At 44.9% G+C, this 207,846-nt stretch carries 175 protein-coding genes, 5 tRNA genes and 1 pseudogene; 92 read left to right on the top strand and 89 right to left on the bottom strand.

What is annotated here, in order from left to right; translation table 11 throughout:
* Positions 1-175: 175 nt before the first annotated feature.
* The 7 genes from ruvX (at position 176) to rplT (ending at position 6,838) form a co-directional block, all read left to right on the top strand.
* Positions 176-601 carry a Holliday junction resolvase RuvX gene (gene ruvX / locus DWY55_RS04555; RefSeq protein WP_005827870.1) on the top strand — a complete coding sequence of 142 codons (426 nt, stop codon included), beginning with the start codon at positions 176-178 and terminating at the stop codon, positions 599-601.
* Between the two features lie 43 nt (positions 602-644).
* Positions 645-1,202, top strand: a complete 558-nt coding sequence (gene def, locus DWY55_RS04550) for a peptide deformylase (RefSeq protein ID WP_022402114.1) — start codon at positions 645-647, stop codon at positions 1,200-1,202.
* 116 nt (positions 1,203-1,318) lie between these two features.
* Positions 1,319-3,379: a tetratricopeptide repeat protein gene (locus tag DWY55_RS04545; RefSeq protein ID WP_117681624.1), complete on the top strand. Its 2,061-nt coding sequence runs from the start codon at positions 1,319-1,321 to the stop codon at positions 3,377-3,379.
* 79 nt (positions 3,380-3,458) lie between these two features.
* Positions 3,459-5,399: a threonine--tRNA ligase gene (gene thrS, locus DWY55_RS04540; protein ID WP_005836068.1), complete on the top strand. Its 1,941-nt coding sequence runs from the start codon at positions 3,459-3,461 to the stop codon at positions 5,397-5,399.
* A 120-nt stretch (positions 5,400-5,519) separates the two neighbouring features.
* On the top strand, positions 5,520-6,122 hold the full coding sequence (gene infC / locus DWY55_RS04535) for a translation initiation factor IF-3 (protein ID WP_005827878.1): 603 nt from the start codon (positions 5,520-5,522) through the stop codon (positions 6,120-6,122).
* A 67-nt stretch (positions 6,123-6,189) separates the two neighbouring features.
* Positions 6,190-6,387: a 50S ribosomal protein L35 gene (gene rpmI / locus DWY55_RS04530; protein ID WP_005827880.1), complete on the top strand. Its 198-nt coding sequence runs from the start codon at positions 6,190-6,192 to the stop codon at positions 6,385-6,387.
* A gap of 100 nt (positions 6,388-6,487) precedes the next feature.
* Positions 6,488-6,838: a 50S ribosomal protein L20 gene (rplT, locus tag DWY55_RS04525; protein WP_004289896.1), complete on the top strand. Its 351-nt coding sequence runs from the start codon at positions 6,488-6,490 to the stop codon at positions 6,836-6,838.
* A gap of 538 nt (positions 6,839-7,376) precedes the next feature.
* On the opposite strand, the gene DWY55_RS04520 is transcribed toward rplT, so the two are convergent.
* From DWY55_RS04520 to DWY55_RS04490, 8 genes are all read right to left on the bottom strand, one after another.
* A complete protein-coding gene (locus DWY55_RS04520; protein ID WP_005827882.1) occupies positions 7,377-8,684 on the bottom strand; it encodes a phenylacetate--CoA ligase in 1,308 nt (435 codons plus the stop codon).
* 30 nt (positions 8,685-8,714) lie between these two features.
* A complete protein-coding gene (locus DWY55_RS04515; protein WP_009036846.1) occupies positions 8,715-9,296 on the bottom strand; it encodes an indolepyruvate oxidoreductase subunit beta in 582 nt (193 codons plus the stop codon).
* Between the two features lie 4 nt (positions 9,297-9,300).
* Entirely contained in the window at positions 9,301-10,893 is a 1,593-nt protein-coding gene (locus DWY55_RS04510; RefSeq protein WP_005827886.1) for a thiamine pyrophosphate-dependent enzyme, read from the bottom strand.
* A 76-nt stretch (positions 10,894-10,969) separates the two neighbouring features.
* Entirely contained in the window at positions 10,970-12,007 is a 1,038-nt protein-coding gene (mltG, locus tag DWY55_RS04505) for an endolytic transglycosylase MltG (protein WP_117681625.1), read from the bottom strand.
* Between the two features lie 65 nt (positions 12,008-12,072).
* Entirely contained in the window at positions 12,073-12,984 is a 912-nt protein-coding gene (locus tag DWY55_RS04500; protein WP_117681632.1) for a TolB family protein, read from the bottom strand.
* A 194-nt stretch (positions 12,985-13,178) separates the two neighbouring features.
* The gene (locus DWY55_RS21955) at positions 13,179-13,337 is read right to left on the bottom strand and encodes a hypothetical protein (protein WP_165859505.1); all 159 of its coding nucleotides are present in this window, start codon (positions 13,335-13,337) and stop codon (positions 13,179-13,181) included.
* A complete protein-coding gene (locus DWY55_RS22295; protein ID WP_229103257.1) occupies positions 13,334-13,825 on the bottom strand; it encodes a hypothetical protein in 492 nt (163 codons plus the stop codon). Before DWY55_RS22295 ends, DWY55_RS21955 begins: the two co-directional genes overlap by 4 nt.
* A gap of 380 nt (positions 13,826-14,205) precedes the next feature.
* A tRNA-Thr gene (locus DWY55_RS04490) sits at positions 14,206-14,278 on the bottom strand.
* Between the two features lie 199 nt (positions 14,279-14,477).
* On the opposite strand from DWY55_RS04490, the gene DWY55_RS04485 reads away from it, so the two are divergent.
* From DWY55_RS04485 to DWY55_RS04465, 5 genes are all read left to right on the top strand, one after another.
* Positions 14,478-16,151 (top strand): SDR family NAD(P)-dependent oxidoreductase, encoded by a 1,674-nt coding sequence (locus DWY55_RS04485; protein WP_117681626.1) that lies wholly within the window; start codon positions 14,478-14,480, stop codon positions 16,149-16,151.
* Between the two features lie 140 nt (positions 16,152-16,291).
* Entirely contained in the window at positions 16,292-18,760 is a 2,469-nt protein-coding gene (locus DWY55_RS04480; RefSeq protein WP_005827906.1) for an SLBB domain-containing protein, read from the top strand.
* A gap of 8 nt (positions 18,761-18,768) precedes the next feature.
* On the top strand, positions 18,769-19,875 hold the full coding sequence (locus DWY55_RS04475) for a Wzz/FepE/Etk N-terminal domain-containing protein (RefSeq protein ID WP_005827908.1): 1,107 nt from the start codon (positions 18,769-18,771) through the stop codon (positions 19,873-19,875).
* Positions 19,854-20,201, top strand: coding sequence for a UpxY family transcription antiterminator (locus DWY55_RS04470; protein WP_087332657.1), 348 nt, complete (start codon positions 19,854-19,856; stop codon positions 20,199-20,201). Before DWY55_RS04475 ends, DWY55_RS04470 begins: the two co-directional genes overlap by 22 nt.
* On the top strand, positions 20,201-20,659 hold the full coding sequence (locus DWY55_RS04465; protein ID WP_232059017.1) for a WbuC family cupin fold metalloprotein: 459 nt from the start codon (positions 20,201-20,203) through the stop codon (positions 20,657-20,659). The genes DWY55_RS04470 and DWY55_RS04465 overlap by 1 nt, the downstream gene beginning before the upstream one ends.
* Here the strand turns inward: DWY55_RS04465 and DWY55_RS04460 are convergent.
* Positions 20,656-21,864, bottom strand: coding sequence for an ROK family transcriptional regulator (locus tag DWY55_RS04460; protein ID WP_087332655.1), 1,209 nt, complete (start codon positions 21,862-21,864; stop codon positions 20,656-20,658). The two genes, DWY55_RS04465 and DWY55_RS04460, sit on opposite strands and share 4 nt — an antisense overlap.
* 238 nt (positions 21,865-22,102) lie before the next feature.
* Between DWY55_RS04460 and DWY55_RS04455 the strand changes: the two genes are divergently transcribed.
* From DWY55_RS04455 to DWY55_RS22570, 9 genes are all read left to right on the top strand, one after another.
* On the top strand, positions 22,103-23,203 hold the full coding sequence (locus tag DWY55_RS04455; RefSeq protein ID WP_087332654.1) for a DUF4434 domain-containing protein: 1,101 nt from the start codon (positions 22,103-22,105) through the stop codon (positions 23,201-23,203).
* Positions 23,204-23,215: 12 nt separating this feature from the next.
* Positions 23,216-24,616, top strand: a complete 1,401-nt coding sequence (locus DWY55_RS04450; RefSeq protein WP_005827917.1) for a sugar porter family MFS transporter — start codon at positions 23,216-23,218, stop codon at positions 24,614-24,616.
* 23 nt (positions 24,617-24,639) lie between these two features.
* On the top strand, positions 24,640-25,815 hold the full coding sequence (locus DWY55_RS04445) for an AGE family epimerase/isomerase (RefSeq protein WP_005827920.1): 1,176 nt from the start codon (positions 24,640-24,642) through the stop codon (positions 25,813-25,815).
* Positions 25,816-25,842: 27 nt separating this feature from the next.
* A complete protein-coding gene (locus DWY55_RS04440; protein ID WP_005827922.1) occupies positions 25,843-28,950 on the top strand; it encodes a SusC/RagA family TonB-linked outer membrane protein in 3,108 nt (1,035 codons plus the stop codon).
* A gap of 34 nt (positions 28,951-28,984) precedes the next feature.
* A complete protein-coding gene (locus DWY55_RS04435) occupies positions 28,985-30,676 on the top strand; it encodes a RagB/SusD family nutrient uptake outer membrane protein (protein WP_005827924.1) in 1,692 nt (563 codons plus the stop codon).
* A gap of 57 nt (positions 30,677-30,733) precedes the next feature.
* A complete protein-coding gene (locus tag DWY55_RS04430) occupies positions 30,734-31,834 on the top strand; it encodes a DUF4838 domain-containing protein (protein WP_005827926.1) in 1,101 nt (366 codons plus the stop codon).
* A gap of 76 nt (positions 31,835-31,910) precedes the next feature.
* The gene (locus tag DWY55_RS04425) at positions 31,911-32,588 is read left to right on the top strand and encodes a hypothetical protein (protein ID WP_005827928.1); all 678 of its coding nucleotides are present in this window, start codon (positions 31,911-31,913) and stop codon (positions 32,586-32,588) included.
* 23 nt (positions 32,589-32,611) lie between these two features.
* Positions 32,612-35,782 (top strand): DUF5107 domain-containing protein, encoded by a 3,171-nt coding sequence (locus tag DWY55_RS04420; protein WP_080545837.1) that lies wholly within the window; start codon positions 32,612-32,614, stop codon positions 35,780-35,782.
* Between the two features lie 35 nt (positions 35,783-35,817).
* Entirely contained in the window at positions 35,818-38,643 is a 2,826-nt protein-coding gene (locus tag DWY55_RS22570; protein ID WP_005827931.1) for a DUF4434 domain-containing protein, read from the top strand.
* Between the two features lie 64 nt (positions 38,644-38,707).
* On the opposite strand, the gene dnaJ is transcribed toward DWY55_RS22570, so the two are convergent.
* Both dnaJ and DWY55_RS04405 read right to left on the bottom strand, forming a co-directional pair.
* Positions 38,708-39,883, bottom strand: a complete 1,176-nt coding sequence (dnaJ, locus tag DWY55_RS04410) for a molecular chaperone DnaJ (RefSeq protein ID WP_005827932.1) — start codon at positions 39,881-39,883, stop codon at positions 38,708-38,710.
* Between the two features lie 11 nt (positions 39,884-39,894).
* Entirely contained in the window at positions 39,895-40,527 is a 633-nt protein-coding gene (locus DWY55_RS04405; protein ID WP_005827933.1) for a nucleotide exchange factor GrpE, read from the bottom strand.
* A 221-nt stretch (positions 40,528-40,748) separates the two neighbouring features.
* Between DWY55_RS04405 and DWY55_RS04400 the strand changes: the two genes are divergently transcribed.
* Positions 40,749-42,368: an ABC-F family ATP-binding cassette domain-containing protein gene (locus DWY55_RS04400; protein ID WP_005827934.1), complete on the top strand. Its 1,620-nt coding sequence runs from the start codon at positions 40,749-40,751 to the stop codon at positions 42,366-42,368.
* 280 nt (positions 42,369-42,648) lie between these two features.
* Here the strand turns inward: DWY55_RS04400 and DWY55_RS04395 are convergent, their stop codons facing one another.
* Positions 42,649-43,701 carry a leucine-rich repeat domain-containing protein gene (locus DWY55_RS04395; protein ID WP_005827936.1) on the bottom strand — a complete coding sequence of 351 codons (1,053 nt, stop codon included), beginning with the start codon at positions 43,699-43,701 and terminating at the stop codon, positions 42,649-42,651.
* A gap of 112 nt (positions 43,702-43,813) precedes the next feature.
* Here DWY55_RS04395 and DWY55_RS04390 point away from each other — a divergent pair, with 112 nt between their 5' ends.
* A complete protein-coding gene (locus DWY55_RS04390; protein ID WP_005827938.1) occupies positions 43,814-44,710 on the top strand; it encodes a CPBP family intramembrane glutamic endopeptidase in 897 nt (298 codons plus the stop codon).
* 67 nt (positions 44,711-44,777) lie between these two features.
* On the opposite strand, the gene DWY55_RS04385 is transcribed toward DWY55_RS04390, so the two are convergent.
* Positions 44,778-46,913, bottom strand: a complete 2,136-nt coding sequence (locus tag DWY55_RS04385; RefSeq protein ID WP_009036856.1) for a Tex family protein — start codon at positions 46,911-46,913, stop codon at positions 44,778-44,780.
* A 133-nt stretch (positions 46,914-47,046) separates the two neighbouring features.
* Between DWY55_RS04385 and DWY55_RS04380 the strand changes: the two genes are divergently transcribed.
* The 7 genes from DWY55_RS04380 to DWY55_RS04350 all read left to right on the top strand — a co-directional run bounded on the left by DWY55_RS04380 (position 47,047) and on the right by DWY55_RS04350 (position 55,922).
* A complete protein-coding gene (locus tag DWY55_RS04380; protein WP_008663017.1) occupies positions 47,047-47,610 on the top strand; it encodes a hypothetical protein in 564 nt (187 codons plus the stop codon).
* Positions 47,603-49,513 (top strand): sensor histidine kinase, encoded by a 1,911-nt coding sequence (locus DWY55_RS04375; protein ID WP_117879112.1) that lies wholly within the window; start codon positions 47,603-47,605, stop codon positions 49,511-49,513. The genes DWY55_RS04380 and DWY55_RS04375 overlap by 8 nt, the downstream gene beginning before the upstream one ends.
* A 26-nt stretch (positions 49,514-49,539) precedes the next feature.
* Positions 49,540-51,285: a bifunctional metallophosphatase/5'-nucleotidase gene (locus tag DWY55_RS04370; RefSeq protein ID WP_117879111.1), complete on the top strand. Its 1,746-nt coding sequence runs from the start codon at positions 49,540-49,542 to the stop codon at positions 51,283-51,285.
* Positions 51,286-51,330: 45 nt separating this feature from the next.
* Entirely contained in the window at positions 51,331-51,669 is a 339-nt protein-coding gene (locus tag DWY55_RS04365) for a hypothetical protein (RefSeq protein ID WP_005836100.1), read from the top strand.
* Positions 51,670-51,820: 151 nt separating this feature from the next.
* Positions 51,821-54,145, top strand: coding sequence for a TonB-dependent receptor (locus DWY55_RS04360; RefSeq protein ID WP_035448079.1), 2,325 nt, complete (start codon positions 51,821-51,823; stop codon positions 54,143-54,145).
* 74 nt (positions 54,146-54,219) lie between these two features.
* The gene (locus DWY55_RS04355) at positions 54,220-55,098 is read left to right on the top strand and encodes a helix-turn-helix domain-containing protein (protein WP_009036861.1); all 879 of its coding nucleotides are present in this window, start codon (positions 54,220-54,222) and stop codon (positions 55,096-55,098) included.
* Between the two features lie 62 nt (positions 55,099-55,160).
* Positions 55,161-55,922, top strand: a complete 762-nt coding sequence (locus DWY55_RS04350; protein ID WP_117589195.1) for a creatininase family protein — start codon at positions 55,161-55,163, stop codon at positions 55,920-55,922.
* Between the two features lie 187 nt (positions 55,923-56,109).
* Here DWY55_RS04350 and DWY55_RS04345 read toward each other — a convergent pair whose 3' ends face one another.
* From DWY55_RS04345 to DWY55_RS21950, 26 genes are all read right to left on the bottom strand, one after another.
* Entirely contained in the window at positions 56,110-56,532 is a 423-nt protein-coding gene (locus tag DWY55_RS04345; RefSeq protein ID WP_035448084.1) for a BT0820 family HAD-type phosphatase, read from the bottom strand.
* A 39-nt stretch (positions 56,533-56,571) separates the two neighbouring features.
* Positions 56,572-57,876 carry a carboxypeptidase-like regulatory domain-containing protein gene (locus DWY55_RS04340; protein WP_181986326.1) on the bottom strand — a complete coding sequence of 435 codons (1,305 nt, stop codon included), beginning with the start codon at positions 57,874-57,876 and terminating at the stop codon, positions 56,572-56,574.
* 41 nt (positions 57,877-57,917) lie between these two features.
* Positions 57,918-59,165 carry a YjbH domain-containing protein gene (locus tag DWY55_RS04335; protein WP_117589196.1) on the bottom strand — a complete coding sequence of 416 codons (1,248 nt, stop codon included), beginning with the start codon at positions 59,163-59,165 and terminating at the stop codon, positions 57,918-57,920.
* A 41-nt stretch (positions 59,166-59,206) separates the two neighbouring features.
* Positions 59,207-59,917 carry a YjbH domain-containing protein gene (locus DWY55_RS04330; RefSeq protein WP_057088217.1) on the bottom strand — a complete coding sequence of 237 codons (711 nt, stop codon included), beginning with the start codon at positions 59,915-59,917 and terminating at the stop codon, positions 59,207-59,209.
* Entirely contained in the window at positions 59,911-61,017 is a 1,107-nt protein-coding gene (gene gmd, locus DWY55_RS04325; protein WP_057088219.1) for a GDP-mannose 4,6-dehydratase, read from the bottom strand. The genes DWY55_RS04330 and gmd (DWY55_RS04325) overlap by 7 nt, the downstream gene beginning before the upstream one ends.
* A gap of 32 nt (positions 61,018-61,049) precedes the next feature.
* Entirely contained in the window at positions 61,050-61,769 is a 720-nt protein-coding gene (locus DWY55_RS04320) for a WecB/TagA/CpsF family glycosyltransferase (RefSeq protein WP_117589197.1), read from the bottom strand.
* A gap of 154 nt (positions 61,770-61,923) precedes the next feature.
* Entirely contained in the window at positions 61,924-63,024 is a 1,101-nt protein-coding gene (locus DWY55_RS04315; protein WP_117879109.1) for a GDP-L-fucose synthase family protein, read from the bottom strand.
* A gap of 36 nt (positions 63,025-63,060) precedes the next feature.
* Positions 63,061-64,179, bottom strand: coding sequence for a glycosyltransferase family 4 protein (locus DWY55_RS04310; RefSeq protein ID WP_005827975.1), 1,119 nt, complete (start codon positions 64,177-64,179; stop codon positions 63,061-63,063).
* Positions 64,157-65,227, bottom strand: a complete 1,071-nt coding sequence (locus DWY55_RS04305) for a glycosyltransferase family 4 protein (protein ID WP_117879108.1) — start codon at positions 65,225-65,227, stop codon at positions 64,157-64,159. The genes DWY55_RS04310 and DWY55_RS04305 overlap by 23 nt, the downstream gene beginning before the upstream one ends.
* A gap of 12 nt (positions 65,228-65,239) precedes the next feature.
* Positions 65,240-66,349, bottom strand: a complete 1,110-nt coding sequence (locus DWY55_RS04300; protein ID WP_229116666.1) for a glycosyltransferase family 4 protein — start codon at positions 66,347-66,349, stop codon at positions 65,240-65,242.
* Positions 66,350-67,444, bottom strand: coding sequence for a glycosyltransferase family 4 protein (locus DWY55_RS04295; RefSeq protein WP_008663045.1), 1,095 nt, complete (start codon positions 67,442-67,444; stop codon positions 66,350-66,352). It lies immediately after the preceding gene.
* A 10-nt stretch (positions 67,445-67,454) separates the two neighbouring features.
* Positions 67,455-67,886, bottom strand: coding sequence for an acyltransferase (locus DWY55_RS04290; RefSeq protein WP_229116665.1), 432 nt, complete (start codon positions 67,884-67,886; stop codon positions 67,455-67,457).
* A gap of 98 nt (positions 67,887-67,984) precedes the next feature.
* Positions 67,985-68,716: a glycosyltransferase family 32 protein gene (locus DWY55_RS04285; protein WP_008663047.1), complete on the bottom strand. Its 732-nt coding sequence runs from the start codon at positions 68,714-68,716 to the stop codon at positions 67,985-67,987.
* Positions 68,713-69,558, bottom strand: a complete 846-nt coding sequence (locus DWY55_RS04280) for a glycosyltransferase family 8 protein (RefSeq protein ID WP_008663049.1) — start codon at positions 69,556-69,558, stop codon at positions 68,713-68,715. The genes DWY55_RS04285 and DWY55_RS04280 overlap by 4 nt, the downstream gene beginning before the upstream one ends.
* A gap of 17 nt (positions 69,559-69,575) precedes the next feature.
* A complete protein-coding gene (locus DWY55_RS04275) occupies positions 69,576-70,553 on the bottom strand; it encodes a DUF6625 family protein (protein WP_008663050.1) in 978 nt (325 codons plus the stop codon).
* Positions 70,554-70,825: 272 nt separating this feature from the next.
* Positions 70,826-71,704, bottom strand: a complete 879-nt coding sequence (locus DWY55_RS04270; protein WP_008663051.1) for a glycosyltransferase family 2 protein — start codon at positions 71,702-71,704, stop codon at positions 70,826-70,828.
* A 25-nt stretch (positions 71,705-71,729) separates the two neighbouring features.
* Positions 71,730-72,539, bottom strand: coding sequence for a hypothetical protein (locus tag DWY55_RS04265; protein WP_120178026.1), 810 nt, complete (start codon positions 72,537-72,539; stop codon positions 71,730-71,732).
* On the bottom strand, positions 72,536-73,684 hold the full coding sequence (locus DWY55_RS04260) for an NAD-dependent epimerase/dehydratase family protein (protein ID WP_008663056.1): 1,149 nt from the start codon (positions 73,682-73,684) through the stop codon (positions 72,536-72,538). The genes DWY55_RS04265 and DWY55_RS04260 overlap by 4 nt, the downstream gene beginning before the upstream one ends.
* A gap of 12 nt (positions 73,685-73,696) precedes the next feature.
* Positions 73,697-74,623, bottom strand: coding sequence for an acyltransferase family protein (locus DWY55_RS04255; protein ID WP_232282149.1), 927 nt, complete (start codon positions 74,621-74,623; stop codon positions 73,697-73,699).
* Positions 74,624-74,664: 41 nt separating this feature from the next.
* On the bottom strand, positions 74,665-75,258 hold the full coding sequence (locus DWY55_RS04250) for a serine acetyltransferase (RefSeq protein WP_005827996.1): 594 nt from the start codon (positions 75,256-75,258) through the stop codon (positions 74,665-74,667).
* Positions 75,259-75,265: 7 nt separating this feature from the next.
* The gene (locus tag DWY55_RS04245; RefSeq protein WP_005827999.1) at positions 75,266-76,318 is read right to left on the bottom strand and encodes a hypothetical protein; all 1,053 of its coding nucleotides are present in this window, start codon (positions 76,316-76,318) and stop codon (positions 75,266-75,268) included.
* A 30-nt stretch (positions 76,319-76,348) separates the two neighbouring features.
* Entirely contained in the window at positions 76,349-77,332 is a 984-nt protein-coding gene (locus DWY55_RS04240) for a hypothetical protein (RefSeq protein WP_005828001.1), read from the bottom strand.
* Positions 77,333-77,556: 224 nt separating this feature from the next.
* Positions 77,557-79,107, bottom strand: coding sequence for a hypothetical protein (locus tag DWY55_RS04235; protein WP_008663062.1), 1,551 nt, complete (start codon positions 79,105-79,107; stop codon positions 77,557-77,559).
* Positions 79,091-80,206 carry an O-antigen ligase family protein gene (locus DWY55_RS04230; protein WP_243633636.1) on the bottom strand — a complete coding sequence of 372 codons (1,116 nt, stop codon included), beginning with the start codon at positions 80,204-80,206 and terminating at the stop codon, positions 79,091-79,093. The genes DWY55_RS04235 and DWY55_RS04230 overlap by 17 nt, the downstream gene beginning before the upstream one ends.
* 174 nt (positions 80,207-80,380) lie before the next feature.
* Positions 80,381-81,718, bottom strand: a complete 1,338-nt coding sequence (locus DWY55_RS04225) for a nucleotide sugar dehydrogenase (RefSeq protein WP_008663067.1) — start codon at positions 81,716-81,718, stop codon at positions 80,381-80,383.
* Between the two features lie 435 nt (positions 81,719-82,153).
* Positions 82,154-82,309, bottom strand: coding sequence for a hypothetical protein (locus DWY55_RS21950; RefSeq protein WP_005828011.1), 156 nt, complete (start codon positions 82,307-82,309; stop codon positions 82,154-82,156).
* 140 nt (positions 82,310-82,449) lie between these two features.
* Here DWY55_RS21950 and DWY55_RS04220 point away from each other — a divergent pair, with 140 nt between their 5' ends.
* Positions 82,450-84,546: a BT4734/BF3469 family protein gene (locus DWY55_RS04220; protein WP_120178025.1), complete on the top strand. Its 2,097-nt coding sequence runs from the start codon at positions 82,450-82,452 to the stop codon at positions 84,544-84,546.
* Positions 84,547-84,551: 5 nt separating this feature from the next.
* Here DWY55_RS04220 and DWY55_RS04215 read toward each other — a convergent pair whose 3' ends face one another.
* Positions 84,552-84,803: a DUF4248 domain-containing protein gene (locus DWY55_RS04215; RefSeq protein ID WP_117879223.1), complete on the bottom strand. Its 252-nt coding sequence runs from the start codon at positions 84,801-84,803 to the stop codon at positions 84,552-84,554.
* Between the two features lie 284 nt (positions 84,804-85,087).
* On the opposite strand from DWY55_RS04215, the gene DWY55_RS04210 reads away from it, so the two are divergent.
* The 3 genes from DWY55_RS04210 (at position 85,088) to DWY55_RS04205 (ending at position 86,297) form a co-directional block, all read left to right on the top strand.
* The gene (locus tag DWY55_RS04210) at positions 85,088-85,627 is read left to right on the top strand and encodes a hypothetical protein (protein WP_005828019.1); all 540 of its coding nucleotides are present in this window, start codon (positions 85,088-85,090) and stop codon (positions 85,625-85,627) included.
* 84 nt (positions 85,628-85,711) lie between these two features.
* Positions 85,712-85,825 carry a smalltalk protein gene (locus DWY55_RS21945; RefSeq protein WP_005828021.1) on the top strand — a complete coding sequence of 38 codons (114 nt, stop codon included), beginning with the start codon at positions 85,712-85,714 and terminating at the stop codon, positions 85,823-85,825.
* Between the two features lie 4 nt (positions 85,826-85,829).
* Positions 85,830-86,297: an N-acetylmuramoyl-L-alanine amidase gene (locus DWY55_RS04205; RefSeq protein ID WP_057281280.1), complete on the top strand. Its 468-nt coding sequence runs from the start codon at positions 85,830-85,832 to the stop codon at positions 86,295-86,297.
* On the opposite strand, the gene DWY55_RS04200 is transcribed toward DWY55_RS04205, so the two are convergent.
* The 9 genes from DWY55_RS04200 to DWY55_RS04160 all read right to left on the bottom strand — a co-directional run bounded on the left by DWY55_RS04200 (position 86,275) and on the right by DWY55_RS04160 (position 97,103).
* Complete coding sequence (locus DWY55_RS04200; RefSeq protein WP_165859507.1) at positions 86,275-87,102, bottom strand: DUF4435 domain-containing protein; 828 nt, start codon at positions 87,100-87,102, stop codon at positions 86,275-86,277. The genes DWY55_RS04205 and DWY55_RS04200 overlap by 23 nt on opposite strands.
* 30 nt (positions 87,103-87,132) lie before the next feature.
* Positions 87,133-87,918, bottom strand: coding sequence for an AAA family ATPase (locus DWY55_RS04195; protein WP_064774928.1), 786 nt, complete (start codon positions 87,916-87,918; stop codon positions 87,133-87,135).
* Positions 87,919-87,982: 64 nt separating this feature from the next.
* Positions 87,983-88,528, bottom strand: coding sequence for a UpxY family transcription antiterminator (locus DWY55_RS04190; protein WP_057281277.1), 546 nt, complete (start codon positions 88,526-88,528; stop codon positions 87,983-87,985).
* Positions 88,529-88,827: 299 nt separating this feature from the next.
* Positions 88,828-91,221, bottom strand: coding sequence for a GumC family protein (locus DWY55_RS04185; protein WP_008663076.1), 2,394 nt, complete (start codon positions 91,219-91,221; stop codon positions 88,828-88,830).
* A 16-nt stretch (positions 91,222-91,237) separates the two neighbouring features.
* Complete coding sequence (locus tag DWY55_RS04180; RefSeq protein WP_016273479.1) at positions 91,238-92,065, bottom strand: polysaccharide biosynthesis/export family protein; 828 nt, start codon at positions 92,063-92,065, stop codon at positions 91,238-91,240.
* 38 nt (positions 92,066-92,103) lie between these two features.
* Complete coding sequence (locus DWY55_RS04175; protein WP_057253254.1) at positions 92,104-93,507, bottom strand: undecaprenyl-phosphate glucose phosphotransferase; 1,404 nt, start codon at positions 93,505-93,507, stop codon at positions 92,104-92,106.
* A 503-nt stretch (positions 93,508-94,010) separates the two neighbouring features.
* Entirely contained in the window at positions 94,011-94,937 is a 927-nt protein-coding gene (locus tag DWY55_RS04170) for a tyrosine-type recombinase/integrase (protein ID WP_008663082.1), read from the bottom strand.
* Positions 94,938-95,081: 144 nt separating this feature from the next.
* Positions 95,082-95,666: a Crp/Fnr family transcriptional regulator gene (locus tag DWY55_RS04165; RefSeq protein ID WP_005828036.1), complete on the bottom strand. Its 585-nt coding sequence runs from the start codon at positions 95,664-95,666 to the stop codon at positions 95,082-95,084.
* Between the two features lie 87 nt (positions 95,667-95,753).
* Positions 95,754-97,103: an MATE family efflux transporter gene (locus DWY55_RS04160; protein WP_005828037.1), complete on the bottom strand. Its 1,350-nt coding sequence runs from the start codon at positions 97,101-97,103 to the stop codon at positions 95,754-95,756.
* 228 nt (positions 97,104-97,331) lie between these two features.
* Between DWY55_RS04160 and DWY55_RS04155 the strand changes: the two genes are divergently transcribed.
* The 9 genes from DWY55_RS04155 (at position 97,332) to DWY55_RS04115 (ending at position 104,349) form a co-directional block, all read left to right on the top strand.
* Positions 97,332-97,421 (top strand) — tRNA-Ser (locus DWY55_RS04155).
* A 3-nt stretch (positions 97,422-97,424) separates the two neighbouring features.
* Positions 97,425-97,497 (top strand) — tRNA-Lys (locus tag DWY55_RS04150).
* A 15-nt stretch (positions 97,498-97,512) separates the two neighbouring features.
* A tRNA-Glu gene (locus DWY55_RS04145) sits at positions 97,513-97,584 on the top strand.
* Positions 97,585-97,683: 99 nt separating this feature from the next.
* A complete protein-coding gene (locus tag DWY55_RS04140; protein WP_117879113.1) occupies positions 97,684-98,097 on the top strand; it encodes a hypothetical protein in 414 nt (137 codons plus the stop codon).
* A gap of 95 nt (positions 98,098-98,192) precedes the next feature.
* On the top strand, positions 98,193-98,840 hold the full coding sequence (locus tag DWY55_RS04135; RefSeq protein ID WP_005828039.1) for a DedA family protein: 648 nt from the start codon (positions 98,193-98,195) through the stop codon (positions 98,838-98,840).
* Between the two features lie 28 nt (positions 98,841-98,868).
* The gene (locus DWY55_RS04130) at positions 98,869-99,516 is read left to right on the top strand and encodes a DUF47 domain-containing protein (RefSeq protein ID WP_005828040.1); all 648 of its coding nucleotides are present in this window, start codon (positions 98,869-98,871) and stop codon (positions 99,514-99,516) included.
* A 12-nt stretch (positions 99,517-99,528) separates the two neighbouring features.
* A complete protein-coding gene (locus DWY55_RS04125; RefSeq protein ID WP_005828041.1) occupies positions 99,529-100,542 on the top strand; it encodes an inorganic phosphate transporter in 1,014 nt (337 codons plus the stop codon).
* Between the two features lie 93 nt (positions 100,543-100,635).
* Positions 100,636-102,306 carry a putative transporter gene (locus tag DWY55_RS04120; RefSeq protein WP_005828042.1) on the top strand — a complete coding sequence of 557 codons (1,671 nt, stop codon included), beginning with the start codon at positions 100,636-100,638 and terminating at the stop codon, positions 102,304-102,306.
* A gap of 54 nt (positions 102,307-102,360) precedes the next feature.
* The gene (locus DWY55_RS04115; RefSeq protein ID WP_005828043.1) at positions 102,361-104,349 is read left to right on the top strand and encodes a fructose-1,6-bisphosphatase; all 1,989 of its coding nucleotides are present in this window, start codon (positions 102,361-102,363) and stop codon (positions 104,347-104,349) included.
* 1 nt (position 104,350) lies between these two features.
* Here DWY55_RS04115 and DWY55_RS04110 read toward each other — a convergent pair whose 3' ends face one another.
* From DWY55_RS04110 to DWY55_RS04080, 7 genes are all read right to left on the bottom strand, one after another.
* The gene (locus tag DWY55_RS04110; RefSeq protein ID WP_009036867.1) at positions 104,351-105,637 is read right to left on the bottom strand and encodes an LA_2272 family surface repeat-containing protein; all 1,287 of its coding nucleotides are present in this window, start codon (positions 105,635-105,637) and stop codon (positions 104,351-104,353) included.
* A 9-nt stretch (positions 105,638-105,646) separates the two neighbouring features.
* Positions 105,647-107,194: a sulfatase gene (locus DWY55_RS04105; protein WP_005828045.1), complete on the bottom strand. Its 1,548-nt coding sequence runs from the start codon at positions 107,192-107,194 to the stop codon at positions 105,647-105,649.
* Between the two features lie 55 nt (positions 107,195-107,249).
* Complete coding sequence (locus DWY55_RS04100; protein WP_005828046.1) at positions 107,250-108,908, bottom strand: long-chain fatty acid--CoA ligase; 1,659 nt, start codon at positions 108,906-108,908, stop codon at positions 107,250-107,252.
* Between the two features lie 100 nt (positions 108,909-109,008).
* A complete protein-coding gene (locus DWY55_RS04095; protein ID WP_120046660.1) occupies positions 109,009-111,423 on the bottom strand; it encodes a TonB-dependent receptor in 2,415 nt (804 codons plus the stop codon).
* A gap of 20 nt (positions 111,424-111,443) precedes the next feature.
* Positions 111,444-112,520, bottom strand: coding sequence for a GDP-L-fucose synthase family protein (locus DWY55_RS04090; protein ID WP_087332586.1), 1,077 nt, complete (start codon positions 112,518-112,520; stop codon positions 111,444-111,446).
* Between the two features lie 26 nt (positions 112,521-112,546).
* Positions 112,547-113,623: a GDP-mannose 4,6-dehydratase gene (gene gmd, locus DWY55_RS04085; RefSeq protein WP_005828049.1), complete on the bottom strand. Its 1,077-nt coding sequence runs from the start codon at positions 113,621-113,623 to the stop codon at positions 112,547-112,549.
* Positions 113,624-113,697: 74 nt separating this feature from the next.
* A complete protein-coding gene (locus tag DWY55_RS04080) occupies positions 113,698-114,858 on the bottom strand; it encodes a dicarboxylate/amino acid:cation symporter (protein WP_057281311.1) in 1,161 nt (386 codons plus the stop codon).
* A 128-nt stretch (positions 114,859-114,986) separates the two neighbouring features.
* Here DWY55_RS04080 and gnd point away from each other — a divergent pair, with 128 nt between their 5' ends.
* Genes gnd through pgl form a run of 3 tightly spaced genes read left to right on the top strand, consistent with a single transcriptional unit; the run spans position 114,987 to position 118,690 of the window.
* Complete coding sequence (gene gnd / locus DWY55_RS04075) at positions 114,987-116,462, top strand: decarboxylating NADP(+)-dependent phosphogluconate dehydrogenase (protein WP_034523384.1); 1,476 nt, start codon at positions 114,987-114,989, stop codon at positions 116,460-116,462.
* 18 nt (positions 116,463-116,480) lie between these two features.
* Positions 116,481-117,977: a glucose-6-phosphate dehydrogenase gene (zwf, locus tag DWY55_RS04070; RefSeq protein ID WP_057088332.1), complete on the top strand. Its 1,497-nt coding sequence runs from the start codon at positions 116,481-116,483 to the stop codon at positions 117,975-117,977.
* Entirely contained in the window at positions 117,974-118,690 is a 717-nt protein-coding gene (gene pgl / locus DWY55_RS04065) for a 6-phosphogluconolactonase (RefSeq protein WP_005828055.1), read from the top strand. The genes zwf and pgl overlap by 4 nt, the downstream gene beginning before the upstream one ends.
* Here pgl and DWY55_RS04060 read toward each other — a convergent pair.
* The 9 genes from DWY55_RS04060 to DWY55_RS04020 form a co-directional block, all read right to left on the bottom strand.
* Positions 118,683-119,726, bottom strand: coding sequence for a DUF2776 family protein (locus tag DWY55_RS04060; RefSeq protein WP_117879115.1), 1,044 nt, complete (start codon positions 119,724-119,726; stop codon positions 118,683-118,685). The two genes, pgl and DWY55_RS04060, sit on opposite strands and share 8 nt — an antisense overlap.
* A 99-nt stretch (positions 119,727-119,825) precedes the next feature.
* Entirely contained in the window at positions 119,826-120,470 is a 645-nt protein-coding gene (gene pdxH, locus DWY55_RS04055; RefSeq protein ID WP_117879116.1) for a pyridoxamine 5'-phosphate oxidase, read from the bottom strand.
* Positions 120,471-120,786: 316 nt separating this feature from the next.
* Complete coding sequence (locus DWY55_RS04050; protein WP_005828058.1) at positions 120,787-121,473, bottom strand: energy transducer TonB; 687 nt, start codon at positions 121,471-121,473, stop codon at positions 120,787-120,789.
* A gap of 412 nt (positions 121,474-121,885) precedes the next feature.
* The gene (locus DWY55_RS04045; RefSeq protein WP_022401519.1) at positions 121,886-122,587 is read right to left on the bottom strand and encodes a LytR/AlgR family response regulator transcription factor; all 702 of its coding nucleotides are present in this window, start codon (positions 122,585-122,587) and stop codon (positions 121,886-121,888) included.
* The gene (locus DWY55_RS04040) at positions 122,584-123,651 is read right to left on the bottom strand and encodes a sensor histidine kinase (RefSeq protein ID WP_005836278.1); all 1,068 of its coding nucleotides are present in this window, start codon (positions 123,649-123,651) and stop codon (positions 122,584-122,586) included. Before DWY55_RS04040 ends, DWY55_RS04045 begins: the two co-directional genes overlap by 4 nt.
* Positions 123,652-123,919: 268 nt before the next feature.
* On the bottom strand, positions 123,920-125,140 hold the full coding sequence (locus DWY55_RS04035) for an ABC transporter permease (protein WP_008663115.1): 1,221 nt from the start codon (positions 125,138-125,140) through the stop codon (positions 123,920-123,922).
* A gap of 53 nt (positions 125,141-125,193) precedes the next feature.
* Positions 125,194-125,940, bottom strand: coding sequence for an ABC transporter ATP-binding protein (locus DWY55_RS04030; RefSeq protein ID WP_005828066.1), 747 nt, complete (start codon positions 125,938-125,940; stop codon positions 125,194-125,196).
* A 15-nt stretch (positions 125,941-125,955) separates the two neighbouring features.
* A complete protein-coding gene (locus tag DWY55_RS04025; RefSeq protein ID WP_005828067.1) occupies positions 125,956-127,185 on the bottom strand; it encodes an efflux RND transporter periplasmic adaptor subunit in 1,230 nt (409 codons plus the stop codon).
* A 12-nt stretch (positions 127,186-127,197) separates the two neighbouring features.
* Positions 127,198-128,598, bottom strand: a complete 1,401-nt coding sequence (locus DWY55_RS04020; protein ID WP_005836286.1) for a TolC family protein — start codon at positions 128,596-128,598, stop codon at positions 127,198-127,200.
* Between the two features lie 210 nt (positions 128,599-128,808).
* On the opposite strand from DWY55_RS04020, the gene DWY55_RS04015 reads away from it, so the two are divergent.
* The 3 genes from DWY55_RS04015 (at position 128,809) to DWY55_RS04005 (ending at position 131,890) form a co-directional block, all read left to right on the top strand.
* A complete protein-coding gene (locus DWY55_RS04015; RefSeq protein ID WP_005836288.1) occupies positions 128,809-129,030 on the top strand; it encodes a DUF4492 domain-containing protein in 222 nt (73 codons plus the stop codon).
* Between the two features lie 116 nt (positions 129,031-129,146).
* A complete protein-coding gene (locus DWY55_RS04010; protein WP_005828071.1) occupies positions 129,147-130,721 on the top strand; it encodes a cytochrome ubiquinol oxidase subunit I in 1,575 nt (524 codons plus the stop codon).
* A 20-nt stretch (positions 130,722-130,741) separates the two neighbouring features.
* Positions 130,742-131,890, top strand: a complete 1,149-nt coding sequence (locus tag DWY55_RS04005; RefSeq protein WP_005828073.1) for a cytochrome d ubiquinol oxidase subunit II — start codon at positions 130,742-130,744, stop codon at positions 131,888-131,890.
* Positions 131,891-131,965: 75 nt separating this feature from the next.
* Here the strand turns inward: DWY55_RS04005 and mtgA are convergent, their stop codons facing one another.
* The 7 genes from mtgA to potA all read right to left on the bottom strand — a co-directional run bounded on the left by mtgA (position 131,966) and on the right by potA (position 139,253).
* The gene (gene mtgA / locus DWY55_RS04000; RefSeq protein ID WP_005828075.1) at positions 131,966-132,670 is read right to left on the bottom strand and encodes a monofunctional biosynthetic peptidoglycan transglycosylase; all 705 of its coding nucleotides are present in this window, start codon (positions 132,668-132,670) and stop codon (positions 131,966-131,968) included.
* Positions 132,671-132,750: 80 nt separating this feature from the next.
* Positions 132,751-133,425: an OmpA family protein gene (locus DWY55_RS03995; protein WP_005828077.1), complete on the bottom strand. Its 675-nt coding sequence runs from the start codon at positions 133,423-133,425 to the stop codon at positions 132,751-132,753.
* Between the two features lie 100 nt (positions 133,426-133,525).
* The gene (locus DWY55_RS03990) at positions 133,526-134,854 is read right to left on the bottom strand and encodes an MATE family efflux transporter (RefSeq protein WP_005828079.1); all 1,329 of its coding nucleotides are present in this window, start codon (positions 134,852-134,854) and stop codon (positions 133,526-133,528) included.
* A gap of 32 nt (positions 134,855-134,886) precedes the next feature.
* Positions 134,887-136,224 (bottom strand): ABC transporter substrate-binding protein, encoded by a 1,338-nt coding sequence (locus DWY55_RS03985; protein WP_171028991.1) that lies wholly within the window; start codon positions 136,222-136,224, stop codon positions 134,887-134,889.
* Between the two features lie 44 nt (positions 136,225-136,268).
* Positions 136,269-137,060, bottom strand: coding sequence for an ABC transporter permease (locus DWY55_RS03980; RefSeq protein ID WP_120178024.1), 792 nt, complete (start codon positions 137,058-137,060; stop codon positions 136,269-136,271).
* A complete protein-coding gene (locus tag DWY55_RS03975) occupies positions 137,057-137,830 on the bottom strand; it encodes an ABC transporter permease (RefSeq protein ID WP_005828083.1) in 774 nt (257 codons plus the stop codon). Before DWY55_RS03975 ends, DWY55_RS03980 begins: the two co-directional genes overlap by 4 nt.
* A 16-nt stretch (positions 137,831-137,846) precedes the next feature.
* Positions 137,847-139,253: a polyamine ABC transporter ATP-binding protein gene (gene potA, locus DWY55_RS03970; RefSeq protein ID WP_005828085.1), complete on the bottom strand. Its 1,407-nt coding sequence runs from the start codon at positions 139,251-139,253 to the stop codon at positions 137,847-137,849.
* A gap of 213 nt (positions 139,254-139,466) precedes the next feature.
* On the opposite strand from potA, the gene DWY55_RS03965 reads away from it, so the two are divergent.
* Both DWY55_RS03965 and DWY55_RS03960 read left to right on the top strand, forming a co-directional pair.
* Entirely contained in the window at positions 139,467-140,228 is a 762-nt protein-coding gene (locus DWY55_RS03965; RefSeq protein ID WP_034525612.1) for an SDR family oxidoreductase, read from the top strand.
* A 100-nt stretch (positions 140,229-140,328) separates the two neighbouring features.
* Positions 140,329-142,533, top strand: a complete 2,205-nt coding sequence (locus DWY55_RS03960; protein WP_117652481.1) for an alpha-galactosidase — start codon at positions 140,329-140,331, stop codon at positions 142,531-142,533.
* A gap of 343 nt (positions 142,534-142,876) precedes the next feature.
* Here DWY55_RS03960 and DWY55_RS03955 read toward each other — a convergent pair.
* Positions 142,877-142,949 (bottom strand) — tRNA-Lys (locus tag DWY55_RS03955).
* Positions 142,950-143,087: 138 nt separating this feature from the next.
* On the opposite strand from DWY55_RS03955, the gene ettA reads away from it, so the two are divergent.
* From ettA to DWY55_RS03895, 12 genes are all read left to right on the top strand, one after another.
* Positions 143,088-144,785 carry an energy-dependent translational throttle protein EttA gene (gene ettA / locus DWY55_RS03950; protein WP_005828098.1) on the top strand — a complete coding sequence of 566 codons (1,698 nt, stop codon included), beginning with the start codon at positions 143,088-143,090 and terminating at the stop codon, positions 144,783-144,785.
* A gap of 224 nt (positions 144,786-145,009) precedes the next feature.
* Positions 145,010-147,757: a TonB-dependent receptor gene (locus DWY55_RS03945; RefSeq protein WP_005828100.1), complete on the top strand. Its 2,748-nt coding sequence runs from the start codon at positions 145,010-145,012 to the stop codon at positions 147,755-147,757.
* A 12-nt stretch (positions 147,758-147,769) separates the two neighbouring features.
* On the top strand, positions 147,770-150,262 hold the full coding sequence (locus DWY55_RS03940) for a choice-of-anchor J domain-containing protein (RefSeq protein ID WP_070101216.1): 2,493 nt from the start codon (positions 147,770-147,772) through the stop codon (positions 150,260-150,262).
* A gap of 97 nt (positions 150,263-150,359) precedes the next feature.
* Positions 150,360-151,649: a DNA/RNA non-specific endonuclease gene (locus tag DWY55_RS03935; protein WP_005828102.1), complete on the top strand. Its 1,290-nt coding sequence runs from the start codon at positions 150,360-150,362 to the stop codon at positions 151,647-151,649.
* Positions 151,650-151,796: 147 nt separating this feature from the next.
* Positions 151,797-153,134 carry a DEAD/DEAH box helicase gene (locus DWY55_RS03930; protein WP_057256072.1) on the top strand — a complete coding sequence of 446 codons (1,338 nt, stop codon included), beginning with the start codon at positions 151,797-151,799 and terminating at the stop codon, positions 153,132-153,134.
* Positions 153,135-153,408: 274 nt separating this feature from the next.
* The gene (serC, locus tag DWY55_RS03925) at positions 153,409-154,476 is read left to right on the top strand and encodes a 3-phosphoserine/phosphohydroxythreonine transaminase (RefSeq protein ID WP_005828105.1); all 1,068 of its coding nucleotides are present in this window, start codon (positions 153,409-153,411) and stop codon (positions 154,474-154,476) included.
* 110 nt (positions 154,477-154,586) lie between these two features.
* A complete protein-coding gene (locus tag DWY55_RS03920; protein ID WP_005828107.1) occupies positions 154,587-155,507 on the top strand; it encodes an NAD(P)-dependent oxidoreductase in 921 nt (306 codons plus the stop codon).
* 103 nt (positions 155,508-155,610) lie between these two features.
* The gene (locus tag DWY55_RS03915; RefSeq protein ID WP_117879011.1) at positions 155,611-156,858 is read left to right on the top strand and encodes a DUF1015 domain-containing protein; all 1,248 of its coding nucleotides are present in this window, start codon (positions 155,611-155,613) and stop codon (positions 156,856-156,858) included.
* Positions 156,859-156,988: 130 nt separating this feature from the next.
* Positions 156,989-157,564: a flavodoxin family protein gene (locus tag DWY55_RS03910; RefSeq protein WP_005828115.1), complete on the top strand. Its 576-nt coding sequence runs from the start codon at positions 156,989-156,991 to the stop codon at positions 157,562-157,564.
* 18 nt (positions 157,565-157,582) lie between these two features.
* Positions 157,583-157,984 carry an FKBP-type peptidyl-prolyl cis-trans isomerase gene (locus DWY55_RS03905; RefSeq protein WP_008663162.1) on the top strand — a complete coding sequence of 134 codons (402 nt, stop codon included), beginning with the start codon at positions 157,583-157,585 and terminating at the stop codon, positions 157,982-157,984.
* 64 nt (positions 157,985-158,048) lie between these two features.
* Positions 158,049-158,231 (top strand): hypothetical protein, encoded by a 183-nt coding sequence (locus DWY55_RS03900; protein ID WP_005828120.1) that lies wholly within the window; start codon positions 158,049-158,051, stop codon positions 158,229-158,231.
* 109 nt (positions 158,232-158,340) lie between these two features.
* Entirely contained in the window at positions 158,341-159,681 is a 1,341-nt protein-coding gene (locus tag DWY55_RS03895; RefSeq protein ID WP_035448203.1) for an MATE family efflux transporter, read from the top strand.
* Here the strand turns inward: DWY55_RS03895 and DWY55_RS03890 are convergent.
* The 3 genes from DWY55_RS03890 to DWY55_RS03880 all read right to left on the bottom strand — a co-directional run bounded on the left by DWY55_RS03890 (position 159,678) and on the right by DWY55_RS03880 (position 162,395).
* Complete coding sequence (locus DWY55_RS03890) at positions 159,678-160,829, bottom strand: glycerate kinase (protein ID WP_035448204.1); 1,152 nt, start codon at positions 160,827-160,829, stop codon at positions 159,678-159,680. The genes DWY55_RS03895 and DWY55_RS03890 overlap by 4 nt on opposite strands.
* 9 nt (positions 160,830-160,838) lie before the next feature.
* Positions 160,839-161,417, bottom strand: a complete 579-nt coding sequence (locus DWY55_RS03885; RefSeq protein ID WP_035448206.1) for a sugar O-acetyltransferase — start codon at positions 161,415-161,417, stop codon at positions 160,839-160,841.
* A 135-nt stretch (positions 161,418-161,552) separates the two neighbouring features.
* Positions 161,553-162,395 carry a helix-turn-helix domain-containing protein gene (locus DWY55_RS03880; protein WP_035449226.1) on the bottom strand — a complete coding sequence of 281 codons (843 nt, stop codon included), beginning with the start codon at positions 162,393-162,395 and terminating at the stop codon, positions 161,553-161,555.
* Between the two features lie 184 nt (positions 162,396-162,579).
* Here DWY55_RS03880 and DWY55_RS03875 point away from each other — a divergent pair, with 184 nt between their 5' ends.
* From DWY55_RS03875 to DWY55_RS03865, 3 genes are all read left to right on the top strand, one after another.
* On the top strand, positions 162,580-163,176 hold the full coding sequence (locus DWY55_RS03875; protein ID WP_005837654.1) for an IMPACT family protein: 597 nt from the start codon (positions 162,580-162,582) through the stop codon (positions 163,174-163,176).
* Between the two features lie 157 nt (positions 163,177-163,333).
* Entirely contained in the window at positions 163,334-164,458 is a 1,125-nt protein-coding gene (locus DWY55_RS03870) for an HpaII family restriction endonuclease (RefSeq protein ID WP_005836324.1), read from the top strand.
* A gap of 64 nt (positions 164,459-164,522) precedes the next feature.
* Positions 164,523-165,086: a nitroreductase family protein gene (locus DWY55_RS03865; protein ID WP_005828141.1), complete on the top strand. Its 564-nt coding sequence runs from the start codon at positions 164,523-164,525 to the stop codon at positions 165,084-165,086.
* Positions 165,087-165,197: 111 nt separating this feature from the next.
* Here the strand turns inward: DWY55_RS03865 and DWY55_RS03860 are convergent, their stop codons facing one another.
* The 9 genes from DWY55_RS03860 to DWY55_RS03820 all read right to left on the bottom strand — a co-directional run bounded on the left by DWY55_RS03860 (position 165,198) and on the right by DWY55_RS03820 (position 175,585).
* Entirely contained in the window at positions 165,198-167,528 is a 2,331-nt protein-coding gene (locus DWY55_RS03860) for a TonB-dependent receptor (RefSeq protein WP_117879012.1), read from the bottom strand.
* 230 nt (positions 167,529-167,758) lie between these two features.
* On the bottom strand, positions 167,759-168,127 hold the full coding sequence (locus DWY55_RS03855) for a GntR family transcriptional regulator (protein WP_005836330.1): 369 nt from the start codon (positions 168,125-168,127) through the stop codon (positions 167,759-167,761).
* Positions 168,128-168,130: 3 nt separating this feature from the next.
* Positions 168,131-168,925, bottom strand: a complete 795-nt coding sequence (locus DWY55_RS03850) for a hypothetical protein (RefSeq protein WP_005836332.1) — start codon at positions 168,923-168,925, stop codon at positions 168,131-168,133.
* A complete protein-coding gene (locus tag DWY55_RS03845) occupies positions 168,922-169,746 on the bottom strand; it encodes an ABC transporter ATP-binding protein (RefSeq protein ID WP_117879013.1) in 825 nt (274 codons plus the stop codon). Before DWY55_RS03845 ends, DWY55_RS03850 begins: the two co-directional genes overlap by 4 nt.
* Positions 169,747-169,863: 117 nt before the next feature.
* Positions 169,864-170,547 carry a PAQR family membrane homeostasis protein TrhA gene (gene trhA, locus DWY55_RS03840; RefSeq protein WP_016273522.1) on the bottom strand — a complete coding sequence of 228 codons (684 nt, stop codon included), beginning with the start codon at positions 170,545-170,547 and terminating at the stop codon, positions 169,864-169,866.
* On the bottom strand, positions 170,526-173,375 hold the full coding sequence (gene gcvP / locus DWY55_RS03835) for an aminomethyl-transferring glycine dehydrogenase (RefSeq protein WP_117879014.1): 2,850 nt from the start codon (positions 173,373-173,375) through the stop codon (positions 170,526-170,528). Before gcvP ends, trhA begins: the two co-directional genes overlap by 22 nt.
* A 31-nt stretch (positions 173,376-173,406) precedes the next feature.
* On the bottom strand, positions 173,407-174,045 hold the full coding sequence (locus DWY55_RS03830) for an MBL fold metallo-hydrolase (protein ID WP_117879015.1): 639 nt from the start codon (positions 174,043-174,045) through the stop codon (positions 173,407-173,409).
* Between the two features lie 15 nt (positions 174,046-174,060).
* A complete protein-coding gene (rsmG, locus tag DWY55_RS03825; protein WP_009036902.1) occupies positions 174,061-174,681 on the bottom strand; it encodes a 16S rRNA (guanine(527)-N(7))-methyltransferase RsmG in 621 nt (206 codons plus the stop codon).
* A 37-nt stretch (positions 174,682-174,718) separates the two neighbouring features.
* Entirely contained in the window at positions 174,719-175,585 is an 867-nt protein-coding gene (locus DWY55_RS03820; protein ID WP_035448218.1) for a DUF3298 and DUF4163 domain-containing protein, read from the bottom strand.
* Between the two features lie 138 nt (positions 175,586-175,723).
* On the opposite strand from DWY55_RS03820, the gene DWY55_RS03815 reads away from it, so the two are divergent.
* From DWY55_RS03815 to DWY55_RS03800, 4 genes are all read left to right on the top strand, one after another.
* Positions 175,724-176,122 carry a hypothetical protein gene (locus tag DWY55_RS03815; RefSeq protein WP_034532772.1) on the top strand — a complete coding sequence of 133 codons (399 nt, stop codon included), beginning with the start codon at positions 175,724-175,726 and terminating at the stop codon, positions 176,120-176,122.
* Between the two features lie 83 nt (positions 176,123-176,205).
* A complete protein-coding gene (locus DWY55_RS03810; protein WP_035448220.1) occupies positions 176,206-178,422 on the top strand; it encodes a TonB-dependent receptor in 2,217 nt (738 codons plus the stop codon).
* 28 nt (positions 178,423-178,450) lie between these two features.
* Positions 178,451-178,762 carry a heavy-metal-associated domain-containing protein gene (locus DWY55_RS03805; RefSeq protein ID WP_008663186.1) on the top strand — a complete coding sequence of 104 codons (312 nt, stop codon included), beginning with the start codon at positions 178,451-178,453 and terminating at the stop codon, positions 178,760-178,762.
* Positions 178,763-178,832: 70 nt separating this feature from the next.
* The gene (locus DWY55_RS03800; protein ID WP_117879016.1) at positions 178,833-180,527 is read left to right on the top strand and encodes a heavy metal translocating P-type ATPase; all 1,695 of its coding nucleotides are present in this window, start codon (positions 178,833-178,835) and stop codon (positions 180,525-180,527) included.
* 11 nt (positions 180,528-180,538) lie between these two features.
* On the opposite strand, the gene DWY55_RS03795 is transcribed toward DWY55_RS03800, so the two are convergent.
* Together DWY55_RS03795 and DWY55_RS03790 are read right to left on the bottom strand one after the other, a co-directional pair.
* Entirely contained in the window at positions 180,539-181,372 is an 834-nt protein-coding gene (locus tag DWY55_RS03795; RefSeq protein ID WP_005828170.1) for an AraC family transcriptional regulator, read from the bottom strand.
* A gap of 92 nt (positions 181,373-181,464) precedes the next feature.
* Positions 181,465-184,311 carry a TonB-dependent receptor gene (locus DWY55_RS03790; RefSeq protein ID WP_117879017.1) on the bottom strand — a complete coding sequence of 949 codons (2,847 nt, stop codon included), beginning with the start codon at positions 184,309-184,311 and terminating at the stop codon, positions 181,465-181,467.
* 137 nt (positions 184,312-184,448) lie between these two features.
* Between DWY55_RS03790 and lipB the strand changes: the two genes are divergently transcribed.
* Complete coding sequence (gene lipB, locus DWY55_RS03785) at positions 184,449-185,120, top strand: lipoyl(octanoyl) transferase LipB (protein ID WP_255419753.1); 672 nt, start codon at positions 184,449-184,451, stop codon at positions 185,118-185,120.
* Positions 185,117-185,713 (top strand): ACP phosphodiesterase, encoded by a 597-nt coding sequence (locus tag DWY55_RS03780; protein ID WP_117879018.1) that lies wholly within the window; start codon positions 185,117-185,119, stop codon positions 185,711-185,713. The genes lipB and DWY55_RS03780 overlap by 4 nt, the downstream gene beginning before the upstream one ends.
* 127 nt (positions 185,714-185,840) lie before the next feature.
* Here the strand turns inward: DWY55_RS03780 and DWY55_RS03775 are convergent, their stop codons facing one another.
* Together DWY55_RS03775 and DWY55_RS03770 are read right to left on the bottom strand one after the other, a co-directional pair.
* Positions 185,841-186,695 (bottom strand): DUF4373 domain-containing protein, encoded by an 855-nt coding sequence (locus tag DWY55_RS03775; protein ID WP_117879019.1) that lies wholly within the window; start codon positions 186,693-186,695, stop codon positions 185,841-185,843.
* Positions 186,696-186,735: 40 nt separating this feature from the next.
* The gene (locus DWY55_RS03770; RefSeq protein ID WP_016273534.1) at positions 186,736-187,083 is read right to left on the bottom strand and encodes an SH3 beta-barrel fold-containing protein; all 348 of its coding nucleotides are present in this window, start codon (positions 187,081-187,083) and stop codon (positions 186,736-186,738) included.
* A 1,162-nt stretch (positions 187,084-188,245) separates the two neighbouring features.
* On the opposite strand from DWY55_RS03770, the gene DWY55_RS03765 reads away from it, so the two are divergent.
* From DWY55_RS03765 to DWY55_RS22280, 20 genes and pseudogenes are all read left to right on the top strand, one after another.
* A complete protein-coding gene (locus DWY55_RS03765) occupies positions 188,246-188,782 on the top strand; it encodes a UpxY family transcription antiterminator (protein ID WP_117879020.1) in 537 nt (178 codons plus the stop codon).
* 70 nt (positions 188,783-188,852) lie between these two features.
* A complete protein-coding gene (locus DWY55_RS03760) occupies positions 188,853-189,341 on the top strand; it encodes a UpxZ family transcription anti-terminator antagonist (protein ID WP_101545432.1) in 489 nt (162 codons plus the stop codon).
* 51 nt (positions 189,342-189,392) lie between these two features.
* Positions 189,393-189,524 (top strand): hypothetical protein, encoded by a 132-nt coding sequence (locus DWY55_RS22500; RefSeq protein ID WP_259321653.1) that lies wholly within the window; start codon positions 189,393-189,395, stop codon positions 189,522-189,524.
* Between the two features lie 427 nt (positions 189,525-189,951).
* Complete coding sequence (locus tag DWY55_RS03755) at positions 189,952-191,046, top strand: polysaccharide biosynthesis protein (RefSeq protein ID WP_117879021.1); 1,095 nt, start codon at positions 189,952-189,954, stop codon at positions 191,044-191,046.
* A gap of 15 nt (positions 191,047-191,061) precedes the next feature.
* Positions 191,062-192,192, top strand: a complete 1,131-nt coding sequence (locus DWY55_RS03750) for an NAD-dependent epimerase/dehydratase family protein (RefSeq protein ID WP_117879022.1) — start codon at positions 191,062-191,064, stop codon at positions 192,190-192,192.
* A 4-nt stretch (positions 192,193-192,196) separates the two neighbouring features.
* Complete coding sequence (gene pseB / locus DWY55_RS03745) at positions 192,197-193,222, top strand: UDP-N-acetylglucosamine 4,6-dehydratase (inverting) (protein WP_117879023.1); 1,026 nt, start codon at positions 192,197-192,199, stop codon at positions 193,220-193,222.
* A gap of 6 nt (positions 193,223-193,228) precedes the next feature.
* Entirely contained in the window at positions 193,229-194,392 is a 1,164-nt protein-coding gene (gene pseC, locus DWY55_RS03740) for a UDP-4-amino-4,6-dideoxy-N-acetyl-beta-L-altrosamine transaminase (RefSeq protein WP_117879024.1), read from the top strand.
* Complete coding sequence (locus tag DWY55_RS03735; RefSeq protein ID WP_117879025.1) at positions 194,393-195,229, top strand: aldo/keto reductase; 837 nt, start codon at positions 194,393-194,395, stop codon at positions 195,227-195,229.
* 1 nt (position 195,230) lies between these two features.
* On the top strand, positions 195,231-196,010 hold the full coding sequence (locus DWY55_RS22175; RefSeq protein WP_207806421.1) for a cytidylyltransferase domain-containing protein: 780 nt from the start codon (positions 195,231-195,233) through the stop codon (positions 196,008-196,010).
* 99 nt (positions 196,011-196,109) lie between these two features.
* Positions 196,110-197,330 carry an aminotransferase class III-fold pyridoxal phosphate-dependent enzyme gene (locus DWY55_RS22170; RefSeq protein ID WP_243633635.1) on the top strand — a complete coding sequence of 407 codons (1,221 nt, stop codon included), beginning with the start codon at positions 196,110-196,112 and terminating at the stop codon, positions 197,328-197,330.
* Positions 197,331-197,336: 6 nt separating this feature from the next.
* Entirely contained in the window at positions 197,337-198,290 is a 954-nt protein-coding gene (pseG, locus tag DWY55_RS03725) for a UDP-2,4-diacetamido-2,4,6-trideoxy-beta-L-altropyranose hydrolase (protein ID WP_117879028.1), read from the top strand.
* A 1-nt stretch (position 198,291) separates the two neighbouring features.
* A complete protein-coding gene (locus DWY55_RS03720) occupies positions 198,292-198,807 on the top strand; it encodes a GNAT family N-acetyltransferase (protein ID WP_165859506.1) in 516 nt (171 codons plus the stop codon).
* A gap of 215 nt (positions 198,808-199,022) precedes the next feature.
* Complete coding sequence (locus DWY55_RS03715) at positions 199,023-199,730, top strand: methionyl-tRNA formyltransferase (RefSeq protein WP_133303480.1); 708 nt, start codon at positions 199,023-199,025, stop codon at positions 199,728-199,730.
* Between the two features lies 1 nt (position 199,731).
* Complete coding sequence (gene pseI / locus DWY55_RS03710) at positions 199,732-200,760, top strand: pseudaminic acid synthase (protein WP_117879031.1); 1,029 nt, start codon at positions 199,732-199,734, stop codon at positions 200,758-200,760.
* A gap of 1 nt (position 200,761) precedes the next feature.
* Positions 200,762-201,745, top strand: a complete 984-nt coding sequence (locus DWY55_RS03705; protein ID WP_117879032.1) for a glycosyltransferase family 2 protein — start codon at positions 200,762-200,764, stop codon at positions 201,743-201,745.
* Between the two features lies 1 nt (position 201,746).
* Positions 201,747-203,018 carry a protoporphyrinogen/coproporphyrinogen oxidase gene (locus tag DWY55_RS03700; RefSeq protein WP_117879033.1) on the top strand — a complete coding sequence of 424 codons (1,272 nt, stop codon included), beginning with the start codon at positions 201,747-201,749 and terminating at the stop codon, positions 203,016-203,018.
* A gap of 3 nt (positions 203,019-203,021) precedes the next feature.
* Complete coding sequence (locus DWY55_RS03695) at positions 203,022-204,110, top strand: polysialyltransferase family glycosyltransferase (RefSeq protein ID WP_117879034.1); 1,089 nt, start codon at positions 203,022-203,024, stop codon at positions 204,108-204,110.
* A gap of 2 nt (positions 204,111-204,112) precedes the next feature.
* Positions 204,113-205,957, top strand: a complete 1,845-nt coding sequence (locus DWY55_RS03690) for a hypothetical protein (RefSeq protein WP_117879035.1) — start codon at positions 204,113-204,115, stop codon at positions 205,955-205,957.
* A gap of 4 nt (positions 205,958-205,961) precedes the next feature.
* A complete protein-coding gene (locus tag DWY55_RS03685; protein ID WP_117879036.1) occupies positions 205,962-207,245 on the top strand; it encodes an oligosaccharide flippase family protein in 1,284 nt (427 codons plus the stop codon).
* Positions 207,232-207,846, top strand: a pseudogene (locus DWY55_RS22280) (LPS biosynthesis protein); the annotation flags it as partial. The gene DWY55_RS03685 and the pseudogene DWY55_RS22280, both read left to right, overlap by 14 nt.

Here is a 207,846-nt window from a genome sequence, read left to right as displayed (position 1 = left end):
AAATGCAGAGGATGAAATATTTCACGGGAGGGCTGACATACAAAATTCATTTGAAATAATTAATGAAAAAATCAGCGGAGGGATGTTTGATACTATCAGACATCCCTTTTTTCTGTATTATATATGTAAGATTAACGGCGGAATTCAAATTTTAATCGTAATTTTGTAGCCCATTATGAGTAGAATAATAGCCATAGACTACGGTCGGAAACGTACGGGAATAGCCGTGAGTGATACATTGCAGATGATTGCGAATGGACTGACAACTGTGCCTACACACCAATTGTTGCAGTTTCTTCTTGATTATGTGGCTAAGGAGCCGGTAGAGCGTATCTTGGTAGGCCTTCCTAAGCAGATGAATAATGAGGCTTCGGAAAACATGAAGAATATCGAACCTTTTGTCCGTTCGCTGAAGAAGAAACTGCCTGACATGCCGGTTGAATATGTAGACGAGCGTTTTACTTCTGTTCTGGCTCATCGGACGATGCTTGAGGCTGGATTGAAAAAGAAAGACCGCCAAAATAAAGCACTGGTGGATGAAATCAGTGCAACTATTATTCTGCAAACTTATTTGGAGAACAAACGTTTCTCCTTTTTATAATGTATAGAAAATAATTTGTAATTAGTAATTTGTAGTAAAGGAAATGATTTTACCCATTTATGTGTACGGTCAGCCCGTATTGAGAAAGGTAGCAGAGGATATTGCCCCGGACTATCCGAATTTGAAAGAGCTTATTGAGAATATGTTTGAAACGATGGACCATGCCGAAGGCGTAGGACTTGCAGCACCGCAGATTGGGCTTCCCATCCGCGTGGTGGTAATCGATTTGGATGTACTTTCCGAAGATATGCCAGAATATAAAGATTTCCGCAAGGCGTATATCAATGCCCATATTTTGGAGGTGTCCGGTGAGGAGGTTTCTATGGACGAGGGGTGCTTGAGCCTTCCCGGTATTCATGAGTCGGTGAAGCGTGGCAACAAAATACGTGTGCAGTACCTGGACGAGAATCTGGAACCGCACGATGAGATTATCGAAGGCTACCTGGCACGCGTGATGCAGCACGAGTTCGACCATCTGGAAGGAAAGATGTTCATCGACCATTTGTCTCCGTTGCGCAAGCAGATGATTAAAGGAAAACTGAATGCCATGTTGAAGGGCAAGGCACACTGCACTTATAAGGTGAAAACCGTAAAGAAATAAGTCAACCATATAATATGGTATAAAAGGCTCAAAAAATATAAAAAGTGTTCCGCTAATCCTGACAAGTAAACGAAAAACGTTACTTTTGTTTCGTTTACAAGCATTTATAAAACAAGATGATAAGAAAAATACTGACAGCTATTTTGCTGTTACCCACATTGTTGTATGCGCAAATCAATACGGAACGGGTGATGACCATTGCTCGGAATGCATTGTATTTTGAGGATTACGTGCTTTCTATCCAATATTTTAATCAGGTAATCAACGCGAAACCTTATTTATATGAGCCTTATTTCTTCCGTGGACTGGCAAAAATCAATTTGGATGACTATCAGGGAGCGGAGAGTGATTGTGATGCTGCGATTCAAAGAAATCCTTTTGTGGTAGGTGCTTACCAGATCAGAGGATTGGCACGTATCCGTCAGAACAAGTTTGACGAGGCGATTGAAGATTATAAAACCGCTATCAAATACGATCCGGAGAATGTGGTGCTTTGGCATAATCTTTCCCTTTGCCATATTCAGAAAGAAGATTATGAGGCGGCTAAGGAAGATTTGGGTACGCTTCTGACAATTGCCCCCAAATATACGCGTGCCTATCTGATGCGCGGGGAAGTCTCCCTGAAACAGAACGATACGATACAAGCTTTGCGTGATTTTGACAAAGCTATTGATATGGACCGTTATGACCCGGACGGATGGGGGGCAAGAGCCATTGTACGTCTCCAGCAGGGAAAGTATAAAGAGGCTGAAGCTGATTTGGACCAGTCTATCCATCTGAGTGCAAAGAATGCCGGTAACTATATCAACCGTGCCTTGGCGCGTTTCCATCAGAATAATTTGAGAGGCGCCATGAGTGACTATGATTTGGCTTTGGATATTGATCCGAATAATTTTCTCGGGCACTACAACCGCGGTCTGCTGCGTGCCCAGGTAGGCGATGACAACCGGGCGATAGAGGATTTTGATTTTGTGTTGAAGATGGAACCGGATAATATGATGGCCATTTTCAATCGTGGTTTGTTACGTGCGCAGACGGGGGATTACCGGGGAGCTATCAGTGACTATTCCAAAGTGATTGCAGAATATCCTAACTTTATGGCCGGCTATTATCAGCGTGCCGAAGCCCGTAAAAAGATTGGCGACTGTAAAGGAGCCGAGCAGGATGAGTTCAAAATCATGAAGATGCAGATAGACAAGCGTAACGGTGTTTCTTCCGGTGACAAAAAGGAAGGTGGCGACAGTAAGGATGTTGCGGATAATTCTTCGGGGAACTCCAATGGAGATGGCGGGAAGACCCGTAAGAAATCCGACAAGAATATGGAAAATTATCGGAAAATTGTAATAGCGGACGATTCGGAAGTTGACCAGCGTTATAAGAGCGATTATCGCGGACGTGTACAAGACCGGAATGTGACCATCAAGCTCGAGCCGATGTATGCTTTGACTTATTATGAGAAACTGAGCGATGTGAAGCGTATCGTACATTATCATAAGTATATTGAGGAACTGAACCATTCGAAACTGTTCCCGAAGCCACTGCGCATCACCAATATGGAAGCTCCGCTGACGGAGGAACAAGTACGCTTCCACTTTGCTTTGATAGACGCTCATACGTCTGATGTGGTGGCTGACGAGAAGAACGCCAAGAAACGTTTCATGAGAGGTCTGGACTTCTATCTGGTTCAGGATTTTGCCAGTTCCATAGATGACTTTACAAAGAGTATCTTGTTGGACGACACTTTCTTTCCGGCATACTTTATGCGTGCTTTGGTGCGTTATAAGCAACTGGAATATAAAAAGGCCGAAGCCACAATGAGTGAAGGTGCCACTTCGGGTACAACGGAAATGAAGAAGCCTGAAGTGACAGCCATCGATTATGAAGTTGTGAAGAATGACCTGGATCACGTTATTCTATTGGCTCCTGATTTTGTCTATGGCTATTATAACCGTGGCAATGTGTCTTCGTTACTGAAGGATTACCGTGCCGCCTTGGCGGATTATGACAAGGCGATTGAGCTGAGTCCCGATTTTGCCGAAGCATACTTTAACCGTGGGTTGACGCACATCTTCCTGGGGAATAACAAACAAGGTATTGCCGATTTGAGTAAAGCCGGAGAGTTGGGCATTGTCTCGGCCTATAATATCATAAAGAGGTTTACAGATACACGGGAATAACATTTTTTTGCTAAAAAATAGAATATCAAAAAGAATTAGCTATTTTTGCGTTCTGAAAAATGAAATATACATATAAACTATGATAAAGATAACATTTCCAGACGGCTCTGTTCGTGAATATAACGAAGGAGTAACGGGACTGCAGATTGCAGAAAGCATCAGTTCGCGATTGGCACAAGACGTGCTGGCTTGTGGCGTGAACGGAGAAATTTATGATTTGGGGCGTCCTATCATGCAAGACGCTGAAGTGGTTCTTTATAAATGGGAGGATGAGCAGGGTAAGCATGCCTTTTGGCATACCAGTGCCCACTTGCTGGCCGAAGCTTTGCAGGAACTCTATCCGGGCATCCAGTTCGGTATAGGTCCTGCTATCGAAAACGGTTTCTACTATGATGTGGACCCAGGTGAAACGACTATCAAGGAAGCTGACCTGCCAGCCATTGAGAAAAAGATGGCTGAACTGGTGGCTAAGAAAGAAGCGGTTGTCAGACAAGACATTGCCAAGGCGGATGCTTTGAAAATGTTCGGTGACCGTGGAGAAACTTATAAATGCGAGCTGATTTCCGAATTGGAAGATGGCCACATCACAACTTATACGCAGGGTGCATTTACCGACTTGTGCCGTGGCCCTCACTTGATGACCACAGCTCCTATCAAGGCTATTAAGCTGACTTCCGTTGCCGGTGCTTATTGGCGTGGACAAGAAGACCGTAAGATGATGACCCGTATCTATGGTATCACCTTTCCGAAGAAGAAGATGCTGGATGAGTATCTTGTTCTGCTGGAAGAAGCCAAGAAGCGCGACCACCGTAAAATCGGTAAGGAGATGGACTTGTTCATGTTCTCTGACACCGTAGGTAAGGGATTGCCGATGTGGCTTCCCAAAGGTACTGCACTGCGTATCCGCTTGCAGGATTTCTTGCGCCGCATCCAGGCCCGTTACGATTATCAGGAAGTAATGTGTCCACCCATCGGCAACAAATTGCTTTACATCACTTCCGGACACTATGCAAAATATGGTAAGGACTCCTTCCAGCCCATACATACGCCGGAAGAAGGGGAAGAGTACTTCTTGAAACCGATGAACTGCCCTCACCACTGTATGATTTACAAGAACTCACCCCGTTCTTACAAAGACCTGCCTTTGCGTTTGGCAGAGTTCGGTACGGTTTGCCGTTACGAGCAGAGTGGCGAGTTGCACGGTCTGACACGTGTACGTAGCTTTACGCAGGATGATGCGCATATCTTCTGCCGTCCGGACCAGGTGAAGGATGAGTTCCTCCGTGTCATGGACATTATCTCCATCGTGTTCGAATCTATGGACTTCGAGAACTTCGAGGCACAGATTTCCTTGCGTGACAAGGTGAACCGCGAAAAATACATCGGTAGCGACGAGAACTGGGAAAAAGCAGAACGAGCCATCATCGAAGCTTGTGAAGAAAAGGGGCTGAAGGCAAAAATAGAATATGGAGAAGCCGCTTTCTATGGTCCTAAACTGGACTTCATGGTGAAGGATGCCATCGGTCGCCGTTGGCAGCTGGGTACCATCCAGGTGGACTACAACCTGCCGGAACGTTTCCAGCTGGAATATACCGGTGCTGACAATCAGAAGCACCGTCCCGTAATGGTTCACCGTGCTCCGTTCGGCTCCATGGAACGCTTCGTGGCTGTGCTTATTGAGCATACGGCCGGTAAGTTCCCGTTGTGGCTGACTCCTGACCAGGTTGCCATCCTGCCTATCAGCGAGAAGTTCAACGACTATGCGCATGAAGTGAAACAATACTTGAAGCGATATGACATCCGTGCCATTGTGGATGAGCGCAATGAAAAGATTGGTCGTAAGATTCGTGACAATGAGATGAAGCGTATTCCGTACATGCTGGTTGTAGGTGAAAAGGAGGCTGAAAACAAGGAAGTTGCTGTCCGCAAGCAGGGAGAAGGTGATAAAGGAACCATGAAATTTGAAGAATTTGCCAAAAAAATGAACGAAGAAGTTCAGAATATGATAAATAAATGGTAACTTTGCGCCCAATTGTAGAAGCATAGCATATATTAGATGTTCTAAAGTTCGCTTTTACTTAACAAAAACATTAATTTGGGAATAGTAAATAAGAAACAAACTGGAAGTAAACGTTATTTAATGAAGAATGACAGCTTAAAAGGGCAACATCGGATTAACGAACAAATCCGGGCCAAAGAAGTCCGCATAGTGGGCGATGAAGTAGAACCAAAAGTGTATCCGATAGCGCAGGCTTTAAGACTTGCTGAAGAACATGAAGCGGATCTCGTGGAGATTTCTCCAAATGCACAACCCCCTGTTTGTCGTATTATTGATTATTCTAAATTTCTTTATCAGTTAAAGAAGCGTCAGAAAGAGCAAAAGGCAAAGCAGGTAAAAGTGAACGTGAAGGAAATACGTTTTGGACCTCAGACAGATGATCATGACTATAACTTCAAGTTGAAGCATGCTAAAGGCTTTTTGGAAGATGGTGACAAGGTGAAGGCCTACGTATTCTTTAAAGGACGTTCCATCTTGTTCAAAGAGCAAGGTGAAGTGTTGCTGCTCCGTTTTGCCAATGATTTGGAAGACTATGCGAAGGTAGACCAAATGCCGGTTTTGGAAGGAAAGAGAATGACAATCCAGCTCTCTCCGAAGAAAGTGGCGGCACCTAAGAAGAGCGCGGCTCCCAAGCCTGCAGAAGATGCGCCAAAGGCTGCGTCGGCTGAAACCGAAGAAGAATAAAGAAGTGAGTAACGCCATAGGTATAGTGCGTTGCCATATAATTTAATAATTAAAAAGTTTAAAAAAGATGCCAAAGATGAAGACTAACTCCGGTTCTAAAAAGAGATTTACTCTTACCGGAACAGGTAAAATCAAAAGAAAGCACGCTTTTCATAGTCACATCCTGACTAAGAAAACTAAGAAGCAGAAAAGAAACTTGTGCTACTCTACACTTGTTAGTACAACAGATGTAAGCCAGGTGAAAGAGCTCTTAGCAATGAAGTAATTGAAAAGCGTACAAAAGTATTAAAGTTATTAACCGAATGCATTAGCTTTAAGTCCGCTGCGTGAAGTAACGGCGCTAACATTCAAAAACAAGTAAAACTATGCCAAGATCAGTAAATCATGTTGCTTCTAAAGCAAGAAGAAAGAAAATTTTGAAATTGACCAGAGGTTACTTTGGTGCAAGAAAGAACGTTTGGACCGTTGCCAAGAATACTTGGGAAAAAGGTTTGACCTATGCGTTCCGTGACCGTAAGAACAAGAAGAGAAACTTCCGTGCTTTGTGGATTCAGCGTATCAACGCTGCCGCTCGTCTGGAAGGTATGTCTTACTCTAAGCTGATGGGCGCTTTGCACAAAGCTGGTATCGAAATCAACCGCAAAGTGTTGGCTGATTTAGCGATGAACCATCCGGAAGCTTTCAAGGCTATCGTTGCTAAAGCAAAGGCTGCATAAAAACAGTTAGCAGATAAATTACGAGGTGCTGATTACTCTTTTGGTAGTCAGCACTTTTTGTTTTCTGATACTCCGGGGAGGGGTTAAAACTTGAAAAGGACTTGAAACAATTTACTGCTTTTACTTGTTTCTTTCATAGAAACTCATTACCTTTGTTATAGAAAAAATAGCCGCATTGATTGGATCGGGAAACTCATCAATTTTTATGAAATACCGAGACAAGCTTCGCTTCTCAATGGCGGGCCACGCCCTTCGGGGTAACTCTTGAGTCGGTGGATTACAAAGAGGAGGAGCACTCAAATCATGTCATACGGAGTTTCATCACATCATCGGTGCGGCTTTCTATAAAAGAGGAACGGTAATCTGTTTGGATAACCGTTCCTCTTTCGTTTTATGCGGATGTGGGTGATTGTGAAACGATGATACGTGATGCTGAAACAGATGATGTGTCAAGGGAAGATAGATGATGTGTTTATACAAGACAGACCATCTGTATCGGGTGAACAGATGGTCTGTTTTGAAAAGAGTTTTTTTAAGTTTATTTGTTGTCCCGTAAGTCTTTTACCCTGACGGCTTTTCCTTCGCTCTGCGGCAAGGAACCTTTCTTTACCAACCGTAACTTCGGAGTTACCAGAATCTCGTCTTTCAGCTGGCGGGTAATGGCTTTGCTAATCTTTTGTAGCTCGATGTAATTGTCAGTAGAGAGGTCGCTAAGTTCAACTTCCACAATCATCTCATCCTGGTTATTGACCGTTTCGAGCGTGATGAGGTAATTGCTGCCCAATTCGGGGAATTGTACCAGCACCTTTTCCACCTGCATGGGGAAGATATTGACTCCCTTGATGATGAACATATCGTCGCTACGGCCTTTGATGCGGTCTATACGGATGTGGGTACGTCCGCAAGGGCACTTGCCGGGCAGGATGCGGGTAAGGTCGCGTGTACGGTAGCGGATGAGGGGCATCATCTCTCTGTCCAGCGTTGTCAGTACCAGTTCGCCGATTTCACCTTCCGGTACGGGTTCGCCGGTTTCCGGGTTAATGATTTCGACCAGGTAGCAATCTTCCCAGAAGTGCATGCCGTCTTGTTCGGTGCACTCGAAGGCTACGCCGGGACCGTTCATTTCAGTCATACCAAAGCTGTTATAGGCTTTGACGCCAAGCATGCGTTCAATCTTTCTGCGTTGCTCGTCTGTGTGGGGTTCGGCACCGATAACAAGCGTTTTCAGACTTGTGCCGGCGGGGTCCATCCCTTCTTCCTGGAATACCTCTGCCAAGCGGATGGCATAGCTGGGAATGGCATGCAGAGCAGTGGTCTTGAAGTCGGTGATGAACTTTATCTGACGCTTGCTGTTTCCGGCAGCGGCAGGAACAGTCAGCGCACCCAGACGTTCGGCTCCATACTGAAAGCCCAGTCCTCCGGTGAACATGCCGTAACCGGAGCTATTTTGGAAAACATCCGTCTTACGGATACCTACCATATAGAGGCAGCGTGCCACTAAGTTAGCCCAAGAGTCCAAATCGTGTTGGGAGTGTACGATGACCGTCGGCGTGCCCGTAGTGCCACTGGAAGAATGGATACGTACTCCGTCCTCACGCATATCGCCTGCTACTAATCCAAAAGGATAATTGGCGCGCATATCGGCCTTGGTAGTAAACGGTATCTTACGTATGTCTTCTATAGACCGGATGCTGTCGGCAGTGATGCCATGCTCTTGGAATACCTTTTTATAATAAGGAGAGTTGGCGGCAATGCTGACAGTCTTTTTTAACCGTTGCAGTTGCAGTTCGCGCAACTGCTCACGGGGCATCGTTTCAATCTCTTCTTCCCAGTATTTGTTATTCATGGTATGTTGAAATTTAGAGTCAATTATAGTTTACATCAGTTTTTCAGCAATCTCTTTGCCGGCAGCCAACGCTTTGAGGTTCAGCTCTACAATGGCGTCGCCCTTGCGTTGGAAGATTTCGCGGATGCTGTCTTGCACCTTTGCGTAGTCGATGCCGAGGAAGGGGATGGTGGCGCCCAGCAGTACGATGTTCGCTACGCGGGGAGAGCCGACTTCTTTTGCCACTTCGTTTACGTTCAGCATGATTTTATGCGGCAGCTTGTTGATTTCGGCCTTGATGTCTTCTTCTGCCGGATAGTTGGGAATGTTGATGAAGGGGGCTTCATTGGTCACCAGCCAACCTTCGGGGCTGAGGTAGGGGAGGTAGCGCAGTGCTTCCATCGGTTCCAGGGAGATGATGAGGTCGCATTTTCCTGTGGGAATGAGGTCCGAAGCGATGGGTTGGTCGCTGATGCGCAGGTTGGACTGCACGTCGCCGCCTCGCTGGCTCATGCCGTGTACTTCTGCCTGCTTCATGTAGAGTCCGTCCTTGAGGGCTGCTTTGCCGATTACGGTGGCGATGGAGAGGATACCTTGTCCTCCTACGCCGGAAAGTATGATGTCTTTTTTCATGGCTTTACTTGTTTCTTTTTTTGCGTGCTAATGTTTGGATGCATTCTCTGCGGGGGATGATGACGGATACGCCGTGGTGCTCGATTTCTTCCCGGATGATTTGCTTCATCTCTTCGTAGTTCTTCTTCAAGGGCACTACGACGCGGATGTGTTCGGGAGCTACACCGATGCCGGCGCAGATGGCTTCCAGACGTCCGGTGCCGGCAGAGTCTTGTCCTCCGGTCATGGCGGTGGTTTCGTTGTCGGAGATGACGATGGTGACGTCGGCGTTTTCGTTGACGCAATCCAGCAGTCCCGTCATGCCCGAGTGGGTGAAGGTGGAGTCGCCGATGACGGCTACGGCAGGATGCAGGCCGGCATCCGAAGCACCCTTCGCCATGGTGATGGAGGCGCCCATATCCACGCAAGAGTTAATGGCGTTGAATGGGGCATTGGCTCCCAGCGTGTAGCAACCAATGTCGCTGAACACCTTATAAGTGGGATATTCTTCTTTCAATACTTGGGTCAGCACCGTGTACATGTCGCGATGGCCGCAACCCTCGCACAAAGCGGGCGGGCGCATCTCTACCAAAGAAGGAACGCTGAATTCAGCCTTGTTCTCCTTGCCTACGGCACGTGCCACGCTGTCCGGGTTCAGCTCTCCGTCTTGTGAAAGAGTGCCGTCCAAACGGCCTTTTACTTTGATGCCGATGCCCAGATAGCCTTTTAGCTGTTTTTCTACGAACGGTTGTCCGTCTTCCAGTACCAGAATCTCGTCACATGCTTCTACCAGCTGCATCAGCTGTTTCTTGGGCAACGGGTATTGTCCGATTTTCAGTACCGGATATTCGCAACCTTCGGGATAGTTCTCCATCAGGTAGTTGTAGCCGATGCCGCATGCCACGATACCCAGCTTTTTGTTGGGGCCGTCGGTATATTTGTTGTAAGCGGAGTTTTCAGAAGCTTTGATAAATTCGTCCTGGCGTTGCAGCAATGCTTTGTAACGTTTGCGTGCATTACCCGGCAGGAGGATGAACTGACGCGGGTCTTCGCTGAAGGAAATCTCATTCTGCGGTTGTTGCTCCTTGCGCTCTACGCCGGAACGGGAGTGTGCCAGGCGCGTAACCATGCGCATCAGGATGGGTTCGCCGGTCTGTTCGGAGAAGTTGAATCCGTTGTACACCATGTCGTATGCTTCCTGCTGGTTGCTTGGTTCGTACATCGGGATGAGGGAGAAGTCGCCATAGAAGCGGCTGTCTTGCTCGTTTTGTGAGGAGTGCATGCTGGGGTCGTCGGCAGCAATGACTATCAGACCACCTTTTATGCCGGTAATGGCAGAGTTGATGAAACAGTCGGCAGCTACGTTCATACCCACGTGCTTCATGCACACCAATGAACGCTTACCTGCAAAGGACATGCCCAGGGCAGCTTCCATCGCAGTTTTCTCGTTAGAGCACCAGCGGTTATGGATATTCTTTTCGGCAGTAATCGGTGCCATCTGAATATATTCGGTGATTTCCGTAGAAGGAGTGCCGGGATAGGCATATACACCCGAAAGTCCGGCATCTAATGCAGCTTGTGCAATGGCTTCATCGCCAAGTAAGAGTTGCTTGCTCATATCTGAATATTTAAGTGTTAGTCATGGATTAATATTTGACGCAAATATAGGATTTTGCTTTTATTTTATCAGCAGATTACTTGAAAATCTTTCTTTCGTTTAATGCATTCCAATATTTTCTTGCATTTTTCATGTGCTCGGCATAATTGGATGCAAAGTTATGGGTGCCCGAGAAGTCCTCTTTGGCACACATGTAGAGGTAGTTGTGTTTCGTATGGTTCAGCACAGCATCCAGCCCGATGGGTGAGGGGATGCGTATGGGGCCGGGAGGTAGTCCGGTGTTGAGATAGGTATTGTAGGGGGATTCTACTGCCAGATGGGCATTCGTAATTCTCCGCAAGCCGAAGTCCTGCAAGGCAAATTTGATGGTAGGGTCGGCTTGCAGGGGCATGCCGGTGTGCAGGCGGTTGATGTAGAGCCCTGCCACCATTGGTTTTTCGGGATTGTTGTTTGTCTCTTCCTCAACGATGGAGGCGAGGGTGCAGACTTCCGTCAGGGTCATTCCGATGGCGGTGGCTTTGTCTAAGCGTTCCTGGTTCCAGAACTTCTGGTGCTCTTTTTGCATTCTTTCGAAGAACTCTTCTGCACTCATGTCCCAATAGACTTGGTAGGTTTCGGGGATGAAGAGGCAGGGCAGGGTCTCTTTGTTGTATCCCAGTTTTTGTTGGAATGCGGAGTCGTTCATCAATCCGGCTATTTCGGCGGAGTCTATCATGAGCTGTTTACCTACGCTGCGTGCCAGCCGGTCCAGTGTGCGTACGCTGCCGACGGTAAGGTTCATAGGTTCTTGATATCCGCGGTACAGACGGCTGAATACGTGATATACATTTTCCTCCGGCCGGATGGCGTAGCGTCCGGTGTGTATGTTTTCGGAATATTTCTTGTATTGGGCCATCCAGCGGAAGCCGGTGAAGCTTCGGGGATGGCCTTGTTGTTTCACCTTATTATATATGGAGTCGGCGGTGTCGTCGCGGTCTATATAGATATAGACTGTCCTTTGCGGATGGAATTGCGGGGCAAACAGATAGTAGTATACCGTTCCTGCACAAGCTGCTCCAATAAGAATCAGTGCGACGAATGTTCCGATAATAATTCTCTTCTTTTTCTTTTCCATTTTGTTTTACTGCATCTTTAGTCGGGCAAAGTTAGTAAAAATGGAGTGAAAATCCTCAAGTCATATCAGTTAATTCGATAGCTGACAAAGGCTATGCGTTTGCTGTCCGGTGCCCATGAGTTGACATTGATGGTGCCTTGTCCACCGAAAAGCTTTAACAATGTCTTGGGTTCTCCACCGTTTGCGGGCATTAGGCGCAGCTCTACGTTCTTGTTTGCCAGGTGCTCTCCCGGTTCCAGGTCACCTTTGTAGTAGGTGATGAATACAACGGATTTTCCGTCAGGGGAGATGTGGGGGAACCAGGAGTTACGGGTTTCGTCAAAGGTCATCTGGGTCTGTTCGGAGCCGTCTGCCTTCATGTGCCAGACTTGCATGAGTCCGGTGCGTACGGAATTGAACCAGATGTATTGTCCGCAGGGGGAATATTCCGGTCCGTCATCCAGACCTTCGGCAGTGGTCAGGCGGGTTTCTTCACCTCCTTCCGCCGGGATGGTATAGACGTCATAGTTGCCGTTTCGTTCGGCGCAATAGGCAAGCTCTTTGCCGTCGGGGCTCCAGCCGTGGAGGTAGCTGGGAGCCATAGGTGTTATTAAACGGGGAGTGCCGCCCGTGATGGGAAGTGTATAAATGCGCGATTTATAGTCTTCTTTTGTCCCGTGGCTGATGGCTATCTGCTGTCCGTCGGCCGAGAGGACGTGGTCGTTGTTGCAGTTTTGGGCAAATCCGGTGTTTATCAGTTCCGGTTCGGCAGGCGAGGTGGGGGAAAGGCGGTAAAGCTTTCCGTCGTTGTTGTATAGCAGCCATTGCCCGTCGGGCGTCCAATTGGGAGCTTCAATCCGGTAGGGAAATTCTTTTACGACGGTCCGGTTACCGTTAGTTACATCCAGTATTTCGAGGACGCTGGTAATCTCGTTTTTTTGTTGAGCGGTTGCGGTCAGTGCAACAGTTGCAAAGAAGGGGATTAGATAGGGTTTCATGTTCATATCGTATTTAATAAATCTCCGCAAGATACATTTTTTATTGGAAACTACATAGTCGGAGCATGCTTTTTTCAGAGAGAATCTGTAGTGATGGTCGAATGCGTAGTGCTTATCATATGAATAGTCTCCGGGATTCTTGAAATAGTTGTCCACATACTGCCAGTTGTCGGTGTCGAGCGGCGTGTGCGAAGTCATGTACGATAGGGAGCTTTTATCTCTACTATCTCGCTGTCCAGACTAATCAGGTCTTTGCCCAAGCGGACAATGCGGGCATCTTCGGGCATGTAGTCGGTGCCGACTTCCCCCTTTCCGCCTCCGCCGAATGACAACCCATCCTGTACCTTCGTCATCTATCACGGCACCCGGGTCGAAAGGAGCCCTGCAGTGGCCTAATCCTTGGGTGAACTGGTTCACCAGCATACGTCTTACCGTCCGATTCCACTCGCGATACGATGGATGGTGCCCATGAGGCTATACCCCATGGCGAAAGGACCTTTACCTCAATCAGTCCGTGATAAGTCCAGTTTACCATGTCATCGGTGGACAGCATGACCAGTGAATGGATGTATTGGTATGTGTTTTTGCCGTCTTTTCCCACACTGTCCAGTTGCTGGGTGTCATTGGTTCCATACACATAGAGCCTTCCGTTGTATTCCACCGATGTCGGGTCGGCCACAAAAATGAAATCCAACAGCGGGTTGGCGTTTCCACTGAAGAATTGGGGTGATTTTACCGGACGCGTGTCTTTCTTTCTTGAATCGGAAAGCGCCCACACATCGTTTCCTGCGGATATAGCCGCCAGCAGCAAAGCCGCTGTAAATAACTTGATTCTTTTCATTTTTTTATAGTATGTTATAGGAATCTATGGTAGCCTTTTGATTTTGGCTTGTGTTCTTCAATCACCTCAATCCTTTATTTAAGATTGAAAAATCGGGTTATTGAAAAGTTGCCGCAAATATTGGGAATTACTATGTATAATATAAGGTGTATTATGTTTTTAATAATGTGCCTATATGTTTCAAGTTATCATTGTAATCAGATGGTGCTGTTTTAAACTTGCTTTACTTGCTTTGGGATAATTATGCGGCTATGGATTAAATTGTTTGGAAGGGCATTGTGTTTTATGCAAATATATTGGTAGAAGAGCGTTTTTTTATTCTAACGATTCTTGAAAAGAAAAAGCACTGATTATTCCAGATAATCAGTGCTTGAATATCGAGCCGCTAGCCAGACTTGAACTGGCGACCTACGCGTTACGAATGCGTTGCTCTACCAACTGAGCTATAGCGGCAATAAGCTTTTGTTTACGGGGTGCAAAGGTACATCTTTATTTGAAAAGGCAAAAAGAATCTCTGTTTTTTTTAGAAATATTTTAGTGGGATAATTTTCTATTTGAATGTCCTGAACTTTATTGCCATAAAAATTGGATAATAAAACGAAAAGAAGCATCTTTGTCGTAGGTCCTATAGCAAATAAGTCTGATACTGATTATGAATTTAAGAATCTATTATAAATATCTTTCTTCACGCATAGCGTCCAAATGGACGGTGTTGTTGGTAGATGTAATTATCGTTGTGATTTCCATGCTTTCTGCATGTTTTTTGCAATATAGGCTTTCGTCCGTATCTTATGAAATTTCTTTGTATGTATGGCTGACCATTTTGGCTGTCTTGTGTAATGTCTGTTTCTTTCATATTCTCCGTACTTATGTGGGTGTTATCCGTTTTTCCTCTTTTGTGGATATTTATCGTGTGTTTTGGAGTCTTACGATAAGCTATGCTGTACTGTTTTTAGGGAATTACTGTTGGTCTGTTTCGGGGCTTGGAGAAACTTTGCCGAACAGCATTCTGTTTATGGCATATATGTTCACCTTCTCTCTGATGGCTTGTATGCGCATTGCTGTGAAGATGCTTTATGAAGCTATTGCTTTTGATGCACGTCATTGCGTGAATGTTTTTATTTATGGATTCCATGGGACTGGAGTCAATGTTGCAAAATCCTTGAGAGTTAGTCGTAATAATCATTATCGCCTGCGTGGCTTTATTTCGGACGAACCTGATATGATAGGTAAACATACGATGGGATGCAGGGTATATCCCAATGATGAGCAGCTGTTTGACCGTCTAAAGAAAAAGAAAGTGGATACAATCATTATCTCTCCAAGCAAGGTGTCGGATTTGGAAAATTCCGGAATGCTGGATAAACTGTTCTCTCATGATATTCATGTAATGACCGTTCCTCCCTTAAGCGATTGTATGGACGATGGACTGATAAAGGACATTCAAATAGAAGATTGGCTCCGTAGAGAACCGGTGCAAGTTGACATGCGTAAAATTACGGCCCATATCGAGGGGCGTAGAGTAATGGTTACGGGAGCGGCGGGAGCTGTAGGAAGGGAAATCGTTCGCCAGTTGGCTACACTGAATCCTTATCAGTTGATTCTGGTAGATCAGGCAGAATCCCCATTGTATGATGTACAGTTGGAATTGTCTGATCATTGGAAGAATCTGGAGGTCCGTGTATTGGTTGCAGATGTTGCTAACCGTACGCGTATGGAGGCTATATTTGAAGAAACACGTCCTCAACTTGTTTTTCATTCTGCTGCGTATAAGCATGTACAACTGATGGATGATTTTGTATCGGAGGCAATTCAAACGAATATATCGGGGACAGTGAATATTGCGGACCTGGCGGCAAAGTATAGAGTGTCCCGTATGGTTATGATATCTGCTGCTAATGCACGTCATCCGGAGAATGCTATGGAATATAGTAAGCGTGTGGCGGAAATATATGTGCAATCATCTGATTGCAGGTTGAAACGCGACACAAGGGAAACTGATATGTTCATAGTACGTTTGGGTGAGGTGTATCCGACGAATACTCATTGTTTGATTACCTTGTCTGAAGCTTGTATGCTCACCCTGGAAGTGGGAGTCATGGGGGATGGGGGAGAAGTGTACATTGTGGGAGGGCCTGGGGATGGACTTTTGGATTCTGTAATCGGTGAAAAAATAAAGCGTGAAAAGGCATCTGTTGATGATTATGAACATGTGCGGGAAGAAGTGCTGGCCTTGGTGCAACATAGTTATACTGAAAAAAAGGCTATTTTGATTGGACTAATGAAAAAAATAGTGCCAATTTTTCCGCTTTCTTCTACCCGATGAAAAGACGTGAAAGTGACAGTTTTTTAATGCTTTTTCTGAAACTTAGAGGTGGAATAAATGTATATTATAAAAATAATATATTACCTTTGTGCCCGATTTATATTTATTACAAGAACTCAAAAGATTAATCAGAATATCTTATGCGTAGATTAATAACACTATTCTTTTTGGTATTTACTTTGTCAGGGGTAGCTTTTGCTCAGCAGATGTCAGATGATCAGGTTGTTCAGTATGTAAAAAGCGCTCAGCAGATGGGCAAAAATCAAAAGCAGATTACTACTGAATTAATGCGGCGGGGAGTGACAAAGGAACAAGTTGAAAGAATTCAGAAAAAGTATGAAAACTCTAAATCTGGAAGTCCGCAGAGCAATACCCAAGATGAGAAGCGTTCTCGTCAACGTGGTGAAATGAGTGGCGTAGTCAAAGGGCTGCGTACAACTTCGGAAACTTATTCTGCCAGACAAACGGATGTTGCAGGGGATTCTTTACAAATGATGGATAATCGTTCCTTGTCTCAAGAGAAGGAAACAGAGGATCCGACTTCGCAAATTTATGGTCATAATATTTTTACTAACGATAATTTGACTTTCGAACCCAATGTGAATGTTGCTACTCCCGAGAATTATCGTCTGGGGCCTGGTGACGAGGTGATTATTGATGTGTGGGGAGCTTCTGAAACAACGATTCGACAAACAATCTCTCCGGAAGGAAGTATTCTTGTGAATAATTTAGGACCGGTTTATCTGAGTGGCAAAACTGTAAAGGAAGCCAATAATTATTTGAAACAAGAATTTGCCAGAATATATTCTGGAGTAACCGGAAATGTTCCGTCTACCCAAGTTAAACTGACATTAGGAGAAATACGTTCTATTCAAGTAAACGTTATGGGTGAAGTTGTGGTGCCCGGAACTTATACCCTCTCATCATTTGCTTCCGTATTTCATGCTTTATATCGTGCAGGTGGTGTGAACCCGATTGGTAGTTTGCGCAGTATTAAAGTGATTCGCAATGGAAATACAATAGCGGATTTGGATGTTTATGATTTACTTATGAAAGGAAAAATGAAGGATGACATCCGTCTGCAGGATGGTGATGTAATTCTTGTGGATCCTTACCAGTCACTGGTACAGATATTAGGTAAGGTAAAACGTCCGATGTTTTATGAAATGAAACCCACTGAAACCGTAGGTACATTATTGAAGTATTCAGGTGGTTTTACGGGTGATGCTTATAAGAAAGCATTACGTATAATCCGTAAAAGTGGACGTGAGCATCAAATTTATAATGTGGATGAGATGGATTATTCCGTATTCCGCGTAGATGACGGTGATAAGATAACGGTTGATTCCGTTTTACAGCGTTTTGAGAATCGTGTGGAAATCCGCGGTGCTGTATATCGTGAAGGTTTGTATCAGTTGGACGGTACGATGAATACAGTGAAGCAGCTGATTAAGAAAGCGGAAGGACTTCGCGGAGATGCATTCTTAAACCGTGCTATAATCGATCGTGAACTTGAAGACTTGTCGCATGAGGTTATACAAGTAGATGTGAAAGGTTTGCTGAACGGGACGGCTGCAGATATTCCTTTGCAGAAGAATGACATTTTATATATTCCAAGTATTCATGACTTGAAGGAAGAAGCTACACTTACCATTCATGGTGAAGTTGCCAATCCGGGTACATATCTTTATTCTGATAAAATGACAGTAGAGGATTTGGTGTTGCAGGCTGGTGGCTTGTTGGAGGCGGCGGCTACAACAAAGGTTGAAGTTGCACGGCGCATGAAAGATCCGAAGAGTACATCTTTCAGTACTACAGTAGGCCAGAATTTCTCTTTTGATTTGAAAGATGGCTTATTGGTGGGAGAAGGAAGCCAGGATTTCCATCTTGAGCCTTTTGATGAAATTTATGTTCGTAAGAGTCCGTCCTATTTTAAACAACAGAATGTTATGGTGGGCGGAGAAGTCCTTTTTAGCGGTAATTATGCACTATCGAAAAAGAATGAACGTTTGAGTGACTTGATAGCTAAGGCTGGTGGAGTAACTCCCGATGCTTATATAAAAGGAGCGCGTCTTATACGTAGGATGACCGAAGAAGAATTCCGCCGTAAGGAAGATGCTCTGCGTATGGCGCAAGCGGGAGGCGGAGATTCCATATCTGTAAAAAGATTGGATTTGTCCGATACCTATTCTGTAGGTATAAATCTGGGAGAGGCCTTGAAAAATCCTGGTTCAGATGCTGATATGGTGCTTCGCGAGGGAGATGTATTATTTGTTCCGGAGTACGTAAGTACAGTGAAAATCAACGGTGCTGTAATGTATCCGAATACAGTTTTATATAAAAAGGGTGAAAGCTTGAAATATTACATCAACCAGGCTGGTGGCTTTGGTAATGACGCCAAGAAACGCAAGGTCTATGTAATATACATGAATGGTACAGTTTCTCGTTTAAGAGCAGGAAACAAGAAAGCCATTGAACCTGGTTGTGAAATAATTGTTCCAAGTAAAGAACAGAAAAAGAAGATGACTACTGCTGAAATTCTGGGAATGGGAAGTACGACAGCTTCTATTGCAGCGATGATTGCGACTATGGTTAATCTCTTTAAGTAATTTGAATTATGAGCGAAGAAAGAATACAAAACATAACTTCTCCACAACCAGAGGAACAAGAAATAGATTTGATAGAACTGGCCCAGAAAGTATGGGCTAGTCGCAAATTGGTTTTTAAGGCGTGTGGTATCGCTGCCCTTGTTGGACTGGTTGTTGCATTTAGTATTCCTAAGGAGTACTCTACAAGTGTGACGTTGGCTCCAGAGAGTGGTGGCAAATCTGGTGGCGGAAGTATGGGAGCCCTTGCAGCCATGGCGGGTATCAATTTGGGTACTTCTTCTGGTGAAGATGCTTTGTCACCCGAACTTTATCCTGATATTGTAAGTTCTACTCCTTTTCTGATTGAACTGTTCGATGTTAAAGTCAAGGATCAGAAAGCAAAAGTAGACACGACTTTATATGCTTATTTGAAAGAAGAACAGCGTTCTCCTTGGTGGAGTGCAATTTTCTCCGCTCCTTTTAAGGTGTTGGGATGGACATTGTCTTTGTTTAAGGATGAACCGGAAGAGGGGGATGCAAAGCTGGATCCTTTTCGTCTTACTAAAGATGAGTCTGCCATTGCAGATGCTTTAAGTAAACGTATCTCTGTTTCCGTAGACAAAAAGACAGGTGTGACAACCTTGTCTGTTACTATGCAGGATCCTTTGATATCTGCTTCGCTGACGGATACCGTGATGCATTGCCTGCAGAACTACATCACAGATTATCGGACTAATAAGGCTCGTCATGATTTGGCATTTACCGAAAAACTTTATGGAGAAGCAAAGGCCAGTTATGAGTCTGCCCAGAAGAAATACGCAAATTTTGTAGATGCAAACCAGAATATAATATTGCTGAGTTATCGCGCAGAGCAAGAGCGTTTACAGAATGAAATGAATTTAGCCTATCAAGTATATACACAAGTGTCTCAACAATTGCAGATGGCAAGAGCTAAGGTACAGGAGATTACACCGGTATATACGGTTGTTCAGCCGGCTACGGTACCTTTGAAGCCTGCAAAGCCCAATAAATTGATGATTTTGATCGGCTTCATGTTCTTGGCAGGTGTCGGCAGTGTGGGATGGATATTATTTGTAAAAGATTTATTAAAGGGATGGAAAAAGCAAACAATATGATGACGGATAATGATATGATGTGCTGGCATGCATTGTACACAGCACCCAAGTCTGAACATAAGTTGATGCAGCGTTTGAATGCTGCGGGATATACTACATATTGCCCGATGCAGGCTGTGTTTGTAAAATGGAAAGGGCATACCCGGAAGGTGATTACTCCTCTTTTTTCCGGATGTTTGTTTGTTGCCGGTAATGTGTCGGAAGTTGCCTCATTGGCTTCCTTGCAGAAGGCTGCTATATTAGTAGATAATGAAGGAAAAAGTTTGTCTATTGAGGCGGGCAAAGCAGAACTTCCTGCCAAGTTTGCCCAATTGCTGAAGTTATGATGAAGCTGATTACAGAAGAACTGCTGGATACCGTTACCTCACATGCTAAGGAGAATTCTCGTTTACGTATGAATTATAATTTTCATGCGTCTATGGATGCTCCTATTCATCGGTTGCTGAATGCTTTGGAACCGGGAACTTATCTTCCTCCTCACCGTCATACAGATAAGGAAGAAACTTATCTGGTTTTGCGTGGAAGTCTGCTGGCATTTTTTTATGATGATGCCGGTAATGTAACAGATAAGGTATGCCTCAATCCTTCGGAAGGTAAATATGGTCTGGAAATTCCTTCTAATACATGGCATAGTATTATTGCCTTGGAGTCAGGTACCGTTATTTTTGAAATTAAAAAAGGCCCATATCAGCCTCTACCCTCAGAGGATTTGGCTTCGTGGGCTCCTCAGACTTCTGATGCAGAAGGAATAAAGGCTTTTATGAAGCGGATGTTGGAACTTTAGCTCTCAAACATCCTGCTTCGTGCAAGCATACATGCCCCTACAATACCCGCCTTGTCTTTTAGTTTGGAAGTTATAATAACCGAATCTTTGTTTACTAGATTCAGAGAATATTTTCTCACAGCGGTTTTTATAGGCTGTGTAATGTAATCCCCAGTCAATGACAGTGTTCCTCCTATAATTACCAGTTCAGGATTGAATAGATTGATTAATCCTGCAATTTGTTTTCCTAACTTTTGGCCAATTTCTTCCACAATTTCAATACAGAGTAAATCTTCTTGGTTTACTGCTGCAATAATTTCGTCCAGTGTGAGTGGGTCTTCTTTAGTGGCTATACGACTGGATAATATGGAACATTCTCCGTTGTTGATACGTTCCAACAAAATACGATGCAAAGCAGAACCGGATGCTTCTGTTTCCAAGCATCCTTTTTTGCCACAGTGGCATAGAATCTCATTGTCGAATACATTGACATGTCCGAATTCTCCAGAAAATCCAGATTTACCGGTATAAACTTTTCCATCTATAATGATTCCAATGCCAAGTCCCCAACTTATATTTACAAAGATGATATTCTTTTCTCCTTTGACACATCCTTGCATATATTCTCCATAAGTCATGGCACGAGTGTCATTATCTATACAAACGGAATATCCGATTTTCTTGGCTAATACTTCTGCTAACGGAAGTTCGGAAAAGTTAAACATGCTGAAGCTGTAACCTGATTCAGGATTAACTCGCCCTGATATATTGATACAAATGTTTAATACCTTTTCTGGATTGATTCCTGCTTTCTTTGTAAAATTACTGATGAGTTTACATAGTTTCTCCAAGGCTTCCTGGGTATTTTCAAACTTATATGGGATATTCATTTTCAGTTCTACCATATCACCCTTGAAATTAATAAGTCCAATATTAATGGCAAACTTTTTGATGTCTACTCCTATAAAATAGCCTGATTCAGGATTGAGTCCATAGAGGCTGGGATGACGTCCTCCACTAGTTTCTAACTTTCCGTAATCATTAATATAGCCATCATCGCACATTTCGCTGATAAATTTGGTTACTGTAGGCACACTTAAATCCAGCTCTTTGGATAAATCAGTAATGGTGGAACTACCATTGTATATATAATGCGTAATGATCCTCTTTTTGAGAAGAGCATTCTTGCTTCCCATTTCTATTTCTTTTAATAGCGCTTGGTTCATAGTGATACTTTTATGTATTTCTGCCAAATATACTAAAATAATTTTGTAAATTGTTGTATCTCCTTATGAAATGATATAATTTCTATCATTCTGAGAGAATATTTTATTTTATATTAATTAAATAAGTTAATTATTGGATTTATATTAATAAAATCTTTTATTAATTATTGCATATTTAATAAATATATCTATATTTGTAGCAGATAAATAAAAGAATACTAAGAAAAACCTAAAACAAATGAGAGCAAATAATCGAAGAGATTTTCTAAAAAAGTCAGTATTAGCTGGAGCTTCACTATTTACAGTCCCCTCATTTTTGAGTGCTATTCCCAATAGTAATATAGAGCTATCTCAAGTACTGGAAAATACTTGGGAAAGTAAGTCTGATACTCTCTTAAATAATGGGTTGAAAATAACTGGAACGTTTTTAGATGAGATTTCGCATGATATTCCTCACCAGAATTGGGGGGTAAGGGAATGGGAACGAGATTTTCAATATATGAAGGGAATGGGGATTGACACTGTTATTTTAATACGTTCAGGTTATAGGAAGTTTATTACTTATCCTTCTGAATATCTGCTCAAGAAAGGTTGCTATATGCCTTCTGTAGATTTGGTGGATATGTTTTTGAATTTGGCTGATAAGTATGATATGATCTTCTATTTTGGTTTGTATGATTCTGGGCGTTATTGGGATACGGGGGAGTTAAGTTGGGAGGTGGAAGATAATAAATATGTTATTGATGAGGTTTGGAAGCGTTATGGGAAACATCATAAAAGTTTTGGTGGTTGGTATATAAGTGGTGAAATTAGCCGGAAAACTAAGGGAGCTATTAATGCATTTTATACTATGGGTAAGCAGTGTAAAGATGTCTCTGGTGGCTTACCTACTTTTATATCTCCTTGGATTGATGGGAAAAAGGCTGTTATGGTAAATGGGGGGCAGTTGACAAAAGCGGATGTGATATCTGTGGAAGAACATGAAAAAGAATGGAACGAAATTTTTTATGGTATCCATGAAGTTATTGATGCTTGTGCCTTTCAGGATGGACATATAGATTATGATGAGTTAGATACGTTCTTTACTATAAATAAAAAATTAGCAGATAAATATGGTATACAGTGCTGGACTAATGCAGAGACATTTGATCGTGATATGCCTATCCGTTTCTTGCCCATTAAGTTTGATAAGCTTCGTATGAAATTGGAAGCAGCTAAACGTGCAGGTTATGATAAAGCTATTACTTTTGAATTCTCTCATTTTATGAGTCCACAATCTGCTTATCTGCAGGCAGGACACTTATATGACAGATATAAAGAATATTTTGGAATCAAATAATATATAATAGGTATGAAGTCAAATATAAATTTTTCTTATTTAATATTTTTGTCTGTCGTGGCAGCTTTGGGAGGCTTTTTGTTTGGGTATGATGCTGCGGTCATCTCAGGAACTATATCTCAAGTAACTGTGAAGTTTGGATTGGATGAAATCCAGATTGGTTGGTTTGTTGGTTGTGCCTTGATCGGTTCTATTATAGGTGTACTGTTTGCTGGTAAGTTGAGCGATATGTGGGGAAGGAAAGTAACAATGTTGATAGCAGCGGTCTTTTTTTCAGTATCAGGTATTGGCTGTGCATTTAGTGACTCTTTGGAACAACTGGTGTTTGCACGTATGTTGGGAGGTATAGGTATTGGAATTGTTTCTGTTGTATCTCCTTTGTACATATCGGAAGTTTCAATAGCTCAGTATCGGGGACGGTTGGTTGCTTTGTATCAATTAGCTATTACTATAGGTTTTTTAGGTGCATATTTGACAAATTTACAATTACTCCATTTGTCTCAGAGTGGACTTGTGCTAAGTGTTGATTGGCTGAACCTGATTTTTGTTTCAGAGGTATGGAGAGGCATGTTGGGCTTTTCTTGTATTCCATCATTACTCTTTTTCTTTATACTCTTCTTTATTCCAGAAAGTCCACGTTGGTTGATATTGAAAGGACGTGATGGTTTAGCAAAGAGTATTCTTCAGAAAATATATCTTGTTCCACAAGATACTACAGAGCAATTGCAAGAAATAAAATCCGTCATTCGGTCAGAAGTTAAATCCGATTGGAGTTTTTTGTTGCAACCAGGAATTCTCAAAGCAGTATTAATAGGGGCGGCCATTGCTATCCTTGGACAGTTTATGGGAGTAAATGCGGTACTTTATTATGGACCTACCATTTTTGAAGAAGCAGGTCTGTCAGGTGGAGATGCTCTGTTTAGTCAAGTGCTGGTAGGTGTAGTTAATGCTGTGACCACAGTTATTGCAGTTTTCATTATAGATAAAGTTGGACGAAAGAAACTTGTGTATTATGGTGTGTCTGGTATGATACTTTCATTATTATTAATTGGATTTTATTTTAGTTTTGCTGAAACGCTCAATTTGCCAAATAACTTCTTGTTGTTTTTCTTTTTGTTTTATGTTTTTTGTTGTGCTATTTCTATTTGTGCAGTCATTTTTGTACTGCTTTCGGAAATGTATCCTATCCGTATTCGTGGGATGGCAATGTCTCTAGCCGGATGTTCCTTATGGGTAGGTACTTATCTTGTAGGACAACTGACACCATGGATGCTTCAGAATCTTACCCCCGCTGGGACATTCTTGTTGTTTGCTGTGATGTGTATACCTTATCTTCTGATTGTCTGGAAATTGATTCCTGAGACTACCGGTAAGTCTTTGGAAGAAATAGAACGCTATTGGATGAAAAAATAATCGACCTTATAAAAATATGAATTATGGACTTTAAACAGTTAGCAGCGCAGTACAAAAATGAACTTTTTGAAAATGTACTTCCTTTCTGGTTGCATCGCTCGCAAGACTTTGAGCAGGGTGGTTATTACACTTGTTTGAATCGTAGAGGTGAAGTATTCGATACGGATAAATTTGTCTGGCTTCAAGGCCGTGAAGTTTGGTTATTTTCCATGCTTTATAATAAAGTGGAAAAGCAGAAAGAGTGGCTGGATTGTGCAGTTCAAGGTGGTGAATTCTTGAAAAAGCATGGTCATGATGGCAATTATAACTGGTATTTTTCTTTGGACCGGAAGGGGGCTCCTTTGGTGGAACCCTATAATATCTTCTCTTATACATTTGCTACGATGGCCTTCGGGCAACTTAGCTTAGCTACAGGTAATCAAGAGTATGCAGATATTGCCAAAAGAACTTTTGATATTGTATTATCAAAGGTGGATAATCCTAAAGGTAAATGGAATAAACTTTATCCAGGAACCCGCAATTTAAAAGGATTTGCCTTGCCTATGATCCTTTGTAATCTGTCTTTAGAAATAGAGCATCTTCTGGATGACAAATTTCTAATGAGTACAATTGATACTTGTATTCATGAAGTAATGGAGGTCTTTTACCGCCCGGAGTTGGGAGGTATTATTGTAGAAAATGTACTTGCTAGTGGGGAACTTTCTGATTCATTTGAAGGACGGCAAGTGACTCCAGGACATGCTATTGAAGCGATGTGGTTTATAATGGATTTAGGTAAACGATTGAATCGTCCAGAATTAATAGAGAAAGCTAAAGATATTACTTTAACAATGGCTGAATATGGTTGGGATAAGGAGTATGGTGGGATTGTCTATTTCATGGATCGTGATAAATGTCCTCCACAGCAACTGGAATGGGATCAGAAATTATGGTGGGTTCATATTGAAACATTGATATCAATGCTAAAGGGATATCAATTGACGGGTGATAAAAATTGTTTGGAGTGGTTTGAGCGAGTGCATGACTATACATGGAGTCATTTCAAAGATACTGAATATCCAGAGTGGTTTGGGTATTTGAATCGTAGAGGTGAAGTTCTATTGCCTTTGAAAGGTGGCAAATGGAAGGGATGTTTTCATGTTCCACGAGGGCTATATCAATGCTGGCAGATTTTAGAACAATTAAAGAGTAATATATAATTTGTATAACTTAATTTCTATAAGATCATGAAAAAAAACACAATCGTTAGACATTGTTTTTCAAGGAAGTATATCTCCTTGTGTATATTCCTATTATTGGGGATAATAGGTGAAAAGGCTTTTGCGTATTCTGTTTGGGAAACATATGCGAATGAAACGGAAGGTATATATTTCTCTCTGCAAGAAAGTATTAAAATAACTGGAGTAGTAAAGGATAACAAAGGGGAACCAATTATTGGTGCCAACATTGTAGAACTGAATAAAAAGGGTAATGGTACTATTACAGATATTGATGGTAAGTTCACATTATCAGTTTCGAAAAATGCAGAAATAAGTATTTCATTTATTGGTTTTGATGAGAAAAAAATAAAGATAGGACAGCAAACTTCTTTCGATATTATATTAGAAGAATCCTCGCAATTTCTAGATGAAGTAGTGGTTGTAGGTATGAATAATAGACAGACTCGGCGCTCAGTGACAGGGGCTATATCTACAATTCAAACGAAAGAATTAAAACAGAGTCCTGTTGCAAATCTTAGTAATGCTTTGGCGGGTAAATTGCCAGGATTGATTACTGTACAGACTTCTGGACAGCCAGGCGAAGATGCGTCTTCTCTATTTATCCGTGGTGTCGGTACATATGGGACATCAAACCCGCTAGTTGTTATAGATGGTTTACCTCGTTCTCAAACAGATTTTAATCAGTTAGATGCTAATGAAATTGAGTCTGTAACAATTTTGAAGGATGCGTCTTCATCCTCTCTTTATGGTATACAAGGTGCTAATGGAGTTATTGTTGTGACTACTAAACGAGGAGTTGATCGTGAAAAACCGCTTATTTCTTTTACTGTTCAACAAGCGGTTCAGCAACCTATTCGTCTGCCCGAAACAATGAGTTCTTATGAGCAAGCTCTTTATTATAGAGATATGGATATGAATGATGGACAGACTGAACGCTATACGCCGGAAGTATTGGATATTATTAAAAATGGTTCAGATCCTTACTTATATCCTAACGTTAACTGGTTTGATGAAATTTTGAAGAAGAACTCTATGCAGAGCCAATATAATATCAATATATCAGGAAGTGCATTGGGAAAACTGCGATATTTTATTTCCGGAAGCTATGTAAATCAAGGGACTCTTTTGAAACATCAGGATATTTTTGAAAAGAATTATGGTGTAAAAAGTAAGTTTGATAGATATAATTTTCGTTCCAATGTTGATTTGGACGCAACTTCAATGCTGAATATACGTATTGATTTGGCCGGACGACTGGAAACTCGTGTTGGACCTGGTAGTGATTTTTCTAATGTGTTTAGTGTTATTACAACGCGTTCTCCGTCTTCTCAACCGGTATTTAATCCGGATGGAACATTGGGAGCTGGTAGCGCCCTTGAAATTCCTTTTCAGCAGAACCCTTATGGCATTGTTACTCAGAGTGGTTATTACACCAGGCATACAAATGTGATGTCAGGAACATTGTCGGCAAAACATAAATTAGATTTTATAACCAAAGGATTGAGTGCTCAGGTTTATTTTAGCTTTGAAAGCAATAACTATCAGCATACGACAAGATTACAATCATTTGATTCATTTTGGTATAAAGGCAAGGATGCTACTGGTGAAGCTATTTATCAACCACATAGTGTAAAATCTCGCTTATCGACTACTGACAGCCGTTGGGTGGAGCGTTATACTTATCTGGATGTACGTCTTAATTATGATAGAACTTTTGCGGAGAAACATCAAATTAGCGCACAACTTTTAGGAAATAGAACCTTACGTTCGCAAAATGCCGAACTCCCATATGCTTATCAAGGAATCAGTAGCCGTATTGCTTACAATTTTGATACTCGTTATTATTTAGAAGCCAATATTGGTTATAACGGTTCAGAAAATTTCCCTCCTAAAAAGCGTTATGGTTTTTTTCCTTCATTTTCTGCAGGATGGGTGTTGAGTGATGAAAAATTTATATCTTTACCATCATGGATCCAACTAATTAAATTAAGAGGATCTTATGGAACTGTGGGTAATGATAAAATTGGTGGACAACGTTGGCTGTATATTACGGAATTTACTCCTGGTGGAACTGCTATGGGAACCTATCAATTTGGAGTGTCTCCACAATCAGTAGCTGGATATAATGAGAGTAGAGTTGGTAATAAATTTGTTACTTGGGAGAAATCAGCGAAAGGTAACGTAGGCTTTGATTTGTCCTTATTTAAGGATAATGCTGTGCAGTTTACTTTTGATTACTTCTGGGAAAAAAGAAATAATATTTTGACTACTCCTGGAGATGTTCCTGATTATGTTGGTATAACTAATGTTGCTCCTAGGAATTCTGGTAAAGTAGAGAATAAAGGTATTGAGGCAGAGCTTCGTTTTAATAAGCGTATAAATAAAGATTTGTCAATTTTCGCTAATTTGCAAATGACTTATGCGCGTAATAAAGTTCTTGAGAATGATGAACCGATACCAGCTTTTGATTATCAAGATCTGAGAGGTTATGAAATTGGTTATGTACTTGGATATAAATCGGCGGGACTTTTTCAAGATGAAGAGGATATCAGAAATAGTCCAACACAAAGTTTTGGTACAGTAGTTCCTGGAGATATTAAGTATGTAGACACAAATAAAGATGGAGTTATTGATGCGTTTGATAGAGTACCTATTAAAGTGAATAATGTGCCTCGTAGTATGAGTGGACTATCATTAGGAGTGACCTATAAGAATTTTGATTTTAGTATGCTGATGAATGCATCGACAGGTGGAACTGCTTATTTATATACATATCCAAGTAGCAAAATCAATTTGGAGAGATGGACTGCTGAAAATAAGAATGCACGTATACCTGCTGCACATTCAACAACGAATAATACTGTTGTAACAGATCATTTTGTACAAAATACTGATTATATAAAATTAAGAAATGTAGAAATTGGATATACATTGCCTAAAAAGTTTTTGAGTTCATTGCGGATTTCTACAGCACGTATCTATTTGAATGGACAAAATTTGGCGGTTTGGGATAAGATGTGGTTGAAGGATCGCGATCCGGAGTCTGCAGGTGGTGCTGCATTGGCATATCCTTTACAGCGTGTATTTAATATCGGAATACACGTAGAGTTATAATTACTAATTATTATAATTAAAATAAAGTATAATTATGAAACTTATTAATTTTATTATAAAAAGCATGTGCGGATTTTCTATTTTAATTTCATTTGCTTCATGTGATGATTTTCTTGATAGAGATCCTAGTGACCGTATTACTGAGGAGGAAGTTTTTCAGAAAATACAAACTGCTGAAGAATACTTAAACAATGCTTATACATTTTTACCGGACTTCCAAACTTGTACAGAAGATTTGGGAGGACGCTATAAGTTAGGAGGCGGTACAGATGAAATCGGATATCAACAGACTGCTGGCGTTACGCAAACCCCCTATGATTTTAACAATGGGAACTGGAATGCGGCTCAATTTCCTATGCAACGTTCTTGGACTGATTTTTATGCTTGTATCAGACGTGCTAATGTTTTTATGAGTAATTATGATTTGATTCCTGATGAAGTTTCTACCGGCGGTACAAGTAACAGAAAGCAACGTTTGTTAGGAGAAGCTTATGGCCTGAGGGCATTTTACTATTTTCAGCTGTTTACCATGTGGGGTGGTGTACCTATAGTTGATAAACCTATTGATTTAGGAGAAACTACTGGTACGACTTTGACACGAGCTTCTGCTAGTGAAATAGTGGATTTTATTCTTCAAGATCTTGAAACGGCTGCTAGTATGTTACCGGCGAATCATGATGAAAGCCAATTGGGACGTTTTACTCAAACGATAGCAAAAGCTTTGGCTTCAAGGCTGACATTATATTATGCAAGTCAGTATTGGAATCCAGAAAATGACATTACAAAATGGCAAACGGCTGCAAGTACTGCAAAAGCTGCTATTGATTATGCTGAACAAAATGGTTATCGTTTGGCTGATAATTACGCTGATATTTTTTCTGCAACGGTTAATCCGGAAGTCATTTGGTGCAAAAACTCTGGTGGAAGTGAATGTGTTTGGTGGAATTGGTATGGTTTTCCTTTAGGATATGGAGGATGGTATGTAGATGGCCCTTTGCAGGAAATGGTAGATTCTTATGAGATGGCTGCAACAGGCGAGATCCCAGTATTAGGTTATGATGAGAATGATAACCAGATTATTAATCTGAAATCTGGATATGATCCAGTACATCCATTTGAAGGTAGAGATCCACGTTTTTATGTAAGTATCCTCTATCATGGGGCTCAATGGCAGGGAAGAGCGGTTGATGTATCTCCAACTGGACTAGATAATATTAATATAGGTGGTGTACCACGAGTTAATTATTTTACAAGAAAGTATTTATGGGAGCAACATAATTTGACGACTGGATCGGGGAATTCGTATCGAAGATTTGCAATTATTCGATTGGCAGAGCTTTATCTTAATTATGCGGAAGCACTGAATGAAGCAGAAGGCCCAACAGCAGAAGTCTATAATGCAGTTAATAAGATTCGTAGACGTGCTCAATTACTTGATTTACCGGCAAATCTGACTAAAGATGAGATGAGGAATAAGATCAGACAAGAAAGGCGTGTGGAACTGGCATTTGAAAATCACAGATTTTGGGATGTTAGACGTTGGAAAATTGCAGAAATAGTTGATAATAAAAAGGTGCATAAGATAACGGTAAATGCAGATGGAACATATAGTTATCCAGTATTTCAAAACCGTGTATTTGATAAGGCTAAACATTATTTATTTCCTATTCCTCAGTCTGAAATAGATAAAAATCGTAACTTAGTTCAGAATCCAGGATGGAATTAACAGAGATTGAATATTAGATTATAAGATAAAAATGACTTTATTTTGAAATAGATAATTATGAGAAAGAATTTTATATTTAAAATGAGTGTAGTATTCGTGATGGGTATTATGGCATTAGGTCAAGTATCATGTTCATCAAAGACTGAAACAAATGTAGATAAAGAAGGGGAGGCTTCTTCTGAGTCTCAAGGCGATGTGTTTTTTCAAACAAGAGGGATTATTCTTTCATGGGATGACGTCAAGAAACCAGAAGTTCTGGATTGGTTAAAACTTTCAGAAAATGCAGGTATTACTACTCTTAGTGTTTTTGGTGCTGACATATATTCTGCTGAATACCAGGAGTTCGTCTCAAAATGTCGTGAAAAGTCTATTGATATTGAATACCAAGAACATATGATGGCGACTTTGTTGCCAAGAGACTTGTTCAAGGAGCATCCAGCATATTTCCGTATGGATGAGAACGGTCAACGTACAGCAGATTTTAATTGTTGTCCTTCATCGGAAGAGGCTTTGAGTATAATAGCGGCTAATGCAAAAGTTGCCGCCCAAAAATGTACTTCTAGTAATAATAAATATTATTACTGGTTAGATGATGGCGGAAAGAGATGCCATTGCAAATTATGTGATAAATACAATGATAGTGATCAAGCTTTGTTGATAGAGAATCAGATAATAAGGGCTTTGAAAGAAGTTAATCCACAAGCAAAGTTGGCACATCTTGCTTATCAAGGTACTATTCCTGCACCGGAAATTGTAAAACCAGAGAATGATATTTTTTTGGAATTTGCTCCTTTTAATCGTCGTTGGGATAAGCCTTTGAGAGAACGTGATGCTATTCGGGATGGAATGACAATTACTCATGGTGAATATATTGATGCATTAGAGGCTAATTTAAAAGTCTTCCCTAAAGAAACGGCACAAGTTTTGGAATATTGGATGGATGTGTCTTTATTTAGTGACTGGAAAAAGCCAGCGGTACAATTACCTTGGAATAAAAATGTATTTCTTTCGGATATCAACACATATGCACATTATGGTATTCGTAATATTATTGCATATGCAGTTTATGTCGATGCTATATACTATGAAACCTATAAGAATGTCAATTTTGTACAAGAGTATGGTGATGGTCTGAAGAATTATCGTTTACCGGAATAAGATAAATGAATAGAATTACGAGTAGCAATGTATGCTACTTGTAATTCTACAATAAATAAGAAGCATAAAAAGAACTATGAGAAAGTTTTCTGTATTTTTAGGAATAATTTTATTTGTTCAGATCCTGTATAGTTGTACTTCTCCAATTATTCCTTATTCCATAGACGCGAAGAAAGAAGACCCTCCGCTAGAGACTCTGATCAATTGGGAGGGATGGTATACCATTAAGGCTATAAAACCATTTTTCGCTCCTTGGGATTATTTGGAGGATGAGACGGTATTTAGGTGTTTCTTTTCTTCACAATATTTTTATTTTAGTTTTAATGTAGCAGATGCCACTCCAATCATGTGTCGTGAGTTTGTTCAAGAGTCTGATGTTGAAGCTGAGGATCGTGTGGAAATCTTTTTTTCGGCTTCAAAAGATATGGGACAATATTATTGTATGGAGATAGATCCTAGCGGGCATGTTATGGATTATTCAGCTAGCTATTATAGAAAATTTGATTATGAATGGAATTTTAAGAGTCTGGAAATATGTTCCATAAAAGATGAAAAAGGGTATATCGTTGCAGGCAGACTGTCTGTTTCAGAACTTTTGGAATTGGGAATTGATTTAGAAGAGTTTTATATGGGAGTTTTCAGAGCAGATTTTACAACGCCTAATACGGTTATTTGGTATTCATCTGTGAGTATAAATGAGCCTAAACCAGATTTTCATAAACCCAATATCTTATTTCCTTGTATGAAAAAATAGTTATATCTTAAAAACTGATCGCTATGTATAGAAATACTTTTTTATCTGTTATGTTTCTTGCGTGTTGTTTTAATGGTAGTCTTTGTGCACAAAGTGATGCACAAATTTATGAAAGGACTTGTGATGCAAAGACTTATCCTTTTTCAGACCCATCTCCAGTTGCGACACCTAATAATTCTTATTATCCTTATTTCCGCTTTGATGGTTTTTCTATGCAAGCGCAGGAGAAGCAGTGGAAAATGGTTGTTTTGGAAAATGATTATGTGAAACTAACTGTAACTCCAGAAATCGGAGGGAAAATTTGGGGAGCCATAGACAAAGTTAATAATAAAGAATTTGTTTACACTAATGGAGTCGTGAAATTTCGTGATGTGGCAATGAGAGGACCCTGGACATCGGGAGGTATAGAATTTAATTTTGGTATTATTGGTCATGCTCCTACATGTAGTACTCCTATAGATTATCTTACAAAAAAGAATGTGGATGGTAGTGTTAGTTGTCATATATTTTCTTATGAGTGGATTACGCGTACAGTCTGGAATGTCGAAATTAATTTACCTAAGGACAAGGCTTATTTCACAACGCACACAACTTGGTTTAATCAGTCTTCTATTGATCAACCTTATTACCAATGGATGAATGCTGGTTATGCTACTAAAACTGGAACAAGATTTTATTATCCAGGTACTTATAGTATAGGACATTCGGGAGATTTGCATCCTTATCCGATTGATGAGGAGGGGCGAGATGTCTCGTGGTATGATAATAATAATTTTGGTGCTTCTAAATCTTTACATATAATAGGTGATTATAATGATTATTTTGGGATTTATTGGCATAATGAAAAACATGGTTCAGCTCATTACTCCAATTATGATGAGAAATTGGGGATGAAATTTTATCTTTGGAGTTTTTCACGTGAAGGGGCCATCTGGGAAGAACTATTGACTGATGATAGTGGGCAATATGCGGAACTACAATCTGGTAGAATGTATAATCAGCCAAGTGTGACCAGCGGTTTTACACCATTTAATCATAATGAGTTTGCTGCACAGATGACAGACCAATGGACTGAATATTGGTTTCCTATAGCCGAGATCGGTGGTCTTTCTCAAGCAAGTCCGCTAGGCGCTATATATGTAGAGCACTCTGAAAAAAATATTGAAGTTCATTTATCTGCTCTGAAAGATATTTGTACCGATATGGAAATTTACAATGACAGGCAATTATTGATGAAGATGCCTATAAAAGCTAAAATATTAACTCCTGAGTATTTTAATATACCTTTGCCTTTTGATATTCCGGAAGGAAAGCTCAGAATTATAATAGGGAATAAGGAATTGGTTTATTCAGAGATAAAAAATGATTATGAACTGAACCGTCCGAAAGAACTACCAGCTGATTTTGACTGGAATTCTACATATGGGCTTTATATGCAGGGTAAAGACTGGCTAAATCAGAAAATGTATGGAAATGCGGAAAAATATTTGAAAGCAGCTCTAGAGAAAGATGTATATTTTATTCCGGCATTGGTAAGCTTATCTTCATTGTATTATAAGAAAGGGATGTATCTTGATGCTTGTGAATTGGTAAAACGAGTGTTGAGTTTAGATACTTATCATGGAGAGGCCAACTATTTGTATGGATTATGTAGTCGTGCTATGGGAAATCTGGCAGATGCCAAAGATGGCTTTTCCGTGGCAACATTTTCTCCAGGTTTTCGTACGGCTGCTTATGAGCAGTTGGGTGAACTTTATATGAGAGAGGAAAATTGGGAAAAAGCTGAGCAATATGCATTAAAAAGTTTGGAGTATAATCAAATGAACTTATATGCGAAGCAGTTGCTGATTGTCCTTTACAGAAAAAGTAATCATGCGGAAAAAGCGTTGAGTGAAATAGAAAAAATGACAGAACAGTTGCCATTGCTACATTGGGTTCGATTTGAAGAGTATTTATTGGAAGCCTCGACTGCTGAAGAATTCAGTTCTCTTATTTGTAATGAGCTCTCTTTCGAGACTTATATGGAAATGGCTGTATGGTATGAGTCTATTGGCTGTCTGGATGAAGCTATTACACTTCTATCATTTGTAGATACTTATCCAATAGCTTTGTATCAGAAGGCCTATATATATCATTTGAAAGGGGATGAAAAGGGGGCAATGGTATTTTTGGATGAGGCTAATAAGAAGTCTCCTAAAATGGTGTTTCCTTTTCGTGCCCATACATTGAAAGTTTTGGAATGGGCAGCAGGTTTGTCTGATAATTGGAAAATAAGTTATTATCGTGGGCTGATTCAATGGAGTGTTGGCAATACATGTTGTGCTTTAAATTTATTGAATAGTTGCAAAGATGTTCCTGATTATGCTGCTTTTTATTTAAGTCGTGCTGAGTTGCGAAAGGATAAGTCTGGTTTGCCCGATTTGCTCATGGCTCAAAAACTTGATCAATCATGGAGAACACAGTACTATTTATTAAATTATTATGTTGATCATGAGCAATGGGCAGAGGCTGTAAAAGTGGGAAGGAATGCTTATAAGAGATATCCAGATAACTATTATATTGGATTAAAATATGCAATGGCTCTTTGTGAGAGTGGACAGTATATGGCTAGTCTCAATTGTCTGAAGAAGTTACAGGTACTTCCTTATGAGGGATCGTATATTGGACGTGATATTTATCGCAGGGCTTGTCTGTATCAAGCTATGAAAGAATGGGAAGATGGTAGGTATGCCAAAATGTTAACAATGATAGAGAAAACACAAGAATGGCCGGAGAACTTGGGGGTAGGAAAGCCTGATGAGGAGTTGATAGATACTCGCTTGGAAGACTATATGGCAGCTATTGCGTATGTAGAACAAGGGCAAAGTATGCAAGCAGATAAATTGTTCTCTCAAATTGCAAGTAGCAATATGTCTGAAGCTTATTTTGACTCAAATAACCTTTTGGTTGTGCTGGCATTGCGTAACTTAGGAAAAGTTGACATGGCAGATAGTCTTGTGAATGAATGGAAAGTTAAACATGTACATAATGAAATAGCTCAGTGGTGTATATTGGTTTATAATAATGAAAAGAAAAAGGCAACAGAGATACTTAATAAGTATGAAGAAACGGAAGAAATTGCTCCATGGAATGTTGGTTATAGGGATTATAACTTTAAATTGATAAGAAAATTGAGTCGTATATTGAAAAAATAAAATTCTAACCTTGTTTATTATATAATAAGAATGCAATGTGTATTTTCGTAACTATATGTTTTTTGCTCTTTTTCTGGCTTATACCTATTTCTTTATATGCAGATAATGAGATTCATCTGACATTGATACCTCCTGCTATTGTAACGAATCAAGTTGATCTTGATATTCGTGGAGGAGTTGTAAATAAGAGCAGTCAAGAGCAAATGTATATTGTTTCATTGTATTGGAATAAAGAAGATGATGAACATCTGATATGTCGTTCTACTTTCAAACTTTTGCCCGGTCAGTCAAAGACTGTTTGTTCTATTGTAGATACAGAAAAGAGGATAGGCCAAAATCGAGTAATCTTTAAGGTTAAAAGTCAAAATAAGCTATATAGGAAAGTTAAGGATATTGAAATTTGTAAGTCCGATATTCGTTCTACTCAGAGACTTTCTGGTGCTTGGACTGGCATCTATCACTGGAGTGAGACTGAGGGAAAATATTGGAACAAAAAACTTCAGGAAATGACGGATAGCCATTGGGGCGAGATGGTGAGAGCCATGGATAAGTTGAATATGAATATTATCGTTATTCAGGAGGTTTTTCGCAATGAAGAATATGCAGGCAAACATTCTGTAAATGTCACAAATTATACTGGTAAAGCCTTTTATCCTTCAAATCTGTATCCGGGACGGATGGATATCAAGGCTGATGATCCTATTGAGGCTATATTGACAGAGGCAGATAGGAGAAATATGAATGTATTTCTAGGAATTGGCATGTTTGCTTGGTTTGATTTTACTACTGAATCTCTAGAATGGCATAAACGAGTGGCTAAAGAGCTTTGGGAAAAGTATGGACATCACGAGTCCTTTTATGGGTTTTATATTTCGGAAGAGAGTGGAGGAGGGCTAGATAATTGGGAAAAGAGTCCGTTGATGAGAAAGAAGAGGAAGGAGGATATTGTAACCTTCTTTAAAGAGTTTAAGGCCTACTGTAATACTTTTGCACCAGGGAAACCTATGATGCTGGCTACCAATAGTTTTGATATTCCTAATGGAATGGATACTTATCCGGACTTATTGAAGCATCTGGATATATTATGTCCATTTGGATTTGCTAGAATGCCTAAAGAAGATTTAAAAGGACTTGAAGCTGCAAATTTATTACAAAAAGTATGTGATGAAGCGAAAGCTCATTTATGGTTTGATTTGGAGGCTTTTTTATTCAACCAGGATAATTCATTATATCCTCGGCCTATAGATGGAATCATTCAAGACTTAAATCAATTTGAGAATTTTGAGACTATTTTGTGTTATCAGTTTCCTGGTGTATTTAATGATCCGGAAATGTCTGTCTGTATAGGTGAAAAAGAGACAATTGATTTGTTTAACGGATACTTGGACTATTTGAACGAACAAAAAAAAGAAGGTAAAGACAAGATTGTTTCCGAAGTAAAGCCAATTACCGGTACATGGATAAATCTAGCTTATCAGGATGTACGTAATAAATATACCAATCTGCAATATTTTGACAATACTGACCCTGGAATGTGGGAACAGAAGGTGAAGGAATTATCAGATATGGGGATGGAATATTTAGTTTTTATGGCAGTAGCTAATGAAGGGGAAGCCTATTATCCTTCAAAACTAATGCCGTGGGCGTATTCTGAGAATAGAAAAAGCCCGGTGGATGCCATTATGGATGCGGCAGCTCGACTAGGCATGAAGGTTTTTATGAGTATTGGCTGGGCTAAAGACCAGGATGATAATTTACGCGATCCGGTGATTCAGCAAAGGCAATTGGATATGATGAAGGAGTTGGCGTCCATATATAGGACACATAAAGCGCTTTATGGATGGTATTTACCGGTTGAGGATTGCTTGTGTCCTATACTTTCTGAGCATGCTGTGAATGCGGTCAATGCTTTGGCAGAGCAGGCGCGTAGATTGACTCCGAATAAGAAAATTCTGATTTCTCCTTATGGCATGGTCGATTCTGATTTTGATGATCCGGAATATGAAAGGCGGTTGTCTAGGCTAAAGGTAGATGTCATAACCTATCAAGATGAAGTGGGATGTGTGAGGGAAAAGTTTCCTTTGGTCCGCTTGAAGGAAAACTGGCAAAAGCTGCGGACTATTCATGATAAACTGAATATTGCCTTATGGGCGAACTGTGAAACGTTTACGTGGGAAGATGAGCTTAACGACCGCACTTCTGCTTTGATTCCGGCTGCCTATTCACGCTTACTTTCTCAGCAAGCAGCAGCATCGGCAGCGGGAGTGGAGAATATTGTTTCTTTCATGTTTTGTGGCATCATTGAGAATCCGATGTCATCTTTTCAGTTAGGACAACCTATTTGGTCCAATTGTACTTTTCAGAACTATATGGATTGGAAGCGGGGTACGAGATATTGGAAATTGCTTGAAGCTTCTTTCCTTGATAAATTGGCTAATGGTGCGACACCTGAGATGATAAGGGACGAAAAGACTCCATCGGCATTATTGGATGGCTTGATTGCTGAGGAAAACACCGGAGACAGTTGTTGGATAATCTTTAATAAGGGATATCATGAGCTGCAGGTTGATTTGCAAAAGGAAATGGAGCTCCATGACGTTTTACTGCGTATGTTAAATTATAGGCCGGGAGGTATTAGACTGCCCTCGAAAGTCTATTTATATGCTTCACTAGATGGAGACTCGTATCGTTTATTATCTATTAAAGACACTCCTTCCTTCCAGAATGCCAAGCATGATGCCTGGATTGACGGAGTCTTGTTTGAAGGTATAGATGTCAATACCCGCTATCTCAAAGTTGCTTTTGAGGCAGATACGCCGGTGTATATGGATGAATTATTTGTTAATCCAGTAATCAGATAATAGGAAAGCCTCCCGATATTTTAGTGCATATTGGGAGGCCTTCTTTATTATCTCTATTTTTTTATCAGTCGAACAGACTCTTGAACTTCTTGAATATTTTCTCCTTAATCGAAGTATTTGGCTTGAAGTTATCCGATTCTTCCATCTCCTCCAGCGCCTTCTTCTCATCCTTGTTCAGCGTTTCGGGTACGTATACGCTGACATTTACCAGCAAATCTCCCGTGCCGTATCCGTTCACGTTGGGTAAACCTTTGCCGCGCAGGCGGAGCACTTTTCCCGGTTGCGTACCTGAGTCAATTTTTACTTTCACCTTTCCATCAATCGTGGGAATTTCTACCGCACCACCCAAGGCTGCTGTCGGGAAGCTGAGGAGCAGATTGTAAATCAAGTCGTTTTCATCGCGTATCAAGTTCGGGTCTTGTTCTTCCTCTACAAGAATCAGCAAGTCTCCCGGCACGCCGTTGTGCTTGCCTGCGTTTCCTTTTCCTCCCATAGAGAGTTGCATACCTTCTGCAACGCCTTTCGGAATTTTTACGGTTACTACTTCTTCACCGTATACAATGCCTTCACCGGCACACTCCTTACACTTGTTCTTGATGATTTTGCCCTCACCGCCACACGTCGGGCAGGTGGTTCTTGTCTGCATGGTGCCGAGTATGGTTTGCTGGTTACGGATTACCGTGCCGCTGCCGTTACAAGTCGGGCAGGTCTCTGAACCACCGTCACCTTCGGCTCCCGTACCATGACAGTGGGTACAAGGCACGTATTTCTTCAGTTTGAATTTCTTTTCCACGCCGGTAGAGATTTCCTTGAGGTTCAGTTTCACCTTGACACGCAGGTCCGAACCACGGTAACGGCGTTGTTGTTGTGCTCCACCGCCTCCGCCGAAACCTCCAAAACCGCCGAAACCTCCTCCACTGTGTCCGCCAAAGATGTCACCGAACATGGAGAAGATGTCGTCCATGGACATGCCTCCACTGAAGCCGCCGAACGGACCACCATTACCGGCGGCACCACCCAGTCCGGCATGACCGAACTGATCGTAGCGGGCACGCTTGTCCGGATTGCTTAGTACGTCGTATGCCTCTGCCGCTTCCTTGAATTTCTCTTCGGCTGTTTTGTCGCCCGGATTCTTGTCCGGATGATATTGGATGGCTTTCTTGCGATAGGCTTTCTTTATTTCTTCTACCGTTGCTGTCTTTTCGACTTCCAATACTTCGTAGTAATCTCTTTTTTCCATACAGTTTTATGTTATTCTCCGACTACCACTTTGGCATGACGGATCACTTTGTCGTTTAGGATGTAACCGGTTTGTACACAGTCCAGAATTTTGCCTTTCAATGCTTCATTGGGTGCCGGAATCACGGCGATGGCTTCGTGATAGTCTGTATCGAGCGGTTGTTCCTTTGTCTCTATTACCTTAACGCCGTTTTGTCCCAATACAGACATGAATTTGTTGTAGATAAGTTCAACGCCTTCTTTTACGGCAGCTACGTCGGTGGCTGTCTCCATGTTTTTGAGGGCGCGTTCAAAGTCATCCACAATGGGTAGGATACTGCTGATACTCTTTTCACCACCGTTCAGGATGAGTTCTGCTTTCTCCTTCATGGTACGTTTGCGGTAATTGTCAAACTCGGCAGACAAGCGCAGGTATTTGTCCTTCTGCTCTTCAATCTGTTCATTGGCCTTTTCCAGTTCCTGGGCGAGCTTTTCTTCTTCTGTCAGGGGAGCTTCGTTTTCTTGTGAAGTTTCTTGTCCGACAGTTTCTTCGTCACATTCGTTAGGAGTAGCTTGAGTTTTCAGCTCCTCTTCCTGGTTGTTTTCTTTTTCTTTCGGATTCATATTGTTATGCTTATTATTCTTGTAAAATGATTTAGCTTTCATTGCTGTTAAGGGTTTAAGTTAATACGATATTAGTGCTCCAGCAAAAACTTTGCCAAAACGGATATTTTTGCCGAAAACGCTGCAAAGGTAATACTTTTATGTCAGATTGACAGCGCTTCTCTGTGTCTATTCATGGAAAAATAACTATCTTTGCACTCGCAATTCGCAGACTAATAGGTATTAAATAGTAAATTGTAAATAAATAAATCGTAAATATAAAGATGATTACAGTCTCTAATGTCTCAGTACAGTTTGGTAAAAGAGTGTTGTTCAATGACGTAAACCTGAAGTTTACAAGTGGTAACTGTTATGGTATCATCGGTGCCAACGGCGCCGGAAAATCTACTTTCCTGAAAACGATTTCCGGGGAGCTGGACCCTACGACGGGCTCCATCATGCTGGCTCCGGGAGAGCGTCTTTCCGTTTTGAGCCAGGACCACTTTAAGTGGGATGCTTTTACGGTGATGGACACGGTGATGATGGGACACACGGTGTTGTGGGATATCATGAAGCAGCGTGAAGTGCTGTATGCCAAAGAGGATTTCACAGACGAGGATGGGCTGAAGGTTTCCGAATTGGAAGAGAAATTTGCCGAGTTGGACGGCTGGAATGCCGAAAGCGATGCTGCCGCCTTGTTGAGTGGTTTGGGTATCAAGGAAGACAAGCATTATCTGTTGATGGGTGAGTTGAACAACAAAGAAAAGGTGCGTGTCATGCTGGCGCAAGCTCTCTATGGAAATCCTGATAACTTGCTGCTGGACGAGCCTACCAATGACTTGGATATGGAGACCGTGACTTGGCTGGAAGAGTACCTCTCCAACTTTGAGCATACGGTGCTGGTGGTAAGCCACGACCGTCACTTCCTCGACTCCGTTTGTACGCATACGGTGGACATCGACTACGGAAAGATTAACCTCTTTGCCGGTAACTATAGCTTCTGGTACGAGTCCAGCCAGCTGGCGCTCCGTCAGCAGCAGAACCAGAAGGCAAAGGCCGAGGAGAAGAAGAAAGAGCTGGAAGAGTTTATCCGCCGATTCAGTGCCAATGTGGCAAAGAGCAAGCAGACTACCAGCCGCAAGAAGATGTTGGAGAAACTGAATGTAGAAGAAATCAAGCCGTCATCACGTAAGTATCCGGGCATCATCTTTACGCCCGAACGCGAACCGGGTAATCAGATTCTGGAAGTTTCCGGTTTGACGAAAACGCTGGAAGATGGTACGGTGCTGTTCCGCGACGTCAACTTCAACGTAGAGAAGGGAGACAAGATTGTATTCCTTTCGCACGACCCGCGTGCCATGACCGCCCTGTTCGAGATTATCAACGAGAATATGAAACCGGATGCAGGTACTTTCAACTGGGGTGTGACTATCACCACCGCTTACCTGCCGCTGGACAATACTGCATTCTTTAATACAGACCTGAATCTGGTGGACTGGTTGAGCCAGTTCGGTGAAGGCAATGAAGTCTATATGAAGAGCTTCCTGGGACGTATGCTGTTCTCCGGCGAGGAGGTGCTGAAGAAAGCAAGCGTATTGTCGGGAGGTGAGAAGATGCGTTGCATGATTGCACGTATGCAGCTGCGCAATGCCAATTGCTTGATTCTGGATACACCTACCAATCACCTCGACTTGGAGTCTATCCAGGCATTCAACAATAATCTAAAGACCTATAAAGGCAATATCCTTTTCTCATCCCACGACCACGAGTTCATTCAGACGGTTGCCAACCGTATCATCGAATTGACTCCGAACGGTATTATCGACAAGATGATGGAGTATGACGAATACATCACTTCAGACCACATCAAGGAGTTGCGTGCACGTATGTACGCAACAAAGTGATAACGGAAGCTAAGGACTAAATAAGCATATTTTAAATCGTTCCATCATGAGGAAAAAATCGTTCCACCATGGTGGAACGATTTTTTCACCACGGTGGAACGATATTTCTGCCATGATGGAACGATTCTTCTTTCATATCTTTTTTGTTTAATAAAGGCTTGTGCGATATTGAAAAAAAGAAGAAGGTGTGTTAGAATGATTTTTAGCTATCATTCTGACACACCTTCTTTTGCTATTAAAAGAGTCTCTTTGTTCTTATTAAGGCGGGGAATAGTCTGAGTTATTGTTTCTCCTTATATATAATTTTGCCTTGGCTTTCGCCGAAAAGGTTGTCGCCTAGCGTGGTAATCTTATTCCCCGTGGCAAGCACATAGCGCAGGTTGTCGCATCCCATAAATGCTCCGTACTCAATGGCGGTTACACTGGCAGGAAGCACCAGCGTGCCGCACAAACGGCCGCAGCCACTGAATGCACGCTGTCCGATGCTTCTAAGTTCTTGCGGGAGCCGTACGTTCAGCAGATACTTCTTTTGGGTGAAAGTATAGTCGGGAATTGCAGTGGCATTACTGTTGGTCATGTCGATGGAAACCAGATTGGGCATATAGTCGCGTATCAATGTGAAGTCGGCTTCGTCCATTTTTCCTTCAACGGTCAGAAAGTTAACGTCTTTGGGCTGAAATCCGGCTCTTAACAGTTCGCTGGCAAGGCTGCCCATTTTACCAATCTGCACATTTACTGTCAGTGGTTCTCCTTCAATGAATGCAAAGGTCTCCCATTTCTTTTTGGTACGATAGGAGTCACTGCATCCCAATGGAACAAATATGGCTGTAACGCTATCGGCCAATGCTTCGGACAACAGATTGGGAGCCGTTTTCTTCCGTATCTGGCATATCTTGAGATTTTTGCATCCCTTAAAGGCAGCATCTTCGATGTTCTTGGTCTTGTCGGAAAGGATAATCCTGGTCAGCGTCTCCTTACCTACAAATGTACTGTCGTCCATTTGCTTGCAGAAGGCATATGCCGGAATGCAATTGGCAGGATATACATAAAAACGGTTTGGATAAGTCCCGTTCTTGCCTGCATACATGCTGATGGAGGCATTGGAAATGTCCAGCAGTTGCAGGTTTTTGAATTCATCCCGTAGATGCCTGAAATCTACGGCATTCAGCTTGCCCTGCAGGGTCAGTTGGGTGATTTCATTGGCTTCCGCTTCTGTCATCAGTTCCACCAGGGTGCCAGGTTTGGCCACGTAGTATCTTTTGGATTTTTGTGCCGAGGCATTCAGCATTAACGCCAGTCCGGCAACGGCTAAAAGTATTTTTCTTAGTTTCATGTTTGTCGATTCCAGATTGATTTTTCAAATATAAGAAGAAACCGGCAGGAATACATGAAGTTTTTTCTTTTTATTATTATTTTTGTCGGATATTAATCAAAATGAGATACAAATGGAGACGGAAGAAACAGTGAAGGAAGAGTGTGTTGCTATGAGTAAAACAAAACGTATTTGGCTGGCATTCGTTGATATAGTACTGTTTACTGTACTTTTTATGATTTTTCTGTTTTTGTTTGCCATACCTTTTGCGATTGCTTTCCCTGAGTTGAAGACACAAGCTGGTGGGATGAGCGTCTATTTAATGATGTTGAATGAAGTCTTGATGTTGGCCAGTGGGCTTATTGCCGCTTGTATGGTGCTGGGCTTTAGGAAGCTTCCTTTTTCGGGCTTGGGCTTGTCTTTGAAGGGATGGGGTAGAAGCCTGCTGAACGGAGCTTTGTTTGTCGTGTTCTTGTATGCAGTTGGTTTTGGCTTGTCTTTATTGTTGGGGGCTGTGGAAGTGGCAGGGGTCTTGTTTTCTCCCATTTCGTTGTTGTCGAGTCTTTTGCTTTATTTTTTAGTGGCAGTTACGGAAGAAGTTATTGGACGCGGTTTCATTTTAGGGCGTATGCTGGATGGAGGCGTCAATAAGTTTGTGGCATTGCTTATCTCTGCGGTGTTATTTTCGTTGATGCATCTTTTCAATCCCAGCTTTGCCTTCGTCCCGTTTTTGAATATCATGCTGGCGGGTTGTTTCTTGGGAGCTTCCTATATATACACGCGTAACCTCTGTTTCCCCATTGCCTTGCATTGGTTCTGGAACTGGATTCAAGGTTCTGTTTTGGGATATAAAGTCAGTGGAAATGAATTTAGCAATAAGAATCTGCTGATTCTTCACTTTCCGGAAGAAAATCTGATAAATGGAGGAACTTTCGGGTTCGAAGGCTCTATTCTGTGTTCACTACTTTTAGTGCTTGGTACAGTAATTATCTTAAGACACTATTATAAGGGATTAGTGATTAGGGATTAATGATTAATGATTAATGATTAATACGGAAACCATTAACCACTAACCATTAATCACTAATCCCTAATCACTAATTCTGTTCCACTCCTTTCATTGTCAGCTGTATGCGTTTCCGGTCCATATCTATGCTGAGTACCTTTACGCGTATATGTTGATGAATGGACACTACTTCATTAGGGTCTGATATGAATCTGTCGGCGAGTTGGGAGAGGTGTACCAGTCCGTTTTCCTTGATGCCTATATCGACAAATGCGCCGAAGTTGGTGATGTTTCCTACGATGCCGGGCAATTCCATGCCTTCGCGCAGGTCGCTGATGGTGCGCACGTTCTTATCAAATTCAAATATTTTTATCGGTCCGCGTGGGTCACGTCCGGGCTTGTCCAGCTCTTGCAGGATGTCTTTCAGTGTCGGCATGCCCACGGTGGGGGAGAGGTAGCGTTCCGGATTAATCTTCAGACGCAGCTCCCGGTTGGCTATCAGCTCGGCTACGCTGCAACCCAAGTCCTTTGCCATTTGTTCTACGATGCAATAGCTTTCCGGGTGTACGGCAGTATTGTCCAGCGGATTCTTTGCCTGCGGAATGCGTAGGAAGCCGGCACATTGCTCAAACGCCTTGGCACCCATACGAGGTACTTTCATCAGTTCCTTGCGCGAGGTGAAGGCACCGTTTTCGGCACGATAGTTCACAATGTTCTGTGCCAGTTGCGGCCCCAATCCCGAGATGTAGGTCAGCAGATGGCTGCTTGCGGTGTTCAGGTTGACACCTACCAAGTTTACACAGTTTTCTACGGTCTGGTCCAGTGATTTTTTCAGCTTGGTTTGGTCCACATCATGCTGGTATTGCCCCACACCAATAGATTTCGGGTCAATCTTTACCAACTCTGCCAGCGGGTCCATCAGTCGTCTGCCTATGGACACAGCACCGCGTACGGTGACGTCGTAGTCGGGAAACTCGTCCCGTGCGATTTTAGAGGCCGAATAGATGGAAGCTCCCTGCTCGCTGACGATGAATATTTGTATGTCGCGGTTGAAGCGCTGATGTTTCAAGAACTCCTCCGTCTCGCGGCTGGCAGTTCCGTTACCTATGGCAACGGCATCTATCTTATAAGACTCTATCATCATTTGCAGCTTGGCAAATGCCTCTTTCTGCTTGCTGACCGGAGGGTGGGGGTAGATGTTCTCATTGTGGAGCAGATTTCCTTGTGCATCGAGGCACACAACTTTACAACCCGTACGAAATCCGGGGTCTATACCCATCACACGCTTTTGCCCCAGTGGTGAAGCCAGCAACAACTGACGGAGGTTTTCGGCAAATACCTTGATGGCTTCCTCATCAGCACGTTCCTTACTTTGCGTGGCGAATTCCGTCTCTATGGATGGCTTCAATAGGCGTTTGTAGGAATCCTGCACGGCTTCCGCCACTTGCTGTCCGCAGGGGTTGTTGCTCCGCACGAATTGGCGTTCCAGCCGTTCCACGCACTCCTCATCGTCTGGGCTGATGCTGACTTTCAGCAGGCCTTCCGCTTCGGCACGCCGGATGGCGAGCAGGCGGTGGGAGCTGCATCGCTTCAACGATTCGGAGCAATCGAAGTAGTCGCGGTATTTGGTCGCTTCCTCTTCTTTGCCTTTCACCACCTTGGCGGTCAGTGTGCCTTGGCGGGCAAATGCGTTGCGCACGCTGTTTCGGGCACGTTCGTCTTCGCTAACATGCTCGGCTATGATGTCACGGGCACCTTTCAGTGCATCTTCCACGTTCTTCACGTCTCCTTTCACGTAACTGGCGGCGCGTTCCTCCGGATGAGGTTCACGTTGCAGCATCAGCAAGGTGGCGAGGGGTTCTAGTCCTTTTTGGCGAGCTGCTTCGGCACGTGTTTTCCGTTTGGGCTTGTAGGGGAGGTAGATGTCCTCCAGTAGGGTATTGTCCCAAGTCTCCTCGATACGTTTCTGAAGTTCGGTGGTCAGTTTACCTTGTTCCTGTATGGTGTTCAGGATGGTTTCTTTACGTTTGGCGATTTCGTTCAGCTTTTCGTAGTGGGTCTTTATGGATTCAATCTGCACTTCGTCCAGTCCTCCCGTCACTTCTTTTCGGTAGCGGCTGATGAAGGGGATGGTGGCACCATCGTTCAGCAATCCGAGGGTCTGTACTATTTGTTTCTCTGATATGCCGAGGGCGGCAGATATCATGCGGTGGAAATGTTGTATCATCGGTTCTCTCTTTTTATAATGGATGCCAAAAGTACGAAAAACAATCGTCGTACGAAAATAAACCCCATATTCTTGGAAAAATCATTTATTATTGCGAAGTTTGTCAACTATAACGAACTAATAAACAATAAATATGGAAGAAGCTAAAGGTCAATCGATTTTAGATAAAATGCTCACTACATTTATCAATACGTTAGTGAAAGCAGCCGAAAATGAGGCTCAAACACATTTCGGCAAAAACCTTGAGGAGGTATTGAAGCATTTCATGGCAAAAGTGAATAGCGATTTTGAAAAACAATGCCTGCTTTGGTATTTTACAAAAAAAGGTCAAACTATGACCGTGTCGTCAGAAGTCTTTGAGCGGATTGCGAAAGCGGCTGTTGCCTCGCGTGCGGCAAGCGAGAAGCTGTTTCATGGCCCACAGAAGGTAATCATTAAAGGAAAGGTCTATTATTCCCAAACCATTTCTTTCTATGAGAATGATGAATTTGATTATGCCTTGGGCTGTGCGACAATCTTCTTTGATGAGGAGGGCGTTCCCGTAGGCCTGAAGGATATTTATGACTTTAACGAAGCAAAACATCGTGATACCAATGCCGAGAGTGACACCACATTTATGGCTAAATTTGAAAAAGCAAATTTAGCAAAGTCCTACGCCATACTTTATGGCATTAATGACTATGACCTTCATGACTGATGTGTTTCGTACCATATCGTCATGTATCATAGCATTATTCTGCTGTCTGTTACCAGTGTTCTCTATTACGGGGGAGCATCCGATACTGATTATCAGTTCCTATAACCCGGATGCTGGCCGTACTTCCGGCAACATCTCAGACTTTATGGAGGAGTTCCAACGTCTGGGCGGGACAAACACCATCGCATTGGAGAACATGAACTGCAAAAGCTTCTCCGAATCTCCCCTTTGGGAACGGAGGATGGCGGAGCTATTGTCCAAATACCGGGGCGATAACAGTCCGGCGCTGACCGTCCTTATAGGGCAGGAAGCTTGGGCAGCCTATCTATCTTTGCCCGACTCTATATGCGGCAATACTCCAGTCGTAAGTGCGTTGTCCAGTCGTAATGCCATATTGCTGCCGGGCGATACGGTCGACTTAAAGACCTGGATGCCCGAATCTGTCGACTTCTTCACGGATTTCCCCAGTTCGCCTATCAAGGCCGGCTTCGTTTATGAGTATGATGTGGAGGCCAACATCAATATGATAAAGCAGATGTATCCCGGCACCAAGAATATCGCTTTTGTCTCAGACAACAGTTATGGCGGCGTTGCCATGCAGGCCTATGTAGTGAAGGAGATGCAGAAGTTCCCGGAACTAAACCTGATTCTGCTGGACGGACGCGTCAATACCATATATACTATTTGTGACAGATTGCATGAGTTACCGGAAAATACAGCTATATTGATGGGGACATGGCGTGTGGACATGAACGATGGTTACTTCATGCGGAATGCAACCTACGCCATGATGGAAGCAGCTCCCACTTTGCCCACTTTCTCGCTCAGTTCCGTAGGCTTGGGATATTGGGCTGTGGCAGGTGTCGTTCCTGCCTACCGTGCTTTGGGCAAGGAGATGGCAAGACAGTCCTACCGCCTGCTGACCACCCCTCAGGATAGTGAGACCCATATGGAAATCATTCCGAATGAGACCATACTGGACGGTAAACTTGTGAAGGAAAAGAAACTGAATATCACCGGCCTTCCGCAGCCGGTAAAGATGCTGAACGTAACCCCTTCTTTCTACGAACAGTACAAGTATCATATCTGGTCGGTCGGTGCTGTTCTGTTGGTGCTGTTGGGCGGTTTGTTCGTTTCCCTTTACTTTTATTATCATACAAAGAAGTTGAAGGATGAACTGGAGGTATCCGAGGGTGCCTTGCGCGAAGCAAAGGACCGTGCCGAAGAATCCAGCCGTCTGAAGAGTGCTTTCCTTGCCAATATGAGCCACGAAATCCGTACTCCATTGAATGCGATTGTGGGCTTCTCGGACGTGCTGTCTGCCGGAGGAGCCTCGGAAGAAGAACAGCGTGGCTATTTCGAGATTATTAGGACCAACTCTGATTTGCTGCTTCGGTTGATTAATGACATATTGGATGTGTCCCGTTTGGAGGCCGACCGCGTCATCCTTTCTTTGGAGAGCTGCAATGTAGTGCAGATATGCCAGCAGGTAGTAGCTTCCGTGGCCCAGGCACGCAGGTCGACCAATCAATTCTTATTTGAGTGTGAACGTGAGGTAGTGGAGATGCGGACGGATGTGCAGCGTTTACAGCAGGTTGTGATAAATCTGCTTTCCAATGCGGACAAGTTTACAAAAGAAGGTACGATAACCTTGAAGCTGGAGCCGGATACGGCGGGGAATGTTGCAGTATTCTCGGTGACTGACACTGGTTGCGGCATTCCATTGGACAAACAGAAACGGGTGTTCGAACGTTTCGAGAAGCTGAACGAATATGTGCAGGGAACCGGCTTGGGCTTGTCCATCTGTAAGCTGACCGTTGAGAAGTGGGGCGGCGAGATTTGGATAGATCCTGCCTATACGGATGGAGCGCGGTTTATGTTTACCCATCCTATGAACTTATAAGAACCGACAAGAAATAAGGATATATAATGAAAAGATTTAGTTGTTTTTTTATCTGGATTTTTGTCCTGACAAGCATACTGCCTGCGCAGGAAAGAGAGGTGAAACTGAAAGTCGTACAGACCAGTGATATACACGGCAACTACTATCCCTACGACTTTATACGCCGCCGGGAGGCAACCGGCAGTCTGGCACGTGTGCATGCTTTGGTGCAAAAGGAACGTGTGGCTTATGGCGAAAACTTGATTCTTTTGGACAATGGCGACATTCTGCAGGGACAGCCCACAGCCTATTATTATAATTACATAGATACCGTTGCCCCTCATCTGGCAGCGGAGATGATGAATTTCATGGGGTATAATGCCGGCAATATGGGTAACCATGACGTAGAGACCGGCCGTACCGTTTTCGACCGTTGGGCAGGTGACTGCCGTTTTCCGATATTGGGTGCCAATATTGTGGATACTGCTACCGGAGAAACCCATTTCAAACCCTATGAGGTGCTGGAACGTGACGGAGTGAAAATTGTGGTTCTCGGTATGATAACTCCTGCCATCCCCGTATGGCTTTCAGAGAATCTGTGGAAAGGGCTGCGTTTCGACGATATGGAGGAGACTGCCCGCAAATGGATGAAGATTATCCGTGAGCAGGAAAAGCCTGATTTGGTTATCGGTATGTTCCATGCCGGCCAGGATGCCCAGCTGATGGGAGGCAAGTATCGCGAAAACGCTTCGGTGGAAGTGGCGTGCAACGTGCCGGGATTCGATATTGTCCTGATGGGGCACGACCATGCGCGCGAATGCAAGAGGGTGTGCAACATAGCCGGTGACTCGGTACTGGTGATGGACCCTGCCAGCAACGGTGTCGTTGTGAGTAATGTGGATATAACCTTGAAACTGCGTGATGGTAAAGTTATAGACAAGAAGATAGACGGCATACTGTCCGATACGCAAGACTACGGCGTCAGCGAAGAGTTCATGCAACGCTTTGCCCCCGAAAATGAAGCTGTGCAGAATTTTGTTTCCAAGAAGATAGGTTCCTTTACCGAGACCATCTCCACACGTCCTGCCTATTTCGGTTCTTCCGCTTTTATAGACCTTATCCACGAATTGCAGTTGGCAATCAGCGGAGCGGATATTTCTTTTGCGGCTCCTTTGTCCTATGATACGGAAATCCGTAAAGGAGACATTTTTGTGAACGATATGTTCAATCTGTATAAGTACGAAAATATGCTTTACACCATGCGTCTGACGGGGAAGGAGATACGCGATGCCTTGGAGATGTCGTATGATTTGTGGACCAATCGGATGAAGTCTCCGGACGACCATATCCTTCTCTTCCGTGAGAAGCGCCGCGAAGGTGCTACGGATAGGGCCTCATTCAAGAATTTCAGCTTCAACTTCGATTCTGCGGCAGGTATTATCTACACGGTGGATGTGACCAAGCCGGATGGGGAGAAGGTAGCCATTCTCAGTATGGCAGACGGTACCCCGTTCGATATGGATAAAATGTATAAGGTAGCGGTGAATTCTTATCGCGGAAACGGTGGCGGCGAATTGCTGACAAAGGGTTCCGGCATCTCGCAGGATGAATTGAAGGAGCGCATCATCCACTCTACGGATAAGGACTTACGCTATTATCTGATGCAGTACATCGAGCGAAAGAAGGTGATTGAACCGCGTGCGCTGAATCAGTGGAAGTTTATTCCCGAAGAATGGGTGGCTCCGGCTTCCATGCGTGATTATGAGTTCTTGTTTGGCAAAGTTAAAGAATAATTCACTATCTTTGCGGCTCAGAATCTATAATGTAAGTTTTTGGACGTGAAGCAGAAGAAAAAAAATATAGGCGCATTGAGCTTGCTGGTACTGTTTATCATGTACCAGGCAAGCATCACCGCGTTCACTCACGTCCATTATGTGAATGGGGTGATGATAACGCACTCGCACCCTTTTCATGGCACACACTCTCACTCCCAGACTTCCCTTCTGGTCATCGGGCATTTGTCGGCATTCTACTCTTCCGGGGTGGATGTGTATGAGGTTCAGCACCCGATGCGTCCTTTGCTGGCCATGCTCAGAGCCAAACCGGCAACACCTACTGTTAAGGGGGAAGTGATACGTACCCTTTCCCTTCGCGCTCCTCCCGCTCTTTTTTCATAGTCATTAGGTTTAAAAACGCCTGGATTTTTTGTATGTAGATACCAGGCATTTTAGTCTCGAAGTCCGGCATTTCAGTGAACGAAGTGCGGCATCTCGGATGATTATCTTTTTTCAGACTTGAATTATTTTTTTTATTTAGAGCGCTAATTTGATGAAACAATACATTTTGGCGTTGGTACTTGCAGTGGTAAGTGCCAGCGTAGCTTTTGCCGTAAATCCTATAAAAGAAGGCAATATGATTTCCGGCCATGTGATAGTGAAAGGTACGGAGGAAAATATACCGTATGCCACGGTTTTGATTATCGGCAGTGGTCAGGGAACGGTTTCCAATGAAGAAGGACAATTTGAGTTCCGCAAGCTTCCGGCGGGAAAATACAAGCTCCGTGTGTCGGCAGTGGGTTACAAGACCCAAGAGAAGGAGGTGACGGTGAGCAAGGACTTTACTGCCGTCATACATTTCCCGATGGAAGAGGAGAGTTTCATGACCGATGAAGTGGTGGTATCCGCCAACCGCAACGAGGTAAGCCGCAAGGCAGCTCCGGTAGTTGTAAATGTGATGAGTACCAAATTGTTCGAGATGGTCAACTCCACCGACCTTGCCAAGACACTGAACTACCAATCGGGCTTGCGTGTGGAGAACAACTGCCAGAACTGTGGTTTCCCCCAGGTGCGCATCAATGGCTTGGAAGGTCCGTATTCGCAGATATTGATAAACAGCCGTCCCATCATCAGTGCATTGAGCGGTGTGTACGGATTGGAGCAAATCCCCGTGAACATGATTGAACGGGTAGAAGTGGTGCGTGGCGGAGGCTCTGCCTTGTTTGGGGCCAATGCTGTGGGAGGAACTATCAATATTATAACCAAAGACCCCATCAACAATTCCTTTCAGGTATCGAGCATGTTCTCCAATATGGACGGCAAGTCCTGGGAGCAATATATGGGTGGCAATGTGTCGCTGGTTGCCAAAGATAACTCTTACGGCATTGCCTTTTATGAGAGTTACCGCAACCGCAACCCCTACGACCGCGATGGCGATGGCTTTTCCGAGCTGGGCAAGCTGAACATGAATACTTTCGGCTTCCGCGCCTATTACCGTCCTACGCATTTCAGCCGCATCAATCTGGAATACCATACCACCAACGAACTTCGTCGCGGAGGCAACAAATTCGATTTGCAGCCGCACGAGACGGACATCACCGAGCAGACCAAGCATATCATCAATAGCGGAGGCGTGAGTTATGATTTGTTCTGGAAAGAGTACAAGCATAAGATTTCGGCTTACACCTCCATCCAGCACACCGACCGCAACAGCTACTATGGTGCCCAAAAGAACATGAATGCCTACGGCAAGACGAAAGACCTGACCTGGGTTGCCGGCGGCATGTATGTGGGCAATATGGACAACTGCTTCTTTGCCCCCGCCACCTTCACCGGCGGACTGGAATATCAGAACAACTCCCTGCACGACATCATGACCGGCTATCATCGTGACATGGAGCAGGATGTCCGCATTGCCAGCGCCTTCGTGCAGAATGAGTGGAAGATGAACGTACTGACCATGCTGGTCGGCGCCCGCCTGGACAAACACAACCTGATAGACAAGCTTATTTTCAGCCCCCGCGTCAACCTGCTCTACAAGCCGGCAGATGATTTTCAGGCACGCTTGACTTACTCTACCGGTTTCCGCGCTCCGCAGGCATACGATGAGGACTTGCACGTGACGGCAGTAGGCGGCAAGGGAGTCCAAATCAAACTCGCCGATAACCTGAGTGAAGAACGCTCCAACAGTTACAGCGGTTCGGTGGACTGGACCGCCCATCTGGGTCACTGGCAGGCAAACATCCTGGTGGAGGGTTTCTATACAGACCTGCGCCACGTCTTTGTGCTCGAAGATATCGGCAAGAACGAAGTAGGGGATGTCATCAAGGAGCGCCGCAACGGAAACGGCGCACGCGTATACGGTGCCAATCTGGATGCGAAGATTGCCCACGGCAAGGAGGCGCAGTTCCAGCTCGGCTTCACGGCGCAGCGCAGCCGCTACACCCATGAAGAAGCCTGGACAAAGGTGGACGGCAAAGACCTTACCACCAAGCGCATGCCCCGTACACCGGACTATTACGGGTACTTCACTTTCTCCTCGGCACCGGTGAAGAATTTCGACTTCTCCCTTTCCGGCACTTATACGGGAAAGATGATTGTGCCGCACTACGCACCGGAAGATGCTCCCGAGGGTGCCTTCTGCAATATCACCTCGGACCGCATGGAGCATACCCCCCAATTCCTGGACCTGAATGTGAAGCTGAACTACACCTTTGTGCTTCACGACCATATCAAGCTTCAGTTGAATACGGGTGTACAGAATATCTTCAACAGTTTCCAGAAAGACCTGGATAAAGGGGAATTCCGCGATGCGGGCTATTTCTACGGACCTACGCAGCCGAGAACCTTCTTTGTCGGCTTCAAGATAATGAACTAAAAGTTTCCATTTAAGGATTTTTAGAGCTAAATTCCGCAAAATAGTCCTACATTTGTCGCCAAAGCACAAAAACCATGGATACTAAGAGAATACGAAATGTAGATATTTCCCAGATACATCATTTGCCGATGATCGATTTCATCGGCAATGATTTTGCTATTTTTGATGACATCAAGGACATGTCTTTGAGCTCTTATCCCACCCGTTTGAATGCTGCTTGCCTGACTGTCTGCCTGAAAGGGTGGTGCAAACTGGAACTCAACTTGCAGCAATGTGAAATGCGGGAAGGTATGTTGGGTATTATCCTTCCCGACCAGATTGTTCTGCAAGGAGAACGCTCCGATGACTTTGCCGGACTTTTCATTGCCGTCTCAAAAGATTTTATGGATATGGTGATACCCACCATGCAACAGCTTTTCCCCATGTTCTTCATGATTAAGGAACGGCCTTTCGTCCACATCACTCCGGAGGAATCCCAATCATTCCAGGAGTATCACTCTTTCCTCTGGAGCAAGGTGAAGCTGAAGGACAATCCTTTCCGTAAGGAAATCACCCAGGGATTGCTGCTGGCACTGTTCTATGAGATATACAACATCTATCAAGGGCATGCCGTTCAGGAGCGCATACCCAAAAGCAGGAAGGAAGACTTGTTCGAACGCTTTATCCGTGCCGTTTCAGAGTCCTATAAGGAAGAGCGAAGTGTGTCCTATTATGCCGATAAGATGTTCCTCACCGCCAAGCACCTTTCCACCGTAGTGAAGGAAATCAGCGGAAAGACGGCAGGCGAATGGATTGACAGTCTCGTCGTTTTGGAAGCCAAAGCCTTGTTGAAGTCTTCCGAGCTGAGCATTCAGGAAATTGCAGACGAGCTGCATTTTGCCAACCAGTCCTTCTTTGGTAAGTATTTCAAGCATCACACCGGTATGTCACCTAAAGAATATCGCCGGCAATAGGTTCAATGTGACGGAATAATGTTTATTTTTGCGGTAAAGATTTACCCCCAAAATAAACTATCATGGAAAAAAGAGAAATTGACCTTACTGTTTCCTGCTATGGAAAGGTGAAAGGAGTGAAGTATGACGTTGTCATCTTGCCGTGGGGAGCTACGGAGCCCCATAATCTGCATCTGCCTTATCTCACTGATTGTATTTTGCCGCATGACATTGCTGTAGACGCGGCTGCGCTGGCTTTGCAGAATTCCGGTGTACGCTGCATGGTGATGCCTCCCGTACCTTTCGGTGCACACAATCCGGGGCAGCGCGAACTTCCGTTCTGCATTCATACGCGCTACTCCACCCAGCAGGCCATTCTGGAAGACATAGTTGCCTCCCTCTATGCACAAGGCATGCGTAAGCTGATTATTCTCAGCGGTCATGGCGGCAACAACTTCAAGGGAATGATTCGTGACCTGGCGTTTGTGTATCCCGATTTTCTGATTATCGCTGTCGACTGGTTCAGCATCGTCCCTCCCAAAGACTACTTTGAGGCTGTTGTCGACGACCATGCCGGCGAGTCTGAGACTTCCGTTATGATGCATTACCATCCCGAGCTGGTGAATTTGGCTGAGGCCGGTGACGGGGAATCCAAACCGTTTGCCATTCCTTCCTTGAATGAAAAGGTTGGCTGGGCTCCTCGCCATTGGGATAAGGCTACAGTCGACAGCGGGGTAGGGAACCCCAAAAAAGCTTCTGCCGAGAAAGGAGAACGTTATATGAAACCGGTGGTGGAGAAGTTGTCGAAGCTCTTTACGGAAGTCGGTCAAGGAAGTCTGTATTGATGTACTTGGCTTCCGGCTATATATAAAAATAGGCAATAACCATTGTGGATATTGCCTATTTTTTTAGTGCACCCTAAAAACTAATCTCTTTACTCTTATAAAAACTAATCTTTCTCTATTTCGAGTACAAAATTAGAAGGTTTTTGCGGGTTATGAATTGACATAAGTCAAAAATCTCATTCGGATATTATTTTTTCAAACGTGCCCAAAAGCCCTTCTTTTTCTGCCGGACCGGTTCACTGTTTTCGCGGAACAGTTCTTCGTAGGTCACTCCGTCATGTATCATGCGGTAGATGCTTCCCCAGTCAGGCAGTCCACCTAGGTTGCGGTCATCGATAAAGAGATCGGCTTTTACTTTGCGTGAAAAACCGGTGTGTGCGATGTCTTCTTCCGGATAGTCCCGGTTGACGGCATAGAATTCCACACCCCGTTCCCTGCACCATTCCACAGCTTCCTCCAGGAGCTTCCCTTCACGTACCGACCATAAAATCAGCCGGTGACGCTCGTTTATCAGCATCTTCAGCGTAGCGGTGGCAAAGGGAATTTCTTCTCCTATCTGGGGATAGCGGTGTTCTACAATGGTACCGTCAAAATCAACGGCTATGGTCATAAATGAATAGTTTTTATTGGTTTCAGACTGCGGAGAAAATTATCCTTGACCGCCTGTGGTGCCGCCAGAGTGCTGGCTGACCGGATTGTTTGAATATTCTTCCTGATGTCCCGTGTAGCTTTTCAGCTCTACTTTTACGTCTTTGCTCTGGTTGCCTACCACTACTTTAAAGGTATATGTTTTCACGCGTACCATACGCTTGCTGCCATACAGCAGTACATGGTTGCCACTGACACTTGCAGTCAGCTTTTGTTCAATTTCATAAGAACCGTTCGTACCTCCCTCTTCAGTTTCAATGTAGTTGTTGATGTATGTGGCCAGTGCATCGGATGCTCCTGCAGCTTTCAGCGCTTCAGCCGGAGAAACGGTATAGTCCCATCCGTTCTTGATTTTAAGGGTCAGGATGATGTTTTCCAGTGCATCGTAATCTCTGTTCTCAATCTTGATTACCTCGGCTTTTCCATTCACTTCGTTGTAGCCGTCTGCTACACTGGCGGCAGCTTGTTTGGTAAATTTCACTCTAGGTGAATATTTGCCGGCTATCTTCTCGCCTTGCGGAATGGTAATGATGTAATTGTTATTGTTGAATCCTACGGTTTTAGCAGCGGCTCTGGTTGCAGGCGCCTCGCTGGATTCCACTTCCATGTTTTCCGGATCAAAATAGCCCAGGTTGGCATCAGTCGACGGATTGGGAATGGCAATGATGATATCTTCCTTGGCAACAGCGTCAGCCGGCTCTGTCTTGATGGCTACGTTATTTACAGAAGCCTTTGATGCTTCCGGTTGTGTGGAAGTTGCCGGATTGGCCTCACGTGCCTCTTCAAACACGACGGCTGCAATCTTGGTGTTTTCTTCCGTACCTCCGGTGGGTATGTTGATGGCGGCGGCATTCTCCTTTTCCGGATTTTCTATTTTCGGAGCCTCAATGGTGCTTCCGTCAGCCTCCTGCATTTCGCCGAATTCTATGGTTGTTGACATTTTTACATTTACCACCATCAGGCTGTGGTTGGCTGTTCCGTCTGTAAATTCTGCTGTGGCCTCGTAGTCATCATGTCCTTCAGCTGTTACGGTGAGCGTGTAGATGCCGGTTTTGTTCACAGTCAGTGAGTATACGCCTTTTGCATCGGTTGTGGCAGAGTATTCGCCGCTTTTTACGGTGGCTCCTGCCAATGGACCGTTGGCATCGGTAATGGTACCTGCAATGTAGTAGGCTGTTTGACTTCTCAGCGGGTCTTCCACTTCTTCATATTTCTTGTCGTCATCGTGGCAAGATGTAAGGACTGTTGTGCTGAAGGTCATTGCAAACATCAATGCACCTCCTAAAAATAAACTTTTCTTTTTCATAATTTTCGTCATTTGATAAAACTAATCTGTTTAAATTATACTTATTTCGATTTTTCTTTTTGCAGTTCCTTTATAAGGAAATAGCGTATATAGTCCGGCTGGTAGAAGTTGCTGCTTCGGTTTTCGTTAGGGCGTGTACTGTAACTTTTTCCCAGTTGTTTTTCTATGTACTCTCCATCTGCCACCATGCCGTATGCCCATGCAAAGTAGTCAGCCGGTTTTACTCTGAAGAATCCTTTTCTACTCCATTTTTTTCCCGGCAGGGGGATGGCAAAATGAAATCCTCCGTTTATCTCTCCGTCTGTACAAAGGGCATACAAGCCGATGGCATACTCTCCGAAGTGCCGCGTACAGTCTCCTCTCACTCCATAATCACCGTAAATATATCTTCCTGCTTTCAAGTCGAACTGCAAGTTGAGGCGTGGTTCGTAGTACGAAGCATTCAGTGAGGCATTGATACGCTGTTTTCTGCCTATATACCAGCCGTCTTCCCGGGTGATGGCGGAGAAACCGGTGGAGCCTGCCGTTCCGCCCAGTTCCCAACGTCCGTTGTTGGTGCGGTATTTTATTTCCAGTTGTGCACCATATCTGTTGTTGGTGAAGTTACCCACCGTCATTTTCCCGAAGATGTTGTGCCTGAAGCGTACATCCTGCGATAGAGCTATGATTCCCGGTCTTATCCGTTTCATCTCTCCACTCAGATTGGTGGCTACGGGCAGTATCACTTGTGCGGTCATTTTCCCACCTTTCCATAGAGCCATTTCCACTGCCGGATTCAGGTTGATGGCATATGTATACAGTTCGTCAAACGTATTGTTCTCCAAAAACAAATCGGGGTATATCACCAAATCCATCTTCCAGGCAGACGGCACTTCTTCCTGACCGGCATTTTTCAATGCCTTCATGGCAGGATCCGTATCTACTGTAATCCCCATTTGCTGATATACTTGTGTCAGGTTGATTTCCCCGTTTCTGTATGCTTCCGTCAATGTATCCGGCAGATTGATGCAAAGCCTGGGAATCCGGTTTTCCAGTACCACCAATTGCAAATCGCCCTTCGTCTTGCTTCCCAAGCAGGCATCTATGGCTTTGCCCACTCCGGTGTAGGTACTTCTATATACGTTGTTCTCAAAACTTACAGTGGTCATTCCCGGTGTCTGTGCACATCGGATGTTTTCCATTCCGATAGCTTTCAAGCTCTCTGTCACTTGGGCATCCACCGTTGCAGAAATACTACAGAACCATACTGCCAGTATCCACTTCAAACCGCTTTTTCTCTTGTTTTTCATCCTACTCTCCAATCCCTAATCCTTCATCCCTTATCTCTCTCTTAGTGCAACAACCTGCATTCATACCGTATTCCTCCCGATATGCTGTTGAATTCTCTGGTAAACACATGGATGGAGAGATGCCTCCATAATCTGGCGGCGGCTCCCACATTGAAACCTTCCGAATCATATTCGGCCATGACAGTCATTTCCCGGCAGAAAGCAGGGGAGTAGCTGATGCCTCCGAAGGGACCATCCTTTATGCTATGGTCGTTCAGTGGGAAATAGTAACCGGCAGTCAGTGCAAGCCTATCTCCTTTTGCAATAGAGAACCCTTTAGTTAATGCACCATATACAGTAGCAAAATAGTTTATTCCCGTATTTTTGAAAGGATCATCTACACCAAGTAATAAGCTTGGATGAAATTTACCTTCTTTAAGTGGACGTACACGTGCAGTCATAGATCGATCCTGATGGAAATATCCTTCTTTCCCATCGTAACGTTTAGCTTTTTGTAGCGTACACCGATAACTCAATTCCAGGAAGGATAAGAATGTGATGTTAACGAAATAATTTCCAGTGTTGAAGTTAAACGGTGTCATGCCGTTCGGAAGATAATTGCCGCCCCCCATAAAAGTACCGGTCTCCTGCATATCTGCTGTCGGGATGTTCAGCAGTCCGGTGTTGCCCATGGAATATTGGGCCTGCACTCCCATGCTGCAACCAAGCAGTAGTAGGAGCAGGCACCATTTTCTCATTTTCGTTTTCAGCATGTCTGGGAAGTGTTTTCACCATCCATTTGTGCCCTCATATAGAGCTTCTTCACAAATGCCATGTCATGTGTCACCATGATTTTCACCAGTTCTTCAAAAGAAGTCTTGCGTGGATTCCAACCCAGCAGTGTCTTGGCTTTGGTCGGGTCACCCAGCAGTTGTTCCACTTCGGCAGGACGGAAGTATTTGGGATCCACTTCCACCAGCACTTTACCGGTTTTGGTATCAATGCCCTTTTCATTCACGCCTTCTCCTTCCCAACGTAGTTCCACACCGGTTTCATTGAAGGCAAGTGTAGTGAAATCACGTACGGTATGATATTCTCCGGTAGCTATGACAAAATCCTCCGGAGTGTCGTGCTGCAGAATCAGCCACATGCACTCCACGTAATCTTTGGCATATCCCCAGTCGCGCAGCGAATTCAAGTTACCCAGATATAACTTGTCCTGATACCCTTGGGCTATACGTGCAGCTGCCAGTGTAATTTTGCGTGTCACGAAGGTTTCTCCGCGCCGTTCGCTTTCGTGGTTGAAGAGAATGCCGTTTACGGCGAACATGCCGTAGCTTTCCCGGTAATTCTTCGTAATCCAGAAGCCATATTGCTTGGCCACACCATATGGACTGCGTGGGTAGAACGGGGTTGTCTCTTTCTGTGGTACCTCCTGCACCAGACCGAACAGTTCGGAAGTCGAAGCCTGATAGATTTTCGTTTTTTTCTCCAGTCCCAGGATACGTACTGCTTCCAGCATACGCAGGGTGCCTACGGCATCTGCTTCCGCAGTATACTCCGGCACATCGAATGATACTTTCACATGGCTTTGTGCCGCCAGATTGTAGATTTCGTCCGGCTGTACCTGCTGTATGATGCGGATAAGCGAGCTGCTGTCCGTCATGTCCCCGTAGTGCAGGTTTACGAGACGGTTCTTCTTCATGTCCCGTACCCATTCATCCAGATAGAGATGTTCTATGCGTCCGGTGTTGAACGATGACGAACGGCGCAGAATGCCGTGTACTTCATATCCTTTTTCAATTAAGAACTCGGCTAGGAACGATCCATCCTGACCGGTGATGCCTGAAATCAATGCTATTTTCTTATCCATGATTCGGGTTTTAAAATCAGTTTTTATTTATGTTATGATGTAAATTTCTCTTTTGTGATATTCCATAAGAATAAGCAGTTCCCGATGATATATCTTCTCCACATTCTTTTGGGTTCCTTTATCAGCCGGTACAGCCATTCCAACCCGTGTTCCTGCCACCATACGGGAGCACGTTGCACGTTTTCGGCAAAGAAGTCGAACACAGCGCCAATAGTACCGATGGGACCGTTTACCTCCAGTTCTTTCAGGTGTGTATAAGTCCATTTCTCTTGTTTGGGAGCGGTCATGCCCACCCAGAGCAAATCCGGCTGTGCCCGGTTTACGGCGGCTATCATGGCTTGATTGTCTTCTTGGGTGAATTCCGGCTTGTAGGGTGGGGAATAGGTTTCTACCCGGATATTGGGATATAACCGGACAGCTTTTACCTTTATTTTCCTCAAGGTGTCTTCGCTACTTCCCAGAAAGAAGCAGGTTCCTCCTTTCCGGTTCAGCTTATCCATTTCGTACAGAAACAAGTCCCATCCCGCTGTGCGCTCTATCTTCTCATGTCTCAGGAGTTTGAATGCCAGTACAATGCTTGCTCCGTCCGGAATCAATGCGTCTCCCCTCAGCAAAGCTTCTGCAAAGGCAGGATCTTTCAATGCTGTGTTATACGAGTGCGCATTGATGGTGTTAATCAGCAGTTTGCCTTCGGGCAATGCGTCAAGCTCACTTCTGTGTCCCAGAAGCGAAATTGTCTTTAACTTCAACATGTATAAAAGGAATGATAATTTTCCGCAGAGTACGCTACGCTATCGCCTGTCACATGGAAAGGTATTTTGAACAGAACGATGTAATCATGTATGAAAACTGCGCAAATGTAAAGATTATGTGTGTAATATACAAGAGGAATGTGAAAAATGTAATTTAGTTGGTCTGATGATTGATGCAGATACCTTTCAGATACCATTCGTACAAACGGTGTATTCCTTCGTCTATTTCTATTTTATGATGCCATCCCAGGTTATGCAGTTTGGTCACATCCGTCAGTTTACGCAGTGTGCCATCCGGTTTCGAGGCATCCCATCGCAGCTCACCTTTGAATCCTATTTCGGCTATAATCTTTTCAGCCACTTCCTTTATGCTGAGTTCCTTTCCTGTGCCCACATTGATGTGGCAGTTGCGTATTTCTTTACTGTCCGGAGCATATGTGTCTTTAAAGTCTACATTCAGCAGTACATGTACACTGGCATCTGCCATTTCTTCGCTCCATAGGAATTCACGCAACGGTTTGCCGGTTCCCCACAAGGTGACCGCTTCCGGGGTTATTCCGAAGTTGGCAAGCTCTGCCAGAATCTCCTCGTTGCTATAGCTGCCATTTACCCCTTTCACTGGACGCAGGTTGATGTCTTTGCGTACAGCATCCCAATCCCCTTCGTTGAGGCATTTGGCAAGGTAAATCTTGCGGATCATGGCAGGCAGTACATGGCTGTTTTCCAGGTGGAAGTTGTCGTTCGGTCCATATAGGTTGGTAGGCATCACGGCTATGTAATTGGTTCCGTATTGCAGGTTGAAGCTTTCACACATCTTCAGCCCGGCTATTTTGGCTATGGCATACGGCTCGTTGGTGTATTCCAGCGGAGAGGTCAGCAGCACTTCTTCCTTCATGGGCTGCGGAGCTTCACGCGGGTAGATGCAGGTGCTTCCCAAGAAGAGCAGCTTCTTTACTCCGTGACGGAAACTCTCGCCGATTACGTTCTGCTGGATTTGCAGATTCTGGTAGATAAAGTCCGCCCGGTATTGCAGGTTTGCCATAATGCCACCCACATGGGCGGCAGCCAGTACCACCGCTTCCGGTCGTTCTTCATCGAAGAATTTCTTTACGGCGGTTCCGTCCAGCAAATCCAGTTCTTTGTGTGAGCGTCCTACTAAGTTTGTGTAACCTCTTTGTTGCAGGTTGTTCCAGATGGCGGAACCTACTAAACCACGATGCCCTGCTATAAAAATCTTTGCATTTTTTTCTAACATGACTAATACCCTAGTTATAAAATTAATTTTTTCTATTTACTTCTTGTATGAAGCTATACATTCTTTTAAAATATCTTTCATCCGGTTCTCAAACTTTTCCAAAGTGAATTCCCTTTGAAATTTTTCTTTACCGGCTTTACCCATTTCAGCACATATCATGGGATGGTCTATTAAATATTCTATCTTTTCTGCCAGCTGTTGCGGACTATGTTTTTCCACGATAAATCCGGTTTTGCCTTCCTCTATGATACCGGGTATTCCTCCCTCGTTTGTGCTGATGCAGGGGAGGCTTTGTTCCATGGCTTCCAATAGCACCAATGGGAAACATTCATTATCGTAATAGGTAGGAAAAACAAATATATCGGCTTTTTGCAGAAATGCGTCTTTTTCATTATCATATTTTGCTCCATGGGCAAATACACATTCTTTAAGGTTCTGTTTGTTTATTACGTCTTTAAACCTATCTTCTGTAATATTACTCCATTTTCCTACAAAATGGCATTTTATAGGCTTTCCTTTTTTTTGTAATATCGCACACGCTTCTACTAAATCCCATACACCTTTTTCTTTTATCATATTTGACAAAAATAGAATGTTAAATTCTTTTTGAGGAGCTGTAGGTAGATTTTCATGGGTAGGTATTCCATTGGGGCAGATATAAACGTCTTTGTAATTTACGTATTTCTTTATGTCTTGATATAAATTTTCTATCAATAGAATAACTTTCAGATTTTTGAAAAAAGTGCTATATAATAGATTATCAAAATATCTATTTTGTCTGGTAGCTATGCCTTTGTTGTGATAATGTACAACGATGTTTTGTCTCATCATTTTTAAAAGCATAACTACAAAAAAATCTTTGTAGAAAGCACCACCTTTTGCGTTAGGAGTTACATAACAAAGTTGTGGCACTATTAATTTTGTTTGTTTCCTAATTTGTTTTAGTTGCTTATAGAACTCTTTCAGTTTTCTTATTCCTCCTTTACCAATATCATCCAGATCTTTTGCTAATGCAAGATTTAGATAATGACATTCAAAGGCATTATTTATAATTTTACTGTCATGTATGTATTTTCCTACCATGGATGCACCATGTACTGGTGGAGGCATGTGGAGGATAAATAGGACTTTGCTATATTTTGTAGATTTGTTCATATTCAAATTGCATTTTTTCTATAGAAAAATTTGTTTTCGCATACCCGTATGCTATGCTTGCGTATTCCTCATAATACGTTGTGTCTTCTAAGGATAAAATTAGTCTGATAAAATCATCCACTTTGTTGTCATTTACTTTTAAAGGCCATGTTTCAGGCAATGTGTCTTTTAAACCGGGGCAGCTATTGATAATGGTCGGCGTGTGTGCCAAACTTGCCTCGATAGGCATTAAGGCAAGGCCTTCGTGATTTGAGGGCATAAATAAATAATCAAAATCTCCTATGTATTGGTTCAGTCCGAAAATCTTGTCATAAAGAGATGCATTAGATAGTGGCTCTAAAGCCTTGTGTACTTTCTCTTTCATTGAGCCATTTCCCACAACGTGAAAGTAAAACTTAGGATTGTCTTTTAATGCTTTTACGACTTCTATCAGCTGATCTACTCCTTTTTGATATTCCAATCTGCCGGCAAATAAGATATTTATTTTGTCCGCTATGATGTGGTTGAATTTTTTCTGTTCTACAGATTGCAATCCATTGAATATGATTTGTGGTGTCTCTCCATAAATATGCTGATAACATTGTTGTGTTGACTCGCTGATGGCTATATTGGCATGCTTTTTAGAATAAAAATATTCAACTTTTTTGCCTATTTGGGCCCATTGATTCCATAGCTCTGTGTTGTGGATTGTTCGTACATATTTTATGGATGGAAACATCCAACCGAATATTTTGTTCCATAAGTATATGCTGAGGTCTGGAATTTCTGTATGTGTATGGATTACTTGTGGTTTCCATTTTAGTGACAGATATACAAACCATAGAGGAAACAATAAAATAGCGATTTTATTGTTTGTAATATGCGAACGGTGGAAACAAATACCGCAATCATGCAGTCCTTTAATGAAAGCCTGGCTGAATTCTCCGTTTCCACGTACTACTTCCACAAGATGATATTCCATCCCTGTAGTTTGTGACTTGGCAATGTTGACAGCTACTCTTTCTGCCCCTCCTATATCAAAATGAGTGATAATGTGGAATATACGCATATATTAGTAGTTTTAGTGTTGTATATAATCCAAAAACTTTTTAGCGGTTGATTCCCATGTAAAATATTCTATGATTCGTTTTCGTGCATTTTGAACTTTTTTACCGGAGAGTATTGTTTGGGCTATTTCTTCCACTGAGTTGCATAGGAACCCACTTCTCCCGTTTTCTATGATACAGTCTGGGCCGGGTGCATGTCGCGCTACTATTGTTACATTATGGTACATTGCTTCAAGAATTGCCATTCCGAAAATTTCATTGGGGTTGAAATTTATCACATAATCAGCAACTTCATAATATGCATGGATTTTTTCATTTGGAAGTTTCCCTATGAATAATATATTGCTATATTTCTCACTTGACTTTAATTTGGCCATATATTCCTCTGTTTGCATCCAAAGGGCTCCTGCATGCACTAATAAGTATTTGTCTCCTAATCTTTCTGCTAAGGGAAAAATATCCATCGGATGCTTGTCCGGTCTTAATGCACACACCAAGAATACGATACTTTTATCTTCAGGTAATTTCAGTTCTGCCCTTTGTCGTTCTTTAGAGCTTGTCGCCAATGGAATAATATCCGTATCTAAGCCTACAGGCGCCCATTCTGCACTTGTTACCCCTTTTTGCTTTAACTCATTTACTACAGCTGGAGTTTTACAAAAGACTTTTGTTTTTCTGAATGCGGAAAAGTTTCTGCTGCTTAACTTGTCCATTATCCAGCGTGAAATTGCTCTAGGCGAAGAGCTATGTACTGTACCTACGTAGCAATAATGTTTCAGACCGTGTTTTAGGCAGAAGTTCACGGCTTCCGGTACACAAAGCAAGTTGTCGCTTTGCAAGTGATACACATCGATGCCAAGTGTTAGTAACAATGAAAAATCAGGCCATACGTGGTGTACCAATCTTCTTTTATAGGGTAAGTACACTTTCTTAATATTAGCGGTCGTGTTTACTTCCGTACCGCATCGCTTGTCTTTGGTAGACATCCAGTACACAATCGTTGTTTGGTGTCCCATCTGTTCCAAGGCTTTTGCCAATCCGATTTCTTGGATGTTATAACTTCCGGTAGTCCATTCCCCATAGTCTAAATGAATATATCCAATGTTCATTTGTCTGTTTTTCATTTAAATTTGAATTACCTTCCGAGTGACGACATCCCAATTCAAGGTCTTCAGATATTCAGCCATCTTTTTCTTTTCTATTGCCAAAAACTCAGGATGCTTAACGGCGTATTCCATCTGTTGCATGAGTGCATTGGCATTTCCCGGTTGAAAAAATAATCCAAAGTCACCATTATTCATTTGTTCTTTCAATCCACCAGCGTCACTGGCGATGATGGGTATTTTGTATTCCAAGGCAACGGGAATAACTCCTGATTGGCTGGCATCTAAATAGGGTAGCACTAAAATTGTATTAGGAATACTGAAATAGTTGTCTATTTCTTTATCTTCAATATATCGATTGACAATGTCTACTTGTGGCAATTCTTTGAACATTGAATCGTATTTGCTGAAATCTCCACTTCCCGCCACCGTCATTGAAATGTTCGAATACGATTGTACAAGTTTTTTGTAGGCTTTTCCTAAGATATGGAGACCTTTATATTCTTCAATGCGCCCGAAAAAGAGAAAATTAATGTTTTTGCAGTCGGTTTGAGGTGCGGTTGTGTTTTGTTGCTTATATGTACTCATTCTTCCATGTGGCATATAGTGAATATGTTCTTTGCTATAACCGAATCGTTTTTCAATGATTGGAATAAAACTTTGCGTAAGCACTATAATATCACTAGCTGTTTTGATGTAGTGAGTAGTCATCCATTTTTCCAATAATCCGACACCCGAATGATGTATAGGGTCGTGACAGATAACTATTTTTTTTCTTGCTTCAAAACATTTGAATACCGTTGTGCTCCAAGGATGATAGAATGTACTGATGATATAATCGAATGTTTTTTTTTGAAACATCCTTTTCAACTTATATTTCTCATTGAAGAAGAAAGATAAGGTTGCTTGGATAGCGGTTTTACGGGTGCCCGTTTCTATGAAAGTTACACTTTTGAATGATTTCTCATTTTCCCAATCCTTTCTGTTGGATATTTTAGAAGAAAGTAACGCGTGTATTTCGCAACCATTTTGAGCCAATCCACGAGACATTTCCAAGGTAAATACGGGGCCAGCACCTTCTTTGAATAAAAATGTGATAAGAATTTTCTTTTGCATTCCATTAGATTTATCTAAACCAAGGATTCCATTGTTGTTGGTAGAGTCCTTTTAAGTTTCGTTGTTTTACATATGTAGCTGGTACACCAGAATAAAAACCGTCAATTTGATATTCTCCTTTTCTCACAGTGCTTCCAGCACCAATCAAGCATGATGTTTTTAAATAACTTCCAGGCAATAAGATTGAGCGTGCACCTATCCATACATTATCTTCTATGTGTATAGGCATTTCTAAGAATTCAAATGTGGGCGATTGCGCATTGTGACTTCCTGTGATGAGAACGGTATATATGCTAATAGACACATTATTGTGGATAATAATTCCACCTCGTGCATCTAAATGACATTTTTCATTGATAATTGAATTTTTTCCTATTTTTATTTTCCAAGGTTTGATGATAGTTGTTCCCATTAAAATTCGAGAGCCTTGACCTATTTTCATACCTAATAGTTGATAGCATAGTTTACGGAAATGCCAGCATGGCACATAGCATACAAAATAGTTTAATATTATGTATATGAGGTCGAGAACAATATTTTTCATCGCTTTAGACTGCTTTTTAACTTTTGTAAACCAATGTGCACATATATCCATTTACATAGCTTAAAATACCATGTTTTTCGTTTATTTAGCTTTTTCATTTCACTGTCAGGCAACCAAGAGCCGTTAAACAAATGTATGCAATATGTGTTGGCTGTTTTATTCCAATTTCCCCAAAAATCCATTGGACAGAAGTACTCTCTTGGATATATGTGCATTTCATTGATTACTTGTTCGCCACCTCCAAGTTGCATACCTTTTTTTATCAATCTTTGTGTAATGTCTATAACATTGGCTTCATTCTTATTGATAATTTCTATCGTGAAATCTTGGTTGTAATATTGCATACACTCTTGGATGAAAGGGTGTAATTGCTTTGCAGCAATTACACATGATGCAATGACATTTCCTTTTACATCTTCAAACCCGATGAATCCTTCATTTTTAAGTAGTGGATTAAATGATTTTAGTATTTTTATATCTGTATCTAGATAAATTCCACCGTACTCGTAAAGTGCTTTTAATCTGACGTAATCTGACACAAAAGCATATTTTTTTAGTTCGTATGCGTGCTGAGTCCATAAGGTACTGTTTACATTAAAGTTTTCTTCATTCCATAATTTAAATTCATAATCGGGCAGATGTTTTTTCCATGATTTGATACATTTCTGTATTAATGGAGGTATTTTACTTTCTCCAAACCAACAATAATGGATTATTTTGGGAATCATATTCGTCTTCCTTCCTTTGACACTAGTGTGAGTTGATATATACGATATAATCTGTGTAAAATCCAAAGTTTGATTACTTTCATTCTTTGGTTATGTTGCCATAAGCATTTGAAATATGGGTGGTCTGTCTTATATGGGAATTTGATACTCCAAGGCTTTTCCATAACATAGTGTATCAATATTGGTCTATTTTCTTTTATATAGTTAGGATTTATTTCTGCTACACTAATCATGTAATTATATACTTTAGGAATAGGTATAATTATTTCCCTATACTTGATATTTAAGAAATCTTGATCCGGAAATATGAGTTTCTCTTTCAATGAAAATATCTCATTTAAGAGATTGTTTTCATCATCCATTTTTCTCAATTGTTTAAGATTTAATAGTAATACTCCAGAATTATAATATGTAGTAACACCCTCAGTTGAAAGTCGTTTGCAGGCATATTGATTATCATTCTTTACAGCAGCAATAGTACATGGAATATTGTATAATTCAGATAAATCTCCGGTACATATGACATCTCCATCTAAATATAGAATTTTTTCTACGTCCTTTAGAATATAGCAAGCAAACAGTCTGAAATATATTTCTATACTCCAATTTTGTCCATTTATAGGAAGGTCGTTTATATTTCTGTTGAATTGATGAAAAGAAATTGCCTGTCCCCCCCCCTTTTTAGAATGGGTGTAATCAATCAAAATTTGCTTGTTTTTTTCGCTGATGTTGTTATATATGAAATAGAAATGGTGTTTCCCTTGATTGTGTGTAACTAATGAGTGAATGAGCACCTTTATAGTATCACAATATTGGTTGTTGATGCAAAAAAGAAAATTCATAATTTTGTAATAGGGTGTTAGTATAATTCGTATTTTATATGCCGGTTTTCGCCTTTTATATACATTACAAAGCGCCTAAAGGCAACTTTTATATGGAATCTTATCTCATCAAAGTTAAAACAAATATTAACTATACGTTTTAATTTATTCGGACGAATAGGCTGCTTAATTTGAGTAATAGATATTGGACTGGCATCTATAGTGCTACAAAATAAGTTGGGCTTTATGAAAAAATCATCATGGTTTGTTATTTGAACTTCCATTTTCCTTTTTTGTAAATGCAAGTAGGCTAATTCTGTTTTGTTGATTCCATTTTTGTATTTGTATAAATGACCGGATTGATAATGGAAACACATAGGATTGCTATTCCAACTGGTTGTGAATTCATGTTTGGTGGGTAAAATATCAGCAAATTCTTTGTCATTCAGATATTGGCTCCATTGGTTTTCTTTCCATATGTCCCACATACCACCACGTTCATCAAACATCTTTACTCCTTTTACTTTGAATACTTCTTTATAATTGTATGAGATTAAATTATGTTCAGTTTTCCATCTGTAATTTATGTTATGCTCATTTTTATAGATGCATAAGTGTCCGTGCTGATATATGCGGTCGTATGTATTTAGTCTTGCATCAGTTAGAAACTTACTTAAATCTCCAAAAATAACATCTGAATCGCAATATCCCCAGTGCGAATAATCTTTTAAATATTCGTGAAATATGCATCCGTATAAGGGCTTGTAGTCAACGATTTTGTATGCGTTGGTTAGCATAGGAGGAAAACCAATTTCGCGTTCTATTCGTTTTTTGATTTCATGGAACTCGCATTGTATATAAATGATGTTTTTGTATGAATTCTCCCTTGGATAATTTGTAAAAACTAAAAAATCAATATCCCTGTTTTTGGATGCAGAACATTCCCATAAAGCGAAATAGTTGGGAAAATTGCCAAAATAGGGCATGATAAGCGCAATTTTAGTTCTTTGTATCATAATTATGTCTTTTTTATGCTATCATGCTTTTTATATTAATAGCTGATATGTTTTTAACCATTTTGGGGATTTTTTTTCTGGGTTACCTACTACTACAGAGTTTTCCGGCATATCTGTTACAACGATAGTGTCACTGCTAATCATCACTTCGTCTCCAATTATAGTTGCTCCATTAATGACCATACATGAATAATATGGAAATCCGAAAGGAGGTATTAATAAAGCTTTTTCATCACTTTTGTCGTTTGTGCTTTATTTTTACTCTTTGTTTGTTATATTAAGTGTAGCTTATTTATGTTTGCTTTACCTGCTTTTATCCAAAGATTTGGCCAAATACAACGGAGATGAATTGTGAAATAATGCTTCAGTGCAATGCAGAATCCATAATGTCTGTTCTCTAAATGAAATATTTCCATTGGAGGCATTCCATTGGGGCGGTACATAAGTTTCCAACGCTTCTTTAGCGGTATTTCTGGGTCGCACCAGGCATCAATGTGTTCATGCGCATCACATTCGCCAAGTGGATGTCCTACCTGCCATAATTCTATTCCAGCTTTACGGGCGCGCAGCCCGTAATCAAAATCACCGCGCGCATGTGTATAGTAGGGGTCAAGTGTCCCCAATTTCTTGTACACGCTGTGAGGAACCAATACTATATTTCCATTCATCATAATTACTGGCACAGGGCTGTCATCAGAAGATGGGCGTGCCACTTTTCCAGTTTTATCTCTGCCTCCATACGTTAGTTTGCTACGTGTCTGAGTATCCACTGTAGACCCAAGTACGATGGTTCTGTTTTTTTTCAATAGGCTTACACGAAGCAAAGATGCGATACAGTCTTTGTATATGAAGGTGTCATCGTTTAGCCAAAGGTAATAATCATAGTTGCATCCATTTCGTTTTTTTTCCTCGGCCATTTTCCATGCTTCTATCATACCGCGATTCCAGAATACTCCATCTACGGTTTTGATGTTAACATGGGGAAACTGTGTTTTTACGCTTTCTACAGTTCCGTCAGTAGAACCTCCGTCCACTATATAAATGTCAAACTTAGTGTCAGCTGGAAGTGATTGTGCTGTTATGTTGCGCAGGCACTTTATGGTTTTCTCCTTACGGTTAAATACAGTCAAAAGTATGGCTATATGGTTCATATTGCAATTGATAAAGGGGAATATATTATGGCTTAATTTTATGATAAATATATCGTATAAACCATTGTAGGTTCAATCGAGGTGATTTGTGTAGGAAAATTATAGGTTTATACTTATCATTTGGGTGTATAGGTACTTTGTAGGCATAGAATGCTGATTTATAAGTTTCGGGGTACTTTCCGCGTTGACTGATATCTCGGTGGGGAGCAATTTCATACTTTTTGCAGAGTAATGAGAAAATGCTTTGATCCTCGCGATGGGCAACGAATGATTCTCCGAAATCTTTTTTTGCTGTATCGAATTTGCCTAATCCTGCCGGTGATAACAACTCCAAATCACAACAGAACGATAACCATTCTGCCATAAACTTACGGGTAGTAGGCGTTACAAGGAAACAGAAGTAAGTTGCAATGATTTGATTACTTGTTTTATACTTTTCCTCCGTAAGTTCCAATTTTTCAAAACATAATGGTTTAGTAAAGCAGGATTCAAGTAATGGGATATCACAAACAAATAGTGGCTGTCTTTTGGAAATGATTGTTACTATTTTTTTAATGCTTCGTGTAAAAAAAAAACCCGAATCACAATAAAATATAATGTCTCCGTTATTACAGTTTTCCAATACCTTATTCACGAAATAAGGTTTCCAAAGCCATAAGCCGTTTCCTCTCTTTTGCGATAGGATGTCGTGATATAGTATGGCAAACGATGGGTCTATGTCGTGAGGAGAAAATTCATATACTTTATCAAATTTGGCAATATATTTACCAGTTAATGTATTCCATTTACGGGCGGGCTCATATTGCTTGTCTGCGTAGTTTATAAGAATTTTCATTTATATAGTCCTTTTTCTTTCATTTCTAGGATAGATGCATCATACATATCTGCTTGTATCTCTTGTGTATTTACCCATTTACAGAATTCGCCTATACCATCAGAAAAGCTCCATTTGGGTTCGTATCCTAATATGGTACGTGCTAATGCTATATCAGCATAATTATGTCTGATATCTCCTAAACGATAATTCCCAGATATGGTGATGGGAACATTCATATTGTATTTTTCGCACAGTGTATGTGCCACTGTAAGGACATCGGTGCTGATTCCTGTACCGATATTGAAAGCGTGACCAGCAGCTTCTTTGGTTTCAAGGCCTAAAATAGTTGCATCTACTACATCCTCGATGAATACAAAATCCCTTGTCTCTTTTCCATCTTCAAAAATATTGATTTCATTTCCATTTTTTATTCTGGTTGAGAATATGGAAAGAATTCCTGTATATGGATTGGAGAGTGATTGCCCCGGACCGTATACATTTTGGTACCTGTATGAAACAGCATCAATGCCAATGGAAGGGCATACCAAATGTACCAATTGGCCTTGTACTTGTTTGGTTATGCCGTATACGGAAGAGGGATGTATCTTCGAGTCTTCAGTGGTAGCCACTAATTGCAGTTTTCCGGCATTAGGATAAGTACATTCAAATTCTCCTTTGCACATATTCTCGTCTAAACGTTCTTCCGGATAAACATCTTTTTCCAATAGTGGGCTATAGTATTTGCCTTCTCCATAGATGGCACGACTTTCAGCTACAATAACGCGCTTTACGTTGTGCTTGGCATTGGTCAAAATATCAAGCATTAACGCTGTTCCACCGATATTAGTATTTACATATTTTTCTATTTCATACATAGACTGCCCTGTACCGGTCTCTGCTGCCAAGTGAATAATGGCTTCTTGACCATCAATGGCTTTTAGCCAATCTTCCCGTGATGTGACACTTCCTTTGATGAACTTGACTTTATCTTTTATAGATAGATAAAGAGGGGATGTCTCTTCCGGTTTTTGTCCGTGTATTTGCTCAGACAAAGAGTCTAATACAGTCACGTTAACTCCTTTGTCAACTAACTTTGATGCAATGTTAGAGCCGATGAAACCAGCTCCGCCTGTAATCAAGACATTCTTAAATGTAAGTTTCATATTTGTTGTATTTTAAAAGTCTCCTAGTAGGATTTTTCTAGTATAATGGTTATACCTAAGTAAGGATGCAATTGATAGAGATAGTATGATTATTAATGCTGATATTAATATTGAAAATAACATAAGAGGATAGTCATTGCTCCACAAATGTTTATTGAAAAAGTCTTTTATGAGTTTTATAAAAATGAAATGTATGGTATATATGCAAAGTGTATATTTCCCATAATGAATAAGTTTTTTTATAAGGATGTTGTTTTTAAAATACTTTGTGATTAATATGCAACCATATATTATTGATAAACTTCCAGTTACAGCAATTGCAAATCGAAATATGGCTATGTGTGATATCGGTATTATAGAACTGAATTTGTGAAAGCGAATAGGAGTAATATAAACAGAATCCTCAAAAGTCCAATGTTGATATAGGATTATGTAAATCATTAATATAGGTAATACTAATTGCCAAGTTAGATATTTATTATGTTTATTCAACCAATATCCTATAGCTAAGAAAGGCATTAAAAAATTAATCTTTACAAAGTAACAGTATGGTGTGAAATAGGTTATTATACATGCCACCGTAAATACAATAAGGTTATTGGTAGTGATTTTTGTAATAATGGCTAATATGCAGAAGCAGAAAAATAGGCAGCTTAAAAACCAATATGATTCTAATGATGCTTTTACTTCAGGTATTTCTCTAAATAGGCAACATTGGATTATATACCAAGAAAAAGCGGGTACCATTAGATGCTTAAATTTCGAAAAACAAGATGTTGTAATTTTATCAGTTCTCATTCTTTTAGGGTTGATAAAATAGCCGCTTAATATCATAAATAGGGGCATATGAAAAGATATAGTGCCTATGAAGAAACTGTTTTTCAAGGCTTCATCGGGAGCAATGCTTTGAATTGTATGATCATAGCATACAATTATCATTGTTATGATTTTGCATAAATCAATCCATTCTATTCTTTTTTTCATTTATGCTGTCTTACTAATTCTGTACTTTGCAGTCCATTCATACTAATCACCTTTGCAGGGATTCCGGCTACTATGCTGTTTGATGGCATATCATGAGTAACTACAGCATTGGCTCCCACAAAAACATTATCTCCAAGAGTTACAGAACCTAGAATTTTACTTCCTGGTCCCAACACACAATTATTTCCAATAGAGGGTACGCCAGCATTGCTTCCTCCCATTTTTAGAGCTGTTGTTACGCCATGAAATATGGTACAATTATGTCCTATTTGGGTTGCTCCATTAATAATGATACATGAAAAATGATTAAAGCTTAATCCTCCTTTTACGGGGGTACCTAATGGCATCTGAATTCCAAATTTAAACATGTAATGCCGATGCATCATCCATGAAAGGATATAGATAGGTAGTACTCTTTTCTTTCCTTTTGACCAGCTGCCCAATCTGAACCAAAAACAAAATTTGAATGAATTGTTGGTAATTAAATATCTTAGGATATATAAGTATTCGGATATTTTTCCATGTGGCTGTTGTGTCAGCACCTTACGGAAATCTTCGTGTATTAATTGGCGGCATGTTTTGAAGCTCATACTTGCATTATTGGGTGATTCGGATAAAGTCATTCATTATATAGGAAGCGGTGGTTCGTGCATTATATTCTCCTTCTGTCAACTTTTTAGCATGTTTGCTCATTGTTTCTATGACTTCCGGATGTTGCTTTAGGTAAATGATTTTTTCTTTCCATGCTTCGACATCGTAAGGTTCTATTAAATAGCCGATGCATTCTTTTTCTAAATCTATGTGTATATCGGGGTTATGTGTCATTAGGATTGGAATGTAGTAGGGCAATGCTTCTATTATATTGGTGTAGCCTACTCCATATTTTCTTCTCTCACAAGGAATAGCCAATATGGATGCTTGACCTTGTTGTTGCATAATGTACTCATATTCATTGTTTATATGCAGGTCTTCCATAAATGTGAATTTTATGTATTGACTGTTTTTGAACTTTTCCGCTGCTTTTATATTGCTTTCGTGGCGGCGGGTAATGATATGGCAGTTTGTCTGAGTTTGCTCGCAGGCTTCACTGAGTGTTTGGTAATCTCTGCTATCCTTTCCTGTAGCCATTACCAGAAAATTGTCTTTTTGGGGAATAAGATATTTTTGATACCATTCGACTTCTGTTCCTCTGCTCAGTGTTGTTATTTGGCAATCTTTTACAATATTATGACTCAGTGCATGCCGTGTATGGTTATCAAACATCATGTAAATTCTGTCTATTCCTTTCCAATAAAAGAACTTGATAAACCAATTTTTAATAGGGTTGGAATATTCTTTACAGTAAGTATATTTCCATGCAACTATTTTACATTTTAGGATTCCGATTCGTTTTAAAACTACCAACTTGCCGAGACCTTGCAGGGCGCCTAGATACAGAATATCAGGATTGATATCTTTTATTGTTTTTACTAAGGCGATTAGAACCTGAATGCTATTGCCTTTTTGTAAAGATAATGGATTTAGCAAGTACACATCTATTAAATTGCTATTCATTATGCTTTTAATGTAATATGTAAAATTATCAGGTTTTTCTAAGATTTCTTTTTGATTATATTTTGTAATATATAATACTTTAATCTTTGATGACATATTATAAAATAAAGTATATTGTAATTTAATTTACCAATAGCATGCCCCTTCTACATTAGCCGCATTCGAAGGTCGCTCTGATTCTGATGGATAAACCCAAAATTCATTCATTAAATTGTTGTAATAGTTTTCCTTTAAGAATGGAAGGAATACCTTACCATAATAAGGGTTGATCCAACGTTTTCCTTTGATTCCAAATAGTAATTGTAAAGCTCCACCTAAGTGTACTGCTTTTTTTCCTGTCCGTTTTACATGAGCAGCTAAGGGGAATCCGTATGCTCCACATCCAATGAGTGCAATGTCATAATCTCGTTTATCAATTTCATCTTTCATATATTCTAATGCATCGAACCAGGTATTGAAAGGACTTTGCCCGCCAAGACTTTGAACAGCCTTAATTGTTTCTAGTTGAAATTCAGGTAGTACATCTGGATTTTTGAATAATAATGTTCTTTTTTGTTCATATTGATGTTGTATTGTTTCAGCAAAAGGGTGTATGACTAATACCTTTTTCCCCTTAAGAACTCTTGACCATGGATGTTTTGCATGGTATGGTTCTAAAAGTAGTAATTGTATAGTCTTTACTTTGTTTATATCAATAAGTCTACGTTCTTCTATACGCCATGAACCTAATATGTCAACATGTTTTGAATCTTCGATCATTAATTCTCCAAATCTTTCTAAATTTAGTTCTGTAAGTGGAAAAAAACCAGAAAGATGTTGCATGTTGTATATGCCAATCTGATTCCACCAAAATTGGGGTATTTTATCTGTGATATAATCTATAATGTTATGCTTATATTTTTTTATCCCTAAATAGTTATTTACGCATAATATTTCTGTACTTCCATATCGAGCAACCATTGAAGGTGAATCTGATTTTAGTTGTTGATATATAATGTTGGACGCCTTCTCAGGATCCATTATGCTGTCAATCGGTTTTAGGTATGAGCCATAATGGTTAACGTAAAGTCGATGTGTTCCGCGTAGAATTTTATCTGTTAAATAGTTCATTGTTTTATGATATTTTATTTATATATACTTCTTGATGCTTTTAAAAGTATTTGATGATAAATGTTTTTGTTATAAAGTCAATATATTTTCACAGGCGAGTACGATCTTAATAACTCTTGTTGGATTTCCTGAGTCTGGTGAGCACTATTCAATAAATGGTATGTTGGTATAATGATGATTACCTGTGATGACCTTTTAGTTTTGGTGCTACAATTATTTTTAATTCAAAGATGTAGCTTCACTTTTATTTCTTTCAATAATGACATAGATGCCGATAATATGATTTTTCTTTCTTTAGGCGAAAACACAAATCCCCAACAACATGAAATAATAAATATTATCGTAGTAGTACATAAAATGATAACTAAACGCAAAAATGATTCATCCATATATACTGTAATTATCCCACTGATTGATAATGTAGAGATTGTTATTAGTAGTATAGGATATATTATAATTTTGAAAAAATCAGCATATTGCATTCCGCAATTTTTATGTGCATAATATAGAATGATGAGACTGCCTATTCCATTCCATGTAAATATCCATATGATATAAAACCAATAAGGTGAAAATCCTAAATGAAAAAGAAATAGACTAATAGGTAATGGCAGGAAATATGAACATCCACGAAGTATCGAATAATATTTTATCCGTCCTTCTGCATTGATGGCACTTGTTAATGTGATAGTTAATTGGTCTAACATATTTCTTGTTATTTCAAATCTAAAGAAACATACACTCCATTCCGGAACATTTTTTAGCCATAGTTGGAGTATATAAGGGGTTTCAATAATAAAAGGAAAGGCAAAAAAGGCGATGATGAGAAAAGACATTTTTGAACTGAATAATGAAATACGCATCATATTAGTTATGTCATTACTGCCGGCCTTTTTCCCAATAATAGGGTTGATTGCCATTAGCATAGTACGTGAAAACACCATTAGCTGACCGGATATTTGGTTGGCTACCCCTTGAGCTGCACTTAATATTGTACCGAAGAACGAATTTAATACAATTCCCATCCCGTATTGTGCAAACATCGAAGAAGAGGAGTTTATAAATCCCCAACCAGCAAATGAAGTCATTTCTTTCATTAGTTCTTTATTGTGATATTTGTGGATGCTGTATGTACATTCTGAGTAATTCCGATGGCAATAAATTTGAAGAATAATCATGAATATTAATGAGACAAAGGTTGTGAGGATACCATATAGAATTAATTTATCTGTATATACATGGACTACTATTAATGCTATAACTAACTTCATAAGTGTTTGAAAAACGCCTATAATACTTAGATACCGCATGTTTTCATGAGCATTGATAATAGCATTATAAGGTACGGTCTGGATGGTTAATACTGTCGATAAAAGCATTAACTGATAAATCCATTTGGCTGAAGGAATTCGATCAGAAGGAATATTTAATATACCATCAAAGAAGAAAAAATAGGCTATCTCGAAAATGATAACCATCAATAATGATAATAGAAAATGGATACTTATACTTACAGTGAAAATACTTTTTTGTTTTTCGGGTTTTCCTTCTCCTTCTGCATAATTAATAAAGCGTTGGGTGGTGGTTGACATGGCTGCATTTAAGAACCCTAACATACCGATTGCTCCTCCGATAATGCAGAATATGCCAAAATCGGAGCTTCCGAGTGCATTGAGAATTAGACGGGTGGAATAGAGGGAAACAAACATGGATAGTCCCATGCTAAAATATAGATATCCGCTATTCTTCAATACTCTGTTAGCAACTTCTGACATAGGATGTATTTGTTTTTTTTAAGCTGTTAGCTATGAAGTAAGGATATAACATCATGGTAAAGAGAGCAACATTCATAATGTGGGGCTGGCTTAATCCCATATTTAAGACTAATAAAATTCGTACCATAATGTCCCAGATACTCTTATTATACTTAAATACTTGATGGAAACAAAAGCCAAATAATATGGAAAATGACATTATTCCTACGGCGAGAAGTAGGAAGAGAAAACCAGCACATCCTTCCACTCCCATATTATGTAATTCGTCATAACCAACTCCAATCAAGGTGATAGGGTGGTTGTATATGGTAGTCAATACGCTACTTATACTTATTGTACGTGCACCACCGGAATTAAGAGAGAAATCCAATTGACCATTTGCGTAAATTTTGTGGAATACAACTGTGTTCATGAATTCATTACCGAGTTTTGTCATTGACATAAAAAGCATAGTGCCGATAATCGTAATTATAATAGCGTATTTCATTCGTTTGTCTATTGTTTTTAAGGAATGCAATAGGTAACAGAAAACCAATATTACTATTCCGATATAACCGCTTGTAGAAAGAGTTGTAATCAAGGCAAGGAAGAACACGATTATATATCGTATTCGCTCTTTAGCTTCAAAAAGGCGAGGATGGAACATGATGAAGTATAAAGCAGAGGAAAGCACACATTGATATTGCCCAGGTTCGCTGAACGGACCACAATTTCTGTCACTGTGTAAAGTCACAAAACGGTATAAAAATCCTCCGTAACTGTACACTTCTCCTCCTCTAAAAAATGAAGTGTACAGATGTGGAAATATACTTGAAAATGAATTGAAGCCATATATACGCGTGATAGTAAAGAGGATGATACTGATTAAAGCAATATAAAAAATGAGTTTGATAAATCTTTGTAGGTAGTTGGCCGGATCTATTTTGTAGGTGGCGTATATGATTAATGGTATAGAAGTCACACTGAGTGCTGTACCTAAACTTAATGTAGAGCCTATTATGACTAGAAGCATTGAAAAAAACAAGCATCCGATGAAAAGTAAATATTGCTTTTGAAGATGAAATAATGTCTTTTTCTTCAATACATAGTATATTCCCATTAATAGTGTCAATATGATGAAATTATCATTCCCTATATAGGCGGGTAAGGCCATTCCTGCGGAGGATATCATTATGTATATATAGAGGTATTGAATGATACAGGTTGTATATTTATGAATATAATTCATCGGATTTTATAAGGAGTGTTTATCACTTTTTCAAAAAATAGTTTCTTAATCTCTTCTAAAAATATCCCTCGTATAAACTTTCTCTTTCACCTCTTCCAGGCAGATGTCATACCTATTGGCGATAATCGCATCACTCTGTAGTTTGAATTCATCCAGATTATTCATTACTCTGCTGCCGAAGAACGTGCTTCCATCTTCCAGTGTCGGTTCGTAGATGATAATCTCTGCCCCTTTTGCCTTTATCCGTTTCATTACACCTTGAATGGATGATTGTCGGAAATTATCCGAATTGGACTTCATCGTCAAGCGATATACGCCAATTACAACTTGCTTTTCTTTTGCAACATCATAATTACCTTCTGCATAACTATAGTAACCGGCTTTCTGCAATACACGGTCAGCAATGAAATCCTTGCGTGTGCGATTGCTTTCCACAATGGCGGTCATCATGTTTTGGGGGACGCGGTCGTAATTGGCAAGGAGTTGCTTTGTATCTTTAGGTAAACAATAGCCGCCGTAACCGAAAGAGGGGTTGTTGTAGTGTGTGCCGATACGTGGGTCGAGACATACTCCGTTGATGATGGCTGCGGTATCAAGCCCTTTCATTTCGGCATACGTGTCGAGTTCGTTGAAATAGCTGACACGCAGGGCAAGGTAGGTATTGGCGAAAAGTTTTACGGCTTCGGCTTCTTTCATACCCATAAATAGGGTATCTATGTTCTCTTTAACAGCACCTTGTTGGAGCAATGCTGCGAAAATTTTGGCATATTCTTCCGCATTGGGATTGCTGATGGCATTTATAGCTGTATTTTCTTCTGTAAATTCTGTTCCTTCAATAATTTTAGGATAACCTACTATGATGCGAGAAGGATAAAGGTTATCGTAAAGTGCTTTACTCTCACGCAAAAATTCCGGAGAAAAGAGCAGGTTGAATTTCTTGCCTTCCAGTTCCGGATTGTGAAGGAATTGTTGTGCATATTTTATATAGAGTGAACGGGTATACCCCACGGGGATGGTTGATTTGATGATCATTACCGCATCCGGATTTACGCTGATGACGAGGTCTATCACATCTTCGATATGATGGGTGTCGAAGAAGTTCTTCACCGGGTCGTAGTTGGTAGGAGCGGCAATAACGACGTAGTCCGCATCTTTGTAGGCTGCCTTGCCGTCCAGAGTAGCAGTTAGGTCAAGCTCCTTTTCTGCCAAATACTTCTCTATATATTCATCCTGAATGGGTGATTTCTTGTTGTTGATAAGTTCTACTTTATTAGGGATTATATCGACAGCAGTGACATGGTTGTGCTGTGCAAGCAAAGTTGCAATACTCAGACCTACATAGCCGGTACCTGCAACGGCAATATTATATTGTTTCATAATCATGATTATATTTTATATGGAATAGCTGCTTACTTTCTCTAATATCTATACCATAAAATTCACAGATTCTTGTAGGTAATTTTTCTTTTCAATTTCTGTCAATTTATGTAATCAGTGGTAAGCCGAAATGACACCTGTGTCACCCCTTAAACATAAATACCCGTTACGCGCGCGAGACAAATTATCAATATGCACAGACCTGTATCGTTTGTGTGTGATAAATATTAGCCTAATAGGGAGTATTGGAAAAAGGGTGCCACAAGTGTCAAGGTTGCAAGTGAAGTTAAGGCTTCAGGACTCCGGTATGGATTCTGTAGTTCCTCAAATCACTCTCCAGGCAATCTGCCACCTCTTTCTCAAAACTCTCCCTTTCTTGGTCTGTTTTCGGGAACGACCTCCAGAAATGCGTTATGGCATGTATCTGGTTGATGTTGTTGCTCAGCCCTTTTTTAAAAGGTTGTAGGTTCTGGTACTCATCATCGTTGCTTGGGCGATGGTCTCGTTGGTCAGATGTCTGCCGTTAACGAGCTGTTCTTTCTGGCATTTGCTCAGAAAGGCTCCGAATGCCGGTGTCACCGGCTCTTTCTTTGTCATGTTGACTCTTTTAATTGTTAAACAATAATAAAAACAAGCGAAATCATTTCCATGTAGTGGAAACGACCGGACTTGTGTATCTGGGCACTTATGCGTTCCTTCGCGTCGTAATTTTAAACATAAACAAAAATCAGTAAATTATGGAACACCGCAATATCAGCCTTTTCAGAGGCTATTCGGACACAGAATCAGTAGAAACTTCTCTTGAAGAAATAGTCAACATCATTAAATGCGACGCTGCCCTGCGAGACCGCACCGAGAAACATCGCTACTACTTGCAGCAAGACCTGCGTAGGGATGCCGACCGCGAGAAGTCCGGCTGTCCCTGCTTCGCTGTTGCCGTCTGCTTTGAAGGTGGGAAGACCCGCGAACATATCTGTGCCTGGACCGGCTATACCTTGGTCGACCTGGACCATATCGCTCCCGAGCGGATGGCTGCCACACTGACATTGATTTGTGCCGACAAGTATACATTGATGGCCTACACCACTATCAGCGGTCATGGCATCCGTATCATCTGCCGCATCGATGACCTGAACGGAGCGGAAAAGGGAAAAGCCTTCCGGCAATACGCCAAGTATTTCAATCAAGTCAACGACTACTATTCCTGCCTGGTGGGCTTCGAAAGCGACGGGCAGTGCAAGAATGCTACCCGTATCAGTGGACTGGCTTCCGACCCTCATGTATATTACAATCCCAGTGCCGCTTCTTTTGTTTTGCAAGATAGTCCGATTGCTCCCCAACCGCAGGATAGCGCTTCCGAAGCTGTGCCGACAAAGCGCAACAAACGTTTGGAGAAGGTGGTGAAAGCTGCCGAACGCCTGCTGGAAGAGGAGGGAGTGAGTTATTGTGAACATCATCATAACGAATATGTGATGCGCATGGGGTATCTGCTCAACCAGTACGGAGTGGCCCGGAAGACAGCCGCCGCTTGGGCAGCGGAGCACTTTCCTGACTATGACGGGGATGTGGCAGCTGTCATCGGCTCCTGCTACGCGAATACCGGGGAGCATGGCACCCGCTCCCTTGTCCGCAGGGGAGAGGGCGATGAAAAGTTTGCCACGGTGGCAGATATCGAGCAGTTCCTTTCCGAACAGGCGAAGTTCCGCAAAAATACGGTGAGCGGCAAGTTCGAAGTCCTGATGGCCGACTGCGGAGAGGAGTATGCGGAGCTGACCGACCGCTACGTCAACACGTTGTGGAGCCGCATGAACAAGGCAGGGATGCTTGCCCGCATTGCGGACATACGTTCCGTGCTCGATTCGGAGTACACACCGCTTTTCAATCCCTTTGTAGCCTATCTGGAGGGGCTGCCTGCTTGGGACGGTACTACTGACCCTATTGCTCGTCTGGCTGCCGGCGTACATGTGAAGGACGACCAGAAGCTTTTCGGCATCTATTTCAAGAAGTGGCTGGTGGCCACCATTGCTTCGCTGCTCGATACCAAGGTGGTGAATCATGAGATTCTGGTCTTCATCGGTAAGCAGGGCATCTACAAGACTACCTGGATGCAGCGTCTGCTTCCTGTCGAACTTCAGCGTTATTTTTATGTGAAAAGCAACAGCCGGCGCGTCAGCAAGGACGACCTTTTTACGCTGACCGAGTTTGCACTGGTATGCCTTGAAGAGCTGGAGGAGATGACCTCTGCCCAGGTCAGCCAGTTGAAGGCCATCACCGGCATGACAGACGTGAACGAGCGTGCCGCCTACGGGCACTTCAAGGAGAGCCGTCCGCATATTGCCAGCTTCTGCGGCACGAGCAACAACGTCACCTTCCTCAACGACCTCAGTGGCAACCGCCGTTGGCTTCCCTTCGAGGTGGATTCCATAGACAGTCCTTTCGATTATCCCATAGACTATGCCGGAGTGTATGCGCAAGGCTATGCCCTCTGGAAGAGCGGCTTCCACTACTGGTTTGAGCAGGAGGAGATTGATGCCGTGAATCTTCATAACCGTTATTTTGAGGTGCCCTGCCTGGAGCGTGAGCTCGTTCAGGTGTACTATCGCCGCCCCATGCCAGGCGAGGAGTGTATGTTCTTGACCAATGCCCAGATACTGGGACATATCAACATAGGTATCCGGCAACCCTTGAGTCCCACGCGCCTCGGTCTGGTGATGAAGCAGGAGGGCTATGAGGCTGTCCGTTCCGGTGGCCGCCGTGGTTATCGGGTGGTCGAGCTGAAAGGGGATGAAATCTACCGCAACCAATGCGCCATGGCGCGCTATGTGGGGGATTGATTCTTTCACGGTTTTCCTAAATACCTGAATATAAGTTCCACCTGCAGGGAGGTGAATATTTTCTGGGAGCCTTTGTAGCCGGTATGCCGCAGGGCTTCGTCCAGTTCCAAATTCAGCTTCATCCATTTGGACAAGCGGTTGAGTGCGGATGCCGGTGAAATGGTGGGGGCGTATGCCTCTGCCAGTTCACGTTTGTAATAGGGGCGGACGGGCCACTCTTTGCCGAGGATATTTTCGTAGTCTTCAACGTACTTCATAAACAATGCTTTAACTGGTTATTACACTGTAAATGTACGGAATTTTTTCTGTATACCCATTGCCGGAACCCGGTATAATCTTACCTAATCTCACATTTTCCCACATCCCTTCATATCACTTCACCGCATCTCTTATTCTGCCCGGAGGTACGTCGTATCTTTGTTCTGTCAGACGATGAAGGGTGAAGATTAGTAATCGTGACGCGCGAAGATTAGTAATCGTAAGCCCCTGGGATTAGTATCGTCTCCCTATCTTTTAATTTTTAACTTATAATTTTTAATTTATGATTAACTACAGTATCGTGATGCGTGGCAATCCTACCGATAAGACGGTTGCCAAAAAAGCGTACGCAAGTGCGCAGTATTCGGAAGTGATGGACATCAACCGCTTTGCCGAGCATATAGCCAGTCATGGCTGCGTGTACAAGCGTTCGGATATCGTTGCCATCCTCACCATGTCCGTGGATTGCATGCGGGAGCAGTTGCTGGCCGGACAAAAAATCCAGTTGGGCGACCTGGGGAGTTTCTACATCAGCATCAACAGTATCGGCGCGGCTTCTGCCAAGGAGTTCAATCCTGCCATCCATATCCGTAGGCTGAATGTGAACTGGACCTGTGGCCAGCGTTTTGGAGAGCTGCTGGAGGAGGCGGAATTCAATCTGGTGGCAACCCGAAGTGCAGCCCGTGCCGTGGTGAAAGCCCTGAAGGCCGGAAAGACTACCGTGGACCTGACCGGAGCCACTGGCGGGGGTGAAGATGCCGGTGGAGGCAGCAACCCGGGAGGCGGTTCGGACGGAGACCAGGGGGAAAATCCGTTAGGATAGAAGGCTAATGTGCTAATTGGCTGCGCTTTAGCATGTTAAAAATCCAGATAACCATATTATTTAATTCCTTAATTGCAAATTGTTATGAGTGAGAAAACAAAATCAAAATCTGTATGGGGCATTGTCCTCAAAGTGATTATTACCGTGGCCACTACATTGGCCGGAGTGTTTGGTCTGACTTCCTGCATCAACCGTTAGCCGGATGAAGGCAGGCAGTTTCTATCAGAACTATCGGGAGGTACGCCTCCTGGTAGTTCATTGCAGCGCTACGCGTTGTGACCGCCATTTTTCGGTGGAGGCGCTTCGCCGCAGTCATTTGGCACGGGGCTTTGCCGATATCGGCTATCATTTCTACATCACCCGTGACGGTGAGGTGCATATTTGTCGTCCGGTCCATCAGATTGGAGCTCATGCCACCGGTTGGAATGACAAGAGTATCGGCATTTGCTATGAAGGCGGGCTCAACGAAGAAGGTTCTCCCGCCGATACACGTACGTATGCACAGAAATGTTCCTTGCTCGACTTGCTCCGGCAGTTGAAGACGGACTATCCCCTTGCCCGGATTTTAGGGCATCGGCAACTCAGTGCATCCATCCATAAGGCTTGTCCTTGCTTTGATGCAAAGGGGGAATATGGGGGGATAATCACTAATCACCCAGCATTGCGGTAATATCTTCCCGTATTTTGTCTATTTCCCAATATCCTATGGTCTGCAGACCTTCTAATATAACATCTTTCTCAAAGTTTATATTCGAGCGATGGCAAAAGTAGTCTCCTATTGATTTTATCAGTGTATAGATGGTATGGCCTTTTATATGCAGATATGTATTTTTTTCATTCAGACCTAACTGTTGAAAGTATACTTTATCTTGTACATTGACATACGGGAAGTTGTCTGTTTTTATTTTACGAAGAATGCCTTTCCCGTTTTCTGCTAATTCTTTATTGTTGCATTGTCGTGGGATAGGTTCATCAAAACGCCTTAAAGAAAAGTCTTCTTTGAACCCTCGTTTCCTCATTGTCAGAAGATGCAGGAAACTTGTATAGGTGGCACACGAAAATTCATTGATGAAATATAGAAAACTGAAACCCTGCGCTTTCTCCGGACATTTGCTTTTCCATGATTTTTCTAACTTTTCAGCGTAACAATAATGGTTTTCCCATGAATAACTATATGTTTGCAAGATAAAATGAGCACTGTCTATCCCTTGTTCCCGAGATAGATGCCTCAAATCGCTGTCTATACAGATAAAAAAATTACGGGAAAGATGATTTTTGTATTTTAAACATTGCTTACACCCCTTTGAATCGTTCCCTAACTCACTTTTACTGAAATAAATGTAGTTGTACTTTCCGGGACGGCATTCTTGTAACATGGTGTCCCAAAACATCTCGTCTTTTTCATTTTCCAAGTGGACGGAAGCTCTATATGTTTTGTCAAGAATGGGAATATTGGCAAAATATTCGGCTTGCATCTCAAAAGCAGATACTGATTCCGGCATGGCTTACTTTATTATATCTTCCATATAAACAACTTTATCTCCCCAGCCGGCTCCAAACATACTTGGTGAATGGGTAGCAATAATGATTTGACAAGAAGGGTTAATCTGTCGTATTCGGTCGATAATTTCTCTTTGCCATCGGATATGCAATGAGATTTCCGGTTCATCCATAAAAATGATGGCAGGTTTCTTTTCCTGCAAGAAGACTTTTAACAAAATTAGCAGTAATTGTTTTTCGCCGGATGATAATTGCTCCAAATGGAGTGTATTCTCATTTTGGTGGAATATCAATGTACTGTTGTTCCCTTTGGAAATACTGATTGTTTTACCCGTATCCTGGAATAATTCATTGATGATACCAAACAATTCATCTATATTTTGTTGTATCTCGTTTGCTTTATCGCGAAAATCCAGCATTTTCATCCGATAATTGAAAAATGAGATGCCTTCCTTGTTTTGAAAGACCACATTGTTCAGTTCTTCCATCAATGGACTTCCTGATTTACGTTTATTGGCTAAAGGGGTATCGAATGTACGGAGATATACCAGCGGATAAACTTCTGTGCTGAGAGGGGTGCTTTGAATATCTTGATATTGATATTTTTTTAGTTCTTTTGCATCATTGGTATAATAAGCATACATGATATCCATGAGCGTAGTTTTTCCACTGCCATTGATTCCAACCAATACATTTACATCTGAATTGATGGTTGTCCACTCCACTTCTTTATACCCCCACAATCCTTGTAAGGAAAATGATTTTATATATGTTTTATGAGAATCCTTCATAATTTTTCCACTTATCATCAGCAAATATATGGAAAGTTATTGAGACTTATGTTTTTTATGCATTTTAATTTTTAACTTTTAGTTTTTCCACGTATCCTATCGGCATGTCCACATGTGCGCAGCCCAGCATATCCAGCCGGACTGCCACTTTGCTTTTTCCTCCTATCATGACCAGTTCTCCCTCCAATCCGGCAAGGGGGCCTTTTATTACTTTCACGGCATCACCTGCTGCCAGAGGTGTACTGCAAATCTCTACAGCCTCCGGGCTATAGTCCAGCATAAAGCGGAAACGTTCCATCTGTTCCTCGGGAATGACGGCGGGACGGCTTTCACCGCGCAATACCATGTATCGACTGATAGCTTGTAAGGTAAGCGGCAGGGGGCGTTCCTGCGGAGTGACATGCACGAAAATCATCATCGGGATGACCAGGCGGTCCACTTTCTTGCGCCGGTCGCTCCATTGGCGTATTTCGCTTTGTATGGGTAAGTAATATTCCACTCCCATAGCTTTCAGCCGTTCGGCAGTCTTCTTTTCCAGACAAGACTGCACGTATGCCACCAGCCATTGGCGACGAGGAATAATATGAGGGGTGATATCAGTATGGCTCATCTGAATTTTTTTTAATAAGGTGTTCCGGAACAGCGCTCTGCCTGCCGGAACACCAAACAAACAAAACAAACAAAATAAATCCGGGTACAAAGAACAGCGATGCACTTTGCATGACGCCCCAGACTTATAGGAATATGCTGAATAAAGTATTTCTATGGTCTATAAATAGTTGAGGTTCGGGCGCGCTACGCGGTCGCCTGTCACATTGGAGGGGCGGGGTTAATTAAAAATTAGAAATTAGAAATTAAAAATTAGACACTCGATTATTTACTCTCAACTCTTAATAGCTAGTCGCTAACTCAACTGTATCCGTATTTCTTACCGTAGCCGTAATACTTTCCGTATTTACCATAGCCGTAGTAATAACCGTATTTTTTCTTCTTCATATCGATTCCGTTGACTACTGTGCATAAGTTGGGGAGACGATGATGCTCCTGAAGCTCGTTGATGAGCTGGTAATCGGTCTTATGCGTATAATCTGCACGACAGACGTAGATGCTGGCGTCCGCTACGCGCGAAAGGATGAGCGTGTCGGTCACCATGCCGATAGGGGCTGTATCCAGTACGATATAGTCATATTCTTTGCGTAATGTACTGATGGTGTCTTCCAGTGACTGGCGTGCCAGTAGTTCCGTAGGATTGGGTGGGATGGGACCGCCCAATAGCAGGTCGAGGTTGGAAGTTATGCCGGAAGGCTGTATCAGCGCATGAAGGTCTGTGGATTTGGGGGCGGCAAGGTATTGGGTGATTCCTTTTTCTTTGTGTGAAAGATGGAACAACTTGTTCAATCCCGGTTTGCGTATATCCAATCCTACCAGAATGACCTTTTTGCCGAGCAGCGCCAGACTGAGGGCGAGGTTGGAAGCTATGAAAGTCTTGCCTTCACCGCTTATGGTGGAGGTAACCAGGACGACTTTCTTATCCGGATCGCCCATCATGAAGAGCAGGTTGGTGCGCAGGCTGCGGAAGGTTTCCGTCATGATGTCGTTGTCGTTTTCGCGTACGGCAATGGCAGACTCTTCATGCTTGTTTGAACCGGTAAGGGGGATGTCACCGATAATGGGAACCTTTGTGAGCTTTTCCACATCGGTATGCCCTTCAATGCGGAAACGGAGCAGGTTCAATAGGAAAATGATGCCCAAGGGAATGCCGATGCCGATGACAAAGGCAATCATATAGATTTTTTTGCCTTGGGGAGAAACGATGCCGGCAGGCATAGGCTCTTCGATAATGCGTCCATTGTTGGCGGTTGCAGCCAGTGTGATGGCGTTTTCCTCGCGTTTCTGCAGCAGCATGATGTAGAGGGTGGCCTTGATTTCCTGCTGGCGTGCGATACTCATGAACTCCTGCTCCTGCTTGGGGGCGTTGCTGATGCGGCTTTCGTACTTGCGCGACTGTCGGTCGATGTTGCTCCGGGTGATTTGCAGGCCTTTCAAAACACTGTTTACGGTGGTTTTCACATTGTGGCGCATGGCCTCGATCCCCGTGTTCAGATTGATGATGGCGGGATTGCTTTCGGAGGAGGTACGTAGCAGGCGCTTACGCTCCACGATGAGATTGTTGTACTTGTCTATGGCGGAGGTCAGGTTCATGTCGCTCAGTCCTACGTTGGCAGGGATGATCTCGTCGTTGTTTGCAGGATTGTTGATGTAGTCGCGCAGATAGTTCACGAGGTTGATTTGGGTGGCGTTCTCTGCATATTGCTGTTCGTACTTGGAACTTTCCTGAAGGGCAAGCTGCGCGTCGCTGCTGATGTCGGTCAGTCCGGCGCGTTGCTTGAATTCCGCCAGTTCGGTTTCTGTGGTGCCCAGTTCGTGGTTGATGATGCTGATACGTTCCTCGATGAAGTCGGCGCTTTTCTGGGCCACTTCATTCTTTTCGGTGTTGGTGTCCTGATTATAGAGTATTATCAGTTCTTGGGTGAAATCGGAGGCTCGTTGTATATGGGTGTTTTGTACACTGATGGTGGCAATGGTACTGGTATTGGATATGGGGGCTACGGTCAGACCTGCCCTATAGCCTGCTGCTGCGGCAGTGGGGGTACTGATGATAGCCTTCAGATTGACGGGCTCTTGCGGAGCAGGCAATGAATCATTGTGCGAAATGGTGATGACACCTACCGGGAGTGGTAGAATGGCAGGTAGTTCGTCGAAAGATTTGGTCGTTTCTTGCTTGTCTCCGTTTTGTATATAAAAGGCTGTGACAGTCAGTTGGCCGGTAGGGGAGTATATCAGTTCCAGCCGAATGTTCCCTTCCAGTTTGTCAGCTTCCTCGGCGGTCATGAACACATCAAGAGGGGAGTTTTTGTAAAGTGGAACATCGTAGCCGAAAGATTGTTCGATGGCGATGTTGGTATAAAGGTTCAGACGTGACACGACTTTCTTGATGAGTGTCCTTGATTTCAGAATTTCCAGCTCATTGTCAAAGTTGCTGGTCATGGAAAGCATACCAAAATCCTGCATGGCAGACAGTGCATTGTTGGTACTTTTCTTGTCGTCTTCTTTAATTAGGATAGAAGATGACACTTCGTAGACAGGTATTTGGTAACGGAGATAAGCAAAGGCCAGGCCAGTGCATATCAATACGCTTGCCACAAACCAGGGCCAATGAATGATGTATTTGAAAAAGAGGGCTTGGAAATCTGTTTTTTCCTCTTTTTCGTTTAAAAGGTCATCGTATAAATCTTCTTTCATTTTTTGAGGATTAAAATTATCTTACAATGTTGACAATCAGACTTGCGAGTGAAACAAGGGAAGTAATCACAGAAACCCAGATAGTGGTACTGTTACTGACGCTTGCACTCTTTGCCTTGGTTTTATTTGGAGCTATATAAAGGATATCATTCTGCTGCATGTAGTAGTAGGGAGAATGAAGAATATTCTGCTCGTTCAAGTTTAGGCTGATGACATTTCGCTGGCCGTTACAGTCTTCGCGGATGAGCTTGACGTTGTTTCGTATACCGTAAATGGTCATGTCGCCTGCCATGGCAAGCGCCTCGAAAATATTCACTTTCTCATTATTGATAGTGAAAGTTCCGGGACTGTTCACTTCACCGAGGACAGAAATTTTGTAGTTGGACATACGTACAGTGACAATAGGTATTTCTTTGAGATAAGGACGAAGCTGTTCACGGATAAGGTTCTCGGCTGCATTTTTAGTTAAGCCGCCTACTTGCAGTCTGCCTATCACGGGGAAGTCTATCTCACCTGCATTGTCTACGAGATATTGTTGCAGAGCTGGTTGCGATGTAGTGCTGGCATTGGATTGTGCTATGTTATTATAGGTCTGCATGGTCAGGTTGAACGGTGCGGCAGCTTGCGGATCAGTGGTGTTTATGGTGATATTCAGCAAGTCTTTAGGTTGGATACGCGCATCGTAGAGGGTATCCTGCTGGTTGACTTCATTGATGACGATTTCCTTATAACTCTTATCTGTAAGTGATTCGTAACTTTGTAGATAAGGTACTTTTTTGTAAGATTGGCAGCTTGCCAATGTAATTGCCGCCATCAAGATGGCTATACTTTTCTTGTTTTTCATTACTGCTCCTTTTAATTTTTGATTTTCAATTTTAATTCTCAATACGCTTCTTTCTCGCCTTGAATGGCGTTTCTGATTGTCTTGTATATAATGTATAAATCCAATAGAAAAGTCCAGTGTTCCAGATACCATACATCGCGCTGTACACGTCCTTCCATTTGCCAGAGTTCTTTGGTCTCACCACGGTAGCCGGTGACTTGGGCCCAACCGGTGATGCCGGGCTTTACCAGATGTCTGACCATATATTTGTCGATAAGGCGTGAATATTCTTCAGTGTGTTTCAGCATATGGGGGCGTGGCCCTACAACGGACATTTGCCCCAGTAACACATTGAAAAATTGGGGAAGTTCGTCAATGCTGGCTTTACGGATGAAATCTCCGATTTTTGTTTTGCGCGGGTCATTGGCGGTGGCTTGTAGTTCGTCACTGTCTATGTTGACACGCATCGAACGGAATTTGTAACACCAGAATTCATTTCCATTCTCTCCGCTTCGTTTTTGTTTGAAGAAGATAGGACCGGGGGAGGATAGCTTGATAGCGGTACCTATGATGATGTAGACGAAGGGGAATACTGTACACAGAAAAACGAGGGAGAAAAAGAGGTCGAAGGCTCTTTTCAGTAGGCGATTTTCCATTTGTGCCAAAGGTTCCTCGCGGATAGTGAGTACGGGGATATTGCCAAACATCTCGAAGTGCATGCGACGATGCAGGTAATTGCGAATATTAGGTACACTATAGAAACGAATCAAGTGATTTTCGCAATAATTGATGATTGGAAGTATTTCATGGCTACGTGCAGAAGGCAAGCAGCAATAGACTTGTTCTATATGGTGTTGCTGTAAATAAGTGACAACTTCTTTAGGCTGCCCTAAATAGGGGACATCTTCGGGAAAATCATCAGAAGGTACATCACAGAAATAGCCGGTAATGCGGAAGCCCGTGGTGGGATCTCCGGTCATTTCTTGATAGAGTTCTGTCATGTTTTTGTTACTGCCGATTAAAATGACGGTACGTGAGTTACCTCCATGTTCTCGATATTTTTTCAGTAAATACCGGAAAAGAAGGCGATATATAGCGAGGCAGATAAAGAAAATACTATAAAAGCATGTAAAAAAACGGAGTGAACTGGTACCTATATCTGCTAAAGTAGCCAAGCTGATGAACAGCGTGGCGTGAAAAGTTGTATTACGGAGAGCCCGACGTACAATGCGTTCCGGACGTACAATACGTTCATGCAGTACGACGCCATTGGAGTAATTGCAAAGTAGATAGACTAGATTCAATAATACCAATAGCTGGGACAATGAATGTGTAAATTCATTGCCCAGTGTTTGGTAGTCAAAAATGTGATATAGCGAGATGAAAATGATGTTCAGTAAGCATAAGTCACCAAAGATAATGACGAACTTAATCACTTTATTGAAATGGAGAACTTGTTTCATAATTCACACTAATTCAATAGCTTTTTTCTTTCTCAATGGTATTGAAAGAGAAAAAACTGTTCATTCTTGTTTGTTTAATAATTCTCTTACTTACAAGGTAATGGATACCAATACTCTCTTACTTACAAGGTAAGAGGTGGTATTTTATTTGGAGAATAATCTTATAAACCAGCCATTAAAAGGTATTTTACATTAAAAGACTATATATGTAATTAAAATGTAAAACGATATTTTATCTCATAATTAAATTTAATTTTTGAATTCAAAATGGGGGCTTTTATGTAAATATATAAGACTGAAATACAAGTGGCTGCAATGTGTCTTATATCTATATATGAGATAAATATGAATTAAAAAATAAATCTATTTTTTTGCGATTGTAGTAATCTTTTTCATATCTTTGCAGCCACAAAACATATTCTCTTACCTTGTAAGTAAGAGAATAAAATTGGATAATAAAAGTACTCCTATACAAATAGGAATACTTTTACAAATTCTAGTTTTTAGGGTTTTTTCTTTTTGTTTGGATGGATTGTTGCAATCACTTTTTTATTTGCTTTACTCATCGCATTGTTGTCAAAAGAAGCAAGGTAAACGTGAGTTACCTTTTCAGAAGTATGTCCTAAGCTTTCACTAATCACAGAAATGGCCACTCCTTCGTCTTTGGCAGTGGTGGCCCAGCTATGGCGGGCTACATAAGATGTTAATGGAATGCTTAACCGTAACATCTTCGAAAGTGTGTGTAAATGTTGGTTGTAGAGCCGTAAAGCACTTTTGTATTGTCTGTAACCATCTTCCCCGGTTAGTGATAATATCGGTAGCAAATAGGGGGAAGAGGCGGCTTCGTTTTTATACCTATTTATAATCTGTGCGGCATACGACTCTATATGTACGGACAATTGCTGACGGGTCTTATGGCGGTAATAATAAATGGTATTGTGCTTGACATCCGTTTTGCGGAGATGTACAAGGTCTACGAACGGAATGCCTCGTAAGTAAAAACTTAACAGAAACATGTCGCGGCTGAAACGCAAGGCGGGTTTCTTCTCCAAATCAAGATTTACCAAGCGCCGGATTAGTAAAGGAGAGATGGCCCGTTTGGCGGTAGGCTCATAGCCAGTGAATACATAGGCGAACAAATCGTCTATACTGTGTGTGAATGGAATGCCTTGTTCGGCAGCTTGGTGAGAGATGGAACGGAGCATACGCATATAGGTGGATATGGTATTATGGCGCCGCCCTTCGCCGAGCAGCCGGTCTTCGTATTGCTTGATGAGGCTGGGGGTGAGATCTGCAAAAGTGATGGAACGGTGGCCGATGAAGCGGAAAAAGCTGTTCACTGTACTGGTATATATACCGGATGTACTGTATCGTCCGGCTTGTTTTGTCCGCTGTATCAGGGAAGCGGAAAAATTATGTATAGTATTCATAATCTGAATTTTAATATTTTAAATACATATAAAACAACCTTGAGCATGAAATGATTGTATGGCAATCAATGCACGCTTAGGGGAGAAATGGTAAAATTTCTATATAAATTCAGATATGTATTCTCCGGGCAGACAGGAGGAGGGTTACAGTATGCCCGAACGTACCCGACTCAGTGTTTCGGGGGTCATCAGCAGATAGGACGCAATGTGCGACAAAGGAGCCCGCTTGATGACTTCGGGCTGATGTTCCATGAGCTGGTTATAGCGCTCGCGTGCAGTCTCAAACCGCCAGGAGTCAGCCTTTATCTGTGAAACAATCAGGGAATATTCCAGAATCTTCCGATAGAACATGTTTATTTCCCATGAGATTTCGGTAAGTGTCAGCAGCTTGTTGTATGGCAGCAGGTATACGACACTCGGTTCGAGTGCCTCAATCATGAGGTGGGTGGGTTCCTGCTTCAAGGTACTTTCTATGCAGATGATGATGCAGCCTTCATAGGAAAAGTGTTCGGTGACGTCTTTACCGTTTTTATAATAGAATTGGCGCAACATGCCTTTTCCTACAAATACGATATTATGGCTTATCTGCCCTTCATTGAGTAATAATGCGCCCTTTTCTACTTCCTTGCGAATGAGGATTTCCTCTATCAACCTTCTTCCCTCGGGAGCCATGCCTGGATAGCGGGAGTTGATAGCGGCATCTACGGTTTCTTTCAATAGTGCATCCATAAGACCATGATTTATTTGTTCAGTAAGCAAGACCGGTAAAGTTCGGTCCGCTTCTGCTTTCGGGGAGCAAAGATAGGACTTTTGGAATTAAAAACAATTCCGGATGAAGCTTTTGTTTACCCATTTCATGCCATACCAGCGGCGGACGAAAATGAAGCCGCGGATATTCTCGTCCAACAGGAAGGCTACCCACATGCCGCAGATACCCCAGCCGAAGGGGAAGCCGAAAAGGTATCCCACACCTACAGCTACACTCCACTGCACCACCAACCCTACGTAGAAGGGGTAGTTGACATCTCCTGCCGCACGAAGGGCGTTGGTGGCGAAGATGTTGATGGGGCGGCCTATTTCGAGGAGTACATCTATGATAAGGATGGTGGCACCCATACGTATGATGTCGGGGTTGGACGTGAGCCAGCCAAAGATGGCATGCCCCGAAAGGGCGAGGATGCAGGACAGCATGACGGTAATCATGACGGATTTCTTCATGACGTATTTTCCCATAAGGAAGGCTGCGTGAGGTTTCTTCTCGCCTATCAGATGCCCGATACAGATGGCGCCGCCTTGTGCCATGGAGATGCTGAACAGATAAGCGAACATGATGATGTTGACACAATAGGTACGGGTGGCGAGCGCTTCCACTCCCAACATGTTGATGAAGTAGGTGATGACGACCTGCGACGAGCTGTACGACAATTGTTCGCCGGCGGAGGGCAGGCCTACCTTCATCAGGTTCTTTAGTTCTATCCATGGAAAAGGGCGGAAGTATGCCGGTGGGAAACGGTGGATGTGCTTGCGGAACAGTATGACGAACAGTATAATCATGGAGACACCCCGGCTGAAGGCTGTGGAGATGGCGGCGCCTTCCACGCCCAGTTCCGGAAAGCCGAAGCGACCGAAGATGAGGGAGTAGTTGCCGATGATATTGAGAATATTGACTACGACGGTGACCATCATCGGGTAGATGGCCTTGTTGGCACTGCGCAGGGAGGCGGAGAGGGTGAGGGATAGTGCCTGGAAGAAGGCGAAAGCGCCTACGATACGCATATAGTCCATGCCGTCCTGCATCAGTTCAGCGGTGAGCCCCATCAGCCGGAGGATGGGATGGGCGCAGGAGAACAGTACCAGGCTGACCGTGATACCTACCGCCAGGTTGACGAGGATGGATACGCCGACTACTTGCACTACTTTCTTGTGTAGTTTCGCACCGAGATACTGGGAACACAGAACGGACGTTCCGAGGTTGATGACTTCGAAAACGAGGAAAGTGAGCATGATAATTTGGTTGACTACCCCTACGGCGGCAACACTGTTGTCCGAGTGGCGGCTCAGCATGATGGTGTCCACCGCACCGAGCATCATGATGAGAAGTGTCTCTATAAAAATGGGGGCGGCCAGCTTGGCAAGCCGCTTTTTCAGGCTTTCTTGTTGTATCATTGTCCGTGTATGTGCACTATACTTTAAAAATCGCGCAAAGATAAGGAAAGGTTGAAAAGGACGGTTTGATATGTATCAAATTTTTTTTCTTGTTTTAGGGTTTGAGTGTTAACGTGTTATCTCAAATTGTATGAAAACGGTGAAAAAAATATGTAGGAAAGATTTGCACAGTCCAAAAGTTTGCCCTACATTTGCACCGCATTTGAAAAGAATGCTGGTTATAAAAAAGGAAGTTTGGGTGAGTGGCTGAAACCACCAGTTTGCTAAACTGACGTACGGGTAACCGTACCGGGGGTTCGAATCCCCCAGCTTCCGCCAGATGCACTCTTAGCTCAGTTGGTAGAGCAACTGACTCTTAATCAGTGGGTCCAGGGTTCGAATCCCTGAGGGTGTACAAGACAAATGCGAGGGTGGGTTCATCTAACGGTTAGGATACATGCCTCTCACGCATGGTATACGAGTTCGATTCTCGTACCCACTACTAAAACAAGAAAGCGGTTGACTGATGAAACGGTTAACCGCTTTTTGTTTTTCATTTTTCTGTTGTAATCCGAAAATAGTTTCTATATTTGCACCCGCTATGGCGAAATGTATATTCTATATCTTGTTAGGGTTGTTCCTCATATCGAAGTTCGCTTCCGTTTCTGATGATATGGAGGGATGTAAGACACTCCCTACTGCGGATGTGCATTATTTCTCCGGAGCCCAGCACAGCTTGTCGGGGGCAGATGGCAGACAATGCCAGGAAAAAGGGGAGGACGCGAATTATAATTGCCTGGCAGATGCCGGTTGCATAGGAAATACCTTCTCATTACGGCATGCCTCTTGCTCGAAATTGTTGAGGCTTAATCCGGACTTCATTGCCGCCAAGGTTGCGAGAACCCTGAAAACTCTGCTCCCGGAAGAAAAGACAACTTCTTTCCCCTTTACTTTCCATCCCCATAAGATTTCATATAGATATTATGTATATACGCTGAGGCGTATTCTTATTTAGTACTTTCCCTTCCTCTCTTTCGGGAGCCAGAGAGATTGCCCGTCTCCCCATGCCGAGTTTTTCTCTATTTTTTAAGTACTGATAATCAATATATAATGGATTTTCTATTAGATTTTATTCTCCATATCGATCAGTATATGATTGATATAGTGCAGGAATATCATATGTGGGCGTATGCCATATTGTTTCTGATTATTTTCTGCGAAACGGGGCTGGTGGTCACACCTTTCCTGCCGGGCGATTCCCTGCTTTTTGTGGCGGGAGCTATTGCCGCACTGCCCGACATGCCTCTCGAGGTCAATGTGCTGGCTTTGATATTGTTTGTTGCCGCGGTATTGGGCGACTCTTGCAACTACATGATAGGGCATTTCTTCGGGCAAAGGCTCTTCAATAATCCCGATTCCAGAATATTCAAGCAAAGCCATCTCGACAAGACCCATGAGTTCTATAAGAAGTATGGAGGCAAGACAATTATCATAGCCCGTTTTGTGCCTATCGTCCGTACGTTTGCGCCATTCGTGGCGGGGATGGGTAAGATGCATTACTATTACTTCATGCTGTACAACCTGATTGGGGGCGCCTGCTGGATTGCCATCTTCTGTTATGCGGGTTATTTCTTCGGTGACCTTCCGTTTGTACAAGAGAACCTCAAACTGCTGATTGTGGCCATTATTGTGGTTTCCATACTGCCGGCCGTGGTAGAAGTGCTGCGTGCAAGACTGAAACAACGAAAACAAAAATAAATTAATATACTTAGTACATTTATCCATTATGAAGAATTCTTTTTTTAGCCGGTTCACACCGAAAGAACCGAAATTCTTTCCTTTGCTGAAGCAATTGTCTGAGATTTTATTGTCCTCGTCGGCTCTGTTGATAGAAATATTGGGCCATGACTCGCCTGAGAAGAGGGCGGAAGATTATAAACGAATCAAAGATTTGGAGCGCGAGGGCGATAAGCTGACCAATCTGATTCTGGATGAACTGGGCACTACTTTCATTACTCCTTTTGACCGGGAGGATATCCATGACCTGGCTTCGGGCATGGATGATGTGATTGATGGAATAAACAGCTGTGCCAAGCGTATCACTATCTATAATCCGCATCCTATTTCGGACAAGGGGAAAGAGCTGGGACATATGGTTCAACAAGAAGCGGCCCTCATCGGCCAGGCCATGGATGAACTGGAGGCATTCCGCAAGAGTCCGGATAAGCTGCGCGCATATTGCAACCAGCTGCATGACATAGAAAACCGGGCAGATGATATTTATGAATTTTTCATCACCAGGCTTTTTGAAGAAGAGAAGGACTGCATTGAACTCATCAAAATCAAGGAGATTATGTATGAGTTGGAAAAAACGACGGACGCAGCCGAACACGTGGGCAAGATTTTGAGGAGCCTGATTGTGAAATACGCATAAACGAACGGACGCATGGAACTATTAGTGATTATCATTGTACTGGCTCTGATATTCGATTATATCAACGGTTTTCATGATGCGGCCAATTCTATTGCCACCATTGTGTCTACCAAAGTGCTTACACCGTTTCAGGCGGTGATATGGGCGGCTTTCTTCAATTTTGTGGCCTTTTTCATCGCCAAGTGTGTCATCGGCGGTTTCGGCATTGCCAACACCGTATCGAAAACGGTGATGGAGCCTTACATTACTTTGCCTATCATTCTGGCCGGCGTGATTGCGGCTATTGCCTGGAATCTGTTCACTTGGTGGAAGGGAATCCCTTCCTCTTCTTCGCACACGCTTATCGGAGGTTTTGCCGGAGCTGCCATCATGGCACACGGTTTTGAGGCCATCCAGTTGAGTATCATTCTGAAGATTGCGGCATTCATTTTTCTGGCTCCCTTGATTGGTATGGTGGTGGCATTTGGTTTTACGTTGTTGGTCTTGTACATTTGCCGCAGGGCGCATCCCCATACGGCCGAGGTGTGGTTCAAGAAACTGCAGCTGGTGTCTTCGGCTTTGTTCAGCATCGGGCACGGTCTGAATGATTCACAGAAGGTAATGGGTATCATTGCTGCGGCTATGATAGCCGGACATTCGGAAGGACTGGGAATGGGGATAAACAGTATTGATGACCTGCCGGACTGGGTGGCATTCTCTTGTTTTACGGCCATTTCACTCGGTACCATGTCCGGCGGGTGGAAGATTGTGAAGACCATGGGGACTAAGATTACGAAGGTGACGCCACTGGAAGGGGTGATTGCGGAAACTGCCGGTGCGTTTACGCTTTATCTGACGGAGTATCTGAAGATTCCGGTAAGTACGACACACACCATTACGGGAGCTATTATCGGAGTAGGGGCCACGAAGCGGCTTTCGGCTGTGCGTTGGGGAGTTACGAAGAGTCTGATGACCGCTTGGGTGCTGACTATCCCCGTCAGTGCTTTGCTGGCAGCAGGGATTTATTGTATCGTATCCCTTTTTTAGAAGTGCTGCCGCATAAAAAATAGACGGGTTCGTTTTATTTTGCATGAGGTTTGCACTATCTTTGCAGCCTGAAACTGTAAAATAGAATGCACATTGGACTGGCTATATAGTTTATTCGTCGAGCACTCCGCCTTGCAGGCGGTTGTGGTACTCTCACTGATTTCTGCTATCGGATTGGGATTGGGGAAGATACATGTTTGCGGCATTTCATTGGGAGTGACGTTTGTATTCTTTGCCGGCATCATTGCCGGGCATTTCGGGTTGTCCATAGACCCGCAGATGCTGAATTATGCGGAAAGCTTCGGGCTGGTGATATTTGTGTATGCTTTGGGTTTGCAGGTGGGACCGGGTTTTTTCAGCTCTTTCCGTAAAGGAGGGGTACAACTGAATATGCTCGCCACGGGTGTAGTGCTTATCGGCACCCTGCTGACTGTACTGGGCAGCTATGGGTTGGGGGTATCCCTGCCGGATATGGTGGGCATACTTTGCGGTGCCACGACAAACACACCGGCACTCGGTGCGGCACAGCAGACATTGAAACAGATGGGATTGGAGTCCAGTACCCCTGCTTTGGGGTGTGCGGTGGCATATCCGCTGGGGGTGGTAGGGGTCATTCTGGCCGTACTGTTCATCCGTAAGACGCTGGCGCATAAGGAAGACCTGGAATTGAAAGAGAAGGATGACGTGAACAAGCCTTACATTGTTGCGTTCCAGGTGCACAATCCTGCCATCTTCAACAAGAGTATCAAGGAAATAGGCGGGCTGAACAGCTATCCGAAGTTCGTGATTTCCCGCTTGTGGCGGGATGGGAATGTGAGTATTCCTACCTCGGAAAAGATTATAAAGGAAGGTGACCGCCTGCTGGTGATTACCTCGGAGAAAAATACGCCGGCTCTGACCGTGCTTTTCGGCGAGCAGGAGCATACTGATTGGAACAAGGAAGATATAGACTGGAATGCCATAGACAGCCAGTTGATTTCGCAACGTATCGTGGTGACGCGCCCGGAGTTGAACGGCAAGAAGCTGGGTTCTCTCCATCTGCGTAATCATTACGGTATCAATATCAGCCGGGTTTATCGTAGCGGCGTGCAGCTGCTGGCCACAGCGGAACTGACCTTGCAATTGGGTGACCGCCTGACCGTAGTGGGCGAAGCCGCTGCTATACAAAATGTGGAGAAGGTGCTGGGCAATGCTGTGAAAAGCCTGAAGGAACCGAACTTGGTGGCGGTATTTATCGGCATTGTCATCGGTCTGGCTTTGGGAGCAATTCCTATTTCCATTCCCGGCATCAGCGCTCCCGTGCGGCTCGGATTGGCAGGAGGCCCTATCATCGTAGGTATTCTTATCGGGACATTCGGTCCGAGGATGCACATGGTGACTTATACTACGCGCAGTGCGAACCTGATGCTCCGTGCATTGGGATTGTCTCTTTACCTGGCTTGCCTGGGACTGGATGCAGGTGCCCATTTCTTCGATACGGTATTCCGGCCGGAAGGGCTGTTATGGATTGCTACGGGTTTTGCGTTGACTGTGGTTCCGGTATTGATTATGGGTATCGTTACCTTCAAGTGGCTGAAGATAGATTTCGGAACAATGGCGGGTATGCTGTGCGGAAGCATGGCAAACCCCATGGCGCTGAACTACGCCAACGACACCATTCCGGGAGACAATCCGTCTGTAGCTTATGCTACGGTTTATCCGCTGTGCATGTTTCTACGGGTAATTATAGCCCAAGTGCTGCTCATGTTCTTCATTAATGGATAATGAAGAATGAGGGATATTATCAACTGTCAATTATCAACTATCAATTAAATAACTATGGGAAATATAACTCCGGAAAGTATTGTCAATGACTTGCGTTATTTGCAATTATTATCACGCAGTTTTCCTACCATTGCTGATGCCAGTACAGAAATCATCAATCTGGAGGCCATTCTGAATCTGCCGAAAGGTACAGAGCATTTTCTGACGGATATTCATGGCGAGTATGAGGCTTTTCAGCATGTGCTGAAGAATGCATCGGGGGCAGTGAAACGTAAGGTGAACGAAATATTCGGGCATACACTGCGCGAAAGTGAGAAGAAGGAAATCTGTACGTTAATTTATTATCCGGAAGAGAAGCTGCAACTTATCAAGGAGCAGGAAACGGACCTGGATGACTGGTATTTGATAACACTGAACCAGTTGGTAAAAGTATGCCAGAACGTTTCGTCCAAATATACCCGTTCGAAAGTACGCAAGGCACTTCCAGCAGAGTTCTCGTATATCATTCAAGAGCTGTTGCACGAATCGAGCATCGAACCTAACAAGCATGCCTATATCAATGTCATAATCAGTACCATTATCTCTACGAAGCGTGCGGATGATTTTATTGTGGCGATGTGCAACCTTATCCAGCGCTTGACCATCGACTCGCTGCATATCGTGGGCGATATATACGACCGCGGACCGGGTGCGCATATTATCATGGATACTCTCTGTGATTATCATAATTTCGACATCCAATGGGGTAACCACGATATTCTGTGGATGGGTGCCGCATCAGGTAATGATGCTTGTATAGCCAACGTAATCCGTATGTCGATGCGCTATGCCAATTTAGCAACGCTGGAGGATGGTTATGGCATCAATCTGTTGCCGCTTGCAACGTTTGCCATGGATACCTATGCGGATGACCCTTGCACCATCTTTGCGCCGAAAATGAACTTTGCCGATGCGGAATACAATGAGAAGACCTTGCGGCTGATTACACAGATGCACAAGGCGATTACGGTTATCCAGTTGAAACTGGAGGCGGAAATCATCAGCCGCCGTCCTGAGTTCGGTATGGAGAACCGGAAACTGCTGCATCTGGTGGATTTCGAGCGTGGTGTGTTTGTATACGAAGGCAAGGAATATCCGTTGCGCGATGTGAATTTCCCCACCGTAGACCCGGCGGACCCGTATCGTCTGTCGGACGAAGAGCGCGAACTGATGCACCGGATTCATTCTTCTTTCATGAACAGCGAGAAGATGAAGAAGCACATGCGCTGCTTGTTTACGTATGGCGGCATGTATCTGGTGTGCAACAGTAACCTGCTTTATCATGCTTCCGTGCCTCTGAATGCGGACGGCAGTTTTAAACATGTTCGCATCGGCCAAAAGGAATACTGGGGACGTAAGTTGCTGAAAAAGACCGACCAGCTGATACGTACCGCTTACTTTGACGAGGACGGTTCGGACGAGAAACAGTTTGCACTGGATTATGTCTGGTACATGTGGTGCGGACCGGATGCCCCTTCCTTCGATAAAGACAAGATGGCTACCTTTGAACGCTATTTTGTGGCCGACAAAACATTGCATAAGGAGACGAAAGGGCATTACTATGCTTTGCGCAACGAGGCTGAGGTGTGTGACCGCATTCTTGAAGAGTTCGGCGTGAAGCCGGGGCCACATTCGCATATCATCAACGGACATGTACCGGTAAAGACCATTAAAGGTGAGAAACCCATCAAAGCGGATGGTAAGCTGCTGGTGATTGACGGTGGTTTTTCAAAAGCCTATCAGCCGGAAACGGGAATTGCGGGATATACGCTGGTATATCATTCCCACGGCTTGCAGTTGGTGCAGCATGAGCCGTTCCAGAGCCGTCAGAAAGCCATTGAAGAAGGACAAGACATCAAGTCTACAACCCTGGTTGTCGAATTCAATTCGCAGCGTATGATGGTGAAGGATACGGATAAAGGAAGTGAACTCGTTACGCAGATTCAGGATTTGATGAAACTGCTGGTGGCGTATAGGACGGGGCTGATTAAGGAGAAACAATAATTTATAATTTCAGTATCGTCACCCCGCCCTCTACAATGATGCCTTTGTCATAGGTTTTCCCTTGGGTGTAGTAGCGGCTGCCGCCATAACCGCCGGTGAGGAATATGCCAAAGCGCTCGGTCAGGTGGTATTCCAGATTGACACGTGCCTGGAGGGCATAGAGACGTGCCGGAATGCCGTAGTCCTTGTTCTTGAAGGTTTCTATATGTTGGTATCCCAGATCTCCGCTGATGAACAGCTGTTTGTAGAGCGGTAATTCAAGACCGGCACGGTAGAAGAGGGCAGCGGAAAACTTATCGCCAAAATCCAGATAATGGGTACCGCCACCGAGGATGGTATAGAAGAGCCGGTTCTTGAAACGGGCACCTACATTCAGCTTGGTGGCATTACCACCGAAAAACATCAGTTGAACTTTTGTTTGGGGATTGGCATTGACTAATCCCAACTGGAAACCATCTAATTTTTCTTTGTAGTAGTTGAATAGACCTATTTGAAGCCCTTTGGCACGTATGGCCATATTGGCAGCGCCTATTTGTAATCCTCGGGCTGTACCACCCACCACATTGCCCAGGCCGGAAACCTGAACACCGGTCATATCTCCGGCGGTGATGTTGGTAAGGGCGGACATCTGCATGCCATTCAAGTCTTCACCGATTACACTTAGCAGGCCGGCCCCTGAAAATCCTTTGAAATTTCCACCGGAAATATTGGCGAGTCCGGCAAAGTGTATGCCGGAAGCACCTTCTCCGCTGATATTCAACAGGCCGCCTATGGAGGCGCCACGATTATAGTCCCCACTGATGTTTGCCAGACCGGAAATGATGACGCCTTGCGCATGGTTTCCGGTGATACCTACCAGTCCCGAAACGGATACTCCGATAAGGTTGTTGCCATTGATGTTGGTAATTCCTGCTATCTGCATGCCTCGCATGCTTCCCCCCACCATATTTGACAGACCTGCCATCTGTACACCGTTCACATCCCTGCCGGTTACACTGCCAAGAATATTCATGCCGAGGCCATTCAGACGGTTCATGGAGGAGAACACACCCAGATTGAAGCAGGTGCTTCCTATGGTATCAGTCCGCTGTGTGGAGATGTTTTTCCATAAGGAGATATTGATACCTACCGGGCCATGGTCTGTTCGTGGAGAGCGTTGTTTCCGGAAAGATTTTTCGGAGGATTTCTGAATCGTATCCGGCTGTACGCTGCCCGGATTATGTTCTTGGGCAAGAGCTGTCCCTGCAAGAAGCAGGGACACAAGGAGGAGGGAAAGGTTTCGTTTCATACTTTTTTTCTATATTTCGTCCGGCCAGGGAGCTGGTTGGCGGGTGGCACGCAACAGAGGGCGCTGCGCATCCACAGACCGGAGGTAATTACTTAATTTCCGTGACAACTCTTTGACAACTTCAGGCTTCTCTCGGGCCATATCATGTTTTTCACTGATGTCGGCGGGGATGTTGAAAAGTTCCCGTCTACCGTCACCGAAATAATACACCAGCTTCCACTCGCCCGAACGGATGGAGCAAGTGGCTCCGATGCCCGGGCCGGAAGGACCCCAGCTATTGGGATAATGCCAGTAGATATCACGGTCTTTCATTTTACCTTTTCCGGTGAGCAATGGCATGAAACTGATGCCGTCGCGTTGCTGTACGGTTGTATAGTTGTCTACGCCTGCCATCTCAAGGATGGTGGGGAAGAAGTCCTCTATCATCAGGTAATGGTCGCATTGGGTTTGGGGCGCTACGATGCCCGGCCAGCGGACAATCATCGGTTCACGTATGCCTCCTTCGTAGGCGGAACCTTTACCACTATTGAGCGGATAGTTCTGGACATGCAGTTGTCCGGCGCGGGTATGGGCCGCCAAACCGCCATTGTCGGACATGAAGATGAGGATAGTGTTTTCCGTCAGGTTGTTCTTGTCCAGATAGTCCATGATGTCTCCCAGACTTTTGTCCATACCCTCAATGAGAGTAGCATAGGCGGCTTCTACCGGAGGAAGGCCTTTGTCCAGGTACTTCTGGTAGAAACGCATGTCAGGTTGTATAGGGGTATGGATGGCATAGTGTGCCATGTATAGAAAGAATGGCTTGTCAGTCTGCTGTGCATCGTCCAGTGCCTTCATGGCCTCTATGGTAAGGGCTTCACTTAGGAAAGTGTCGGTTCCATGATATTTCTCCAGACCGGGTACGGCAGCCAGCGGGCTTTTACCGTCTGTTTTGTTGCCGAAATTCTCCTTGCCATAGTAGCTGGCAGGTGAACCGGCAGCATGTCCGGCTATGTTCACTTCAAACCCCATTTTCAACGGGTCGGCTCCGGGAGTGCCTTCAGCACCGAAGTGGGCTTTTCCGCAATGAATGGTGTGATAGCCATGGTCTTTGAGCACTTCGGCCAGGGAGGTGACTTGTGTGGTCCGTTCCACGCCAGGCTCTTGACAAATGCCGTTAACGTTCCATTCCGGATAAATCATGACCGAGTCGGGTTGTTCATGGGTAGTGTTCTTGCGGAGGGTCCAACTGGTGACTCGATGCCTGGCAGCATTCATTCCCGTAAAAAGGCTGACACGCGTAGGTGAACTGATGCTGCATGCATAGGCCTGCGTAAACATTTTGCCTTGTGTAGCCATCCGTTCCATGTTGGGAGTATGGTACGTATCGTTGTACTTGGTACGCTGTGTCCAAAAGGGGAGGGACGTGTCTTGCCATCCCATGTCATCCACTAGGAACAGAATGATGTTTGGCTGCTCTTTTGGAGCAGGTACGGCATCCCCAGGCGGCATGCCATACGCTTCTCCCGCCATTCCGCATATCGGAAGCATGGCGGATAATAATAATTCGTTTCTCATTTAGATAATAATTTAGAAAGGGTTAGATAGGTTGTAGTTTAATTGTTTTTTTACATTATCCTTTGGCCTCCTGATACAAGAAGCGTTTGATAGATTTCTTCGGCGTTTTTTCAAATTCTTCAGGATAGATTTTCATTTTGAATATCTGGCTGTATGCGGGCAGTTCTGCATTCAGTGCCACACGGTTTTCCTCCATGACGCGTTCGATGTCGTCATTGTTCAGCCCATGGGCAAAGGCATCATCGAAGTCGGGGTAAACCAGACCTACCAGTTTCTCATTCTGCTGCACGATGATGCTTTCGGCTACATACGGCATATTGTTCAGTTTGTCTTCTATCTCTTCCGGGTAGATATTCTGACCGCTCGGACCAAGGAGCATGTTCTTGCTGCGTCCCTTGATGCTTACGTTGCCTTCGGCATCCATCAGGGCAAGGTCTCCGGTGTGCAGCCAGCCGTCTTTGTCGAGTACCTGTACGGTGGCCTCGTCGTTCTTGTAGTAACCCAGCATGACATTGGGACCACGGCAGACAATCTCTCCCGGAATGTTTTCGGGATCGGATGATAGGATTTTCACCTCCATACGCGGTGCGGCCTTTCCGCAAGAACCGGGTTTGAAGCGGGTCCAATCCTCGTAACAGATGATGGGGCCGCATTCCGTCATTCCATAGCCTACCGTATAGGGGAAATCTATCATCTTTAAGAACTGCTCCACTTCCTGGTTGAAGGCAGCTCCTCCTACAATGATTTCTGCAAAGTTTCCGCCAAAGGCTTGAATCATTTGTTCGCGTACGGTCGCCTTTATCTTGTCATTGATGATGGGTACTTTCAGCAACAGCTTCATGGCAGGAGTTTCCAGCTTGGGCAGTACGCTCTTCTTTATAATCTTTTCGATAATGAGCGGAACAGCCACAATCAGGTTAGGCTTCACTTCGGTGAAAGCCTGGAAAATGATTTTGGGGCTGGGCATACGAGTGAGGAAGAATATGTGGCAACCTACGGCGAATTCATACAGAAACTCGAATGCAAGTCCGTACATATGTGCCATTGGCAGCATGGAGACAATCTTGTCACCGGCTTTCAGCGGCAATACTTCGAAAGCAAAAGTGGTGTTTGACCAAAGGCTGCGGTAGGGCAGCATCACTCCTTTGGAGTAACTGGTGGTGCCGGATGTATAGTTGATGACCGCTAGTTCGTCGGGCTGGTCCTTGTGATAACTGACATGCTCCTTGCGGAAGTTCTTGGGGTATTTCTTACCGAACATTTCGTTGAGATGTTCGCGGGCATAGTCCAACTTTTCGCTACGGGAGACAAGAATGTAGAAGTCTGCCATCATCATGATGCCCTCCAGCAGCGGCATGGCACTTTCGTTGAGGTTTTCCCAAACCTGGTCGCCTACGAAAAGCAGTTTGGCTTCGGAATGGTTCACGATGTTGTGTACATTGTCTGCCTTGAACTCGTGAAGGATGGGGACGATTACCGCACCGTAGGTCAATGTTGCGAGGAACGTTACGCCCCAGTGGGAACTGTTGCGGCCACAGACGGCAATCTTATCGCCTTTCTTGATGCCGCTTGCCTCGAAAATGATATGCAGCTTTTCTATTTTGCGGGCTACGTCCTTATATTGTAGGGTTGCTCCCTTATAGTCGGTCAGAGCGTCTAAATCCCAATTTTCCTTTATGCTATTCTCTATATAGGCGATAAAACTTTGTTCCATGATATTAATTGCACATTTGGTTGAAAATTGTGCAAATATAAGGGTTTATATATAGAAAGCAAACTTTTATAGGGAAAATAGTTTTTATGGCGGCTATTTGCTAAAACTCGACAGTTATACCTAAAGTAGGCAGGATAGTGCCGCTTTCCTGCTTGAGGTATTTCATTTTATAGCGCTGTTCGGTAACAGGAGCAGACGGATTTTCGATGATGCCCGTACTCATTATCACATCCGGTTGCTTCAGTTTGTTGCCGGTGATATTCTGTATGTCCAGATAGATTCCTATCATGCAGTGATGGAAGTAGAAGGACTTGTCCACACGCAAGTCTAACTGGGCAAAGTTGGGAAGTCGCCCGGTATTATAGTACGCATAGTCGTAGTAGGGCTGTCCTTTGGCATCCCATGCTTCTACGAGTGATGATTTGTCTTCATCATAGGGAGTGTAGGGGCTGCCGCCTATATAGCTTAGCTTGCCTCCTATGCTCCAGCGCCGGGGCAGGTTGTATGTACCGCTCATGTTGAGTATGAAACGGTTGTCCCAGGCAGATGGAATGAAGTCTCCATCTGGGCGGTTGCGGTATTCGCTGCGGTATAAGGTGAAGGAGGATACGAGATTGAACTTGCCGGATGCCTGCCAGCGGAACATGGTTTCCAGTCCGTAGGCCCTGCCGCTGGCTGTAGGGACGAGTGCTTCGTTGCCGGTGACACCGTAATCGTTTCCTTTGCATGCCAACGGAATGTTGTCTTGAAGGGAAAGTGGCATACGGCTGTAACGCTTGAAGAAACCTTCTGCAGAAACCATGAACCGGTCTTGCAGGTGCCAGTCCACACCGAGGCTGCTTTCAAAGACCTGCATGTACTTCAGGTTTTTGTTGAGATATTGCCCTTCATTGTCTTTATATCCCAAAGCGGTGTAGGGAGGCAATTGGTGGTAGAGGCCGGTACTTCCGCTCAGGGTCCATTGTTCCGAGAGTTTGTAGGATGCAGAGAGGCGTGGGGAGAACTGTTTCCATAGCTGCCGCATCTTTCGGTTGTAAGTGTTGCCATCCATACGGATACCGGCAGAAAGTGCCAGACGCTTGTCGGCGGTGGTATAGTCGGAAGAGAAGAAAGCCCCCCAGCCGAAGATGTTGAGTGAGGTTTCGTAGATGGAGAGCGTACCCGAATGACTGCCGTATAGTCTTTGCCGGCTGTGGTTTGCATAGATGGAGTTGTTCAGTTCTGCTCCTTCCTTTAGGGTCCATGCTCCCAAGCGCGTTTGGTTTTCGAAACGCAGGGTGGTCTTTTGTTCTGTGGAGCGTAGGCGCAGGGTCAGGTTGTCTTCGGAAGAGTCATCGTTGTTGCGGTATTTCAGATTGCGGTTGTTCAGGTAGTTATGGCTCAGTATAAGGGATTGTACGTGCCTTCCATTGTAGTGTCTGTAAGAGGCTCCGAAAGTGAATGTTTCCTGATGGATAGTGGGGAGATAGCTGAGCAGATATTCGGCATCTTCTCCTTTTTCATCGGTATTCAGTTTCATCTTGTCAATGCCTGCAAGACCAAGCAGGGTCAGCTCGCTGTGCTCGTTGAAACGGGTTTTTGTTTTGAATTGTCCGTCAATGAAATTGGGCAGGAAGGGCAGTCCCAAAGCCTTGAACAAAAGTTGCAGGTAGGACTGGCGTGCGGAGAACAGATAAGTGGTGCGCTGCCCCAGATGGCCTGCTCCGCTGAGCGAGACTTCCGATGCGCCGATGGTGGCTTTGAACGCCTGCTTGTCCGGATTTCCGTCCTTGAGGCGGAAGTCGAGGACGGAACTCAAGGCTCCGGAGCGGTTGGCGGGGAAGGCGCCCGTATAAAATGTAATCTCGCGTATCAGGTCGGCATTGACAATACTTACCGGTCCTCCGGATGCACCCTGAGTGGCAAAGTGGTTGATGTTGGGGATTTCGATGCCATCCATATAAAAGCGGTTTTCGGAAGGAGAACCGCCCCGAACAATCAAGTCGTTGCGATAGCCGATGGGAGAGAAAGAGACGCCGGGATAGGAGCGTACGATGCGCGAAACATCCCGGTTGGCTCCGGGACTTTTCTCTATTTCCTGCAAGCCGATGATACGCATGCTGACCGGGCTTTCGATACTTCGCCGGAAGGGGGAAGGCACCACCACTACTGTGTTCAGCAGATTGGCATCCTCTTCCATCTCTATCTCGATGAACGGGGTTGAGGCTGAAACAATATATTCGGGGGTGGAAACAGTCTGGTATCCTATGCAGGATGCCTCAAGGCTATAGATGCCCGGAGGTACCTGCTCTATCTTGAATGTGCCGAGTGAATCGGTGGATGCCCCTTTCCCGGGGATGCCGGCAACGAAAACGTTGGCGTAGGCCACGGGTTGTCTGGACTGTCTGTCGATGACTTTGCCGCGAACGGAATAGGTCACGGGAGCTATCATGGCATTCATGGTTGGGCTGATACCTGATAAAAGTATCAGCAATATAAACAATACAGTTCCCACCTTGTACCGTATGGCATTCATGGCTAATCAGACGTCACTAATTACTTTCCCAAGTACCATCGGTACATGCGTTGCACACCTTCCTCGATATCAATCTTATGATGCCATCCCAATGCATGTAACTTACCGGGATCGGTCAGTTTGCGCATGGTGCCGTCGGGTTTGGAAGTGTCGAAGGTCAACCGGCCCTGATAGCCTACGGTGTTGACAATCAGCTCTGCCAACTGGCGGATAGTGATTTCCTTGCCCGTACCGATATTGATGTGACAGTTGCGGATTTCCTTGTCGCCCGGCTTGAAGGTATCTTTGAAGTCGACGTGTTCCATGACGAAGACGCTGGCATCTGCCATCTCCTCGCTCCAGAGGAATTCGCGCAAGGGGGTGCCGGTACCCCATAATCTCACTTCTTCTTCGCTGATGCCGTATTTCCGGAGGATATTCAGAATGTCCTCTTTGCTGCTGTCGCCGTTGATGCCTTCCACCGGACGCAGGTTCATGTCGTGGCGTACGGCATCCCAGTCGCCTTGTTTCAGGCAGTGGGCGAGGTGTATCTTGCGTATCATGGCAGGAAGCACGTGGCTGCGTTCCAGGTCGAAGTTGTCGTTGGGACCGTAAAGGTTGGTGGGCATCACGGCAATGTAGTTCGTACCGTATTGAAGATTGAAGCTTTCGCACATTTTCAGTCCGGCTATTTTGGCGATGGCATAGGGCTCGTTCGTGTATTCCAGCGGAGAAGTGAGGAGTGCGTCTTCTTTCATCGGCTGTTCGGCATCACGGGGATAGATGCAGGTGCTGCCCAGAAAGAGAAGTTTTTTCACTCCGTGGCGGAAGCTTTCGCCGATGACGTTCTGCTGTATCTGCAAGTTCTTGTAGATGAAATCGGCACGGTAGATACTGTTGGCCATAATGCCACCCACAAAGGCGGCGGCAAGGAATACATATTCGGGCTGCTCCTCGTCGAAGAAGCGGCGTACGGCAACTCCGTCGAGCAGATCGAGTTCTGTGTGGGTCTTGCCGATGAGATTGGTGTATCCTTTCTCCTCAAGATTTTTCCAGATGGCAGAACCTACCAGTCCCCGGTGGCCTGCTACATATATTTTGGCATTTTTGTCTAACATTGTTGTCTGAAAGTTTAATTGTTCATTCAAAGCTCTTTGCTTCTTAAATACAGTTTCTTCACAAATTTCATGTCGTGCTCTGCCATGATGCGTACCAACTCTTCAAAACTGGTCTGCCTCGGATTCCATCCCAGCAGTGTTTTTGCTTTGGTGGGGTCGCCCAGCAATTGTTCCACTTCGGCAGGCCGGAAATATTTGGGGTCGACTTCCACGAGGACTTTTCCGGTCTGTGTGTCGATACCCTTCTCGTCCACTCCCTGGCCTTCCCAGCGCAGAGTGATGCCTACCTCCCGGAATGCCAGTGTCGCAAATTCGCGTACGGTATGCATTTCTCCGGTGGCAATGACGAAGTCTTCGGGGGTGTCGTGCTGCAGGATGAGCCACATGCACTCGATGTAGTCTTTGGCATATCCCCAGTCGCGCCGGGCATCCAGATTGCCCAGATACAGCTTGTCCTGGAAGCCTTGGGCGATGCGGGCAGCCGCCAGTGTGATTTTTCTTGTCACGAAGGTTTCACCTCGGCGTTCGCTCTCGTGGTTGAAGAGTATGCCGTTTACAGCAAACATGCCATAGCTTTCGCGGTAGTTCTTTGTAATCCAAAAGCCATACTGTTTGGCTACGCCATAGGGGCTGCGGGGATAGAACGGGGTCGTTTCGCTTTGCGGCACTTCCTGCACTTTTCCGAAGAGCTCGGAAGTGGAGGCCTGGTAGATGCGTGTCTTCTTTTCCATACCGAGAATGCGTACGGCTTCGAGCATGCGCAGGGTGCCTACGGCATCGGTTTCGGCGGTATATTCGGGCACGTCGAAGGATACTTTGACATGGCTTTGAGCGGCAAGGTTATATATTTCGTCCGGCTGCACACTCTGGATGATACGGATGAGAGAGCTGGAGTCTGTCATGTCTCCATAGTGCAGGTTAATGGTACGTTTCTGTTTCATGTCGCGTACCCACTCATCGAAGTAGAGGTGTTCGATGCGGCCGGTGTTGAAAGAGGAAGAGCGACGCAGGATACCGTGCACTTCATATCCTTTCTGCAGGAGGAATTCGGCAAGGAACGAGCCGTCCTGCCCGGTAATGCCGGAGATAAGGGCTTTCTTCATAATGTATGCTTCTTGTTATTATGTCTTTTCGGACTGCAATATTCGTTATTTTCCACGAGATAGCAAAATATAAACTATTTCTTTCCCATCACTTTGTCGATAATCAGTGCGATTGCCCCGTCGCCCGTCACATTGCAGGCAGTACCGAAGCTGTCCATCGCTATGTATAGTGCAATCATCAGCGCTTGTGCCGACTCGTCGAAGCCCAGCATGGATTGCAGGATGCCCAGTGATGCCATGATGGCGCCTCCCGGTACCCCGGGAGCGGCTACCATAGTGATGCCCAGCATGAAGATAAATCCTGCAAATAGAGGGAAATCATGGGGCATGCCTTGCATTATCATCAGTGCCAGGGCGCATGCCACAATCTTCAATGTGCTGCCCGACAGATGGATGGTGGCGCAAAGTGGGATGACGAATCCGGCAATATCGGCAGAGACGCCGTTCTTCCGACTTTGCTCCAATGTTACAGGGATAGTGGCGGCACTGGATTGAGTGCCTAGAGCCGTGAAGTAGGCAGGCATCATTCGTCCCAGTAGTTTGAGAGGGTTCTTGCGGACAAACAGTGCCGCAATGCTGTATTGGAATACCAGGAGAAAGATGTGAAGCAGGAAGATTACACCGATAATCTTAATAAAGACCATCAGGATGCCGAATACTTGTCCACTGTGCGTCATGTTGAGGAAAATGCCGAAAATATAGATGGGAAGCAGCGGCAATATCACTGCACTGATCATGCGGATGACAATCTCTTGAAAATCGCGCGCCGCATTTTTCAGTACCTCGCTTTTCAGATGAGCCAGGCCCAGCCCCAGTGTGAAGGCAAGTACGAGTGCGGTCATAACATTCATCAATGGCGGGATGCCCACGGAAAAATAGGGAAGAATACCTTGAGATTCACTGACTTCTTCTAACGGCACCCCGGTTTCTATGAGGGAAGGAAATACCGCCACACCGGTGAAGTAGGAGAGAAAGCCGGAGAATAGGGTAGCTCCGTAAGCAATGAGCGCTGTGAAGACCAGCATCCGTCCGGCTCCTTTGCCGATGTCGGCAATGGCAATCGTGACTAGCCCCACAATGATGAGGGGGATGGAGAAGTTCAGGAATTCACTGAAAATGGCATTGAATGTTACGAACAGCCGTACCAGCGAAGCCGGTAGGAAATTTCCGAAAAGTATACCTAAGATAATGGCAATGATGATGCGTGGCAATAGTCCGATGTGGAAGTTCTTCATGAGCATTGGTTTTCTGTCTGGTTGAAAAATAGGCTTTCGCTGACAAAAGTACTATTTTATTTTCGTAATTCATACGAACAAATGCTGTTAGCATTTTGTTTCCATATAAAGACAAAATTTACATGAATATGAAGAATTTAAATAAAACAGACATTGGACTTATCGGTCTGGCAGTTATGGGCGAGAATTTGGCCCTCAATATGGCAGATAAGGGATGGAATGTTTCGGTATATAATCGTACGGTTCCGGGAGTGGAAGAAGGGGTGGTGGAACGTTTTGTGAACGGCCGCGCCAAAGGGAAAAAAATTGAAGGCTATACAGATATAGCCGAATTTGTAACTTCCATTGCCATACCCCGCAAAATAATGATGATGGTTCGTGCCGGCAGTGCGGTGGATGAACTGATGGAACAGCTGTTTCCCCATTTGTCCGAAGGGGATATCCTGATTGACGGTGGCAATTCCAATTATGAGGACACCAACCGGCGTGTGGCATTGGCCGAAAAGAAAGGCTTCCGTTTTGTGGGAGCCGGAGTTTCCGGTGGAGAGGAAGGAGCACTGAACGGCGCGTCTATCATGCCCGGAGGCTCTGAAAGTGCCTGGCCTGAGGTGAAGCCTATCCTGCAGAGTATTGCGGCAAAAGCATCTGACGGTACCCCGTGCTGCCAGTGGATTGGTCCTGCCGGTTCCGGTCATTTCGTCAAGATGATACATAACGGTATCGAATATGGAGATATGCAGCTTATTGCCGAAGCTTATTGGGTGATGAAGAATCTGCTTGGTCTGGACAATGGACAGATGGCAGAAATCTTTGCTGATTGGAATGAGGGTAAGTTGCGTAGCTATCTCATTGAAATTACCGCCAACATACTGCGTCATAAGGACAAATCAGGAGGTTACCTGATAGATAAGATATTGGATACCGCCGGACAGAAAGGTACGGGCAAGTGGTCCGTTATCAATGCGATGGAGCTGGGCATGCCGTTGGGGCTGATTGCTACGGCTGTATTCGAACGTAGTTTGTCGGCACAGAAGGGCTTGCGTGAAACGGCTTCCAAGCAATTTGTATGCCGACGCTCGCAGGCGGTGTACAACAAGTCGGAGATGGTGAAGGATATCTATTCCGCACTCTATGCTTCCAAATTAGTGTCATATGCTCAGGGATTTGCTGTGTTGCAGCGTGCATCCGACGCTTTTGCCTGGAACCTCGATTTGGCATCCATCGCCCGCATGTGGCGGGGCGGCTGTATCATCCGTAGTATTTTCCTGAACGACATAGCTACGGCTTTCGAGGCTAAAGACAAGCCCAAACATTTGCTGTTGGCTCCTTATTTCAAAAATGAAATGCAGCTGTTGCTTTCCGGCTGGAAACATCTGGTGGCACAATCCATGAAAGAGGAACTTCCGGTACCTGCATTCTCGTCCGCCTTGAATTATTTCTATTCGCTGGTGTCTGCCAAGTTGCCTGCCAATATGATTCAGGCGCAACGTGACTATTTTGGTGCGCATACCTTTGAAAGGACAGACGAGTTGCGTGGACAGTTTTTCCATGAAAATTGGACGGGACACGGAGGAGATACGAAATCGGGTACGTACAATGTGTGAGAAAGGGGGGAGAAGATGATGAAGAAATTAGTGATTGTTATATTCGGCGCTTCGGGTGACTTGACGAAGCGCAAACTGATGCCGGCGCTCTATACTTTGTATAGTGGCGGGCGGTTGCCGGAAGGATTCTCCATTCTGGGGATAGGACGCACCGAGTATACGGATGCCCGTTACCAAGAATATATAATGAGTGAATTGAGTAAGTTCGTAGCTTCCAAAGAGCAGGTGGAAGATAAAATGAGGGATTTTTGCAGCCATCTGCATTACCAGACATTGGATCCCGCCGAGGTTGAAGGCTATCATCTGCTGGACGGACGTTTACAAGAGTTTACCGGTGAGCAGAAACCGGACAACCTGCTGTTCTATCTGGCTACTCCACCTTCCTTGTACGGTGTCATTCCCTTGCACTTGAAGGCGGCCGGTCTGAACCGTCCTGATACGCGTATCATCGTTGAAAAGCCGTTCGGTTACGATTTGGAGTCAGCCAGAAAGCTGAATAGCATTTATGCTTCCGTTTTCAAGGAGCATCAGATTTACCGCATCGACCATTTTCTGGGTAAGGAAACGGCGCAGAACATTCTCGCCTTCCGTTTTGCCAACGGAATCTTCGAACCGCTATGGAACCGTAATTATATAGACTATGTGGAGATTACAGCCGTAGAGAATCTGGGTATCGAAGGACGTGGCGGATTCTATGAAGGTGCCGGAGCCCTGCGCGATATGGTACAAAACCACCTCATACAGCTTGTGGCGCTCACAGCATTGGAACCGCCTGCCGTTTTCAATGCCGATAATTTCCGCAACGAGGTGGTGAAGGTCTATGAGTCATTGGCTCCCTTGACAGAGGAGGATTTGGAGGAACACATTGTCCGCGGACAATATACGGCTTCGGGCTCGAAAGCCGGGTATAGGGAAGAGAAGAACGTGGCACCTGATTCGCGTACCGAAACGTATATTGCCATGAAAATCGGTATTAACAACTGGCGGTGGAAGGGTGTTCCTTTCTATATCCGTACCGGCAAACAAATGCCGACAAAGGTGACTGAGATTGTTGTACATTTCCGTGAGACGCCCCATCAGATGTTCCGTTGCGAGGGTGGACATTGTCCCCGCGCGAATAAGCTGATTCTCCGCCTGCAACCCAATGAAGGTATTGTGCTGAAATTCGGCATGAAGACTCCCGGACCCGGATTTGACGTGAAGCAGGTGATGATGGACTTCAGTTATGACCAGTTGGGCGGGTTGCCTACCGGCGATGCCTATGCCCGTCTGATAGAGGACTGCATACAAGGTGACCCTACACTCTTTACCCGCAGCGACGCGGTAGAGGCTTCATGGCGCTTTTTCGATCCCGTGTTGCGTTATTGGAAAGAGCATACGGATGCTCCTTTATATGGGTATCCCGTAGGTACGTGGGGACCTTTGGAAAGTGAAGCGATGATGCACGAACATGGTGCTGAGTGGACTAATCCGTGTAAGAATTTGACTAATACAGATGAATATTGCGAGTTATGAAAAGTTATGTTTACCATTCGGCTACAGCTACGGCACATGCGTTGATTGAACATTTGATTGCGATGATGGAGCGTGAGCCGGAAAAGACCTTTTATTTTGCATTCAGTGGGGGAAGTACTCCTTCGCTGATGTTTGACATTTGGGCCAACGAGTACAAGGAGGTGACTCCTTGGATGCGGATGCGGATTTATTGGGTGGATGAACGGTGTGTGCCGGCAGAGGATTATGAGAGCAATTATGGTACCATGCGCCGTTTGCTGTTGGATGAAGTAGGCATGCCCGATGAATACGTTTATCCTATTTATGGAGTGAACCGCCCGGAGATTGAAGCAAAGAACTATTCGACGCTGGTTTGCCGCACGGTTCCGCTTTGGGGTGGCTTCCCGGCCTTCGATGTCGTTTTGCTCGGTGCTGGAGACGACGGGCATACCTCCTCTATCTTTCCGGGGCAGGAATATCTGCTTTCTTCCTTTCATCCTTATGAGGTGAGTGTCAATCCCTATAATGGGCAGAAACGCATAGCCATGACCGGCTGCCTTTTGTTTGCTGCGAAGAATCTTATTTTCTTTGTTACCGGCAAGAATAAGGCGGATGTGGTCCGCGATATTCTTGATTCCGGGGATACCGGTCCGGCAGCTTATGTGGCCCACCATGCCGAGCGTGTGGAATTGTTCCTCGATGCTCAGGCCAATGGCGGGAAAATGTCTACTTAGATGTACCGCTCTCCAGAATGCTTACGATGGAGAATAATGTAAAGCAGATGCCTCCCAAACCTGCCAGTACGCGTGCAGGGACAAAATAGGCATTGTGCAGGCTTGCCATCTCAAACAGAAAGGCGGAGAGAAACAGACAAGCCAGGGCCGTGAAGACCGGAATCAGCGGGATGCGGTTGGCCAGCTTGAAAGTGTTCCGCCAGATGGCGGCAAGTAGTATGACTTTGCTGGAAATGCTGTAGCATACCAGTCCCAGGCCTATCATAATATATCCTGTGGAGGAGAGTGCCGGATTGCTGTTGGCCAAGACCAGAAGTCCCCAGAGAATGCTGATGGTGCCCATTATCAAAACAAGGGCCGGCCATTGTTTCCGTTCAGCCTTTGTATAGTTGTTGCGTATCTGGCGGACGATGGTTGCAACCAGCGCCACCAAGCTGGAACAGATACAAGCAAGTCCTGCCATGACATGGCCTGCTACATAATATGCATTGTGCTCGCTGCTTTTTGACAATAGCCAGAAGGCCCATATCCATGCCATTACTGCCATAAGGGTGGCAACTGCTATCAGGATATATCCCTGGGAGGAATTGAATGCATCGGCAGGTTGTAGCTGGTCGGTACGTTCCGAGTTGGCGGGAATGAGGGTGAAGCGGGTGGAGGCTGTGGCTGTGGTAGCTACACAAGCTGTGATGAAACCGACTCCGCAAATCACGTGTCCTGCCACGAAATTGCTTGCCGTGGCAGTTTCGTGCATATAATTCCAACCATAGATTACTGTGAGTACGGCTGCCAGGTAACCAATAACCGGAAGTGCGTATCTGGCTATCGGATTGTAGGTATGAATAATTTGTCTAATGATTGTTGCCGCTGTGGCGAACAAGGCAATGCAAATCATCCCTAAGGAAAATACTACCGGACCGGCCACAAATTTTGCCGAATCCAGTCCTTCGTGGAGCACAAAGGCTCCGTAGCCGAAACAGAAAAGGGCCATCAACAAGGGTATAGCCCTGAAAAGAATACTGATACCGTAATTCATAACTGTTGTTTTTAGAGTTTCCCCTTCAAACAGCGTTTCTGTGGCTTTGTTCCTCCTTTTAAGATTTATTTGTGATGAGAAGTGTTTCCCTGTCCGTATTTAGGGAGCCAGCCTCTCCTTTTTCCAGCTGCCATCCGCTTGTTGGGAATAGAGGAAACGGTCGTGTAGCCTGCTTTCCCGTCCTTGCCAGAATTCAAAACGGAAAGGGGTGACGGCAAAACCTCCCCAGTTGTCGGGACGTTTGATACTTTGCCCTATCCATGTTGCCGCTTCGCGGACGAACGCGCGCATTATCTCCATACGGCTGCCGATGACGTGACTTTGGGGTGAAATCCTCGCCCCGATTTTACTTTTGTAAGGCCTGCTTGCAAAATAGGCGTCAGAATCGGCAGGAGCGCATCTTTCAGCTTTTCCTTCAATGTGTATTTGCCTTTCCAGTTTGTGCCATACGAAAGATAAGGATATATACGGATTTGCAGTCAGTTGCCGGCCTTTCCTGCTTTCGTAGTTGGTGAAGAAGATGAAACGGCCATTTTCCACCCCTTTCAGCAACACTGTGCGTGTAGAAGGATGCCCGTCTGTCGAGACTGTAGCTACCGTCATGGCGGTGGGCTCGTACTCATCACTATGGATAGCATCGTTCAGCCAATGGTCGAATTGCTCAAAGGGATTGTCGTTGAGGTTATCTGGTGTCAGCCTGCCTTTCTTATATTCTCTTCTGATGTCAAAGAGTTGTGATTTCATTATCGTGTGGTTTTATCAGGAGTGATATATTGTTTTTCTATGTAACAGTCTGAGAGGGCTGAATGTTTTTGTTTTTCTGCGGAAAGAAAAATATGGAAGAAGGAAATGGCTGTGTTGATACTTAAAAAAATGGGGGTGTGTCAAAATTCACCACAGATTACACGGATTAACACAGAATGAGCTTAATCTACTGATAGTCAAAGATACTTATCTGTGCAAATCTGTGTAATCTGTGGTGAATACCAGTTTCGACACACCCTCGGATATTGGAGATTACCTTATGAAGACAAGTGGAAAGTGGACACTGGCATGTCTGCTATTGTAATTTAAACATTACGGGAACTGTGAATTTACAACGGACCGGTTTGCCTCGTTGCTCACCGGGTTTCCATTTGGGCATGGTGGAAATCACACGGATAGCTTCTTTGTCCAGATAGGGATCTACGCCTCTTACTACTTTTACATCTACGATGCTGCCGTCTTTGTTGACAACGAATTGTACTATTACGCGCCCCTGGGTTCCGGTCTCTTGTGCAATAGTCGGGTATTTTATACTCTTACCCAGATATTGCATCAGACTCATGCCATTATAAGAAAACTCAGGATTCTTCTCTACAACTTCAAAAATCTCATCCTCTACCGGAATCTCTTCATCTACGGTTGGAGATATGGGTTTGATGATTACAGCTTCACCGATTTCTTCGGAAGAGGCAATGGCTGTTTCTTTCACATTGTCATTATCATCCACAATTGTCAATACCTCGGCAATTGCAGGAGCTTGAGGGGGTGGTGGAGCTACTAATTCGGGTTGCTCCGTGATAGGAATTTCAATTTCCTGCTCAAATACGTTCTCGGTAATAGCACCGCTCATGTCAATCCTAACATCACGCTTCGACCATTCAAATGCAACGAACATGAAGACCAGCACAATTACATAACCTACAAGTAGCCAACTTGACTTCTTGTTTTCCAGGCTTGCTTTGGATGTTTTCTTGATTTCCATAATTTACAAGATTATTACCGTATAATGGTTGTCGCGAAACTAACATTATACAGATGTGATTAGTAAAATCATAAAACATGCGTGCCCACTTGTTTCTGTATTAAAGATAAGAAAATGAATGTTATGTTGGTGTTTGATATGTAGTTATATATAGTTTTTTAAATTTGCTTTGATAATTTTTCTGCTTGTGGATTAAATAGTGTTGATATGTAAAAAGCACTTCCAGCGTTCGCTTACGGAGGAAGTGCTTCACACAAAAACTAAACTAGACTTAACTAAACTATTCTATTGGGGGAGTTTCACAACTCCTATCTGTTCGGTGCAAAGATAAAAAAACATATTTTAATATGCAAAAGGATTCTATAATAAATCGACGTTTTTTCCGATTTTATCGACGGATTAGTCGATTTTTTTAGCTTCTTTGGTCTAAAAATTCTTGAAAAGCTTGTTTATAGCTGTCACTTATCGGGATGTAATTCTTTCCGAACACGATGCGGCCACGGTCTATAATACGTATTTTATTCTTCTGAACAATGTAGGAACGGTGGACGCGCATGAAACGCGAGGCAGGCAGAAGTTCCTCCATTGCCTTCATGCTCATGAGAGACAGGATAGGCTTGGGAGAATCCTCCTCGTAGATTTTGAGATAGTCTTTTAGCCCCTCTATGTACAGAATTTTACTCAATTCGATTTGCACCAGCTTATACTCGCTCTTTACGAAGATGCTCTGAATCTCTTCCTTGGACTGTTGCAGCAATTCGAACCATTGCACAGCCTTGTTGGCAGCCTGCAGAAAGTCGACGTAGGAGATGGGTTTCAGCAGGTAGTCCAGCGCATTGACTTTGTAGCCGTCTATGGCATACTGGTCGAAGGCGGTGGTAAAGACAATGCGGGTGCCGGAATCGACCATCTTCGAAAATTCCAGTCCGTTCAGTTCGGGCATCTGGATGTCGAGGAAAAGCAGGTCGATGTGCTTCTCGGGCAACTCCTTGATGGCTTGTACGGCACTGGAGTATTTACCGACCAACTCCAGAAACGGGGTCTTGTTGACGTAGCTTTCCAGCAACCCCAGGGCGAGGGGCTCGTCGTCTACAATGGCGCACTTCAGATTCATATCTTTATAATTAAAATAGATTTATACTCTTTCATGTCCTCACTCACTCCTTGCTGCCAGTCGTAATGGCCGGGATAGGTCAGCTCCAGACGCTTGCGCACTTGTTCCAACCCGATGCCGCTTCCACTCTTGTCTGCCACGCTTTTGGGATGATAGCTGTTGGTTATTTCGCAATGTATCTCTCCGGGGCTTTCACTGAAGTGGATACGGATAAAGCTGGGCTCGGTGGGGGAGATGCCATGCTTGAAGGCATTCTCTATGAGGGAAATAAAGATGAGCGGAGCTATTTCCGTACGGCTGTCCGGTCGGACGTCTATCTTTGTTTCCACACGGACGTTGGCGGAGAGGCGGATGCGCATTAGTTCGATGTAGTTGCGGATGAAGTCCATCTCTTTGTCCAGGGTGACGAAGTTCTGCTGATTGTCATACAGCACATGGCGCAGCAGTCGGCTCAGTTCCTGCACGGCAGTCTGTGCCTTGTCGGCATCGAAGGCGATGAGGGCGTAGATGTTGTTCAGCGTATTGAGCAGGAAGTGCGGGTTGAGCTGGTTGCGCAGGTTCTTCAACTCGGCTTCCGTGCGGCTTTTCTCGGCTTCGCGGCGGGCAGCGTCCATTTGCGCCCAGCGGCGGCTCAGCTTGATGGCAGCGCTGAGGCCGGCGGTGAGAATCATGGTCGAGACGTCGCGCAAGATGAATATCCATTTGGGAGGCCCCATGTGCTGACCGTCATCATCGCCGCGCATATGGTTTTGGAATGTGTATTCTTGCCAAAGGTGGGCGCCGGTGGTAATGCAGATGATGAGCAGTGTGTTCAGCAGGAGATACTGCCGGATGCGTCCCTCGAACAAGTAGCGGGGAATGAGGAGGCAGTAGTTGATGTAGAATACAAGGAAGAATGAGAGGGTACTGCTGCTACCGTGGCGCAGATAGTCCGCGAGGCTGATATTGAAGCCGCTGCGTGTCATCATCAGAAAGGGGAAACCGATGACGATACCCCAGACAATGATGTGTATCAGGGTTTCGATGCCGCGGCGGCGTGGGTTAGGGAGCTGTTGTTTCATCATGATACAAAGATACGGATTTTAGGTGGATATTGGAAATATCCGCTGCCTGCGAAGCAAATCTCTGTTCGCAGGTTGCGGATAAGCGTTTCCAGGTTGCGGATATGTATCCCAAGCTTGCGGATGTCTATCCCAAGGCTTGGGATAGAGATTATCCTTAGTTTCGCATAACTTTTCTCTTTATTGGCAGAAAGTTTTTTCTTAATACTTAGAAAGTTTTTTTTTAATACTTAGGACGTGTTTTGATAACTTCTGGCAAGAGAGAGATAGGTTATTCGTAGCGTATGGCCTCTATCGGGTCGAGGTCCGCAGCTTTCTTGGCGGGATACCAACCGAAGAACACTCCGGTGACGGTACATACGGCGAAGGAGAGGAATACACTCCACGGCTGGATGAAGATGGGCCAGTGGGCAACGCTCTTCACTATCCAGCTGGCTCCGCATCCGATGATGACGCCGATGATGCCTCCGGTGATGCTGATGAGGATAGCTTCGATGAGGAACTGGCTCAAGATGTCGACACCGCGGGCGCCTACACTCATGCGCAGGCCGATTTCGCGCGTGCGTTCCGTCACCGATACGTACATGATGTTCATAATGCCGATGCCGCCCACTACGAGCGAAATGCCGGCTATGCAGGCAAGCAGCGTGGTCATCAGGTCGGTGGTGGAATTCAGCATGGTGCTGAGTTCCTGCTGGCTGCGAATGGTGAAGTCGTCGTCGTCACTCTCCTTCAGCTTGTGGTTGCGGCGCAGTATCTCGGTGATTTCGTTGGTGGCATTGTCCGTCATGTCCTCGGTGAGGGCGGAGGCGAAGATACCGCTAAGGTAGGTCTGTGCCAGCAGGCGTTTCATCACGGTGCTGTAGGGGGCAAGCACTACGTCGTCTTGGTCCATGCCCATGGAGTTGTAGCCTTTGGACTTCAGCACGCCCACCACGCGGAAGGGCACTTGGTTGAAACGGATGATACGTCCCACGGGGTCCTCTCCTCCGGGAAAGAGGTTGTCTTGGATGGTCTTTCCGATGACGCACACCTTGGCAGAGGTCTGTATGTCGGCTTCGGTAAACATCTCGCCGTTCTCCACGCTGAGCTGCCGGATTTCGAGATAGTCCGTGCCCACGCCGCTCACGGAGGAGGGGTAGTTGTTGTTGCCCGCGATGAGCTGCCCGCTGGAGGAGACATTGGGGCTGACGGCAGCCAGGAAGTTGGTTTCGTTGCGCAGGGCTTCGTAGTCGGTCAGCTTCAAGGTCTGCATGGCGCTGGGGTCTTGGCGGACACCGCCGCGCATGTCGGCACCGGGGTGAATCATAATCATGTTGGAGCCCATCTCGGAGATTTGCGCCTGGATGCTTTTCTTCGAACCTTGTCCGATGGCAAGCATCGTGATGACGGACGCCACGCCGATGATGATGCCCAGCATGGTGAGGAATGCGCGCAGCTTGTTGTTGTTCAAGGCTCGCAAGGCTATTTTGAAAAGGTTTGTTCCGTTCATATCGTTTTAATGGAAAGTTTAAAATTAATCCCTAATCCTTAATCCCTTATCCCTCATTCCTCCTCCTGCTTAGGCAATGCTGCCAGGGCTTCGGCTGCATTCTGGATTTGGGTGTTGATGGTATCGTCCTTGATTTGTCCGTCGCGCAGCACGATGTTGCGGCTGCTGTACTGGGCTATTTCGGGGTTGTGGGTGACGAAGATGATGGTGCGTCCTTCGGCATGCAGCTTTTGGAACAGTACCAGAATCTCGAAAGAAGTACGGGTGTCCAGGTTACCCGTAGCTTCGTCTGCCAGGATAACGGCGGGATTGTTCACCAAGGCGCGGGCGATGGCTACGCGTTGCATCTGACCGCCGGACATCTGATTGGACTTATGTTCCAGTCGGTCGCCCAGCCCCACGGCTTGCAGGGCTTCGATGGCACGTCTCCGCCTTTCGGAAGCCGAGACGGAGGAGTTATACATCAGCGGTAGCTCCACATTTTCCACGGCAGTGGTTTTGGGCAGCAGGTTGTAACTCTGGAATACGAAGCCGATTTTACGGTTGCGTAGTACGGCGCGTTGAGGCTTGCTCATGGTGCGTACGGAGATACCGTCCAGCAGGTATTCGCCGCTGGTGGGCGTGTCCAGGCAGCCGAGGGTATTCAGCAAAGTCGACTTTCCGGAGCCCGATGTACCCATGATGGTGACAAACTCGCCTTCACGGATGGTGAACGAGACGCCGCGCAGGGCATGCACGGTTTCGTCCCCCACCTGGAAGTTGCGTTTGATATTTTGAAGTTCAATGACTGCTTTATTCATAATTCTTTTTTTGTATTATTTTCCGCTCTTCTTCTTACTTCCCGGAGGGCCAGGCATGAACGGACTCTTCTCACCTCCGGGAGCTTCCTGGCTCATGTCCGGAGCGCCGCTGCCGGGCATGCTGCCGATGGTGGCTTCGGTCACCACTACGGTACCTTCGTTAATGCCGCTGATAATTTCCGTGTTGACTCCGTTGGAGATACCTATCTTCACCGGATGGGCGGTAAAGGTGTTGCCTTCGCGGGTCCAGAGTTTATGTTCCCCTTCGCAATCCTTCACGATATCATTGTCGCCGATAAGCGGTTTTTCGGGGTTGAAGCGCAGGGCACGGGCAGGAGCGCACAGTACGTCTTTGCGGTCGAGGGTGAAGATGGTGACGTTGGCTGTCAGGCGTGGTTTCAGTTTCAGGTCCGGGTTGTGGGCGGAGATGACTACTTCGTAGGTCACAACCGTGCTGGTGCTGGTGCTCGACGTGCTGCTTGAGCTGGCATCTCCCAGACGAATTTGTGTGACCACTCCTTCGAACACGTCATTCGGGTAGGCGTCTACGGTAAACGTGGCGCGCTGTCCCTCTTCCACACCGCCTATGTCTGCTTCGTCCACGTCGGCCACAACCTGCATCTGCGTCAGGTCGGCAGCGATGGTGAACAGTGTCGGTGTCTCGAAGCCGGAAGCCACGGTCTGTCCTGCTTCCACGTCGCGGCTGATGACCACACCGTCGATGGGAGAGGTGATGGTGGCGTAGGAGAGGTTGCGTTCAGCCTTTGCCAGTGATGCCTGGCTGCTTTCGTAGTTGCTCTTGGCCTTCTCGTAGTTATAGACGGACTGCTCATAGTCCGTGGCGGCGATGAGCTGCTTTTCGTTCAGCGTCTTGTTGCGCTCGTAGAGTTTTTTCTGGTACTCGTATTCGGCCTTTGCACCGTTGTAGGCGGCGCGTTGCGAAGCGAGTTCGCTTTGCAGTGTCACGCGGTCCATCTCGGCAATGAGCTGGCCTTTGGTTACTACGGAATTGTAGTCTACATGAATCTTGTCGATGATACCGCTCACCTGGGTACCCACTTCCACTTCTGTCACCGGTTCGATGGTTCCCGTGGCGGTTACGGATTCGGAAATCTCACCTTTATGGATGGTTGCTGTGGCGTAGGTCACCTTGTGCTTGGCCTTGGCACCACCGAAGAGCCATACGCCGCCGCCCACTATGATTACGGCAGCTACGGCAATGAGGATGATTCTTTTTTTGTTCATATATATAAGGTATTATAATTCGATTTTTTCTCCTTGATAAAACTTCAGTAGCTGCATATTCAGTATGGCCATGTATTTGGCTTGCAGTGTCTCCTGCTGTGCGCTGAGCAGATTGCTTTTCTCAGTCAGCAGTTCTACGGTATTCTTCATGCCCAGGTTGAACTGCTCTTGAATCAGTTCATAGCTGGTCTGCGTACTTTTCAGTTTCTCTGTGGCGGCGGCGTAGCGCTGCTGGGCGCTGTTGGCATCGAGCCAGAGGGTTTCGATGGTCTTGTACAGCGTTTTTTGGTCGTCCAGCAGGTCCAGTTCGCTGGTCTGCTTCTGAATCTTGGCTTTCTCTACGGCACTCTTGGTCTGCCGGTTGCTGAAGATAGGCACGCTTACGGTGAAGCCCAGCGAGTTGTTCCAGTTCTGTTTGACTTGCTCGCTGAAGGTGAAGTCATTGCCGTTGGCATGGCTGGTTCCGATGCCGGCGCTGAGGCTCAGCGTAGGCAGATAGCCAGCGCGGGCAATTTTGATGTCGAGGTCGGATGTCTGTATATTCAGTTTGCCGGCTTCTATTTCCGGACGGAGCACGAGGGCAGAACGGTAAACGTCCGTTTTGGTGGGCAGGGGTGCCAGTACGTTTTCCGTGCCGAGTGTGGGGATGTAGAGGTTCATCTCGGATTCGCCGTCCAGTTCCAGGAGTTGTTTCAGTTGTAGTTTGTAGTCTTGCAGGGTGGCTTGTGCGGTCACCAGTTGGTACTTGTCGGTGCTTACCTGCGCTTCCAGTTGTGCCAGGTCGCTTTTGGCTATGCTTCCTGCTTCGAGAAGCTGGCGGGCGCGTTCGCATTCGGCCTGGCTCACTTCCAGGGTCGATTCGTTCACTTTCACGGCTTCGGCGGCGTAGAGTATCTGTACGTAGGTTTGTGCGATACTTTCTTCGATGCTGTTCTCGCTCTGTGCTACGCTAAGTTCGGCAATGCGGTTGTTCAGTTGCTGTTGTTTGATGGTGTTGAGGCGTTTCCCGCCGTTGTAGAGGGTCCAGTTGGCATCGATGCCGTAGCTGCCGTTATAGGAAGTCTTGCTCTGGCTGCTGGTGATGTTGTCGCCGTCGATGATGGTGTTTGTCTCGCTCTTCGGGCGATTCACGACACGCTGGCTCACACTGGCCGAAAGGCTGGGGAAGAGAGCGGCTCGGGCGGTCTTTACATCTACCTGGGCACTTTCCGCGTTGAGGCGGTTCTTGCGGATGGTGATGTTTTGCTGCAAGGCATAGTCGATGCACGCTTGCAAGTCCCATTGGGCGGGCAGGCTGTCGGCTGGCTGCTCGGAACTGCCGGGTATCTGCGTGGAAGTGCCGTTTTGGGCGGCCACTCCCATACAGCTTGCCATACATAGCGCTATCACTGTCAATCTTTTTACGTTCGTCATATCTTCGTTATTCTATGGTTTTACATTTGCAAATGTAGTAGGGTGGAGAAAGGATTGCAAAAGTGATAGACGTAGAGTGAATTTTCCTCGCCTAAAATCTTTTTTGTACCGATGAATGGGAGAAGTCTTTTTTCTGTTCAACTTTTCACCTTTTTATTTGTTCTTTATATAAAAGTATTTTATATTTGTAATCATTATAATTTTATCGGCATGAAACAGACTGCGGTAAACATTTGGCGTTTTTATTTGGAAGGTTTTCGAAGTATGACGTTAGGGCGTACTTTGTGGCTTATCATTCTTGTGAAGTTATTCATCATGTTCTTCATTCTCCGCCTTTTCTTCTTCCCACGGTTTCTGAATACCCCCGTGGTGGGCGATGACAAGGAAGGCTATGTCAGTAATGAGCTTATCCATCGGAGTCTGGGCGACTAAACACGGAGACACAGAGTTTATTTCCTTGCCCTTATAAATTCTCCGTGTCTCTCTGTTCTTACCCGATAACTTAAAAACTTAATAACTCATAACTTATAACTCATAACTTGATTCTTATGCTTGGACACATTGACACTTCCCTGATTGACTGGTCGAGAGCCCAATTTGCCTTGACCGCCATCTATCACTGGATTTTTGTGCCGCTGACACTTGGACTGGCGGTAATTATGGGCATCATGGAGACAGCGTACTACCGTACGGGTGACGAATTTTGGAAACGTACTGCCAAATTCTGGATGAAGATTTTCGGTATCAACTTTGCTATTGGTGTAGCAACCGGTATTATTCTGGAATTTGAATTCGGTACGAATTGGAGTAATTACAGTTGGTTTGTGGGCGACATCTTCGGTGCGCCGCTTGCCATCGAGGGTATTTTGGCTTTCTTTATGGAAGCAACGTTTATCGCCGTCATGTTCTTCGGCTGGGATAAGGTGAGCAAGCGTTTCCACCTGGCATCTACTTGGCTCACGGGGCTGGGCGCCACGATTTCTGCCTGGTGGATTCTGGTTGCCAATGCGTGGATGCAGAATCCCGTAGGTATGGAGTTCAATCCCGATACGGCACGCAACGAGATGGTGGACTTCTGGGCTGTGGCAACTTCGCCGATGGCTGTCAATAAGTTCTTCCATAGCGTGCTGTCCGGCTGGGTGCTGGCTGCCGTGTTTGTAGTAGGCGTAAGCTGCTGGTATCTGTGGAAGAAGCGCGAGAAGAAATTTGCGCTGGCAAGTGTAAAGATTGCCGCATGGGTAGGTCTGTGTGCCGCTGTGCTCTCTGCCTGGACGGGTGATGGCTCGGGCTATCAGGTGGCGCAAAAGCAGCCGATGAAGCTGGCTGCTATGGAAGGCTATTATGAAGGGCGGCAAGGTGCCGGATTGGTAGCGTTCGGGCTGCTGAATCCTGCCAAGCAGACACCGCAGGACGGAGTAGACCCATTCCTTTTCCGTGTGGAAATTCCGAAGATGCTGTCGTTGCTTGCCGAGCGCAAGATGGATGCTTTTGTTCCCGGTATCAATGACCTGCTGAAAGGCGGATATCCGTTGAGCGATGGTACCGTAGCGCTTTCGGCAGAGGAGAAAATAGAAAAAGGAAAAACGGCTATCGGTGCGTTTGCCGCCTATCGTGCAGCCAAGGCTGCGGGCAATGAGGCGGATGCAGAGGTGGCTGCCAAAGTGTTGAAAGATAATGTAGCCTATTTCGGTTACGGTTATATCAAGGACGTGAACGAGCTGGTGCCCAATGTGTCCCTTACGTTCTACATGTTCCGTGTGATGGTGATGTTGGGTGGATACTTCATCCTCTTCTTTATTGTGGTGCTGTTCCTGGCCTATAAGAAAGACTTGTCGCGGATGCCATGGATGCATTGGGTGGCTATGCTCACCATTCCGCTGGGCTATCTGGCCGGACAAGCCGGATGGGTGGTTGCCGAGTGTGGTCGTCAGCCGTGGGCCATCCAAGATATGCTGCCCACGAGTGCCGCCATCTCTAAGCTGGATGTAGGCTCCGTGCAGACCACGTTCTTTATTTTCCTGGTACTTTTCACTGTCATGCTGATTGCTGAGGTGGGAATTATGCTGAAGGCTATTCGCAAAGGTCCTGAAACCGAAACGCACACACCGTCACATAACTCATAACTTATAACTCATAACTCACAATGAATGCTTATATATTTCTTCAACACTATTGGTGGTTTGTAGTCTCCTTGCTGGGAGCACTACTGGTATTCCTGCTGTTCGTGCAGGGAGGTAATTCGCTTCTGTTCTGTCTGGGGAAGACGGAGGAGCAGAAGAAGATGATGATTAATTCTACGGGACGGAAGTGGGAGTTCACGTTTACAACGCTTGTCACGTTTGGAGGCGCGTTCTTTGCTTCGTTTCCGTTGTTCTATAGTACCAGTTTCGGAGGAGCTTATTGGTTGTGGATGATTATTCTGTTCAGCTTTGTGTTGCAGGCTGTCAGCTACGAGTTTCAGTCGAAGGCGGGAAATCTGCTGGGCAAGACAACGTATCGCACGTTCCTGGTGATAAACGGAGTGGTAGGTCCGGTATTGCTGGGTGGGGCAGTGGCCACGTTCTTCACGGGGTCTAACTTCTATATCAATAAAGGGAATATCGCAGATGCGGCAATGCCGGTTATCAGTCAATGGGCTAACGGCTGGCATGGGTTGGATGCGTTGCTTAATCCGTGGAATGTGGTGCTGGGGCTGGCTGTGTTCTTCCTGGCACGTATCTTGGGAGCGCTTTATTTTATTAATAATATCAATGAGGATGATTTGGTGAAACGCTGCCGCCGGGCACTTTGGGGAAATACGGCGTTGTTCCTGGTATTCTTCCTGGCCTTCGTCATCCGTACGCTGCTTGCCGACGGCTATGCTGTACGCCCGGAAACGGGAGAGGTGTTCATGGAACCTTACAAGTATCTGACGAACTTCCTGCAGATGCCGGTAGTGCTGCTTGTATTCCTGGTTGGTGTGGTGGCTGTGCTCTGGGGCATTATCCGCACGCTGTGGAAGCCGGCATTCGACAAGGGTATCTGGTTTGCCGGTGCAGGGACGGTGCTTACGGTATTGGCACTGCTGCTTGTGGCAGGCTATAACAATACGGCCTATTATCCTTCTACCCACGACCTGCAAAGCTCACTCACGTTGGCAAACAGTTGCTCGAGCCAGTTCACACTGAAGGTTATGGCTTATGTCTCTATCCTTGTTCCTTTCGTTCTTGCCTACATCTTCTACGCTTGGCGCAGTATCGACAATCGCAAGATTGATGCGAAGGAGATGGAAGAGGGAGGACACGCGTATTAATTAAAAATTAAGAATTAAAAATTAAAGGAGGATGTGTCATCTGTGTGCTATTAACTGTTTTGATACATCCTCTTCTTATTCTTTTGTCCGCTTCTCATTTAGCTGGAATTTGGGTACCAGTTTCATCAATCGTAGAATCTGTCCTTGCCTTTTCTTTATGTAAGGGGAGGGGTGTGCTGAGTCGAAGCGTATGGGGTTGGGCAATGTTGCCGCTATTAGTGCGCACTGTCCGGCAGAGAGCTTGGCTGCTGTAGTCTTGAACTTGTATTTGGCGGCAGCTTGTGCGCCATAGATGCCTTTTCCCATTTCGATGGAGTTGAGATAGACCTCCATGATACGTTCTTTGGACCAGAAGAACTCTATTAGTACGGTGAAGTAGACTTCCAGTCCTTTACGTACCCAGGAAGACTGGGGCCATAGGAATACATTCTTTGCCGTCTGCTGGCTGATGGTGCTTGCGCCCCGTTTCCGTTTTCTTGTTTCATTCTCCTTTATCGCTTTCTGTATCTCGATGAAATCGAATCCGTTGTGTGTGGCAAACCGGTTGTCTTCCGAGGCAATGACGGCCATAGGCAGGTGAGGGGATATCTTGTCGGAAGATACCCAAGTGTGGTGCCAGCATGGACTTTCACCCTTAAAGACCTGTTGCACGCTGCGAATAACCATCAGTGGCGTGATGTAGACGGGTACAAAACGATAAGCCACTACCGCTAGGATAGTGGAAATAAAGAAGAATAATATGATGTTGCGGAGGAACCGCAAAGGCTTCGGGAGTTTCATGGAGAGAGTGCCAATGTGATTAATGTGTTAATGTGCCAATATGCATATTGGCACATTAACACATTAATCACTTTACCATATTAATTAGCTGCCTCCGCATTCTTAATCATCTGTTCGCTGGCATACATATATACCTCTACGCGTCGGTTCTGGTCGGCAGACAGACTTTCGTCGTATTCGTTGTATCCCACGCCTTCCACTTTCTTGAACTGGGCCGGAGATACGCCGCAATCCTGCAAATAGTTCTCTACGGCATAGGCGCGGTTCTTGGAAACTTTCATGTTGGCTTCGTAAGTACCCACTTTGTCGGTATGGCCGATGATGGCGATATCGGTTGTCGGGTCTTCCTTCAGAATCTGTGCGAGTTCGCGCAGGGAAGCCTTTGCCTCGTTGCTCAGTGCTGCGGAGTTGAAGCCGAAAAGAATACCTGCCGCAAAGGATACTTTGACAGCCGGCAAGCCGTTTGCATCCGTCACCTGCTCCACTTGGGCGCCTTCAATCTTGGCAGCTTCGGCAGCCTTCTTGTCCATCTTGTGTCCGATGGCAACGCCGGCACCCGTACCTACTGCAGCACCTACCGCAGCTCCAATGGCTGCCCCCTTGCCTTTACCTATCAGTCCGCCGATAATGGCACCTGCTGCTGCACCGGAGCCACCGCCGATTATTCCACCTTTGGCCTTGTTGTTCATTGTGCCGCAACTGCCCAGCAGCAATGCGCCGCACAAAAGTAATACTGTAAATTTCATCTTCTTCATAACTCTTTTTCTTTAAAAGTTGACTTTATCTTTAATGTTGCAAATTTATGTATATAATAACCATATTCTTCTTTCTAAAGTTCGCCAGTTCTGTCCTTTTTTAGAGAATTTTCCTTTTGATGAGGACGAACCAGGCTGTCAGTATAAGACCTTTGGCAACGGTCGTTCCACTTACTGCCCACCAGATGGCATCCACTCCCATACCCATGTGCACCAGCAATAACGCCACCGGAATACGCATGTAATTGCATCCGATGCTGACAATGGCAGGCGGCACTGTCCGTCCCAGTCCGTAGAACACGCCCTGCATGGTAATTTCCATCATCATGAACATTTGCGAATAGCCGTCGATGCGGAGGAAATCTCCACCCACACGGTAGGCTTCGGCCTCGGGTACGAAGATAGAGAACACCTCGCTGCCGAAGAAGATGAACAGTAGTGAGCAGAGGCTTCCGAATACGCCCGTCATCCACATGGTGGTGCGCCATGCTTGCTTCACGCGCGACTTCTGCCCCGCGGCATAGTTCTGGGCGATGAACGTGCTCAGCCCCGTGGAGAATCCTTGCGAAGTATTCCAGGTGATGGCCTCGATTTGTCCACCGGTGGTGAATGCCATCAGTCCGATGTGTCCTCCCTGCTCCGAGGCGGTGCGCGAGAGGAACATATTGACGAAGGCAAATAGCGTGTTCAGCGTAGCCACGGGCAGCCCGAGCTTGAAGATGCGCCGGGTGTACTTCTTTTTCAGCGGAACGATAAAGGAGAAACCTCCGAGCACGGCGCTTTTCCCCCGGAGTTTGTAGACGAAGATGCCGAATACTGTAGCTTCGGAAAGCCATGTGGCAAGTGCCGCGCCCACTGTTCCCCAACCGAAGCCGAAGATGAACAGAGGGTCGAGGACGATGTTCATTATCAGTCCCGTCCCGCTGATGTAGAACGGAATCTTGCTTCGTCCTGCCGCGTTGTAGATGCCCGTAAAGGCAGCGGAGAGAAAGATGAAAGGCAGTCCCGTCGACACGATGCGCAGATAAGTCACGGCGGCGTCCGTGATATGCTGTTTCAGCTCGAAGATGTTCAGGATGGGGCGGGCGAAAAGAAAGAGCAGGCCTCCCCAGCAGACGGAGATGAGCAGGGCAATCGTAATGTTGTGCGAGGCAAAGCTGCGTGCGTCCTCTTCGCTGCGTGCACCGATGGACTGGCCTACGCTGACTTCGGCGCCCACTTTATTGAGCAAGGCGATGGAGCCGGACATCCACGTCAGTATGCCTACCGCACCTACTGCAGCCATGGACTCACTGCCCAGACGCCCTACCCATGCCATGTCCGTCAGGCTGTAGGCCATCTGGATGAACGAGGTGGCCATGATGGGCATTGCCAGCGTGAAAAGCTGGCGGTTGATGGGGCCTTGTGTCAGATTCTTTGTTCCTTGCACGTTGACGGGTTTTTAGGTAAACAATGTGTTGCTCATCCCCTTTTCCGCTTTCTGCGGAGACGGTGGCGGCGTTTCTGCTTGTACTTTCGTATCTTGGCATATACCAGCCAGATGAAGAGCAGACCGAAAACGGCGAAGATGAGCAGCACGATGCCTGTGTTGAGATTGTCACCTTTCACGCGGCTCCACATCTCGAGCACTAGTTCCGTGCGGTCGCCGAAGTCGCGTATCATGGCGCAGCGTTCCACTACTCGGCGGTCAGGATATTGTACCGGGTCTATCTGCAGGCTGTCGGCTCCGGGCAGGGGGCCGAAGAAGTAGCTGAGGTCGGAGTGCACGTCGAGCGTGGTATCGGTCTTGGCCTCCATGATTTCCGGTGTGGCTACGGCGCTGACGTAGCCGATGGCATCCATGTTGCGCAGTGCCACGGAAGGCTGGCAGAGGTAGTTGATGAAATAGCTTGCCGCCTTCACGTTGCGGGCGTAGCGGGGGATTACCCAGCCGTCGTACCAGATGTTGCTGCCTTCGCAGGGGACGGTGTAGTCCAGTTCCACACCCACGGCATCGGCCTCCTCGATGGCCCAGACGGCGTCGCCGCTCCAGGTGAAGTTAATCCACGCCTTGTTCTTGGTCATCATTTCCTTGCCGAAGTCGGCTTCCCAGCCGGCGATGTTGGGTTTCATCTCCTTGAGGCGTTGCTCGGCCAGGGCGATGGCCTGCGGGGAGTTGTCGTTCATCAGTTGCTCTACGGTGACGGTGCTGTCGGCCAGCTCCCGGGCGTGGGCGTAGATGATGGCGGTACCGTAGGCATCGCGGTAGCTGTCCTTCATCAGTATTTTGCCGCGGTTTTTGGAGTCCCAGAGGATGTCCCATGTGCCGGCCTCTTCGGCGGTAATAAACTTTTTGTTGAAGAGGATACCAGCGGTGCCCCACATGTAGGGCACGGCATAGTCCTCGGTCTGGCGTTCCGGTTGCGAGGTCTTGTTCAGCTCGTGGCGAATGTAGGGCGACACGTTGGGGATGTAGTCCGGCGTGTGGCCGAAGTTGCGATCGATGGGTAGCAGGAGGTCTTTGCGAAGCATGCGTTCGATGATGTACTCCGAGGGGCATACGACGTCGAAGTCCTCGTGCCCGCGCTCAATTTTGGTGAGCATGATTTCGTTGATATCGAACACCTGGTAGATGATACGGAGGTCTTCGCCCGTCTGCTGCTTGTACCAGTCGGGAAATTCGGCAAGCACATCTTCATCGATGTAGTCCGCCCAGTTGTATATCTTCAGTACACGGCTGCGCTCTTCTGTGGAGTTTCCACAAGAAGAGAGGGATGCGATACAGCACAGTAGAATCAGTATGTTTATTATCCTTTTCATCATCTTGTTCTTGACAATTGATAACTTATAACTCATCACTCACATCAATCGTTTTTCGTCCGTTCGGCCCGCTTGTTGATTACAATCAGCAGCACCAGCACCGTCACGAAGATGATGGTGGAGAGTGGCCGCAGTTCCGGCGTCAGTCCACCTTTGCGCGCATCGGCGTAGATGTAGGTGGAGAGCGTTTCCAGCCCCTGGTTGCCGATGGTGAAGATGGTCACGGCAAAGTCGTCGATGGAGAGCGTGAAAGCAAGGATGAATCCGCTTATCATACCCGGAAATATCTCCGGAAGAATAACCTTGCGCAGTGCTTGGAACGGTGTGGCGCCCAGGTCGAGTGCCGCCTCGTAGACATTCTGGTTCATCTTTTTGAGCCGGGGCATTACGCTGAGCACCACGTAGGGCGTGCAGAAAGTGATGTGTGCCAGTACCACTGTGGTGAATCCTTGCGATATGCCGAAGCTGACGAACAGCAGGAACAGCGACACACCGGTGATAATGTCTGCATTCATCATCGGGATGGCATTGGCGAAGTTCATTACCTGCCGTGTGTGCGAGCGCAGATTGAAGATGCCGATGGCTGCAATGCTGCCCAGCGCCGTACTGGCGGTGGCGGCAAGCAGGGCAATGGCGAATGTGTTCCAGATGGCATTTATCAGCGAGTGGTGCATCCCGCCCGTAAACAAGGAGCTGTACAGCTTGGTGGAGAATCCCGTCCAGTTGCCCAGCACCTTTGCCTCCGTGAAGGAGAATATCATAATAATTAAGATGGGCGAGTAGAGCAACGCCAGCAGCAGCCACAAGTAGCCGCGGGTTAAGATTCGTGTCATCATATCACACCTCCGCTTTCATTCGATGCCCCGTCCTCCTCGTTGGTAAAGAGGATGGTGATGCCTATCAGCAGCAGCATGATGAGCGAGAGGGCGGCACCGTAGTTCCACATTCCGTTGTAAATATTCTCTTGCACCGTGGTGCCGAACAGTTTGATGTTGTTCATTGTTAGCAACTCGGCAATGGCAAAGGTAGAAACCGTAGGCATAAACACCATCACTATGCCGCTCATCACTCCCGGCATGGAGAGCGGCAGAATCACCTTGCCGAATACGCGGGTAGGAGAGGCTCCCAAGTCCTGCGCAGCCTCAATCAGATTGTGGTCCATCTTCTGAAGAGTGTTGTAAATGGGGTATATCATGAACGGCAGGAAGTTGTAGACCATACCGAACACAAGGGCACCTTCGCCCAGCGGCAGGTTCAGGAAGTCGAACAGCGCCACTGTGGCAAGCGTACGTATCAAGATATTCACCCACATGGGGAGGATGAACAGCACCACCATGGTGCGTGAGGTGTTGAATTGCTTCTGGCTCAGGATATACGCTGCCGGATAGCCCAGCAGCAGGCAGACCAGCGTGGTGATAACGGCTATTCCGATGGAGTAGACAAACGTGTTCATCGCTTCGGGGTGCATCATGAACTTGCGGAAGTTGGCCAACGTAAACGCCCCTCCGTCGTCCGTAAAGGCATAGAGCACGATGAGCAGCAGCGGTACTATGACAAATACAAGCAGAAACAGCGCGTAGGGTACCGTCCAGTTGCGCCGGCGCATGAAGAAATGGGATAACTTATTGAGCACTTCCTTCCTTATTAAGAGATTGAACAATCCGTATATTTTGAGGGGCGATGGTGATACCTACGCGGTCGCCGTCGTCCCACACGTCGTTGGTGTCGACAAAGATGTCTTCGTCCCAGTCCGTAAACACGGTCAGGTGGTAATGGTTCCCTTTGTAGAGGATGAATTTCACTTCACCCGTCAGACGGCCGTCCTCTTCGTTGTCTTCGAGGATGACGTGCTGGAAGTCTACTTCCACTTGCACGGCGCTGCCCGGCTCGATGCCCTGCACGGGGAGGCACTCGAAGTTACAGCCCAGGAAGTCTACGTGCGTCTCGTCCACCAGCTTTCCCTCGAAGGTGTTGCAGGTGCGTTCCTTCTTCATCACGTGGATGTCGAAGGGTTTCACCAGCAGGCCGACTTCGCGTCCTGCCTCGAAGGCATGGTAGTCCTGCACCATCAGCTCGTAGCCTTCGCGCGTCTGCACCAGCATTTCGTAGTGTACGCCTTTAAAGATGCAGCTGGTTACGGTCCCCGTCAGCTGTGCGGCGTCGGATACATCGAAGATGTAGATGTCTTCGGGGCGAATCACTACGTCTACCTGCATCTGCTCGCCAAATCCCGTGTCCACGCATTCAAATTCGTGTCCGCAGAAGGTGACGGCTTTATCCTTTATCATAACTCCGTTCAAGATGTTGCTTTCACCAATGAAGTCTGCTACGAAGGAGTTGATGGGTTCGTTGTAGATGTCCGTCGGCACGCCTATTTGCTGGATGCGTCCTTCGCTCATCACGACGATGGTATCGCTCAAGGTCAGTGCCTCTTCCTGGTCGTGGGTCACATATACGAAGGTGATGCCCAGCTTCTGGTGCATCTCCTTTAGCTCCATCTGCATGTCCTTGCGCATTTTTAGGTCCAGGGCGGCAAGGGGTTCGTCCAGTAGCAGCACTTCGGGTTCGTTGACGATGGCTCGGGCAATGGCTACGCGCTGTTGCTGCCCGCCGGAGAGGGAGTCTACGTCGCGGTCCTCATAGTCCGTCATGCCCACCATGCGCAGGGCTTGCTTTACCTTCTTCTCGATGGTGGCACCGGGCAGCTTCTTCAGCTTCAGCCCGAAGGCAATGTTGTTGAACACGTTGAGGTGGGGGAAGAGGGCGTACTTCTGGAACACGGTGTTTACCGGACGCTTGTGCGGCGGTGTCTGTGTGATGTCCTTTCCGGCAATGGTTATCACTCCTTCCGAGGCTGTCTGAAAGCCTGCAATGAGGCGCAACAGAGTTGTCTTTCCGCAGCCGGACGGTCCCAGTATTGTTACAAACTCGCCCTTACGGACAGACAAATTCACATCATTCAGCACGGCCTTATCTCCGAAAAATTTCGATACGTGCTCCACACCGATGATGCAATCGGACTTTTGCATAAGCGTCTTTTACTTTATCCAAACGAATTAAACAAATCTCAGAAGAAAGCTGAAATAAAATCAAAACAGTTTCTCGGGCTTTCAAAAAGCGGGTGCAAAGTTACATAATTTATCGGGATTTTTCGCCTTACTCTAAAATTCATTATTCCTATGAAGTTAAAATAATAAGTAATACCTTTGTTGGCAGTATTGATATTAAAACTTAATAACATGATGGAAAAGAAGATTGTACTCATCACCGGAGCCTCCTCGGGAATAGGGGAAGGCTGCGCGCGTAAATTTGCCATGAACGGTTACCGGCTTATACTCAATGGCCGTAATGTGGAGAAACTGAATGCTGTAAAGAAAGAATTGTTGGAGAAATATGGAGCCGATGTGTATCTGCTTCCTTTCGATGTCCGCGACCGGCAGGCTGCCCATGCCGCCCTCGAATCCCTTCCGGAGGAATGGAAGGCGGTAGACATACTGGTGAACAATGCCGGACTCGTCATTGGGGTGGACAAGGAACATGAAGGTAACCTGGATGAATGGGACATTGTCATCGACACTAACGTGAAAGCCTTGCTTGCCATGACCCGCCTCGTGGTTCCCGGTATGGTGGAGCGAGGCCGTGGTCACGTTATCAATATGGGGTCCATTGCCGGAGATTACGCTTATCCGGGAGGCAGTGTGTACTGTGCCTGCAAGGCTGCCGTCAAGGCCCTTTCCGACGGACTCCGCATCGACCTGGTGGATACCCCGATACGCGTAACGAATATCAAGCCGGGGTTGGTGGAAACCAATTTCTCCGTCGTCCGTTTCCGTGGTAACCGGGAGGCGGCCGATAATGTATATAAAGGTATACGCCCGCTGACCGGCGACGATATAGCCGAAGTGGTCTATTTCGCCGCTGCCGTCCCCGAGCATATCCAGATTGCGGAAGTGCTGGTGATGCCTGCCAACCAAGCCACGGGGACAATTGTCAGCCGGAAATAGAATTTGTATAAGGATATGATAAAATGATACTATTTTATCTTCGGGGAAACGCCTACATTTGCGCACAGCTAAATGAATATAGAATCTAAACAAGAAAAGCATGAATTTCAAGAAACGAACAAATTTCCTCTTTGGAGTACTGCTGCTGACCGGCAGTTTGTTGGCTCAAAACGTATGTGTATCCACTCCGAAAACCTCTTTGGTGCTTTCGGCTCCTGAAGGCGGTACACTGAGACACTTGTATTATGGTAACAGACTTTCTGAAGCCGACTTGCAGAATATCTCTGCGGCAGAAGCGAACCATGCAGCCTATCCCGAATATGGATTGAATGCTCCCGTGGAGACGGCCCTCGCTGTGAAGCATGCCGACGGTAACATGACCCTCCAGCTCGAAGTATTGAACGTGACTACCGAAAAGGAAGGGAATGTCGTGACGACTGTCGTGGCACTGAAGGATAAGGTGTATCCCTTCTTCGTCAACGTCTGTTACCGTGCCTGGCAGGATGCCGACGTGATAGAATCCTGGACTGAAATCTCCCATCAGGAGAAGAAGTCGGTGGTGCTCAATCAGTTTGCTTCCGGCTATCTGCCCATCCGCCGTGGCGATGTATGGCTGTCCCATCTCTCCGGTTCCTGGGCCAATGAAGGGGTCTTGACGCAGGAACCTCTCACTCCGGGCATGAAGGTTATCAAGAATAAGGACGGTGTGCGCAATTCCCATACTGACCATGCCGAAGTGATGTTCTCCCTCGACGGTCGTCCGCAGGAGAACACGGGCAACGTGATTGGTGCAGCCCTCTGTTACAGCGGCAACTACAAGCTCCGCATTGAGACGCACGATGATGAATACCACCATTTCTTTGCCGGAATCAACGAAGAGAACTCTACTTATTCCTTGAAGAAGGACGAGCTTTTCCGCACTCCCGAACTTGCCCTGACTTATAGTAATGAAGGCTTGAGTGGCGGCAGCCGTAACTTCCATCGCTGGGCACGCCTGCACAAACTGGCGCACGGCACTACCCCCCGCAAGATTCTTTTGAATAGTTGGGAAGGCGTGTACTTTGACATCAACCAGCAAGGTATGGACCAAATGATGGCGGACATTGTCTCCATGGGTGGCGAGTTGTTCGTGATGGACGATGGCTGGTTTGGCGACAAGTATCCCCGTAAGAACGACAGCTCATCACTCGGCGACTGGGTGGTGGACAAGAACAAGCTTCCGAACGGCATTGAAGGCTTGCTGAGTGATGCCAAGAAACATGGCGTCAAGTTTGGCATCTGGATTGAGCCGGAGATGGCGAACACTACCAGCGAACTCTACGAGAAGCATCCCGACTGGGTACTTAAAGCTTCCGAACGTGACGTTGTGTTGGGACGCGGCGGCACGCAGGTAGTGCTTGACCTTGCCAATCCTGCCGTGCAGGACTTCGTTTTCGGTGTGGTAGACAACCTGATGACCTCTTATCCTGAAATAGATTACATCAAGTGGGACGCCAATATGTCTGTCCAGAACCACGGTTCGCAATATCTGACGAAGGATAATCAGAGCCACATGTACATCGAATTCCACCGCGGCTTCGAGAAAATCTGCCAGCGCATCCGTGCCAAATATCCCGACCTTACCATCCAGGCATGTGCCAGTGGCGGCGGTCGTGCCAACTACGGAGTGCTGCCTTACTTCGACGAGTTCTGGGTAAGCGACAATACCGATGCCCTGCAACGTGTCTATATGCAGTGGGGAACTTCCTATTTCTTCCCCGCCATCGCTATGGCATCGCATATCAGTGCTGCCCCCAATCATCAGACGTTCCGCACCATCCCTCTGAAATATCGGATAGACGTTGCCATGAGTGGTCGTTTGGGTATGGAAATCCAGCCCAAAAATATGACGGAAGAAGAAAAGGCTCTTTGCAAGAATGCCATTGCCGAGTACAAGACCATTCGTCCCGTAGTACAGTTGGGAGACATTTACCGCCTGCTCTCTCCTTATGACAAGCAAGGTGTGGCTTCTCTGATGTACGTGGCTCCGGAGAAGGACAAGGCAGTCTTCTATTGGTGGAAGACGGAACATTTCTGTAACCAGCACCTGCCGCGTGTGAAGATGGCAGGGCTCTGTGCCGACAAGCAATACCGGGTGCATGAACTGAACCGTATAGATAATGTTCCCTTGAACTACGAAGGAAAGAGTTTCAGTGGTGCCTACCTCATGGCAAACGGGCTGGAGATTCCCTACAACCATAAGGTGGACTATCACAAGCAGAACGACTATTCGAGCCGTGTGCTTTATCTGGAAGAGGTGAAGTGACATAAGCAAAGGTGAGGTTGGGCCGTGTAAAGGTGAACTTGAGCGGCGTAAAGGTGAGGTTTATGGGTACAGTTGGTACAGTGGGTACAGCGTCTCTTCTATCTCACACACGCATGTATATAAATAATGTACGCGTTATGAAGTAATGTACATAAGCGCATGTGTGTGAAGCAGAAGAGGCGCTGTACCCACTGTACCAATTGTACCACTGTTTGGATGTCCAACTTTTCTTTTCGTACCCTTTTGGGACTTTCAGGTAAGATGGAAACATAAAAAAAGTCCCACAATACATTGATATTGTAGGACTTTTTTCTTTTTGTCGCCTTCTGGCTTTGTTTCTATGTGAACCGCTTGGGGCTCGAACCCAAGACCCCAACATTAAAAGTGTTGTGCTCTACCTGCTGAGCTAGCGATTCAATCCTTCATTGCTGTTAAGCGGGTGCAAAGATAGATACTTTTTTGAAATTTGCAAAATAATATCATCTTTTTTCTTATCTTTGTCCCCATCAATCCTTGATATTAATCATTATCACTGAACATTAATCATTAAATACATGGCAACAGTAGACGATAAAAAGATTATCTTTTCTATGGTTGGGCTGAATAAAACCATTCAGCAGAACAACAAGCAGGTACTGAAGAACATTTACCTCTCGTTCTTCTACGGGGCAAAAATCGGTATCATCGGTCTGAACGGTTCGGGTAAATCGACCCTGCTGAAGATTATCGCCGGATTGGATAAGTCCTATCAGGGCGAAGTGGTGTTCTCGCCGGGATATTCTGTGGGGTATCTGGCCCAGGAACCGTACCTCGACCCCACCAAGACCGTAAAGGAAATTGTAATGGAAGGCGTGCAGCCCATTGTGGACGCGCTGGCAGAATACGAGGAAATCAATCAGAAGTTTGGCTTGCCCGAATATTATGAGGACCAGGACAAGATGGACAAGCTCTTCTCCCGCCAGGCCGAGTTGCAGGACATCATTGACGCGACCGATGCCTGGAACCTTGACAGCAAGCTGGAACGCGCCATGGACGCCCTCCGTTGTCCGCCCGAAGACCAGTCCGTAGAACATCTTTCCGGTGGTGAGCGCCGCCGTGTGGCCCTTTGCCGCCTATTGTTGCAGAAGCCCGACGTGCTTCTTCTTGACGAGCCCACCAACCACCTTGATGCCGAATCCATCGACTGGCTGGAACAACACTTGCAGCAGTACGAGGGTACGGTGATTGCCGTAACGCACGACCGTTACTTCCTCGACCACGTTGCCGGCTGGATTCTTGAGCTGGACCGTGGCGAAGGTATTCCCTGGAAAGGTAACTACTCCAGTTGGCTGGAACAGAAGACCAAGCGCATGGAGCAAGAGGAAAAGACCGCCAGCAAGCGCCGCAAGACGCTGGAACGCGAGCTGGAGTGGGTGCGCATGGCTCCCAAGGCCCGTCAGGCAAAGGGAAAGGCGCGTCTGAACTCCTACGACAAATTGCTGAACGAGGATGTGAAGGAGAAGGAAGAGAAGCTGGAAATCTTTATCCCGAACGGTCCCCGTCTGGGTAATAAGGTGATTGAAGCCAAGCATGTGGCAAAGGCGTTCGGTGACAAACTGTTGTTCGATGACCTCAACTTCATGCTTCCACCCAACGGTATCGTGGGTATCATCGGCCCTAACGGTGCCGGTAAGACTACGCTTTTCCGTCTTATCATGGGACTGGAAAAGGCAGACAAAGGCGAATTCGAGGTGGGGGAGACCGTAAAGGTTGCCTACGTGGACCAGCAGCACAAGGATATCGACCCCAACAAGAGCGTATATCAGGTCATTTCCGGCGGAAACGATCTGATTCGCATGGGAGGGCGCGACATTAATGCACGCGCCTATCTGTCCCGTTTTAACTTCTCCGGTGCCGACCAGGAAAAGCTCTGTGGGGTGCTTTCCGGTGGTGAACGCAACCGCTTGCATCTGGCGCTCTGCCTGAAGGAGGAAGGTAATGTGCTGTTGCTGGACGAGCCCACCAATGACATCGACGTGAATACGCTCCGTGCCCTCGAAGAAGGTTTGGAGGACTTTGCCGGATGTGCTGTGGTCATCAGTCACGACCGTTGGTTCCTTGACCGTATCTGTACGCATATCCTCGCTTTCGAAGGAGACTCCAATGTGTTCTTCTTTGAAGGTTCTTATTCAGAATATGAGGAAAATAAACAGAAACGTCTTGGGAAAGAAGAACCCACCCGTGTACGTTATAGAAAGCTCATGAATGATTGATTTCGGTGCGAATTTGAAAGTATATTCTTTTACTTGTTGACAATACGAAAGCCCTGCTGTAGAATGCAGGGCTTTTTTTGTTTAAAAATATCTCAAAAAAGCCTTTCTACCTTCAAAAAATGTAACATAAATATAACATTAATCTCGTTTTTATTAGTTATATTTGCGACTTAAAACATAAATTAATGTTTAATTAACACTATCTATTAACAAAAAACAGAATTATGAGAAAACATCTAATTCAATTCCTGTTGGTTGCAGTGTTGTCGGTATTTAGTGCCGCTGCATTTGCTCAGACTACAGTGAGAGGTCAGCTTGTTGATTCAGAAACAGGTGAACCGTTAGTGGGTGCCGCCGTCATGGTGGAAGGTACTACACAAGGATCGGTGACCGACATTGATGGCTATTTCAAGCAAAGCGTTGCTTCGAATGCGACATTACTATTCAAGTACGTGGGTTATAAAGACCAGAAGAAGAAGATTACGCAGAAGGGCGCTTCTGTGGATTTGGGTGCTATCCCAATGGAACCGGATGCTGTGATGCTGAAGGACGTAGTGATTACATCGTCTATTGCTGTGGCACGCAAGACTCCGGTTGCAGTATCTACTGTCGACCCCGTATTTATTGAAGATAAGATAGGTTCTCAGGAGTTACCGCAAATCTTGAAATCTACTCCGGGTGTTTATGCTTCTAATGAGGGAGGTGGCTTTGGTGATTCCAACATAAAGATTCGTGGTTTTAAGTCAGAATATGTGGCTATGATGATTAACGGTGTACCCATGAACGGAATGGAAAACCAGAAAGTATACATGAGTAACTGGGGTGGTTTGATTGATGTGGCCAGCAGTATTCAGGTACAACGTGGACTTGGTGCCAGCAAGGTGTCAACTCCTTCAGTAGGTGGCTCACAAAACATTATAACCAAGACTACTGATGCCAAGAAAGGCGGCTTCATCTCTTACGGCATGGGTAATGACGGCTACAGTAAAGTGATGTTCAGTGTCTCTTCCGGTCTGACAAAAGATGGTTGGGCCTTTACTTTATTGGGTGCCAGAGATAAACGCGACGGTTATATTCAAGGTACGGAATCCGAGGCCTACACTTGGTTCATGAGTATTGCAAAACGTATCAATGACAACCATCAACTTTCATTTACAGCTTTTGGAGCACCTCAGTGGCATAATCAGCGTAATATGGCAAATGGTTTGAATATCAAGGAGTATCAGCGTGTAAAACAATGGATGGGTGAGGAAAGTCCCTATCGTTACAACTCTACTTTCGGTTATCGCAATGGACAAGTGATGAACTCTTCACGTAACGAATACCATAAGCCCCAGATGTCTCTTAATCATTTGTGGCAAATCAACCATAAGTCAAGCCTCAGTACAGCAGCTTATATGTCTATCGGTACTGGTGCGGGCTATAGTGGTACGGGGGTAACGGGGTACACCAGCTCTTGGTACGGTACGGCCAGTGATGGTACGGTGAACACTCAGTTCCGTTGTCCTGATGGTACTTTTGATTATGATGCTGTGGATAAGCTTAATGCAGATAACTATACTAATCCGGTGAATGTGAGTGGAATGCCCGGTTATAAAGGTTCGCTGATGATTATGAACAAAGCCTCGAACGACCATTTCTGGACAGGATTGATTTCTACTTATACCACTAAGTTTGGTGATTACTTTGATTTCTATGGTGGTATTGACTTCCGCTATTATAAAGGTTTGCACAAGAATGTCATTACCGATCTTTTTGGAGGGCAGTATTATGTAGACTCTTATAACCGTAAGAGTGTATTGGCTGAGAATAGTGTGAATGGTGGAGTCACCTCCTGGGTAAACCAGAAGTTGGGAGTAGGAGATGTGATTCGTCGTGACTACGACGGTTTTGTGATGTACGAAGGTGGTTTTGCCCAATTGGAGTATAATAAAGATAAAGTGAGTGCATTTGTTTCAGGTGGTCTTACAAATACCAGTTATTGGCGTAAAGACCGTTTTTATTATAGTGGTGACAAACAGCTGTCTTCGAAGAAGCATTATTTGGGAGGCAATGTGAAAGCTGGTTTGAATTACAACCTTGATGATTACAATAACGTATTCTTCAATACCGGATTTATCAGCCGTGCTCCTATTTTTGATAATACCTTCATCAATTCTCAGAGTTCACATGAGCGTAATCCCGATGCTAAGAATGAGAAAGTTTACTCTTTCGAATTAGGTTATGGATATCGTAGCCAGTATTTTTCAGCCAATGTAAACGCCTATTATACTATGTGGAAAGACAAGGCTTTATATGATACCGGATCCTATGAAGACGTAAACGGGGCTTCCCAGCGTTGGACAATGAACATGACCGGTGCGCAGGCTAACCACATGGGTATAGAGCTTGACTTTATTGCCAAGCCTTTCCGCTGGATGGAAGTTAACGGTATGTTCTCTTGGGGAGACTGGCGCTGGAATGGGACAGCGAAAGGCTTCATGATGAATACTGAAGGCCAGATTATGGCGAATAGCCGTGGTGAAGTGGTGACAGATATGAGTAATGTAGATCAGTACAAGTATACCATTGAAATGGATAATGTACAGGTGGGCGGTTCTGCTCAGACTACAGCTGCTTTGGGAGTGACATTCCGCCCAATGAAAGGCTTGCGTCTTAATGCAGACTGGAACTTCTTTGCACGCAATTATGCCGATTATGACATTGATGCGAGCCAAGCCACTCAAAAAGAGGCTTACGTGGTGGAAAAACCTTGGGAGATTCCTTCATGGAGCACATTTGATGTAAGTGCAGGATATACCTTTGACTTCGGTAAGATTCGTGCTACACTGAGCGGCAATGTGAACAACTTGTTCAACCAAGAGTACATAGCCGATGCACGCGATGGAAGTAACCATGACTGGGAGACGGCCACACGTGTTATCTATGGTTGGGGACGTACTTATACTGTAAGATTGAAGTTGAATTTCTAAGCGAACATATTTATGAAAAAACATATATTATTAGGAACCGCATTGGCTTCGCTGTTTGCACTTGGGGCCTGCGATTATAACGAGGATAATTTCCCCGGATTTGATGAAAAAGAAACCATCACGGATGTCAGTACCGATACCCTCGTATTGGCTGATGCCCATTATGGCAAAATAGCTTCTATGCCGAAGAACCAAGGGATAGCTCTCGCCAAGGATCCCGAGGGGCAGACTTATCTTACGGCATTGAACCAGCTGGGTAAAACCAAGATGTTTACTGATATGGTAGCTCCTGAAGATTATCTGCCTGCATTTGTCGATTCGCTCTACGCATATCTGTCAGATGGTTCCAAGGTGCTGGTGCAGTACAATATCGGCAAGGAGCAACCTGAATATCTCTCGAAGATAAACGAAGCTCAGACTTTCGATCTTACTTCTGACAATTACGCTACAGTATGGGGGGAAAGCATGGTAGTGAAATATCTCACCCCTTCTACGTTGAAGAAGCTTCCTGCTTTGTTGAAGGAAGGTATCAAGAACCCGAAGACGGGAGATGTGTGCCAAGTGAATTACGCTTGGTCGGAGACCGAGCCCAGTACAGGCGGCGGTGCAGTGAAAATGGTATACCAGAAAGTAACTTCTATTGATGCCGAAGGAGGTAATTATGTCATTGTGGCTCCGACGAAGGACAATACTTGGATTCCTTTCGGTCAGTTCAAAGACCCGGATAAGACGTATGGTTATATGGAGGGTGAACCGGTAGAGATTGCGGATGGTTTCATCACCAGCGATGTGTCCAATCATATCATGACACTTACTCCTACGGAAAAAGGTTTCACTATGCAACGTCCGGATGGCAAGTTCATCTATCAGAGTGGTACGTTTAACAGTTTCAACATCGGTACTTCCATACCCGAGGGTGGGGATTGGAGCTTTGCTTACAACTATGACCGTAAGGCATTTGATGTAAAAAATGTGGAAAAGGACAAAATCATCAAGCTGAATTTCTATGAAAAAGGAAACTCTTATTCATACGGTTCTTATCCGAATGCTACGTTGGGCATTTATATGAATGAGTCGTTCAATGGAAACGAGGGCGGTTTCACTACTCAAAATGTGAAACTTACCGGCACGTTAACTAATGTATGGAAGGTGGATGGTAAATATGGTTGGAAGGGTAGTGCTCATGTAGGAGATAGCGATTTTGAATCGGAAGCATGGGTGGTTTCTCCTATTATAGATTTAGCAAAAGCGAAGGCTCCTCTTCTTAAGGTAGATATTGCCATTAATTTCTTGAATGGTAACAATCGTGCTGATTTTATTGAATTGCTGGCTTCGGAAGATTATGTGGATGATGTGGCTACTGCTGAATGGAAGACTCTGAATGTACCTCAATGGCCGGAAGGCAAGAATTGGAATTATGTAAATTCCGGTGATATTGACCTGAGTGCTTACGAGGGCAAGAAGATAGCCATTGCTTTCCGTTATAAGAGTACTACAGAGTGTGCGCCTACTGTAGAGTTTAAGAATATGTCACTTACAAGTACCGTATCAGGGTATTATGAGGGTGTGGATATTTATAAGGAGATTCCTGAATCAGAAGCTGAAATGCCTGCTCGTGCCGTTACCCGTGCATCAGACGTGAAGCCAAATGCTTCTGCTCTCTACCAGTATGACGGTTCGGCTTGGACTGCCTACGAAGAAAGCGCAAGTATCGGTATCCGTGTGATGCAACCTGCCGATTATGTTTCTACCGGTTCGGACTATTTGAGCGATGCTGATGCCGTATTGCCCGTTTATCTGAAGAATGCATTCCCTTACGCACAGAGCGGGGATGTCAAGGCAGTAGTTTATTTCGGAAATAAGGAGTATGATGTGATGGCCGATGAATATGGCTTCGATGGCACTGCATGGGTGAAGAAGAATACCGAAACGGAAACTGCTGAAATGGCATTCCTGAAGACTGACGGCAAATGGATGGAAGCAAAAGAGTATTATAGCAATGACTTTGCTGGTGAACTTCATAACGATGCCCAGATTGTGAATGTGAAGCTTGATGGCATGAATTATGTATGGAGTGCAGGTGCAGGTTATACCCGTATCAAGGCAAGCGGTTATTATCAGCGTAACCGCGATACGGAGGCATGGCTTGTAACCGGTGAGGTAGATCTTACCGAAGCTATTGCCCCACAGATGGTATTCACTGCTTCGGCAGACTATTTGTATGGAGGCAAAATTGAGAACGCAGTGTCTGTACATGTGTCCGAAAATTATATCCCTGCGGCTTCTACTGCTACTGATGAAGAGAAGATTGCAGCATTGCAAGGAGCGGCTTGGAGTGATCCGTTGTCGTTCGAGTGGCCTACAAGCTCTAAAGAGATCGAAATGCGTACTTCCATGGCCGACTATGTGGGCAAGAAAGTATATGTGGCATTCCGTTATGCAAGTAATACTGACCCTGGATTTGCTCCTACATTCTACATGAGTAACTTTGTGGTGAAGGAATAATTCCTGAGGTTGTGCAATAGACAATGTGGTAATGGACTTTACTGTCCATTACCACATTTGCATTCTTAGTATCGTAAAATCAAATTTAGAAACATAGATGAAAAAACTGTCTTACTTATTTCTTTTGCTGGTCGGAATTTGGCTGGCTGGATGTGATGATTCTTCAGAGGCTTCGCTCATTCCCGAGATAATACCTACCGAGCAGGGTTCGGATACTTACGTGATGAAGGGCTATGAGTCGAGCGACAATGGTTTCAACGTGTATAAGCCCAAGGCTATCGGCACCCCTTTCTATATCCAGTCCAAAGCTTTTACCGGGCGTAATTACGCATTTGCTCCTGTTAATAGTGAGTCGCTGGAAGGGCTTACTGTTGTTCCGTCTGCCGATGCTTTCAGCGAAAGCGTTGAGGTGAAACCCTCTACGTGCTATTGGGTGCGTTTCAACCGCTACAATCATTATCAGATGGGCAAGCTCCGCGTGGCCTATATTCACGGTAATGAAGTGGGCATAGAGTATGTGGCTTCTGAGGATATAGATGTGAAAAATGCCAATATTGCTGATAACAATAAAGCAGACAATCTTGAAATCCCAGCTCTCAATGCAACCAATCAATATATTGAATACTATGCAGGCGTGTCTGATGAGGAAGGTGCCGGGCAGGTACTCAATTTCTCTTTGGAATACATCGCTTCCAAGAAGCATTCGGCTTGGGTGGCATTCAGTTTCGACCCGATTACTGCGCAAGACAACGTGAAGCGTGCCAACGAGTGGAATCAAGACGACCCCAATATTGACAACAGCGTGGAGGTGACTGAATCCATGCATAAGAGCGATGGGTACGACAAGGGGCATCTTTGTGCCAGCGAAGACCGTGTGTACAGTAAAAGTGCCAATAAGCAGACCTTCTACTACAGTAATATCTCGCCACAGATAGGGAGTTTCAATCAAAAGTATTGGGCGGCTCTTGAGAAGCAGGTGCAGACTTGGGGACGTTCCACCATCAATGGCACATACGACAAACTTTATGTCGTGAAAGGTGGTACTACTGACCGTTTGCTTACCAATTTCACAGGTGTGAAGAAAGCCAATGACGGGCTTTATCCCACCACCAATGCCGACGGGCTGACACTTGGCGGACTCATTTGCCCCAGCTATTATTACATGGCTCTGTTGAGCGAGAAGGCAGGGGTTTATCATACTATCGCTTTTTTAGTCCCTCATTCTGAATTATTGCCAGAAAAACCTGGAAAAGATGAATTTATGGTTTATGCCGTTTCTATTAAAAATTTGGAGTACGAAACTGGTATCGACTTCTTCTGTAACCTGCCTAATGAGATAGAGAAGACTGTAGAAGCTACTTATAGTGCTGACGATTGGGCTTGGTAAAAGCTTCAGAAACTATAAGGAGAGTCTCCCCTTTTAGTATGACGGGCATGTCATGATTTAGGTAGCTTTCTTAAAAGCTGTTTTCGTTTTGATGGAAACTGACTTCTTATCCGTATCTTTGCATATTGATTAAAAAAAGAGATATTCATGGAACTTTCGGATATACTTCATAATTTGAAGATACAAGAACTTACTCCGATGCAGGAGGCTGCTAAGGAAGCCTATCAATCAGCCCAAGATTTAGTGCTTCTTTCGCCTACCGGTTCGGGTAAGACACTGGCTTTTCTCCTTCCGCTGGTACAGACCTTGAAAGCGGATATACAAGGTGTGCAGGCTCTTGTACTAGTACCTTCACGCGAATTGGCTTTGCAGATAGAAACTGTGTTCAAGTCTATGGGAACTCCTTTCAAGGCTATGAGCTGCTATGGCGGACGCCCTGCTATGGAAGAACACCGGACAATGAAAGGCATTCATCCCGCCGTCATTATCGGTACTCCGGGACGTATGAGCGACCATTTGAGGAAAGAGAATTTCAATGCCGCCACTGTCGTCACTCTGGTGATAGATGAATTCGACAAGTGTCTTGAGTTCGGTTTCCATGACGAGATGGCAGAGGTTATCGGGCAGCTTCCCTCACTGAAAAAGCGTGTGCTTCTCTCGGCCACCGATGCAGAGGAAATACCGCAATTTGCCGGAGTAGGAGGTGATTCCCCGTCTTCCGGCTCCCGGCTCATGAAGCTTGATTTTCTTGCTCCGGAAGCCCTTGCTCCGCGTCTGCGGCTGCATAAGGTCGTTTCTCCGGAGAAGGACAAACTGGAAACCCTCTATAACCTGCTTTGTACCCTCGGCTATCATTCCACTTTGGTATTCTGCAATTATCGTGAAAGCGTGGAGCGTGTTGCCGGGTACCTGCAAGCCAGGAAGTTCCCTTGCGACATGTTCCATGGCGGTATGGAGCAGCCCGACCGCGAACGTGCGCTTTACAAGTTCCGCAATGGCAGTTGCGCCGTACTGATATCTACAGACCTTGCCGCCCGCGGACTGGATATTCCGGGTATTGAGAATGTGGTGCATTACCATCCTCCCGTAAACGAGGAAGCCTATACACACCGTAATGGACGTACTGCCCGCTGGGAGGCATCGGGAAATGCATATCTTGTTCTGCATGTCGAGGAGCGGGTACCCGAGTACATTTCTGAAGACATCGAAACGTACGAGTTTCCGGAGACGCTTCCCAAACCGGCCAAGCCCCGATGGGCTACCTTATATATAGGTAAAGGGAAAAAGGATAAGTTGAACAAGATAGATATTGTCGGCTTCTTGTATAAAAAAGGAGGAATGGCGCGTGAAGATGTCGGGCAGGTGGATGTAAAGGAACACTATGCCTTTGTAGCCGTGCGCCGCAGTAAAATGAAACAATTGTTGACGCTGGTACGCGGTGAAAAAATCAAGGGAATGAAAACTGTTATCGAGGAAGCAAAGTGATTTATCTTATAAATATTCATTTTATTTGCGCTTATTCTTTTGAATATGAAGTAATGAAACCGCCTTGCTTTTAGTTTCTCTAAAAGTATTATCCTTGATAAGTAAAGATAACAAAATGGTGCATATATCTTGTATAAACCATTAAAAAGTAAGCTAAATGCGGCTTAAAAATAGAATTTCATCAGGAAAGGTTTGTTTTGAAGAAATATTTCCGTAATTTCGCAAAGTCGAAAGACATTAATGAACGAAATTGTATAACCAAAACAAACTTCAAATGAAAAAGCATAATTTCAATGCAGGACCTTCTATCCTTCCTCGTGAGGTGATTGAGAATACGGCACAGGCTATTCTTGATTTCAATGGCTCAGGCCTCTCACTGATGGAAATCAGCCACCGTGCCAAAGACTTCCAACCCGTTGTGGACGAAGCTGTGGCATTATTCAAAGAATTGCTCAATATCCCCGAAGGATATTCGGTACTGTTCTTGGGCGGTGGTGCCAGTTTGGAATTCTGCATGGTACCCTTCAACTTCCTTGAAAAGAAAGCTGCTTACCTGAATACGGGTGTATGGGCCAAAAAAGCCATGAAAGAAGCTAAGGCATTCGGTGAAGTAGTTGAAGTCGCTTCTTCCGCTGAATCTACTTATACTTATATTCCGAAGGACTATACAGTGCCTGCTGATGCAGACTATTTCCACATCACTACCAACAATACAATCTACGGTACGGAACTGAAAGAGGATTTGGACGTAAACGTTCCGATGGTGGCCGATATGTCTTCTGATATTTTCTCCCGTCCTATCGACGTGTCCAAATATATCTGTATCTATGGTGGTGCGCAGAAGAATCTGGCTCCTTCCGGTGTTACATTCGTCATCGTGAAGAATGACGCGCTGGGTAAGGTATCTCGCTATATTCCGACCATGTTGAACTATCAGACGCATGTGGATAGCGGTTCCATGTTCAATACTCCTCCCGTTGTCCCTATCTATGCAGCCCTGCAGACATTGCGTTGGATTAAGGCAGAGGGCGGCGTGAAGGAAATGGAACGCCGTGCCATCGAAAAGGCCGATATGCTGTATGCTGAAATTGACCGTAACAAAATGTTTGTGGGTACGGCTGCCAAAGAAGACCGTTCGCGCATGAACATCTGCTTTGTGATGGCTCCCGAATACAAGGAATTGGAAGCTGACTTCTTGAAGTTCGCTACCGAAAGAGGTATGGTAGGTATCAAGGGACACCGTTCTGTAGGTGGATTCCGTGCATCCTGCTACAATGCCATGCCGAAGGAAAGTGTGCAGGCTCTGATTGACTGCATGCAGGAATTTGAGAAACTTCATTAATAATATTGTTTTTCACCACAGATTACGCAGATTTGCACAGATTGTTTTTATGATTAAACTCTGTGATAATCTGTGTCATCTGTGGTGAGTCTTTTTAATATCATGAAATTATGAAAGTATTAGTTGCAACAGACAAACCGTTTGCCAAAGTGGCAGTAGACGGTATCCGTAAAGAAATAGAAGCAGCAGGTTACGAACTCGTGCTGCTGGAAAAATATGGTGAAAAAGCCAAGCTGCTGGAGGCTGTGAAAGATGCCAACGCTATCATTATCCGCAGTGACATCATTGATGCTGAAGTGCTGGATGCCGCCAAGGAACTGAAGATTGTGGTGCGTGCCGGTGCTGGTTATGACAATGTGGACTTGGAAGCAGCTACTGCCCACAATGTATGTGTAATGAATACTCCGGGGCAGAACTCCAATGCTGTGGCCGAGTTGGCTTTCGGCTTGATGGTGATGGCTGTCCGTAATATGTATAACGGTACTTCCGGTACGGAACTGATGGGTAAGAAGCTGGGTATCCATGCTTATGGTAACGTAGGCCGCAACGTAGCCCGTATTGCCAAAGGCTTCGGTATGGAGATTTATGCGTTCGACGCTTTCTGCCCGAAAGAAGTAATCGAGAAGGATGGAGTGAAGGCTGTGGGTTCTGCTGAAGAGCTTTACTCTACTTGCGACGTCGTTTCCCTGCATATTCCTGCAACTGCCGAAACGAAGAATTCCATCAATTATGCATTGGTGAACAAGATGCCGAAAGGCGGACTGCTGGTGAACACAGCCCGTAAGGAAGTCATCAATGAAGCCGAGTTGATTCAGCTGATGGAAGAGCGTACCGACTTGAAATACATGACCGACATTATGCCTGCTGCCAATGAAACATTTGCAGCCAAGTTTGCCGGACGTTATTTCTCTACACCGAAAAAGATGGGGGCCCAGACTGCCGAAGCCAATATCAACGCAGGTATTGCCGCTGCCAAGCAGATTGTAGGCTTCCTGAAAGACGGTTGCGAGAAGTTCCGCGTAAACAAGTAATATTTTTAGTAGGCGCGGATTACGCGGATTTCACGGAGTTTTTATTTTCCGTACAGTTCCGTGTAATCTGCGCCTAAGTATTCCATTAAAACATCTAATTACCATGGCAATCATTAAACCTTTCAAAGGAGTCCGTCCTCCCCAAGACTTAGTAGAACAAGTAGCTTCCCGCCCGTATGATGTACTCAATTCAGAGGAAGCCCGCATAGAAGCGGAAGGTAATGAAAAATCCCTATATCATATTATCAAGCCGGAAATAGATTTTCCCGTCGGTACGGATGAGCATGACGAACGTGTTTATCAGAAAGCTGCAGAGAACTTTCGTATGTTCCAAGAGAAAGGCTGGCTGGTGCAGGATGATAAAGAAAACTATTACGTCTATGCCCAGACCATGAACGGCAAGACACAGTACGGTCTTGTTGTCGGTGCCTATGTTCCCGATTATATGAACGGCGTTATCAAGAAGCACGAGTTGACTCGTCGTGATAAAGAGGAGGACCGTATGAAGCATGTCCGCGTGAACAATGCCAACATTGAGCCCGTATTCTTTGCCTATCCCGATAACGCTGCACTGGATGCCGTCATTTCCCGTTATACAGCGGGGAAACCGGTATACGACTTTATCGCTCCGGGTGATGGTTTCGGTCATACCTTCTGGATTATAGACAAGCAGGAGGACATTGATGCCATTACCCAAGAGTTTGCCCAAATGCCCGCCCTCTACATTGCCGATGGGCATCATCGCAGCGCCGCTGCCGCTTTGGTGGGTGCAGAGAAAGCCAAGCAAAACCCCAATCACCGTGGTGACGAAGAGTACAATTACTTCATGGCCGTGTGCTTCCCTGCCAACCAGTTGACTATTATTGACTATAACCGGGTGGTGAAGGACTTGAACGGCATGACTCCCGAAGAGTTCCTGGCCGCTGTGGGCAAGAATTTCATCGTGGAGGAGAAAGGTGAGGACATCTATAAGCCGTCCGGACTGCATAACTTCTCCCTCTATCTGGACGGAAAGTGGTACAGCCTTACTGCCAAACCGGGTACTTATAATGATAACGACCCCATTGGTGTACTGGATGTAACCATCTCCTCCAATCTGATACTGGATGAAGTGCTTGGCATCAAAGACCTCCGTTCCGACAAGCGTATCGACTTTGTAGGTGGCATCCGTGGTTTGGAAGAGTTGAAGAAGCGGGTGGACAGCGGTGAGATGAAAGTGGCATTGGCCCTCTATCCCGTTTCCATGAAGCAGCTGATGGACATCGCCGATACGGGCAACATCATGCCTCCCAAGACAACTTGGTTTGAGCCGAAGTTGCGTTCGGGGTTGGTGATTCATAAACTGGACTAAATGAATTGATATAAACTGAAACGGGGATGTCTTCCACTAAAAGACATCCCCGTTTTTTTCGGATTAAAACAGAATAATAAGGTTATTATGTAGAAAATGCCGACCTTTGCCGAAAAATTGAGAGTATACAATGAAGGTATTGATTCTTAACGGTAGTCCCCGTCGTCATGGCAACATGTCGAAAATGTTGGAGCTGATGAAGCAGGAACTTGAAGGCTGCGGAGTTGGAACAGTTTATATAGACGTTCCACAGTTGCAGGTACATCCCTGCATCGGTTGCATGAAGTGTCGCAGTTCATTGAAGTGTTGTCTGCCCGAGGATGGGGCACAGAGAGTGTTGCAGTCTATGAAAGAAGCCGATGCAGTGATAATCGGTGCCCCTTGCTATTGGGGAAACATGCCGGGAGAAGTGAAAGTGCTTTTCGACCGTATGGTTTACGGTATGATGGGGGAGAACTCCTGGGGAATGCCCCTTCCGCTTCATAAGGGCAAGAAAGCGATTGTGGTAAGCACTTGTACTACCCCTTATCCTTTCAATATTCTCTATAATCAGACGCACGGTGTGGTGAAAGCTTTCAGGGAGATTCTGAAATGGAGTGGTTTCAAGATTGTGAAAACCATTGAGAGGGGAGGTACTAAGAAGCATCCTGAGCTGACGGAAAAGGATATGCGGAACTGCAAGAAAGCAGTGCACAAATTATTGTAAAGTATTGAAAAAGTCAATATGAGTAGAAAAGAAGAATATAAATTGCAGAACGAACAGTTTCTGGAGCAGTTGCGTACGGCAGAAGGAATCAAGGAATTGCCTTGCGGCATACTTTATCGGGTATTGGAGGAAGGCAGAGACGGTCCGACACCACGTCTCAACAGTGTAGTATCTGTGCATTATAAAGGCACGCTTATTAATGGGCGTGAGTTCGATAATTCGTGGAAACGGAATTGTCCGGAGGCTTTTCGTCTGAATGAAGTGATTGAGGGCTGGCAGATTGCCTTGCTACGAATGCATCCCGGAAGTCGTTGGATTGTATATATCCCTTACACCATGGGATACGGTACACGTACCAGTGGACCCATTCCGGCGTATTCCACACTGATATTTGAAGTGGAATTACTAAATATCTCGTGACACTGCTGAACAATTTGCTTTTTTATCTTGTTCTCATATAAGAATTTAGAAAAACTCAATAGGTATGAATATAGATAAGAAAGCAGGGCATATTGACCCGAAAGTAGCATTGTCCCAGGCAGAACATGAAAAGGGAACAGTACCCGGACAACAGATTGGCCTTTACGGTAATGCAGACAAGAGAGATGTTCGTCAGGTCGTAAAGATTCTGAATCCTGACAAAAACAGTATGGAGAGCAGAGGTTAACCCTCTGCTTTTTTTATTACATGCCTCTTTCTTCGTCGAGTCCAGATGATTTGTTGGAGGGTTTTGTATCTTTGTACCCGGAAATGAAACTCTTAAAAACAAAAGCAGGATGCTACGGAAAGGAGACCTCACTCAAGGAGGCATAACCGGTACTTTATTGCATTTTACCCTACCCATGCTGGTAGGGTCTTTTTTGCAGCAATGCTACAACATTGCAGATACGCTCATTGTAGGCCAATGCATTGGTGCAGGGGCGTTGGCGGCGGTCGGTTCGGCATACACACTGATGGTTTTCCTTATATCCGTTTTGCTGGGACTGGCGATGGGCAGTGGCACTGTGTTCTCTTTACATTATGGTGCCGGAAACCATGTAGCACTGCGTCGTAGCATATTCAGTTCGTTTGCACTAATAGGTATCGTGACACTGATACTGAATGTAGTCGTTTTTATCTGGCTCGATCCTATTCTCCGGCTGTTGCAGGTTCCGCAAGACATATACGGCATGATGCGCAGCTACTTGTGGATAATCTTCTGCGGTATAGTTTTCACCTTTATCTATAACTTCTACGCATCTCTGCTGCGTGCAGTAGGGGATTCTGTCACTCCGCTTTGGTTTCTGGCAGTTTCTGTCGTTCTGAATATAGCGCTCGACTTGTTTTTTATCCTACAACTGGATTGGGGGATTCAGGGTGCGGCTGCGGCCACTGTCCTCGCTCAAGGAGTAGCTGCTCTGGGCATCATCATTTATACTTACAGAAGGCGTCCGGAACTGCGATGGCATCATGAAGACATGTGTTTTGACCGTACTTGCTTGAAGGAAATAGCTTCCTTCTCTACACTGACTTGCGTCCAACAGTCGGTGATGAATCTGGGAATCCTGATGGTACAGGGGCTTGTCAACAGCTTTGGAACAGCGGTAATGGCAGCTTTTGCGGCAGCTGTGAAGATTGACTCTTTCGCCTATATGCCCGTGCAGGAATTTGGGAATGCCTTTTCCACCTTTATTGCACAGAACTTCGGGGCCGGACGTTACGACCGTATCCACCGGGGTGTTCGCAGTGCATTTGTCACGGCTGTTGTTTTTTCGCTCCTTGTGTCCGTATTGGTTTTCATCTTTGCCAAACCGTTGATGCTTATCTTTGTCCGTCCGGACGAAACGGAGATTATTGCGGTGGGAGTGGCGTACCTACGCATCGAAGGTGCTTTCTACTGTGGCATCGGCATCTTGTTTTTGCTGTACGGATACTATCGGGCCATCCGTATGCCGGGCATGTCTGTTGTGCTGACCGTGCTGTCGCTGGGCACCCGTGTAGTTCTTTCTTACTGGCTTGCTTCGATACCTGAGATTGGGGTGACGGGCATCTGGTGGTCCATCCCCATCGGCTGGCTGATTGCCGATGTAGTCGGTATCTGGTGCTATCGGTATGTTAAAGGAGTTAGAGGGAGTTAAAAGAAAATCCGGCAAATTTGCTCCACTGTCCTTCGGATATTTTCTTGAGCAAATTCAGGCTGCATGGCCTGCTCCAAAGAGACGGGAGAGGGGGTAATGGAGAATACGCCCCGGAATCCGGCTGCATTCAGTATCCCGGCATCCTCTATCGCTCCTGCCAGCAGGATGACGGGAATATGTTGCCTTCTTGCTTCCTGCAAGATGCCCGAAGGTACTTTCCCCATAAGAGTCTGCCGGTCCGATTTCCCTTCTCCGGTGATGAGGAGGTCGGCATCCTTAATCTTTTCTGCAAAGTCCAGAGTTTCCAAAAGAAGCTCTATGCCGGGTTTCAACTGTGCATCCAGAAATGCGTAGAGACCGCCCCCCATACCGCCTGCCGCACCGGCACCGGGATGCAAGGATACGTCTTTGCCGGTAGTGCGGAATATGACGTCCGAAAGATGCTGCATAGCAACATCCAGTTCCTTCACCATATCCGCGTCTGCTCCTTTTTGGGGAGCGAATACGTGGGCTGCTCCATTGGGACCGAAGAAAGGATTGCGTACATCACACGCCGCCGTGAAACATGCCTTTTTCAGTGTGGGATGGGCAGAAGAGCTGTCTATGGAGCTGATTTCCGATAGAAGGGCACCGCATAGGGCGATGCCTTTTTCCATGCTTCCCACTTCGTGTCCTTCTTTATCGAAGAAACGGAATCCCAATGCTTGCAGCATTCCCAGACCGGCATCGTTCGTGGCGCTCCCTCCAAGTCCGATGACGAAACGGAGGCATCCCCGTTCCAAGGCATCGCGTATCAGTTCGCCCGTTCCGAAGGTGGTGGTTTTCATCGGATTCCTTTTGTCGGCAGGAACCAGTGGCAGGCCGCTGATGGCAGCCATTTCTACGAATGCGGTATTGCCGTCTCCGGAGATGCCGTAACTGGCATCGCACGGTTGCATCAACGGGTCGTGGGCACGGACGGTGATACGTTTTCCGTTACTGGCTGCAAGCAGGACGTCGAGCATGCCTTCTCCACCGTCGGCCACGGGGAGCACGATGGTCCGGCATTCGGGACATGCGGCATGTACCCCTTGGGCGGCAGCTTCTCCGGCTTCTGCCGAGGTGAGACATCCTTTGAAGGAATCGATGGCAATCACTATCTTTTTCATGAATTTGCTTTAATCTTTTTGGTGTGGTTTATTGATTTTTTTGATAAATCTGGCTGGATTCCCGGCTACCACAGTCATAGGAGGAACGTCTTTGGTCACTACACTGCCCGCTCCGATAATTGCGCCGTAGCCAATACGTACTCCGGGGAGGACGGTCGAATTGATTCCTATCCATACCTTATCCTCAATGGTAATCGGACGGCCATAGGTAGCGCTGCGATTCTCCGGATCGGGGTCGTGGTTGATTGTAATCAGATTGACTTTCGGTCCGATAAATACCTCATCGCCAATCGTTATGCCGCCGCGACCGAAGAAAGTGCAGCATTGCTGGATGAAGCACCCTTTTCCGATGGTGATAGGCTTACCGTAGTCGATGTAGAGTGGCGGCAGCACCGTTGTACTTTCTTCAAGCGGTTTACCGAGAATCTTGCCCATATATCCGTGTACCTCTTCGGGGGTGCGGTAACCCGTATTCATTTCTGTGGCAACCTTGATGGTAGCGAAAATGTCCTCAATTAATGCATTGTAGCCCGGCTCGTTGGGTGAAACCATCTCTCCCGATAAATCTTTTTCAAAAATACTTTTCATAATCGTTTGATTTAAATTGTTATACACTCTAATCATTTTTCGGGTACAAATGTAAGGAGGCTATGCTACAATGGCTTTGTTGTACGGTTCAATATGCTTTGCCGTGCAGTCCACGGATAGAAAAAGTTCCGCAATCTATGTGAGACTCACTTCCTGCTGTATGTCTTCTGTCGGAGGAATACCGTAGGTGGCTTTATAAGCTTTCGAGAAATGGGAGAGGTTCTTGAAACCTACTTCAAAACAGATTTCCGATACTTTGCGCCCTCCTTTCCGTATCAGCTCACGGGCGGCTTCGAGACGGCGCTGTATCAGCCATTCCCGTGGGGAGAGTGTGCTGCATTTTTTGAAATCGCGTTTAAACGTGGATAGGCTGCGGCCGGTATAATTGGCCATTTCTTCCATGGATATGTCGTTCATGTAATTGTGTTCCAGAAAGTCCAATATGTCTATTTTCCACGGGTCTGCAAAATCAAAAACGGAAGCATACAGGTTTTTACTCGTATTGAGCAACACGTATATCCCCTCCATCCTTTTCAGTTGCAGCAACTCCTCAGTCGGGTGGATGCTCGAATCGAAATAGGGTGTCATGGATTCGAACAGACTTACAATGTCGGGGCGGTTGGAAGGTAGCTTGTACAAGCTTATTTTATCTCGTTTGGCATCTTTAGGCAGGATGTCCCGGTTCAGCCTGCTGTAAAAGTCACGCAGGAATTTGGGAGTGAACATCAGGAAAATGGCTTTGAACTGCTCTCCATTCCAGGCTTGTTTGGTCATTTGCACACTAAAGTCCTTACGGATAAAGGCACAGTCTCCTTTATGCAGCCGAGTGATTTTGCCTCTTTCATCGATAACCATTTCACCGGAGTACATATATACCAGCACGTGCGAATGATTCCGGTGCGTGCAGCTTCTCCCTCCCTCGAAATACATTGCCAGGAAGAGGTCCGAATAGTGCAATGTCTTGATTCCGTCTGTCATTTTTTCTGTTTGATTATAAATCTGATTCTTCGTACAAAGATAACTCTTTTCGGCAGAAATCAGCTTGCTTATTTCTGCTGCTTTTGATTTTGCATTATCTTTAGATAAGATAAGCTGCACTTCAACATAACTTTTTTCATGCAAGCATGAAAGTTCTCTCTTCAGTTTGCATTATCTTTGCAGCATGAGCGAAGATACGTATAAAACCATCGTTGCCCCTTCCGAGGGCATTTACACTGAAAAGCGCAGCAAGTTCATTGCTATTGCCCTGCCGGTGCGTACAGTAGAGGAGGTGAAGGCGCATCTGGAAACTTACCAGAAGAAATATTACGACGCCCGCCACGTGTGCTACGCCTACATGCTGGGCCATGAGCGGAAGGACTTCCGTGCCAACGACAACGGCGAGCCATCGGGTACGGCAGGCAAGCCGATTCTGGGACAAATCAATTCCAACGAATTGACGGATATATTGATTATCGTAGTGCGTTATTTCGGAGGCATCAAATTGGGTACGAGCGGACTGATTGTAGCCTATAAAGCCGCCGCCGCCGAAGCCATTGCTGCCGCCACCGTTATTGAAAAGACCGTGGATGAGACGGTTACCTTCCTTTTCGAATATCCTTTCATGAACGATGTGATGCGAGTAGTGAAGGAGGAGGAGCCGGAAATCCTGGAACAGTCGTATGATATGGACTGCCGCATGACGCTCCGTATCCGCCAGTCCATGATGCCGAAGTTGCGGGCACGGTTGGAGAAAGTAGAAACATTGAGGTTTGAATAATACAACAAATGGGATAAGAGCCCCTTTCAATAGGGAAGTTGTTCGTTTCCTTTAACGGAACAAGTTGTTTTGTCCTTCGGAACAGACTGTTTTCTTTGCGGAAACGGCATCACTCCTTATGAAAGGCTGACTCCCTCCTTTAAACAAAAGAAAGTTTATGGCATTTAGTGCAACAAAAAGAGAACTGGGCGAGCTCTACACCTTCTTTCGCCTGCTGGCGGATGGAGCCGTGTCACTGGGTACACCGAAAGCTGAAAAAGACGAAACCCTGCGCTGGCCCGTTGCCTTGATACAGAGGGAAGAGCATGACGGTACGCGCCGTTACTATATCGAAGCGCAGGAAGTGCGCGTTGTCAGCGGAACTGCCGGGAAGGACGGTTCGTTTGTTCCGGGCGAGAAGGAGGAACTGCGTTTCCCCCGCGAAGACTTTGGTGATGCGGCAGAGTTGGTTCTGCATCTGCTGAAGAACGTTTCGGGCGAGGAAGTGGAAGTGTCCGAAGGTTTGGAAGCCTTTTTGGATGCTGTCAACATCTTCGACCTGGAAGCAAAGACGGAGGACCGTACCGACTTCTCCGTTGCCTTCTGGCATCCCGAAGCACCTCTAACGGGCTTCAATGTCCGTTGTCGTCTTACCCCGATGAATCCGTTGCTGGACGGAGGGCGCACGGCGAATCTGAAGCTGGAGCAAAGCGGTGTCAAGTTTGCCGTGCCCACGGTGAACAAGGTGAATGCCCTGCCGGAATCTCCTACGGAAGTGGCAGAACGCATGATGATGATTGAGCGACTGGGCGGCGTGCTGAAGTATGCCGACGTTGCCGACCGCGTGTTCCGCTGCAACTTGCTGATGATAGACCTCCACTTCCCCCGCATGCTTGCCGAGATGGTACGCTTGATGCACTTGGACGGCATCACCCGCATCAGCGAATTGACGGAGCGCATCAAGGAGATGAATCCGTTGAAGATAAAGGACGAGTTGATAAACAAGCACCGCTTCTACGAGTTCAAGATGAAGCAGTTCCTGCTGGCACTTGCCCTCGGCATGCGCCCTGCCAAAATTTATAACGGTACGGACTCTGCCGTCGAAGGCATCTTCCTGACGGACGGCAGCGGGCAGGTACTTTGCTACCACAAATCCCGTCCGCAGGTCTTTGCAGACTTCCTCTATCAGAATACGCGTTTGGAGAAAGGTGCCGTAGAGAAAGATAAATACGGCTTCTTGGAGCGCGAGAACGGCGTCTGGTACTTCAAGCTGAATGTAAAGATTGGGCTGGTGAAACGGTGAAACAGCCCCACTGAACACGTACTGATGTGCATTATCAACTATCAATTCTCAAATAAATAAATAAATGAACGAGACATTACAAACCATCAAGGCACGCCGCAGCGTCCGTGCCTATACGGAACAGCAAGTTTCCGCAGAAGATTTGAACCTTATCCTTGAGGCGGCTACCTATGCTCCCAGTGGTATGCATTTGGAGACGTGGCACTTTACCGCCATCCAGAATAAGGAGGTGCTGGAAGAGCTGAACGATAAAATCAAAGGTGCCTTTGCCAAGAGTGACGACCTCCATACACGGGAGCGTGGACACAGCCAGACTTATTGTTGCTACTATCATGCCCCCACGTTGGTCATTGTCTCCAATGAGCCGGACAAGTGGTGGGCCGGTATGGATTGTGCCTGCGCCTTGGAGAACATTTTTCTTGCAGCCAAGTCCCTCGGCATCGGTTCCTGCTGGATTAACCAGTTGGGGCAGACCTGCGACGACCCCGATGTCCGGGCTTTCTTGACAAAGCTGGGTGTACCCGAGAGCCATAAGGTATATGGCTGCGCAGCCCTGGGATATGCTCCCGCCGATGCTCCGGTGAAGGAGAAAAAGGTGAAGGAAGGTACGGTGACCATCATCCGCTAAACAGAGATACCCGCAGGAGAGGTGGCGGTCAGGTAATTAATCATACATGAAGCAAAATAACGTATAATTCCGCCACTCTCCGTTGGGCTTCCTCTTCACAGAGGAAATGGGTTATCGCTGCATATTGATGATGCCGCTGTCCGTATCACTGTTGTTCAGCCCCTTGTTGCCTGCCTTGTGCTTGCGTCCGAACTCGAATGTATAACCCACGCGCAGCACGACCATCTGTCCCGTCTCCCTGACGAATGTCTCGGAACGGAAAGGAGCCACTTTGCTGATTCTTTCTTTTCCCACTTTATAGTTATTGGTGAAAGGAAACATAATACCGATTCCCGCCTGAAGGTTACGCCGGGTGTACATTGCCATGAATGCCGTCTGGTTTTCGTTCTTCTTGATGGTTTCGCCGAAGAAATTGTTCTGCACTTTCCGGAACTGCCCGAGCAGCGAGAAGTCTTTATATTGCACTTGCGCCATCACGCTGTAATAGAATTCATCGTACATATGGCTATAGTTCAGGCCTTCCGACCAACTGCGCGTATATCCTCCCGAAGCATAAAGCGTCAGGAAATCCTTCAGCCCGAACAGCGTAGCGCCGTTAATGCCGACCATCAGTTCCGCATTCAGGCTTTGGAACGACCGCTGGTTTTCATCTTTCAGTATCAGTTTGCCGTCCTCCACGAAGATGCTTTCCATGATGGGATTGTCATAATACTGGTGGCGCACGCTCAGATTGGCATTGAACTGCTTCTTCGAATAGCTGTAAGACAAGGAGTTCGTGAACTGTTGATACGTTTTCAGCAACGGGTTTCCGCGGACTATCTGTATCGTGTCCATCGCTTGCTCCACATCAGTCAGCGAGCCGAGCGACGGTATGGCAGGACTGATGTTGAACCGGTAGCGCAGGAGTCCCGCCTTCTTCAGATTATAGCTCAACCGCACGGTGGGCGTGAAGGTATAGTAAGCATGGTCTTCCTCACTTTCCTTGAACCAGGCACGTGTCATTCCTACACTGCCCGCATAGCTGAAGTCCTTTACCTTGCCCTGCACCTCGAAGAAAGCGGATGTCTGCGACTGGTCCATCTTCGAAGTGGTAGGGTTGGAACCTTTATACTCATTCTCTGTCCGCATCTGATAGTGGCGGGCACCGCCGCTCAGCTTCACCTCCTTGAAGTTCTTTTCATAGATGGCTTCGCCAATGACGGAGCGCTTGTCACCGTCCACCAATGTCTGGATGTCTGCCAGCGGTGCGTTCTCGTCTTTGTACTCCTTGTATTTCCGGTTGTTCTTGGTATGGATGAGCGTTCCCGTTACATTCACCTGGATGCTCTGCTGATGGGGCAGGGTATGCTGGAAGTAAAGGTCGAGCGCCGGAGAGTAGCTGGATGTATGGTTGTTGACGTATGAATAGATGGACTCCGTGCTGCCCACTGCCCACATCTTGTTCAGCTCATTCTGGTAGGGGGCATTGCTGAGGTTGTTACGGAAAATGGCATTGAATACATATTTGTCCGCTTTCGTCAGATTGTACGTCAGATTCAGGTTGTTGATGAAGCTCAGGGAGGGAGACTCGTCTTCGATGCCTTCCTTGATGCGGTCGATGGTACGGTCGCCCAGATAGAAGGTTTCATGGGATTCGAGGCGGCTGTGATACTTGCCGTTCTTGTTGAAGTAGTCGATGCCCCATTCGGAGTTCTTGTAATTGAACTTCGCGCTCAGGAAATTCTCTCCCCATAGGGTGTGGGGCGAATCGGAGAGTTGGAAGTTCACAACACCGCCCGTTTCGCGGCGGCGCAGGATAATGTTGACTACGGCGCCCAGTTCATCGTCTCCGTACTGCTTGCCGGGGTCTTCGATGAACTCCACACGCAGTACGTCTTTGGCTCTGACGGCCGCTATCTCCTTGTCTGTCACTTTAATGCCGTTGATACGGGTTTGTACGGCCCCACCACCGCTGACGCTCATGCTGTTGCTCAGATTGTCCACTTGCAGACGGGCAATGCCGAGATTGTTCAGCAGGTCGTAGGCACCGAACGAGCGTTTCAGCTGGCTTTCGGAAGGCAGGATGATTTGCCGGTCTACCCGCTGCAGCACATTGCTGGCGGATACCGTCACTTCACCGAGGCTTACGGCATCTTCCTGCAACTGTACATCGCCCAGGTCGAGGCTTTTATTCAGTTTCAGCAGTATGTTTTCACTTTGGAGGCCGATGAAGGAGATGGAAAGGCGGTAATCGCCTGCCTTGATTTTAGGGAGGGCGAACTTGCCTTGTGCATCCGAGGTTACTCCGGTCACCAAAGTAGAGTCTATGGTCCATAATGACACATTGGCGGCTATAACTGCCTCTTGCGAGGCGTCCGTGACGCGTCCTTTGATGGAGAGGCTCTGTGCCTGCGTACTGAGTACGGAGAGGGCAAGCAATAGTAAAAAAAGTTGGGTTTTCATAATCGTTTGTATTAGTCTGTTACTGTTGGATAGGGATGCAAAAGTCACTCTTCCCGTTAAGGGAAGATGCTGAAGCTTGTATATCAGTTGTTTATACTTTCCTCGTCTGTCCGATGAAAGTTAGGAATGCATGAAGGAATAAATCTCGTACATCAGTGTCGAAACTTTGACAATCGTAAGTCCGAAGAGGAGTCCGAAGGTAATCCATAATGCAGTCTTTGCGTATCTCTTCATGAACCGTCTTTTTTAAGTTTGTTATATCGTTCTGTTATTTCTTCTATACTGATGCCGAGCAGCTCCATGCTGCGGAACATGTCGGCAAGCTGGTTTTCAAAAAACTCTTTCTTCTGTATTCGCATCACTTTCTTCACCGCATCTTTGGAGAGGTAGAATCCCATTCCCCGTTCCGGGTAGATGATGCCCTCTGCCTGGAGGTATTCATAGGCCTTCAACACGGTACGCGAGTTCACTGCCAGTTGTGTGGAGAGCTCCCTCACGGATACCACCCGCTCTTCTGCCTGCCATTCGCGGGTGAGAATCTTGCTGAAACAGAAATCTACAATCTGCTGGTATATCGGTTTGTTGGTCTTGAAGTCCATAGGCTACAGTTGTTTTTCTTTGAGCAGGAAGTAGCTCGATACCCATGAACCGAGCAGCACACTGATGGGAGCCGCATAATTGCAGAAAGTCACGATGGCTTGTGCACCGGCCGACAACGGATAGTTGGTGTTGGGCCATGTGGCAATGTTGTCTATCCAGTATCCGTCCGCTCTGGCTTCGGGCATGAGGGAGGCCACAAAAGTTACAATTCCTATGCAGACGGCAATGGAGCCTACAAAGATGGTGAAACTTTTCAGCAGGACTTGCCGACTGAAGGCGAAGTAGCCGATGAAGGCGGAAGCATGCAGGATTGCATTGGTCAGTATCTGGGTGTTGTGTATCCGGAACATCGTGATGTGCGTTGCGAAATACTGCAGGAACTCGCTGCCGCTTAAGGACAGCAGACCTTTGAGGCAGGCTATCAGTAGACCGCAGAATAGGGGAAGCAGCAGCAGGTATTTTATCCAGATATGCAGGAACTTCTCGAATGCCGATGCCGGCAGCAGTATATCGAGAGTAGAGTTGCGTTTGCTGAAATTTGTTTCCAGCAGGCAGGGGGCAATGAGGATAAACCATAGTACGTAGCGGGAGAATTCGGTGGCAGAGGTATGTTTGCCGTAATAACTTCCACCGCGGTTTATGTCGTAGAGAATGCACAGGATGCAGATGAACGATACGACGGCTGCCGACCAAAGCAGGTGCCTGCCGGTCTCATTCCTTTTATATTGTTCCAGTAGCAGGAAGCGTTTCAGATTAAAAGTTGCGTTCATAGTTCTGTTTGTATGATGGATTTTCATTGAAACATGCTCTTTATCTTTTCCGGTTGTTGCAGCACCGCTTTATACAGCAGCTCGATGTCCGGTGTGTTCTCTTCTCCGTCCTCGTTGGGGAGAATGGAGAAATGGCCTGCCAAGTCTTGTTCGCTGTAGATGCTTTCTGCCGGCAGAATGTCCGTACGGGCAAAGAGAAGCCGGTTACTGATTTCGTCCAGCGAACGGTTCAGTAATATTTCGCCTTTGCCAAGGATGACGAGATGGTCCAGCAGATTCTCGAAGTCGTGCGCCTGATGGGTGGAGATGAGCAGCGTGCTTTCATCGTCCATGCTGCGGCTGATGATACGTTTCAAGGCTTGGCGGGAGGTGATGTCTAGCCCGTTTGTCGGTTCGTCGAGCAGGATGTATGGAGTATGCAGGGCAAAGGCGTATGCCAGCATTGCCTTCTTCTGTTGTCCGTAGGAGACGGAAGAGAGTTTTTGTTTCCGGTCGATTTTCAATTCTTCCAGGTTCAGCTCGAATTCTTCTTGATTGAAATGTGGATAGAATACGGAATGGTGTGCAGCGAAGCTGACGATACTCTCGGTTGGCATCTGCATCTCTTCGGGCAAGAAGAAGTAACGGTTTAGCGCCCCGGGCTGTCTCTCCACCGTGTTTCTTCCGTCTATACTGCACTTTCCGTTTTTGGGGAAGAGTAGTCCGCAGATGAGATGCATCAGCGTCGTTTTGCCTACGCCGTTTTCTCCCAGAAGTCCATATATGCCGTTTCCTATTTCCAAAGATATGTTGTTGAAAATAAGTGGATTGGACTTGTAACCGTAGCTCGTATTCTCTATCGTTATCATAATTTTATTAGTGTTGCACTGATGTACAACACTGCAAACGTAGGGTAAGTTATGGAGAAAAGCAAGGGGGAGAGATACTTATTAACTTCTTTTAGCGGTTGTGCGCTTGCCGTTTGCTTACAGCATCTTCACCAGTATGTCCCATACAGCCACCATGTGGCAGGCTGAACCGCCCAATACAAAGAAATGGAAAACCGAATGCATGTACCGTGCCTTGCGCAAGGAGTAGAAGGCGGCTCCCGTGATGTAGCATACCCCCTCGGCAATAATCCAGTAGCAGGCTGTGGGGGAGAGGGCGAAAAGCTGCTTGAATACTACCAGTACGGACAGCCCCATCAAGATGTAGCACACTGTTTCCACGTAACTGTGCTCCTCCATCTTGCGGAAGCTGACAACAGTGCCGATGATGGCGCATAGCCAGACGAAGCCGAAAAGTCCCCAGCCCCAACCGCCGTCCTCTCTCAATGCAATGAGTGTGATGGGGGAATAACTGCCTGCAATGTGCCAATAGATGGCTGCATGGTCCCAATGCCGCAAGCGTCGTTTCCACGGATTATGATGTTTCAGGGAGTGGTAGAGTGTGGAGGCAAGATATGAACCGCCCATGCCGAACAGATAGAGCCATACGCCGCATGCTGCCCAAAGATTCTGCGCCTGGTAGCATTTTATCAGGAATAGTGTACTTACAATTACTCCCATGGCAATGCCGATGCCATGGGAGATGGAATTGATGGTTTCTTCTTTTTTACTATAAAATAGTCCGTTACGCTTTCTTTTCATCAGTCGAAGCATCCATAGCATGTGGGCAACAGTTTACGGTCTCCCAACGTGTTGTCTACACGTGCCACGTTCACCCAGAACTTGTTTTCGCGCACGCTTTCTATCGGGTAGGCTGCTTTTTGGCGGGTATAGCTGTGCTCCCATGTGTCGGCTACCACTTCGTATTCGGGATGCGGGGCATTCACCAGCACGTTGTCCGTCTTGTCGGCTTCGCCGTTCTTCACCTCTTGAATCTCGTCCCAGATGGTCAGCATCACGTGGACAAAGTTGTCGAGTTCGGCAAGGCTTTCGCTCTCCGTCGGTTCAATCATCAGTGTGCCGTGTACCGGGAAGGAGAGGGTAGGGGCATGATATCCATAATCCATCAGGCGCTTGGCGATGTCGTTTTCGCTGATGCCCGTCTCTTCGTGCACCTTACGGCATTCCAATATCATTTCGTGTCCTACGAAGCCGGTAGCACCGCGGTAAACGATGCCGTATGTATCCTTGAGGCAGGCTGCCAGGTAGTTGGCGCTGAGGATAGCTATCTTCGTGGCACGCGTCAGCCCTTCTGTTCCCATCATGCGGATATAGCCGTAAGTAATGGGGAGGATACCTGCACTGCCGAAGGGAGCTCCGGACACCTGGTTGGCAGCATTGCCGAACAATTTATGTCCCGGAAGGAACGGAACCAGATGCTCTGCCACGCAGATGGGACCTACGCCCGGTCCACCGCCACCGTGAGGAGAGGCGAACGTTTTGTGCAGATTCAAATGGCAGACATCCGCACCGATAAAGCCGGGATTCGTCAAGCCTACTTGGGCATTCATATTGGCGCCGTCCATATATACCTGCGCACCGCAGGCGTGTATAATGTGGCAGATTTCCACAATTTCCGTTTCAAAGATACCGTGTGTGGAAGGGTAGGTAATCATTAGGGCGGCGAGGTCCGCCTTGTTTTCTTCCGCTTTGGCGCGCAGGTCGGCCATATCCACATTGCCTTGTGCGTCGCAGGCGCAGGTCACGGTGGTAAAGCCTGCCTGGATGGCAGATGCCGGGTTGGTGCCGTGTGCGGATGCAGGTATCAGTATTTTATTGCGGTGCCCTTGTCCTATACTTTCCAGATAGGCGCGGATGACGCGGAGTCCTGCATATTCGCCTGCCGCACCGGAGTTGGGTTGCAGGCTGACACCGGCAAAGCCGGTAATTATCTTCAGCTCTTCACTGAGGTTGCTTATCAGTTCGCGGTAACCTTCGGCCTGGTCCTCGGGCACCAGGGGATGCATGTTCATGAATTCCGGACGGCTGAGCGGCAGCATCTCTGCGGCAGCGTTCAGCTTCATGGTGCACGAGCCGAGGGAAATCATGGAGTGTGCCAGTGAGATGTCCTTGCGGTCGAGACGCTTGATGTAGCGCATCATCTCCGTTTCCGTATGGTATTTGTTGAATACTTCATGTGTCAGATAGGTGCTTTGGCGTTTCATCTCCGCGCTGATGCTGCTTGCCATGGGTACGTCGCTTGCCTTTTCCCAATCCCTTCCGGCGGCAATGGCAAAGATGGAGAGCAGTACGTTGACGGCAGTGATGTCCGTAGTCTCATCGATGCTCATACCTACGTCCCCATTCTTGAAATAACGCAGGTTCACTTCCTTGCTCAAGGCGATGGTACGTATCTGCTGTGCCGAAATGGTGTCGGGCAGTGCAAAGCGGAGCGTGTCGAAATATTGTACATTGACCTGCTTGTATCCCAGTCTGTTGATGCTCTTTTCCAAGAATACGGCAATGCTGTGGATGCGTTCTGCAATGGTGCGGATGCCTTCCGGACCGTGATATACGGCATAGAATCCTGCCATTGTAGCCAGCAGTGCCTGCGCGGTACAGATGTTAGAAGTCGCCTTTTCACGCTTGATATGTTGCTCGCGGGTTTGCAGCGCCATGCGGTAGCACAGCTTGCCGTATTTGTCTTTCGACCAGCCGATGATGCGTCCCGGCATATTGCGCTTGTACTCGTCGCGGGTGGCAAAGTAGGCTGCCGACGGCCCACCGTAGAACATCGGTGTACCGAGCCGTTGTGTGGTTCCGAAGACGATGTCAGCTCCCCATTCTCCCGGAGGGGTGAGCAGGGCGAGGCTCAGAATGTCGGCGGCAACGGCCACTTTGCAGTTGGCCGCATGGGCTTTTTCCACGAAGGCGCGATAATCTTCCACGTTGCCGGCGGCGTTGGGATATTGCAGTACGCAGGCGAAGATGTCCGGCGTGAATTCCATTTCATGGTATTTTCCTATACGCAGCTCGATACCTTGCGGAATGGCGCGGGTAGTCATTACCGCCAGTGTCTGCGGGAAGACGGCTTCGTCTACAAATACCACGTTGGCACCCGATTTCTGCATGTCGCGCGGACGCAGGGCGTACATCATCGTCACGGCTTCGGCTGCGGCAGTCGCTTCGTCCAGCAGGGAGCAGTTGGCAAGGGGCATGCCGGTGAGGTCGCATACGGCAGTCTGGAAGTTCATCAGAGCTTCCAGGCGTCCTTGTGAGACTTCGGTCTGATAGGGGGTATAGGAAGTGTACCAAACGGGGTTCTCGAATACATTCCGTTGGATAACGGCAGGAGTGATGGTATTGTACCATCCCATACCGATATAGGTTGTGTAAAGTTTGTTTTTGGCAGCCAGTCCTGCAATGTGCTGTCCGAATTCATACTCCGTCATTGTCTTGGGCAGAGCCAGCGGTTCTTTCAGGCGGATGTTGGCAGGAATGGTTTTATCAATCAGCTCGTCCAGGCTTTTCACTCCTATTTTTTGGAGCATCTTCTCCTCGTCTTTTTCGCTGATGCCGATGTGGCGGTAGGCCAATAGGTCGTTTTTCATGGCTGTAATGATTTAAAAGTTTGCTGTATATTTACCGGAAGAACGGATTCTCCGCTTTTTCTATTCCTATGGTAGTCGGTGCTCCGTGTCCGGGATAGACAATCGTGTCGTTGGGCAGGATGAACAGACGGCTGCAAATATGCTCTATAAGTTCGTCGAAGTTGCCGCCGGCAAGGTCGGCACGGCCGATGCTGCCTTGAAACAGCACATCCCCCGAAAACATGCAGTGGTCTGCCGCGCAATAGTACACCAGGCTGCCCGGCGAGTGTCCCGGCACATGGATGGCTTCCAGTTCCGTATTGCCGAAGGTGATGATGTCTCCATCGTGCAGATAAGTGCCCAGGGGCACGGGGGCTTCCTGCAGTTGGAAGCCGAACATGCGGCTTTGTTTCGGCGCTTCGTCAATCCAGAACTCATCGGCCTGGTTGGCTTCAGCCTTCAATCCGAACTCTTTCAGCATGAAAGGATTGCCGAAGATATGGTCCAGATGCAGATGGGTATTCAGCAGATGTTTCACATTCAGCCCATTCTTGGTGATGAAGTTTTTCAAGGCCTGCTTTTCTTCTTCATAAAAACAGCCCGGGTCAATGACGACCGCTTCATTGGTTTCGTCCCAAAGCACATAACAGTTCTCCGGGAACATATTAAACTCAAATCTCTTTATTTTCATATTATGTATTTAGATTTATCCCCCTACATATACTACTTTCTTTGTCTCGAAGAACTCCTCTTCAAAGAACTCCTTCAGGTCCCACAGCGTAGTCTTGTTCTTGACGGGCATGGTTTCGTTTCCCAATTCGCCCCCCTTGAGGCAAATCAGTCCGTTGGGCAATGCATTCTGCTGTTTGGAGGAGATGTTCTTGCGGATAATCTTCAGTAGGTCTGTCAGTGGCATCACGGCACGGCTCACCACAAAGTCGAACTTCCCTTTTTCCTCTTCTGCGCGGGCATGGCGGAAGGTGACGTTTTTCAGCCCGATGCTGTTGGCTATTTCGGAGGCTACGCGTACTTTCTTTCCGATGCTGTCCACCAGATGGAATTGTACTTCGGGGAAAAGGATGGCAAGCGGGATTCCCGGAAAGCCTCCTCCCGTGCCGAGGTCCATAATTTGTGTCCCCGGTCTGAACCTGATTACCTTGGCTATGCCCAGAGAGTGCAGCACATGGTGTTCGTACAAGTTCTCTATATCTTTGCGTGAAATGACATTAATCTTAGAGTTCCAGTCCAGATAGAGGTCGTAGAGTGCGGCAAACTGCCGTTTCTGTTCTTCCGTCAGGTCCGGGAAATATTTGAGTATTAAATCCATTGTGAATTTTATGTTGATAGACAATTGATTACAGTTCCTATTCGCCGTCTGTTTTTATAGCGCTGCTTAATACAATGAATTTACCGTTCATCAGAGGGGCTATGTCCTCATAAGACAACGTGATTTTGGTTGCTCCCATTACGTATGGGGCAATTTCATATACATTATAATAGAAGGTGATTCCCGTTGGGTCCAGGTAGAAATTCTCGATAGGCTCCAGGTCACCGGTGGTGGCGTAGCCCATGTCCTCCAGCTCTTGGCGGGTGCTGACGTTGTTGTCTGCCATCAGCTGTTTCCAAAGCAAGTCGGTCAGCGCTTCCTTATAGTCGCCTTCAAAGAGGTCGTCCAGGCGGATGGGGCTTAGGGTCTTTAGGTCGAGGTTGAGGAAGGTGGACATATAGATGCCGTGTGCGCCGCCGGTATATTCGTTGTAATCTATACGGTAGGTCAGTACTAAGGTATTGCACAACTGCACATGGCTTTCGATTCCTTTATAATAGGAATACCAGGCTCCTATGCTCTGCTCGTCCTGCTTGTCCTCCTCGTCTTTCTTGTACATCGGCTCCAGGTCATTGCGGTAGTCGCCGACATATTTCTCCGTATATTTCTTGACAGCTTCTTCGGGTGTCATCGCCATGTACTTGTCGCCGAAGCAGGCAGAGAGGAAGAAGGTGTTCAGACTGTCTTTCAGCCTTACGTCGGATGACTGGCTGGCGTAGGCAACGTTGAGGATGAGGTTGCAGGCCGGCTTGGCTGTGTCTCCGAAGAGATGTACGGTTTCGTTTACTTGTATACTGTCGAACTCCAACGCGTATGCGTTTTTGTTCACGGTGTTACCGCAGGAAAAGAAAAAGCCGCTTGCCGCAAGCAGAAGGACAAGTAGGCTGACAGTTTGCTTTTTCATATTGAGTTTCGTTTATAAATCAACATATCAATCAAAAAACTTTATCGACAAATATAGAACTTATTAACGAACTGCACACATAAAAAAGGAAAAATTAATTCCGGCAAACGGTTAAAACTTTCTATCTTTGCAGCGCTTATGAAGGAACTCCGTTACATACTGGCTGTACTCTTTTCCTCCCTTATCATTATAAGCGGAGTGGGGATTTCTGTAGTTCAGTATTGCTGTGCCGGATGCGAGACGACACAAAGTTGCTGCACCTCCGGCTGTTCCAAATGCCATAATGCACATCGTGCCTCACGGCAAACATGCAAGGATACCGGCTGTACAGCCGTCTACTACAAGGTGGATTTCGTGAAGCATGCACACGAGTCTGTTTCGTTCGTGCCATTCCTTACACTGTTTTGCGAGCAACTGCCGCTGTTTGATCACTCCTTGCCGCAGGTGGCTTGTACTCCGAGAGTTGTTTCAGGAGCACCGCCATATGTCGTCGGCTCGCGTCATTATCTGGCGCTCTATTCCACGCTTCTCATTTAGTGTTGTTTTATACGGGGCAATGACATGAATTGTCCGGAGGGAACTGTTTGTTTTTTAATCACTTCTTTAAGTATAAAACAGAAATGAAATATAGTTTGATAGCCATTCTTCTGTTCTCTTTCACCGCCTTGCAGGCGCAGGTAAAGGGAACGGTAAAGGATAATTTGGGCGACCCGATTGCGGGTGCCAACCTCTTCTGGCAGAGAACCACCCAAGGTACCACCACTTCGGCGGACGGTACTTTCTCCTTGTCCAAACCCAATGACAAGCATATGCTTGTAGTCAGCTTTATCGGTTTTGAGAACGATACGATACACGTCAGTAACCGCAATGAGACGCTCGACATTGTCTTGCGCGAAGGGGTGGAACTGAGCGAGGTGAATGTGGTCAGCCGTAAGTTGGGCACCATGAAGCTGCGCAACAGTGTGATGAATGAAGATATGATAAGTAGCGCCGAGTTGAGTCGTGCCGCCTGCTGTAACCTGGGAGAGAGTTTTGTGACCAATCCCTCGGTGGACGTCACCTACTCTGACGCCGCCACCGGTGCCAAGCAAATCAAGCTTCTCGGCTTGTCCGGTACGTATGTGCAAATGATGACGGAGAATATCCCCAACTACCGCGGCTCTGCCGCCCCCTACGGACTGGGTTATGTACCCGGGCCATGGATGCAGAGTATTCAGGTGAGCAAGGGCAGTTCGTCCGTGAAGAACGGCTATGAGGCCATCACGGGACAAATTAATGTGGAATTCAAGAAACCCCAGTTGCCCGAGGCCGATTGGTTCTCCGCCAACCTCTTTGCCAGCAGCACCAACCGCTACGAAGCCAATGCCGATGCCACGGTGAAACTCTCCAAACGTTGGAGCACCTCTTTGCTGGCGCATTACGAGAATGAGACCAAAGCTCACGACAGCAACGACGACGGCTTTGCCGACATCCCCCGTGTGGAGCAGTACAACCTCTGGAACCGCTGGGCATACATGGGCGACCGCTACGTCTTCCAGGCAGGCATCAAAGTGCTTACGGAAGACCGCAACAGCGGGCAAGTCAGCCATGGCAAAACGTCCCTGGCAGACCCTTATAAGATAAGTATAGGTACCGACCGCTACGAAGCCTTCACCAAGAACGCCTATATATTCAATAAGGAGAAGAACACCAACCTGGCATTGATCCTTTCCGGCTCCCTGCACAAGCAGGATGCCTTGTACGGACGGAAAATCTACGATGTGGACCAGCACAACGCTTATGCCTCCTTGCTGTTCGAGACGGAACTGACCAAGCGTCAAAGCCTTTCTGCCGGACTGAGCTTCAACTATGACTCCTACGACCAGCACTATCGCCTGGACAATGACGCCGCACAGCCTTTGACGAAGAAATTCACCAAAGAAGCCGTCCCCGGCGCCTACGTGCAGTACACCTACAACTGGGACGATAAACTGGTGCTGATGGGTGGTATCCGCGGCGACCATAGCAGTGAGTACGGCTATTTCGTCACTCCGCGTTTCCATGTGAAGTACAATCCCAACGAGTATGTACATTTCCGTCTTTCGGCAGGAAAGGGATACCGCACAAACCATGTGCTGGCCGAGAATAACTACCTGCTGGCAAGCAGCCGCCGGATAGACATCGCCAAACGTCTTGACCAGGATGAGGCCTGGAACTATGGCGCAAGCGCTTCCGCCTATATTCCCTTGTTCGGCAAAACCTTGAACCTGAATGCGGAATACTATTACACGGATTTCCGCAAGCAGGTGGTGGTGGATATGGATACGGACCCGCATGCCGTTCTGTTCTACAACCTTTACGGCCGTTCCTATTCGCAGGTAGTGCAGGTGGAGGCAAGCTATCCGTTCTTCCCGGGTTTCACCTTTACCGCGGCTTACCGTTGGACGGATGCCAAAACGAATTACAACGGAGAGCTGATGGAGAAACCCCTTACCAGCAAGTATAAAGGTTTGCTGACGGCTTCTTATCAGACACCTTTGGGATTGTGGCAGTTTGATGTGACTTTGCAACTGAACGGTGGCGGGCGCATGCCGGCTCCATACGAACTGACAGACGGCAACTGGTCGTGGGAAAGGCGCTATGGCGGCTTCGAGCAGTTGAGTGCCCAGGTGACGCGCTATTTCCGTCGCTGGTCTATATACGTCGGTGGCGAGAACCTGACAAACTTCAAGCAGAAAAACCCCATCATTGATGCTTCCAATCCCTGGGGAAGCAACTTTGACGCTACGATGGTGTGGGGACCCATGCATGGAGCAAAAGCCTATGTAGGTGTTCGTTTTAACTTGCCGAGAATATAATATTATTTATTAAATCAATAGCGAAACAATGAAAACAAGAAGATTTTTAATGACTTTGGCAGTTGTACTCTTCTGTGCATCTGCCGCAATGGCAAAAGACATCCGTACAGCCGTGTTCAAGGTGGCACAGATGAAGTGTGAGAACTGTGTAAGGAAGATAAACAATAACATCCGTTTTGAGAAGGGACTGAAGGACTTCAACACAGACCTGAAGACAAAGACGGTAACCATCACGTATGATGCCGACAAGACCAATGTGGAAAAGTTGAAAGAAGGTTTCCAAAAGTTCCATTATGAAGCGGAGTTTGTCAAGGAAACCAAGCAGGACGATAAGAAGTAATTGAACAAACTGCTCATTTCGGTTGTTGCTTTATTAAAGCGGAACAACAACCATCTAAAAAATAAATCGAATGAGCAATATAATTACTAAGGCACATCCCGTGCTGGATATGCACAGCACGGGATTGCGCGTCGTCGGTGCATGGCTTTTTGCCATCGTGCTGATACTGTTTTCTACAGTCTTTGTGCATATACCCTATACCCGTGAAATACAGATGGTACTGGCAATTCCGGTACTGCTGTTTTTCGGCGCTCCTTTTTATGCCGGTGCCTGGAAGGGAACCCGGTCGGGCCGCAACAATATAGACCGTCTGGTGGCACTTACCACCTCTGTGGCTTTTCTGTTCAGTGTGTTCAATACTTTCTTCCCGGATTATTGGCTGGGCATCGGGCTGGAACCGCATGTCTATTATGGGGTTGCCGCCGTCATCATCGCTTTTTCTCTGACTGGCGAGTTTATGGAGGAACGTGCCCGGAGAACTGTGTCGGCGGCTATCTGCCGGTTGGGAGGCTGGCAGCATAACGCAGCCCGCGTACTGCCGGAGAAGCAACGCATTGACGACCGTGTTGCCGAGCTTTTTGTCCCGGTCATTCTCATCATTTCCCTGCTGACCTTTTTTATATGGGTGTTCTTCGGAGGCATAGATGTAGTGTCACACGGTCTGTTTGCCGCTTTGTCCGTATTGGTGGTGGCTTGTCCGTGTGCGGTAGGGCTGGCCACTCCAGTAGCTTTGGCGGCGGGCCTTAATAAAGTTGCCCGCAATCATATCCTTATCAGGGACACTTCCGCTTTAGAGCAGATGCGCAATGTGGATGTGGTGGTATTCGACAAGACCGGGACCTTGACAGAAGGACATCCTACGGTAATAGGCTGGCTGTGGGCGCAAGGGCAGGAGGAGCATTATAAAGATGTACTGCTTGCTGCCGAGTCTACTTCGGACCATCCTCTGGCAGAAGCAATCGTTACGGCCCTGGAAGGGGAGGAGCAGGTTATCCCTGCCCACCTGGACGGTTTTGAAAACATTACCGGAAAAGGTGTCAGAGTGGCCTATCAGGGTGCGGAATATTGGGTAGGAAGCCATAAACTGCTGAAAGATTATCAAGCCAATTTGTCGGATATCCTGGCCGATATGCTGACACAATATGAATCGGACGGAAACAGTATTGTCTACTTTGGGCGTGAGAACGATTTACTTGCCGTTATTGCCATCAAGGACCAGTTGCGGGTGACTTCTATGGAAGCTATCCGGGAACTGCGTATCCAGGACATCGAGATATGCATGCTTACGGGAGACGGTGAGCGTACAGCTTCTTCCGTGGCCGGCAGTTTGGGTATCATGCGTTTTGTGGCTGATGCCATGCCCGACGACAAAGAGGATTTCATCCATAAGCTGCAGCTTCAGGGTAAAACGGTCGCCATGGTAGGTGACGGCGTGAACGATGCGCAAGCCTTGAGCTGTGCTGATGTAAGCATTGCCATGGGAAAGGGGACCGATACGTTGATGGACACCGCCATGATTACTCTCAGGACTTCAGACCTGCTGCTGTTGCCCAAAGTTTTCCGGTTGTCTCGCCAGACTGTGAGCCTCATGTACCGGAATCTGTTCTGGGCTTTCATCTATAATACAGTGGGTATCTTTGTCGCGGCCGGAGTACTCTATCCCGTCTATGACATCCTGCTGAGTCCTGCGCTGGCAGGTGCTGCCATGGCTCTTTCCTGTGTATCCGTGGCTTTGAGCAGCCTTCGTCTGAGTTCCAGGTTCTGACGGCTGTATTCTCAGCTGTTCCTATACTCCAGCGGACTCATGCCCATGTGCCTCTTGAAGTATTTTCCAAAGAAGGAAGCACTGGGGAAGTTCAGGGAATAGGCAATCTCCTGAATGGTCATGTTGGTTGATTTCAGCTTGGCTTTCACGTCTACGATGACGACGTGGGCGATGATGTCCAATACATTTCTGCCGGTCACCTGCCTCACGGTGGTGCTGAGGTGTTGCAGGGAGATGCCCAGTTTGTCGGCATAGAATTGCGCGCGGCGTTCGCGGGTATAGTTTTCGATGACGAGCTGCACCAGTTCGCGGCATATTTCCTCTTTCCGGCTCTTATTCCCTTTTTGCATCTGCGGACGGTGGCAATACATTCTGTCTATGCCGCTGAGGAGCATGTTCAATGTGCTTTGAGCCATTTTTGTATCGGGAGGATAGGGACCGGTCGTGATGCGTGCCCATAGGGCAAAATAGTCCTTGAAGTAGGAGGCGACGGTAGGGTTGACAGCCAGTACCGGATACTCCAGTATGTTGGAGAAAGAGCTCAATGTAGACTGGATGAGGTTGACTCCATTGAGGCAATGGGAAGAAAACCCCACGAATCCCAGGCACACTTTTTCCTTTTGTTCGTAAAACTGTATGATAGTTCCGGGAAGCAGGGTAATAAAATCCCCTTGCTTGATTTCCGTATCCATCAGATTGATGGATACCGTGATGGAACCTTCTATGCATAGTGCAAAGATGCATGCTTTCAGGCGGCACGACTGTTTGTATATGTTTAGAATGTCTTCCGTTACTTCAGTCCATGCAATCATGTCTACTGGCAGGTCGACTTGAGGAAATTCCATACGCTTTGTCGTTTAGAGTTTGCACAAAGGTAATTCTTTTCCGGGAAAAAGTAACGGAAGACATTCTGTTTTTAAAATGAAATGTTCTTTTTTTAAAATGTAACGTCCATCTTTACGACGAAAGTACGTGGCGCGCCCACTGCCATGGGACGATAGCTGTACTCCTTGTTCAGCAGGTTGTTTATCATGAACTGGAAAGCTACTTCCTTGGTGGCTTTCACCCCGAAGCGCATGTCCACTGTGGCATAGTCCGTATTATGCTTTTTCCAATAGGATGCCAGGGTTTCCCCGTTGGACGAGCCGAAGAGGATGCCGCGCACGTAGTCCAGCAGGTCAGGTTCACTTTTGCTGCGTTCGTCCAGCATAATATAGTCCACGGCAAGTATCTTGCTTTTCCAGTTTACGTTGGCACCTATGTTGATGCGTTTCCACTGAAAGTCCAGCGTGGCCTTGAAACTGTGTTTCGGACGATATTTCAAGTACTTGCCGTCATTGCTTTTCTCCTTCATCTGAAGCGGGTCGGTATAGGTGTTCTCCAGGGCATTGCGTTTCTTGTAGTCGGCATCCCTCGGTTCGGTATATACATATCCCAGGTTATAGAGCAGCTTGGCGTTTTTGTTGAAGGTGTACATGCCGTTGGTACTGATTTCCATTCCATAAATCTGTGCTTTGGACACGTTGTGGAACTGTGCCCCGATGCCGAAACCCTTGCCGTCCTTCAGCATTTGTATGGCGTCTGTAACGCTGTTTATCATGCTCAGGTCCGCATTGTTGAATAGGCCGAACTGGAATTCCACCATATCCTTGTATTGGGTATAGAAAGCGGCGACATCTGCAAATCCTTGTAAATTGCCTGCCTTGTACCCTTGCTTGAATCCCAGCTCGGCATTGAATCCTTTTTCCGGCTGTACGTTGTAGTTGGGATATACACCTACACCTCCGATGTCTTTGCGAAGGTATTTCTCGGTGATGGAGGGATTACGGTAACCCTGGCCGAAGCTGGCACGCAGGAAGCTGTAATCGGCTAGCTGGTAGTTCAGCCCGGCACGGAACACGGGGCGGAAAGGAATCTTGCTCCCGAAAACCTTTGTGTCGGCTTCCCGGTAGTGCTTGTCTATCCGGTAGTATTCGGCACGTACACCGGCCGATACGCTGAGGCGGTCCCAGAAGCGCTGGTCGTATTGCATATAGGCGGCAACATTGTCACTTTGATGTACTTCTTCCGTTTCGCCGGAGAAGGTGCGGATATGTTCGTAAGTCAGACCCGTGGTGATTTGTGCGCCGCCGTCCCATTTCTTGTTGAACTGATAGTCCAGATAATAGTCGTAATTCTTGTCCGTCCGTGTTGGTGATTGATTGCGCTTCGGATTGAGTACACCGGATAGCCAGGGAACCAGGTCGCTGGGTAGTTTCCCTTCAAGCAGTCCTCCCATGTCAGACGGCAGGCCGTTGCTCATTACCCAGGAGATGAGGTCGCAATAGTCGGCAGTGGTGGCATTGGGGAATATGTTGTCCAGAGAGCCGAAGACACCGTCCATCAAATCACTCAGCTTGTTGCTTCCCAGCCATTTGATAACTCCGGTCATCAGTGGCTGGAGGGCTGTGTAGTCTCCATTGGCAATGTTCTGGATGACTTGTGCGTCGGTGCCCATGTTGCCCAGAATATCCGTAATGGAGGCGGATTGTGTAGGGCGTACCACATTGTCCGCACTGTAGTAGAAACGGCCCTTTACTTTGTGTGAAGTACCTCTTTCAGGATTGGTGAAGTTGAAGAAAGGGTCAATGCGGAAGTTGTTGGACTCACGTCCCATATTAGTAAAGGGAGAGGGGCGGTAGGCCTCGCCGGGCGAGCGCCAGATGAAGAAATCCCCGTACTTGTTGGAAAGGAAATCCACGTTGAAACCGTAGTTCATCAGTTTCATACCCATATCCGGCTGATAGTAGGTGAGGTTTCCGTTGATGTGGAAACGTTTGTTGTAACCTTGTTGGCGGTAGCCCTCGTCGGTAAAGAGATTCAGTCCGCCGCTGACGTCAAAGTTACCGATGCGGCGGGAGTGGGTGAGGTCGAAACCTTCGTAGAGCGGATTGCGTACACCGCTGAAAAGGCTGTTGCGCAACAAGGGCTTTACCGGATATTTGTCCTCTTTCCAGAAAGATTTGTCACTCCATTGGTAATCGCTGTTGTCGGGGTCGTCATAGATTCCTACATAGGCACTGAAACGGGTCTGAGGGGTCAGTCCCGGCCGTGCGGTGCGTATGTTGATGATGCCGTTCAGGGCCGACGAACCATAGAGCACGCTGGAGGCTCCTTTGATGACCTCTACCTGCTGCACATTTTCCAGAGGTACGCTGTTCCAGTTGATGACTCCGTTTTGGGGGCTGAGCACGCTCATCCCGTCTACCAGTACCAGGCTGCGGGCACCTACGCTGTAAGTCCAGCCGCCACCGCCTCGAATGCTGGGTTGCTTGTCGATGATATCCACCCCCGGAATGGTCTGCAGTGTCGAGGTGATGTCTGTGGGAGCCTGGCGGGCAATGTCACTGGCCTTTATCAAATCCATGGAGACCGTCACATCGCTCAGCTTCTGTTCAAACCGTCCGGCCGAGACCACGACATCTTCCAGCAGGTTGGTGCTTTCCTTCATGTACACGTCTTTCTGCATAATGTCTCCTTTGCTGATGACGATGGGCATTGGCACATCCTCATATCCCACGTAGCTGAATACCAAATCTACACCTCCCGCCGGCAGGTGTACTTCGTATGCACCGTTTATGTCGGTCACTACGCCTTGCGTGTCTTTCAGCTTGTAGGTGACCGATGCCCCTGCAAGCGGTTCATTGGTCGTTGCATCATATACGTGCCCCTTCAATATCTGTGCAGATATGGAAAAGCTGAACAGTAACGCTGCGAATAGCGTTATTAGAATTCTTTTTTTCATAAGTCTGTCTTTTTGTGAATAGTTATATCAGAATGTTTGCAAAGTACGTGAGATATTATCAGATTATCAAGGTGTATTTTTATGAATTGATGCTACATATTTAAGATAAATTCGGGGAGTGAATTCAAAAAAGTGCTATATTTGCTTGCATGAAACTGGAAATATCAGATTGGAACATGATTCCTTATGCCGGAGCATGGAGCCGGCAGACGGAATGGTTTGACGCACTTGTACACGCCAAGCAGGCAGGAGAGTGCTATGTCAATCATATTGTGCTCTGCGAGCATCCCCATGTCTATACATTGGGGCGTAGTGGGAAAGAAAGGAATATGCTGCTGGGAGAAGAACAACTGCGCAGGATAGGGGCTACGCTCTATCATATTGACCGTGGCGGAGACATTACGTATCATGGTCCGGGACAGTTGGTCTGCTATCCTATTCTGAACCTCGAGGACTTTTCTTTGGGGTTGAAGGAGTATGTGCATCTGCTGGAAGAGGCGGTAATTCGCGTTTGTGCTTCGTTTGGCATCGCGGCCGGACGCCTGGAGAAGGCAACGGGCGTATGGTTGGAGGGCGATACTCCCCGTGCCCGTAAGATTTGTGCCATCGGCGTGCGCAGCAGCCATTTTGTCACCATGCATGGATTGGCACTGAATGTGAATACCGATTTACGTTATTTCAGCTATATCAATCCCTGCGGATTCATAGACAAGGGTGTCACTTCTTTGCAGAAAGAGCTGGGACACGAGGTGCCGATGGAAGAGGTGAAGGAGCGTCTTTGTAAGGAGCTGGTAAATCTTTTGTCATGAACTATTTGGCACATATATTCCTTTCCGGTCCGAACAGAAAAGTACAGTTGGGTAATTTTGTAGGCGATGCCGTAAAGGGAAGCTCCTATAAGAATTATCCGTCGGATATAGCCAAGGGTATTCAGCTTCACCGCGCTATTGACGACTATACCGACCATCATCCGGCTGTCTGCGAGGTGGTGCATAGGCTTCAACCAGAATTCGGACGCTATTCGGGGGTATTGTTGGATATTTATTTCGATTATTTGCTGGCTTCCCGTTTCGAGTCGTTCTCCGGAGGCTCCTTGAGGAAGTATACCCGGAATTTTTATCTTTCCCTCCTTATCAATTACCGCTATCTTCCGCTACGGTTCAAACGTTTTATCTGGCATTTTATCCTGACCGACCGTTTGCGGAAATACGCCACTCTGAACGGAATAAGAGAATCTTTGAACATCATGGTGGAATATCATCATATTGATATATCCGTAGATAAGGCAATTTGTTACCTTAAAGAGCACGATGAGGAACTGTTTGCTGTGTTCCAGCCATTTTTTATTGAATTGCAGAGGTTTTGCGCTGAATATCAGCATAATTATAAGTCACAATTTTAAGGACGAAGAAGGAATGAATATCGTGTCGGCAAGGAATTAATATCCTGCCGACACGATATTTGTTTTTTGTATCACACGTTGTTGATTTCCTGCATGACATGTTATTGATAGCTTGTGCCCTGTGGAATCAGCTTCCCGTACTCCGCTTCTCCCTTGCCAGTACCGAGATGATGTACCCTCCCTTGCTGTTCACCTTGTTCCAGTTTGTTCCATTGAATATTTTCCAGACGTAGTTTCCCAGCCTGCCGTAGTCCGATAACTTCAGAATCTTCCTGATTTCCTCCCGGTCGGTGATGTAGAGCTTTTCCAGATTCAGCATGAGGCATTCCAGGTTGTGCGTATTCCTGTTGTAGGCATATCCGGGAATGTCCAGATCAGGATTTCCCTGCGCTCCTCCGCTTTCCCCCGGGGGAGTAAGAGGGGGAAGTGCTTTACTTTCTTTTGCTTTACTTTCTTTTGCTTTGCTTTCTTCTACTTTGCTTTCTTTGCTTTGTTTGGAATTGCATGCATTTTCGGGGAAAATGTCCGCATCCTGCGTACAATTTTCCCGTTTTTGCGTACAAGTCTCGTCCTTGTCCGGTTTATCTTCCTCCGTCTCTACCAGCAGATAGGGTAGGGTGGTGAGGTCCCTTTTTCTTCTTTTGGTGGCTTCCAGCCATATTTTCTGTATCTCGGTAGAGGTCAGCACCCCTTGCTCCTTATAGGTTTTGGGGTCGAAAAAGGCTTTCTCCACCAGGATGTCCACGATTCCCTGCATCTCCTGCTCGTTGATGTCCTTTCCCGCCTTGTTTGTGAACAGTGTGCATTGCTCCGCGTTCCATTTCAGGTAATATCCGTTTTCCTTGTGTATCTTGCACAGCAGTTTCATTACCGCCGCCGTTCCTTTCAGTCCGAACCTGGCTTCCACCAGTTCCACTGCTATCTCTTCGAATAGATTTACTTTGAGGGGGAAGTATAGCATTCCCCCGTACATCATGGCCATTGTTTTTAGTGTTTAATGATTAGTGATTAATGGTTAATGATTAGCATATGGGGCTCCATTCGAGGAAGTTTTCCAGCTGGAAGGTTTTCCATGCCTGCAGTTCCACGTCCCAAAAGGCTATGGTGCTTGTCACTCTTGTGATGTCATAATCTCTTCTGAAGTCTGCCTTGTAGGGCAGTAAGGTGGCTTTCGCCAGCCTGAATGTCCCGTCCTGCTTGTGGTAGGCTATGAGCGCGTGTCCGTATTGCATGTGGTCTATCAGGCTTTCTATCCGTCGGGTCATCCATGTGGCGCATGTTTCCGTGTAGCTCTTTTCCAGCATGATACGTATTTTCCATAGGTTTCTCAGTGCTTCGTGAAGTGAAGCGTGCTTTGTCAACTTTCTCATTTTGTTGTCTTTAAAATTAATAATTGTATTAGTTTGGCAGGAGGTACGCTTGTATATAAAAAAAGATGCCGCATTCGTTGAGAAAGCGGCATCTATAGGCGGTGTGGCTTCATCCTTACCAAAGTGGCGGCAAAGATAAGTGGTTTATTCCTTAAGTTGTTTATATTTAATTATTGTCAATAAGTTTCGTGGTTTCTGCCCTTTTTTGTTTTATTCCCTATATCTTTCCTGCTACCTTCATTTCCCGCCACACTTCACCGAACTCTTGTATTATAGTGTTTTCTGACAGTCTTTTATAGTCTGGCGTTCTAAAGTCGAAATGTGAGTATGCCCATTGTGCCAATGCCTTGTTGCTTGTCGGCTTTTCTTCTATAAAGTATCTTGATTTTTTCCATAGGATGATGTCTTTAATGACTTCTTTCCTATATTGTGGCAGTATTCCTATAACCTCCCCGCTTGAGGGACGTCCTACTCCTGCTTTAGGAGCTGATATGCCGTGCTTTACATCCGTTTTAAGGGTGTCTCTTTTTGTTTTTTTTCCTTACTTTGGAGTGTCTCTTTTGCCTTCATTTTCTAATGTTTTTGGGTTAATAATTAAAATTACTGTAGTTTGTAAAATAAATGCAAAGGTATATCAAGTTTTTTGTTTTTGTGGAGTAAGGATGGAGATAAAAAACTGGGTTTTATCTTTATGATGGGTTAATGCGTTGATATATAAATGGAAATGACTTTGACTTGGAAGTGTTTTTTAAACGTTCGTTTAATGGACGCAAAGATAAGACTGTTTTTTATATCCTCAAAATGTTTAATAAAAATATTTTGGAAAACCCATCGTGTATCAGTTTAATTTACAGTAATTCAGTATGTTAAGTATCTTATTTAATATTTAAAATTTCCATTCCCTTTTATTAACTCATTCCCTATTTCATTTCCTGAAATTTGACGTCCATTAAACGAACGTTTAAAAAACGCTTTTTGTTTGTAATCCGTTCGTTTATAGCCTTTTACCAGAAGGCAATGACGAACTGCGAAAAATCTGTTAGCAAGAAGGGCATAAAGCTTGTCGTATTTTACATAAAGTGTCCGCAAGTGATTGAATTCCAAGTGTATGCAAGGAGTTTAAAGCCCCAGGAGAACGCTCTTATCTGAACAAAAACATAAAATGGGAATAGAGAAAGAAACTGAAATCTGGTATGCTATGCGTGCCACCTACCGCAGAGAACCAGATGCTATGCGCCTGCTCAAGAAGGAAAATTTGGGCTGTTTCATTCCTATGCAATACAAGATAAGTATAAAAAAAGGAAAAAAGGTACGTGCTCTGGTCCCGGTCGTTCATAATCTGCTTTTTGTTCGTGCCTGTCCTTCCGATGTGCAGCGTGTCAAGTCCCAGGTAGCATACCTGCAATATATCACCGACACCCGTAGCGGCCAGAAAATCATCGTCCCCGATGTGCAGATGCAGCGTTTCATAGCCGTTGCCGGTACTTACAACGACCATCTCCTGTACTTCCAGCCCGAAGAACTGAACCTTTCGAAAGGAACTAAAGTACGTATCACCGGCGGTGACTTTGCAGGCCAGGAAGGTATCTTCCTGAAGGTGAAGGGCGCGCGTGACCGCCGCGTGGTCATCGAAATCCAAGGTGTCATAGCCGTTGCCCTGGCCACTGTCCATCCCGACCTGATAGAAGTCGTGTCATGACATGCATTCTACTGCGGGTCAGGTCATCCAACAAGCCGGAATTAATAAATAAACATCAATCATAAACAATATGTCTCTTTCTGAAGAAACACTTACGCTTCAGCGTGCCGCGCACGATCTGATGTATTTGGGTATGGACGGCAGTCCCGTCTACAGCGATGACCTTTCCCGTCGTAACGGTGAGGTTTATCGCCTGACCACCTCTTTGTACAATTCCGTATTCCAAGGTTCCACTGTCGAGGAACAGGCGAATGTCTGTCTCGCCCTTCTGATGGGCTACAACGCTTCCTTCATCGACCATGGTGAAAAGCAGGGACATGTCCAGGCAGTCCTGAACCGTTGTTGGGACCTTCTTGAGGCTCTTCCCGCCTCACTGTTGAAACTCCGTCTTCTCACCGCCTGTTATGGTGAGGTCTATGATGAACCCTTGGCCGATGAAGCCCGTAAAATCATTGCCGGTTGGGATGGGAAATCACTCACTCCCGAACAGCAGGAGGCCATCGAGGAGTTTGAGAATGTGGTGGATAATCCTTATCCATGGGAGTATATTGAGGAGTAGAAGAAACGAGAAATTAGTCTTTCCTTAGAGGAAAAAAAATATTTCTTTACTATGTCTGGTGAGTATCTCCCTGATAATTCGATGTACTACCGTGGTAAGTCCGAGCCTCTTTTCCTCATTGCTGATCTCGATAATATTCCCGGTGAGTTCATCCGCTATTCCATCATCAACCAATCTTTATGATTCAAATAATAACTCTCATTTTGAGAAGTCACACATCTATCAGCTATGATGTACAAGGTTTATCTTGCAAAATTTTTGTATGATGGCAATTGGAACATGATTTGCAGAAATTTGAGTATTTACCTAGTAGGTGTCAACTTTCCAGTATAGATAACAGACAATGAGCAACAAAGAGTGGATGTACCTCATCAGAAGAAGAAATTTTTAAAGTATTTATATCCTATGGCACCGAAGACAATTTTGTTCGTCTTTGAGATATAAGCTATCAACTCTTCGAGTTCTTTTGGAACGAAGATATGGTAGTCATATCAGTCTATGTCCTTCTGAATGTCCATTTTTTGATATTATCGGTATTGAAAAACCGCAGAGGATCTATAAAAATAGAAAAGAATTATAATAGTATAACCCAATTAAACAATTAGATATTATGAGTTGTTTTGCAGGTAAAACCCTGTTAATTACAGGTGGTACTGGTTCATTTGGTAACATGGTACTTAAGCGCTTCCTTGAGAGTGATATTAAGGAGATTCGTATCTTTTCACGTGATGAGAAAAAACAGGATGACATGCGTCATCATCTTCAGGATACCTATCCTATTAATATTGTAAATAAAGTGAAATTCTATATTGGTGACGTTCGTGATCGTAAGAGTGTTGATATTGTGATGCGTGGTGGCGTGGATTATATTTTCTCTGCAGCTGCTCTTAAGCAGGTTCCTTCTTGCGAGTTTTTCCCAATACAGGCTGTTGAAACCAACGTATATGGTACAAATAATGTACTTGAATCAGCTATAGAACATGGTGTAAAGAATATCGTTGTTCTTTCTACAGACAAGGCTGCATATCCTATTAATGCCATGGGTATTTCTAAGGCTATGATGGAGAAGGTTGCTACAGCAAAGGGGCGGCAGCTTGGTGCTAATGCAGACACAACTATCTGTTGTACTCGTTATGGTAACGTAATGGCTAGCCGTGGTTCTGTAATTCCTCTTTGGGTTGAGCAAATGATGGAGGGTAAATCTATTACTATAACTGATCCAAACATGACCCGTTTTATGATGACTCTTAATGATGCTGTTGATCTTGTTATTTATGCTTTTGAACATGGTGAAAATGGTGATCTTTTCGTTCAGAAAGCACCCGCCGTTACACTTGATATTCTTGCTCAAGCTTTGAAGGAAACGTATGCAGAACTTGATCCTAAATATCTTGATACAGAGGTTAAGGTTATTGGCACTCGTCATGGTGAGAAACTTTATGAAACTCTTGTAACTCGTGAGGAGATGGCACGTGCAATCGATATGGGTGATTACTATCGTATCCCTTGCGATGGTCGCGATCTTAACTACGATAAGGTTGAAGGTGGTAATCCAGAGATTGAAAAGATGGAGGAATATCATAGTCACAATACTACTCGTCTTGATGTAGAAAGTATGAAAGTACTTTTGCATAAACTGACCTTTATTCGTGAGGATCTTGGACTTCAGTCACGGGCTAAGGCAAAAGAAATTCGTTCTGAATAATAGTTTTGTTGACTAATGAAAATATTGGTAACAGGAGCAAAGGGATTCATAGGAAAGAACCTTTGCTCTCAACTTCATAATATTGCTGACCAGAAGGCACGTTGGTACAAACTGCTCAAACCTATCGAAGCCATTTATGAGTATGACATTAATAGTACTCCAGAGAAGCTGGACGAATGGTGCAAAGATACAGACTTTGTTTTCAATTTGGCTAACATAACCTCATTACTCGATACACTAAAGGAATATAGTAATACCTGTCCTGTTATGATCAGTTCGTCTTCTTTGGCAGCTCTTGATAATTCATACGGTCAGTCAAAGAAAGTATATGAAGAGCTTATGTTTCAGTATTCTCAGGAAACTGGAGCTAAAGTCCTTGTCTATCGTTTTCCAAATTTGTTTGGCAAATGGAGCGATCTTGCAGATGTTGATATAGTTTCATGCATGTGTAATGACATAGCAAATGGACACCCCATCCAGGTGGACGATCCTAACTTAATGCTAAATGTTTCATATATTGACGATGTAGTCGATAGTTTGATCTCTTGTCTTGTTGGTAAGGAATATAAGGAGGGTAAGTACTGTTATGTGCCTAATGTATATAAGGTACGTCTAGGTGATATCGTAGATCTTCTTTATTCATTCGATAAGGGGCGTTACGACCTACAGATTCCTTGCGTTTCTGATGGATTCCGTAAGGCACTCTATAGTACCTTCGTCTCTTATCTTCCAGAAAATAAGATATCTTATCCACTTGAGATGAGGACTGATGATCGTGGCTCATTTTCTGAATTCATTCGTACCGAGAACCACGGTCAGGTTAGCATCAATATCAATAAACCTGGAGTCACAAAGGGACAACATTGGCACCACAACCTTGTGGAGCGATTTCTTGTAGTGAGTGGCCATGGCCTTATCCAACTTCGTAAGGAAGGTTTCGACGAAAATGGTCAGCTTTATCCCGTACTCAATTATGAGGTGAGTGGCAAGAAACTCGAAGTGGTAGAGATGATTGCGGGTTATACACACAACCTTATTAATCTATCTGATACTGAGGATATGGTTACCGTCATTTGGGCTAATGGATGTTTTGATCCTAACCGTCCTGATACTTATTGCGATTTTGTAGAACCAAAGAAAGATTAAATCCATGTTTAATAATAAATCTATTTTGATTACAGGTGGTTCTGGACTCTTTGGTCGTTGTTTTATAGAGATCATTCTCCGCGATTACCCAAACGTGAGACGCATCATCGTCTTTTCACGCGATGTACAGAAACATAATGAGATACAGCAACTCTATCCTGAGAAGCAGTTCTCTCAACTTCGTTTTTTTATTGGTGATGTGCGTGATCGTGAACGTTTGATTCGTGCTTGTGAAGGGGTTGATATTGTCATCCATGCAGCAACCATTGCTTCAATCGAGGCTGCAGAATACAACCCAGAGGAGTGTGTAAAAACTAATATCGGTGGTGCTGAGAATGTTATTGATGCCGCACTCAAAACCGGTGTGCATGATGTGATTGCTCTTTCATCAGATAAGGCATGTGCTCCTCTCAATCTTTATGGAGCAACTCAATTAGTGTCCGATAAACTCTTTGTGGCTGCTAACAACATGAAAGGAGCTAAGGATATTCATTTTTCTGTGGTCCGTTATGGCAACGTGATGGGGAGCAAGGGTTCTGTTATTCCTCTTTTCCTTAAACGTAAGGAATTGGGTGGTCGTAGCCTTCCTATTACCGATAAGCGAATGACTCGTTTCATTATTTCTAATCAAGAGGTAGTAACAGCGGTTGAGTTTGCCCTTGAGCATCACTTGGGGGGTGAAATATTTGTTCCGAAGACTCCTTCTTACCGTGTTACAGACTTGGCTACTGCTATTGCACCTAATATGAAACATGAGGAGATTGGTATTCGTCCAGGTGAGAAAATTTATGAGGAACTCATTTCAAGAGCAGAAAGTGGAAATACAATAGAAATGGATGGTTACTACGCTATCTTACCTTCGCTAACGTATACTGGTCATCGAGCATTAGACAACTACCTTGAACACTATAATGCTCAAACTGTTGCTGATGGCTTTCACTATTGCTCTAATGAGAATCCTGTATTTGAAACGGTAGAATCCCTTCGTGAAAAGATTCACCTCTACATTAAACCGCCAATAAAATTCTAGTTACTTATGATAGACAAACCCATTTCATATGGCCGTCAATTCATTTCCGAAGACGACATTCAGGCAGTTGTTGAGACTTTGAGAGGTGATTACCTCACTTGTGGTCCTGCTATTGCTAAATTTGAAGAAACATTCAATGAATATGTACATGCAAAGTATTCTGTAGCAGTTTGCAATGCTACTGCTGCTCTTCACATTGCTGTCATGGCATTGGGCGTTAAGGAAGGTGATAATGTCATCTGTACTCCTATGACTTTTGCTTCTTCTGCCAACTGTATTCGCTTCTGTGGGGGTAACGTTAAGTTTGTTGATATCGCCCCTGAAACTTATCTCCTTGATATCAATAAACTTAAGGAGACTCTTTCTGCTGTTCCTAAGGGTACTTACAAAGGTATGGTACTCGTGGATTTTGCCGGTTATCCTCACAATATGGAGGAGTACCGCAAGGTGGCCGACGAATACGGTATGTGGATACTCGAAGATGCTTGTCATGCTCCTGGAGCATACTTTATTGACTCTACTGGCGAGAAGGTGTATTGCGGATGTGGTAAATATTCCGACATAACCGTCTTTTCTTTCCATCCAGTTAAGCATATCACTACCGGTGAGGGCGGTATGGCTTGTACCCAGAACAAGGAATACTACAAGAAGATGGCTCTCTATCGTACTCATGGTATTACCCACGATGCAGATAAGCTCCAGCGCGAAGATGGTCTTTGGTACTACGAAATGCAGGAACTCGGATACAACTATCGTATCACTGATATTCAGGCTGCTCTCGGAACCTCACAACTCAAGCGTGCACGCAAAAATGTAGAAATCCGGCGTGAACTTGTCCGTAAGTACAATAAGGCATTCGCAAACATTCCAGGAATCAAGACTCCATACGAGGCTTCTGATGTTTATCATGCTTATCACCTCTATGTCATTCAGGTGGAAGACCGCCTCGGTCTCTATAACTTTCTTCGTGAGAACAATATCTTCGCGCAGGTACTCTATTATCCACTTAATCTCATGCCGTACTACAGGCAGTTTGGCAACAAGGAGGGTGACCTGCCAGTCGTTGAGGACTATTACAAGCATTGCCTTGCTTTGCCTATGTTCCCAACTCTCACGGAAGAGCAGCAGCAGTATGTAATCAGTAAGGTTAAAGAGTTTATTTGCAAGTAAATGAGTATTTCAAGTAAACTTGTCCTCGGTACCGTTCAGTTTGGACTCCAATACGGAATAAATTCCGCTGGTCGTCCTTCAATAAAACAAGTATCAGATATACTAAACAATGCCAAGGCGGGAGGTATCTTGATTTTGGATACTTCCTCGGCCTATGGCAATGCAGAAGAAGTCCTGGGTGATGTAGAAGCTGGCGAATCTTTTAAGATTGTCAGTAAGTATCCCAAGTGCGATAAGTCGGTTGCCGAGGCTTTCAACAATTCTTTGAAGCTTCTTGGTACAAATCACTTTTATGGGTATCTTCTTCATCATTTTGAAGTCTATTGCGAAAACAAGTCCGTCTGGAATGACTTCGTTCAGCTTCAGAAAGAAGGTAAGGTAGATCGCATTGGTTTTTCTCTCTATGAGCCTTGGGAACTTGATTTGATTCTCAACGATGGCATTCCTTTCTCGCTCATTCAGGTACCCTATAATATCTTCGACCGTCAGTTTGAACCATACTTCAAGCAACTTAAGGAAATGGATGTGGAGATACATGTCCGCAGTACCTTCCTCCAGGGACTTTTCTTCAAGGATAGGGAAACACTTCCTGAGAAACTTCAACCGCTCAAGAAGTATCTCATTCAGCTCGATGAATATGCGGCAAGCAAAGGTATCTCTATAGGAGACCTTGCTCTTAACTACAACCTCCATAATCCATATATAGATGGCGTATTGATAGGAGTGGACAACAAAGAACAGCTTCTTCAGAATTTTGCTTCTGTAAAGGATGTAGAAATTAATCTTGATATAAAGGTTGAAAATACAGAATTATTAAAACCAATTAATTGGAAATAATATGAAGATTTTAGCTATTACCCAGGCACGTTATGGGTCTACCCGTCTACCTGCAAAGATCCTTAAGGAGGTGAACGGACAGACGCTTCTCGAAATTCATCTCAAACGCATCCTTCAGTCAAAAACGGTTAGCAAACTCAAGATTGCCACCACTGACGAAGAAGGCTCTAAATACATTGTGGAGGTTGCCAACAAGATTGGTGTTGATTACTTCAAAGGTTCTGTTGACGATGTACTTTCACGTTTTTACGGAACGGCAGTATCAGAAAAGCCTGATTATGTGATCAGGCTTACTTCAGACTGCCCTTTGATTGATCCAGATATTATTGATGCCGTAGTTACATTCGCACTTGAACATCCAGAATATGATTATGTGCATACTGATGCAAAAAGTTTCCCTGATGGTCTCGATACGGAAGTTATGAAATTTTCTGCTATTGAGAAGGCGTATAAAGAGGCTGACTTGAAATCTGAGCGCGAGCACGTCACTCCTTATATCTGGAAGAACGGAACTGCTAACAGAGGTAACATTTTCAAGACCTATAATTATCCGAATCCGGCTGGCAATTTCAATGCAGATGACTATCGTATTACTATAGATGAGCTAGAAGATTTTGAGGTAATAAAGACTCTTATTGAGAAACTCGGTATAGACAAGGACTGGAAGACCTATATTGACTACCTCCTTGAACATAAGGAAGTCTATGCAATCAATAGCAGGTTCTCGAACAATGAGGGCTACGCCAAATCAATTGCAAACGATTCTGTAATTAACAAATAAATATTCAATACAATGGGTAAAGGACAAGAGCTTTACAAAAAAGCAAAAACGTTGATTCCCGGAGGAACATCGTTGTTATCAAAAAGACCTGAGCAGTTATTGCCCGAGAATTGGCCGGCATATTATAGCAAGTCAAAGGGATGCCGCGTATGGGATCTTGACGGCCGTGAGTATATCGACTGCGGTCTTATGGGTGTGGGTACCAATACACTTGGATATGCTCGTGAGGAGGTTGATGAAGCTGTGATGAAGGTTGTTCGTGACGGTAACCTTACCACTTTCAACTGTCCTGAAGAAGTTTATCTTGCAGAACGACTCATCAAGATGAATCCATGGGCTGGTGGTGTACGATACACCCGTGGTGGTGGCGAAGCCAACTCTATGTGCGTACGTATTGCACGTGCCTATACTGGTAAGGATAAGGTGGCAATCTGTGGCTATCACGGTTGGCACGACTGGTATGTATCTGTAAACCTTGGCGAGAACGATGCTCTTGCGGGACACCTTCTCCCTGGTATTCCTACAGCAGGCGTTCCTAAGGGACTCCGTGGTTCATCTATTCCTTTCCACTATAACGACTTTGAAGAGATTGAGAAAATAATCCGCAATACGCCTGATCTTGCAGCTGTCAAGATGGAGGTTTGCCGTAATTTCGGTCCTGCTGAGGGCTATCTTGAACATATTCGCAATCTTTGCAACAAATATGGGGTAATACTCATTTTCGATGAGTGTACTTCAGGTTTCCGAGAGACATTTGGTGGACTCCACAAGAAATATGGTATTTATCCAGATATGACCATCTATTCTAAGACTATGGGTAACGGATACGTTATTGCTGCAGTTCTTGGAAAGAAAGAAATAATGGATGCAGCTCAAGGTTCTTGGATTAGTTCTACCTTCTGGACCGACCGTATTGGACCTACCGCAGCACTTGCAGCGCTCGATGTAATGGAGAAGGAAAAGTCTTGGGAACAGATAACCGCAAAGGGGCTTCAGAATAAGAAACGTTGGCAGACACTAGCTGACAAGTATGGTTTGAAGATAAACCAATGGGGTATTCCTGCACTTGCCGGTTACACATTCGACTCTCCTAATGCTCTTGCATACAAGACTTATGTGACCCAGGAGATGCTTAAGAAGGGTTACCTTGCAGGAACGCTCATGTACACTTCACTTGCTCATACGCAGGAAATACTCGATGGCTATTTCGAGGCTCTTGATCCTGTTTTTGCAGATATTCGCGACTTTGAAGATGGTAAAAATGTAATGGAGGCTCTTGAAGGCCCTGTATGTCAAGCCGGTTTTAAGCGACTTAACTAAGTCCAAATGACTAGACGGAAAATCTTCTTTCGGGCAGACGCAGGCGCACAGATAGGTTACGGACATTTCATCCGTACCCTTGCACTTGCTGACATGCTCCGAGACGATTTTGATTGTACATTCTTCACTCAGTCTCCCTCTGAATATCAGCAGAGGGAGGCTGAGGAAGTATGTCCTCTCGTAGCTTTACCATCCGACGATAGCAAGTTTGAAGAATTCATAGACTGTCTTAAAGGCGAAGAATTCGTTGTACTTGATAACTATTTTTATACCTCAGAGTACCAGAAACAGATCAAGGAGAAAGGATGTAAACTTGTTTGTATTGATGATATGCACGACAAGCATTATTATGCAGATGTAGTAATCAACCACGGCTTGATAGATAAGAAACTATTTGATATAGAATCATATACACGCCTCTGCCTTGGTCTCGACTATGCTCTACTTCGCAAACCTTTTATCCAAGCTTCAAGTACCGTTAAAAATCCCAATAGTTGGTTTATTTCATTTGGAGGAACAGATTATCTTAACTTGACGGAAAAAGCATTGCAGGCAATCCATGATGATCCTCGTGTTGACAGTATCACTGTTGTCATTGGTGATGCTTATAAGTATATAGAAAACCTCAAAAATTACCCAAAGGCAACTATTGAGAAGAACTTGACCGCCGAGGAGATGGCTGACGTTATGTGTAAAGCGCAATACGCTATTTTGCCATCAAGTTCTGTTTGTATTGAAGCGTTAGCCTGCCGCTGTAAGGTTGCAGCAGGTTTCTTTGTAAGTAACCAACAGCCTTATCACGATGAATGGAGCCGCAATGGTTTTATTTTGGGATTGGGCAATATAGCAGAGAATATTCATTCTAGTATCATAGACCAACTTTCTGAAAGTTCATTGTATGTACAAGTGGCTTTCACAAATATCGTCTCAAAATATATTGAGATATTCAAACAACTATAGTATGGCTTATCCATCAATCATACATACGGAACATTTTTGTTTCAAGAGTTATACACTCTTGTCTGATAGTGAGCACAAAACTATTTGGCAGATGCGTAATGATCCTGGGATTAGAATGTATATGGACAATCCCGAACCGTTTCCGTTTGAAGGGCATCAGAAGTTTGTCACTTCGCTGTTGCAGAATAGCGAAAAGGCTTACTATGGTGTTTATGAAATTATAGGGAATAAACTGATTGGTAATCAGTGTATTATAAATGGCAGTGTTGAAAAAACTGCAGAGTCCGGCCAATATATTTTCCCTTCTGAACAAGGACACGGCTATGGTACTCTGATGAAATATGAGTTTATAGACTATCTTTTCAAACAAGGATTACTGCAACGAATTATCGAAAAAGTAAAGAAATTCAATGAACGCAACAATCGCCTAAATCTAAAACTCGGGTTCAGGCTGTATGAGAGTGATTCTGAATATAATTACTATGAGGTAAATCCAAAAACTCTTAATGCACAATAGGCAATAAGCGTCCTGCAGTAGTCTGAAAGTCGATTATTATGCAGAACTACACTTATTGCTTGTGTGTATCAGGAAATCTTGGATACATAGTGTAACAGAGGCTTCGCGATAAAGGTATAAATATTGTTAGTGTGCTTACCGATTCTCATTCTGATGGAATTGTAGGGTATTGTGAACAACAATCACTTAAATGCTTCAAGGGTAACCCAAGATGCTTGAAGGCTTCTAATTGGTTGGATGATCAACTGATACGTTTCGATTATTTGCTCTCCATTAATTACCTGTTCATTCTTGAAGAAGACATCCTAGAACGGGCACATGTGGCTGTCAATTTCCACGGTTCGCTTCTTCCTAAGTATAGAGGACGTACTCCTCATGTATGGGCAATCATCAATGGAGAGAAAGAATGTGGTATTACAGCACATTTGATGAGCGCTGAATGCGATGACGGGGATATTGTTAAGCAAATACACATTCAAATAGAGTATGAAGATACTGGTGCAACAATCTTAGAGAAGTATAATGGAATTTACCCAAACCTTGTTGACGAAATCGTAACCTTGATGGAGATAGGTAACATTTCCACCACAAAACAGGACATCACAAAAGCTACATACTATGGGAAACGAACACCAGAGGACGGAGGTATCAATTGGGACTGGCAGAAAGAGCGTATCCGCAATTGGGTACGGGCTCAAGTACGACCATACCCGGGAGCATTCTCGCACATCGGCAGTGAGAAGATAACCATTCATAAGGTTTCCTATAGCGATTATGGCTTCATTGACATCACCCCGAATGGGAGTGTCCTTGCGGTAATAGAAAGCAAGCCTATCGTCAAAACGCAGAATGGCGCCATCGTCTTGGAAGATTATGAATACGTAGGTACAATTAAAGAAGGGCAGATATTAAAAACAATATAATATGGGTAAGACATTTATTGTAGCTGAACTATCAGCAAATCACGGACATAAACTCGAGACCGCACTGACTTCTGTTAGGGCCATTGCTGAAGCTGGCGTAGATGCTGTAAAGATTCAAACTTATACAGCAGATACACTTACGCTTGATTGCAAAAAGAAAGACTTTATAGTGGATGGCGGAACCCTTTGGGACGACACTACGTATTATGATCTCTATAAGCAAGCCTACACCCCATGGGAGTGGCATAAGGCTATCTTCGACGAGGCAAAGAAATGCGGACTTGTTTGTTTCTCTACACCATTCGACAATACAGCCGTTGACTTTCTTGAGGAGTGTGGTAATCCTATTATGAAAATTGCAAGTTTCGAGATAACCGATGTCAATCTCATCCGTTATGCTGCAAGTAAAGGTAAGCCAATGGTTATATCTACCGGAGTAGCCACGATGGAGGACATTGGGCTTGCTATCAAAGTTTGTCACGAAGCAGGCAATCACGATATTACTCTCCTTCGTTGTGTATCAGCTTATCCGGCTCCAATGGAGAATGTTAACCTTCGCACTATGCTTGATATGAAGGAACGTTTTGATGTTAAAGTAGGCCTCTCTGACCACACTATGGGCTCTGATGTGCCTCTTGCAGCAGTAGCTCTTGGAGCCGAAATGGTCGAGAAGCACTTCATCCTTGATCGAGCCATTGGAGGTCCGGATGCAGCTTTTTCAATGACTGTTGAAGAGTTTAAGGCAATGGTTACTAGTATCCGTAATGTAGAGAAGGCTCTGGGTGTTGTTGACTACCCAACAGATCCTTCCCAGATCAAAGGCCGCCAGTTCTCCCGCTCACTCTATGTAGCAGAAGACATGAAGACTGGTGATATCATTACCGAATTGAATGTCCGTTCCGTTCGTCCAGGATATGGTCTTCATCCCAAATACCTCAACGACTGTTTAGGTAAGAAAGTTAATCGTGATTTGGAGAAGGGCGAGAGAATGAAGTTGGAGTATGTTTTGAATAGTAAAATTTTTAAATAATATGACAAAAGTCCTATCTGTAATTATCCCTTCATACAATGTAGAACAGTATTTGAAGAAAACAGTTGAGTCTTTTTTGCAGTGTAAGACTCTATCTGAAATTGAACTAATAATTGTAAGTGATGGTTCAACGGACAAAACTGTTGAGATTGCGAATAAGTATAAAGGAGAGTACCCTGAGACTGTCGTTGTTATTGATAAAGAGAATGGAGGCCATGGTTCAACAATTAATAGTGGATTGAAAGTAGCAAAAGGTAAATATCTGATTGTTGTTGATGGTGATGATTGGGTTGATGCAAATGCTATTGATTTGATTGTTGAACAGCTTAGAAATGTAGAGGTTGACGTCGCTATATCTGGTCACTATCGAAATTACATGAACGAAGGAGTAGAGGAACATTGGGATTACGACGAAACTTCAGGAGAAGTTCGAACATTAAAGTATCTTCTTGATAAGAGTTATCAGATACCAATGACTGATACGTGTTATCGGACTGAGATGCTTAGAGAAATTGGATTACAGATTCAGGAGAAAACATTCTATGTGGATGAAGAGTTTTGTACTATTCCATATCTAAAAGCCAATCGCTTCCTTTTTACAGGACAATCTTATTATCATTATCGTCTCGGTAGTATGACGCAAAGTGTCTCTCCTGATAATATGATAAAGTGTGTAGATCATAGATTAAGAGTGTTCAATAAACTCTTTAATATTCTTAATACTGCACAGTTTAATGTAGACAGTAGAGAATATTTTATGCGTCGATTATCTGCTGTAGTAAATACTACTTATCTGATTTACTATGTTTATTATAGTAATCGACAAAAAGGTCGAAGTTTAGGCGATAATTTTTATATAAAACTCTATGCTTCAAATAAAGAGTTGGCTATCAGGACAAGTCGTATAAGAAATCAGATGAGATTTTTAAATATGCTTCACATCTCACGTAAAGGTTATGAATTTTTGAAAAAAATTATTCACTAATATGAAACAAGTGCAATATCTAATCGTGGGAGCCGGTATTTCTGGCTTAAGCTTTGCTAGGTTTTTAAAGGAAAAATCTTATTTAATTATAGAAAAAGAACCTACTGCAGGAGGTTTATGTCGTACACATTACAAAAATGAGTATGTATGGGATTTTGCTGGTCACTTCTTCCACTTTTCAAATGAGGAAATTAAGTCTTTTTTTGACAAAAGAGTAAAAGCTGATGACCTTGTTTTTTGTAATAAAGAAACAAAGATTATCTTTAAAAATAAGTGTATAGATTATCCTTTCCAGACAAATATTCACCAGTTAGAGAAGCAGGATTTTATTGATTGCCTATACGATCTTTACTTTAAGGAGTCAAAGGAAAACTTTGAGGATTTTGAAGATATGTTATATGCAAAATTCGGTAAAAGTATAACAGAACTTTTTCTTAAGCCGTATAATGAAAAGCTATATGCTTGTTCGTTGAAGAAACTCGACACAAATGCCATGGGGCGTTTCTTTCCTTATGCCGATTTGAAAGATATTATAAAGAACATGAAAGAAGCTCGGGATTTTTCATATAATAATTTCTTCGAATATCCAAAGAGAGGTGCTCAGGTTTTTATTGAGGCTTTGTTGAGCGATATTAACATAAACAATTTGATGCTTAATACTGAGGTTAAGAGTGTTGACACAGAGAATAAGAAAGCTACAATTGAGAGTGACGGAGAAGAGATGACTGTAGAATATGAGTATCTTATTAATACTGTACCACTTAATGTTTTTATTGAACTCTGTAATACCGAAGTTTCTGAAAACTTGTTGAGCTATAATCAGGTATTAGTATATAACATTGGTTTTGATTCTGCATTAGAAGACACATCGAGCCATTGGATTTATTTCCCTGAAAAAAAGTATTGTTTTTATCGTGTCGGTTTTTATAATAATATTTTGTCAAAAACAAAGGGTAGTACATATGTAGAGCTTGGCTTTGATCCAAACATAGAGATCACAGAAAGAATTAAGGATATGTATTATCATAAGACTCTCCAAGATTTACGGGATTGTGGTATAGTTTCTAATCAAAAGGCAGTTGCGCATGAAACTCTGGTGATAAACCCTGGCTATGTACATATTACGGAGCAAGGAAAGAAATGGGTGAAGGAATATATGGCTGAAATGGCGAAAAAGAAAGTATATTCTATCGGACGTTATGGTGCGTGGACTTACTGTTCTATGGAGGATTGTATGCTTCAAGCATTGAAACTGTCAAAAGAAATTGGATAAAAGATGATTGCAATAATTGTAGCGACACCGTTGCAGATGTTTAACGCAACGATGATAATGAGACATCATTATCCTAAAGCAAAGGCTGATTTATTCGTACTGAACATAGCATGTGATATGCATGACATAATCAGTAAATACCAAAAACTTCCTTTCGTAAATAGTGTGTACTATTTGGAAGATGTGTGTCATAGATTATCCAGAATAGGAATAATTCGAGATTTTTTAATAACCACGAAAAAACAGAAATTTATCTTAGATTCCGTGAAGAATGTTGAATATACAGACTTGTTTTCCACATGGGTAGGGAAAACCAACACTTGGCTATTCTCTAAGTTAAAGAGAACAAATCCTGACTTAAAACTTCATTTTTATGAAGAAGGATTAGGAGTATATCTTAAAGGACTTTTCGATACGGTACATGGCTTAAAGTATATGTATTATCTCTTGGGATATAAGTATGAAGGAGACTATTTGCAAGATCTCTATATGTATAATCCAGACTTGGCATTTAACAATGAGATTATCAAAATGATTCCTATTGGAAGTGCCCAAGAAGAAGATATAATGTATATTAAATCTGTTTTAGAGGTCGACAATATACTTCAATACAGAACTAAAGGTATATATTTCGAAAATGATTTTCGAAGTACGGAATTTGAGGGGGTTGACGAGAAGCAGATAATTGATTTGCTCTATAAGTCTTTAGGAAAGGATCAACTTACAGTACGGATGCACCCAAGAAATCCAAAGGATAAATACCAATTTCAAAACTATATTATTGATCAAAACAGTAAGAACTCATGGGAAGATATTCTTATTGCTTTGGATAATCTAAATGATTTGGTTCTAATTACTCTCAATTCTACTGCAGTTTTTACTCCAAAGATGATTTATGGAAAGGAACCTGTTATCGTTATTCTTGGGAAGATGATAATGAACGAATATTCTTATCAACCATGGGCTCAGAATTTCTGGGATGATAAGTATTCAAGGTTTGTACAAAGAATATGTGAGAACTACAACAATAAGAAAAAAGTAATTATACCAGAATCGTTTGAAGAGATGGTACTACTTCTTAAACAATTGTAACTATGGGAAGAATTGTTATTTCAAATCAAATAGAATCTCTTGCAAAAATAGAGAAGAAAAATGAAATGCAAGGCTTTGTTGTTAATAAGCAAACAAAGAGCGGATCTTTGAGTATAGTGTCTTATCATAAGAGACTAAGACGTATTGAAAATGCGTACATAAATGGCAATGACTATTGTATTTCTGCAGGAACTCTCACATATAATAAACTGATTGGAACAGAAGCCTTGAAGGGAATATTTGAAGCATTTGATGGTGATGTGGATAAACTTCGGAAACAAATCTTGGGCAATTATTGTTTGTGTATATGTAAAAATGGTGTAGTTTCAATCTTTGTAGATAAATACCATGTATATAAAGTATTTTATCGAATTGTTAATGGAAGAATTATTCTTTCTTCGGATTTGATAGATGTACTTCTTGGGGTATCTGATTTTGATGAATCAGAGTATGACTTAATGCTTGAATCTTTTCAATGCAGTCCTTATGGAGAAGATACGTTTGTAAAAGACGTAAAAAAACTATTGGGTCGCCAGGTTATTTCAATTGATACAAGAAAAAATAATATTGAAGTTAGGAATATTGGATACCGACGTGAACATAAACAGTACAATGATATAAATGCGGCAGCAAAGTTTATGGCTTCAAAAATCCAAGATGGTTATAGACAATTAGCTGAAGGTTTTGGTCAAGATGTAGGTATAAACATGACAGGAGGTTTGGATAGTAGAGTTGTACTTGGAGGATGTCTCGCGGCAGGTATAAAACCAACTCTTCTACATGCTCAAGGAAATTCTCCAGCAGTTACAGGAACAGAGGTTGGAGATCTCCGGTGCGTAGAGTCTATGTCTAAAAAAATGGGGTTGTCAGTTCTATTAATGGATTGGAAATGCGTATATCCTGATAACTTCAACTTATGGGACGATCTTTTTGCAAAGTATGGTTTTGATTATAAGTTTTATGGTGGTAATCCCAATTTTTTTGTATCCTATGAACGTTTGGGCAACTCAATTCCATTGATCTTAGAGACGGGGCTTTTCGGAGAATGCATGCGTATAAGAGAACAGTATAATGAGAGGAAAAAACCATTTGAAAACATTCAAGCTTTCTTGCAAGAGTATCAATTAAGTGGAACCAATAGCTCATATCTTGTGAAGGATGATTTTTATTCTAATTCTCATAATTTATTTGATTATGTAAAAGATAGATTTTCATCAGATTTGAGAGCTTTTGGTTTCAATCCAGATGCCCCTCTTTCTATGGATCAATTTGAGGAAGTACGATATGTTCACCATAGATCGACAGATGCAGTATTAATCAATTTTCTGAATCAGTTAACAGGGTGTATTTCAGTATTAAGTACAGAACAGGTGTGTGAATGTCTGTATGATTCTACTCATGAGTTTAGAGCCTATGGAACTCTTCAATTGAAGATTATTGAGAACTTATCACAAGATTTGTTCAATATTCCATTTTTCTCTCATTGTCGTGAATGTATTGTAAATAAGTCCGATTACAGATTATATAGAAAGGTGTCATTCAATGAAAGGGTAGGTAAATTCTTACGTACTCTTGGATTAAAAGATTCTTCTTTTTATTTGTTTTTGAGGAGTTTGAAATATAAATTTCTCAAAAATGACTCTGGAGTCCAACATAATATGATGTACTCTTCAGAATTGGATAGAATATTACCTGTAATTAAACAAGTAATAGATGCTGATACAGATGTAATTCCTAAATATATCAATACTGACCATATTCCATCGGATGATTCTCTTATACACATTATCTATTATGCAATGAATATTCACGGATTAAAATTGATAAAACAAGGTATATTTAAATAATTTAATGAAAGTATCTTTTCTCCAAAATAAATTTCTGCAAAAGTTAAGTATCTATACCATATCATCTTATATAAATAAGGCTATACCTTTTTTGATGTTGCCGATACTAACTAATTATCTGTCAACTGACGAATATGGTGAAGTCTCTATGTTTTTAGCACTTATGAACCTTCTTATAGCGGTTTTTGGGTTGAGTATAGAGGGAGCACTTATGAGGAAATTCTATGATAAAGGAGACTCTTTTCCTACTGTTTTATTTAATTACTTGTTTTTGCTTTTATCTTCGTTTTCAGTATGCTCGGTATTATTTGTGATATTTTCAAGTAAGATCACAACATATAGTGGTGTGTCTGTACAGTATTTAGCAGCGGCAGTACTTGGTTCTTTTTTCTCTGTTATCTGTTATTGCGTTAATTCTTTACATCAAGCTGAGGGTAAGGCTACTGCCTATGCTATATTTACTAATGGTTGGAGTTTCTTAAATGCACTTTTATCCATAATTCTTGTAGTGTTTTTTAGTCTTGGTGTAGTAGGTCGTGTTTATGGTATTGCGATATCTACTATACTTATGGGAGTTGTTGGGATACTTTTGTTGTGTAAAAATGGTATTATACCATCGATAGATAAGAAACTAATTTTAGAGGAGTTGAAGGTATTTGGACTTCCTATGTTACCTATGAATTTGCGTGGAACTATTCTTGGGTTTACTGATAAATTATTCATTGCGAATATCATTGGTTTATCAGCCGCAGGTGTATATACGGTGGGTACCCAATTGGCAATGATAATAGATATTTTTGTTAGGTCGATAGCACTTGCCTATACACCATGGGTATATGCAAAACTACAGGATGCAAGTAGTGAATCTTTAAAGAAAATAGTGAGATTGACTTATACTCTAATATTGATAATAATCATCGTCTCTTTTTCGTGGATAATCATTGCTCGTTTAGCATCGCCACTATTAGTTAGTTCAGATTACGAGGATTCATTTGTATATCTTAACTGGCTTATTGCCTGTAATGGTATTTTAGGTGTTCAACTACTATTAGTGAATTTTATTTATTATTCTAAAAAGACAAAGCTGTATTCTCTTTTGAGTATTTTCTCAATATTTCTGAATATTTTTTTAAATTATGTATTTATTACGACTCGAGGAACAATAGGAGCTGCTCAGGCAACTCTAGTGGTCTATGCTACAACATTATTATTTACAGTACTTATTGTATATAATCAGTATAAACAAATACCTTGGTTTACAATATTCATTTGTCATGGATCAAAATAGTATCATATCATATACAAAAGCACAAAGATATCAAACTGATTTACTGCTGTTTTTATGTGTATTTGTGACAGATGCAATGAGTATACCATTGTCTCAAAATATTAAAGTTGCATTGTCCACAGTTTTATGTGGATTTATTGTTTTGAAAGACATCGCAAATGGGAAGTTATTTAAAGATAACTATAGAACAAAATGGGTTTTAATCCCTTGTTTATTCATAATAATACCACAACTTATTTATTTTGATTTTGTACTATCGTATGAAAGTAAAATCTTGCAAATTTGGGCAGGCTATATACTGTTTAAAAAGATTCCTAAGGAATTATTTATCCAAAAGTATGTAAAACTTTTGTATTATATATGTATTATTTCTATTCCAATATGGCTCTCTACAGTTATGAGATTAAACTTTTGGGAATGGGCCCCATCATCAGGTGATGGGCAGTACAAAACCTTGTTCTTTTATTGTGTTGATACTTATGGTGAGAACGGCAGAAATAATGGTCCATTTTGGGAACCTGGTGTATTTCAAATGTATATAAATATTGCAGTTTTATTTTTGTTATATTCAAAAAATAATATAAATATAAAATATTTATTA

The sequence above is a fragment of the Bacteroides sp. AF25-38AC genome (assembly GCF_003602995.1).
Classification (GTDB): Bacteria; Bacteroidota; Bacteroidia; order Bacteroidales; family Bacteroidaceae; genus Bacteroides; species Bacteroides uniformis.
Note: the sequence above shows the minus strand (reverse complement) of the source record. Positions and strands in the feature narration are given on the sequence as shown.

Excerpts from the sequence above, each read along its gene's own strand:
- DWY55_RS04300 (WP_229116666.1), bottom strand. The coding sequence starts at position 66,349 with ATGAAAAACAGACAAATGAACATTGGATATATTCATTTAGACTATGGG.
- DWY55_RS04500 (WP_117681632.1), bottom strand. The coding sequence starts at position 12,984 with ATGAAACCCTATCTAATCCCCTTCTTTGCAACTGTTGCACTGACCGCA.
- rpmI (WP_005827880.1), top strand. The coding sequence starts at position 6,190 with ATGCCAAAGATGAAGACTAACTCCGGTTCTAAAAAGAGATTTACTCTT.
- DWY55_RS21945 (WP_005828021.1), top strand. The coding sequence starts at position 85,712 with ATGAGTGAGAAAACAAAATCAAAATCTGTATGGGGCATTGTCCTCAAA.
- DWY55_RS04305 (WP_117879108.1), bottom strand. The coding sequence starts at position 65,227 with ATGCGTATATTCCACATTATCACTCATTTTGATATAGGAGGGGCAGAA.
- DWY55_RS03865 (WP_005828141.1), top strand. The coding sequence starts at position 164,523 with ATGAACGAGACATTACAAACCATCAAGGCACGCCGCAGCGTCCGTGCC.
- DWY55_RS04405 (WP_005827933.1), bottom strand. The coding sequence starts at position 40,527 with ATGAAAGCTAAATCATTTTACAAGAATAATAAGCATAACAATATGAAT.
- DWY55_RS03860 (WP_117879012.1), bottom strand. The coding sequence starts at position 167,528 with ATGAAAACCCAACTTTTTTTACTATTGCTTGCCCTCTCCGTACTCAGT.
- mtgA (WP_005828075.1), bottom strand. The coding sequence starts at position 132,670 with ATGAAACTCCCGAAGCCTTTGCGGTTCCTCCGCAACATCATATTATTC.
- DWY55_RS04260 (WP_008663056.1), bottom strand. The coding sequence starts at position 73,684 with ATGAAACTTACATTTAAGAATGTCTTGATTACAGGCGGAGCTGGTTTC.
- DWY55_RS03940 (WP_070101216.1), top strand. The coding sequence starts at position 147,770 with ATGAAAAAACATATATTATTAGGAACCGCATTGGCTTCGCTGTTTGCA.
- pgl (WP_005828055.1), top strand. The coding sequence starts at position 117,974 with ATGAAAAGTTATGTTTACCATTCGGCTACAGCTACGGCACATGCGTTG.
- DWY55_RS04195 (WP_064774928.1), bottom strand. The coding sequence starts at position 87,918 with ATGAAGGATTCTCATAAAACATATATAAAATCATTTTCCTTACAAGGA.
- DWY55_RS22295 (WP_229103257.1), bottom strand. The coding sequence starts at position 13,825 with ATGAAAAGAATCAAGTTATTTACAGCGGCTTTGCTGCTGGCGGCTATA.
- DWY55_RS03750 (WP_117879022.1), top strand. The coding sequence starts at position 191,062 with ATGAAAATATTGGTAACAGGAGCAAAGGGATTCATAGGAAAGAACCTT.
- DWY55_RS03875 (WP_005837654.1), top strand. The coding sequence starts at position 162,580 with ATGAGCGAAGATACGTATAAAACCATCGTTGCCCCTTCCGAGGGCATT.
- DWY55_RS04280 (WP_008663049.1), bottom strand. The coding sequence starts at position 69,558 with ATGAATTTTCTTTTTTGCATCAACAACCAATATTGTGATACTATAAAG.
- DWY55_RS03995 (WP_005828077.1), bottom strand. The coding sequence starts at position 133,425 with ATGAAGAAGATGAAATTTACAGTATTACTTTTGTGCGGCGCATTGCTG.
- rplT (WP_004289896.1), top strand. The coding sequence starts at position 6,488 with ATGCCAAGATCAGTAAATCATGTTGCTTCTAAAGCAAGAAGAAAGAAA.
- DWY55_RS04310 (WP_005827975.1), bottom strand. The coding sequence starts at position 64,179 with ATGAACAAATCTACAAAATATAGCAAAGTCCTATTTATCCTCCACATG.
- DWY55_RS04275 (WP_008663050.1), bottom strand. The coding sequence starts at position 70,553 with ATGATACAAAGAACTAAAATTGCGCTTATCATGCCCTATTTTGGCAAT.
- DWY55_RS04090 (WP_087332586.1), bottom strand. The coding sequence starts at position 112,520 with ATGTTAGACAAAAATGCCAAAATATATGTAGCAGGCCACCGGGGACTG.
- DWY55_RS03910 (WP_005828115.1), top strand. The coding sequence starts at position 156,989 with ATGAAGGTATTGATTCTTAACGGTAGTCCCCGTCGTCATGGCAACATG.
- DWY55_RS04125 (WP_005828041.1), top strand. The coding sequence starts at position 99,529 with ATGGAACTATTAGTGATTATCATTGTACTGGCTCTGATATTCGATTAT.
- DWY55_RS04315 (WP_117879109.1), bottom strand. The coding sequence starts at position 63,024 with ATGTTAGAAAAAAATGCAAAGATTTTTATAGCAGGGCATCGTGGTTTA.
- DWY55_RS03880 (WP_035449226.1), bottom strand. The coding sequence starts at position 162,395 with ATGACAGACGGAATCAAGACATTGCACTATTCGGACCTCTTCCTGGCA.
- DWY55_RS03850 (WP_005836332.1), bottom strand. The coding sequence starts at position 168,925 with ATGAAAATCCATCATACAAACAGAACTATGAACGCAACTTTTAATCTG.
- DWY55_RS03815 (WP_034532772.1), top strand. The coding sequence starts at position 175,724 with ATGAAGGAACTCCGTTACATACTGGCTGTACTCTTTTCCTCCCTTATC.
- DWY55_RS04350 (WP_117589195.1), top strand. The coding sequence starts at position 55,161 with ATGGAAAAAAGAGAAATTGACCTTACTGTTTCCTGCTATGGAAAGGTG.
- DWY55_RS04320 (WP_117589197.1), bottom strand. The coding sequence starts at position 61,769 with ATGTTGAAGTTAAAGACAATTTCGCTTCTGGGACACAGAAGTGAGCTT.
- DWY55_RS03685 (WP_117879036.1), top strand. The coding sequence starts at position 205,962 with ATGAAAGTATCTTTTCTCCAAAATAAATTTCTGCAAAAGTTAAGTATC.
- DWY55_RS03705 (WP_117879032.1), top strand. The coding sequence starts at position 200,762 with ATGACAAAAGTCCTATCTGTAATTATCCCTTCATACAATGTAGAACAG.
- DWY55_RS03975 (WP_005828083.1), bottom strand. The coding sequence starts at position 137,830 with ATGCGCCGGCGCAACTGGACGGTACCCTACGCGCTGTTTCTGCTTGTA.
- DWY55_RS03690 (WP_117879035.1), top strand. The coding sequence starts at position 204,113 with ATGGGAAGAATTGTTATTTCAAATCAAATAGAATCTCTTGCAAAAATA.
- DWY55_RS03930 (WP_057256072.1), top strand. The coding sequence starts at position 151,797 with ATGGAACTTTCGGATATACTTCATAATTTGAAGATACAAGAACTTACT.
- DWY55_RS04210 (WP_005828019.1), top strand. The coding sequence starts at position 85,088 with ATGATTAACTACAGTATCGTGATGCGTGGCAATCCTACCGATAAGACG.
- DWY55_RS04385 (WP_009036856.1), bottom strand. The coding sequence starts at position 46,913 with ATGATACAACATTTCCACCGCATGATATCTGCCGCCCTCGGCATATCA.
- DWY55_RS04220 (WP_120178025.1), top strand. The coding sequence starts at position 82,450 with ATGGAACACCGCAATATCAGCCTTTTCAGAGGCTATTCGGACACAGAA.
- DWY55_RS04255 (WP_232282149.1), bottom strand. The coding sequence starts at position 74,623 with ATGATAATTGTATGCTATGATCATACAATTCAAAGCATTGCTCCCGAT.
- DWY55_RS04135 (WP_005828039.1), top strand. The coding sequence starts at position 98,193 with ATGGATTTTCTATTAGATTTTATTCTCCATATCGATCAGTATATGATT.
- DWY55_RS04475 (WP_005827908.1), top strand. The coding sequence starts at position 18,769 with ATGAGCGAAGAAAGAATACAAAACATAACTTCTCCACAACCAGAGGAA.
- DWY55_RS04230 (WP_243633636.1), bottom strand. The coding sequence starts at position 80,206 with ATGGGAATATACTATGTATTGAAGAAAAAGACATTATTTCATCTTCAA.
- DWY55_RS04290 (WP_229116665.1), bottom strand. The coding sequence starts at position 67,886 with ATGAAAATAGGTCAAGGCTCTCGAATTTTAATGGGAACAACTATCATC.
- DWY55_RS03980 (WP_120178024.1), bottom strand. The coding sequence starts at position 137,060 with ATGATGACACGAATCTTAACCCGCGGCTACTTGTGGCTGCTGCTGGCG.
- DWY55_RS04395 (WP_005827936.1), bottom strand. The coding sequence starts at position 43,701 with ATGAAACTAAGAAAAATACTTTTAGCCGTTGCCGGACTGGCGTTAATG.
- DWY55_RS04250 (WP_005827996.1), bottom strand. The coding sequence starts at position 75,258 with ATGAGCTTCAAAACATGCCGCCAATTAATACACGAAGATTTCCGTAAG.
- DWY55_RS21950 (WP_005828011.1), bottom strand. The coding sequence starts at position 82,309 with ATGACAAAGAAAGAGCCGGTGACACCGGCATTCGGAGCCTTTCTGAGC.
- DWY55_RS03890 (WP_035448204.1), bottom strand. The coding sequence starts at position 160,829 with ATGAAAAAGATAGTGATTGCCATCGATTCCTTCAAAGGATGTCTCACC.
- DWY55_RS04005 (WP_005828073.1), top strand. The coding sequence starts at position 130,742 with ATGAATGCTTATATATTTCTTCAACACTATTGGTGGTTTGTAGTCTCC.
- DWY55_RS04480 (WP_005827906.1), top strand. The coding sequence starts at position 16,292 with ATGCGTAGATTAATAACACTATTCTTTTTGGTATTTACTTTGTCAGGG.
- DWY55_RS03760 (WP_101545432.1), top strand. The coding sequence starts at position 188,853 with ATGTCTCTTTCTGAAGAAACACTTACGCTTCAGCGTGCCGCGCACGAT.
- DWY55_RS04425 (WP_005827928.1), top strand. The coding sequence starts at position 31,911 with ATGAGAAAGTTTTCTGTATTTTTAGGAATAATTTTATTTGTTCAGATC.
- DWY55_RS03920 (WP_005828107.1), top strand. The coding sequence starts at position 154,587 with ATGAAAGTATTAGTTGCAACAGACAAACCGTTTGCCAAAGTGGCAGTA.
- DWY55_RS03830 (WP_117879015.1), bottom strand. The coding sequence starts at position 174,045 with ATGAAAATAAAGAGATTTGAGTTTAATATGTTCCCGGAGAACTGTTAT.
- trhA (WP_016273522.1), bottom strand. The coding sequence starts at position 170,547 with ATGCTATGGATGCTTCGACTGATGAAAAGAAAGCGTAACGGACTATTT.
- DWY55_RS04010 (WP_005828071.1), top strand. The coding sequence starts at position 129,147 with ATGCTTGGACACATTGACACTTCCCTGATTGACTGGTCGAGAGCCCAA.
- DWY55_RS04345 (WP_035448084.1), bottom strand. The coding sequence starts at position 56,532 with ATGACCATAGCCGTTGATTTTGACGGTACCATTGTAGAACACCGCTAT.
- DWY55_RS04100 (WP_005828046.1), bottom strand. The coding sequence starts at position 108,908 with ATGGAACAAAGTTTTATCGCCTATATAGAGAATAGCATAAAGGAAAAT.
- thrS (WP_005836068.1), top strand. The coding sequence starts at position 3,459 with ATGATAAAGATAACATTTCCAGACGGCTCTGTTCGTGAATATAACGAA.
- DWY55_RS04240 (WP_005828001.1), bottom strand. The coding sequence starts at position 77,332 with ATGAACTATTTAACAGATAAAATTCTACGCGGAACACATCGACTTTAC.
- DWY55_RS04455 (WP_087332654.1), top strand. The coding sequence starts at position 22,103 with ATGAGAGCAAATAATCGAAGAGATTTTCTAAAAAAGTCAGTATTAGCT.
- DWY55_RS04370 (WP_117879111.1), top strand. The coding sequence starts at position 49,540 with ATGAAAAGATTTAGTTGTTTTTTTATCTGGATTTTTGTCCTGACAAGC.
- DWY55_RS03770 (WP_016273534.1), bottom strand. The coding sequence starts at position 187,083 with ATGAGAAAGTTGACAAAGCACGCTTCACTTCACGAAGCACTGAGAAAC.
- DWY55_RS04330 (WP_057088217.1), bottom strand. The coding sequence starts at position 59,917 with ATGCTGAAAACGAAAATGAGAAAATGGTGCCTGCTCCTACTACTGCTT.
- gmd (WP_057088219.1), bottom strand. The coding sequence starts at position 61,017 with ATGGATAAGAAAATAGCATTGATTTCAGGCATCACCGGTCAGGATGGA.
- DWY55_RS04520 (WP_005827882.1), bottom strand. The coding sequence starts at position 8,684 with ATGAATAACAAATACTGGGAAGAAGAGATTGAAACGATGCCCCGTGAG.
- DWY55_RS04360 (WP_035448079.1), top strand. The coding sequence starts at position 51,821 with ATGAAACAATACATTTTGGCGTTGGTACTTGCAGTGGTAAGTGCCAGC.
- DWY55_RS04470 (WP_087332657.1), top strand. The coding sequence starts at position 19,854 with ATGGAAAAAGCAAACAATATGATGACGGATAATGATATGATGTGCTGG.
- DWY55_RS04200 (WP_165859507.1), bottom strand. The coding sequence starts at position 87,102 with ATGCAAGCCGAATATTTTGCCAATATTCCCATTCTTGACAAAACATAT.
- DWY55_RS04440 (WP_005827922.1), top strand. The coding sequence starts at position 25,843 with ATGAAAAAAAACACAATCGTTAGACATTGTTTTTCAAGGAAGTATATC.
- infC (WP_005827878.1), top strand. The coding sequence starts at position 5,520 with ATGAAGAATGACAGCTTAAAAGGGCAACATCGGATTAACGAACAAATC.
- DWY55_RS03795 (WP_005828170.1), bottom strand. The coding sequence starts at position 181,372 with ATGGAATTTCCTCAAGTCGACCTGCCAGTAGACATGATTGCATGGACT.
- DWY55_RS04130 (WP_005828040.1), top strand. The coding sequence starts at position 98,869 with ATGAAGAATTCTTTTTTTAGCCGGTTCACACCGAAAGAACCGAAATTC.
- DWY55_RS04185 (WP_008663076.1), bottom strand. The coding sequence starts at position 91,221 with ATGAAAGAAGATTTATACGATGACCTTTTAAACGAAAAAGAGGAAAAA.
- gmd (WP_005828049.1), bottom strand. The coding sequence starts at position 113,623 with ATGAAGAAAGCCCTTATCTCCGGCATTACCGGGCAGGACGGCTCGTTC.
- DWY55_RS03720 (WP_165859506.1), top strand. The coding sequence starts at position 198,292 with ATGGCTTATCCATCAATCATACATACGGAACATTTTTGTTTCAAGAGT.
- DWY55_RS04060 (WP_117879115.1), bottom strand. The coding sequence starts at position 119,726 with ATGAATTACGGTATCAGTATTCTTTTCAGGGCTATACCCTTGTTGATG.
- DWY55_RS04430 (WP_005827926.1), top strand. The coding sequence starts at position 30,734 with ATGAGAAAGAATTTTATATTTAAAATGAGTGTAGTATTCGTGATGGGT.
- DWY55_RS04225 (WP_008663067.1), bottom strand. The coding sequence starts at position 81,718 with ATGATTATGAAACAATATAATATTGCCGTTGCAGGTACCGGCTATGTA.
- DWY55_RS03960 (WP_117652481.1), top strand. The coding sequence starts at position 140,329 with ATGAATTTCAAGAAACGAACAAATTTCCTCTTTGGAGTACTGCTGCTG.
- DWY55_RS04335 (WP_117589196.1), bottom strand. The coding sequence starts at position 59,165 with ATGAAAAACAAGAGAAAAAGCGGTTTGAAGTGGATACTGGCAGTATGG.
- def (WP_022402114.1), top strand. The coding sequence starts at position 645 with ATGATTTTACCCATTTATGTGTACGGTCAGCCCGTATTGAGAAAGGTA.
- DWY55_RS04080 (WP_057281311.1), bottom strand. The coding sequence starts at position 114,858 with ATGAAGAACTTCCACATCGGACTATTGCCACGCATCATCATTGCCATT.
- pseC (WP_117879024.1), top strand. The coding sequence starts at position 193,229 with ATGATAGACAAACCCATTTCATATGGCCGTCAATTCATTTCCGAAGAC.
- DWY55_RS04295 (WP_008663045.1), bottom strand. The coding sequence starts at position 67,444 with ATGCAAAAGAAAATTCTTATCACATTTTTATTCAAAGAAGGTGCTGGC.
- DWY55_RS04095 (WP_120046660.1), bottom strand. The coding sequence starts at position 111,423 with ATGAATGCCATACGGTACAAGGTGGGAACTGTATTGTTTATATTGCTG.
- ettA (WP_005828098.1), top strand. The coding sequence starts at position 143,088 with ATGGCAACAGTAGACGATAAAAAGATTATCTTTTCTATGGTTGGGCTG.
- zwf (WP_057088332.1), top strand. The coding sequence starts at position 116,481 with ATGAAGAAATTAGTGATTGTTATATTCGGCGCTTCGGGTGACTTGACG.
- DWY55_RS04050 (WP_005828058.1), bottom strand. The coding sequence starts at position 121,473 with ATGGAAATCAAGAAAACATCCAAAGCAAGCCTGGAAAACAAGAAGTCA.
- DWY55_RS04270 (WP_008663051.1), bottom strand. The coding sequence starts at position 71,704 with ATGAACCATATAGCCATACTTTTGACTGTATTTAACCGTAAGGAGAAA.
- DWY55_RS04175 (WP_057253254.1), bottom strand. The coding sequence starts at position 93,507 with ATGAAACAAGTTCTCCATTTCAATAAAGTGATTAAGTTCGTCATTATC.
- DWY55_RS04215 (WP_117879223.1), bottom strand. The coding sequence starts at position 84,803 with ATGAAGTACGTTGAAGACTACGAAAATATCCTCGGCAAAGAGTGGCCC.
- gcvP (WP_117879014.1), bottom strand. The coding sequence starts at position 173,375 with ATGAAAAACGACCTATTGGCCTACCGCCACATCGGCATCAGCGAAAAA.
- pseB (WP_117879023.1), top strand. The coding sequence starts at position 192,197 with ATGTTTAATAATAAATCTATTTTGATTACAGGTGGTTCTGGACTCTTT.
- DWY55_RS04465 (WP_232059017.1), top strand. The coding sequence starts at position 20,201 with ATGAAGCTGATTACAGAAGAACTGCTGGATACCGTTACCTCACATGCT.
- DWY55_RS04420 (WP_080545837.1), top strand. The coding sequence starts at position 32,612 with ATGTATAGAAATACTTTTTTATCTGTTATGTTTCTTGCGTGTTGTTTT.
- DWY55_RS03765 (WP_117879020.1), top strand. The coding sequence starts at position 188,246 with ATGGGAATAGAGAAAGAAACTGAAATCTGGTATGCTATGCGTGCCACC.
- DWY55_RS04545 (WP_117681624.1), top strand. The coding sequence starts at position 1,319 with ATGATAAGAAAAATACTGACAGCTATTTTGCTGTTACCCACATTGTTG.
- DWY55_RS04375 (WP_117879112.1), top strand. The coding sequence starts at position 47,603 with ATGACTGATGTGTTTCGTACCATATCGTCATGTATCATAGCATTATTC.
- DWY55_RS03900 (WP_005828120.1), top strand. The coding sequence starts at position 158,049 with ATGAATATAGATAAGAAAGCAGGGCATATTGACCCGAAAGTAGCATTG.
- DWY55_RS03755 (WP_117879021.1), top strand. The coding sequence starts at position 189,952 with ATGAGTTGTTTTGCAGGTAAAACCCTGTTAATTACAGGTGGTACTGGT.
- DWY55_RS04025 (WP_005828067.1), bottom strand. The coding sequence starts at position 127,185 with ATGAACAAAAAAAGAATCATCCTCATTGCCGTAGCTGCCGTAATCATA.
- DWY55_RS04160 (WP_005828037.1), bottom strand. The coding sequence starts at position 97,103 with ATGATACAACAAGAAAGCCTGAAAAAGCGGCTTGCCAAGCTGGCCGCC.
- potA (WP_005828085.1), bottom strand. The coding sequence starts at position 139,253 with ATGCAAAAGTCCGATTGCATCATCGGTGTGGAGCACGTATCGAAATTT.
- DWY55_RS03735 (WP_117879025.1), top strand. The coding sequence starts at position 194,393 with ATGAGTATTTCAAGTAAACTTGTCCTCGGTACCGTTCAGTTTGGACTC.
- DWY55_RS21955 (WP_165859505.1), bottom strand. The coding sequence starts at position 13,337 with ATGACGAAGGTACAGGATGGGTTGTCATTCGGCGGAGGCGGAAAGGGG.
- DWY55_RS03820 (WP_035448218.1), bottom strand. The coding sequence starts at position 175,585 with ATGAAAAAGCAAACTGTCAGCCTACTTGTCCTTCTGCTTGCGGCAAGC.
- DWY55_RS03780 (WP_117879018.1), top strand. The coding sequence starts at position 185,117 with ATGAACTATTTGGCACATATATTCCTTTCCGGTCCGAACAGAAAAGTA.
- DWY55_RS03885 (WP_035448206.1), bottom strand. The coding sequence starts at position 161,417 with ATGAAAAGTATTTTTGAAAAAGATTTATCGGGAGAGATGGTTTCACCC.
- DWY55_RS04190 (WP_057281277.1), bottom strand. The coding sequence starts at position 88,528 with ATGAGCCATACTGATATCACCCCTCATATTATTCCTCGTCGCCAATGG.
- DWY55_RS03965 (WP_034525612.1), top strand. The coding sequence starts at position 139,467 with ATGGAAAAGAAGATTGTACTCATCACCGGAGCCTCCTCGGGAATAGGG.
- pseI (WP_117879031.1), top strand. The coding sequence starts at position 199,732 with ATGGGTAAGACATTTATTGTAGCTGAACTATCAGCAAATCACGGACAT.
- DWY55_RS04245 (WP_005827999.1), bottom strand. The coding sequence starts at position 76,318 with ATGTCATCAAAGATTAAAGTATTATATATTACAAAATATAATCAAAAA.
- DWY55_RS04205 (WP_057281280.1), top strand. The coding sequence starts at position 85,830 with ATGAAGGCAGGCAGTTTCTATCAGAACTATCGGGAGGTACGCCTCCTG.
- pseG (WP_117879028.1), top strand. The coding sequence starts at position 197,337 with ATGACTAGACGGAAAATCTTCTTTCGGGCAGACGCAGGCGCACAGATA.
- pdxH (WP_117879116.1), bottom strand. The coding sequence starts at position 120,470 with ATGAAATCACAACTCTTTGACATCAGAAGAGAATATAAGAAAGGCAGG.
- DWY55_RS03790 (WP_117879017.1), bottom strand. The coding sequence starts at position 184,311 with ATGAAAAAAAGAATTCTAATAACGCTATTCGCAGCGTTACTGTTCAGC.
- DWY55_RS04435 (WP_005827924.1), top strand. The coding sequence starts at position 28,985 with ATGAAACTTATTAATTTTATTATAAAAAGCATGTGCGGATTTTCTATT.
- DWY55_RS03775 (WP_117879019.1), bottom strand. The coding sequence starts at position 186,695 with ATGGCCATGATGTACGGGGGAATGCTATACTTCCCCCTCAAAGTAAAT.
- gnd (WP_034523384.1), top strand. The coding sequence starts at position 114,987 with ATGAAGAATTTAAATAAAACAGACATTGGACTTATCGGTCTGGCAGTT.
- DWY55_RS22570 (WP_005827931.1), top strand. The coding sequence starts at position 35,818 with ATGTGTATTTTCGTAACTATATGTTTTTTGCTCTTTTTCTGGCTTATA.
- DWY55_RS04020 (WP_005836286.1), bottom strand. The coding sequence starts at position 128,598 with ATGACGAACGTAAAAAGATTGACAGTGATAGCGCTATGTATGGCAAGC.
- DWY55_RS04045 (WP_022401519.1), bottom strand. The coding sequence starts at position 122,587 with ATGAATCTGAAGTGCGCCATTGTAGACGACGAGCCCCTCGCCCTGGGG.
- DWY55_RS03985 (WP_171028991.1), bottom strand. The coding sequence starts at position 136,224 with ATGAAAAGGATAATAAACATACTGATTCTACTGTGCTGTATCGCATCC.
- DWY55_RS04460 (WP_087332655.1), bottom strand. The coding sequence starts at position 21,864 with ATGAACCAAGCGCTATTAAAAGAAATAGAAATGGGAAGCAAGAATGCT.
- DWY55_RS04165 (WP_005828036.1), bottom strand. The coding sequence starts at position 95,666 with ATGGATGCACTATTGAAAGAAACCGTAGATGCCGCTATCAACTCCCGC.
- DWY55_RS22175 (WP_207806421.1), top strand. The coding sequence starts at position 195,231 with ATGAAGATTTTAGCTATTACCCAGGCACGTTATGGGTCTACCCGTCTA.
- DWY55_RS04390 (WP_005827938.1), top strand. The coding sequence starts at position 43,814 with ATGGAGACGGAAGAAACAGTGAAGGAAGAGTGTGTTGCTATGAGTAAA.
- DWY55_RS04140 (WP_117879113.1), top strand. The coding sequence starts at position 97,684 with ATGGCGAAATGTATATTCTATATCTTGTTAGGGTTGTTCCTCATATCG.
- DWY55_RS04265 (WP_120178026.1), bottom strand. The coding sequence starts at position 72,539 with ATGAAAATTCTTATAAACTACGCAGACAAGCAATATGAGCCCGCCCGT.
- DWY55_RS03895 (WP_035448203.1), top strand. The coding sequence starts at position 158,341 with ATGCTACGGAAAGGAGACCTCACTCAAGGAGGCATAACCGGTACTTTA.
- DWY55_RS03810 (WP_035448220.1), top strand. The coding sequence starts at position 176,206 with ATGAAATATAGTTTGATAGCCATTCTTCTGTTCTCTTTCACCGCCTTG.
- DWY55_RS22500 (WP_259321653.1), top strand. The coding sequence starts at position 189,393 with ATGTCTGGTGAGTATCTCCCTGATAATTCGATGTACTACCGTGGTAAG.
- DWY55_RS04485 (WP_117681626.1), top strand. The coding sequence starts at position 14,478 with ATGAATTTAAGAATCTATTATAAATATCTTTCTTCACGCATAGCGTCC.
- DWY55_RS04115 (WP_005828043.1), top strand. The coding sequence starts at position 102,361 with ATGGGAAATATAACTCCGGAAAGTATTGTCAATGACTTGCGTTATTTG.
- DWY55_RS04040 (WP_005836278.1), bottom strand. The coding sequence starts at position 123,651 with ATGATGAAACAACAGCTCCCTAACCCACGCCGCCGCGGCATCGAAACC.
- DWY55_RS03700 (WP_117879033.1), top strand. The coding sequence starts at position 201,747 with ATGAAACAAGTGCAATATCTAATCGTGGGAGCCGGTATTTCTGGCTTA.
- DWY55_RS04030 (WP_005828066.1), bottom strand. The coding sequence starts at position 125,940 with ATGAATAAAGCAGTCATTGAACTTCAAAATATCAAACGCAACTTCCAG.
- DWY55_RS03845 (WP_117879013.1), bottom strand. The coding sequence starts at position 169,746 with ATGATAACGATAGAGAATACGAGCTACGGTTACAAGTCCAATCCACTT.
- mltG (WP_117681625.1), bottom strand. The coding sequence starts at position 12,007 with ATGGAAAAGAAAAAGAAGAGAATTATTATCGGAACATTCGTCGCACTG.
- DWY55_RS03800 (WP_117879016.1), top strand. The coding sequence starts at position 178,833 with ATGAGCAATATAATTACTAAGGCACATCCCGTGCTGGATATGCACAGC.
- DWY55_RS04235 (WP_008663062.1), bottom strand. The coding sequence starts at position 79,107 with ATGTCAGAAGTTGCTAACAGAGTATTGAAGAATAGCGGATATCTATAT.
- DWY55_RS04400 (WP_005827934.1), top strand. The coding sequence starts at position 40,749 with ATGATTACAGTCTCTAATGTCTCAGTACAGTTTGGTAAAAGAGTGTTG.
- dnaJ (WP_005827932.1), bottom strand. The coding sequence starts at position 39,883 with ATGGAAAAAAGAGATTACTACGAAGTATTGGAAGTCGAAAAGACAGCA.
- DWY55_RS03805 (WP_008663186.1), top strand. The coding sequence starts at position 178,451 with ATGAAAACAAGAAGATTTTTAATGACTTTGGCAGTTGTACTCTTCTGT.
- DWY55_RS03945 (WP_005828100.1), top strand. The coding sequence starts at position 145,010 with ATGAGAAAACATCTAATTCAATTCCTGTTGGTTGCAGTGTTGTCGGTA.
- DWY55_RS04285 (WP_008663047.1), bottom strand. The coding sequence starts at position 68,716 with ATGATTCCCAAAATAATCCATTATTGTTGGTTTGGAGAAAGTAAAATA.
- DWY55_RS04180 (WP_016273479.1), bottom strand. The coding sequence starts at position 92,065 with ATGAAAAACAAGAAAAGTATAGCCATCTTGATGGCGGCAATTACATTG.
- DWY55_RS03915 (WP_117879011.1), top strand. The coding sequence starts at position 155,611 with ATGGCAATCATTAAACCTTTCAAAGGAGTCCGTCCTCCCCAAGACTTA.
- DWY55_RS04380 (WP_008663017.1), top strand. The coding sequence starts at position 47,047 with ATGGAAGAAGCTAAAGGTCAATCGATTTTAGATAAAATGCTCACTACA.
- DWY55_RS03935 (WP_005828102.1), top strand. The coding sequence starts at position 150,360 with ATGAAAAAACTGTCTTACTTATTTCTTTTGCTGGTCGGAATTTGGCTG.
- ruvX (WP_005827870.1), top strand. The coding sequence starts at position 176 with ATGAGTAGAATAATAGCCATAGACTACGGTCGGAAACGTACGGGAATA.
- DWY55_RS04445 (WP_005827920.1), top strand. The coding sequence starts at position 24,640 with ATGGACTTTAAACAGTTAGCAGCGCAGTACAAAAATGAACTTTTTGAA.
- DWY55_RS04355 (WP_009036861.1), top strand. The coding sequence starts at position 54,220 with ATGGATACTAAGAGAATACGAAATGTAGATATTTCCCAGATACATCAT.
- DWY55_RS04510 (WP_005827886.1), bottom strand. The coding sequence starts at position 10,893 with ATGAGCAAGCAACTCTTACTTGGCGATGAAGCCATTGCACAAGCTGCA.
- rsmG (WP_009036902.1), bottom strand. The coding sequence starts at position 174,681 with ATGGATTTAATACTCAAATATTTCCCGGACCTGACGGAAGAACAGAAA.
- DWY55_RS04015 (WP_005836288.1), top strand. The coding sequence starts at position 128,809 with ATGAAACAGACTGCGGTAAACATTTGGCGTTTTTATTTGGAAGGTTTT.
- DWY55_RS03855 (WP_005836330.1), bottom strand. The coding sequence starts at position 168,127 with ATGGACTTCAAGACCAACAAACCGATATACCAGCAGATTGTAGATTTC.
- DWY55_RS04170 (WP_008663082.1), bottom strand. The coding sequence starts at position 94,937 with ATGAATACTATACATAATTTTTCCGCTTCCCTGATACAGCGGACAAAA.
- DWY55_RS04450 (WP_005827917.1), top strand. The coding sequence starts at position 23,216 with ATGAAGTCAAATATAAATTTTTCTTATTTAATATTTTTGTCTGTCGTG.
- DWY55_RS04035 (WP_008663115.1), bottom strand. The coding sequence starts at position 125,140 with ATGAACGGAACAAACCTTTTCAAAATAGCCTTGCGAGCCTTGAACAAC.
- serC (WP_005828105.1), top strand. The coding sequence starts at position 153,409 with ATGAAAAAGCATAATTTCAATGCAGGACCTTCTATCCTTCCTCGTGAG.
- DWY55_RS03695 (WP_117879034.1), top strand. The coding sequence starts at position 203,022 with ATGATTGCAATAATTGTAGCGACACCGTTGCAGATGTTTAACGCAACG.
- DWY55_RS04515 (WP_009036846.1), bottom strand. The coding sequence starts at position 9,296 with ATGAAAAAAGACATCATACTTTCCGGCGTAGGAGGACAAGGTATCCTC.
- DWY55_RS04340 (WP_181986326.1), bottom strand. The coding sequence starts at position 57,876 with ATGAAAAAGAAAAGTTTATTTTTAGGAGGTGCATTGATGTTTGCAATG.
- DWY55_RS04110 (WP_009036867.1), bottom strand. The coding sequence starts at position 105,637 with ATGAAACGAAACCTTTCCCTCCTCCTTGTGTCCCTGCTTCTTGCAGGG.
- DWY55_RS03905 (WP_008663162.1), top strand. The coding sequence starts at position 157,583 with ATGAGTAGAAAAGAAGAATATAAATTGCAGAACGAACAGTTTCTGGAG.
- DWY55_RS03870 (WP_005836324.1), top strand. The coding sequence starts at position 163,334 with ATGGCATTTAGTGCAACAAAAAGAGAACTGGGCGAGCTCTACACCTTC.
- DWY55_RS04105 (WP_005828045.1), bottom strand. The coding sequence starts at position 107,194 with ATGAGAAACGAATTATTATTATCCGCCATGCTTCCGATATGCGGAATG.